This is a genomic window from Gemmata sp. SH-PL17 (assembly GCF_001610855.1).
GTDB classification, from domain to species: Bacteria; Planctomycetota; Planctomycetia; order Gemmatales; family Gemmataceae; genus Gemmata; species Gemmata massiliana.
This window is the reverse complement of sequence record NZ_CP011271.1, coordinates 5,988,239-6,218,924: the sequence shown is the minus strand read 5'-3', so window position 1 is coordinate 6,218,924 and position 230,686 is coordinate 5,988,239. Positions and strand designations below refer to the sequence as shown.

The 230,686-nt window shown below is 65.1% G+C and carries 182 protein-coding genes and 1 pseudogene; 90 read left to right on the top strand and 93 right to left on the bottom strand.

The genetic code is table 11. The annotated features are described in order from the left end of the window. Positions 1-190 precede the first annotated feature (190 nt). From VT84_RS25590 to VT84_RS25575, 4 genes are all read left to right on the top strand, one after another. Positions 191-904: an ABC transporter ATP-binding protein gene (locus VT84_RS25590; RefSeq protein WP_052560186.1), complete on the top strand. Its 714-nt coding sequence runs from the start codon at positions 191-193 to the stop codon at positions 902-904. Continuing rightward, entirely contained in the window at positions 904-2,361 is a 1,458-nt protein-coding gene (locus tag VT84_RS25585; protein ID WP_052560187.1) for an ABC transporter permease, read from the top strand. The genes VT84_RS25590 and VT84_RS25585 overlap by 1 nt, the downstream gene beginning before the upstream one ends. A 386-nt stretch (positions 2,362-2,747) precedes the next feature. After that, positions 2,748-3,908: a CobW family GTP-binding protein gene (locus VT84_RS25580; RefSeq protein ID WP_052560188.1), complete on the top strand. Its 1,161-nt coding sequence runs from the start codon at positions 2,748-2,750 to the stop codon at positions 3,906-3,908. 105 nt (positions 3,909-4,013) lie between these two features. Then, positions 4,014-5,072 (top strand): WD40 repeat domain-containing protein, encoded by a 1,059-nt coding sequence (locus VT84_RS25575; protein ID WP_082841489.1) that lies wholly within the window; start codon positions 4,014-4,016, stop codon positions 5,070-5,072. A 142-nt stretch (positions 5,073-5,214) separates the two neighbouring features. Here the strand turns inward: VT84_RS25575 and rpiA are convergent, their stop codons facing one another. The 8 genes from rpiA to VT84_RS25535 form a co-directional block, all read right to left on the bottom strand. Continuing rightward, complete coding sequence (rpiA, locus tag VT84_RS25570) at positions 5,215-5,907, bottom strand: ribose-5-phosphate isomerase RpiA (RefSeq protein WP_052560191.1); 693 nt, start codon at positions 5,905-5,907, stop codon at positions 5,215-5,217. 194 nt (positions 5,908-6,101) lie between these two features. Further along, on the bottom strand, positions 6,102-6,722 hold the full coding sequence (locus VT84_RS25565) for a Uma2 family endonuclease (RefSeq protein WP_082841488.1): 621 nt from the start codon (positions 6,720-6,722) through the stop codon (positions 6,102-6,104). Positions 6,723-6,751: 29 nt separating this feature from the next. Next, positions 6,752-7,345, bottom strand: coding sequence for a Uma2 family endonuclease (locus VT84_RS25560; RefSeq protein WP_082841487.1), 594 nt, complete (start codon positions 7,343-7,345; stop codon positions 6,752-6,754). A 27-nt stretch (positions 7,346-7,372) separates the two neighbouring features. Beyond that, the gene (locus VT84_RS25555; RefSeq protein ID WP_052560194.1) at positions 7,373-7,636 is read right to left on the bottom strand and encodes a hypothetical protein; all 264 of its coding nucleotides are present in this window, start codon (positions 7,634-7,636) and stop codon (positions 7,373-7,375) included. A gap of 483 nt (positions 7,637-8,119) precedes the next feature. Beyond that, positions 8,120-10,285 (bottom strand): prolyl oligopeptidase family serine peptidase, encoded by a 2,166-nt coding sequence (locus tag VT84_RS25550; protein ID WP_082841486.1) that lies wholly within the window; start codon positions 10,283-10,285, stop codon positions 8,120-8,122. Between the two features lie 98 nt (positions 10,286-10,383). Beyond that, positions 10,384-11,241 (bottom strand): hypothetical protein, encoded by an 858-nt coding sequence (locus VT84_RS25545; RefSeq protein ID WP_157469818.1) that lies wholly within the window; start codon positions 11,239-11,241, stop codon positions 10,384-10,386. Between the two features lie 91 nt (positions 11,242-11,332). Then, the gene (locus VT84_RS25540) at positions 11,333-11,782 is read right to left on the bottom strand and encodes a response regulator (protein WP_082841484.1); all 450 of its coding nucleotides are present in this window, start codon (positions 11,780-11,782) and stop codon (positions 11,333-11,335) included. A 140-nt stretch (positions 11,783-11,922) separates the two neighbouring features. Then, positions 11,923-13,917 (bottom strand): protein kinase domain-containing protein, encoded by a 1,995-nt coding sequence (locus tag VT84_RS25535; protein WP_082841483.1) that lies wholly within the window; start codon positions 13,915-13,917, stop codon positions 11,923-11,925. Positions 13,918-14,268: 351 nt separating this feature from the next. Between VT84_RS25535 and glgX (VT84_RS25530) the strand changes: the two genes are divergently transcribed. After that, positions 14,269-16,581 (top strand): glycogen debranching protein GlgX, encoded by a 2,313-nt coding sequence (gene glgX, locus VT84_RS25530; RefSeq protein WP_082841482.1) that lies wholly within the window; start codon positions 14,269-14,271, stop codon positions 16,579-16,581. Positions 16,582-16,598: 17 nt separating this feature from the next. Here glgX (VT84_RS25530) and VT84_RS25525 read toward each other — a convergent pair whose 3' ends face one another. Continuing rightward, positions 16,599-17,345, bottom strand: a complete 747-nt coding sequence (locus VT84_RS25525; protein WP_082841481.1) for a dienelactone hydrolase family protein — start codon at positions 17,343-17,345, stop codon at positions 16,599-16,601. Between the two features lie 187 nt (positions 17,346-17,532). After that, positions 17,533-18,708 (bottom strand): elongation factor Tu, encoded by a 1,176-nt coding sequence (gene tuf, locus VT84_RS25520; RefSeq protein WP_082841480.1) that lies wholly within the window; start codon positions 18,706-18,708, stop codon positions 17,533-17,535. A gap of 248 nt (positions 18,709-18,956) precedes the next feature. Between tuf and VT84_RS25515 the strand changes: the two genes are divergently transcribed. Both VT84_RS25515 and VT84_RS42420 read left to right on the top strand, forming a co-directional pair. Continuing rightward, positions 18,957-19,478 carry a hypothetical protein gene (locus VT84_RS25515; RefSeq protein ID WP_157469816.1) on the top strand — a complete coding sequence of 174 codons (522 nt, stop codon included), beginning with the start codon at positions 18,957-18,959 and terminating at the stop codon, positions 19,476-19,478. Between the two features lie 112 nt (positions 19,479-19,590). After that, positions 19,591-19,782: pseudogene (locus VT84_RS42420) on the top strand (DUF433 domain-containing protein); the annotation flags it as partial. Between the two features lie 261 nt (positions 19,783-20,043). Here VT84_RS42420 and VT84_RS25505 read toward each other — a convergent pair. Next, positions 20,044-21,078 (bottom strand): zinc-dependent alcohol dehydrogenase, encoded by a 1,035-nt coding sequence (locus tag VT84_RS25505; protein ID WP_082841477.1) that lies wholly within the window; start codon positions 21,076-21,078, stop codon positions 20,044-20,046. 310 nt (positions 21,079-21,388) lie between these two features. Here VT84_RS25505 and VT84_RS25500 point away from each other — a divergent pair, with 310 nt between their 5' ends. The 4 genes from VT84_RS25500 (at position 21,389) to VT84_RS25490 (ending at position 24,655) form a co-directional block, all read left to right on the top strand. After that, positions 21,389-22,198 (top strand): hypothetical protein, encoded by an 810-nt coding sequence (locus tag VT84_RS25500; RefSeq protein WP_082841476.1) that lies wholly within the window; start codon positions 21,389-21,391, stop codon positions 22,196-22,198. Further along, positions 22,162-23,016 carry a hypothetical protein gene (locus VT84_RS25495; RefSeq protein ID WP_157469814.1) on the top strand — a complete coding sequence of 285 codons (855 nt, stop codon included), beginning with the start codon at positions 22,162-22,164 and terminating at the stop codon, positions 23,014-23,016. The genes VT84_RS25500 and VT84_RS25495 overlap by 37 nt, the downstream gene beginning before the upstream one ends. After that, a complete protein-coding gene (locus VT84_RS38890; protein ID WP_157469812.1) occupies positions 23,013-23,165 on the top strand; it encodes a hypothetical protein in 153 nt (50 codons plus the stop codon). Before VT84_RS25495 ends, VT84_RS38890 begins: the two co-directional genes overlap by 4 nt. Before the next feature lie 191 nt (positions 23,166-23,356). Next, the gene (locus tag VT84_RS25490; RefSeq protein WP_082841474.1) at positions 23,357-24,655 is read left to right on the top strand and encodes a PQQ-binding-like beta-propeller repeat protein; all 1,299 of its coding nucleotides are present in this window, start codon (positions 23,357-23,359) and stop codon (positions 24,653-24,655) included. Between the two features lie 203 nt (positions 24,656-24,858). Here the strand turns inward: VT84_RS25490 and coaD are convergent, their stop codons facing one another. Continuing rightward, positions 24,859-25,380: a pantetheine-phosphate adenylyltransferase gene (gene coaD / locus VT84_RS25485; protein ID WP_082841473.1), complete on the bottom strand. Its 522-nt coding sequence runs from the start codon at positions 25,378-25,380 to the stop codon at positions 24,859-24,861. 12 nt (positions 25,381-25,392) lie between these two features. Then, positions 25,393-26,514 (bottom strand): aminotransferase class V-fold PLP-dependent enzyme, encoded by a 1,122-nt coding sequence (locus VT84_RS25480; RefSeq protein ID WP_082841472.1) that lies wholly within the window; start codon positions 26,512-26,514, stop codon positions 25,393-25,395. 100 nt (positions 26,515-26,614) lie between these two features. Here VT84_RS25480 and VT84_RS25475 point away from each other — a divergent pair, with 100 nt between their 5' ends. Further along, complete coding sequence (locus tag VT84_RS25475) at positions 26,615-27,391, top strand: site-2 protease family protein (RefSeq protein WP_082841471.1); 777 nt, start codon at positions 26,615-26,617, stop codon at positions 27,389-27,391. A gap of 40 nt (positions 27,392-27,431) precedes the next feature. Here the strand turns inward: VT84_RS25475 and VT84_RS25470 are convergent, their stop codons facing one another. The 4 genes from VT84_RS25470 to VT84_RS25455 form a co-directional block, all read right to left on the bottom strand. Next, complete coding sequence (locus tag VT84_RS25470; RefSeq protein ID WP_082841470.1) at positions 27,432-28,637, bottom strand: hypothetical protein; 1,206 nt, start codon at positions 28,635-28,637, stop codon at positions 27,432-27,434. Then, the gene (locus tag VT84_RS25465; protein WP_082841469.1) at positions 28,594-29,508 is read right to left on the bottom strand and encodes a HesA/MoeB/ThiF family protein; all 915 of its coding nucleotides are present in this window, start codon (positions 29,506-29,508) and stop codon (positions 28,594-28,596) included. The genes VT84_RS25470 and VT84_RS25465 overlap by 44 nt, the downstream gene beginning before the upstream one ends. Positions 29,509-29,556: 48 nt before the next feature. Beyond that, entirely contained in the window at positions 29,557-29,982 is a 426-nt protein-coding gene (locus tag VT84_RS25460) for a hypothetical protein (protein ID WP_052560214.1), read from the bottom strand. Positions 29,983-30,072: 90 nt separating this feature from the next. Further along, the gene (locus VT84_RS25455) at positions 30,073-30,255 is read right to left on the bottom strand and encodes a hypothetical protein (protein WP_052560215.1); all 183 of its coding nucleotides are present in this window, start codon (positions 30,253-30,255) and stop codon (positions 30,073-30,075) included. A gap of 320 nt (positions 30,256-30,575) precedes the next feature. On the opposite strand from VT84_RS25455, the gene VT84_RS25450 reads away from it, so the two are divergent. Genes VT84_RS25450 through hpnC form a run of 3 tightly spaced genes read left to right on the top strand, consistent with a single transcriptional unit; the run spans position 30,576 to position 33,630 of the window. Then, positions 30,576-31,343: an alpha/beta hydrolase gene (locus tag VT84_RS25450; protein WP_052560216.1), complete on the top strand. Its 768-nt coding sequence runs from the start codon at positions 30,576-30,578 to the stop codon at positions 31,341-31,343. A gap of 23 nt (positions 31,344-31,366) precedes the next feature. After that, a complete protein-coding gene (locus VT84_RS25445) occupies positions 31,367-32,695 on the top strand; it encodes a PhoPQ-activated pathogenicity-related family protein (RefSeq protein WP_052560217.1) in 1,329 nt (442 codons plus the stop codon). Then, positions 32,695-33,630: a squalene synthase HpnC gene (gene hpnC, locus VT84_RS25440; protein ID WP_052560218.1), complete on the top strand. Its 936-nt coding sequence runs from the start codon at positions 32,695-32,697 to the stop codon at positions 33,628-33,630. Before VT84_RS25445 ends, hpnC begins: the two co-directional genes overlap by 1 nt. Before the next feature lie 15 nt (positions 33,631-33,645). On the opposite strand, the gene VT84_RS25435 is transcribed toward hpnC, so the two are convergent. Continuing rightward, on the bottom strand, positions 33,646-35,562 hold the full coding sequence (locus tag VT84_RS25435) for a potassium channel family protein (protein ID WP_082841468.1): 1,917 nt from the start codon (positions 35,560-35,562) through the stop codon (positions 33,646-33,648). Positions 35,563-35,656: 94 nt separating this feature from the next. Here VT84_RS25435 and VT84_RS25430 point away from each other — a divergent pair, with 94 nt between their 5' ends. Next, a complete protein-coding gene (locus VT84_RS25430) occupies positions 35,657-36,001 on the top strand; it encodes a bacterioferritin-associated ferredoxin (protein WP_082841467.1) in 345 nt (114 codons plus the stop codon). 5 nt (positions 36,002-36,006) lie between these two features. On the opposite strand, the gene VT84_RS25425 is transcribed toward VT84_RS25430, so the two are convergent. Then, positions 36,007-36,222: a type II toxin-antitoxin system HicB family antitoxin gene (locus VT84_RS25425; protein ID WP_082841466.1), complete on the bottom strand. Its 216-nt coding sequence runs from the start codon at positions 36,220-36,222 to the stop codon at positions 36,007-36,009. Between the two features lie 14 nt (positions 36,223-36,236). Then, positions 36,237-37,103, bottom strand: a complete 867-nt coding sequence (locus VT84_RS25420; protein WP_082841465.1) for a hypothetical protein — start codon at positions 37,101-37,103, stop codon at positions 36,237-36,239. Positions 37,104-37,331: 228 nt separating this feature from the next. Here VT84_RS25420 and VT84_RS25415 point away from each other — a divergent pair, with 228 nt between their 5' ends. Then, positions 37,332-38,693: a hypothetical protein gene (locus tag VT84_RS25415; RefSeq protein ID WP_157469810.1), complete on the top strand. Its 1,362-nt coding sequence runs from the start codon at positions 37,332-37,334 to the stop codon at positions 38,691-38,693. 56 nt (positions 38,694-38,749) lie between these two features. Here VT84_RS25415 and VT84_RS25410 read toward each other — a convergent pair whose 3' ends face one another. Beyond that, positions 38,750-39,601 (bottom strand): SDR family NAD(P)-dependent oxidoreductase, encoded by an 852-nt coding sequence (locus tag VT84_RS25410; protein ID WP_082841463.1) that lies wholly within the window; start codon positions 39,599-39,601, stop codon positions 38,750-38,752. 99 nt (positions 39,602-39,700) lie between these two features. On the opposite strand from VT84_RS25410, the gene VT84_RS25405 reads away from it, so the two are divergent. Next, positions 39,701-40,885 (top strand): N-acetylglucosamine-6-phosphate deacetylase, encoded by a 1,185-nt coding sequence (locus VT84_RS25405; protein WP_082841462.1) that lies wholly within the window; start codon positions 39,701-39,703, stop codon positions 40,883-40,885. Positions 40,886-40,941: 56 nt separating this feature from the next. On the opposite strand, the gene VT84_RS25400 is transcribed toward VT84_RS25405, so the two are convergent. After that, entirely contained in the window at positions 40,942-43,149 is a 2,208-nt protein-coding gene (locus VT84_RS25400) for a DUF4139 domain-containing protein (protein WP_082841461.1), read from the bottom strand. Between the two features lie 163 nt (positions 43,150-43,312). Then, positions 43,313-44,569, bottom strand: coding sequence for a glycosyltransferase family 4 protein (locus tag VT84_RS25395; RefSeq protein WP_052560226.1), 1,257 nt, complete (start codon positions 44,567-44,569; stop codon positions 43,313-43,315). A gap of 136 nt (positions 44,570-44,705) precedes the next feature. Between VT84_RS25395 and VT84_RS25390 the strand changes: the two genes are divergently transcribed. From VT84_RS25390 to VT84_RS25375, 4 genes are all read left to right on the top strand, one after another. After that, positions 44,706-45,116 carry a putative quinol monooxygenase gene (locus tag VT84_RS25390; protein ID WP_052560227.1) on the top strand — a complete coding sequence of 137 codons (411 nt, stop codon included), beginning with the start codon at positions 44,706-44,708 and terminating at the stop codon, positions 45,114-45,116. A 444-nt stretch (positions 45,117-45,560) separates the two neighbouring features. Beyond that, positions 45,561-46,196 carry a hypothetical protein gene (locus VT84_RS41230; RefSeq protein ID WP_052560228.1) on the top strand — a complete coding sequence of 212 codons (636 nt, stop codon included), beginning with the start codon at positions 45,561-45,563 and terminating at the stop codon, positions 46,194-46,196. Positions 46,197-46,740: 544 nt separating this feature from the next. Then, entirely contained in the window at positions 46,741-47,790 is a 1,050-nt protein-coding gene (locus VT84_RS25380) for a hypothetical protein (RefSeq protein WP_052560229.1), read from the top strand. A 540-nt stretch (positions 47,791-48,330) separates the two neighbouring features. Beyond that, on the top strand, positions 48,331-49,206 hold the full coding sequence (locus tag VT84_RS25375) for a hypothetical protein (protein WP_082841460.1): 876 nt from the start codon (positions 48,331-48,333) through the stop codon (positions 49,204-49,206). 167 nt (positions 49,207-49,373) lie between these two features. Here VT84_RS25375 and VT84_RS25370 read toward each other — a convergent pair whose 3' ends face one another. Continuing rightward, positions 49,374-50,774 (bottom strand): Gfo/Idh/MocA family protein, encoded by a 1,401-nt coding sequence (locus VT84_RS25370; protein ID WP_052560231.1) that lies wholly within the window; start codon positions 50,772-50,774, stop codon positions 49,374-49,376. A gap of 690 nt (positions 50,775-51,464) precedes the next feature. Between VT84_RS25370 and dnaG the strand changes: the two genes are divergently transcribed. From dnaG to recN, 8 genes are all read left to right on the top strand, one after another. Beyond that, positions 51,465-53,387 (top strand): DNA primase, encoded by a 1,923-nt coding sequence (gene dnaG / locus VT84_RS25365; RefSeq protein WP_162271850.1) that lies wholly within the window; start codon positions 51,465-51,467, stop codon positions 53,385-53,387. Between the two features lie 123 nt (positions 53,388-53,510). Continuing rightward, positions 53,511-55,163, top strand: a complete 1,653-nt coding sequence (rpoD, locus tag VT84_RS25360; protein ID WP_082841458.1) for an RNA polymerase sigma factor RpoD — start codon at positions 53,511-53,513, stop codon at positions 55,161-55,163. A gap of 142 nt (positions 55,164-55,305) precedes the next feature. After that, positions 55,306-55,842, top strand: a complete 537-nt coding sequence (locus tag VT84_RS25355) for a hypothetical protein (protein WP_082841457.1) — start codon at positions 55,306-55,308, stop codon at positions 55,840-55,842. Positions 55,843-55,938: 96 nt separating this feature from the next. Beyond that, complete coding sequence (locus tag VT84_RS25350) at positions 55,939-56,640, top strand: zinc ribbon domain-containing protein (protein WP_082841456.1); 702 nt, start codon at positions 55,939-55,941, stop codon at positions 56,638-56,640. Between the two features lie 59 nt (positions 56,641-56,699). Next, positions 56,700-56,897 carry a DUF4177 domain-containing protein gene (locus tag VT84_RS25345; protein WP_052560235.1) on the top strand — a complete coding sequence of 66 codons (198 nt, stop codon included), beginning with the start codon at positions 56,700-56,702 and terminating at the stop codon, positions 56,895-56,897. A 200-nt stretch (positions 56,898-57,097) separates the two neighbouring features. Beyond that, positions 57,098-57,931, top strand: a complete 834-nt coding sequence (locus tag VT84_RS25340) for a TIGR02996 domain-containing protein (RefSeq protein WP_204249644.1) — start codon at positions 57,098-57,100, stop codon at positions 57,929-57,931. Positions 57,932-57,963: 32 nt separating this feature from the next. Beyond that, a complete protein-coding gene (locus VT84_RS25335; RefSeq protein WP_082841454.1) occupies positions 57,964-58,755 on the top strand; it encodes a TIGR02996 domain-containing protein in 792 nt (263 codons plus the stop codon). A gap of 41 nt (positions 58,756-58,796) precedes the next feature. Next, a complete protein-coding gene (gene recN / locus VT84_RS25330) occupies positions 58,797-60,506 on the top strand; it encodes a DNA repair protein RecN (RefSeq protein WP_082841453.1) in 1,710 nt (569 codons plus the stop codon). A 293-nt stretch (positions 60,507-60,799) separates the two neighbouring features. Here recN and VT84_RS25325 read toward each other — a convergent pair whose 3' ends face one another. From VT84_RS25325 to fumC, 6 genes are all read right to left on the bottom strand, one after another. Next, on the bottom strand, positions 60,800-62,209 hold the full coding sequence (locus VT84_RS25325) for a PQQ-binding-like beta-propeller repeat protein (protein WP_082841452.1): 1,410 nt from the start codon (positions 62,207-62,209) through the stop codon (positions 60,800-60,802). A gap of 434 nt (positions 62,210-62,643) precedes the next feature. After that, positions 62,644-66,132 (bottom strand): hypothetical protein, encoded by a 3,489-nt coding sequence (locus tag VT84_RS25320; protein ID WP_082841451.1) that lies wholly within the window; start codon positions 66,130-66,132, stop codon positions 62,644-62,646. Positions 66,133-66,358: 226 nt separating this feature from the next. Continuing rightward, positions 66,359-67,240, bottom strand: coding sequence for a hypothetical protein (locus VT84_RS25315; protein WP_052560241.1), 882 nt, complete (start codon positions 67,238-67,240; stop codon positions 66,359-66,361). A 155-nt stretch (positions 67,241-67,395) separates the two neighbouring features. Beyond that, positions 67,396-68,235, bottom strand: a complete 840-nt coding sequence (locus VT84_RS25310; RefSeq protein WP_082841450.1) for a hypothetical protein — start codon at positions 68,233-68,235, stop codon at positions 67,396-67,398. A gap of 111 nt (positions 68,236-68,346) precedes the next feature. Then, positions 68,347-69,270 (bottom strand): hypothetical protein, encoded by a 924-nt coding sequence (locus VT84_RS25305; protein ID WP_082841449.1) that lies wholly within the window; start codon positions 69,268-69,270, stop codon positions 68,347-68,349. Between the two features lie 296 nt (positions 69,271-69,566). Then, positions 69,567-71,102: a class II fumarate hydratase gene (fumC, locus tag VT84_RS25300; RefSeq protein WP_082841448.1), complete on the bottom strand. Its 1,536-nt coding sequence runs from the start codon at positions 71,100-71,102 to the stop codon at positions 69,567-69,569. Positions 71,103-71,191: 89 nt separating this feature from the next. On the opposite strand from fumC, the gene VT84_RS25295 reads away from it, so the two are divergent. Further along, a complete protein-coding gene (locus VT84_RS25295; protein WP_052560245.1) occupies positions 71,192-71,473 on the top strand; it encodes a hypothetical protein in 282 nt (93 codons plus the stop codon). Next, on the top strand, positions 71,470-72,033 hold the full coding sequence (locus tag VT84_RS25290; protein ID WP_052560246.1) for a hypothetical protein: 564 nt from the start codon (positions 71,470-71,472) through the stop codon (positions 72,031-72,033). The genes VT84_RS25295 and VT84_RS25290 overlap by 4 nt, the downstream gene beginning before the upstream one ends. Before the next feature lie 19 nt (positions 72,034-72,052). Here VT84_RS25290 and VT84_RS25285 read toward each other — a convergent pair whose 3' ends face one another. Together VT84_RS25285 and VT84_RS25280 are read right to left on the bottom strand one after the other, a co-directional pair. Beyond that, complete coding sequence (locus tag VT84_RS25285) at positions 72,053-72,415, bottom strand: PilZ domain-containing protein (protein ID WP_162271848.1); 363 nt, start codon at positions 72,413-72,415, stop codon at positions 72,053-72,055. 61 nt (positions 72,416-72,476) lie between these two features. Then, complete coding sequence (locus tag VT84_RS25280) at positions 72,477-73,634, bottom strand: glycosyltransferase (RefSeq protein WP_082841446.1); 1,158 nt, start codon at positions 73,632-73,634, stop codon at positions 72,477-72,479. Positions 73,635-73,976: 342 nt separating this feature from the next. Here VT84_RS25280 and VT84_RS25275 point away from each other — a divergent pair, with 342 nt between their 5' ends. Continuing rightward, a complete protein-coding gene (locus VT84_RS25275) occupies positions 73,977-74,732 on the top strand; it encodes a PP2C family protein-serine/threonine phosphatase (protein ID WP_052560249.1) in 756 nt (251 codons plus the stop codon). Between the two features lie 265 nt (positions 74,733-74,997). Here VT84_RS25275 and VT84_RS25270 read toward each other — a convergent pair whose 3' ends face one another. From VT84_RS25270 to VT84_RS25250, 5 genes are all read right to left on the bottom strand, one after another. Continuing rightward, positions 74,998-75,816, bottom strand: a complete 819-nt coding sequence (locus VT84_RS25270) for an ABC transporter permease (protein WP_082841445.1) — start codon at positions 75,814-75,816, stop codon at positions 74,998-75,000. Further along, entirely contained in the window at positions 75,813-76,682 is an 870-nt protein-coding gene (gene modA, locus VT84_RS25265; RefSeq protein WP_082841444.1) for a molybdate ABC transporter substrate-binding protein, read from the bottom strand. Before modA ends, VT84_RS25270 begins: the two co-directional genes overlap by 4 nt. Before the next feature lie 28 nt (positions 76,683-76,710). Next, positions 76,711-77,415 carry a DUF1080 domain-containing protein gene (locus tag VT84_RS25260; protein ID WP_082841443.1) on the bottom strand — a complete coding sequence of 235 codons (705 nt, stop codon included), beginning with the start codon at positions 77,413-77,415 and terminating at the stop codon, positions 76,711-76,713. 415 nt (positions 77,416-77,830) lie between these two features. Beyond that, a complete protein-coding gene (locus tag VT84_RS41225; RefSeq protein ID WP_239465472.1) occupies positions 77,831-78,535 on the bottom strand; it encodes a hypothetical protein in 705 nt (234 codons plus the stop codon). 154 nt (positions 78,536-78,689) lie between these two features. Beyond that, positions 78,690-79,442 (bottom strand): hypothetical protein, encoded by a 753-nt coding sequence (locus tag VT84_RS25250; protein WP_082841442.1) that lies wholly within the window; start codon positions 79,440-79,442, stop codon positions 78,690-78,692. Positions 79,443-79,881: 439 nt separating this feature from the next. Here VT84_RS25250 and VT84_RS25245 point away from each other — a divergent pair, with 439 nt between their 5' ends. Next, on the top strand, positions 79,882-80,112 hold the full coding sequence (locus VT84_RS25245; RefSeq protein WP_052560255.1) for a hypothetical protein: 231 nt from the start codon (positions 79,882-79,884) through the stop codon (positions 80,110-80,112). 238 nt (positions 80,113-80,350) lie between these two features. Here VT84_RS25245 and VT84_RS25240 read toward each other — a convergent pair whose 3' ends face one another. Both VT84_RS25240 and lysA read right to left on the bottom strand, forming a co-directional pair. Beyond that, the gene (locus tag VT84_RS25240) at positions 80,351-83,308 is read right to left on the bottom strand and encodes a two-component system response regulator (protein WP_082841441.1); all 2,958 of its coding nucleotides are present in this window, start codon (positions 83,306-83,308) and stop codon (positions 80,351-80,353) included. A gap of 245 nt (positions 83,309-83,553) precedes the next feature. Beyond that, on the bottom strand, positions 83,554-84,867 hold the full coding sequence (gene lysA / locus VT84_RS25235) for a diaminopimelate decarboxylase (RefSeq protein WP_052560257.1): 1,314 nt from the start codon (positions 84,865-84,867) through the stop codon (positions 83,554-83,556). 110 nt (positions 84,868-84,977) lie between these two features. On the opposite strand from lysA, the gene VT84_RS25230 reads away from it, so the two are divergent. Beyond that, positions 84,978-85,817 carry a phosphodiester glycosidase family protein gene (locus VT84_RS25230; RefSeq protein WP_052560258.1) on the top strand — a complete coding sequence of 280 codons (840 nt, stop codon included), beginning with the start codon at positions 84,978-84,980 and terminating at the stop codon, positions 85,815-85,817. Positions 85,818-85,827: 10 nt separating this feature from the next. On the opposite strand, the gene VT84_RS25225 is transcribed toward VT84_RS25230, so the two are convergent. The 4 genes from VT84_RS25225 to argH all read right to left on the bottom strand — a co-directional run bounded on the left by VT84_RS25225 (position 85,828) and on the right by argH (position 88,527). Next, complete coding sequence (locus tag VT84_RS25225) at positions 85,828-86,160, bottom strand: DUF3817 domain-containing protein (protein WP_082841440.1); 333 nt, start codon at positions 86,158-86,160, stop codon at positions 85,828-85,830. 202 nt (positions 86,161-86,362) lie between these two features. Beyond that, positions 86,363-86,689: a hypothetical protein gene (locus tag VT84_RS25220; protein ID WP_082841439.1), complete on the bottom strand. Its 327-nt coding sequence runs from the start codon at positions 86,687-86,689 to the stop codon at positions 86,363-86,365. Between the two features lie 86 nt (positions 86,690-86,775). Continuing rightward, positions 86,776-87,126 (bottom strand): hypothetical protein, encoded by a 351-nt coding sequence (locus tag VT84_RS25215; RefSeq protein WP_082841438.1) that lies wholly within the window; start codon positions 87,124-87,126, stop codon positions 86,776-86,778. Between the two features lie 21 nt (positions 87,127-87,147). Continuing rightward, entirely contained in the window at positions 87,148-88,527 is a 1,380-nt protein-coding gene (argH, locus tag VT84_RS25210) for an argininosuccinate lyase (RefSeq protein ID WP_082841437.1), read from the bottom strand. 135 nt (positions 88,528-88,662) lie between these two features. On the opposite strand from argH, the gene VT84_RS25205 reads away from it, so the two are divergent. Next, positions 88,663-90,285, top strand: a complete 1,623-nt coding sequence (locus VT84_RS25205) for a hypothetical protein (protein WP_082841436.1) — start codon at positions 88,663-88,665, stop codon at positions 90,283-90,285. Positions 90,286-90,479: 194 nt separating this feature from the next. Then, complete coding sequence (locus VT84_RS25200) at positions 90,480-90,938, top strand: hypothetical protein (RefSeq protein ID WP_082841435.1); 459 nt, start codon at positions 90,480-90,482, stop codon at positions 90,936-90,938. Positions 90,939-90,945: 7 nt separating this feature from the next. Here the strand turns inward: VT84_RS25200 and cheB are convergent, their stop codons facing one another. The 7 genes from cheB to VT84_RS42025 all read right to left on the bottom strand — a co-directional run bounded on the left by cheB (position 90,946) and on the right by VT84_RS42025 (position 100,631). After that, positions 90,946-91,980 (bottom strand): chemotaxis-specific protein-glutamate methyltransferase CheB, encoded by a 1,035-nt coding sequence (gene cheB, locus VT84_RS25195; RefSeq protein WP_082841434.1) that lies wholly within the window; start codon positions 91,978-91,980, stop codon positions 90,946-90,948. Positions 91,981-92,123: 143 nt separating this feature from the next. After that, complete coding sequence (locus VT84_RS25190; RefSeq protein ID WP_082841433.1) at positions 92,124-95,246, bottom strand: hybrid sensor histidine kinase/response regulator; 3,123 nt, start codon at positions 95,244-95,246, stop codon at positions 92,124-92,126. After that, entirely contained in the window at positions 95,243-95,908 is a 666-nt protein-coding gene (locus VT84_RS25185; RefSeq protein ID WP_052560269.1) for a chemotaxis protein CheW, read from the bottom strand. The genes VT84_RS25190 and VT84_RS25185 overlap by 4 nt, the downstream gene beginning before the upstream one ends. Next, positions 95,905-97,083 (bottom strand): CheR family methyltransferase, encoded by a 1,179-nt coding sequence (locus tag VT84_RS25180; RefSeq protein WP_082841432.1) that lies wholly within the window; start codon positions 97,081-97,083, stop codon positions 95,905-95,907. Before VT84_RS25180 ends, VT84_RS25185 begins: the two co-directional genes overlap by 4 nt. Next, entirely contained in the window at positions 97,080-97,541 is a 462-nt protein-coding gene (locus VT84_RS25175) for a chemotaxis protein CheW (RefSeq protein ID WP_052560271.1), read from the bottom strand. The genes VT84_RS25180 and VT84_RS25175 overlap by 4 nt, the downstream gene beginning before the upstream one ends. Positions 97,542-97,686: 145 nt before the next feature. Continuing rightward, on the bottom strand, positions 97,687-99,339 hold the full coding sequence (locus tag VT84_RS25170) for a methyl-accepting chemotaxis protein (RefSeq protein ID WP_082841431.1): 1,653 nt from the start codon (positions 99,337-99,339) through the stop codon (positions 97,687-97,689). A 131-nt stretch (positions 99,340-99,470) separates the two neighbouring features. Further along, on the bottom strand, positions 99,471-100,631 hold the full coding sequence (locus tag VT84_RS42025; RefSeq protein ID WP_082841430.1) for a SpoIIE family protein phosphatase: 1,161 nt from the start codon (positions 100,629-100,631) through the stop codon (positions 99,471-99,473). A 266-nt stretch (positions 100,632-100,897) separates the two neighbouring features. On the opposite strand from VT84_RS42025, the gene VT84_RS25160 reads away from it, so the two are divergent. The 5 genes from VT84_RS25160 (at position 100,898) to VT84_RS25140 (ending at position 116,242) form a co-directional block, all read left to right on the top strand. Then, positions 100,898-101,767, top strand: coding sequence for a 3-methyladenine DNA glycosylase (locus VT84_RS25160; RefSeq protein ID WP_239465471.1), 870 nt, complete (start codon positions 100,898-100,900; stop codon positions 101,765-101,767). 711 nt (positions 101,768-102,478) lie between these two features. Next, positions 102,479-105,772 carry a BRCT domain-containing protein gene (locus VT84_RS25155; RefSeq protein WP_082841429.1) on the top strand — a complete coding sequence of 1,098 codons (3,294 nt, stop codon included), beginning with the start codon at positions 102,479-102,481 and terminating at the stop codon, positions 105,770-105,772. A gap of 1 nt (position 105,773) precedes the next feature. Further along, a complete protein-coding gene (locus VT84_RS25150; protein ID WP_162271847.1) occupies positions 105,774-112,667 on the top strand; it encodes a HEAT repeat domain-containing protein in 6,894 nt (2,297 codons plus the stop codon). 246 nt (positions 112,668-112,913) lie between these two features. After that, positions 112,914-114,779 carry an SWIM zinc finger domain-containing protein gene (locus VT84_RS25145; RefSeq protein WP_082841427.1) on the top strand — a complete coding sequence of 622 codons (1,866 nt, stop codon included), beginning with the start codon at positions 112,914-112,916 and terminating at the stop codon, positions 114,777-114,779. A gap of 134 nt (positions 114,780-114,913) precedes the next feature. Further along, positions 114,914-116,242 (top strand): reverse transcriptase family protein, encoded by a 1,329-nt coding sequence (locus tag VT84_RS25140; protein ID WP_082841426.1) that lies wholly within the window; start codon positions 114,914-114,916, stop codon positions 116,240-116,242. On the opposite strand, the gene VT84_RS25135 is transcribed toward VT84_RS25140, so the two are convergent. The 5 genes from VT84_RS25135 to rsfS form a co-directional block, all read right to left on the bottom strand. Next, positions 116,203-117,345: a GTPase gene (locus VT84_RS25135; protein ID WP_082841425.1), complete on the bottom strand. Its 1,143-nt coding sequence runs from the start codon at positions 117,343-117,345 to the stop codon at positions 116,203-116,205. The genes VT84_RS25140 and VT84_RS25135 overlap by 40 nt on opposite strands. Continuing rightward, positions 117,342-118,100 carry a type III pantothenate kinase gene (locus VT84_RS25130; protein ID WP_052560279.1) on the bottom strand — a complete coding sequence of 253 codons (759 nt, stop codon included), beginning with the start codon at positions 118,098-118,100 and terminating at the stop codon, positions 117,342-117,344. Before VT84_RS25130 ends, VT84_RS25135 begins: the two co-directional genes overlap by 4 nt. Further along, complete coding sequence (gene obgE, locus VT84_RS25125; RefSeq protein WP_082841424.1) at positions 118,097-119,215, bottom strand: GTPase ObgE; 1,119 nt, start codon at positions 119,213-119,215, stop codon at positions 118,097-118,099. The genes VT84_RS25130 and obgE overlap by 4 nt, the downstream gene beginning before the upstream one ends. Before the next feature lie 94 nt (positions 119,216-119,309). Continuing rightward, positions 119,310-121,238, bottom strand: coding sequence for an arginine--tRNA ligase (gene argS / locus VT84_RS25120; protein WP_082841423.1), 1,929 nt, complete (start codon positions 121,236-121,238; stop codon positions 119,310-119,312). A 125-nt stretch (positions 121,239-121,363) separates the two neighbouring features. After that, positions 121,364-121,777 carry a ribosome silencing factor gene (rsfS, locus tag VT84_RS25115; protein WP_082841422.1) on the bottom strand — a complete coding sequence of 138 codons (414 nt, stop codon included), beginning with the start codon at positions 121,775-121,777 and terminating at the stop codon, positions 121,364-121,366. Positions 121,778-122,266: 489 nt separating this feature from the next. Here rsfS and VT84_RS25110 point away from each other — a divergent pair, with 489 nt between their 5' ends. The 3 genes from VT84_RS25110 to VT84_RS25100 all read left to right on the top strand — a co-directional run bounded on the left by VT84_RS25110 (position 122,267) and on the right by VT84_RS25100 (position 127,213). Further along, on the top strand, positions 122,267-123,280 hold the full coding sequence (locus VT84_RS25110; protein WP_082841421.1) for a phosphoglycerate dehydrogenase: 1,014 nt from the start codon (positions 122,267-122,269) through the stop codon (positions 123,278-123,280). 26 nt (positions 123,281-123,306) lie between these two features. Beyond that, positions 123,307-124,239, top strand: coding sequence for an ABC transporter ATP-binding protein (locus tag VT84_RS25105; RefSeq protein WP_052560282.1), 933 nt, complete (start codon positions 123,307-123,309; stop codon positions 124,237-124,239). 190 nt (positions 124,240-124,429) lie between these two features. Continuing rightward, positions 124,430-127,213: a hypothetical protein gene (locus VT84_RS25100; RefSeq protein ID WP_082841420.1), complete on the top strand. Its 2,784-nt coding sequence runs from the start codon at positions 124,430-124,432 to the stop codon at positions 127,211-127,213. A gap of 126 nt (positions 127,214-127,339) precedes the next feature. On the opposite strand, the gene VT84_RS25095 is transcribed toward VT84_RS25100, so the two are convergent. Further along, positions 127,340-127,858 (bottom strand): DUF4129 domain-containing protein, encoded by a 519-nt coding sequence (locus VT84_RS25095; protein ID WP_162271846.1) that lies wholly within the window; start codon positions 127,856-127,858, stop codon positions 127,340-127,342. Positions 127,859-127,866: 8 nt separating this feature from the next. Then, a complete protein-coding gene (locus VT84_RS39730; protein WP_162271845.1) occupies positions 127,867-129,216 on the bottom strand; it encodes a hypothetical protein in 1,350 nt (449 codons plus the stop codon). Positions 129,217-129,436: 220 nt separating this feature from the next. Between VT84_RS39730 and VT84_RS25090 the strand changes: the two genes are divergently transcribed. After that, positions 129,437-132,259 (top strand): PSD1 and planctomycete cytochrome C domain-containing protein, encoded by a 2,823-nt coding sequence (locus tag VT84_RS25090; RefSeq protein WP_162271844.1) that lies wholly within the window; start codon positions 129,437-129,439, stop codon positions 132,257-132,259. 230 nt (positions 132,260-132,489) lie between these two features. Here VT84_RS25090 and VT84_RS25085 read toward each other — a convergent pair whose 3' ends face one another. The 3 genes from VT84_RS25085 to VT84_RS25075 all read right to left on the bottom strand — a co-directional run bounded on the left by VT84_RS25085 (position 132,490) and on the right by VT84_RS25075 (position 134,466). Beyond that, on the bottom strand, positions 132,490-132,669 hold the full coding sequence (locus VT84_RS25085) for a hypothetical protein (protein ID WP_052560286.1): 180 nt from the start codon (positions 132,667-132,669) through the stop codon (positions 132,490-132,492). A gap of 69 nt (positions 132,670-132,738) precedes the next feature. Further along, on the bottom strand, positions 132,739-133,353 hold the full coding sequence (locus VT84_RS25080; RefSeq protein ID WP_157469806.1) for an ankyrin repeat domain-containing protein: 615 nt from the start codon (positions 133,351-133,353) through the stop codon (positions 132,739-132,741). Positions 133,354-133,503: 150 nt separating this feature from the next. Beyond that, a complete protein-coding gene (locus tag VT84_RS25075) occupies positions 133,504-134,466 on the bottom strand; it encodes an acetamidase/formamidase family protein (RefSeq protein WP_052560288.1) in 963 nt (320 codons plus the stop codon). 552 nt (positions 134,467-135,018) lie between these two features. Here VT84_RS25075 and VT84_RS25070 point away from each other — a divergent pair. From VT84_RS25070 to VT84_RS25055, 4 genes are all read left to right on the top strand, one after another. Further along, complete coding sequence (locus tag VT84_RS25070; protein ID WP_082841415.1) at positions 135,019-135,855, top strand: MauE/DoxX family redox-associated membrane protein; 837 nt, start codon at positions 135,019-135,021, stop codon at positions 135,853-135,855. A gap of 69 nt (positions 135,856-135,924) precedes the next feature. Then, a complete protein-coding gene (locus VT84_RS25065; RefSeq protein WP_052560290.1) occupies positions 135,925-136,167 on the top strand; it encodes a hypothetical protein in 243 nt (80 codons plus the stop codon). A 190-nt stretch (positions 136,168-136,357) separates the two neighbouring features. Further along, entirely contained in the window at positions 136,358-137,293 is a 936-nt protein-coding gene (locus tag VT84_RS25060) for a hypothetical protein (protein WP_052560291.1), read from the top strand. Positions 137,294-137,303: 10 nt separating this feature from the next. Further along, on the top strand, positions 137,304-138,197 hold the full coding sequence (locus VT84_RS25055; protein ID WP_052560292.1) for a DUF1559 domain-containing protein: 894 nt from the start codon (positions 137,304-137,306) through the stop codon (positions 138,195-138,197). 54 nt (positions 138,198-138,251) lie between these two features. On the opposite strand, the gene VT84_RS25050 is transcribed toward VT84_RS25055, so the two are convergent. After that, positions 138,252-140,183 carry a TIGR02996 domain-containing protein gene (locus VT84_RS25050; protein ID WP_082841414.1) on the bottom strand — a complete coding sequence of 644 codons (1,932 nt, stop codon included), beginning with the start codon at positions 140,181-140,183 and terminating at the stop codon, positions 138,252-138,254. Positions 140,184-140,275: 92 nt separating this feature from the next. On the opposite strand from VT84_RS25050, the gene dgoD reads away from it, so the two are divergent. The 4 genes from dgoD (at position 140,276) to VT84_RS25030 (ending at position 145,257) form a co-directional block, all read left to right on the top strand. Further along, positions 140,276-141,454 (top strand): galactonate dehydratase, encoded by a 1,179-nt coding sequence (gene dgoD / locus VT84_RS25045; protein ID WP_082841413.1) that lies wholly within the window; start codon positions 140,276-140,278, stop codon positions 141,452-141,454. A gap of 229 nt (positions 141,455-141,683) precedes the next feature. Further along, entirely contained in the window at positions 141,684-142,601 is a 918-nt protein-coding gene (locus VT84_RS25040; protein ID WP_082841412.1) for a dihydrodipicolinate synthase family protein, read from the top strand. After that, positions 142,598-143,827: an MFS transporter gene (locus VT84_RS25035; protein ID WP_082841411.1), complete on the top strand. Its 1,230-nt coding sequence runs from the start codon at positions 142,598-142,600 to the stop codon at positions 143,825-143,827. The genes VT84_RS25040 and VT84_RS25035 overlap by 4 nt, the downstream gene beginning before the upstream one ends. Then, entirely contained in the window at positions 143,824-145,257 is a 1,434-nt protein-coding gene (locus VT84_RS25030) for a neutral/alkaline non-lysosomal ceramidase N-terminal domain-containing protein (protein WP_082841410.1), read from the top strand. The genes VT84_RS25035 and VT84_RS25030 overlap by 4 nt, the downstream gene beginning before the upstream one ends. A gap of 192 nt (positions 145,258-145,449) precedes the next feature. Here VT84_RS25030 and VT84_RS25025 read toward each other — a convergent pair whose 3' ends face one another. Further along, positions 145,450-146,346: a leucine-rich repeat domain-containing protein gene (locus tag VT84_RS25025; protein WP_082841409.1), complete on the bottom strand. Its 897-nt coding sequence runs from the start codon at positions 146,344-146,346 to the stop codon at positions 145,450-145,452. A gap of 338 nt (positions 146,347-146,684) precedes the next feature. Here VT84_RS25025 and VT84_RS25020 point away from each other — a divergent pair, with 338 nt between their 5' ends. The 3 genes from VT84_RS25020 to VT84_RS25010 all read left to right on the top strand — a co-directional run bounded on the left by VT84_RS25020 (position 146,685) and on the right by VT84_RS25010 (position 152,943). Next, positions 146,685-147,995: a hypothetical protein gene (locus VT84_RS25020; RefSeq protein ID WP_082841408.1), complete on the top strand. Its 1,311-nt coding sequence runs from the start codon at positions 146,685-146,687 to the stop codon at positions 147,993-147,995. A gap of 220 nt (positions 147,996-148,215) precedes the next feature. Next, the gene (locus tag VT84_RS25015; protein WP_052560300.1) at positions 148,216-148,557 is read left to right on the top strand and encodes a hypothetical protein; all 342 of its coding nucleotides are present in this window, start codon (positions 148,216-148,218) and stop codon (positions 148,555-148,557) included. A gap of 180 nt (positions 148,558-148,737) precedes the next feature. Then, the gene (locus VT84_RS25010) at positions 148,738-152,943 is read left to right on the top strand and encodes a tetratricopeptide repeat protein (protein WP_082841407.1); all 4,206 of its coding nucleotides are present in this window, start codon (positions 148,738-148,740) and stop codon (positions 152,941-152,943) included. Positions 152,944-153,211: 268 nt separating this feature from the next. Here the strand turns inward: VT84_RS25010 and VT84_RS25005 are convergent, their stop codons facing one another. The 3 genes from VT84_RS25005 to VT84_RS42015 are packed head-to-tail and all read right to left on the bottom strand — an operon-like array spanning position 153,212 to position 154,783. Continuing rightward, positions 153,212-153,535, bottom strand: a complete 324-nt coding sequence (locus VT84_RS25005; protein WP_082841406.1) for a hypothetical protein — start codon at positions 153,533-153,535, stop codon at positions 153,212-153,214. A gap of 46 nt (positions 153,536-153,581) precedes the next feature. Beyond that, positions 153,582-154,031 (bottom strand): PP2C family protein-serine/threonine phosphatase, encoded by a 450-nt coding sequence (locus VT84_RS42020; protein WP_082841405.1) that lies wholly within the window; start codon positions 154,029-154,031, stop codon positions 153,582-153,584. After that, positions 154,028-154,783 carry a CBS domain-containing protein gene (locus tag VT84_RS42015; RefSeq protein WP_082841404.1) on the bottom strand — a complete coding sequence of 252 codons (756 nt, stop codon included), beginning with the start codon at positions 154,781-154,783 and terminating at the stop codon, positions 154,028-154,030. Before VT84_RS42015 ends, VT84_RS42020 begins: the two co-directional genes overlap by 4 nt. A gap of 186 nt (positions 154,784-154,969) precedes the next feature. Between VT84_RS42015 and VT84_RS24990 the strand changes: the two genes are divergently transcribed. After that, complete coding sequence (locus tag VT84_RS24990; RefSeq protein ID WP_162271843.1) at positions 154,970-155,389, top strand: NUDIX hydrolase; 420 nt, start codon at positions 154,970-154,972, stop codon at positions 155,387-155,389. A gap of 28 nt (positions 155,390-155,417) precedes the next feature. Here the strand turns inward: VT84_RS24990 and VT84_RS24985 are convergent, their stop codons facing one another. Next, entirely contained in the window at positions 155,418-156,056 is a 639-nt protein-coding gene (locus VT84_RS24985) for a LysE family translocator (RefSeq protein ID WP_162271842.1), read from the bottom strand. A 579-nt stretch (positions 156,057-156,635) separates the two neighbouring features. Between VT84_RS24985 and VT84_RS24980 the strand changes: the two genes are divergently transcribed. Beyond that, the gene (locus tag VT84_RS24980) at positions 156,636-157,724 is read left to right on the top strand and encodes a S1C family serine protease (RefSeq protein ID WP_162271841.1); all 1,089 of its coding nucleotides are present in this window, start codon (positions 156,636-156,638) and stop codon (positions 157,722-157,724) included. Between the two features lie 143 nt (positions 157,725-157,867). Continuing rightward, entirely contained in the window at positions 157,868-158,920 is a 1,053-nt protein-coding gene (locus tag VT84_RS24975) for a S1C family serine protease (protein WP_082841400.1), read from the top strand. Positions 158,921-159,190: 270 nt separating this feature from the next. Here VT84_RS24975 and VT84_RS24970 read toward each other — a convergent pair whose 3' ends face one another. Then, entirely contained in the window at positions 159,191-159,574 is a 384-nt protein-coding gene (locus tag VT84_RS24970) for a hypothetical protein (protein ID WP_082841399.1), read from the bottom strand. A 279-nt stretch (positions 159,575-159,853) separates the two neighbouring features. Here VT84_RS24970 and VT84_RS24965 point away from each other — a divergent pair, with 279 nt between their 5' ends. After that, on the top strand, positions 159,854-160,231 hold the full coding sequence (locus VT84_RS24965) for a hypothetical protein (RefSeq protein ID WP_082841398.1): 378 nt from the start codon (positions 159,854-159,856) through the stop codon (positions 160,229-160,231). Positions 160,232-160,368: 137 nt separating this feature from the next. Here the strand turns inward: VT84_RS24965 and VT84_RS24960 are convergent, their stop codons facing one another. After that, on the bottom strand, positions 160,369-162,660 hold the full coding sequence (locus VT84_RS24960; protein ID WP_082841397.1) for a DPP IV N-terminal domain-containing protein: 2,292 nt from the start codon (positions 162,658-162,660) through the stop codon (positions 160,369-160,371). A gap of 52 nt (positions 162,661-162,712) precedes the next feature. Beyond that, positions 162,713-163,972 (bottom strand): argininosuccinate synthase, encoded by a 1,260-nt coding sequence (gene argG / locus VT84_RS24955; protein ID WP_082841396.1) that lies wholly within the window; start codon positions 163,970-163,972, stop codon positions 162,713-162,715. A 71-nt stretch (positions 163,973-164,043) separates the two neighbouring features. On the opposite strand from argG, the gene VT84_RS24950 reads away from it, so the two are divergent. Continuing rightward, complete coding sequence (locus VT84_RS24950; RefSeq protein WP_082841395.1) at positions 164,044-164,472, top strand: M67 family metallopeptidase; 429 nt, start codon at positions 164,044-164,046, stop codon at positions 164,470-164,472. Here the strand turns inward: VT84_RS24950 and VT84_RS24945 are convergent. Continuing rightward, positions 164,451-165,188, bottom strand: a complete 738-nt coding sequence (locus VT84_RS24945) for a TIGR02996 domain-containing protein (protein WP_162271840.1) — start codon at positions 165,186-165,188, stop codon at positions 164,451-164,453. The genes VT84_RS24950 and VT84_RS24945 overlap by 22 nt on opposite strands. A gap of 169 nt (positions 165,189-165,357) precedes the next feature. Between VT84_RS24945 and gcvT the strand changes: the two genes are divergently transcribed. The 8 genes from gcvT to VT84_RS24905 all read left to right on the top strand — a co-directional run bounded on the left by gcvT (position 165,358) and on the right by VT84_RS24905 (position 172,277). Next, positions 165,358-166,440 (top strand): glycine cleavage system aminomethyltransferase GcvT, encoded by a 1,083-nt coding sequence (gcvT, locus tag VT84_RS24940; protein ID WP_082841393.1) that lies wholly within the window; start codon positions 165,358-165,360, stop codon positions 166,438-166,440. Positions 166,441-166,514: 74 nt separating this feature from the next. Next, positions 166,515-166,928, top strand: coding sequence for a glycine cleavage system protein GcvH (gcvH, locus tag VT84_RS24935; RefSeq protein WP_082841392.1), 414 nt, complete (start codon positions 166,515-166,517; stop codon positions 166,926-166,928). 57 nt (positions 166,929-166,985) lie between these two features. Continuing rightward, a complete protein-coding gene (gene gcvPA, locus VT84_RS24930) occupies positions 166,986-168,332 on the top strand; it encodes an aminomethyl-transferring glycine dehydrogenase subunit GcvPA (protein WP_082841391.1) in 1,347 nt (448 codons plus the stop codon). 12 nt (positions 168,333-168,344) lie between these two features. Beyond that, on the top strand, positions 168,345-169,133 hold the full coding sequence (locus VT84_RS24925) for a DUF4058 family protein (protein WP_082841390.1): 789 nt from the start codon (positions 168,345-168,347) through the stop codon (positions 169,131-169,133). Further along, positions 169,130-169,891 carry a TIGR02996 domain-containing protein gene (locus VT84_RS24920; protein WP_157469804.1) on the top strand — a complete coding sequence of 254 codons (762 nt, stop codon included), beginning with the start codon at positions 169,130-169,132 and terminating at the stop codon, positions 169,889-169,891. Before VT84_RS24925 ends, VT84_RS24920 begins: the two co-directional genes overlap by 4 nt. A gap of 36 nt (positions 169,892-169,927) precedes the next feature. After that, a complete protein-coding gene (gene gcvPB / locus VT84_RS24915) occupies positions 169,928-171,391 on the top strand; it encodes an aminomethyl-transferring glycine dehydrogenase subunit GcvPB (protein WP_082841388.1) in 1,464 nt (487 codons plus the stop codon). A 60-nt stretch (positions 171,392-171,451) separates the two neighbouring features. After that, positions 171,452-171,805: a YbjQ family protein gene (locus VT84_RS24910; RefSeq protein WP_204249643.1), complete on the top strand. Its 354-nt coding sequence runs from the start codon at positions 171,452-171,454 to the stop codon at positions 171,803-171,805. A gap of 13 nt (positions 171,806-171,818) precedes the next feature. Then, positions 171,819-172,277 carry an MOSC domain-containing protein gene (locus tag VT84_RS24905; RefSeq protein WP_082841387.1) on the top strand — a complete coding sequence of 153 codons (459 nt, stop codon included), beginning with the start codon at positions 171,819-171,821 and terminating at the stop codon, positions 172,275-172,277. Positions 172,278-172,331: 54 nt separating this feature from the next. On the opposite strand, the gene VT84_RS24900 is transcribed toward VT84_RS24905, so the two are convergent. The 4 genes from VT84_RS24900 to VT84_RS24885 all read right to left on the bottom strand — a co-directional run bounded on the left by VT84_RS24900 (position 172,332) and on the right by VT84_RS24885 (position 178,088). Next, positions 172,332-172,703, bottom strand: a complete 372-nt coding sequence (locus VT84_RS24900) for a hypothetical protein (RefSeq protein ID WP_052560317.1) — start codon at positions 172,701-172,703, stop codon at positions 172,332-172,334. After that, positions 172,700-175,852 (bottom strand): efflux RND transporter permease subunit, encoded by a 3,153-nt coding sequence (locus VT84_RS24895; protein ID WP_082841386.1) that lies wholly within the window; start codon positions 175,850-175,852, stop codon positions 172,700-172,702. The genes VT84_RS24900 and VT84_RS24895 overlap by 4 nt, the downstream gene beginning before the upstream one ends. A 9-nt stretch (positions 175,853-175,861) precedes the next feature. Next, a complete protein-coding gene (locus tag VT84_RS24890; RefSeq protein ID WP_162271839.1) occupies positions 175,862-177,490 on the bottom strand; it encodes an efflux RND transporter periplasmic adaptor subunit in 1,629 nt (542 codons plus the stop codon). A gap of 127 nt (positions 177,491-177,617) precedes the next feature. After that, a complete protein-coding gene (locus VT84_RS24885) occupies positions 177,618-178,088 on the bottom strand; it encodes a hypothetical protein (protein WP_052560320.1) in 471 nt (156 codons plus the stop codon). Positions 178,089-178,505: 417 nt separating this feature from the next. Between VT84_RS24885 and VT84_RS24880 the strand changes: the two genes are divergently transcribed. From VT84_RS24880 to VT84_RS24825, 12 genes are all read left to right on the top strand, one after another. Further along, on the top strand, positions 178,506-180,023 hold the full coding sequence (locus VT84_RS24880) for a DUF1549 and DUF1553 domain-containing protein (protein ID WP_052560321.1): 1,518 nt from the start codon (positions 178,506-178,508) through the stop codon (positions 180,021-180,023). Positions 180,024-180,037: 14 nt separating this feature from the next. Then, complete coding sequence (locus VT84_RS24875; protein WP_082841384.1) at positions 180,038-180,982, top strand: DUF1559 domain-containing protein; 945 nt, start codon at positions 180,038-180,040, stop codon at positions 180,980-180,982. Positions 180,983-181,113: 131 nt separating this feature from the next. Next, positions 181,114-181,560, top strand: coding sequence for a hypothetical protein (locus VT84_RS24870; protein ID WP_082841383.1), 447 nt, complete (start codon positions 181,114-181,116; stop codon positions 181,558-181,560). A gap of 14 nt (positions 181,561-181,574) precedes the next feature. Beyond that, the gene (locus VT84_RS24865) at positions 181,575-182,495 is read left to right on the top strand and encodes a DUF1559 domain-containing protein (protein WP_082841382.1); all 921 of its coding nucleotides are present in this window, start codon (positions 181,575-181,577) and stop codon (positions 182,493-182,495) included. 19 nt (positions 182,496-182,514) lie between these two features. Beyond that, entirely contained in the window at positions 182,515-183,429 is a 915-nt protein-coding gene (locus VT84_RS24860) for a DUF1559 domain-containing protein (protein ID WP_052560325.1), read from the top strand. 10 nt (positions 183,430-183,439) lie between these two features. After that, on the top strand, positions 183,440-183,898 hold the full coding sequence (locus VT84_RS24855) for a hypothetical protein (RefSeq protein WP_052560326.1): 459 nt from the start codon (positions 183,440-183,442) through the stop codon (positions 183,896-183,898). Between the two features lie 52 nt (positions 183,899-183,950). Further along, positions 183,951-185,237, top strand: coding sequence for a DUF1501 domain-containing protein (locus VT84_RS24850; RefSeq protein WP_052560327.1), 1,287 nt, complete (start codon positions 183,951-183,953; stop codon positions 185,235-185,237). Then, positions 185,234-186,781 carry a hypothetical protein gene (locus tag VT84_RS24845; protein ID WP_082841380.1) on the top strand — a complete coding sequence of 516 codons (1,548 nt, stop codon included), beginning with the start codon at positions 185,234-185,236 and terminating at the stop codon, positions 186,779-186,781. The genes VT84_RS24850 and VT84_RS24845 overlap by 4 nt, the downstream gene beginning before the upstream one ends. 201 nt (positions 186,782-186,982) lie before the next feature. Beyond that, positions 186,983-188,230: a hypothetical protein gene (locus VT84_RS24840; RefSeq protein WP_082841379.1), complete on the top strand. Its 1,248-nt coding sequence runs from the start codon at positions 186,983-186,985 to the stop codon at positions 188,228-188,230. Then, on the top strand, positions 188,227-190,416 hold the full coding sequence (locus tag VT84_RS24835) for a BREX system ATP-binding domain-containing protein (RefSeq protein WP_082841378.1): 2,190 nt from the start codon (positions 188,227-188,229) through the stop codon (positions 190,414-190,416). Before VT84_RS24840 ends, VT84_RS24835 begins: the two co-directional genes overlap by 4 nt. 19 nt (positions 190,417-190,435) lie before the next feature. Then, positions 190,436-192,118: a PD-(D/E)XK nuclease family protein gene (locus tag VT84_RS24830; RefSeq protein ID WP_082841377.1), complete on the top strand. Its 1,683-nt coding sequence runs from the start codon at positions 190,436-190,438 to the stop codon at positions 192,116-192,118. Positions 192,119-192,120: 2 nt separating this feature from the next. Beyond that, positions 192,121-192,435, top strand: a complete 315-nt coding sequence (locus tag VT84_RS24825) for an ATP-binding protein (RefSeq protein ID WP_082841376.1) — start codon at positions 192,121-192,123, stop codon at positions 192,433-192,435. A gap of 9 nt (positions 192,436-192,444) precedes the next feature. On the opposite strand, the gene VT84_RS24820 is transcribed toward VT84_RS24825, so the two are convergent. Beyond that, a complete protein-coding gene (locus VT84_RS24820) occupies positions 192,445-193,731 on the bottom strand; it encodes an IS701 family transposase (protein ID WP_082838323.1) in 1,287 nt (428 codons plus the stop codon). Positions 193,732-193,821: 90 nt separating this feature from the next. On the opposite strand from VT84_RS24820, the gene VT84_RS24815 reads away from it, so the two are divergent. Next, positions 193,822-194,052: a hypothetical protein gene (locus VT84_RS24815; protein WP_082841375.1), complete on the top strand. Its 231-nt coding sequence runs from the start codon at positions 193,822-193,824 to the stop codon at positions 194,050-194,052. Between the two features lie 170 nt (positions 194,053-194,222). On the opposite strand, the gene glgX (VT84_RS24810) is transcribed toward VT84_RS24815, so the two are convergent. The 16 genes from glgX (VT84_RS24810) to pgm all read right to left on the bottom strand — a co-directional run bounded on the left by glgX (VT84_RS24810) (position 194,223) and on the right by pgm (position 217,820). Then, positions 194,223-196,280 carry a glycogen debranching protein GlgX gene (glgX, locus tag VT84_RS24810; protein ID WP_082841374.1) on the bottom strand — a complete coding sequence of 686 codons (2,058 nt, stop codon included), beginning with the start codon at positions 196,278-196,280 and terminating at the stop codon, positions 194,223-194,225. A gap of 22 nt (positions 196,281-196,302) precedes the next feature. Further along, a complete protein-coding gene (locus VT84_RS24805; protein WP_082841373.1) occupies positions 196,303-199,641 on the bottom strand; it encodes an efflux RND transporter permease subunit in 3,339 nt (1,112 codons plus the stop codon). A gap of 148 nt (positions 199,642-199,789) precedes the next feature. Continuing rightward, on the bottom strand, positions 199,790-201,076 hold the full coding sequence (locus VT84_RS24800) for an efflux RND transporter periplasmic adaptor subunit (protein WP_082841372.1): 1,287 nt from the start codon (positions 201,074-201,076) through the stop codon (positions 199,790-199,792). 111 nt (positions 201,077-201,187) lie between these two features. Beyond that, the gene (locus VT84_RS24795) at positions 201,188-202,513 is read right to left on the bottom strand and encodes a hypothetical protein (protein ID WP_082841371.1); all 1,326 of its coding nucleotides are present in this window, start codon (positions 202,511-202,513) and stop codon (positions 201,188-201,190) included. 29 nt (positions 202,514-202,542) lie between these two features. Further along, positions 202,543-203,511, bottom strand: coding sequence for a YybH family protein (locus VT84_RS24790; protein ID WP_162271838.1), 969 nt, complete (start codon positions 203,509-203,511; stop codon positions 202,543-202,545). Between the two features lie 38 nt (positions 203,512-203,549). Further along, positions 203,550-204,446 carry a polyphosphate kinase 2 family protein gene (locus tag VT84_RS24785; protein WP_052560336.1) on the bottom strand — a complete coding sequence of 299 codons (897 nt, stop codon included), beginning with the start codon at positions 204,444-204,446 and terminating at the stop codon, positions 203,550-203,552. 27 nt (positions 204,447-204,473) lie between these two features. Continuing rightward, complete coding sequence (locus tag VT84_RS24780) at positions 204,474-205,523, bottom strand: iron-containing alcohol dehydrogenase family protein (protein ID WP_082841369.1); 1,050 nt, start codon at positions 205,521-205,523, stop codon at positions 204,474-204,476. A 1-nt stretch (position 205,524) separates the two neighbouring features. Continuing rightward, complete coding sequence (locus VT84_RS24775; RefSeq protein ID WP_204249642.1) at positions 205,525-206,199, bottom strand: HAD-IB family phosphatase; 675 nt, start codon at positions 206,197-206,199, stop codon at positions 205,525-205,527. Further along, positions 206,196-207,095, bottom strand: a complete 900-nt coding sequence (locus VT84_RS24770; protein ID WP_082841368.1) for a bile acid:sodium symporter family protein — start codon at positions 207,093-207,095, stop codon at positions 206,196-206,198. The genes VT84_RS24775 and VT84_RS24770 overlap by 4 nt, the downstream gene beginning before the upstream one ends. A gap of 31 nt (positions 207,096-207,126) precedes the next feature. Continuing rightward, complete coding sequence (locus VT84_RS24765; protein ID WP_082841367.1) at positions 207,127-208,395, bottom strand: DUF2254 domain-containing protein; 1,269 nt, start codon at positions 208,393-208,395, stop codon at positions 207,127-207,129. Between the two features lie 16 nt (positions 208,396-208,411). Further along, the gene (locus VT84_RS24760; RefSeq protein ID WP_082841366.1) at positions 208,412-210,880 is read right to left on the bottom strand and encodes a glycogen/starch/alpha-glucan phosphorylase; all 2,469 of its coding nucleotides are present in this window, start codon (positions 210,878-210,880) and stop codon (positions 208,412-208,414) included. A gap of 32 nt (positions 210,881-210,912) precedes the next feature. Next, the gene (locus VT84_RS24755; protein ID WP_052560341.1) at positions 210,913-211,638 is read right to left on the bottom strand and encodes an LOG family protein; all 726 of its coding nucleotides are present in this window, start codon (positions 211,636-211,638) and stop codon (positions 210,913-210,915) included. 357 nt (positions 211,639-211,995) lie between these two features. Next, positions 211,996-214,449 carry a phosphoketolase gene (locus tag VT84_RS24750; RefSeq protein WP_082841365.1) on the bottom strand — a complete coding sequence of 818 codons (2,454 nt, stop codon included), beginning with the start codon at positions 214,447-214,449 and terminating at the stop codon, positions 211,996-211,998. Positions 214,450-214,495: 46 nt separating this feature from the next. Next, positions 214,496-215,455, bottom strand: a complete 960-nt coding sequence (locus tag VT84_RS24745; RefSeq protein ID WP_082841364.1) for an L-lactate dehydrogenase — start codon at positions 215,453-215,455, stop codon at positions 214,496-214,498. Between the two features lie 34 nt (positions 215,456-215,489). Continuing rightward, positions 215,490-216,140, bottom strand: a complete 651-nt coding sequence (locus VT84_RS24740; protein ID WP_052560344.1) for a hypothetical protein — start codon at positions 216,138-216,140, stop codon at positions 215,490-215,492. Between the two features lie 33 nt (positions 216,141-216,173). After that, on the bottom strand, positions 216,174-217,820 hold the full coding sequence (gene pgm / locus VT84_RS24735; RefSeq protein ID WP_082841363.1) for a phosphoglucomutase (alpha-D-glucose-1,6-bisphosphate-dependent): 1,647 nt from the start codon (positions 217,818-217,820) through the stop codon (positions 216,174-216,176). A 314-nt stretch (positions 217,821-218,134) separates the two neighbouring features. Here pgm and VT84_RS24730 point away from each other — a divergent pair, with 314 nt between their 5' ends. The 7 genes from VT84_RS24730 (at position 218,135) to VT84_RS24700 (ending at position 227,017) form a co-directional block, all read left to right on the top strand. Next, on the top strand, positions 218,135-219,463 hold the full coding sequence (locus VT84_RS24730; protein WP_162271837.1) for a PAS domain-containing sensor histidine kinase: 1,329 nt from the start codon (positions 218,135-218,137) through the stop codon (positions 219,461-219,463). After that, positions 219,460-220,107 (top strand): response regulator, encoded by a 648-nt coding sequence (locus VT84_RS24725; RefSeq protein WP_082841361.1) that lies wholly within the window; start codon positions 219,460-219,462, stop codon positions 220,105-220,107. Before VT84_RS24730 ends, VT84_RS24725 begins: the two co-directional genes overlap by 4 nt. A 61-nt stretch (positions 220,108-220,168) precedes the next feature. Then, positions 220,169-220,945, top strand: coding sequence for a hypothetical protein (locus VT84_RS24720; protein WP_082841360.1), 777 nt, complete (start codon positions 220,169-220,171; stop codon positions 220,943-220,945). 49 nt (positions 220,946-220,994) lie between these two features. Then, complete coding sequence (locus tag VT84_RS24715) at positions 220,995-221,990, top strand: DUF4105 domain-containing protein (RefSeq protein ID WP_157469802.1); 996 nt, start codon at positions 220,995-220,997, stop codon at positions 221,988-221,990. Next, positions 221,920-223,821, top strand: a complete 1,902-nt coding sequence (locus VT84_RS24710; RefSeq protein WP_082841358.1) for a patatin-like phospholipase family protein — start codon at positions 221,920-221,922, stop codon at positions 223,819-223,821. The genes VT84_RS24715 and VT84_RS24710 overlap by 71 nt, the downstream gene beginning before the upstream one ends. A 263-nt stretch (positions 223,822-224,084) precedes the next feature. Next, entirely contained in the window at positions 224,085-225,590 is a 1,506-nt protein-coding gene (locus VT84_RS24705) for a hypothetical protein (protein ID WP_082841357.1), read from the top strand. 158 nt (positions 225,591-225,748) lie between these two features. Further along, positions 225,749-227,017, top strand: a complete 1,269-nt coding sequence (locus VT84_RS24700) for a cation:proton antiporter (RefSeq protein WP_082841356.1) — start codon at positions 225,749-225,751, stop codon at positions 227,015-227,017. Positions 227,018-227,236: 219 nt separating this feature from the next. Here the strand turns inward: VT84_RS24700 and VT84_RS24695 are convergent, their stop codons facing one another. Together VT84_RS24695 and VT84_RS24690 are read right to left on the bottom strand one after the other, a co-directional pair. Next, a complete protein-coding gene (locus VT84_RS24695; protein WP_082841355.1) occupies positions 227,237-227,779 on the bottom strand; it encodes a DUF1579 domain-containing protein in 543 nt (180 codons plus the stop codon). A gap of 255 nt (positions 227,780-228,034) precedes the next feature. Then, the gene (locus tag VT84_RS24690; RefSeq protein ID WP_082841354.1) at positions 228,035-229,846 is read right to left on the bottom strand and encodes a hypothetical protein; all 1,812 of its coding nucleotides are present in this window, start codon (positions 229,844-229,846) and stop codon (positions 228,035-228,037) included. Positions 229,847-230,686 lie beyond the last annotated feature (840 nt).

Here is a 230,686-nt window from a genome sequence, read left to right as displayed (position 1 = left end):
CCGTTCCCGACTTCGGCCGAAAACCGAACGAGTCCCTCGCGGATACGCGCAGACACAACGCCGTCACAACACAGCGACCCGTCTGAACGAGCCGCGACCACCGGGAGCGGAGAGCCTCCCGCCCCGGTGGTCGCGGCTCGTTACGGTTACCAAAAGCTAGCTCGCCGCTGCCCCTTGCTTGGACCCCCTGATGCCTGCCATCGTCAGCGTCGTCGATCTGGTCAAGAACTACTACATGGGGACGCAGACCGTTAACGTCCTCAAAGGGCTGAACCTGTCGTTCGACGAGGGGGACTTCGTCGCACTGATGGGACCGTCCGGTTCGGGGAAATCAACACTCCTCAACGTCCTTGGGTGCCTCGACCGCCCCACCAGCGGGCACTACTACCTCGGCGATGTGGACGTGTCCGAAATGGACGACGACCAGCTCTCCGAGGTCCGCAGCACCTACCTCGGCTTCATCTTCCAGTCGTACAACCTGCTCCCGCAGTACACGGTCGTCGAGAACATCGAGCTGCCGCTGCTCTACCAGGGCATCAAGCTCGACGAAACGACGAAGGCCCGGTGCGTCGCGCTAGCGGAACTCGTCGGCCTGGGTGAGCGCCTCGACCACCGCCCGCTTCAACTTTCCGGTGGTCAGCAGCAGCGCGTCGCGGTGGCGCGGAGCCTAGTGAACGACCCGCACCTGATCCTGGGCGACGAACCGACCGGGAACCTCGACTCGAAGACCAGCGTCGAGATCATGCAGATGCTCCGGGAACTGAACCGGTCGGGCAAGACCATCATCATGGTGACGCACGAAAACGACATCGCGGAATGGGCCAGGCGCGTCGTGCGCCTCCGCGACGGGCGCGTCGAATCGGACGTGCGCAACGACACCCGCACCATCATGGAGATCAACTGATGTTCGGGTTCAGCCTCTCCGCCGGCACGATCCTCATCGCGGCCGTCGCGGTGCTGGTGCTGGTGGTCGTTCTCGTGACGGTTTTGTTCGCGACCGGGCTGGCGGCGCGGCTGCCGTTCATGGCGAACACCGCGAAACTCCAGCGCAGCGTGTCGCTCGCGGTCAAGAGCTTGTGGCTCCACAAGTTGCGCTCGGTCCTTTCGGTGCTCGGTATCATCATCGGTACGTGCTCGGTCATCTCGCTGATGTCGTTCGGCGAGGGGTCCATGCAGGACGCGCTCGACGACATCAAGCGCCAGGGCGCGACCAACATCATCGTGCGCAGCACCAAACCGCCGGACGATTCGGCAACCGCGTCGAAGGGGTTCGTGACGAGCTACGGTTTGGTGCGAGACGACCTGGAGCGGTTCAGCACGCTCACGACCGACGGGGCCGTGACGCGGATCGTGCCCATGCGCGTGTTCCCGAGCGAGGCGCGGTATTTGGAGCGCCTCGTGAACGCCCGCGTCATCGGGACCGTGCCCGATTATCAGGTCGTGAACAAACTGGAACTCTCGCGCGGCCGGTTCCTCCTGGAAGAAGACGACAGCGACCTGGAGAACTACTGCGTCCTCGGTTCAGAAGTGGCCGACAAACTGTTCCCCTTTGAAGACGCGCTCGGCCAGACGGTCGGGATCCGCAGTCACTTTTTCCTCGTCGTCGGCGTCCTGAAAGAGCGGATGCCGACCGGCGGCTCCGGCGGGAGCCAGGCCGCGGAGGACTACAACCGCGACATCTACGTCCCGATCCGCACGAGCCGGCGCCGGTTCGGTGAGGTGATCTCGGTCCGCACGGCCGGCGCCCGTATGAACGAGAAGGTCGAGTACAGTCAGGTCACGCTCACCGTGAACGCGGAGGTCGACAAGCCGGAGGGCCGGGCGAAGGTGCAGGCGGTCGGTAACGAGATCAAGGGTATGCTGGAGCGCAAGCACCCCAAGCGCGACTGGACCGTGACCGTTCCGCTCGACAAGCTCGAAGAGGCGGAGCGCGCCCAAACGCGGTTCACGCTCCTTATGGCAATGATCGCGTCGATTTCGCTCCTGGTCGGGGGCATCGGGATCATGAACATCATGCTCGCGACGGTGACGGAACGCACCCGCGAGATCGGTATCCGCCGCGCGCTCGGGGCCAAGCGCAAGGACATCGTCATGCAGTTCCTCGTCGAGGCGGTGGTCCAGACCACCATCGGCGGGCTGTGCGGCGCGGCCCTGGGTGTCACATCGGTGTACGCGGTCCCGGCCGTTTGGGATCTGTTGCGCGGTTGGTGGCCCGGTACCGCCGCTCTGCCGGCGAAGCTCCACGTGCTGTCGATCTTCCTGTCGGTCGGGGTGTCGATTCTGGTCGGGATGTGCTTCGGCCTCTACCCCGCGTGGCGCGCGGCGAAGCTCGACCCGATCGAGGCGCTGCGGCACGAGTAACGGGTGCCCGCGCAAGCTACCCATCTTCCACCGTTAATCTCGCGGGCGGGGTCGTTCCCCGCCCGTTCCGCTGGCGGAGGCGCTCGGTGCAGGGGAAACCCGGCCGGGCGTCTCCGTTATTTAAGTTCCAGAGTTCCAGAGTTCCAGAGTTCCAGAGTTCGTGGCCCGTTCGGTTCACCGCGCTCGAATCGCGGAACGTAAAGTTCGGAGGTGGGTTGTGTTTTTGAACCTCTGGAACTCTGGAACTCTGGAACTCCCGGAACTCTGGAACTCCCGGAACTCTGAAACTTCATACTTGGAACTCTGGCCCGACGAACCTTCGCGCCCTGTACGCGGCTGGTACAATTCTCCTGTCACCCAACCGATTACCGCACAGGAGCACCTTCATGCCCGCGACCGCGACCGACCGCGTGCCCGTCACCGTACTCACCGGCTTTCTCGGCGCCGGCAAGACCACGCTTCTGAACCACATCCTCACGGCCAACCACGGGAAGCGGATCGCCGTCATCGAGAACGAGTTCGGCGAGGTGGGGGTCGACCAGGAACTGGTCATCAACTCGGAAGAAGAAATCTTCGAGATGAACAACGGGTGCATCTGCTGCACCGTGCGCGGCGACCTGATCCGCATCCTCGGCAACCTGATGAAGCGCCGGGACAAGTTCGACTACATCCTCATCGAGACGACCGGCATGGCCGACCCCGGCCCGGTCGCGCAAACGTTCTTCATGGACGACGAGGTGCAGTCGAAGACCATGATCGACGGGATCGTCACGCTCGTGGACGCCAAGCACGTCTTGTTGCACTGGGACTCGCACGAGGTGCAGGAGCAGATCGCGTTCGCGGACGTGGTCCTGCTCAACAAGATCGATCTCGTGGAGCCGGCCGAACTGGACAAGCTCGAAAAGCTGATCCGCAAGATGAACGCGACCGCGAAGATCCACCGCACGAAGAACTCCGAAGTGAACCTGGACCGCGTGCTGAACGTGAAGGGCTTCGACCTCGACCGCATCCTCGAACACGAACCCGACTTCCTCAAGGACGGTGGCCACAAGCACGAGCACCACGACCACGCGCACGACAAGGATCACGCGCACTGCGACCACGATCACGGCCACTGTGAACACGACCACAAGCACGAACACGATCATTCAAAGTGCGATCACGACCACGGCCACTGCGAGCACGACCACGACCACGGCAAGACGCACTCCCTGAAGCTGCACGAGGAAGAGGTGCCGGACCACGTTCACGACTCATCGGTGACGAGCGTGGGCATCACGGTCGCGGGCGAACTGGACGCGAAGAAGCTGAACAAGTGGATGAGCGAGCTGCTCCAGGCGAAGGGGCCGGACATCTTCCGCATGAAGGGCGTTCTGAGCATCAAGAACGAGCCGAACCGGTTCGTGTTCCAGGGCGTTCACATGCTTTTCGACGGCAAACTCGACAAGCCGTGGGGCAAGACCCCGCGCTCCAATAAACTCATCTTTATCGGCCGCAACCTGGATCGCGAAGCCCTCACGGAAGGCTTCAAGAGTTGCCTGGCGTGATCGGATGTCGATTTCAGATTTGCGCCGGACGGTCGGGGGCGGAGTCGCGCCCCTTTTGCCTCCCGCCGTCCGGCGCAAATCTTCATTCTGAAATCTCGGGGCGATATGGCTCGCATCAGCATTTTCGGTAAGGCGGAGAACCGGTTGCGCCCGGTGTGGCAGGCCGCGGCCGCGGACCACGTGATCGGCCTCGCCTGGGCGCCGGACGGGGCGCGCCTGGCGGTCGCGGCGGTCAGCGGGCCGATCACGGTCTTCGACGCGGCCACCGGGAAACCGGCCCACGAGCTAAAGGGGCACAACTTCGGCACGGCCGCGCTCGCGTGGCAGCCCACCGGGAACTTGCTCGCGTCGGTGGGGCAGGACGGCAAGGTGCGCGTGTGGGACGCCGCGGCCGGCAGCGAAGTCAAGACACTCGACGCGGGTGCGTCGTGGGCCGAGAAGGTGAGCTGGCACCCGTCCGGTCAGTGGTTCGCGACCGCGGCCGGGAAGAAGACGAAGGTGTGGACCGCGGCCGGTGAACTCGTGCGCGAGCTGCCCCCGCAAGCCGGTACGGTGATGGACCTGAACTGGCGCCCGGGGACGACCCACCTCACGCTGCTCGCATACGGATCGGCCACGACCTACGACCCGCTCGCGAACGCGGACCCACTGCGCGTGCTGGCGTGGAAGGGATCGCCGCTCGCGATGGCGTGGAGCCCGGACGGGAAGATCCTCGCGCACGGGAACCAGGACTCGACGGTTCACTTCTGGTACTACGACGCCTCGCGCGACCTCCAGATGTGGGGCTACAAGACGAAGGTGCGCGAACTCGCGTGGGACTACACCTCGCGCTACCTCGCGACCGGGGGCGGGCCGGTGGTGTGCATTTGGGACTGTCAGGCCGGGGCGAAGGGGCCGGAAGGGTCGAAGCCGACGATGCTCGTCGGGCACGACGAGGAATCCAATCTGACCGCGCTCGCGTACCAGCACCGTGGGTTCCTGCTCGCGTCGGCCGGGCTCGACAGCAAGGTGCTGCTGTGGCAGCCGACGAACCGCAAGGGCGCCCAGATCGGGGAATTCGACTTCCAGGGCGGAGAGGCGTCCGCGCTGGCGTGGTCCGCGGACGACAAGTCGCTGGCCGCTGGTTGCGGGACCGGCGCCGTCGCGGTGTTCCGCGCCGGGTGACGAATCGGAGAATTGAAGAAGAAGAAAGAACCGCAGATGACGCGGATAACGCGGATCAGACAGAAGACCGATTTGAAATTCGTCTTTGTTTTGATCTGCGTTGATCCGCGTCATCTGCGGTTCTTGTCCGTTTAGCTCACACTCACGTCGCGCTTCCGCGGCGCACTTCGACGCTGCCGTCCGCGGCCTGAATCATGATCGTGTGAGCCATCTTGACGAACAACCCCGTACCAACGACTCCGGGGATCGCGAGCATTTTCGCTTCTGTCCCGGCCGGATCGATGATCGCGGTGGTCTTGCAATCGAGGATGTGGTTCCCGTTGTCCGTGACGACGATCTGCCCGTCTTTCATCCGCGGTTGCGACGGGAACCCCATCCCTTCGAGGTGCTTGCGGCACGGCGTCAGCGCGAACGACACCACTTCCACCGGCAGCGTCCCTCGCGCGCCGAGCACCGACACGACCTTTTCGGCCCCGGAGAGCACGACGAATTTGCGCGAGTACGCGGCCACGATCTTTTCCCGCACGAGCGCGCCGCCGTATCCCTTAATGAGATCGCCGTTCGGGTCGATTTCGTCTGCGCCGTCCACGGTCACGTCGATGCGATCGATGTCGTCGAAGGTCACGAGGGGGATGCCGAGTTTCCGTGCGAGCGCTGCGGACACTTCGGACGTTGGCAGCCCGCGGATTCGTAAGCCGGCTTGCACCTTCGCGCCGAGGGCGTGAATGAACGCGGTCGCCGCGCGCCCGGTTCCGAGTCCGACGACCGTGTCCGGGGCGATGAGTTCGACCGCACGGGCGGCAATCGCGTCGGTGTTGGGTGCGCTCTCGGGCATGAGGGTGATCCTGGCAGCGATGGGGTGGGTAAGGCAATTCTCGCCAGCGGTCGCGCTATTAACAAGGGCGCGATCGGGGTGAACACATAGACGCTCGGGCACGCCCGGTATTCGCGCGGGCCACAGTGACGACGTGTGAGTGTGACGACTCCAACAGCCAAAAACGCGAACCGAACCCGTACCACGACAATGAATTACGGCAACAGATCGGCGACGCGAACCGTCGCGTTCGGTGCGGCCAGGGGAGAAACGGTATCCGTCGGGCCGAGTGTGCGGTGCGTTTGATAGGTGGCGATTTCGAGAGTCGGAATCAGTTGCGGATCGCGGAAGACGTGGAGTTGCCGACCGACGAGGTCGAGAACCCAGGAATCCGCGATCCCCGCGCTCGCGTACAACTCGGCTTTTGTGGTGGTGTCATAGGAGAGCGACGTTTCGGCCACTTCAACCGCGAGCAGAGCCGTGGCGGGGTGCGCGTTGAGGTAGTCGAGCCGCGATCCACGAACGACCGCAACATCCGGTTCCGGTTGGCTGTTGCCGAAACCGAGCGGGCCGGCGTTGCGGACGAAGAATCCCGGTCCGAACACCCCCCGGAGTACTTCTACGGCAAGGTCAACCACGCTGAAGTGCCGCGGTCCTTCCTTGCCCATATCGATGATCTCCCCGCGCACGAGTTGGTACTGAGTTTCGCGGAAGAACCCGGCGGCCAGGAGCTTTTCGTACTGCTCGCGCGTGCAGAGCCACGGCCGCGGCCACTGGCTTTGCGGGAGAGCGGGCACAGACTGCGGAGGGGCCAACGGAATCGCTGTTGCGGACATACTTTACCTCGGCATATCGCGACAACGAGTTACGGCAACAGGTCGGCGACGCGGATCGTCGCACTTGGCGCGGCCAGAGGCGAAATGGTATCTGTCGGGCCGAGAACGGTGCGCGTGCGGTACGCCGTTGCGCTCAATTTGGTCGAGAGGGGCTGCGGGTTCCGGAAGACGTGGAGTTGGCGGTTCGCCACGTCCAACACCCAGTAATCCGTGATTCCGGCGGTGGCGTAGAGTTCGGCCTTGTCGGTGGTATCCGTGTCGAACGTCGTATCCGATACTTCGATCACGAGAGCGGCCGTGGTCGGGTGATCCGGGTTACCGGTGAGTACACCCGCGATGATAGCGATATCGGGAACCGGATCGGTGTGCAGATTGAGTACGAGTGGGAGCTGAATGCGGAACCGCCAGCCGGCGCCGAACGCGAGGCGAACGACGGTATCGGTGCGCTCGACACCGTTCGCGTGTGGTGCGTCCATCGGCCCCTGCTCCAGAATCACCCCGTTCAGAAGGATCGGGCGCTGGCCCGCAAACAACCCCAGTCCGCAGAGGCGGTGGAACTCGGGAACGGTCCACCGGCGCGGTTTCGGGCGTCGGGGCGCAGCGGGTGTTGCGACTGTGGACATACTTCACCTCCCCTCACAAGCGTACCGTCACTCCTTCCCGAGTACGAGGTCAACAACCCAGCATCCGCGGACGTGAATCTGCTTCGGGTCGCGACAGTGGATCAGGATGTCGTCGTTGTCGCACCCGGCGTCCTGGATCGCGTCAGCGAGGATCGGCATCGCGCTAAAGTCGCGCGACTCATACATGCCGCGTGCGAGCGATACCGCGGTGTTAGTGCGCCACGAAGAAGAGAAGGCGACAGGGCGGAACGGGTTCCCGAAGATGTCGCGGAGTAATTGAACTTGTGCCATTTCTTCAGTACGCTCGACTTCTTGTTCGTACCGGCCTTGGGTGTTGGCCAGGGCGAGTCGCGCTGATGTAAGCACATCCCAAGACATAAATTTGGCTGTCGTGGCAACCACCGCAACGGCCGCGTCGTGGATGCGGCCCCCCGGTCTACTGGCGGTGAGTGCGTTGCGGGCCTCAATTGCAGCGCGCCGTGCGTTTGTCTTAAGTTCTTCCCAAGTTACCCTCTGATCCGCGTACTCCTCTGTGGCATCGATCGCGTGCTTGAATCGGGTGTCTGCAAGGGAATTTAATAATCGCCGAGAACACGCGCAAAGCAGAAGTCGGCGCTTGCGGTGGTCGAAGATATTGGGTGCGTCAACAACTCGTTCAGGTTCTGGGTGTTGAGCCAGGTATCTTCGCCCATCGTTCGGTTCCTGAGCACCCTCCCGCACACCAAACGAACGCGGCCGGGGAACACCCCGGCCGCATCCCGGTTTGCTCGCGCGTTACTTCCCGATCTCCGGCTTGAAGTCGAGCGTCTTCACGAGGAACGCCCACTGGTCGGCGACTTCCTCGATCATCTTCGTGGTCGGCTTACCGGCCCCGTGCCCGGCCTTCGTCTCGATGCGGATCAGCACCGGGTTCGGGCCAGTGTGGTTCGCCTGGAGCGCCGCTGCGAACTTGAAGCTGTGGCCCGGCACCACGCGGTCGTCGGTGTCGGCGGTCGTCACCATCGTCGGCGGGTACGCCTTCGCGCCGTTCTTCAGGAGCACGTGGTACGGGCTGAACTTGTACAGTTCGTTGAACTCGCTGCTGCTGTCGCTGGAGCCGTAGTCGTCCACCCAGAACCGGCCCGCGGTGAACTTCTGGAACCGCAGCATGTCCATCACGCCCACCGCCGGCAGCGCCGCGCCGAACAGGTCCGGGCGCTGCGTCAGGCACGCGCCCACGAGCAGCCCGCCGTTGCTCCCGCCCTGGATCGCGAGCTTCTTCGGGGAGGTGTACTTCTCTTTCACGAGGTACTCGCCGGCCGCGATGAAGTCGTCGAACACGTTCTGCTTCCGGAGCTTCGTCCCGGCGCGGTGCCACTCGTCGCCGTACTCGCCGCCGCCGCGCAGGTTGGCCACCGCGAGCACGCCGCCCATCTCCATCCACTGCAACCGCGACACCGAGAACCCCGGCGTCAGCGAGATGTTGAACCCGCCGTAGCCGTAGAGCAGCGTGGGGTTCGTGCCGTCCAGCTTGAGGCCCTTCTTGTGGGCGATGAACATCGGCACCTTTGTGCCGTCCTTGCTCGCGTAGAAGACCTGCTTCACTTCGTACTGCGCGGGATCGAATTTCACCTGCGCCTGGCGGATCAGCTTGCTCTCGCCGGTCGCGGGGTCGTAGCGGTAGACGCTCGTGGGCGTGGCGAAGCTGGAGAACGTGTAGAACGTTTCCTTGTCGTCGCGCTTGCCGTTGAAGCCGGCCGCGGTGCCGATGCCGGGCAGTTCCACGTCGCGCACGAACTTGCCGTCCACCTCGTGGACCTTCACCGCGGTCTTCGCGTCCTTCAGGTAGCTGCAGATGAAGCGGTTACCCACGAGGTCCACGCCGTCGAGGACTTCCTTCGCTTCCGCGATGATCGTCTTCCAGTTCTTCTTGTCGGGGTTCTTGGTGTCGATCGCGATGATCTGGTTCTTCGGCGCGTTATAGTCGGTCTTGAAGTAGAACACGCCGCCGTCGTTACCCAGGAAGGTGAACTTATTGTCGTGGTTGTCGACGAGTTCCACGACCTTGCTGCCCGGCGCGGTGAGATCCTGGTACGCGACGCGGACCTTGTTGCTGGTGGTGCCGTCGCCGATGGAGACGATGAGGAACTTACCGTCCTCGGTCACGCCGCCGCCGATGGTCCACTTCGGGCTGTCCGTGCGCTCGTAGATCAGCTTGTCTTCGCTCTGCGGCGTCCCGAGTTTGTGGTAGTAGAGCTTCATGTCCACGTTCAGATCCTGGAACGCGGCCCCGGACTTCGGTTCCGGGAACCGGCTGTAGTAGAAACCCGCGTTGTCCTTCGTCCACGACGCGCTGCTGAACTTCACCCACTTCAGTTCGTCGTCGCGCGTCTTGCCCGCGGCCACGTCGAACACCTTCCACGTGTTCCAGTCCGAACCGGCCTCGGCGGTGCCGTAGGCGATGAGCTTCGCGTCGTCGCTCACCTCCAGCCCGGCGAGCGCGACGGTCCCGTCCTTGGTCCAGGTGTTCGGGTCCATCAGCATCTTCGCGTCGCCGTCGAGCGTGTCCTGCACGTACAGCACGTTCTGGTTCTGGAGCCCGTTGTTCTTGAAGAAGAAGTACCGCCCGTTGTGGCGGGACGGGGCCGAGATCTTCTCGTAGTTCCAGAGGTCGGTGATGCGCTTCTTGATCGCCTCGCGCTCGGGGATCGATTCGAGGAACGCGGTGGTGACTTTGTTCTCGGCCTCGACCCACGCGGCCACGTCCTTCGACTTGCGCACGTCGTCTTCGAGCCACCGGTACGGGTCAGCGACCTTCGTGCCGTGGTAATCGTCTACGACCTCGCCCTTTTTGGTATCGGGGTACTTCAACTTCTTCGGCTCCTCGGCTCGGGTCGTCGAAACTAGGGTCGCGGTGAGTGCCGCGATCGTTACTGCCATTGCCCAGCGTGTCAGGCGCATGGGTGCTCCTTTGAAGAGATGACAGAGAGGATGGGGACGATTATACGCGGCCCGGGAGAAGAAAACGTCCTCCCGGGCCGCACGGCGGAACGAGCGGATCAGGGGCCGCGTTCTTCGGCCCCGGCGCCGAGTAACCCGTCGAACGCCTCTCGCATGATCCACGCCTGGCGCGTCACGTTGAGAACCGTGCTCGCGTCCGTGAGGGCTGTGCGCAGAGCGGCTTTGACGTCGTCCGGTGTGGCGGGGCTGTTAACGAGTAGCCGGGCGGTGCAAGCGTAGACCTCGTAGCACCCGCGGTGGTCGCCCGCGTTGAAGGCCGGTGCGCCGATGGAGATCGCCATCGAGATCAGTGCGAGCACTTGGCGCGGGGTGATCTCGCCGCCCGCGCCGCCCAGTTCGCCGATCGCGTCGAAGGCGTGTCGCATGGCCCACGCCTGGGCGTCCGGCTCGCTCAGTTCGCGGCACTTCGCGAGCGCGTCGCGGAGCTGCGCGGCCGCGGGTTCCGGGATCTGATCGACGGTAGATAAAACGATCCGCGCCGTGCAGGAGTACACGTCGAAGCACCCTTGATGGTCGCCGGTGTTGTACGCGGGGGCGCCGATCGCGATGGCCCGGCCGATGAGCGTTTGCGCCGCGGCGAGCGGATCGGTCGGGAGCGCCTCGTCGGGCGACTCGGCGTCACCGAGTAGAGCTTCGATCGCGTCCCGGAGTGCTTCGTTTTGTGCTTCTGGGGCGCTTTCGTTTTCGGCCTCGTCGGTCGCGCGTTCGAGGCGGAAGTCCGCGACCTCACTCAACCCGCGGACCCGCCGCGTGAGGCGCACGGCACACGCGAGCAGTGCGTAGCTCCCGGCGAAGTCCCCGGTCCCCGCGGCCCGGGCCGCGAGTCGACTGGCCGCAACTAGCAGCGGGCGCGCCGGCCCTAACGGGTCCGGAGCTTCGTCGTCGAACGATGCCATAACGGGACTCTTGTGAACGCGGCCGGGCGCGATTCGCCACCCGTGCCGGTACATCTTACGCGCGGGGGCTGAGGGCCGGGTAGCCCGTGGATCAGGTGGAATTGCGGGCGCCGAGCGCGGCGCGGACCACTTCGAGCAGTTCGGCCATCGGGAACGGCTTTTCGAGAAGGGGTTCGTCGGGCGGGAGCGGGTGGGGTTCGAGTTCGGACCCGCCGGCGAACGCGGACATGAAGAGGACCGGGAGGTCCGGGCGCAGGGCGCGTACTCGTGCGGCCAGTTCCACGCCGGTGGCGAACGGCATCACGACGTCGGTGAGTACGAGATCGAACGCGGACGGGGTGGCGGCGAACAGGTGGCCCGCGTCGCGCCCGTTGGTCGCTGTGACCACGGCGAACCCGGCCCGTTCCAGCACGATGCGGACGAAGTCGCGCACCGAGTCATCGTCGTCGGCCACGAGGAGCGTAGCCCGGCTCGGGCCGCGGGCCGGTTTCGGGGCCGCGCGGTTCCGGGAGGGTGGCGGGGAGGGCGGATCGGACGGCATCGCACACCCGAACTACGTCGTGCTGTTGGGTCGGTGTCGCAGATCAAAAAGACAAAAAGACGAAACGTGTGTGGTATTCGTATGAGGGACCGGACCGTTGCGGCAACGGACCGGTCCGCGGATTCCCGAGATTCCGGGCGTCAGCAGCACTCCCCGAGGATCGCGGCCACGGACGCGGCGTCCGGGTAGCGCGCGGTCGGGTCTTTTTGGAGCAGCCGCAGGATCATGTCCTCGAGCCAGTCCGGGACCGTGGGGCGCAGCCGGCGCGGTGCCTCCGGATCCTTCGTGCAGACCGCGTTGAACACGGCCGCCACGGTCTGGCCCGGGAACGGGACGCGCCCGGTGACCATGTGGTACATCACCCCGCCCAGCCCGAACAGGTCGGACCGCGTGTCCGCCCCGCGCCCCTGAACGGTTTCCGGGGCCATGAAGAACGGGGTGCCGATCAGGGTGCCGTCGGCGGTCACTTTCGCGTCGTCGATCACCCGGGCCAAGCCGAAGTCGGTGATCTTGGCCCGGCCGCTTTCGTCCTCGATCAGGATGTTCGCGGGCTTGATGTCGCGGTGGATGATCTGTTTGGCGTGTGCGGCGGCCAGCCCGGAGGCGATCTGACGCGCCGCGCTCAGTGCGAGCAGGACCGGCATCGATCCGTGCTGCTCGACGCGCGTTTCCAAGCAACTCCCGTTCACGTACTCCATCGCGAGGTACGGGATCCCGTTCAGCTCGCGCACGGCGTGGATGCCGACCACGTTCTCGTGCTGGATCGAGGCCGCGACCCGGGCCTCGCGCGCGAACCGCTGGCGCGCGACCGGCGCGGAGGCCAGTTCCGGCGCGAGCATCTTGATCGCCACGAACCGGGCCAGGCTCGGCTCGAACGCTTTGAACACGATCCCCATTGCGCCGCGCCCGAGGATGCTCTGCAGCTCGTAGTCCCCGAGTTTGCATCCGCCCGCGGGCATGTTTTTGGCGAACTCGGGGCGGAACTCGACGGGACCGGCACCACCCGCGGGCGCCGGTGTGCGCGAGGGCGGGGCTGTCGGGGGCTTCGGGCGCAGCCGCGTCGACTCGTTCGGGCGCGTGCCCGTGGCCGATGCCGACGACCCGTTCGCCCGCGTCGCCGAGGACGGGCCGCTCATCCGGTTGCGGCTGGTCTCGACGGTGAGGTTCACCAACTCGGCGGCGCCGGCGGCGAGCACCGCGGCGTAGTTCGGGCACTGGCCGATGTCCTGGTTGAGCACGGCCGCGAACGCCTCGATCTTCGGCGCGACGCTCTGGAGGAACGCGACCAGCGCCTGGCGCGGCAAGTGGAACCGGTCCTTCGCCGTGTTCAGCACGCGGTTGAGGAGCTCCGGGTTCTGGGCGACGGTGTCGAGTTGGACGAGGTAGTTCGCGAACTGCAGCAGTTCGGCGCGGTTGTGGTGCACCTTCCCGCCGGGCGCGGCCAGCGCGGGCTGGTGGTGGTACCGGATCGGCTCCACGATGTCGGGCGGGAGCTTCCACTGCTGGAGGATCTCGGCCGTGATGTCCGCGTGGTCGATCCCGAACGATTCGAGTTCCGCCGCACACGGGTCTTCAATCAGCCGGTCGCCGTAGTATTCGACGTGCTTGGCCCAGGTGTCCGCGTACATCTGGCGCAGGAGCAGTTCGCCGAGGTCGCGGAGCAGTCCGGCCACGAGGTCGTCGTCCGGGTTGGCGCGCCGCACGAGTATGGCCAGTTCCCGCGCGATGATGGCCCCGCCCACGGAGGTCATCCAGTACTCGCGCATCGCCGCTTCGGTCCCGCGCCCGAACTTCACGGCGGGGATCGACAGGCCGAGGGCCAGCGAGCGGACGGTGTTCAGCCCGATCACGTGGACCGCGCGGGCGACCGAGGAGATCGGCTGCTTCAGCCCGTAGATACACGAATTCACGGCGCGGAGGAGTTTTCCGCACAGGGCCGAATCGAGCGCGAGCAGCGTAACGATTTCGGACGGTTCGCAGTCGGGGCGCGACGCCGCGGTCACGACCTGGAGCGCGACCGCGGGTGCGGCCGGGAGCCGCGTCGGGTCGAGAACGGCCGCGAGCACCTCTTCCCGGGCGGCACGGTGCCGCGGAGGGAGCGGAATTGCGGGCGGGGGATAGATTGTTGTCGACACCTGACCATCCCTAGTGGATTGCGCCCCGGAGGGACGTTACGGGTCGAAGGATAGCACTGAAATCTGGGTCACGAACGGGGGCCGGTCAAGTCGGGCGCGAATGACCCATCGGCGATTGGTTGAATGTTTACGCCCGGGGGCGGAGCGACTTACGCAATCGGCTCGGATTTTTGCGAGTGTGCCGTGAATCCTGTGGATTCCCACATGGAATCTTCGACTCTCTTGTTAGAGGGTAAAATCGAGTTTTTATTTCTGACGCGCGCACTTCGCGGAATCGAAACGCGGTTGCCGCGGGGTGCGGGAACCGTAACGCTAGGTAATCGCATTCTTTCCGACGTCTGGGGGCCAAGAATGACGCAGCCCTTCCGCACCAGCCGCGGGCGCCCGCTGCCGCTCGGCCCGTCGCTCACGCCCGACGGGGCGAACTTCGCGCTCCTCTGCCGCCACGGGCAACGGGTCACGCTCGTGATTCTTCCTGTTGGTGGTGGGAACACTCCACTGGCGGAGTTCCCGCTCGAAGCCCGGAAGAACCGGACCGGCGACCACTGGCACATCCGCGTTCACGATTTGCCGGAGGCGTTCTGCTACGGCTGGCGCGTGGACGGTCCGCACGGCCCGCGCACGCGGTTCGACTCGTCGCGCTTGTTGCTCGACCCGTCCGCGGTGATGCTCTCGGACAACGCGGAGTGGGCCGGTACCTGCGAAACCGATCCGCAGCGCACGAGCCGCCGGAGCCTGTACCGGCGCGGCACGCGCTACAACTGGGAGGACGACACCCCGCCGCTCACCGAGTACGAGGATTCGCTCATCTACGAGGTCCACGTGCGCGGGTTCACGTGCGACCCGTCTAGCGGCGTCGCGGATCGGGGAACGTTTCGCGGACTGGTTGAGAAGATTCCGTACCTGAAGTGGCTCGGGGTGACGGCCGTCGAGCTGATGCCCGTGTTCGAGTGGGACGAGTGCGACTGCCCGTTCGTGAACCCGGAAACGGGCGAGAAATTGACCAACTTCTGGGGGTACAACCCGGTCGCGTTCGCGGCGCCGAAGGCCGGGTTCGCGGCCAGCGCCAGACAGTTCGGCCAGACGCACGAGTTCCGCGACATGGTAAAGGCCATGCACGCGGCCGGCATCGAGGTGATTCTGGACGTGGTGTTCAACCACACCGGGGAGGGCAACGACGCCGGGCGCACCTACAGCTTCCGCGGGCTGGACAACGAGTTGTACTACCTGATGGACGATCAGGGGAAGTACCTGAACTACTCGGGGTGCGGGAACACGGTGAACTGCAACCACCCGATCGTCCGCGATCTTATCATGACGTGCCTGCGGTACTGGGTCGGGGACATGCACGTGGACGGGTTCCGGTTCGACCTCGCCTCGATCTTGGGGCGCGACCGGCGCGGGAACGTGATGGTCGAACCCCCGGTGATCGAGAGCATCACCGAGGACGGCGTGCTGGCGGACACGAAGCTCATCGCCGAGCCGTGGGACGCGGGCGGGCTGTATCAAGTGGGGCGGTTCCCGTTCGGGCGCCGGTGGAGCGAGTGGAACGGCAAGTACCGCGACGACGTGCGCCAGTTCTGGAAGGGCGATTACGGCATGACGTCCGCGCTCGCGGACCGCATTTGCGGCAGCGCGGACCTGTACCAGTGGAGCGGCCGGCTCCCGCGCCACTCGGTGAACTTCGTCACCGCGCACGACGGGTTCACGCTCAACGACCTCGTGAGTTACAACGAGAAGCACAACGAGGCGAACGGCGAACAGGGCCGCGACGGGGAGAACCACAACAACTCGTGGAACTGCGGCGCCGAGGGTGAAACGACCGACCCGGCCGTTCTCGCGCTCCGCGAGCGGCAGGCCAAGAACATGATGACGACCCTGATGATTAGCCAGGGCGTGCCCATGCTGTTGGCCGGTGACGAGTTCCTGCGCACCCAGCAGGGGAACAACAACGCTTGGTGCCAGGACAACGAGATTTCGTGGGTGAACTGGGCGCTCGCGGAGAAGAATAAGGATTTCCTGCGCTTCGTGCGGGAGCTGATTCACATGCGGAAGCGCCACCCGGCGTTGCGGCGCCGGCGGTTCTTCGTCGGCGAGTTCATGCGCGGCGAGCCGGCGCGCGAGGTGCGCGGGTTCCCCGCGACCACGCCGCCTCCAGTTGCGGCGGGCGAGCCGGGGAAAGCGGTACACGGGGGCGAGGTGTTCCCGTCTGCCGGTCCCGTGCGCCCCGGGGACGCGGGGCTGCCGCCGGGAGCCGATACGAGTACGGTCGCCGAGTTCGCCCGGGCCGGGCGCGAGATGGGGGCGGCCGTTCTGCCGGCACTGGCCGACATCCACTGGCACGGCACGGAACCGTACCAGCCGGATTGGGGGCACTCGTCGCGCACGCTGGCGTTCGCACTGGACGGCCGGTTCACCGGACGCGAACACGACCCCGATTACCACATCGATAATGATTTCTACGTCGCGATGAACGCCTGGAGCGAGCCGCTGAAGTTCCGCATCCCACCGGCCCCGACGCGGCGGCGCTGGCGCCGGATGATCGACACCGCGCTGCCGAGCCCGGATGACATCATCCCGACCGAGAACGGCCCCGTCGTCCCCGAGGGGAGCGTGTGCACGGTGGCCGCGTTCAGCACGCTGGTGCTGATCTCGGAGGCGTGATTCGCGCTGTTGGATGTTTACAGCGCGCGGCGGAAGAGATCGGCTGCGAGCCCGATCGCGAGTCGCGCGGTGGACGGATCGTAGCGCTCGCCCTCGTCGCGTAGGAAAGCGTGTGCGGCGTTGAACTCGTGCCAGGTGAACCACGTGCCGGCCGATTCGAGCGCGTCGTAGATGGCTCGGCGGCCCGCGCTGGGGACGTGCGGGTCTTGGCGCCCGAACACCATCAGCAGTTCTCCGCTAATCTCTATGGCGTGGGCGAGTGAGTCCGCCCCGCCACCTTTACCGAGAGTGCCGGTGTGGAGGTCGGTGGGGTAGAAGCACGCGGTCGCTCGCACTTCGGGTAACAGGGCCGCGCGGAACGCCAGGTGCCCACCGAGGCAGATGCCGACTGCCCCCACGCTGCCGTTACACGCGCGGTGAGCCAGGAGCGCATCGACCACGGCGCGGGCGTCCGCGTCGAATTCCGCCATCGGAATGATTTGCTTCAGTGCGTTCCCGCGGTTCTTCCCCGCGTCGTCGTAGCCGAGCACGCACCCGGCCGGTTCGTGCGCGTGGTACACCTCTGGCACCGCGACCAAATACCCCAAACTCGCGAACTGGAGCGCGAGTCGGCGCACGGGGGGCGTTTGCTGAAAGATTTCGGAGTACAGCACCAACCCTGCGCGCGCGGTCGGTGGGCGCCCCGGTTCGTGCGGGGTGTAGAAGTACGTGCGCATCGGGCCGGTGGGCGTGGCGATATCGGCGACGGAGTCGGTGACGGTCATCGGCGGTTCTCGAAGTGGTTACGAGTGCGAGTACCGCTTCTTGTATCACGTGGCAGGTGTTTCACGAAGAGCCGAGATAAGAAGATGAGCGACGGATGACACCGATAACACGGATCAAGACCGAAAGTGTTTTAACACCGTCTGTTGTCTTGATCCGTGTTATCGGTGTCATCCGTGGCTCCGATTGTTACTCCAGAACCTCACTCACGACGCCCGAGCCGACGGTTTTCCCGCCCTCGCGGATCGCGAACCGGCTCCCCGTCTCCAGCACGATGGGCCGGTCGAGGTTCACTTCGATGCGGGCGTTGTCGCCCGGCATCACCATTTCGACGTCCTCTGGCATGGTCACCACCCCGGTCACGTCCGTGGTGCGGACGTAGAACTGGGGCTTGTACCCGTTGAAGAACGGCGTGTGGCGCCCGCCCTCGTCCTTGCGCAGCGCGTACACCTCGGCCCGGAACCGCGCACGCGGGCGGATCGACTTCGGCGCGACGAGCACCTGCCCGCGCTGCACCTGATCGGCCTTCACGCCGCGCAGCCGCACGCCGACGTTCTGCCCCGCGACGCCCGCCGCGAGCGGTTCGTGGAACGCCTCGACTCCGGTGACGACCGACTCGATGGCCTCGCCGTAGCCAAGCACTTCCACCTTGTCGCCCGTGGCAACTCGCCCCTGCTCGATCAGGCCCGTGACGACCGTGCCCAAACCCTCGATCGAGTACACGCCTTCGACCGCGAGGAGGAAGGGCTTGTCCACCTTCCGCACCGGGGCCGGGACGTGCGAGTCGAGTGCCGCGAGCAGGTTGTCGATGCACCTGGCGAAGTCCGGGTCGCCGGGGTGGTCGAGCGCGCCCTTCGCGTTGCCGCGAACGAACGGCACCGTGTCCCCGTCGAACCCGTAGCGCGTGAGCAGGTCGCGCGTTTCGAGTTCGATGAGGTCGAGCAGCTCCGGGTCGGACACGAGGTCCACCTTGTTGACGAACACCACCAGGTGCGGCACGCCCACTTGCCGCGCGAGCAGCACGTGCTCGCGCGTCTGCGGCATCGGGCCGTCCACGGCAGAGATCAGCAGCACCGCGCCGTCCATTTGTGCGGCCCCGGTAATCATGTTCTTCACGTAGTCCGCGTGCCCGGGACAGTCGGTGTGGGCGTAGTGCCGCGTGGCCGTCTCGTAATGGACGTGCGCCGAATTAATGGTGACCGTCTTGGTTTCGTCGCGCTTGGTGCCGCCCTTGGCGATGGCGTCGTAGCGCTTCGCCTCGGCCAGCCCCTTTTGGGCCTGGACCGCGAGGATGGCGGCCGTCAGGGTTGTCTTGCCGTGGTCGATGTGGCCAATGGTGCCGACGTTGACGTGAACCTTGTGCATGGGGATCGAGTCTCCCAGATCGCGCCGAGCGATCGCGGGTTTGGCCGGTCTTCGCGCCCGGCTGTGGCTACAGCCTTTTTTTCGCGACGAGCGAATCCAGGGCGGGTCGGTCCGGCAAAGTGCCACTTGGCGACAGTTAGACACAGCAGGCGGGTGAAGGGTTCAGGGTGGGAGTGAGGGCCGTTGCTGTGTGCGAAGGAAAGGGGTAGCATCGAATTCTGAAGCGGTAGTGCGGAGGAGGCTACTCGATGTGGCGGTTATTTTGCTTCGTTGGGCCGCTATTCCTCTATGGGTGCCAACCCGCCCCGCGGCTCGATCCAAGTAAACCGTGGCAGATCGAATTCGGTCGAGGAAGTGGTTTGGAAGGGTTGGATACCATCAAACTCAATCAGAATGGTAAGGCGATCCTACACCGTAGGAAATCTGAGTTGCGGGGAGATGTAACCGTTGATTCTTGGGAAACAACCACCGTCGTTCTTTCGCCGGAAAAGGTCGCCAAGATACTCGACGCGGTCGCCGAGAATCGCCTGCTGGAACTGAGCAAGGCGTACCACTCCCGCATGCACGACGGCACCCAGTGGGTGCTCTGGGTTCGTCAGGGTGAGTGGGAGAAAGCCGTGTACTTCAACAATCGTTTTCCAGACTCGATCGTTCAGTTCGCCAAGAAGTTGGACGGAGTTCTGACCGGCGAGGATTCTCAATGGCACGCTGTGCCGGACAAGGGGGCTCGTGATCACGAGCGAGACTTGTGGGATAGTATCAAGAGGTAGACAAAGCCCTGTGCGGCGCTCGTGGTCTCGACGTAAGAGGTTGTTTGCGACAGTATGTCGCGTGACGTAGCACTCGCTGACCGTTCGCCACCAAACGGGTAGGCTTCGGGGTATGGATTACAAGCACCTCATCACGATCGAGCCGGACAAGCGGAGCGGGCAGCCGTGCATTCGCGGGCAGCGGATCACTGTTCGTGACGTCCTCGAATATCTCGCTGGTGGCATGTCGGTCGATGAAATATTGGCAGAATTCCCGGATTTGACGGACGAAGATATTCGGGCGTGTCTGGCGTTCGCGGCCGACTGCGGGCACCGAACCGAGGGCGACCGCGGCATGCGTGGGCTGGCGTACCGACGGCACCAATTGCAGCGGGCGAAGGGGCGGGCGTTCCACTACCTTCGTTGGCGGTTCGGCCCGCGGGCCATCACCGGCGAACAGATCGCACGGTACACCGCGGACCGCACACCGTGCTCCTGCTCGTTGTGCGGCAACCCACGGCGCATCACCGGCGCGGTCACGGTACAAGAGATGCGGTCAGGCGGATCGCGCTGACCCCGGAACACATCACACCCACTTCATCAGGACGCCGAGGTAGTTGTCCTTGTCCTTCAACAGCCCCTCGTAGGCGTCGCCGAGTTGCTCCGGGGTGATGGTGTGCGTCACCAATCCCGCGAGGCTCAGGCGCCCGGCGGCGAGTTGCCGAATGAGCCACTTTTGGGCTTTGTCGATGTCCCAGGCGCCCGCGAGTCGCGTGTGGGCCGGCTCGAACAGCATGTTCCCGTGTGCGCCTGTTACTTCGATGTAGCGGCGGTGCAGGTCGTCGTAGAAGTTCACTTCCTTGGCCCGCCCGCGCGGGCTGCCCACCACGACCACCTGACCCGCATCACACGCGAGGCTCATCGCGGTCGGGATCGCATCCGGCACGCCGGTCGCGTCGCCGACGATCTCCGCGCCCTTCGTTCCCAGGAAGGCGTTCAGTTGTTGCTTGATGTCCCCCGCGGTGGGGTCGATGACGTGGTCCGCGCCGGCCGCGAGTGCCGCGTCGCGCCGCATTTTCACTGCGTCGATACCAACGACCGGCCCCGCGCCCGCGGCTAGCAGGCACCGCAGCGAGAACTGTCCGATGATGCCCAACCCCAGCACCGCGGCGCTGCGGCCCACGGTCAGCCCCGCGCGCACGGAAACGCCCATCCCGTAGCGCGAGATGCACGCGATCGAAGCTTTGTCGAACCCGAGATTGTCGGGAATCTTCCACACGCGACAGCGCTCGTGGCCCACCGTGAGGAGTTCTGCCGAGGCGTGATTACCGGGGAAGCTCACGCGGTCGCCTTCCGCGAAACCGCCCGGGAACTCCTTGCCGACCTTCAGCACGCGCCCCGCGGCGGAGTAGCCCGAGCGGAACGGGAACTTCCAGTCCGGCATCGCGGGATCTTTGAGCCACTGGTGCGTGCCCGTGTACACGGCCAGTTCGGTGCCGGCGCTGATCGCCGAGTATTCGGCCCCGATGAGGATCTGGTTCGGGGCGGGATCGGGGATTTCGACCTCGCGCACGGTCGTTTTGAACGGCTCGGTAATGACGGCTTGCCTGGCACGAACCATTTGGAACCTCGGAAGTTGGTGATGTGACGAATTGTAGATGGGAGGGCGATGCGCGGCTCGCAGAACCTAACCCCCGGCCCCTTCCCTGGAAAGGAAGGGGAGCCAGACTTTCGGAATCCGCAGGCGTTGACCGGGTCGGAAGACCGTTTTTTGGTTTTTCTCCCCTTCCTTTCCAGGGAAGGGGTTGGGGGTTAGGTTTCGTGTTCCTCTTCGCGCAAGCGAGTTCCGCGGAGTAGTTCTGGTAACGATACAATCGTCTCGGTGGGCGCGGATTGCGCCAGGGACTCGCGACACAGGGTGAAGGTGCATCATGACGCATCCTCGGTTCGGAATAGGGGTCGGACTCGCTCTCCTCTTCGGCGCGGTCTCGACCGCATCGGCCCAACCCGGCAAGGCGCCACCGGCCGCGGTCCCGTTCAAACAGTTCGGGTCCACGCCCGAGCAGTTCTGGCAATCATCCGTGCTCCGGTGGACCGGGCAACTGTCGCTCGATCTGGAAACGATCAAGGGCGAAATCGCGAACGCGAAGCTCGCACCGGTCGTGCGCGCCGGAATCAACACCCAGGTCGAAAACGCGATCTTGCAGACCCTCGAACTCGACCAACTCGTGCGCAAGGGCGTACCACGGGACAAGGTGTTTGCCGCGTTCGCGGACGTGGAGAAGTCGTTGAACGCGCTCGCGGCGGCCACCAACCAAAACCCGATCGCGAAGCAGGCGACCGCGGCGTCTCTGGCTCGCGCAGACAGCGCGTACCACCAGCTCTCCGCAGCGATCGGCGCCGGCGACACCAGCCCGGACCGCACCAAGCGCCGGTTGCTCCGGCTCACGGACTCGATCGACGACAACACCGAAGAACTGCGGACCATTAGCGCGGACGCGCTGCCGAACGAGCGGCAACTCGACCGTGCCCTCGGTCAATACGCACGAGACGTGCGCGTGCTGGCCCGCCGCGTGCGCGACGATGCCGACGCGAACCAGATCAAACAAGCGTACCTTGCGATGGGCGAGCATTGGGGCGAGGTGCTCGGGCAGCTCGGCCGCTTGCGCGGGGGCCGGCTGCTGTTCAGGCGCAGTCCGGGCGCGTGGACAACTTGCACCGGCGCCTCGGTAGTGTGCTGAACCTGCCGCCCGGCCCCGGGGCACCGCTTCCGCCGCCGGGAGCGCCGGACGTCAAGCGGTTCTCGTTCGCGGTGGGGGCTGATACGGGTGGGCAGCCGCGTGTCACCGTGTTCGCGGATGAAAGGGGCACGGTCGCGTACAACTTCTTCGCTTACGACAAGTCGTTCGACGGTGGCGTCCGCGTAGACATGTCGGACCTCAACGGCGACCGTGTGCCGGATTTGATTGTGGCCCCCGGCCCGGTGCGAGGACCGGGCGCGCCGTTACCCGTCCGTGTGTACGACGGGCGCGACCTGAACCTGCTCGTCGAGTTCGTACCGTTCCCCAACTGGAGGGGCGGGGTTCAGGTTTCTGGGACCGATCTGACCAAAGACGGCCGCGCGCTCATCGCCGTGACCGCCGAGGGCACGCAGCACATCAAGGTCTTCGATCTCGCGCAGGGTAAGGAGATCGATAGCTTCTTCGCCCACGACCAGAAGATAGCTGGCGGCGTGCGAATCGGGTGGGGGGACGCGAACGGCGACGGAATTCCGGACCTGTTCACCGTGAACGGTCCCGGCAACGCGGTCACCACCGTGAAGGTGTTCAACGGGAAGAATCGCGACGTGCTCGGCGAGTTCCCCGTGTTGGACAACAAGTATCGCGGGGGCGCGTACATCGTTGCGGGCGACGTGACTGGCGATGGAGTTGCGAACGCGATCGTCGGACTTGATGCGGGCGCGGTTCCGCTGGTGCGCGTGTTCGATCTGAAGGGCAAGATGCTGGTCGAATGGCTGGCCTACGATGAGCGGTTCCGCGGGGCGTTCGCGTCGCCATGACCGCCCGCAACCGCGTGGTGACCGGCCCGGGCGCCGGGCTGAAGAACAGTCCGCTGCGCATCTTCGACACGGGTCGCGTGAAAGCCCCGCTTGCCGAGATCGTGCCGTTCGTTGGCTTCGACGGCCCGCTGAGTGTGGGCGGGCGCTGAGGCAAAGACGACCTACCCCCCAACCCCCTCCCTAAAGGGAAGGGGAGCAAGACAGGTCGTTGAATTATCCGCCCGTTGTCTCGTGGTGCCGAGTGTCGGCGCCCCGCGAGGCAACGGGCGGAGTATTTCCAGGTGTTGCTGTTTTGTGCGCGCCGGTGTACGCTCAAATCCTTCCCACCGGAGCCGATTCCATGTCGCGATTCCTCGCGGTCGTTGCCCTCGTTCTCAGCGTCGCGCTCCCGCTGCACGCGGCCGACTGGCCCACGTTCCTCGGCCCGACGCGCGACGGCGTTTCCGCGGAGAAGGGCATCATCACTCCGTGGCCCGCGAAGGGGCTGAAGAAGGTCTGGGAGTGCGAACTCGGCATCGGGTTCGCGCCGCCGGTCACCGCCGACGGGCGACTGTTCCACGCGGACCGTTTCGGCGACAACGTTCGCCTCACCGCGCGCGAAGCCGCAACGGGCAAGCTCCTCTGGAAGTACGAATACCCCACCGAATACAAGGACATTTACGGCTACGACCCCGGTCCGCGCGCGTGCCCGGTGGTCGAGGGGGATCGTGTGTATCTGTACGGTCCCGATGGCGTGCTCTGCTGCCTGAACGTTGCCACGGGGAAAGAGGTGTGGAAGGTCGATACGAAGGCGAAATACTTCTTCCATCAGAACTTCTTCGGTGCCGGGAGCGTGCCCGTCATCGACGGTGATCTGCTCATCCTGCCCGTCGGCGGGAGCGTGAAAGGGCCGCGCCCGGTGGACTTCCGCATGGTGAAGCCGAACGACACTGGGTTGGTCGCCTTCGACAAGAAGACCGGCGCCGTGAAGTACGCGACGGGCGACGAACTCGCGAGTTATTCCAGCCCGGTCATTACCACGCTCAACGGTAAGAAGACGGGCCTGTACTTTGGGCGCGGTGGGTTGATGGGCTTCGACCCGCAAACGGGCAAGAGCGAGTTCTACTACCCCTGGCGCGCGCGGAACGAGGAGAGTGTGAACGCGAGCAACCCCGTCGTGGTCGGCGACAGGGTACTGCTCACCGAGTGCTATGGTGTGGGCGGCGCGCTTCTCGATCTGAAGGGCGGCAAACTGAAGGAAGTCTGGACTGACAAGGAGAAGGACGCGGGCGATCAGTCGCTGATGTGCCACTGGAACACGCCGATCCACGTAAACGGCTTCGTGTACGGCAGCAGCGGGCGCCACACGGAAGACTCCGACATCCGGTGCATCGAGCTCGCGACCGGTGACGTAAAGTGGCGCCAGCGGCGCACGAAGCGGTGCAGCCTCACGCTCGTGGACGGGCACTTCATCAGCCTGTCGGAGTACGGCGACCTCGTGCTCATCAAAGTGAACGCGACCAAGTACGAAGAGGTCTCGAAGTACGAGGTGCCGGGGCTGGAGTACCCGTGCTGGGCCGCGCCCGTTGTGAGTAACGGCCTGCTCTACGTGCGCGGCAAGGAGAAGCTGATGGCGCTGGAACTGATACCGGCGAAGTAGGAGAAGGGGTGAAAGTGTGAGCGGGTGAAGGGGTGAAAATGCCCGGTGTTGTCGCTGGTTTCCCAGGTTGCGGTGGCGGTGAGTTGCGGTCGCGGTTTGATCCCAGGGTGCGCGTCTGCGCCGCGACCTTGGGGACAAACAGGCGCGTCCCGGGAATTCGCCTTTTCACCCCTTCACCCGCTCACACTTTCACCCCTTCTCCATCACCGCCGGGCGCGTTCGGCGAGCGCGGTCCGAACGGGTTCCGGGAGGAACTTCGACAGGTTGCCGTCCAGGGCGGCGATTTGCCGCAGGAGCGACGAGCTGACGTGCGAGAACTCTTCCTTCGCCATCAGGAACAGTGTTTCGATTTGCGGGTCTTGGGCGAGGTTCATGAGCGACATGGTGAATTCGTACTCCATGTCGGAGAGCGTGCGCAGCCCGCGGAGCATGATGCGGGCGCCGCAATCGCGGACGAACCGCACCGCGAGGCCCTCGAACGACAGCACCTCGACGTTCGACAGCGGCTCCGCGTTGTCGCCCTTTCCGCTGGTCACATCGCGAATGAGCTGCACCCGCTCCTCGATGTTGAACAGCGTTTTCTTGTCGGGGTTGATGCCCACGCCGACGATGAGTTTGTCGAACAGTCGGCTGCCGCGCCGGATGATGTCCAGGTGGCCGTAGTGGACCGGGTCGAACGTGCCGGTGTAAACCGCCACGCGCGGGCTCAGGGTGCTGTCGGACATGCTTCCTCCATTTCAGACCGCGGCCAGGAACCGGTCGAGTTCGCCTTCGGTGTTGTAAGCGTGGGGGCTGACCCGGACGCGCCCGGCGCGGCTGTTTACCGCGATTCCGGCGGCGCGGCACCGGCTTAATACTTCATCGGAGGGGAGCGTCGGGTGCGTGAGGGACACGATACCGGATTTCTCGTTTTCTTCGCGCGAACTGAACACGGTCCAACCGAGGGCCGTCGCCCGGTCGCACAGGTAGTCCGTTAGCTCGATCACGCGGCGCTGTACGTTCTCCGTGCCCGCGTTGAGGAGCAACTCCAGGCTCGCGCCGAACGCGGTGATTCCGGGCATGTTGTACGCACCCCCCTCCCAGCGCCCCGCGTGCGGTTTCAGCCGGAAGTCGATCGTGGTGAACGCCCACGGGTTCACCACACTGTTCGCTCCCACCCCGATGGGGTGCAGGCGCTCGACCCACTCGCGGCGCACGAACCCGATGCCCGCCCCTTCGGGGCCGAGGAGCCACTTGTGGCCGTCCGCGGCGAGCGCATCAATGGGCGTCCTTTGCACATCAATCGGGAACACGCCAAGTGCCTGAATCGCGTCCACAAAGAAGAAAACGTCGCGCTCGCGGCACAGGGCGCCGAGGGCATCGAGATCCTGTCGGAACCCGCTGGCGAACTCGACCGCGGACACCGTGAGCACGCGGGTGCGGTCGTTCATCGCCGCCCGAACGTCGTCGATCGCGATGCGGTTCCCGCGACTCGGGACGATGCGCACTTCGACCCCGCGGTGGGCGAGGTTCATCCACGGGTACTGGTTCGACGGGTACTCTTCGGCCGCGAGTACCACGTTATCACCGGGCTTCCACGGGAACCCTTCGGCAACGACACCGATCCCGTGCGTCGTGTTCGGCACAAAATATACGTCGTCCGCGTGCGGCGCGTTGATGAGTCGGGCGGCGAGTCCGCGAACGTGCGTGAGGCGGTGGAACCACTCGCGGTACGCGGTGATGCCGTTGGCCGCGAGGCTCCGGGCGTAGTCGTGTAGGGCCGCGACCGCCGGAGCGGGCAGCGGCGCGACCGCGGCGTGGTCGAGGAACGCCCAGGTATTTGCGACGGGAAACTGCGCGCGGAACGCGGACCAATCCATATTAAACCCTCACTCGCGCGGCGATTGTGGCTCACGCGTGCCGTGCATACAATCCAAAACTGTTACGTTTACGGGCCGATTTCTTTACGGGGGACGCACCGTGCTGGTGGAACCGGAACGAACAGCATACGACCTCCGGTTCCGCGTGCTGCGGTTCCCGGTGCGGGTCCACCCGTTCTTTTGGCTCGGCACCGCCCTCATGGGGTCGCGGTTGCTCGACATCGGACCCGAGTTCTTGCTCACCTGGGTCGCGGTCGTGTTCGTATCGATCCTGGTTCACGAACTGGGCCACGCGATCGCGTTCCGCCTGTTCGGTACGGACGCCGAAATCGTGTTGTATGCGTTCGGCGGGCTGGCGATCCCGTGGGCAACCGTATCCGGGCGCTGGCGCCGGATCATTGTTTCGCTGGCCGGGCCGTTTGCCGGGTTCTTACTGTGCGGGTTGGTATACGGGTCGAATCAGGCCTTCGAGTGGGCGGGGCCGCGTTCGTCGCTCGTCGTACTGTACGCATACGGCAGTTTGATCTTCGTGAACCTGATTTGGGGATTTGTGAACCTGCTCCCGGTGTTCCCGCTCGACGGCGGGCAGGTGAGCCGGGAACTGTGCATCAAGTTCTGGGGCCGGCGCGGGCAGCGGATCTCGTTGCAGATCTCCTTTGGTTGTGCGCTGCTCCTCGTGGCGTACTCCATCTTCTGTGTCATGGACCAGCGCGGCGCGGGTGCGGGGTTCACGGATCAGTTGCCGTCCTGGGTGCCTACCGGGACCGTCTACACGGCGATTCTCTTCGGTGTGCTCGCGTACCAGAGCTATCAACTCCTGCAACGAATCGAATGGACCGATACTCACTGGGACGATCGGCTTCCGTGGGAGCGATAGGGAAGGGCGGTGGGTTCGTTTTGGCAACCGCCCTTTAACTTCAACCTGAGAGTCGCTTCAAGCGGTCGATGAGTTCGTGGTCAGCGGCGGCGGACCACGCGAATTCCGGCGGCGGGATGAAGCCGCCCTCGCCCGTGAGTCGCGCCGCGGGGACCGGGCGGAGCGACGCCGAACCGAGTAGTCGGCCGTTCAAACGCAACTCGAAGCCGCTCACCCCTGCAAGCTCACCCACATCGAACAAAGAGGGCACGAACACCGTCGGGCCGTCGGTCACGATCGTGTCCGCTTCGCGCCGCGTGGCGGGATCGGGCGCTCCGTCGATGATCCCCGTGACCTCGAACCGGCACAGCGCCGCCGCGCCCGGTTCGCTCGCACTCAGCACGAAACACGGCCCCACGTGGGCCGCGTCGGTCAGTGCCGGAGGGAGCTTCGAGGTGCGAACGGTGCCGTTTGCGTCCAGAATCGCGAACCGCGTTTCGAGCACGCGCACGCCGTCTGCGAACCGGTCCGCCGAGAATACGTGAACGCGCTGAGCCGTTAACGCGCGCGTCCCCGCGATCCACGTCACCCACCACGCCCCGATCGGGGGCGGCATTTCGGGGCACACGGCCGTGACTACCGCTTCCGTTCGCGCGAGTTGTGCCGCACCCAACGAGACGGGCGCAACGAGGTCGTGCCCGGTGAGCGAGTTGTGAAAGACGGCCCGCAGCCCGAGTTCGGCGAGCGGGACGAGGGCCGTGGGGCAACGCAGTACGGCCGTCGCCAACAGTCCGTCACAGCGATCCGGGACGAACGCGGTCGCGGCGACCGTTCCCGACCCGAACCGCACCGCGACCGTCGCGTTCGTGAGGCTTAGACTCGTAAGGAACCGGTCCGGCGTAAGAACTTCAATCGGGACCGTCGCGAGGACGCGGCCGTTCCACAGCAGATCTCCGTGGACCGTGCCGGCCGGCACCGGGAACCGGAACGAGACGCGGAACCGCTCGTCCGCGTCGGGTTTGAGTGCGTCGGCGGGGAACGTGGCGGTCGGGAGCCGGAGCGAGAAGTCCGTTTTGCGCCGGGCGGGGTACGGGAACCGGAACTGCACGTCGAGAACGGCCGCGTCCGCGGTCCACGGCACGGGCGCGGCCCAGCGCGTGGCCCCTGCGCGCTCGTAGCCGACGAACGCGGCGACCGCGCGCGGGCGCGTGCGGCGGAACAGGTTATCGCGCGCCCAAACGAGCCAGCGCGTCGTCCAGTGCGGCATCGAGTTGGTTCCCGGTCGGTGCGGGAGCGGATTCCCCGCAAGTCAGGCACGTGGGCGCACGCGGAATCCGCAGCCGGTGCGCGCGGAACGCGGTATCGAACACGCCCGGCACCACTTGAAGTGAGAAGAGGATGCTCAGGGCGGAATCGGTGGCGGAAGAACCTACCCCCCCGTCCCCAAGGGGAGAGGGGCTTAAAGCAGAAGATGGTTCTGTTCCCCCTTCCTTCTTAGGGAAGGGGGTTAGGGGGTTAGGTCGCCTTTCCCCCAGCATCTCCAGTGTCACCAGTGCGTGCATTCCTGCGATCACGGCGATGCTCGCCTTGCTCGCGGGTATGGTAGCTTCGGGTTGTGCAGCGGTCGGGTTGCTGTAGTCCGGGGGCGGGCCGCTCGGTTGCTCGGTCACTTCGCGCTTGAGATGGCTCGCGACACACCCGTAGCACGCCGCACCCGGCGCGAAGCGGTGGACCCACCCGCCGATGCCGCCGCTCAGCACTTCGCCGAGTGTCCACGGCTTCCCCGCGCCGCGCATGAGTGCGTCGAACGCGAACTTCGCAGCCTCGTTGTCCGCTGCGCACACGCCCACATCGCACGCAGAAGCGATGCGCGCGAACTCGGCCTGGCGTGCGGGATCGGTGATGTCCTCCACGCGCGCGTCAAACGCGACGTCGGGACGGATCGCGCGAATCCACTCTTCTGCGAGTTCGCCTTTGAGACGCCCTACGGATGAGAGCGGGAACAGGTGACGGTAAACGTTGTGCGGAGCGTAGACGTCCGGTTCGACGAGGGTGATACGGGTGATGCGCGAATCGCGGGCGAGGAAATCGAGCACGGCCATTCCGCCGCTGCCCGCGCCGACTTGAAACAGGTGCATGGGCTCACGCCGGGAACCGAGAACTGTGGCGAAACCTTTAACGCGAAATTACTTGGCCTCGGGCAACGGCCACTCGCCGGTTTCGTGCCAGAGTTCGTAGCAGAGCAGCCAGCGCCACGCCGCGACGACCGCGAACACGCAGGTGAACTGGCTCGCGTCCCAGCGGCTCGACGCGCGCGTGGACCCCTGGCGCCACAAGCAGATCGTTTGCCCTTCGAGCAGGTGTGGGCAGTGCTTCAGCGGGGTCATCACCCGCGTTTCGGGAGCCATGATCGGGTAACTGGAGAGCAACCGCGTTTCGAGCCGGTAGACGTTGTGGCACGGCTTCAGGCAATACGAGAGCGTCAGCCCCCCGCCGACCCGCGCTACCGCGATGCGGTAGTCCGGATCTCGGTCGGCGTTGTAGCGCTCGATGGCCGGTACCTCGACGGACAGGAGCCGTCGCTTGCCGGGTTCGGTGTCGAGAAGGCCCATTGGTAGAGTGAGGCGCGCGGGATCGGAGCGAGCGAATCAGGGAGTCGCGGCGCGGCCGGACCCTATGCGCCCCACGCAGACCCCTTGCACTCAATAGTGGACCGGGACCGATTTCACGGCGGCGATCACCTGTTCGTCGGGCACGTCTTCGGCGGTACCGGCGAAGCCGGTGTCTTTCGGATCGATGAGCAGCGCGACGCCACGATCCGCGTGGCCGCGCAGGGCCGTGAGGAGCTGGCGGCGCTCCGCTTCGGCGAGGGGTCGAAAGTCCATAGCTCGGTCCTCAAAACGGACAGAAAAAAGGGCGACGGGTTCTGGGCCGTCGATCGGGCCGGGCGCGTGAAGGCGCCCGAAAGTGCGTCGTAGTGAGGGGCCGTGCGGCGGTTGAGTGGGGCCGCGCGGCGCGGTTGTCAAAGCGGCCGTCGTCGGAAAGGCGGCGGTCGGATGCCGTGTTCGGCTCGGACCCGGACACGGCGATATTGAAGAGGCCGGTCCTGGCGTTTGGATCGGTCGTTGGTTACACCAACATCACCATAATACCCGCGCCCGCGGGCCGCACAAGAAGAACTGTAAACTCAACGGCCGGAAAACGCATGCCCGCGGACCTCGTGACGATTTCATTACCCGGCGGCGCGCACCTCACCGGTACCTACAGCGCCGGAACCGAGCGCCCGGAGTTCGCCGTGTTGTGGGTTCACGGGTTCGGGAGCCACCGCGGGGGCGAGAAGGCGGAATCGCTGCGTGCGGAGTGCGCGCGGCGCGGGTGGACGTTTGCCGCGTTCGATTTCCGCGGTCACGGTGCGTCGAGCGGGAGCATGTACGATTTACGTGCGAGCGGGTTGCTCGAAGACCTGACGGCTGTGTGCGACTGGCTCGGGGAACGCGGGCACGTGCGGCTGGGGCTGGTCGGCTCCAGCATGGGCGGGTTCGCGTCCGCGTGGTTCGCGAAGGCGAATCCGGAGCGCGTGGTGGGGTGCGTGTTCCTCGCGCCCGCGTTCGTTTTTTTGGACCGCCGGTGGAACAATCTGACCCCTGAAGAACAGATCGCGTGGGCACGCACCGGTCGGCGCCTCGTCCAAAACGAGTGGGTGAGCGTCGAAATCGGCATCGGGTTGGTCGAAGAACGCGCCCGGTTCCGGCCCGAGGAGCTGGTCAGCGGGTGGCGCACGCCTTCACTGCTCTTTCACGGCCTCGCTGATGACGTCGTTCCCGATAGCGATAGTCTGTTCTTCGCGCGCCGCGTCGAGTACCCTCATGTAGAACTGCGTCTATTGAAGGACGGTGACCACCGGCTGACCGCGTATAAAGACGCGATCGCGGGCGCCGCCGGTACGTTCTTCGCGAACCTCGTTGGAACCTGATTCCCCTCCCCGGAGACCTTCTCTTGCGTTTCTTCACCCTCGCCCTCGCAGCGCTCGTGGCGCTGCCGGCCCTGGCCCGTTCCGCCCCGGAAGCTCCCCCCGCTCTGCCGACCGAACTGGTGGATTACGTCACCAAGAAGGACGATTCCTTCTCGTGGAAGCTCGCGGGCAAGCAGGAGACGGACAAGGGAACGATTTACGACATCGACCTCGTCTCGCAGACGTGGCACGAGATCAAATGGGACCACAAGCTCCAGGTGATCGTGCCGAAGGGCGCGAAGCCGCAGGCGACGATGGTGCTGTGGAACCAGGGGGGCACGCCGAACCCCTCGTCCGGGCTCCTGGGGCTAGCGCTCGCGGAGCGGATCAAGGCGCCGATCGCGTTTCTGTACGGGGTGCCGAAGCAACCATTGTTCGACGGCAAGAGGGAAGACACGCTCATCGCCGAGACGTTCGTCCGGTACCTCGAAACGAAGGACGGTTCGTGGCCACTGTTGTTCCCGATGGTGAAGAGCGTGGTGAGGGGGATGGACGCGCTCCAGGCGTTCGCGAAAGAGGAGTGGAAGTTCGAGCTGAAGTCGTTCGTAATCACCGGCGCCTCGAAGCGCGGGTGGACCTCGTGGTTGACCGCGGCGACCGGTGACACGCGCGTGAAGGCCATCGCGCCGCTCGTGATCGACACGCTCAACATGCCGGTCCAAATGAAGAACCAGGTGGCCGCGTTCGGGAAGCCGAGCGAAATGATCCACGACTACACCGAGCGCAAACTGGTGCCGATCCCGGACACGGCCGACGGGAAGAAGCTGTGGCGGATGGTCGACCCGTGGGTGTACCGCGACAAGATCACGGTACCCAAGATGATTCTCAACGGGGCGAACGACCCGTACTGGCCGCTCGACGCGCTCAACACGTACTGGGACGACCTGAAGGGCGATAAATGGGTGCTGTACGTGCCCAACGCCGGCCACGACCTGCGCGAGATGGACAAGGAAGGCAAGAAGGAACTGCTCCCGGCTCGCGCGGTGAACACGCTCGCCGCGTTCGGTCACTGCCAGATCTTCGACAAGAAGATGCCCGCGATGTCCTGGGTGTGCGACGAAAAGGCAGGAGTGTGCCGCCTGGAAATAACTTCCGAGGCGAAGCCGACCGCGACCCGCGTGTGGACGGCGGAGTCCGACACGCGCGACTTCCGCAAGATGCGGTGGACCGAATCCCCCAGCGCGAAAACGCCTGTTACGGTTCACGCCCCGGAGAAGGGGTTCCGGGCGTTTTTCGCCGAAACCGAGTACGACCTCGACGGGCTGAAGTTCACCCTCTGCACGCAGCTCCGCATTCTGGAAGCGAAGAAGTAATGAGTTGGGACTTCGCACGCGAGTTGGAGAAGTGGGGACCGTCTCGGATGAGCGGGGGGCTGGTGCCCCCCGTTTCGTTGAGTGACGCGCGGGCGTACTGTGCGTATGTCGCGAAGGCGCACTACGAGAACTTCACGGTCGTTTCGCTGCTCCTCCCGCGCCGGCTGATCCGGCACTTCCACGCGGTCTACGCTTACTGCCGCTGGTCGGACGACCTCGCCGACGAAACCGGCGGCGGGCAGTACGCGCTCGACCTCATCGAGTGGTGGCGCGAGCAACTTCGTGAGTGCTATTCATCGGGTGAAGAGGCGCCCGCGCCGCGGCACCCCGTTATGGTCGCGCTGCGGGGGACGATTCAGCGATTCAACATTCCGCCGGAACCGTTTCTCGACCTGCTCGTCGCGTTCGAGCAGGACCAGCGGGTGAAGCGGTACGACACCTTCGATCAGCTCCTCGGGTATTGCCGGAATTCGGCCAACCCGGTCGGGCGGTTGGTGCTGTACCTGTTCGAGTGCTTCGACGAGGAGCGCGCGGCGCTGTCGGACGAAGTGTGTATCGGGTTACAGATCGCGAACTTCTGGCAGGACGTGTCGCGCGATCTCGACATCGGGCGCGTCTACCTTCCCGCCGAAGATCGGCAGAAGTACGGCTACACCGACGCGGACCTGGATGCCCGCCGATGTACGCCCGAGTTCCGCGCGCTCATGCGGTTTGAAGTCGACCGCGCGCGCGCGTATTTCGCACGCGGGGCCGCGCTGCTCCCGCTCTTGCCGCGCGAGGCGTGCGTGGACGTGGAACTGTTCATTCGCGGCGGCGAAGCGATTCTCGGCGCCATCGAGCGCTGCGACTATGACGTGTGGACCCAGCGCCCCGAAGTGACCAAGCTCGCGAAGATGAAACTGCTACTCGGTGCGGTGGCGAAGAAATTCCTGTAGAGCGTGTCGGGCACTTTACTCGATCCGCGTGACCACCTTTTCGCGCTCCAGTTGCTCGGTCAGTTCTTGGGCCTCGCCGCGCGTTAAACCTTCGTTGAGCACGAATGGCAGTTGCGACATGATCGCGCTCGCTTCTTCGACCGTGCAGCCGCGCTGGAGCCGCACGTGTGTCGCGAGCACTCCCATTGCCGTTGCCGGGAACGTGTCCACCACCACGCGACTCACCGCGGCGGGGCGCTGGAGCCGGAGCAGGCGCTCGTAGTCGGGCAGTTCGGCCACGACGGTGAGCTTGTCGCCCACTTTCAGCCGGTACCCGCGCACGTCGTTCAGATCCCGACCCGAAAGGGCAACCGGTAACAGTGCGTAGTCGAGGACGATCGCGCGGAGCGACTTGCCGTTCAGGTGGTCGTCGGCGTCGTTGACGACCAAATCGATGATGACCAGCGTGCGCCCCGCCGCAGATACGAGCGTTTGCACGCTGTCGCCGTAGAGCGCGGACGCGAACGCCGGGGCCGCCAGCGCGGGTACCGCCATCGCGTGCCGGATCTCGGCGGCTTCGCGCACGGCCTCCGCGAACTCCGGTTCACTGAGCCGCACCACGACCCGTTGCTTCGGTCCCATCTCGCGCACCAGGAGAGCGATCTCGATGTTTCCGAGTTCGCTTGATGTGGCGGCGATTACGGCCTTCGCGGAATCGGACCGGGCCTGGCGTAGTATTTCGGGCACGGTCGCGTCGCCGACGAACACGGGCACGCCCATGCGCCGAACGGTCTCGAAGAACGGCCCGTCGTTCTCCTTATCGATGGCCACGACGCGCTCGCCCATCGCGGTCAATTCTTGCACGAGCCGGTACCCGACGTTCCCCAACCCGCATACGACGACGTGCCCACCGTCGGGCACCCGGCGCATTTCGAGTGCGCCGCCCAACCGCGCGCGGATGAGGTAGTTCGTGAGGATCGCGGTGAACCCCGCGACGAGGGCGGCCCCGGCTAGCTTCAAGATGCTGATGAACACCTTCGCCCATTCGGGCTTGTTCTCACCGTGCAACTCACCACCGGTCGCGATGATGCTGACCGTCTGGTACAGCCCGTCGCCCCACGCGGTGCCGATACCGTACCGGAACGTCAGCGTGCTGATTAGCAGCGTGACGAACAGAACCGGCGTGATGATCTTCACCGAGAGATCGACTTCGAGGAGCGTGCGCCGGGCCGTGCGCACCCACCGGCGCACTGTGCCCGCCCACTTTACACCGGCGAGTAAATCCCCGCGGAGCCGCTGCAACAGCTTTTGCAACGCCGCCGGCGGGCCGCACACAATGAGCCGGTCGCCCGGTGCCAGAGTCGCGCTGCCGTTGACGTTCAGCAGGAATTGCGGATCGCCTTGGACGGGCACGAACGCGAGGGGTGTGAAGCCGTGCGCGGCCGCGAGGTCCGCGATGCGCTGCCCGATCAGTTCGGAATCTTCGGTCGCAACCAGTTCGGAAATCTGACGCGGGCCGTCGTCAAGTTTGAACGCGCCGAGCGCGTCGCCCGTCACCGCGGTGAGGGCCAGGACCGGGGCGACGAGCGCCGACACGCTGAGCGCGACCGTGTTCTTCACCGCGCCGCCGAACCGCGCGATCAGGTTCTGGTTGAACATGCGGACCACGACGCGGGTGGTCGGGTTCAGCTTGCGCGCGAGGAGCGCGGTGGAGATGTTGACCAGATCGTCCGACGTGACGATGACGATCCCGCGGGCGTCTTTGATGCCGGCCTGTTCGAGCAGCTCGTGGCGCCGGCAGTCACCTTTGAAAGCCGTCACGCCGGCCAAGCGCGGGTCATTGGGATCGGCCTTGATGTCGATCACGACGACCGGCAGCCCGGCGGCTCGGAGTGAGTCGAGCACGCGCCAGCCGACGCGCCCCAGCCCGCACAGCAGAACCGGACGTTCCATACGAGAACTCACTTCTCGGTGCGGTTGGTGCCTTCCATAACGATAAAATAGAGCGAACGAGCGCCTCGACACAAAGCTATTCGGACGCCGCGCAATGAACTTAGATGATAAAGTCTGTTACTGCTTCCACGTGTCGCGTCGGAAGCTCGTGAACTGGGTGCGGCACAACGCGCCGAAGGTGCCGAGCCAGCTTTCGATGTGCGGCGGAGCGGGGACCGGCTGCGGGTGGTGCATTCCGTTTTTGAAGCAGATCTTCAAACAGGGGACCGGGCCGGGCGCGGGTTGTGCATCGTGTGTGGCGACGCCCGACGAGACACTCGATGCACTCACGCCCGAAGAGTACGCGGCCCTGCGTGCAGAATATGTGAAAGCCGGTAACGGCACACCCCCACCGGGCGCGGAACCGTTACCGGAAGCAAAAGACGAGAAGACGGACTGAGGGAGCTACCCTTCGACCTCGACGTATTCGACCTGACAGGACGGTTCGGGAACGGGTAGCTGGTCTTCGATCATTCCCTCCAAGTGGAACTGAATGGCTTCGCGAATTAGCTGCTCGGTTTCTTTTTTCGTGTCGCCAGTTGCCACGCAACCGGGAAGGTCCGGCACATATGCGGCCCAATTGGTCCCGGCGTTCTCCAGCACGACCGCGTAGCGCTTCATGATTTGTCCTCGTCTCACCAGTGGTTCGGCAGCTTCTCGCTCCGTAGCCAAGCGGTGTACCACAAGTCGAGCGTCAGTTGCGCGCCGGCTCGGACGCGGGCCAGGATGAACGCGCGGCTCTCGGCCGTCGGCTTGTCGAACTCGCCCGCGGCGTCGAAGGCGTAGCACTTCGGAATGTGCGTGTGCGACTCCTCAATGAACTTGTTCACGTGTGCCCACACGTCGTCGATCTTCTTCGCTTCTAACCCGCGGCACACTTCGTCCGGCGTGATCTTGTTCTTCTCCGGGAACCCGTCGATCTTCGCGTGAATGCCCTTTTGCTTCGTGGTGCCGTCGGCTTGCTTCAGGCCGTCGTAGTCGCGGGTGGTGTGTAGCGGCATCGCGGCGTCGCCGGTGTAGTGCGCGAGCGTGCCGCCGTGAACGAGGCACTTCATGGGGATCGAGGTGTTTGTCGGGGCCTTGCGGTAGTCGTAGAACCCGACCACCAGTTTCTCGTAATACTCCATGATCGCGTAGGGCAGCATCCCGACCTTGTTCGGCTCCTTCTTCAGCTCGGTGTAGATCATCTTCAGCCCGTCGTAGCGGTGCGTGCCGGGGAGCTTCTTTTCGTCGAGATCCTCCACGTCCAGGAAGTGGTTGCCCTCTTCTTCGCGCCGCAGGAACCCCATTTCGCGGTTCTTCCAGCGGTCCGGGTCCACGGCGAAGTGCGCGAGGTGCTTGCCGCCGTTGCGGTAGAACGCGGGCACATCGTCCGGGAGGCGCGATGCGGCCGCTTCCGCGACCGTTTCGTGCCCACCGGACCACCAGGCGTGGGCGAAACTGCCTAATATCCCCGCCACAACGATTGCCGCGGACAACAGAACTGCCGTGCGCCGGTTCATGATGTTTACCCAGGTTGCCGAGGAGGTTCTCCAGAGCCGGTTATATTCCCGAGTTTACCAGACCGGACGTGATTTCTCGGTGAAGGTGCTCAACCGGGCTACGCGCGCCGACCGATTGTAAACGATACCCGGCAGGATGTCGGGCGGAACGTAGGTCGCGTGAAGGTGTGAAAGCTCTCGCGCTCGGGAGCTTGTGCCCTTTCGCGTGACCCGGCAGGGAGGCCGGACATGCCTCGTGGGTCGTGGGTAGTGCTGACGTTGTTGGCGACCGGGATCGCGCGCCCGGCCGTTGCGCAACAGCCCGGCCCGCTCGAACCGACCGGCGGTCCGCCCGTGTCGTTGGAATCGACCCCTGTTACTCCCAATCGAGATTCGTCCCGTCCGCCACCGATCCTCGGTGCGCCGGTCATGGTTTCGGATCGCGCCCCACAGCCGAGTGTCGCGCCCGCCGGATTCGTGGACGCTCCCGCCGAACGCAAACCGCAGCGCGGCGCATCGTTTGGCGCTCCCACCGCGGCCGCGTCGTTCGGCACGCCGACTCCAAACAACACCGCTACTCCGGTTCCTGCAACTGTTGTGGATTCGGCCCTCGCGCGCACCGCGTACACTCCACCCGGCGCGGACACGGTCAACGAGTTCCTGACCAAGCGATCGGAGCTTCGCGACGAGAAAGAGCCGACCGGACCGAAGGCCCCGAAAGCCGAATCCGCGTCCCGTAAATTCGGCGACGGGTTCGAGAAGATTTTCGGCGCACGCAACGGCGAGTGGTTCCGCAGCGACCACATGTTCGACGGGTTCATTTCTCCTTTGAGTAACCCGTTCCTGGCGGAAGACCCGCGGTCACTCACCGAAGTGCGTCCGATCTTCATTTACCAGAAGGTACCGAACGACCAGCGCGACTTCCGCGGCGGGAACGTCTCGTTCTTCGGGGCACAGGCGCGCGTGGCGATCACGGACCGCTGGTCGATCGTGTTCAACAAGATCGGTGGCGTTTCGGTGAACACGGGCAGCGGGTCGCCGTTCTCCGACGACACCGGGTTCGCGGAACTGTGGCTCGGGCCGAAGTACACGTTCTACCGCGGCGAGGACAACGGTGCACTGGTCGCGGGCGGGTTGCAGTTCCAGTTGCCGGTCGGGTCGAAGGCGACGTTCCAGGACACGGGAACGCTCTCACTCGTGCCGTATGTGACTTACGGCCAGAACTTCCTCCGTGACTTCCGGCTCGGGAGCTTCAACAGCATCATCGCGTCGGGATACTCGTTCAGCACGGACAACCAGCGGAGCGATTACTACTGGCTGTCGGCCCACTTGGACTTCGACGCGGGCAACCTCCACCGGTTCTACCCGCTCGCGGAACTGAACTGGTTCCTGTACACGTCGAGCGGCAAGGCGATGACGATCGGGAGCGAGGGGCGCGACCTGATTAACTTCGGCGGACAGGCCAAGAACGGGCTGCTGACGGGCACGCTCGGCGGGCGCGTGAAGATCACCGAGAGCGCCCAGTTCGGTGCGGGCTTTGAAGTGCCGCTCGCGGGGCCGAAGGATCTCTTCCGCTACCGGTTCACACTGGACTTCATCCTGCGGTATTGAGCCATCGAGTGGCGACCAGTCGGTGTGAGCCGGCCGGTCGCCCGCAATCAAAGCCGCTACTTGGCGGCAGCCGCTTCCAATTGCTTCTTCTTGCGCTCGGTGATCTCGTCAGCGAACAGTTCGCGTACCTTCTTCTTCGAGAAAAAGTCCACGATCCACGGCGCGAACCGGTTCACCAGCACCAGCATTTTGCCCTTGAGGGTGAGCGTCACGTCCAGGCTCCCGCGTTCGACGGCTTTCAGCGTCGCGACCGCGACTTCTTCGCTCGTCATTCCGCGAAGGTGGTCGAGCTGCATCTTCGCTTTCTGCTCCAGCATGTTCTTCGAGAAGTTCGTCTGCGTGAGACCGGGCGAGACGACAATCACATCGATCTTGTCCTTCGCGAGTTCGGCGCGGATGGCCTCACTGAACCCCATGACGGCGAACTTGCTCGCCGAGTACAGCGACCGGGCCGGGAGCGCCCGCTTACCCACGACCGATGAGATGTTCACGATTGCGGGTGTTGTTCCCTGTTTGAGCAGCGGGAGGAGGGCGCGCGTCGTTTCCGTTAGCCCGAAGAAGTTCGTCTCGAAGATCTGGCGCAACACTTCCGGTTCGGAGTCCATGAAGTGCCCGGTGGCACCGATGCCGGCGTTGTTGATGAGCACGTCCATGCCGCCGAAGTGCTGCGTGGCAGCGGCTACCATCGCGGCCCGGTCCTCGGGCTTGGTCACGTCCGCGACCACCGTCTGAACGGTGCCGTTGGCTTTGCGTGCTTCGGCCGCGAGTTCATCTAATAGCGGCTGCGAGCGCGCTGCGGCCAGCACCTTGCACCCGCGCTTCGCGGCTTCCAGCACGAGCGCCCGGCCGATGCCCTGTGACGCACCCGTGACCAGTACCCGTAACCCGTTCAGATTTCGCCGCGCCATGACTCGCCTCCGGTGATCGTTACCGTTGTTCTACAACAACACGCCGGTCGCGTGTGACCCTGCGGGCTAACATGAGTTGGGTAAATTTGAGGGAATGAAATGACTGTAACGGTTTTCGCGAACGCGACACTCGTGCTCCCGGACCGACTCGTGCCGAACGCGAGTTTGGCGATCGAGCGCGGGCGCATTGTGGAAGTCGGCGGGCCGACCAAAGGCGCGATCGATCTCGGCGGAATGTATCTCGCGCCGGGGTTTGTGGATCTGCACGTTCACGGCGGCGACGGGGCCGACTTCATGGACGGCACCGCGGAGGCGTTTCGCGCCGTGTGCCGGTGTCACGCGCGCCACGGAACCACGAGCCTCACGCCCACGAGCACGGTCGCGACCGGTCCGCAGTACGATCAGTTCCTCGCGCTCTGCGGGGAGTTGTACGGCGACGTTCCCGGCGGCGCACGGATTGTGGGGAGCCATTTTTACGGCCCGTACTTCGCGCGCCCGGCACGTGGATGCCACCCGGACCAAGAGTTTCTGGTGCCCGCTCCGGGGAACGCGGAACGCTTCACGAAGCTCGCCGAGCGGATGCCCCTTGTGGTGACGGTGGCGCCCGAAATCGAGAATGCCGAGTGGCTGGTGCGCACTTACGCGCCGCGCGGGGTGCGGTTCAACGCGGGGCACAGCCACGGCACGTTCTCGCAGGTGGAAGCCGCGGTGTCGTGGGGCGTGCGGCACATCGACCACCTGTTTTGTGCGATGTCCGACCGCGCCCGTTTGCGGCTCTCGCAGGCGTTCCCGATGCGCGGCGGGATGCTCGAAGCGACGCTGTTCTTCGACGAACTCTCGACAGAAGTCATTGCCGATGGCAAACACCTGTCGCCGGATCTGTTGCGGCTCGCGTACAAGGTGAAGGGACCGGACCGGCTCGCGCTGGTGACCGATTCGATGCGCGCGGTAGACCAACCCGACGGCGAATACTGGTTCGGCGCGATCGGCAGCGGCGAGCGCGTGCTGAAGAAGGACGGCGTGGGTGTCACGCTCGACGGAACCGCACTCGCATCGTGCGTGATGGGGATGGATCACTGCTTGCGAACAATACACTTCTCGGCCGGTGTACCGCTCCCGGAAGCGGTGCGGATGGCGTCTCTCACGCCCGCGTGCATCCTCGGTGTCGAGAGCGAAATCGGCAGCCTGGAAGTCGGCAAGCGCGCTGATCTGGTCGTGCTCGATCGCGCGCTGAACGTGCAACAGGTATTCGTTGGTGGCGAGCGCGTGAATGGAGTTGCGTAGTCACCGCGGTTGCGCAACGAACGGCCCACGAATGGGCCGTTCGTTGTTTTCTCATCTCAGTCGGAGATGTTGGCGAGGAAGTCCTCGTACTTCTTGCGGGCGTTGAACTCGTCAGCCGTGAGGCCCTTCTGCTTGGCGGTGAGCGCGTCGATCTCCTTCTCTTGGTCCGAGAGCTTCTTTAGGTACGTCGCGTACACCTCGGATTCCTTGGGCGTCTCGCGCAGGTTCTTGCGAATCCGGTCCTGGTCCACCGTGAATCGCTGCAGGTCGCCGTTCACATGGTTCAGCTCGCGCGCGGTGTTGTCCCAGACGCCCTTGAGTTTGAGCGCCTCGTTGAGCTTGTTCTTAAGGCCCGCGCTGATCTCGTTGAGCGACACGAAGTATCGGATCTGGTCTTCAGACCCGTTGGTCAGCGCGATCGTGCTCACGTCGTCGCGCTCCTCCTTAACGGTGAACGACTTGGTGTCCCCGGCTTTGAGTGCGATCTGGAACCGGAGTACCTCGGGGGTGTCCTCGGCCGGCTTGTCCGTGTCCACCAACTTGAACTGCTGGCTTGTCCGGTTCGGGTGCTCGATCAACAGCGTGCGGTCCGTCTGAGCGCGATTCACGGCCTTGTATGTGGTCTCTTCCGTGATCTTGGTCGTGGTCGTCACGATGCCCTTCACGGCCTTGATACTGGTGATTTTCTGCTTGCCCGCGCCGGCTTTCGGATCGACTTCGGTTCCGAGGTCGATCGCGTAGCTCAAGAGGCGCTCTTCGTTGGGTTGAACATCGAGTACGCGCGTGTCCCCGGCGTAGGTGCTTCCCTCGAACACCGTGATCGGCCCTTGATTTAGGTGCGCCCCACTGGTGTTCTTGAGGCGCAGCCCAAGCAAGGGGTGCTTGGCCTGGACGCCCGCGTTGTAGATCGAGACGCGCGTCCCTTCGATGTCCTTGCCCACGATCGGGAGTAGCGCGCTCTTCTGACGGACTAGGGTGACCGGGTGGTCGATCGTGTACTGGAAGAAGTCCCCTAGCGCACCTGCGGTCGCCGCATTACCGACGCTTCCCGTGCTCATGCGGCGAGCCAGTTCTGCTGCGGTGTCCTTCCCGTACCGGGCCTCCGGGTTGTTCGCGACGGTCGCTTTCTTAAGTGCGTCCATGTTATCGTCGGCGTAGCCCACTGGGGGCGACGCTCCAGCCGGCATTGCACCCCCGCGACCGAACCCACCTTTGGCGCCCGGTTTGGCGTCAAGTTTTGCCTGTCCCGCTTCCCCGAGTGGCCTGTCGAAAGCGATCCCGTCTGTGTCCCTCCTGAAATTACCGCGGTAAGTAACGGGGCGGAGTGATGCGAAGAGTTCGGGTTCGACGGTGGGTCGATTGATGTAGAGTGGGTTGTACAGGTCCATCTTGAACGAAATCGGGCGACCACTTACGAGCGCCATCTTGACCGTGGACCAGTCCTCGTCGGTTGGGTTCTCGACCATCGCCCAACCCTGCAAATACGGCTTCTCTTGGTCCTTCAGGAGCAGGCGGTAGCTGGTCTTCCAGATGGGCGCGTCGACGACGTAGCCGACCTGGACCTTGCGCTTCCCCTCGCCCGCGAAGTGCAACTGAACGGCCTTCTTCTGGCTGTCGTGCGAAAGCGCCAGCACCTCCAGCGCGCGCCGAAACTCGTTCTCGATGACCGGGTTGCTGAATCGGAGGGACTGGATGTCGCTCATCTTGATGGCGCGCATACCCTCGGCGCACCACATATTTAGCACTTCCGCGTCGGTGGTTTGGGTACCTGCAGGGACTTTCTGCTTCTCGACCCCGACGATAGTCCCGGTGAGCTTGCCCGGTTGGTTCGCGGCCGTTGCACTGACCGCGACTTCGATGCGCTCGCCACGCAGTTGGGCGATAATCCCGGCGAATGTGGGATTTCCGTTGAGGTTGATCGCGAATGAGCTGAGGGTGCGTGCGATGGGTTCGCGGGAATCGTAACTCACGGCGGAAACGCGCCCGTTCCCGAAGTCCTCAAGGACCATGCTCTTGAGCAGGTCGTTCACGTCGCTTTCGGGGAACGTGAGGTCGACGCGCGCGTCACCCTCCACTTCGCCTGAACGCGAGAAGTACCCCACACCGCTGTTGAACAGGATCACGCGGGTGATCGGGAGGACGGTGGAGGGTTTGAGGTCTTGCTTCGCTTCGCCGGCCGCGCTGAGCCACTGATCGACGCCCACACCCAGCCCGACCGCGCCCGCGACCGGAACGCCCAACAGTAGCCACTTCGCGCTAAACATGGCGAGAAACCTCATCGAATTGAGGGAACTGCCGTTCCTCGGAGGGAGGAACGGGGAGAGTCACCTTACTCGACGAGCGACCCCGGCTTCGCGCTTGGCAAATGCGAAATGTTACATTCGTGTGACACCCGGAAACGCGCCCAATGCGAAAACCCACAACCGGTTAGGCTTCGGTCAGTGCCGGGGTGCGAGCAACCGCGGTCCACACGCTGTCGAGCCGCTCGGCGAGCAGTTCCCACGAGTAGCGGGCCAGAACCTGGCGCCGGCCGCGCTCGGCGGTGTCTTGCAGTTCGTCCGGGCGCTGGATCGCGTCGAGCGTCAGTTTCACCAGTTCGTCGGTCGAAATCGCGACGAACAGGTCGCGGTTCGGCGTCAGTTCCAGTCCCTCGGCCCCGACCCGCGTGCTGACGACGGGCGTTTCGGCCGAAAGTGCTTCGAGAATCTTCAGCCGCGACCCGCCGCCGATCCGCAGCGGCACCGTGAGGAACCCGCAGCGCGCGAGGAACGGCCGCACGTCGGGCACGTCCGCGTGAAGCTCTGCCCCGGGCGTTGCTGCGGCCAGCGCTCGCAACCACTCGGGCGGCCGGCGGCCTACCAGCACGGCCGTCGCGTGCGGAACACGAGCACGCACGCGGGGCAGAACTTCGTTCAGAAGCTGTTCCGCGGCGTCCTGGTTCGGGCGCCAGTCGAGGCTGCCCATGAAGAGCATTTGGGCCGGATCGCGTTCGATGTCGCGTTGCGGGCGGAAGTAATTGACGTCCACGCCGTTATCAACGACCCGCGTGCGGGTTGCGCCGAACTCCGTGCGCATGAGCGTCGCGTCCTCGCGGCTCACGGCAATCGACGCGGTCGCGGTCGAATAAGCCCAGCGCTCGAACCGCTCGAACTTCTTTAACTGCTTGCGGATGTACCATCGCTTCGCCGGGTTATCGGCCGTTTCCACGTAACGCTGCCAAATGAGCGATTCGACGTTGTGGGCCATGACGGTCCACGGAACGGAATCGAGGCGCGGACCCAGTGCGTCACGCAGCACCTGGGCGTAAGGCGTCCACTCGCAGTGCCATACGTCGACCGCGTTCTCATTCGCGAACGCGCGAACCGCCTCGGAGAGTTCGGGGCTGGCGTGCGTGCTGACCGAGTAGGGTAGTGGGGAGAGCAGGTTTCCCGCCAAGCGTGCGTAGAAACCGGCCCCGGATTTCGACGGCACCGCTCGGTCCACGACGACTGTTGCGATCCCGGCCGCGCGGAAGGCGTCTTCGGCGTCCAGGGCTTCGTTGCGGTCCGGGTTCCGGTGGCAGAGGACCGTCACTTTGTGCCGCGTCGCAAGGCGCTGGAGCAAGTTGAAGGTGCGAATCCGCTTTCCCGACGTAAGTGGGAACGGCAATTCCTCGTCCAGAACCGCAATGTTTAGTTCGCGCATGGGGATTCCCTTCCCGACATTGAGGGCGGGAGATTCTCCCTAAAGTTTGGGATGTGAGCAACCGCAGTTTTCCGCGTGCAATCGCGCACGCGGTGTGGTTCGATAGCTCGGCCCAAATTACCAAGGAGACGGACCCATGTTTCGTGCGCTACTACTCACCGCTCCACTTGCGCTGCTTGTGGTCGCTACCCCAACCCCGGCGGCCGACGAGAACCCGGTTGTCGCGCTCATCAAGTCGAAGGTCAAGGACGAGAAGAAGCCGTTCGCGCTCCTGGTCACGTTTAAAGTGAAGGCCGGTAACGAGAAGAAGTTCGAGGAGGCGTTCGCCCCGGCGCTGGTCGCCACGCGGAAAGAACCGGGGTGCGTCGCGTACTACCTCAACCGCGACCCTGACGAACCGACCACCTACGTCATGTACGAGCACTTCAAGGGCATCGCGGCGCTCGAAGCCCACATGAAGGAGAAGCACACCGGAACGCTACTCGGAACCGTGATTCCGATGTGTGAAGGCGAACCGAAGATCAAGGTTTTGGCCGTGCCAGAGTAACTGCTGACCTTCGGGTCTTGAGCACAGGGCTCCCGCCCTGTGCTACGCCCGCCGGCCCCTCCGGGGCGAAGAAACACCAACCATTTCATGGGTAGTGGCTTCGGTTCCGAGGCTAACATTTGCTAACATTTTGGGGCCACTAAATGTTATGCGATTGCCGTAAATTTCGACTGCGTATGTGTTTGAGTAAATAGGCTGTGTTACGCACTTCTCCCGTTTTGGGTCGGCATCGGATCGGGAATCCCAGTTTCCAACAAACGCTTCAGAACACTGATACTCTAGTGTACGCAATGGCACGTTCTCCTGCATGAGAAATTGGGAAGAATTTCCCGGAAAAGCGAACCGCACTCTGTTTTCTCTTTCTGCCTCCCAGTAGATCGCCACCGTTGTATCGGCGGGCGAGTTTTGCTTACCCTGTGATGGCCGGGTAATAAGGGGGCGCCGATGACCGAAGCGGAATGGCTGGCCAGTAAAGACGCCTGTCAGATGTTATGGGGAGACCAGAGGACGAATTTCAGCCCCAGGAAGCTGCGCCTGTTCGCTTGCGCCGTGAGTCGGCGCCTGTGGAACCGGTTCGACCAGGAGGACATCCACCGCGCTGTCGAACTCGCCGAACTTGTCGCCGACGAACGCGCCCCTGCCAATAAATTGCAGCCGGCGTGCGACGCGGCGTTCAAGTCCGTTCGGAGGCGGGAGGCCATTCGCGCGCCGTGGGCGGCTGCAAACAGTGCCTATCCCGACGCTTGGCACGCAGCGGCGGCCTGCGCTACCCAAGCCGGGATGACCGGGTTGCGGAAGGCCGGTGTGACGGCCATCTTTCGTGAGGTCTTCGGTAACCCGTTTCGCGCCGTCACTCTGGATCGCCGGTGGCTGACCGCGGATGTGGTCGCGCTGGCTCGGTCGGCTTACGAAGAACGCGCTTTGCCCAGCGGCGAACTAGATTCGGTGCGCCTCGCAGTTTTGGCCGACGCGGTTGAAGAGGCGGGCTGCTCGGACGCGAGCCTACTGGACCACCTGCGAAGCCCGGGGCCGCACGTGTGCGGGTGTTGGGGTTTGGATTTGCTTTTGGGGAAGAAGTAACGGGGCGAGGCGTGGGGCGCTGTACCCTGTTTTCTTCCGTAGCCTTTGTCATCTTTCGTGAACAATTTGCTCAGTTTTGATCCGCATTCTCTGCGGTTCGTGTTTCAATTTCGCCCTGTTTTCATCCCGCACGCTGCATTTGCGCCACTTTTAGCATTTCGGCGGCTTCCTTGCGGGTGGTTTCGGAACGCGACCTTGTGCTGAAGCATCGTAATTGCTGGCAGGCGGTCGAGCGCCTCGGGCATAATCCCGGTCAGTTGCTGGAGCGTGTCCGGCACGCGCTTCAAGCGACTCGTGTGGCTCGCACATTCAACCTCCGCACCAGGTCACTATGTGGCGCGACTCAAATGGTGCGATTGGGTACCCCGCGGCGCCCGAAAAGCTCCGGCCGACTCAGAGTTTGTGCTTGCGGCTCGTACCTCGGTAAGGTTTCCGACTTTTGGAACCGCGGCGCCAACGCCACCGGTGCGCATTCCGTTAGGGCTGCACGGGGCATCGCCCGCCCCTTGCAAAGTGGCTCCGCGTCTCCAATTTCGAGGCTCACATGTCCCAAATGGCGTGGCTCGTAGCCGTCTGCGGGTTAGCACTGGCACCCACTCCACTGGTCGCTGCGGACACCAAAACCGGGAGCAAGGCGCACGCGGCCGAAGCACTTCGTGCGGCGCTGCAAAAACAAAAAGTCGAGATCGACGGCGCGAAGATCGGCGACCTGACGTTGGTCGATGGCCTCAAACAGCTCTCGAAACAACACACCGTCTCGTTCGTCGTTTTGGAAGAAGAGTTCAAAGCCCAGAAAGTGACCGACATCAGGGATAAGAAGTCGTTTCTCAAGACGCTGGACACAAAAGACCTGTCCGTTGCCCAGTTCCTCAACGTGTGGCTGACGACCCTCGGTGCGACCTACAACGTGGCCCCCGACTACGTCGAGATCGTCCCGGTCAGGCGCGTAAACAACGAGGCGGCGAAAACGGCCGAGAGAAATCAGACCGAAAAAGATCTCAACACCCTCCTGACCCAGGACGTCGACCTGGGCGATAAGAACTTCAACGAAGTCCCGATCTTCGAGTTGCTCTCGCTCCTCTCGAAACAGCACGATTTGAGCTTCGTCGTTCGCGAGGAACAGTTCAATGAGATCGGCCACCCGAACTTCAAAGAACAGAAGCCGAAGCTCATCGCGACGCGGTTCAAAGGGGTGACGCTCTACCAGTTCCTCACGGTGGTGCTCGACAGCATGGACGCGGCGTTCCTGGTGAAGCAGAGCGGGATCGAAATCGTGCCCGTCGTGTTCGCGGCCGAGGTCACCAAGTCGGCCACCACCAAAATCACCGAGGGCCGCGTGCGTCTGAGCGAACCACTCGTGTCGATAATCGCGAAGGACAAGTCACTGAACGAGGTCGTCACCAAACTCGCCAAGGATTTCGACCTGAACATTCTCGTCCTGCCCCAAGCCAGTAATGTGGACGTGAAACCCAGCCCGATCCGGTTGCTGAACGTACCCGCGGACAAGGCGATCGAAGCAATCGCACTCCAATACGGTCTTCAAGTCACACGAAAAGGGACCACGTTTCTGCTCACCAGCGAAGTCGGTAACTAACCGGTCAGTCGGAACGCGACTCGGACGGATCGGCGCACGACCGCAGCTGCGAGAAGCTCCATCCGCTCGTTGGCACCCGCGCTTCGTCAAGAGACTTCAGGCGAACGGCCGGTGAGGGTCCGAGTCGATCGCGGAGCCGCTTCGGTGAACCCCGCCCGCAAGGGCGGCGGGTGGGTGTACGGGGTGCGATCACCAATCCCGGTGGGAACGAACGACCCGCCCACAAGGGCGGGCTCACCGCTTTAACGCGCGCAACAATCAGTCACGATCGGCTCGCACCGGGAGCCTTTGGGTGACAGACAAGAGGAACCTCTCACCGGCTGTTCGCCTGAAGTCTCTTGACAAAACGCGGGTGCCAACGAGCGGGTGGTGCTTCCCAAAGTAAGTGGCCGCCTTGAGATACGTCCTCTCCAAAGCCGGACCGGGTTTTTATTAAAGCGGTCCAATCTTGTTCGAGGGGTGCCCCGTCTGGTAGGGTGCGTGAGTTCGTTCCGGCCCCGGCACGCGCCGGCGGTCGTCACATCTGTGGAGCCATATTCCATGCGCTCGACCCTGTGTCGGATGTTCGCGGTCGCCGTGTTCGCGGCCCCGGTGGTGACTCCGTCGCTCGCGCGCGGGGCCGCCCCGACGCCCGCGGCCCCCGCCAAGACGACCTCCCCGATGGACGCGGCGCGCAAGGCGCTCGACGAAGTCGGGGACATGAACTACCAGGGTAAGTCCCTCAACGAGGTGATCGGGGATCTCAAGGACCGGGCCAAAATCGGGGTGACCATCGACCCGGCCGTGTACCAGTTCGGCCTCGACCCGAACCAGCCGACCGTCACGGTTACGCTGAAACAGGTGAAGTTGAAAGACGGGCTCCAACAGGCCCTCGCCCCATTCAATCTGAAGTGCGGGCTGACGCGGGACGGGCTGTACATCTCCACTGAAGAAGGGCTGATTACCAAGCAGTTCCGCCAGCGCGTGAACGTGAACTGCGACGGCATCGCGTTCGGCACGGCCGTGAAGCAGCTCTCGGCCGATTGCGGCGCGAACATCGTGATCGACCCGCGATTGAAAGACAAGGCGAACGCGGCCGTCACCCTGAAGCTCGATGACGTACCTCTGGAAACGGCCATCCGGCTCATGGCCGAGGTCGCGGACCTGGGCACGGTGCGGATGAGCAACGTGCTGTTCGTCACCACGACGGAGCGCGCGGACAAGTTGCGCCCGAACGCCGACGGTCCGACGCAACCCGCGCCGGGCAACCCGGTGTTCCCGTTCCCTGCGGGCGGCCCGGTCCCACTACCCGCCGTCGGAGGCGCGGCCGGCGCTCCCGGCGTGTTGCTCCCGGCCAACCCTGTGGTAGTGCCGGAGTTGCCCGTAGCCCCGCCGCCGGCGCCCGAAAAGCAGCTGCCGGCGCCCGGGAAGCCCTGAACGACCGGAAACTAACGACTCGTGGTACAGGCCTCTGGCCTGTGGACGTCTCCCACAGGCCAGAGGCCTGTACCACGAGCAAACAACCGGCGCTTCTCCCCACAAAAACGCCACGGCCCGCCGAAGTTCGGCGGGCCGTGGCGTTTCTGGATACCTGTCACATCACATTAGGCGTTGTAGCCGATCAGATCCCAGCCCTTGCGGTACGTGCGGCGGATGAGCGGGGCCGCTTCCTTGATGTCGGCCTGGCACTTCTCGCCGTCGAAGTTGAACGACTTGCCGGTGCGGATCGCCACGTTGCCCAGCAGGAACGCCGCGGTCAGCAGCCCGGCGTGGCCGAAGTTCGAGAGCGCCAGTTCCGGCTTGCCGGCCTTGATCGCCTCGACCCACTCGTTCTTCTGGCCCTGGTCGTGCTTGTTGTTCTCCGGCATCGTTTCGGGTTTGGTGTTGCTCCCGGTCCTCGTCCCGGTGCTGAAGAACACGTTCGCGCCGTAGTCGTCCGGCGAGTACGCGAACCCCTTCGAGCCGACGAGGATGGAGCCGCTGTCCACCAGCTTGCCCTTCGACAGTTCGGTGGCCTTCTGGACCAGGGCTTCCGGCGGGAGCACCTTCTTGCCGCCCTTCGTGCCCTCGTACCAGTGCACGGTGACGGGCGGCAGGTCCCCGCGCTTCGGGAACTCGATCGTGACGTGCGCGCTGCTGGGGCACGTCAGCGGGTTCACGTCGGCGGCCTCGGCCGACACCTTCACCGGGTGCGCGAGCTTCAGCCCCATGAACGCCATGTTCGCGGTGTGGCAGGCCATGTCGCCGATGGCCCCGGTGCCGTAGGCCCAGTACCCGCGCCACGCGAACGGGTGGATGCCGCCGGCGTACTCGAAGTCCGGCGCGACGCCGAGGAACTCGTCCCAGTGAACGTTCTTGGGCACGGAGCCCTTCTTCGGCGGCTTCTCCGGGCTGATGTCGGGCGCCTGCTTCCAGTACTTGGCCGGGCGGTTCGTCCACACGTGGACCTCGGTCACGTCGCCGAGTTCGCCCTTCTGGAGCAGTTCGGCGGCCCGGCGCAGCCCGTTCGCGGCCGTGCCCTGGTTGCCCATCTGGGTGCAGACCTTGTTCTTCTTCGCCTCGGCCCGCATCAGGTGGGCCTCGTACACGTCGTGCGTGAGCGGCTTCTGGCAGTACACGTGCTTCCCGGCGCGCATCGCGAGGATGCTGATGACCGCGTGGTTGTGGTCCGGCGTGGACACGGTGACCGCGTCGATGTTCTTGAGCAGCGCGGTGTCGTCGAACAGCTTGCGGAAGTCCGTGAACGTCTTGGCCGACGCCCACTTCTTGACCTTCGGAGCGAGGTGCCCCTCGTCCACGTCGCACAGGGCGACCACGTCCATCAGGTTCGCGGCGTCGTCGATGTCGCTGGAGCCCTTCCCGCCGACGCCGATCCCGGCGACGCGGAGCTTCTCGTTGGCGCGGAACACGCGGGCGGCGGACACCGCCGGAGCGAAGTGGAAGTAACCAAGTGCAGCAGCGGACGCGGCGAGCGCCTCGCGCCGGTTGATCCGACGGGTCGTCATGTGAGGGTCTCCAACCAACCGTTGTGGGAAGCGAGCGTGGGAGAAGCTGTGGAGCAAGCGCTCCGTGGGTGGCTTCGGAGGATGAGTCTAAGCCGGGCCGCACCAGCGGGCAACGAGAAAGGCGTTAGAACAAAATCGCCCTCTGCACCGGTCGTGCCGGCCGGGGCGCACGCGCACGAATCACCGACGGGAACGGGAACTTGCGTCGAGATTCCGGGTTCTCCGGGCCGCCGCTAGCCGGGTTATGGGTTAAGTTTGCGGGGTGCGGCGGTTGGGTGGGAGCTTGCCTTGACGGGTCCACACGACCGGCTATAATTCGCCAAGCATCAACGGATTGATGCACCGACCTTTATGGCTCAGAGGAGCCACGGCACCACTCGAGATCCCCACCCCAACCCACGGCGATCGACTTAGGCACACTCGCTCTCACTCGTTCCGCTGCGCCTCGTACATACTCGGAGGGGTACACAAAATACCCGAAACCGAGACCGGGCGAAAGACGAGAACTGTGAGACACAACGCCGGTTCGCCACGCTCCACCAGCACGGGGTTCCAGGGTTCACTCGACGTCCGCCAAGGCCGACCGACCGCTTTCAGTGAAAAAGTCAAAATGACAAGTGGCGAATGGACGACTGATCGTTCTCCATTTTGATCTTCTCATTTTCAGCTTTGCACGTTGAAAGGTGTCCCGTGCCGTCCGACCAGGTGGAGCTTACCAAACAGGTCAAAGCCGCCAGCGACATCGTCGCCGTGGTCGGTTCGTACATCAACATCATCCCGGCCGGCAAGATCTTCAAAGCCGTTTGCCCGTTCCACACCGACACCCGCCCGTCACTCGACATCGACCCCCAGCGCCAGCGGTACAAGTGCTGGGCGTGTGAGGCGCACGGGGACGTGTTTTCCTTCACGATGTTCCAGGAAAAGGTCGGGTTCAAGGAGGCCCGGGCTATACTCGCGGCGAAGGCCGGAATCAAGCTCGACGAGCAACAATCGCCGCAAGATTACCACCGCACCAAGCTGCTCGAGGTGATGCGCTGGGCACAGGCCAAGTACGCCTACCACTACCTCGAAGCCGACGAGGGCGCTGCGGCCCGTAAGTACATGGGCGAGCGCAAACTCGCCGGCAAAACCGTCCGCGACTTCGGGATCGGGTTCGCGCCGATCATCGGCGACTGGCTGGTGAAACTCGCCCAGGCCGAGCGCGTGCCCGTGGACGTTCTCGTCGAAACGGGCCTGCTCGCGACCCGCGAGGGGAACCGCGGGTATTACGACCGGTTCCGCGACCGGGTGATGTTCCCGATCAAGGACGTGCGGGGGCAGGTGGTCGGGTTCGGCGGCCGGATCATGCCGAACAACCCGTTAGCCGCGCGCGGACCGAAGTACTACAACTCGGCAGAAACCCCGCTCTTCCACAAGAGCGAACTGCTCTACGGGTTGGACCTCGCGCGCCACGCCAACGCGGGCTACATCGCGGTGGTCGAGGGCTACACGGACGTCATGATGGCCCACCAGTGCGGCGTCCCGCAGGTGGTCGCCACGATGGGCACCGCGCTGAACCCCAAGCACGTCGCGCAGCTCCGCCGCTATGTTCCCAAAGTCGTCCTCCTGTATGATGCAGATGCGGGCGGGTACACCGGGGTCGATCGCGCGCTCGCCATGTTCGTCTCGCAGGACGTGGAACTCGCGGTCGCGACGCTCCCCGAGGGCCTCGACCCGTGCGACCTGTTGGTGCGCCCCAACGGGATCGACACGTTCAAAGAGGTACTGACATCGGCGGTGGATGCGTTAGATTTTAAACTGAACAAACTTCTGGAGCGGGACTCGTCCCCCTCTATTGAAACGAAACGGCGCATTACAGACGACATCCTCGGCATCATGGCGTCCGCCCCGCCGATCCCCGGGGCGGCGGCGCAGGTGAAGCGGGAACTGATTATCACGCGGCTCTCACAAAGACTCGGTTCAAAGCAAGAGACGCTCTGGGCGCGGTTCGGCGAGCTGCGCAAGGAATACGAACAGAAGGAACGCGAGACCGAACAGAAGGAGCGCGAGCAGCGGGGCCGCGACGGGCGCCCGACGACCACGGTGCGACCGGACGCGGTCCTCCCGACGAACGAGCGCCCCCGCGGGGGCGCCAAAGCCGGCCCCGCGGTCGCCGCCGAGCGGCAACTGGTGGAACTGCTGCTCAGCGACCCGACGCTGGTCGCGGCCGCCGCCCCCAACGTGACCCCGGAGGAGATCACGCACAGCGGGCTGCGCCGCATCCTCACCGAACTGTTCACGGCGCAATCGGCCGGGATGGTGCCCGACCTGGAAGCGCTCCGCGAGCGGCTCAACGACCGCCCCGACCTGTTCGAGGCGGCCCAAACGCTCCAGTTCGTCGGCCAGCAGATGCAGGACCGCGAACAGTGGCTGAGCCGGCTGCTCAAGCGATTCGGCGAAATGAAGGCGGAGGCCGAAGCGAAGAAGGCTAAGGAGCTGCTGACCGGGGCGAGCGACGCGGAGACGATCGAACTGCTCCGGCGCATCCAACAAACCCGGCAACCGAAGCGGCCCAAGACCGAAGAAGCCAAGGACGACGACGACCCGGAACACATGGCCACACCCGCGGCGTAACCGGGTAACCGGGCGGGGCCGCCGACACGAGTCACCTGAGTTTCGCACCACGAGTTTTCAGAACCACCCGCCGCAGCAGCCATTGACGGCTCAACGCGGACGACCAGTGTGGGAGGGGTTCGGATGGACTGGAAGAACGACGAGGTCCTCAAGGCCCTGATCGAGAAGGGTAAACAGAGCGGTACCCTCACCTACGACGAGGTGAACACCGCGCTCTCGGCCGACGCCGAGCCCGAGCGCCTGACCGAGATCACCGAACTGCTCGACCAGCACGGCATCAGCCTGATCGACGCGGACGAGGACGCCGAGGACGCACCGTCCGCGGTCGTCGAGGCCCTGATCTCCGACCCGGAATCGTCCGCGTTCGAGGACTCGGACGGCGACGGCCGGCACATCGACGACCCCGTCCGGATGTACCTCACCCAGATGGGCCAGATCGACCTGCTCGACCGCCGGCAGGAGGTCTCGCTCGCGATGAAGATCGAGCTCACCAGGCGCCGGTTCCGGCGCAAGGTGCTCGAGTGCGATTACGCGATGCGCCAGGTCGTCGAGACCCTCAAGCGGGTCCACAGCGGCGACCTGCCGTTCGACCGCACGATCAAAGTCTCCCAGACCGAGAACCTCGAAAAAGACAAGATTCTCGCGCGGATGCCGCACAACCTGCGGACCCTCGAACCGCTGATGGAAGGCAACGTCGAGGACTTCCAGCGCCTCGGCGACGACCGCACCCCGGGCACGGAGAAGGAAGAGATCCGCGAGCGGCTCCGGCTCCGGCGCCGCAAGACGGTGACGCTCGTTGAAGAGCTGTCGATCCGCACCCAAAAGGTGCAGCCGCTGATGAAGAAGCTGGAGCAGATCAGCCAGCGGATGGACGAACTCGAAGCGGAAATCGAAACGCTCAAGGGCAACCGCACGGCCAAGGAGGAGCGCGCGAACCTGGAGAAAGAGCTCCAGGATTTGATGCTCATCACGCTCGAAGAACCGGCCAGCCTGCGCAAGCGGGTCGGCATCATGAAGCAGCGGTTCACGGAGTACGAGCAGGCCAAGCGCGACCTGTCCGGCGGGAACCTGCGGCTCGTGGTGAGCATCGCCAAGAAGTACCGCAACCGCGGGCTCTCCTTCCTCGACCTCATTCAAGAGGGCAACACCGGCCTCATGCGGGCGGTGGACAAGTACGAGCACCGGCGCGGGTTCAAGTTCAGCACCTACGCGACGTGGTGGATCCGGCAGGCCATCACGCGGGCGATCGCGGACCAGGCGCGGACGATCCGCATCCCGGTCCACATGATCGAGACCATGTCGAAGCTCCGCAACGTCTCGAAGCAACTGCTCCAGGCGCTCGGGCGCGAACCCACGATCGAAGAGACCGCGAAGGCCGCGAACATTTCCTACGAGGAATGCAAGCGGGTACTCAAAATCAGCCGCCAGCCGATCAGCCTCGACCGGCCGGTGGGAGAGAGCGAGGACTCTTACTTCGGCGACTTCATCGAGGACAACTCGGTCGACAGCCCGGTGAACGCCGCGACCAACGAGATGCTGAAGGACAAGATCGAGGGCGTGCTGAAGACGCTCACCTACCGCGAGCGCGAGATCATCAAGCTGCGCTACGGCCTGGGCGACGGGTACACGTACACGCTCGAAGAGGTCGGCCGCATCTTCAAGGTGACGCGCGAGCGCGTGCGCCAGATCGAGGCGAAGGCCGTCCGCAAGTTGCAGCACCCGGTCCGCAGCCGGCAACTCGAAGGGTTCCTCGACGGGCTGAAGAACAAGACGTGAGACCGTGCCCGTCCGGGCGAACGGCCGGTGTGACCCGGCTGGTGGAGGTGCGGCGCTCTCGCGTCAAAACCCACCAGTCGGGTCACACCGGTCCTGTTATTTCGGGTCGGTTAATGAACGGAATGTGCCGACAAAGAACCGCATGAAAGAACTCGCTTCGCTCAAAGTGGTGTCGTTCACCCGGTCCCGCGTTCCGAACGCCCACCCGGACGGCGCCCTCCCGTGGCAGACCTATCACACCGTTCGCAACGCCGTCGTGCGCACCTGCCAGCGGTACGGCGCGACCGGTCCGATGGGGACCATCAAGATCGATCCCGGCGCCGAGAGCCTGTTCCCGATGCTCGCCGAAGACCCTGAAGCCTGGGAGCCCGGCGCCCCCGATCCGATGTACTTCGTCCTCGACGACCAGCACAACCACGAGCGCTACCTCTACGCCGAACTGTACGGCGACGACCCGTTCAATCCCGGCTGGTTGCATTCCGTTACCGAGACGCTCCGGGAGTTCAGCGGTTGGGGGCTGGGGATCAGCAACATCCCGGACAGTTACATTCTCATCTTCGGCAAGCGGCTCATGGTCAAGGGACGGTTGAGTCGGTGCCGGTCGGTGCCGGAAGTGATCGAGACGGCCCGGCGCCTGCTCAAAAGGGGCAGCAAGCGGTGGTGGCAGTTCTGGCGCTGAGGGGACCGGTACTTCAACACCAGCCGACACGCCCGCTCCACCAGCCCGTTCCCGTTGGGCGTGCGCCTTTGATACAATGCCCGCAAAGGAGCCGCCATGTCGTCTGTTACTTCTGCCCTGCGCGAGTGCCATCGACTCCGAGTTCACCTCCGCAACCTGCAAGCCGAGATCGATCGCGGGCCGCGCGTGCTCCGGGCGCACCAAGACGATCTGGAGGCCGCGCGCCAGACCCACAAGGACCACCACGACTCCATTACGAAGCTCAAGCTCAAGCAGCGCGAAGACGAGGGCACCCTGAAGCAGACCGAGAACCGCCTCACGAAACTGGAAGACCAACTCAGCGGCATGGGCGTGCAGAAGGAGTACGACGCGAAGCAGTCCGAAATCACGCAAGCTAAGACGAAGAAGGGCGAACTGGAAGACACCATTCTCAGCACCATCATGGAACTCGAAGAGAAGACGGGCGCGATCCCAACCGTCGAGCAGGTGTGGGCACAAGCGCAGGCCGATTTCAAGCAGTTCCAGGTGGACGCGGCCGAGCGCCTGGAGGGGATGAAAGCAGATCAAGAAGTGTGCACGGCGGACCTCGCACGCACCGAAGCGACGCTCCCGCCGGACGTGAAGAAGACCTACGACAACATCGTGAAGACCAAGGGACCGGAGTCGTTCGCCGCGGCCAAGGCCCGCGTGTGCCAGGGGTGCCGGACGACCATGACCGAGGCCCAGTTCACCGCGCTGCGGGGCGGGGAGTTCCGCACCTGCAACAGTTGCGGGCGGATGCAGTACCCGGTGGAATGACGGTTTTTCGGTAACCCGACGCCCGGGCGCCTTCACACGAGCCACGCGGAGCACCAACCGTGACCAAGTGGGAGTACACCACGGCCCAGTTCATCACCCACGGATTGGGGAACGAGTCCGGCGCCGCCGGTCTCGAATTGGCCCTGAACCAGCTCGGCGCCGAGGGGTGGGAACTCGTTTCGTCCACGTTGTACCACAACGTCGAAGCCGAGCAGGACGTCGTGCTGCTCTACTTCAAGCGCCCCCTCCCCGTGTAGCCCTTTATTTCCGTTTCGAGATCGCCGTTACATCCTAACGAGCACACGCGGCCCGGGGTTGAAACCCCGGGCTATTCCCGGTGACCCCATTTGGGGTCACAAAGGCATTGGCGCTCGTTGAGGCACAAACCATTCGTTGTTTTCGGACCCCGAAGGGGTCACCGGGAATAGCCCGGGGTTTCAACCCCGGGTGTGAATCTGTGCCTCCCAAGAAGCGCGCGAACCTGTTCCCGTGGCCGGGGTCTTTTCCCGTGCCAACGGGGGACGATCATGTCCGAGCGCGACGCACTACTGGCCGCCGTTCTCGTGGCCCCGATGACGACCTCGCGCGGCTCGTGTTCGCGGACTGGCTGGAAGAAACCGCCCGGCCCGCAGCGATCGCGCGTGCGCGATTCATCCGGCTCCAGATCGAACTCGCGAACACCAGCCCCGACACCGCAACGTACCCCCAACACAACTTCGACCTCGCGGACGAAATCGATTCGCTCGCGGTACGGTGGATGCGATCCTGGCTGACCGAGTTCCCGCCCCAAGTGGCGCGCACCGTGTGGAGTCAGCGACTCGGCGCGGGTGCGTTCCGCCGCGGGTTCCTGGACGGCGTGCGCCTCTCGCCCAAAATGTTTCTCGCGACCGCTCCCGCACTATTCGCCGCGGCCCCGATCACCTCACTCCACTTGCACGGCGAGTACAGCGACGGGAAAATGACCGCCCTCTTCACCAGCCCGTACCTCCACAAACTTCACTCGGTCCGACTATCAGGCGGCTGGTGCGGCGACCGCATCGCCCGCCGACTCGCGAAATGCTCGGACCTCGGCGCGGTCCGCGAACTCGACCTCTCCGGGTGCTGGCTCTCGGACCACGGAGCGCTCGATCTGGCGCGGTCCCCGGCCCTCGCCCGGCTCTCGGTCCTGCGGGTCTGCCGGAACCGACTGACCGGGTTCGGCGTCTACATGCTCGCGAGCGCCTCAACGCTGTCGCCGCTCGCACGGTTCGATGCCGCCGAAAATCCCGGCGTGCGTGCGCCTCGTTGGTAGTCGCGGCATCGGATCGGGTATGATTCACATTCATGAACGATAGCGAGGCCCTCTTACGCACCATTGCGGCCGTACCGGACGAGGACACCCCGCGCCTCGTCTTCGCGGACTACCTCGATGAACTCGGGGGCGAAGCGAATTCCGCCCGCGCGCGGTTCATCCGGGTACAAATCGACCTGGCCCGCAATCCCGGTCGGAGCTGGTTCGCGAACGCGGACCGAATCGAAGAAACTGCCCGCCTCGCGGCCCGGTTCGCAGATTCATGGTTGAACGAACTGCCAAAATGGGCCGCGAGTGCGGCCCGAACTCGGCCCCTGGGGAGCGACGACTTCCCGCGCGGCTTTATGAGCACGTTCCACATCGATCCCGCCACGTTCACGCTCAAAGGGAACGAACTACTCGACGTCGCGCCGATTACGCGAATCGTCGCAGTCGCGCCTCTCAGTCGTGCCGATCTCACGGCACTTTTTGTGTCGCCGTTTCTGCTGCGTGTCCGCGAATTGCAACTCGCGCCGACCGACGGCGATTTGGCCGCGACGTTCATCAAGACTTCTCGGGTTCTGCACACGTGCGAGGAACTCGACCTGTCCATATGCGGCCTGACGGACGCCGGCGCAACCTCCCTAACCGAATCTCTCACCCTCACCAAACTCCGCGCACTGATCGCGCGCGGGAACCGACTCACCGAAAATGGGATCGCGGGCCTGTTGTCCGCGCCCAATTTACCGAATTTGCAGACTTTAGACGTTTACGGGGCGCCCGGCAGCCACCGGTGGGGGCGCCGACTGCGTGCGCGGTTCCCGCAGAAAACTGTACTTGTGTGACTCACCTTCACCCGACCGCGGGGCGAGCGTACTATTGCGGTATGCTCCGCGAATTGTCTGTCCAAAATCTCGCTCTGATCGAAGACGTGCGGGTCGAACTGCACTCGGGGTTCTGCGCCTGGACCGGTGAAACCGGCGCCGGGAAATCGCTGCTCCTCGGTGCCCTCGGTCTACTTTTAGGTGAGCGCGGCAGCGCGGAACTCATTCGCGCCGGCGCGGACGAGCTTCGTGTGACCGGCCGGTTCGAGCTGTCACGCGCCGAACAGCGCGCGGCCGCCGCGGAACTGCTGCAAACAGAGTTCGAGGAAGACGACCTCATCCTGACGCGCCGGCTGTCCCGGTCCGGCCGCAGTTCGGCCCTCGTGAACGACGTGCCCGTTGCGGTGTCCACGCTCCGGCGCATCGGCGAAATGCTCGTGGACGTTCACGGACAGCGCGAGAGCTACTCGCTCCTCCAGCCCGCGTACCAGCTCGAACTACTCGATGCGTTCGGCAAGCTCGTTGACGTCCGCAAAAAGTACGTCGAAAAAGCCGATCGCGTGCGCGAGTTGCGCGGGCAGCTCAAGGATCTTTCGGACGCCAAACAAGCCCGACAACGGGAACTCACCCTCGTCCGCTTCGAGCGCGAAGATTTGGACAACGCGAAGCTCACCCCGAACGAACTCCCCTCACTCGTCAAAGAGCGCGAGCGGCTCATTCACGCCCAGAGTCTCGCGAAGTTCACCAGCGGCGTCGCCGCGCGCCTCTCCGACGACGACGGAGCGGTGGCCGAAGTCATCGGCCGGCTCCTCAAAGAGTCACTCAAGTGGTCGTCGTTCGACCCGAAGCTCGCGGAAGTGAGTCAGCGCCTCGACGCCCTGCGCCCCGAAGTGGAAGACCTCGCCGATACATGCCGCGACCTCGCCGAGCGCTTCGAGTCCGACCCGGACCGGCTCGAAGAGGTCGAAAAGCGCATCGCGCTCCTGAAGAAGCTCCAGGCCCGGTACGGCAAAACGCCGGACGAACTGATCGTCTACCGCGACACGCTCGACGCGAAGGAAACTGAACTCCAGAAGCAGGAAGACGACCTCTCCGGTATCGATGCGCGTCTGCGTGTCGCCTACACGGAGATGAAAGAAGTCGCGAACGTGCTGAGTCGAGGTCGCGCGAAAGTGGCGAAAAAGCTCGCCGCCGATTCTCAAAAGCACCTCGCCGACCTCGGGATGCCGAAAGCAAAACTCGATGCATCGATTGAACTGATCGCGCTCCCGGACGACCCGATGGCGGGCGACGTGCCCATTTCGGGCATCGACCAACTCGAACTGATCCTCACCGCCAACCCCGGCGAACCCGCCCGCCCGCTACGCAAGGTCGCTAGCGGCGGCGAATTGTCGCGCACCATGCTCGCGCTGAAGACCGTCCTCGCCGCACACGACCCGGTTCGCACGCTGGTCGTGTTCGATGAAATCGACGCGAACGTCGGCGGGCGCCTCGGCGACGTACTCGGCCAGAAGCTCTCGACGCTCGGCCAGTCGCACCAGGTGCTCTGCGTGACGCACTTACCGCAGGTCGCGAGTTACGCCACGTACCAGTGGACGATCCGCAAGGAATCCACGACGAAACGCACCGCCACGACCATCACGCAACTGACGTCGGACGAGTCCCGCGTCGAGGAACTCGCGATGATGCTTCGGGGCGAGTCGCGCTCCGAAACCACTCGCAAGGAAGCCGCCGAAATGCTAAAAGTGGCTCAAATGCAGCGTGCGGGCTGAAGATAAGAAATGAACCGCGGATAAACGCAGATCACGCGGATCAAAGCCAAAGCAAGTTGGCCACAAAAAGCACGCCGTCGATGACAGTTAAGGGCGCCGTGAAGGTCGCGTTAGGACCATTTAATGTGTGGAAGTGACAGGTACTGGCGCCCACCTGCTCGTGGACACGCGCGGTTCGCCTGAGCCTCTTGGCGAACCGCGCGTGTCCACGAGCAGGTGGAACGACGCAACTGCGAGAACTCAACAGCCCTGAAGGTCGCGCCCAGTTTGTTGCGACAAACCCGCTAGAGCTGTTACTTTGCCGAGATGCAATACAGTGCGTCGACGCTGCGAATAAACAGCGCCCCGCTCGCGGCCGCGGGGCTCGCCCAGTAGGTGTCTCGACCGAGCTTGTTCACCCGCACCAAATCGAACTCACTGCCCGCCTTCAGAACGTGGGTCGCACCGGTTTCGTCCAGACAGAAGATGTGCCCGTCGGCCGCCCACGGGGACGCCCAGAACGCCCCAGCGGACGGGATGCGTTCTTTCGTGTACGCCGCCTTCCCGGTCTTCGCGTCGAAGCAACTGATGGTGCCGCCGTTGCGATCGAGCGTGTACACGAACCCGTCGTACACGAGTGGGGACGAAGCGGCCGGCCACGCGCGCGACGCGGTCCAAGCGACGCCCTCGCTCGACGTTTCGCCGGCCTTCGGCGTGATGTCACCCTTCGCACCGGCTTTCACTGCGAACAGCGTCCCGGCGGCTCGGCCACCGCCGCCTCCACCCTTCGGGCCACCCGGACCGCCGCCGCCACCCTGTCCCACGCCGACGTACAGGCGCTCCGCGTCACCCGTGGGGGACGCCGAACTTTGCCCGCCGCCCACGTCGAGCGTCCACACCACCTTGCCGTCGGCCGGGCTGTACCCGCGAATCGCTTGCGCGCCCGCGACGACGATGTCGGTGCGGTCCTTGGTTTTCCAAACAAAAGGAGTCGCCCACCCGGATTTCTCGCGCCGCTCCACCTTCCACACTTCTTTCCCCGTCTTCGTGTCGAACGCGGCCAGGAAGGACTTCTCTTCGTTGTCGCACTGGATGATGAGCTTGTCGGCCGCCAGCACCGGGGAACTCGCGGTGCCCCATCCGGCTTGCATCGCGTGGGTACCGAGATCCTTCTTCCACAGTTCTTTGCCGCTGAGATCGTAGCAGAACAGGCCCGTCATGCCGAAGTACGCGAACACGCGCTCGCCGTCGCTGACCGGCGTTTCGGTCGCGTAGGTGTTGCTCCCGTGCGTGGGGATCGTCGGCCGCGCCTCTTTGACGACCTTCTCCCACACGGTCTTCCCGGTAGCGCGTTCGAGGCACACGAGCTTGAACTGGTACGTGGCCTTTGGTGCCCCAGCGCCGCCGCCTCCACCCCCTCCGCCACCACCACCTTTTCCGCCGCCGAACCCGCCCCCGGACTTCGGCTTCGGCTGCCCCTCCGAGAACGCGGTGGTGACGAACACCTTGTCGCCGATCACGATCGGGCACGACCACGCGACGCCCGCCACGGCGACCTTCCAACGCACGTTCTTCTCAGCCGACCACTCCGCTGGCGGTTTGGCATCGGTTATGACCCCGGTTCCCGTCGGCCCGCGGAATTGCGGCCAGTCTTCGGCCTGACTACTGGTGGCAGCGAGCGGAACCAAGACGAGTAACGCGAGTAGCGGTCGGAATCGGCGCATCGAAACCTCGTGTTCTGAGCAAAACGGCACTCATTAAACCCGCAAATGGTTTAGCCGGGGACATGAAATTGCGATGAGTGGAGCCACGTTACAACCGAGATGTGCGGAGCGGCCCCTTCGTCGCGTCGGGGGCGATGTTTCGGGGCGAGTCGCGTTCCGAACCTGCCCGTAAGGAGCCCGCTGAAACGAGACTAAAAAGTGGTGCGAATGCAGCGTGCGGGGTGAGGGGAAGGTAAAAATGAGCCGCGGATCGTGCCTTCGATCTCCAAGGATTGAAATTCGTTGTCAGACACCGGCTATGGAAAAACGGAACCGGACTGCGAGATGAAGGGCCGTGCGAAACGCTGCTGTGACGGAAAGAGACGGGCGCCGCTGGCGGACCGGGCCGAAAACCCGGAACCGCCGACGGCGCCCGTGTGCGTACCGCCCGCGAGTTACTGGCGCGGGGGCAACTTCTCCAAGAACAGTTTCCCGCCCGTGGCCTTGTACGCGGTCAGGAGCGGCGGGTTGGCGTTGAGGAACTCGAAGTACCGGTTCTGGACCTCCGGCTGCCACTCGGTCACGGGGAACTGCTTTTCAATGTCCGCGAACCGCTTGCCCACGTCGTCGTAGGTCTTCTGGAGCTTGGCCGGTAGATCCTTGAGGATCTGCTGGTTCGCGGTCACCGTGCAGCGCTGGACCTCGAAGAACGAGTCCGCGAAGGCGTTGCGGAACTGTGCCATTTGCTCGTTCGTCGCGTCCTTGGGCGGGTTGGCCAGCCGGTTGCGCTGCATCCCGACCTGGGTCGCCCACTCGCGCACGGCCAGCCCCCATTCGGCGTTCGCCCTCTTCGGGTCGGCTTCGGCCGCGCCCTTGGCCTCGTGCAGTTCGGCCAGCGCCTTGCGGAAGTAGAGCCGCCCCGCGCCCCACCCGGGCTTGTCGGGGGTGCCGATCACCCCCTTGAGCAGCGCCTCGGCCTCCGCGAACTGTTTCAGTTCGATTTGTGCTTTCACAATGGAGTGTTGCGCGAACGCATGGTCGCGGACCTGGTTGAGCACCTTTCCGCGGTCCGCTTCCGGGAACTCTTCGGGCTTCTTCTTGTCCCAGTCGGCGTAAGTCGGGGCGGGCACCTTCTTGAGGGTCTCGAGCGCCTCGGCGTTCTTGCCGATGGTCTGGAGCGTCTGCCCGATGAACAGGAGCGACGGCACGGGGAGCGCCTTCGCGGTGCGGATCTTGTCGAGCAGCACGCCGAGGCCCGCGGCGAGGTTCTTGGCTTCGTCGGTCTTTCCCTCTTTCTGCCGGGCGACCATCAGGGCCGCGAGCTCGCGCCCGACCGGTTCGAGGAGCGGGAGGCTCTCGTCCACCGACCCGCCGGCCCGCACCATGAGGTCGAGCAGTGCGGCGGCTTCGGGGGCCTTCCCCCGGCGCACCTGCACGCGGAACGCGGCCAGGATCACGTCCACGCGGTTCTTGTCGATGTTCGCCGCGAGCTGGGCGATCCGGGCCTTCGACCGGGCTTCCGGTTCCGGGCTGCTGGCGCCCGCGGCCCACGACTTCATTTCCTCGGTGAACAGCGGCCCGGCGGTCTGTACTTGGCTGAGTACGGGCTGAATCAGTGCCAGCGCGGCGTCGAACTTGTTGTCGGCCGTCAGTGCCCGGGCGCGGAGGTACAGGGCGCGCGTGTAGGTGTCGAGCGCCAGGAGGTTCAGTTCCTGGCCGTCCGTGTTGAGTTTCTTCTCGTTGGTGACCAGGCAATCGAACGTGGGCACCTCGGCGAGGATCTTCCCCGCGAGGTCGAACGCCTGGTTGAACCCGGGGCTCGCGCGCTCCGCTTCCGGGTCGGCGCGCTCCTGGGCGAGCATCATCGACGCGAGCCGGCACCGGGCCGACAGGTAGCCGCGCACCTCGTCGGGCGCGGCGACGGACGCGGGCGCGGGGACTTTCGCCAGGTCGCCGGTGGCCCGGCGGTACAGGCGCGCTTTGTCCTCCTTGGGCAGGGGCGAATCGAGCGGCGCGACGAGCTGCGAGGCGACGAACCCCTCGAGTAACCGCGCGTTGGTGAGTTGCGCGTAGCTCGGGCGCACCTTCACCAGAACGTCGAACGCCTCCGCGTACTTTTTCTCGTCGGTCAGGAGCCCGGCGAGCTGGTGGCGCGCGGAATCGGTCGCGGCGTCGTTGGGGTACTTTTCGTCGAGGAACCGGGCCAGTGCGACGGCCCGGTCGCGGTCCGACTGGCGCGCGGCGGCGAGCGCGTCGCGCTCCTCGGTCTTGATGGCCCGGCTCGCGGAGACGTACCCGTTGAGCCCGAGGAGCCCCGCGGTGGCCGCCTTCCCGCCGGTGGTCTTGACCGTGCGGGCCACGAAGTCGCCGAGCACCGCGGCCTGGTAGAACTGCTCGTTCCGCTGGTAGAAGTAGATCAGCCGCAGGTACACGTCGGCGACGTCGGCGGGGCTGTCCTGTGGGGTGACCAACTCGCGTGCGCGCTCGAGCAGCGCGATGACGCGCTGGCGCGCGGCCCGGGTTTCGGCCCGGGCCTCTTCGACCTTCTTCGGGTCCGCTTGGGCGCCGGCGCCGAGTTTCGCCTCCTTAGCTTCCGCCGAAACCAGGTTGCTCATCTGGATGAGCGAGGCCATCTGCGCCTTCTCGAACGACTCGTAGCTGAGCGGGTTCTGGTCCGCGGTGCCGAGCAGCTTGCGCACGACGGCCGTGCGGTAGCGCGCGGCGCGGGCGGTGTACTCGTTGTCGGTCTGGGCCAGCGCGCGGTAGAGCCGCTCGGCCTCTTCCAACTGCTTGCGGGCCGTGGCGCCGATCGCGAGGACCGCCGGCGGTTTGGGCGCCGGGGTCGCGACGTCGGCCTGGAAGTGGAGCGAGCGCGCCAGGTAGTAGCGGACCGCGAACACCTCGGGCGTGGGCTTGCGCGCGGCGCCGTACTGGGTCAGCCACCGGCGCATCTCGTTCTCGCTGGCGGTGATCTTCGCCTGTACGCGCTCGCCGAGCGCGACCCGCGCGTTGCGGCGGAGCTGGAAGAACCGGGCGAGCCGCTGGCCGTCTTCGGCCTCGGGCCCGGTCGCGCGGAGGATCTCCGCGACCTTGCCGGTCGCGGCCGCGAGATCGCCCTGTTCGTAGGTGACTTCCGCGACCCAGGCGCGGGCGACCCAGACGGTCCGGTTCGTCGGCTGGCCCTTGTCCAGTTTGGCGAAACTGTTCCGCGCCTGTTCGAGGAACTTGTTCCGCTGCTCCTTTTGGGTGGCGTCCAGGATCTCCTCGGGCACGAACGTTTCGGCGATGCTGAACTGGTTGATGCCGCTGGCCAGTTCCGCCTCGAACGCCTCGGTTTCCAGCGCCTTTCGGGCACCGGGGGCGAGTGCCGGGTCGTCCAGGCGGGCCCGCAACTTGGCCGACGCGCTCGCGAACCGGCCGGCCGCGAGCTGGAACAGCGGGCGCGCCTTCTCGGCCTCTTTCGCCTGCTTGTGCTGGGCCTGTTCGCGGGCCTGGCGCTCCTCCGCGTCGTCACCCGGCGGGGGGATGTCCATTCTCCGCGCCCGGCTCAGAACCTCTTTCGCGTCGAGCGACGTGAGCTTGGCGACGGAGAGCAGCCCCTCGACCGCACGCGGGTGGTTCGGGTAGTTCTGCACGAAGGCGTTCAGCCCCTCTTTCGCCTCCGCGATCATGCCCAGGCGCGTGCCCTCGTCCGGCTCGTACTCGGATATTTCGAGCAGGCACTTCGCGCGCTCCAGCAGGAGCGCGGCCTTGTCGGTATCGGAGAGCGGCTTCCCATCGAGTTCCTTGAGGTACTCCATCGCGAGATCGCTTTGCCCGCTCTCGCGCAGCCCGCGCACCAGTTCGAGCGGGGAGGGCGGTTGGGCCGCGCCCGGCGCCGCGCACAGTCCCGCGAGCGCAACGGCCCAGAGCCACGGGTTTAAGGATCGTCCGCGAAACAACATAACCGTTCCCCGTTCACCAGATGCGAGTACCAACACCCACGAGGGCTACCGGTTCGGACGGGCGGGCGGCCGGTTTAGTTCCCCCGGATGAATTCTGGTCGGTGCGCGTGCCGTTCGCAAGTACCTCGTGTGCCGCAAGTAGCGCGTGCGGGGATAAAAAACACAGAACCCGCTGTGGTCGACCACAGCGGGTTCCGATTTCGACCTCAAACTTGGCGCCGGTGCGCTACTTCTTCTTCACGAACTTGTTAATTTGGTAGCTCTTGCCGGGGCCGTCGAGCCACTTGACGAACGCTTCTTTGGTCTTGTCGGTGAAGTCCTCGCCGGGCTTCACCATTGGGTACTTCCAGCCGTCCTGGTCGTCATTCAGCCCGAGCATGCCGAACGCCTGGTAGAAGTTGATCGCGTCTTTCGCGTTCGGGTCGGGCTTCCAGTTGCCCGCGGCGATGACCTTCAGAACGAGTTGGCTCTCTTCCGTGGGAACCTTCGCATCTTCGACCTCGCCCCCACCCTCCGGGTACGCGCGGTACTTGTTGACGAGCACGTGCGCGGCGAAGGCCCGGTCGTCGGCTTTCTCGCTCTTGAGCGCCTTCACCGGGTCGGCGAGGACCGCGAGCCCCTTCTTGACCTGCTCCACTTGCACTTTGTAATCCTCGGCCTTGGCGTCGGTGGGGGGCATCATCGGGCTGATGGTGTAGAAGTCGCCCGAGTGGTGCTTGGTGAGGTAGAACAGCCCCTCTTGTCCCTCGGTGAGATTGATCGGCAGCAGCCCTCCGCGAATGGGGCGGCCCGGCGGGGCGCCAGCCGCGGCCGGCGCTGCTGGCGGGGGCGGCAGGAACCCGACCTTGATGTGCGTCACGTTCGCGGCCCCGGCGAGGCCAGTTTCGATCTTGATGACGCCGATCTTGTACGACAGCTTATCGGGGGCGCCCGGCACCGGTGTCGCGCTGACGAGTTCTTTCTCGATCGCGGACACCTTACCGATTACGACCGCGTCGGCACGAACGAGCTTCTCGGTTGCTGTGAAGTTCCGGGCGATGCGCTTGGCCTCGACCGGCGCGACCAACACGAGCGCGGCCACCGCCGCAACGAGCAACTTGCGAGTCATGGGAACCTTTCGAGTAACACCTAGCTGTGCAGGTGAATGGTTTTTTGTAGCCGGCCTCTGTGAGGCCGGGGAGCCACTACCAAGGGGCGCCCGGCCTCACAGAGGCCTGTGCCACCAAACCAAAGACAAGTCGTCTGTCCGTAAACTCGCACGAATCACTTCTTGGGTACGATCTTCTTGATCCGGTAGTCCTTGCCCGCGCCGTCGAGCCACTTGGCGAACGCCTCACGGGTTTGCTCGACGAACTCCTGGCCGGCTCGCGGCTCGGGTTGCTTCCAGCCGTCGGCTTCTTCCAGTCCGAGCATGGAGAACACGCTGAATCCGTTGAACGCTTGCGACGCGATCATGGACTTCCACGGTCCCTCGGTGAGGGCCTTGAGCAGCGGGCGACTCTCCTCGGCGGTAAGCGGGACTTGTTCGATTTCGCCGCGCGTGCCTTCGGGCACCGACCGGAGATTGTAGACGATCGCGACTGCCGCGTTGTAGCGGTCCTCGGCCTTTTCTGCCTTCATCGCCTTGGCCGGGTCCGCGATGGCCGCGAGTGCCTTCTTCACGCTCTCGACCTGGGCCTTGTAGTCACCGGCCTTCGATTCGACCGGCGGCGTCAGGTACGGGATCGAGTAGAACCCGTTATCCGAGTGCTTTGTGACGAAGAACAGCCACTCGTGGCCCTCTTTGAGTTCCGGGTTGTCCGGCCCGCGCCGCAACCCGGCGGCGGGGGTAACGAACCCGATCTTGATGTGCGTGAGGTTCTCCGCGCCCGCGAGACCGGTTTCGACCTTCACGACCGCAATCTTGTGCGCGACCTTGTTCGTGCTTCCGGGGTACAGCGGCGCGTCGACCGTTTCCTTTTCGATCGACGTCACCTTGCCGACGACCACGACCGGCGAGCGGAGCGCGCGCTGGACCGGGGACGCGATCGGGGCGACCCGATCGGCACGAGCGGGAGCAACGAGTGCGAACACTGCGAACGCGACGAGCGCGGCGCGGGGCATGGTGGCACCGTGGTAGTGAGTGGCGGTAGTAATCGAGTTCAAGGAGCGAGGCCGGGAAACGGAACCAATCGGGTGCCCGCTTCTCGACCCCTGGTTGTCTTCATCCGATCGTTACTTTTCCTTCGGCACGACCTTCTTGATCTGGTAGCCCTTGCCCGGGCCGTCGAGCCACTTGACGAACGCTTCCTTCGTGATGGCGCCGAAATCGACCGGCGGTTGGCCCGGTTGCGGTTGAGGGAACTCCAGATCTTTCCAGCCGTCCTTGTCGGTGAGCCCGAGCTGGTAGAAGGCGTTGAGCGAGTTCGGGGTGAACACGGCTCCGGGGCGCGGCATGCTCGTCCACTTGCCTTCGGCGAGCCCCTTGAGGATGAGCTTGCTCTCGTCGGCCGGGATCGCGACCTCGTTGACCTCGCCGCCGGTGAGCGGGTAGGCGCGGTACTTGGTCACCATAATCATGGCGGTTTCGGTCCGCACGTCGGCCTTATCGCTCTTGAGCCCCTTCATCGGATCGGCGAGCACGGCCGTGGCCTTCTTCACTTCTTCGAGCGACTTCTTGCCGGCGTCGGTGGTGATGTCCACCGGGTGGTACAGGCCGGGCATGACGTAGAACTCGGCGGTCGGGTGCTTCGTGAGGAAGAACACCATCTGCTGGCCTTCCTTCAGTTCCGGCGCCTGGAACCCGGGGCGCACTACCGCGGGGCGGAGGCGCCCGGGTTGCGGGGCGTTCGGCTCGGCCTTGGCGGGCGGGATGAAGCCGATTTTGACGTGCGTGATGTTGTTCGCGCCCACGAGCGCGCTGTCGATCTTCACCACCGCAACCTTGTACGCGACCTTGTCGTTCGCGCCCGCGTAGGGCGACGCGGCATCAACGGTGTCCTTTTCGATGGCGGTGATTTTGCCGGTCACGACGACCGGGGCCGTGACCGCCATTTGTGCGGGCGGCGGCGGGGCTGCGATCCGAAGGGCGAAGGCCGAACTCGTTGAAACCGCGAATACGAGAGCGGCGATGACCGCCGTCATCAGGTACCGACGCATGCGAGATCGCTCCAAGGAAATGGTGAAAGGCGACGCGAGTGGTCCGGTTTAGTCAAGACGAGGCGTCTTAACAAATAGTTGTGTGGCGTGCGAAATTTCTTACCGCGTTAGACGCGGAGCGAGTTACACGGTCGAAAAATGTGACTCCGCCCATTGCGGCGGAGGAATGATAGGCTTACGTTAATACTAAGATCGAACTCCGTGTGGGTCCGATCTCCCGGCCGCCCGGTGGTGTCCCCGCACCTCCGGGCGGTATTTTTGGGCGATTGGGGCGCCGAACTGCGCCGATCGTTTGCTTAATCCGCGCCCGGCCCGGTCATCTTCTCGGGGCGCACGATCTGGTCGAACTTCTCCGCGGTGAGGGTACCGCTCCCGTCCTTGAGCGGCGGCGCGAGGTTGATCGCCTCTTCGCGGAGCGTGGTACCTTTGTGGTGCGCGGTCTTCGCGATCTTCGCGGCGGCGTCGTAGCCGATGTGCCGGTTCAGCGCGGTGACCAGCATCAGCGAGTTGTTGAGGTACGCCGCGATCTGTTTGCGGTTCGCGTCGATGCCCTTGCGCGTCTTCCCGCCGCTCTTCGGCTTGAGCTTCGATTGGTCCACTTCCACCATGCCGCTGTCCTTGCCGACGCCGTACTCGAGCGCCTCGTAATCGGTCTCGGGCATGTCGGCCGCGCAGTGCTCGCGGAAACTGCGGCACGCATCGGTGAGCAGCCGGACAGAGTGCAGGAAATTGTGGATCAGCACCGGCTTGAACACGTTCAGCTCGAAGTTGCCCTGCGACGCCGCGAGGCCCACCGCGACGTCGTTCGCGATCACCTGCACGCACACCATCGTCATCGCTTCGGACTGCGTCGGGTTCACCTTGCCGGGCATGATCGACGAGCCGGGCTCGTTCTCGGGGATCGTGAGTTCGCCCAGCCCGCACCGGGGGCCGCTCGCGAGCCAGCGCACGTCGTTGGCGATCTTCATGAGGCCCGTGGCGAGCGCCTTGAGCGCCCCGCTCGCGAACGCCAGCGGCTCGTGCCCCGCGAGCGCCTGGAACTTGTTCGGCGCGGTGACGAACGGCTGGCCGGTGAGGTCCGCGATCTGCTTCGCCACCTTGACCGCGAACTCCGGGTGGGCGTTCAGGCCTGTGCCCACGGCCGTGCCGCCGAGCGCGAGTTCGTACAGCATCGGCAGCGTCGCTTTGAGCGCGGTGATGCCGTAATCGAGCTGCGCGACGTAGCCGCCGAACTCCTGGCCGAGCGTGAGTGGCACCGCGTCCATCAGGTGCGTGCGTCCGATCTTCACGATGTCCGCGAACTCTTTGGCTTTCGCGGCGAACGTGTCGCGCAGCGCGGCGACGCTGGGAACCAGTTGGTGAACGATCTCTTCTGCGGCGGCGATGTGCATCGCGGTCGGGAACGTGTCGTTGGACGACTGTGACATGTTCACGTCGTCGTTCGGGTGAACCGGCTTCTTCGAGCCCATCGTACCGCCGGCGATCTGGATCGCGCGGTTCGAGATGACCTCGTTCACGTTCATGTTGGTCTGCGTGCCGCTCCCGGTCTGCCACACACGGAGCGGGAAGTGGTCGTCCAGGTGCCCGGCGATGACCTCGTCCGCGGCCTTGCACACGAGATCGCACGTGGCCGCGGGCATCAGCCCGAGCGCCTTGTTGGTGAGCGCCGCGGCCTTCTTGAGCGTACCGAACGCGCGGATGACGGCGCGGGGCATCGTGTCCGCGCCGATCGCGAAGTGCGTGAGCGACCGGGCGGTCTGGGCGCCGTAGTACCGGTCCGCGGGGACGCGGATCGGACCCATGCTGTCGGTTTCTGTGCGGTATTCGGGCATCGGTAAGCCGTTCCTGCGATGGAGAGGGGAGGGAAGTGCGGGTATTGTAGAAAGCGGACAACCGTGCTACCCGCGCTCAAGGTGCCGTGATGCCCGACTGGTTGGTGCAAATTCTCATCCAGTACCCGATCGTGATCGTGATCGGGTTCGTCGCCTGGTATGCTTACGGAGAGCTGAAAGCGGCCCATGTGGGTCGGCTCCAGCGCGAAGAAGCGAACCACGCGACCTCCGTGGAGGCTCAGAAAGAGTTCCAACGGAAACTGGTTGAGGCCAAGGACGCGGAGATCGCTCGACTGAAGGACGAACTCCGGAAGGAGATCGAGAAGTTGACGAAGAAGGTGGACGAATTGAATAAGAGGTTGGGCGCATGAACTTCTACGAACTTCTGATCCCGCAGCTCCTCGCGGGCGCGGTGATTATCGTGATCGCCCTCCGCGCCGTTCATCAGTCGCGCCTTGAGAGCGAGGCACACGAACAGCGCATTGCCAAGAAACACGTGGTTCACGAGCAGTACGCGGCACAGGTTCAAGAGGCGCTCGCGCACCCAGAACTGCCAGCGAGTACCTTCATTACTGAATGGGCCAGGCTGCCGGTCCTTCGCGTAACTCTGGACCTCGCGGACCCGAACGCGCTGGCCGATGTGGGGCGCATGGCCCAAGACGCGGGGCCGTTAATTACGGGATTGAGTGACTATGAGGTCAAGATTGGTGGCCGCGGGTTGACGTTCACCGAAATGAAGGTCGCGCCTGGTCAAGTGATTCTGACACTGACGCCCAAGAACGCGGCCGGAGCAACGGAACGTGTAGCCCGCGTGGCCGATGCTCTGAATGCGACCTTCGGAGCCATCACGCCGATTCACGAACCTGCACTGAATCTCGGGAGCTTGCCCGGTGACGTGGCCGGGGCGCGTGCCGCCGCACTTGCTGCGTGAGGCGGTCCGCAAAACACGTTCACTCTTCGGCCACGAACGGCTTCATATCGTTGGGGGTGAGCGGGTGCTCGAAGTGCGCGCCGATGAAGAAGTCGCCCGTGTCGAGCGGCTTGACGTGAACGATCTTCATCGAGACCCGCAGCATCGCGTCGCTGACCATCGATTCCAGGTACCCGGCGAGTAGAGTTCCGGCCGGTTGCGGGGCGTTCAGCAACATGCTGATGCCCGACTGCGAGATGTTCCAGATGAGCGCCAGGGCCGACGGTCCGCCGTCGGGGGAATCGAGGCGGCACACGGTTCCCATCGCGGGCTGCCGGCGCGGGGCGACGCGGCGTTCACTGGAGGGGGCGGGGACTGCGGCGGGAGTGGGCGCGCTACTCATTGTGACCCTCATGGTGATAACCCCCATTATTCCGTCGCGCCGGGCCGCGGTCTAGTGTTGATTATGCCGCCTTGCGCACTTCTGTGGGCGAGCCTTGCAGAATTGCTTCCAGGAACGAAAACAATTCTTGCTCGAACCGGTCTTTGCGAAACAGAACGGCCTGGCGCCGGGCCGCACGCGGATCGAAGCGGTCGAGGGCACGCTCAAAGCGCTCGATCGCTTCGCACACCGCGTCGACCGTTTGCTCCGCAAAAAACGCGCCCGTCGGCTCGCTCGCTTCCCCCAGCGGTCGCACTGTTTCTGCCAATCCACCTCGACCAAACCCGATGACCGGGCACCCGCACGCTTGCGCTTCGAGCGGAACGATGCCGAAATCCTCTTCGCCGGGGAACAGCAGCGCCTTCGCGCGGCGCAGGTGATCGCGGATCACCTCGTCGGGCTGCCAGCCCAGGAAACTCACGTTCGGCCCCGCGCTCGCCTTCAATTTGGTCGCGTGTTGCCCACTGCCGATCACAATGAGCTTCTTGCCGAGACGCGCACAAGCGTCGATCGCGAGATCGAACCGCTTGTAGGGCGCGAGCGCGGACACCACGAGGTAAAAGTCCTCGCGCGGTTCGCCCGACGGCGTGTAGAAGTCCGTGTCCACGGGCGGGTAAATCACCGCCGCGTCGCGGTCGTAACAGTCGCGGATGCGGTCGCGTACCGTGTTGCTGATCGCAACGAAATGCGTCACCCGGCTCGCGGTGCGGCGATCCCATTCGCGAATGCGCCCGAGGAGTGTATCGATGGCCCGCGCCTTCAGTTTGCCCACAAAGCCGGTTTCTCGGAAATACGCCTCCTGCATGTGCCAGGCGTACCGCATCGGGGTGAAACAGTAACAGACGTGCGGGACGCCCTTCGGCGGCCGGGCCGACTTCGCCACCGCGTGGCTCAGGCTGACGACGAGGTCCGCGTCGGTAACGCTCCACCCCGCGGCGAACGGCATTACCGGTAGGAGGTAGCGGTAGTATTTCTCGACACGCGGCAGCGCGTTGAGAAAACTGGGGTGAACCCGGGTGCCCTCGATCGCGGGCGGCACGCTCCCGCGCTTGTGGAGCAGGGTGAACAGTTTCGCGTCGGGCCACCGGCGGCACAGCGGTTCGAGGCACTTTTCGCCGCCCCGCGTGCCGGTGAGCCAGTCGTGTACCAAAACCACTCGTTCGCGTTGCGGGGCGTCCATGCGCGGCCTCGATGTCCTTGCCCGTCCGGGCGGCCGTTTGAAAGATTCAAGGGCCGTAGAGTGTAGCGTGAGGTGCGGACCGGCGAAAGGCGGGCTGGCGCGCCCGGTTCGCGGGGCCGAAACCGTGTTGCGGGCTCGTTCCGTTGGACGGAACCGGTGATGCGGGCGCGGGTTGTGCGTTTTGGCGGAAAACGCCGAATCGCCTCTCCCGCGTTGCACGGCGTGTGGTAGCGTTGTAAGTTGAAGGCAGTCCGTTGCGGGATTTGGGGCGGTTTTCCGATCCCAACGGGCGCGTGCGGGGCGGCGGAAGGGTCCGACCGGCACTTGTCTGGGAGGCGTCTGATGGCTTTCACACTGAACATCGGTAAGTGCAGCTTGCTGGGCAACTACCGTGAGAACAACGAAGACTCCATCGACGTCAAGATTTTCCCGGATCTGACGGTCAATATCGTGGCCGACGGTATGGGCGGGCAGGCCGCGGGCGAGATCGCGAGCCGCAAGGCCGTGGACATCATCCCGCGCGAGCTGCGCAAAAACCTCACCCCGCACTTGAACGTTGAGGGGGTGAAGACCACGATGCGCCGGGCCATCGTCCAGGCCAACGAAGAAATCATGGCGATGGGTGCCCTCGACAAAGACATGAAGAACATGGGCACGACGGTGGTGATGGCGGTGTGGCGGAAGGGCGGGGAGATGTTCGTCGCGGGGGTCGGGGACAGCCGGTGCTACCTGATCCGCAACAAACGCATCTCACAACTCACGGTCGACCACTCCCTCGCGCAAGCCCTCGTGGAAGCCAAAACGATCAGCCCGGCCGAAGCGAAGGACCACCGGTTCCGCAACGTGCTCTGGAAGTACCTCGGCAGCAAAGAAGTGGGCGAAGGACCGGAAGTGGCGGTCGTGCAGCTTCAAGCTAACGACCGGTTCCTGCTCTGCACCGACGGTCTCACCGGGGTCGTTACCGACGATGATCTCGCGGAATTCGTTTCCTCCGCCACCGACATGCAGCAGTGCGCGGAAGGGCTCGGTCAGCTCGCGCTCGACCAGAACTCGCGCGACAACGTGTCCTGCGTCGTGATCGAAGTCGTCGAAGGCTAATCGGTCGGCTTTTTATCGCGGCTGCAAGAGCGGGCCGTGGCTCCGTGTATTTGAAGCAGAAAAAGAGCCGCGGATAACGCAGATTACGCGGGTCAGGCAATAAGAATGTTGTGTGATTCTGATAGATGGCGAGTTGATGGTTTTACGAGCCGCGACCGCGAGGGAGCGGTGTTTTCCAATTTCTGATGCTCGCGCCAAACACATTTGGCGCTTCCTACTCTCTCGTTCAAATTCACCGTAATGGTCGGCGGGTGGGTCGCTCGCCTCAAATCAACCCGGTTCCACGAAGCCCGAACGCGCGGGTCGTCACGAGTACCAGCACGGCCACCACGATCATCAGCAGCGAGACCGCAAGCGCGGCTTCTAGGTTCCCGACGCTCAGTTCCAGAAACACGCTCGTCGAAAGCACCTCTGTCCGCATCCGCGTCGCGCCGCAGAAAATGAGAATCGGTCCGAACTCGCCGAGCGCCCGCGCCCATGCGAGCGTGAATGCCGTTAGCGCGCCGCGCCGGGCCGCGGGGAGCATCACGCGCCAGAACGCCTGCGCGCGACTGCACCCCAGTGTCAGCGCAATGTCTTCGGCTCGCGGATCGATCTGGTCGAACGTCACGCGCATGGTTCGCACCGCAAACGCACCCGATACCGCGAACTGCGCCAGTACGACCCCCGCGACGGCGTAGGTCACCGGCATGACGGTGCGCTGGAACCAGGCGCCGGGGGGCGTCTGAAACAGGATGAGCAAGCTCAACCCCACTACGAGCGGCGGAAGTAGAATCGGCACGTCGAGCAACAGATCGACCACCCCGCGCCCCACGAACCGCGTGCGCGAGAGCAGGTACCCGAGCGGCACCGCGACCCACACGGACAGGATCGCGGCGGCCGAGCTGCTGAGCAAACTGAGCCACACCGCGGCGCGGATTTGCGGCGATTCGAGCGCCCGACCGACCGCGCCGACCGATGTGTACGCGAAGTCGGCGACGAGCATGGCGACGATGAGCCCCACGTACAGCGCACCGAGCAACCCGAAAGCCACATAGAACGGGAGATCGGACCGAGGACTTCGTGGGAGCGCCTGCGTACTCATGGGCCGGTTCCCCCGTGGGACGCAACGGCTTCGTGCAGTGCGGACATGATGCCACCCGCTTTGTCGTCCACGTTGAACCCGGCCTCGCGGAACCGTGTCAGTCCGTGGTTCGGGTCGGTGATGTAGCGGGCGAGCTTCCGTGCCGCGGGCGGATCGCTCGACTGGTTCAGCAGCGCCAGTTCGACCTTTCCCGTTACTCCCTTCAATTCCGGGAGTACGAGAACCGCCTGCTCCCGGTACGCAGGGGCGCTTGCGACCACGTCCCACACGATCGCCGCGTCCGCGCTGCCCACTTTGGAGGCGTTCGCGGCCTCGGTGACGGTTCCGGTGTCAACGACGCGCGGTTCCAGCGCCAGCCACTTGCGAGTGGAAACGAGGTGCTCGCGCGCGAGCTTGCCGACCGCGGCGCCCGGGTTGGGCACGGCCACTCTTACGCCGTTGCGCAGCAGATCCGGCCACGCCTGGAGCTGTTTGGGGTTGTTCTTTGCGAGAAGCACGACCGCACGGACGGTCGCGATTGGCACGGACTCCGCGACCAATCCGAGGTCGCGTGCCTGCCTGACATAACTGTCGTCGGCGGGGAGGAACAAGTCCGCTGGCTCACCGGGTGCGGGGAACCGGACCTTTGTGAGGATGTCTTCCGACGGGCCGAACCGCAGTTCGACCCGCTGACCCGTTTCGCGCTCGTAATCGGCCGCGATCGCTTCGATCGGCAACCGGCTGGTGGGAGCAACAAACACAATGAGCGGTCGATCGATCGGACCGGTGCGAGTTTGCTGCTCGCGCCACCACAATCCCGCGATCAGCCCGGCGAGGGCGACTAGCGAGCCGAGCGCGACGGTTGTGGGGGACGTGGCCAGCGCCATGTGAATCCAGCGAGAGGGAGCACGCGGACTACTTCAATTCCTTGATGTAGATGTTCTTGAACCAGAGTGGGTGGTCGTGGAACTGGAGCTCGATCGGACCTTTCGCGGGAAGTGGTTTGCCCTTCTCCCAGAAGTTCTGGAGCTTCACCTTATCGACCACGAGTTCGCCGTTCAGTTTCACCGTCACCTCTTCGCCGATCATCGTGATGTGGAACGTGTTCCACTCGCCGACCGGCTTGTCGGCCTTCTTCAGCGGCTTCTGGCCCTTGGAATCGACCGGGCTGTTGTTCCACAACCCGCCCGATCCCAGGCCCGCGTCGGCCTTCAGGCTCGCGTCGAGGTTGTCCGAGTCCCAGATCTGAACCTGCGGTTGCCCGCGCAGGTAGATGCCGCTATCGCCGCGCTTCTCGATCTTCCAGTCCACCATCAGCTCGAAGTTGCCGTAGTCCGCCGCGGTCTGGAGGCTGATGCCGCCCTTTCCGGTACACGCAATCACGCCGTCCTTGATGGTCCAGTGTTCCAGCGCCGACCTCGTGCGCTGCTTCAGGAGTTCGTCCTGCTTCTCCTTCGGCAGCGTGCGGCGCTGGTTCATGTCGACGTTGCCCTGCCACCCGTCGAGGTTCTTGCCGTTGAAGAGGGTCGTGAAGCCCGCGGGCGGCTTGTTGTCTTCGCAGCGTGCGGCGGGGGCCGCGAACGCGACGAGCGCGAGAGAGGCGAGTGCGAGGCGGGACATCGAACGTGTCTCCGTGAATGTGGTGCGGGAAGGTAGGCGGCATCAAGCTACCCGCATGGGTGTGAACGGCAAGGGTTCGGGCTTGTGCGTCACCCGTTCGCGCTCGGGGTGCGTGTGGGCGGGGCTAACATCCGTTAACGTTTCCTGCCTCAAATGGGCTGCCGGGCTGCTTTTTCGCAGAGCAGTCGCCCGCGTTTTTTACTGCAAATTCCGCATATTCGTGCTCCCCCAAGAATCCGAGGCTAACATTTGCTAACCTTTTGGCCCCACTCCGGGCTGGCTCTGTGCGATGCACACACCAAAACAACGAGGGGGCAAAACGCGCTGTTTGCACCTCTTGGGATTATACGCGATATAGATGTGGTTATGGTGTCACTTATTGAAATTTGATCACTATTTTATCTGAGATGCGATTCTACGCTTTGCCCAGTACCAAATCGAGTGCCCAGCATCCCTTGACGTGCGGCCCGTCACTGCGGAGGTGCGTCAGGACGTCGTCGCTGTCGCACCCGGCGTCCTGAATCGCATCGGCCAGGATGGGGAGCCGGTCGAACGCGCGCTCGGTGTAGACGCCAGTTGCAAGGGCACGCACGGTGGAAGTAAGCCAAGAGGAGTCAAAGGTGACGGGGCGGAAAGGATTGCCGAAAACTTCGCGTATCAAGTCGCAATCTTGCGAATCGGTGGCTCCCACTCGTGCGTCCGCAAGTGCCCGAACGACTTGTGCGACCTCGTTGGCGGAAACCGTTTGACCCAGTGCCCGAACAGCAATCAATCGGACAGCCATTTCACGGACCCAAGCGGGATCATCTTCAAAATGGAACCCTCCGAAGCGATCCAGCATGAAATCGGCGTCATCGTCTTTCCAATCCATCCCGTCCACCAAGGCATGAAGGCAACCGAGTCGCACGGCTCGGACTTCCTTCTTCGCAACAAAACCGTTCGCCATCCGCTCTGCGAGTTCCACAAAAGCTTGTGCCCCTGCTATCTCCTCAAAAAGTGCCCAACTCTGGCGACAAAAGGCACACAGTAACAACCGCAACTTTCGATCGTTTCGATCCGTGCGGAGGAACCTCAACATCGTCCAAGGATCAACGCACGTCAGCCATTCTGCTTCGGTCATCGTTCATCCTCGATTCCGTGATCCTCCGATGATACCGAGTTCTCGGGGCGCGCAAAACAGTCGTGTGACTTCCGCTGCGTGCGGCCCAAAACGCAACACCCCGCGGTCGGATGGTTCCGGCCGCGGGGTGCGTATTTCAGTCGTTGTCGGTCGCTTAACCGTGGATCTCGGCGACGGCCAGGTACAGCCGGGCGAGCGTGTGCCAGCCGCTCGTTTCGGGGATCGCGTCCACCGCTTTTTGCAGCAGCGGGCGGGCGTCGGCGATTTGACCCAGGAACAGCCGAGCCATGCCGCGGTTGAACTGCACGGCGGCCGATTCCGGCATCGCGTCCCACGCCGCGAGTGCTTCCGCACACTTCCCGCGCTGCCACAGCAGCGCGGCCTTCTCGTTTTCGGCGCCGGTCGTGCCGTCGAGCAGCTTCGCGGCGGTGTCGAAGTCGCCCAGCGTGCGAGCGAGGCCGGCCGCGACGAGCGGACTCGTTTTGCCGTTCTTGGCGATCCAGGTCCGCATCCCGGCGAACGCGGGCAGCGCGCCCTGCGTGCCGGTCGGCCGCAGTTCGGCCGGGTTGAACTTCGTGAGCAGCGGTTGCAGGTCTTTCACCCGCTGCGGGAAGTGCCCGGCCGCCATCGGCAGCGCGAACGCGGACGACGGCTGACCAACCAGGAGCGCCCATTCGGTCGGGAGTTGGGCCGCGGGCGGGGAACCGTTCACCCCGGTGTAATTCGCGTCGTGCCAAGCGGCCCGCGGGTCAACCCGGAACCCGGCCGCGACTTCGTGCGGTTCAACCTCGCTCTCCCCCGACTCGACTGCCGACGATCCGGCGTCTGAGCGGCTGGCGAGAAAGCGCATCATCAGGGCTTCGATGGTCGGTTGATTCGACGAGTTGCTGGCGGTCGAGCGGGTCATGATTTTGCTCCTCATGGTCCCGGTCTGTCCCGCCGGGGTTCGCTGCTCGAACGCGGGGGACGGCGGGGCTTGCGCTGTGCCCGAGAATATTCACCGCGATCGGCCAAATTCAGTATATCCCGGCGGAGTGGGCGGGGGCTTTCAAAGAAATCGAGCGGGAGGTGGCGGTGATGAGATCGGGAAGAAGGGCAATTTGCGTTGTGCGGCGGTGAGAATCGTTCACAGGGCTCCCGCCCTGTGCTACGTCCGCCGGCCCCTCCGGGGCGGAAACGCATTGGAGGGGCGAGTTTCTGATTCCTCTGGAGGGGGCGACGCGCTATACATCGACTCTGCACGTTGTTAGTTTTTGGTCTTCCCCGGCAATCTTTTATTCGGTGGGAAATCCTAACAAGCCGGTCGGTGTTCTGGTACAATGCACCGTCACCAAAACGGAGCCTCAATGCGCACACGCGAAATCTGCAACGCCTGGGTCGTGTACCGAATGACGTTGGAGAAGGGGAAAGTGGGCGGGAACGTGGTGTGTGAGCAGCGGGAATGGGACGCGATCGAGGCCGCGAAGCCCGGCTTCCATGCACTGCTACACACGGGGATCAAGACGGAGAAGGAAGCCGAGAAATTGGCGACGGGAACGGCCGGGGACAACTACCGCGTGAGCGGGCGCCGAAAATAAAGAACCGCGCGACACTTCCGCTCCCGTGAGCGCCGTGTTGCCAGGTCGCTCAGGAAGTCGGTGGCAATTTGCCACCGACTTCTTTCATTTCCGCTCCGATCCCACCCGCACTGCGATCTCGCCGACTCTTTAATCTTCTCAATCATGCCCTGCATAACAACGACACCCGTGCCCCTCCGGAGCGCGGGTGTCGTTGTTATGCAGGGCGAGATCCCTGTGTACCAAATATTGAGTTACTTCACTCGGGCGGGGGCGGGTCTTTTTGTTCCGGTTCCTTCTTTTCTGGCTCTTTCTTCTCGGCTTCCTTCTTCGGCTCCGGGAGCACGATCGGCGGGTTGTAGCCCTTCAGTTGACTGGTGAAGTCGTCCGCCTTGAACGCGAGCATGCCCTTGAGCGTCAAGAATTTGGCGCGAAGTTCGGCGTCCGGAGTGGCTTCCGGGGTCGACTGTTCGACGACCTCGCTCACCAGTTCGGGCGTCACGGCTTTTCCGTTCGCGCGGATGTGGCGAACCACCGCATCCGCCGCCTTGCGCCGCAGGGACACTGGCGTGGCGCCGATCTTCTTGGTCGCGAGTTGAAGGAGCGCCTGCTGCGCCGCCGCCGACTTGAACCGTTCCAGGGCGTCGATTGCCGTGGACGCGATGTCCGGATCGGGGTTGAGCACGACCGCGTCCCGGAGCTCGCCTTCGGTCGTTTTGAGTTCGTAGCCGGGCAGGTCGCCGATCGCCATCAGTCGGATGAATTCGATCGCGGTCCGCGCGTCGGCCTTCTTCGCTGCGGCGTCGCGCGGGACCATCATCGGGTCGGCGAAGAGCGTTTTGAATTCCGATTCGAGACCGAGCTTCGAGTACAGTTCCGGAACGATCTTCACTTCGGGATAGTTCTTGAGCGTGCGCGCGAGCCGGGTTTCGGCGGCCGCGTCGCGGAACGTTTCAACCGCGACCCCCAGGTCCTCCGGTGGGACGCTCGCGCGGATCGAGTCGTACCGGTCCTGAGAGGTTTTGGTTTTTGCGACGTCCGGCTCGAAGCGTTCGATGAGTTTAATCAGCTCGCGGGTCGCGGCCCCCGTCCCGTAGGGCGCGGACGCCGGTTGGAGCGAGAGCTGTTTGCGGAGCCGCGCGATCTCCGCGGTCGTGACGCTCGCGAACTCGGCAACTGTGTCCGGTCGCGCCCCGGCCCAGAGCGGAACCTCGGTAGCCAGGATCGAATGGGTCATGAGCTGAATGCGGAGGTCCAGTACCAGTTTCTGGTTCTCGTCGACCGTCAGCGGGAGCGCGTCGACGATACGGTGGACCCGCGCGGACCGGGCCGCCACTACGTTGTAGACGACCTGCGCCCGGGCCTTCTCAGTGTCTTCCCGCTTTTTGTCCTGCTTGATCTGGGAATCCTGTGGGTCGGGCACGAAAGGGGGCGGCATCGAGACGGCGGCCCCTTCGGTCGCGGCGACGAGGGCCGAGGTGCGGAGCAGGAGCTGATCGAACGTCGGCGTTTTCGGCTTGTCCGAGGACGCGATCACGAACACCGGCCGGGCCGCGGTGCGGGTGTCCGACGCGAGCTGCGAGACCAGGTCGATCAGCTCCGGGTTCGGGGTGTGGTGGTCGATGAAGATCAGGTCGAAGTCCGAACCCCGGGCGACGCGCCGGAGCAGGTCGCGCCCGTTGGTGAGTTGTTCGACATCGAACCCCAGCCCGCGCAGGAGCCCCGCGCTCGCGTCCGCCCGGAACTTGTTGGGGTCGGCCAGCAGCACGGTGCCCTTCGCGTCGCCCGCTTTACCCGGATCGAGCGCGGCCGCGCGGCGCAGGGCCTCCACGACCGCGGGCTTGGCGCCGGCGGGGACCGGGACCGGCGAGCGGAGCAGGGCGGTGGCCGCGGCGAACTGGACCGCGTGGTCCGGGTAGCCCAGCGCCCGAACGAGGAGCGACGGCTTGTTCCCCGCACCGGCCGGCGGCGTGGCGGCCTCGCGGTCGGCGCGGTCGCCCAGTGCCTGGACCGTCGCGAGCACGAGCGCGGTGCGCTTCTCGGTCAGCCCGCGCGCCAGAAGTTCCGTCAACAGCGCCGATGGCGCGTCGGCGAGCAACTTGTACGCGGCGGGTTCGGCCACCGCGAGGTTCCCCCCGCGCGCCCGTTCTACCGCTCGCTCGGACGCGAGAGCCAGGATCAGCGCCTGGGCCGGTTCGTAGTCGGGCTTCGCGTCCAGCACCCAGCGCGCGTAACGCAGACCGTAGTATTCTTCCGCCTGACTGACCGGAACATCCAACCGCGTGATCGAGATCAGCCCGCCGCGGTCGACGGTGACCCAAACGGGCACGCGGGGCGAGCTGCCGTCGGAGTTGTTCCGCACGCCCTGGAACCGGGCCTTGCGGTCGTAGAACTTGCGGGCCAGTGCGGTGAGTTCGGCTTCCGGGCGCTTCGTATCGGCTTTGGCGCCGGGGACCACTTTGTTGATGAGTTGTTCCGCGAGGTCGTACAGCGTCGGGCTTGCCGACCGCGGACCCGACAGGATGCGCCACAGGTTCGGCGTGAAGTCGGTCTGGGCGTTCTGGAGCAGGTTCAGCACGTCGCGGCGCTTGGCCATTTCACTCAGGACGCCGTACTGACGGTCCGCCGGCAGCCCGTCGAGGGCCGCGACCCACCCGGCCATCGTCGGGGCTTCGAGGACCGGAATGGTTTCGATGATGCCGACGTACAGGTCCGGGTCGGGGTTGGTGCGGATCGTTTCGATCAGGAACGGGATCGCGTAGTCGCCCGTGCGCTTCAGCTCCAGTTGGGCGAACTCTTTCTCTTCCGGCGTCTTGCCCAGGTTGGCGATGTACTTGTTAACGCGCTCCTTGGTGTAGAGCAGCTTGCCGGCCGCGGCCTGGGCGCGCTTGTTGAGCTCTTCGATGTTGGCCCGGATCTTCTTCTCGGTCGCCGGATCGTCGGAGTATTTCGGGATGGTGCGGAGCGCTTGGAACGTCGTCGTCCCGTACCGGCGCTCGATCTCCAAGAAGTCCGCGTCGGGCGGGTTGCTCTTGAGGAACTCGTCGAGGTAGATCCCCGCGACGTCGAACTTCCCCTCATCGATCGTGGTGCGGAGCCTGTCGTAGATCTCGGTCGGTTTGAACACCGGCGCCTTGGGCGGCTGCGCGGGCGCGTCGCGCGAGTCGAGCACCAGCGCGAGAACCAAAGCGAGGGCGAGGAACGAAGCGGTTCTCACCGGGTGTCTCCTCAATGCGGCCGGGCGCGAGTAAGAGCTGATGGCGGCAACAGGGCCGCACCTTTCACGCTAACGGGCGAAAAAGGTGCGGTAAAGTGGGTAATCCCGGTCGACGGGGCAATAGCTACGAATCGTTCGGACCGGTGTGTGATTTCCTCGCAACTCGTTCGAGGAGCCCGACACGGGTCCGAATCACCGCGCCTTCGCAGACCGGGATCATCTGATGTGCATTCTGGAAGCGCCCGTCACGTTAAGCAATCCTCTTCACACGCGACGAGGTCCGCGAACGTCTCGCGGCGGCGGATCAGTCGATGTGTGCGGCCTGTAACGAGCACCTCCGCGGCCCGGACGCGCGAGTTGTAGTTCGAGGCCATCGCCATACCGTAGGCGCCGGCCGAGAAGACCGCGAGCAGGTCGCCGCGCTTCATCCCGGGCAGCGGGCGGTCCTTGGCGAGGTAGTCGCCGCTCTCGCACACCGGCCCGACCACGTCCTGGGTGAAGCAGTTGGGCATGGCGCGGAACGGGTTCGGGTCGTCCGGGTCGCCGTTCACGTCGGGGCGGACGGGCACATCAGTCGAGGGGTTCACCGGCCACACGCGGTGGAACGAGCCGTACAACGTGGGGCGGATGAGGTCGTTCATCGCCGCGTCCTGGATGATGTAGTGCTTCCCGCCGGTGGACTTGGTGAACACCACCCGGCTGAGCAGGATCGCGGCGTTACCGGCGATGAAGCGGCCCGGTTCGAGGATGAGCTGGCACCCCGATTCCTTCACCGCGGGGATGATGACCTCGGCGAACGCGCTGGCGGGCTTCGCCTCGTCCTTGCGGTAGTTGATCCCGAACCCGCCGCCCATGTTGAGGAACTTGATGTCGTGGCCCTGGGCGCGGAACTGCTTGATGAGCGCCACGCCCTTTTCGGCCCCCATGCGGTACGGCTCGGCCTTCAGAATCGGCGACCCGAGGTGCATGTGCAGCCCGACCACGGCGAGCCCCGGGTGCCCGACCACGCCCTTCGCGACGTCCACGATGGTTTCGATGTCGAGGCCGAACTTGACGCCCTTGACGGACGTGTCGGTCTTGACGTGCGTTTTCGGCGGCAGGTCCGGGTTCACGCGGAGCGCGACCGGCGCCTTCACGCCGAGCTTCTGAGCCACGGCGCCGATCGCGTGCAATTCCTGCTCGCTCTCCACGTCGAAGAGGAACACGTCGTTCTTCAGGGCGAACTCGATCTCGGCGTCGGACTTCCCCACGCCCGCGAACACGATCTTCGACCCGGCCGGTCCCGCCTTGAGCGCGCGCTGGAACTCGCCCTGGGACGTGACGTCGAACCCGGCCCCGTTCTGGCCCATGAGCCGGGCGATGCTCAGGTTCCCGTTGGCCTTCACGCTGTAGCAGATGACCGGTTTGACCTCTGTGAACGCGGTCTGCACTTCTTTCAGTCGGTCGAGGAGCGTGGCCTGCGAGTAGACGTACAGCGGGGTGCCGTACTTCTCGGCCAACTCGGGAACGGGAACGTCCTCGCAGTACAGTGTGCGGTCGCGGTAATCGAAGTGGTCCATGACTGGTCCGTGAAGGCTCTGTGAGTTCCCTCTGAGTTCGTTTCAAAAGGAACGGGGTAGGTATCATAACCGTCGGCACCCGTTACGTCTTGAGCACGCGAGACCGAGAAATGCGATCCGTCCTTTTGGTGGCGTTTTTGACCGCGTCCGCCGGGTTTTCTGCGGGCGCCGATGAGCCGTTCGCGAGCCCCCCGTTGTGGAAGCCGCTCTTCGTCGGGATCGAGCGGACCGACCTGAGTGCGGAGAGCCCCCGGCTCATGAAGGGGCACGCGGTCCGCATCGACCTCACCGCGCCCGGGATCGAGTTCCTGGCGACGCCCGGTAACGGGGACCGGCCCGGCGAGACCGACGGGCTGAAAACCAGCACCTTCTTGAAGCGCCACAAACTGCAACTCGCGATCAACGCCGCACCGTTCGCACCGATCCACAAGGACGAGGATAAGGAGCAGGACGTGGTCGGGGTTCAGGTCAGCCGCGGGAAGTTGGTTTCGCCCGGTCAGGAGAAATTGCCCGCGCTGTTGCTCACGAAGGATAACAAGGCCGCGATCACGGCCCCGCCGTTCAACTTCGAGGGGATCGAGAACGCGGTCGGTGGGTTTCACATCGTTCTGAAGAAGGGCGAAGTGATTGCCGGGGACAAGTCGATCCACCCGCGCACCGCCGCGGGCGTTACCGCGGACGGCAAGACGCTCGTGTTTCTTGTGATCGACGGGCGCCAGAAAGAGTTCAGCGACGGCGCGACGACGGGCGATGTGGGCGCGTGGCTAAAGGCGCTCGGCTGTACGGAGGGCATCAACCTCGACGGCGGCGGCACGACCGCGCTCGTGGTGGAAGGCGCGGACGGGGCGCCGACCGTCGTGAACCGCCCGATCCACGCGAACAAGCCCGGAACGGAGCGGGTCGCGGCGAGTCACCTCGGGGTTTACGCCCGCCCGCTGCCGAAAAAGTGACCGCGTGTCGTTACGCCACCGGCGCGGCGGGGGCGTTCGCGTCTTCAAACGCCTTCAGCTTGCGGTCGATGACGAACGGCCCGAACGGGACGATCGACGCGACCGCGGCCATCCCGACGTGCTTCGCCCGCAGCGCGCCCTGCCCCCACGCGGTGAACGTGATGAGCGCGTAGGCGACGAACAGCCCGCCGTGGATCGCGCCCACCCAGAACACCACTTCTTTGCCCAGTTCCGGCATCCCGGAGAGGTACTTCAGCGGCATCGCGATGAAAAACAGGATCAGCGCCGAGACGCCTTCCACGAGGCCCGCGGCGCGGACCCGCCCGACCGGAGTTTGAAACACGGACTACCTCTGTAACGGTGCGAATTAGTTGCTCTGAATGGTATAGCGGTGCGGCGGGCGGAGGAGGCGAACGGTGTCGCCGGGGCGGTCCACGATCAGTGGGTAACTTGTGTTTTTGTTCGTGGTACAGGCCTCTGGCCTGTGGAATTATTCACACAGGCCAGAGGCCTGTACCACGACGCCGAAGACCAAATGCTTCGGTTCAACGCGACACTCGCGGCCATGTACTCAGGATTTTCGGCCCCCGGTGCGGTGATAGGAACAGACTCACAAAGCCCGAACCCGGGCTCGGGTGCGCGGCTTTTGCTCGTGCTAGGACTTTGATCGGGTCATCCCCGACAAAGAGTTCCTGACCCGCGACGCACACAAACTTGCCTGTGTGCGCGTCGCGGACCTCCTTCACGTGCGCGTTCCACCACTCAACGTTCTTCTTGAACTCTTCGTTCCCGGCGATTGCGGCGGCGCGTTCCTCGTCCGAAACTTCCGGAAACTCGATTACGAGCGGCGTTGGTTGAAGGGCACGGATCATGGTTCGGCCTCGTGAGTCTCTACACACCTACGATAACCGCTTCAGCCGTACTCGCAACGGCCGCTCGTCTTCGGCCATCTCGCTCGTCACTTCAGCCAGGGCTTCGCCGGATCGCGTTGTGGCTCGCTCGCGACCGGTTCGGGTGGTGAAGGTGGGTTGCGTAGGGCGCGCCACTCGCTCCACTCGGTGCGCATGATCGCGACCGAGTAGCACCACGCCGTCGCAACGGTTGCGAACACGACCAGGGCGCCGAACACGAGGACCGCTGGCCCTGCGGGGTCGATGAAGGCGACGCTCGCGGCCCCGATTGCCGCCGCGAGCACGAAGGTGACCCAGAACTGCTTGCGTGCCCGGCGCCACTTCGGGGTGCGCGGCGGGAACAGACCGAGTGCCATCGGCGGCAGGAAACACGCGAGAATCGCGAGCCAGGCTTCCATCGCGCCCCTCAAAACAGGGTCTTACAGTTCGAGCTTTTGCTTCCACTCGTCGAGCCGTTTGGCCACCTCGGTCGGGGCCGTCGAGCCGTAGCTCTTGAACGCATCGATCGCGTTTTCCACTCCCAACGACGCCTTGACCGTGGCGCCGTGTGAGGGCGCCACCGCCTCGAACAGCGAGTTGGGGAGGTCTCTGAGTCGGCACTTGCGCTCCTCGCACGCGCGGACCAGGTTCCCCACCGCTTCGTGGGCCGAGCGCATCGGCACGCCGCGCGCGATGAGCGCTTCCATGAGCGTGGTCGCGTCGAGGAACCCGGCGTCCAGGCGCGCCGCGATCACCTCGCGCCGGAGCTTGGTCTGGCGCACCAGCGGCGCCGCGACCGCGAGGCACCCGCCCACGGTGTCCATCGAGTCGAAGATCGCCGTTTTGTCTTCCTGTAAGTCGCGGTTGTACGCGAGCGGGAGCCCCTTCACCAGCACAAAGAGGTGCTGGAGCGCGCCGATCACGCGCCCGGCCTTTCCGCGCGTGAGTTCCAGCACGTCCGGGTTCTTCTTGTGCGGCATGATGCTCGACCCGGTGCAGAACGCATCCGGCAAATCGAGGAAGTTGAACTCGGTGGTGCTCCAGATGACCCACTCTTCCGCCCATCCACTCAGGTGCGTGGCGATCACCGAGAGGCAGAACACGAACTCCAGCGCGAAGTCGCGGTCACTGGAAACGTCCAAGCTGTTGCGCGCGACGGAATCGAACCCGAGTTTCTCACGGACCGACTCGCGATTGATCGGCAGGGACGTCCCCGCGAGGGCCGCAGCGCCCAGGGGGAGGATGTTCACCCGCGTGCGGCAATCGCGCAGGCGCTCGCGGTCGCGCTGGAACTTCTCGACGTAGGCCAGGAAGTAGTGGGCCGCGAGGACCGGTTGCGCGCGCTGGAGGTGCGTGTAGCCGGGGATAATGACGTTGTGCTCGCGCTCGGCCGATTCCACGAACGCCTTCTGGAGGTCGAGCAGCAGGCCGTCGAGTTCGTCGATCGCGTCGCGGACCCAGAGCTTTAAGTCCGTAATTACCTGATCGTTACGGCTGCGCCCGGTGTGCAACTTGCGCCCGGTGTCGCCGAGCTTGCCAATGAGAGCTTTTTCGATGTGCGTGTGAATGTCTTCGAGCGAGATGGTGAATTCCATCTTGCCCTCTTCGATGTCGGTCCCGATTTCGTCCAGGGCCGTCGCGATCTTGTTCGCTTCGTCCGCGGTAATTAGCCCGACCTCGGCCAGCATGCGCGCGTGGGCTTGACTGCCCACAATATCGTGCCGGAACAGGCGCTTGTCGACCGTGATCGACTCCGTGAACGCCTCCACGCGCGAGTCCGTGCTGCCCGTAAATCGCCCGCCCCACGTCTTCTGGCTCATGTCGGTTCCTATGATAACGCGCCCGGCGCGCGATCCCGCGCGACGAAGTGGTTTTAGGATTTCCTAACACCGCTGACACTTTCGGACACCCGGGAAGGTACACTCCCTCGTCAGATACCCGAAGGAGAATTTTCAATGCGTTTTCGCTGGTTGGCCGCGCTCGCGGTCGCGCTTCTCTCGACCGGTCTCGCGTCCGCACAAAAGGCCACCGAACCGACGGTCGAGATCCGGCTCCGGTCCGTGAACGATCTGGTGGACAAGTTCGAGTACATCGCGGGGCTGGCCAATAAAGAGGACGTCGCGAAGCAGGCCCGCGATCTCATTAAAGCTCTGGCTACCGACGGCAAGGGCATTGAGGGCGTCGACCCGAAGAACCCGATCGGGGCCTACGCCGTCCTCAACAAGGAAGTGGAGACCAGCCCGTTCGTTATTTTCCTCCCGGTCGCCGATCAGGACCGGTTGTTGGAGGCGCTGAAGAACCGGGCCGGTGTGGTCCCCGAAAAGGGCGACGACGGCACCCTGAAGGTTGCCGTGCCGTTCATCAACGAACTGCACCTGCGGTTCGCCAACGGGTACCTGTACGTTTCCCAGAAGGCGAAGGATCTCGACCCGAAAGTGCTCGTTTCGCCGAAGGACTATTTCGCGAAGGACGACGGGTCGGTCGCGTCGGTGATCGTTCACATCGATCGCATCCCCGCGGACCTGCGGACGTTCCTGTTCGGCCAGTTTGAACTCGGGGTCAACGAAGAGCGCAAGAAGAACGCGGGCACCGAATCGGCTGCGGAGAAGCAACTGAAGGGGCTCCTGTTCGACTCGATCCTGTCCGGCGTGAAGGGCGTGACCGAGGACGGCGAGCGCCTGAGCGTGCGCCTGTTCGCCGACGCGAAGACCGACGACGTCTCCGCCGAGGTCACGCTGACCGCGAAGAACGGGTCGGCGCTGGCGAAGAACTTCACCGCGCTCGGCAGCAAGACGAGCCTGCCCGCCGGGATCGTCGCCGCCGCGGACGCGGCGGCCCGCGGGAACGTGAAGATCGCGGTGACCGACGGGTCCAAGAAAGAGTTCTCCGCGGCTATCGAGGCCCTGCTCGCGGACGGGCTGAAGAACGCCCCGGAAGAACAGAAAGACGTCGTGAAAGCGCTGGTCGCGGCCGTCGGCCCGACGCTGAAGGCCGGGGAACTCGACGTTGCCGTGTCGCTGATCGGCCCGAGCGCGAAGGGCACCTACCAGATCATCGGCGCGGGCGCGGTGACGGACGGCAAGGAGATCGAGAAGTTCGTGAAGAAGGTCATCGGGGACTACGGCGCGTTCATCGAGAACTTCGTGGAGTTCAAGTTCGACGTGGAGAAGATCGGGGATTTCTCGCTCCACCAGATCAACCTGAAGCAAGTGGACGACAACCTCGACAAGATCTTCGGCACGAAGACCATCTGGCTGGCCACGTCGGACAGCGCCATCGTCGCGAGCATCGAGCCGGACGGCGCGGTGATCCGCAAGGGGCTGAAGGCGAAGGCGGTCCCGGTGGCGGTCGTGTCGGCCGACTCCGCGCTCGCTAAAGTTCTGCCGCTCGCCCAACCCGGACTGAAGGCGGACGAACTGAAGGCGCTGCTCAAGGACTCGTTCGGCGACGGCTCGACGAGCGGCAAGGACACCGCCGCCTTCACCATCGAGGGCGGCAAGCAACTGACGGTGAAGTTCAAGGTGAAGGGCAAGGCGATCCGCGCGGGCGCGGCCCTGGGCGAACTGAAGGGGAAGTAAGCGCGATTTCGGTTCGCAGCCGTCTCATATGGACGGCTGCCTGTTGAGCGGGTGGCGGCCGGTCCCGGGGACCGGCCGCCACCCGCTTTGCTTTTTTGCCTCGAAGGGGCCAGTTGGTGGTCTCGAAATCTGTTTGACCCTCTCCCAACGAGAGCCGACAATCACCGAGGGTTGCCAGCCCTCGGAGGTCCACGATGAGGATGCTTGCACGGATTCTGGCCGTCTTGATGGTCCCTCTGTTGATGGCCCCGGTCGGTCCGGAGGACCGGGCTAACCCGGCGCAGAAAGAGCAGATCGAAGCGTCCGCCAAGAAGGTCAAGCAACTCCAGAAGGAGCGGATCGCCGCCCTGAAAGAAGCGGCGGACCAGCTCTCCGCTCTGCACAAGAACGGGCGCACATCGTTTGATGAGGTGTTAGAAACGAGGCTCCTGGCCCTCACTGCGGAACTGGAAGCGGCTGAGAAACCGGCCGACCGCATCACTCTCTACAAGAACATCGTGGACGTGTTGAAGGAATACGAGCAATGGGCCAACGCTCGGGTGGAGGCGGCACGGGGAATTGCCGCAACCGCCCTCAAGATCAAAGCCCGGCGCCTGGACGCCGAGATTCACTTGGAGCAAGCGAGCACCAGGGACGCCAAAGAGGGCAAGTGACGGAACTTCAGCACGGGCGCTGGCGCTTCAGAGCGTTGATCTTCGCGACGATGCTCAGACCGATGTGCGGGAGCGGTAACACTTCGACCGCGGCGCGCTTCTCGGCCGCGGCTTTCGGCATCCCGTAAACGACACTCGTGGCCTCGTCCTGCGCGATCGTGTGCCACCCGGCCGCGCGCAGCCGTAGCAGTCCCGTCGAGCCGTCGGTGCCCATCCCGGTGAGTAGAGCCGCGACCCCCGGGCGCGAACTGTTCGTCGAGGCGCTGGTGAACAGTACGTCCACCGACGGGCGGTAGGGCCAGTGTCGCGGGACCGGCGTGTAGTGCAGGCGCCGGTCCGCACCCAGTTCGAGGTGGTCGTCACTGACGGCGATGTAAACGGTTCCGGCGACCGGCGGTTCGCCCTCGCGCGCGGCTCGAACGGGGAGCCGGCACCAGCTCCCGAGCTGTTGAACCAGCCCCAGCGCGAAATCCGCACCGATGTGCTGACTGATAATGACCGCGGCGGGGAAATCTTCCGGGAACGCGCCCACGAGGTGAATTAGCGCCTCCGGTCCCCCGGTCGATGACCCTACCGTCACAAGCAGTGGTAAATCGTTCGACGGGGCCGCGACCCGGCTCGCGGGGGCGATCATCGAGCCGCTCTGCCAGTCGAGGGCCGCTTCCAGCTTTTGGAGCCGTTCGACCAATTTCGTGGCGTTCTGAATTGCTCCGGTGGGGCCGAGCGTGGGGGTATCGACCGCGTCCATGCCGCCCGCGCCGAGCGCCTGAAAGACCAGCGGGAAGTTCGTGGTCACGCTCGCGGTCACGATCAGGATCGGGCACGGCGCGTGTTGCATGATCTGGCGCGTGGCCTCGACGCCGTTTAGCCGCGGCATCACGAGGTCCATCAGGATCACGTCGGGCCGGTCGCTCGTCGCCAGGCGCACGGCCTCGTCGCCGTCGTCGGCGGTCCACGCGACCGTGTGCCCCGGCACGGACGCGACGACCCGCCGGAGCACCTCCCGCGCGAGAGCCAGATCGTTCACGATCCCAATACGCATTCGTTCTTCGTGTTGGAGAGATAAATCGCTCTTTTGCCTGATCCGCGTAATCTGCGTTATCCGCGGCTCTTTTTCTGCTTCTTGTTGCACATGTAGTGCCACCGCTCCTGTGCGGTTGTGGCTCGTAACGCGGCCGAAACGGATTAAACGTCGGCCACGCCGATCAGGTCGGTTACGGCTTCGATGAACCGGTTGTCGTGGAAACTGCCCTTCGTGAGGTAGGCGTTCGCGCCGACCTCCAGCCCCCGGATGCGGTCCTCTTCGCGCTCCTTGTACGAGACGATGATAATGGGGATGTCGCGGAGGCGCTCGTCCGCGCGCACGGCCTGGACGAGTTGTAACCCGTTCATGCGGGGCATGTCGATGTCACTCACGAGCAGGTCGTAGGACTCGGCGCGGACCTTGTTCCAGCCGTCCATGCCGTCCACCGCGACCGCGACCTCGTACCCCTTGTGCAGCAGCAACTGGCGCTCGACCTCGCGCACGGTGATGGAGTCGTCCACCACGAGCACGCGCTTCTTGTGCCCCGAGTCGGCCGGGCGGGTGTCGCACCGCACGAGTGAACCCGTCTGGATGAACTGGTCCATCGACCGGAACAGATCCTCGACGTCGACGATCAGAACGGGCGACCCGTCGTCGAGGATCGCCGCGGCGCTCAGGTTCGGAACCTTACCCAGTCGCGTATCGAGCGGGCGCACCACGAGATCCTGTTCGCCGCGGAACGAGTCCACGATCAGGCCGTACTCGCCGGTCCCGTCGCTCAGCAGTACGACGGGCACTTCCGCCTCGACGGGCGGGGGGGCGGGCATGTCGAGGAGCTGCGCCGCCATGACGAGGCCGACGTTCTGCCCGTCCACTGTAACAAATTGCCGGTGCTCGAGCGACCGCACTTCGTCGCGGCGCACGCGGATGAGCCGGTCGATGCGCGTGTGCGGGAACGCATACGGCTCGCCCGCCACGTCGATCACGACCGCGCGGATCACCGAGAGCGTGAGCGGCAACTGGAGATGGAACGCGGTCCCGGCGCCGCGCGTAGTGGTGATGCGGACGTTCCCGCCGACCTTGCGAATGGTGTCCTGCACGACGTCCAGTCCGACCCCGCGCCCGGAGAACTCGGTAACCGATGCGGCCGTGCTGAATCCCGGCAGGAACAGGAACTCGAGCAGTTCCGCTTCGGTGAGCTTGGCCACCATGTCGGCCGCGTTCAGCCCGCGCTCGACGATCTTCTTGCGGAGCTTCGTCAGGTCGACGCCCGCGCCGTCGTCGGACACGGAGACGAGCAGCATCCCGGCCCGGTGCCGGGCTTCCAGTGTGATCGTCCCAGCAGTAGGCTTGTTGGCCGCGGCGCGCACGTTCGGGGATTCCATGCCGTGGTCGATCGCGTTGCGGATCAGGTGCGAGAGCGGCGATTCGAGCTTTTCCAGGATGTCGCGATCGACCTCGGTCGTTTCCCCCGCAATGGCGAGCCGCACCTCTTTGCCCAACGTTCGCGCCATGTCGCGGACCATGCGCGGGAACCCGTGAACGCCGTCACCGAACGGCCGCATCCGGCTCGCGATGACCTCGCGGTAGAGCCGGGCGTTGAGGTCTTCGGCCCGCGCCGCGTGGTCGTCGAAGTCCGACGTCTTTTCGCCCAACTCCTGACGGCACGCGACCCACTGGCGCCGGGTATCGGAAATGAGGTTCGCGAGCTGGTCCGGGGGCATCCCGCTGTTCGCGGCGTGGTACGCCGTGTCGAGCATCGTGGCGAGCAGGTCGTGGTGCTTCTTCAATTTGAGCAGCGCCGTCGAGAACGATGGCAACCACCGCGCTTGCACGAGCGACTCGCCCGCGAGACCCATCAGCCGGTTGAGGCTGTTCGCGCTGACGCGCACTACCGTTTCGGCCGGAGGGGGCGGGGGGGAAGAACCTAACGCCCCCGCCCCCTTCGCCTCTTCGTGCGCCGGTCCTGTCAGCGGAGCTTCTCGCGGACCGGCGGCGAAGGAAGGGGGAGCAGAACCCTCTTCGGTATTAAGCCCCTCTCCCCTTGGGGGAGGGGTTGGGGAGGGGTTGTCTGAAGAACCTAACGCCCCCGCCCCCTTCCCTAGGAAGGAAGGGGGAGCAGAACCGTCTTCGGTATTAAGCCCCTCTCCGCTTAGGGGAGGGGTTGGGGAGGGGTTCTTCTCCGCTTCCCCCTTCCCTTCAGGGCGGGGGGCGGGGGGGGTAGGTCGGCTTTGTTCTTTCGCGGCGTGTTTAAACGTGTCCGCAATCGTTGCGAGCGCGGGGTGCGATGTTTCGACCCATTCCGGGAACGTGTCGTTGTCGGTTGCGAGTACCCCTGCGAGTGTCGCGAGTGCGTAGCGCGTCCATTCGAGTGCTGGGGGGGAGAAGGTTTTTTTCGCCTCTCGCGACGCGCGGATAAACTCGCTCACCGCGCTGGCTGTGTCTGCGATCGACGCACACTTCACGAGGCGCGCCGCGCCACGGAGCTGCTTCAGCGATTCCAAAATCGATTCGGCCGCGGTTGGGTCCGTGGACAAGTGCGGGACCGCGTTCGCGATAGCTTGCAGGTACTCGCGGGCTTCCTCGCGGAACAGGTCGAACATCGAGTGATCGGCCTGTAACGCGATAGGCTCGGTCGGAATCGTGACCGGCTCGAACATGGGCACGGGGGGGAAGGGGGAAGAACCTACCCCCCCAACCCCCTTCGCCTCTTCGTGCGCCGGTCCTGTCAGCGGAGCTTCTCGCGGACCGGCGGCGAAGGAAGGGGGAGCAGAGGCATCGGTGGTTTTAAGCCCCTCTCCGTTTAGGGGAGGGGTTGGGGAGGGGTTGTTTTCCTCCCCCTTCCCTTCAGGGAGGGGGGATGGGGGGGTAGGTTCTTCAGGCAGCCCCTTCGCAATGGCCACCAAGAGCGGTTCGAGCGCGGTGACGGCCGCGGTGTTCTCCGCCTCCCATGTGGTGACGGTGTCCGGCGCCAGGAGCGCGAGCCCGGCCAGGATGTCGGAGCCGCGAAGCAGGACGTCGATGTTCGCTGAAGTGAGCCGGATCTGCCCGTGTTGCGCGGCAACGAGGGCGTCTTCCATGACGTGCGCGAGGCGCACCGCGGTGTCGATGTTGACGATCCGCGCGGCCCCTTTAATGGAGTGCGCGGCGCGCATCAGTTCTTCGAGTAGCGCGGGATCACCGGGGCGCGATTCGACCGCCACGAGGCCCGCACCGAGGGTGTCGGTGTGAGTTTTGACCTCCTCGCGGAACAGCTCGAACATGGACGCATCGATGGCGCTCATCGGAGGCGCTCCCGCAGCGTTTGGAACAGGCGCCCGTCGTCCAGCAGGCCGATCGACCGGTTCGCGTGGGGGAACACTCCGCGTGTCAGCTTGCCGTGCGACCGGGCGAGGGTCGGCGCCGCGGACGCGAGGTCCGGGAGCAGCACGCGGTGAACCTGGTCCACTTCGTCGGCCGCGAAGACCCAGCCCTCCGTTTCGCGCCGAATTACCACGAGTCGGCGCAGATCGGGGTCGCTGTCGGAGGGCACGGTTACGCCCAGGATCAGGTCCAGGCGCACGCACAGGTGTAGCTCGCCGCGAATGTTCACCAGACCCGCGAGCAATCCGCCGCGGTGCGGGATGCGGTGCAGCGGGCGCGGGCGCGTCACTTCGACCAGCACCGCGACCGGCAGCGCGAGCCACTCGTCGCCCAGGCGGAACACGAGGACACTGGATTCGTCACCCTCGCGCACTTCTTCGCGGACCGCGAGCCGCTGAGTCCACTCGTCGAGGTAACCGGGCGGCGAGGGTGCGTCGAGGAACCGGCGGCCGGCCGCTGCGAACACCGGGCAGTTGTTGCAGTGGGTGACCTTTTCCAGCTCCGGGCACGAGCGGTCCCCACGCACGCCGATGCGGTTCCAGCACTGGTCCAGCGGGACCACGGTGAGCGGTTTCGCGGTCATGCTCCCTCCGATCGCGCGAGGCGCTTGCGCAGAGCCGTGGCCCGACCCGAGTTCCCGCGGCGGTCGCACAATCCGATCATGTGACTGAGCGCTTCGGGGTGGTCGGGCGCGAGATAGAGCGCTTTACCGAGCGCGGTGAAGGCCGCGTCCTCGTTCCCGGTGGCGAGGTGAATGACGCCCAACAGCGCGAGTGCATCAGCACTCGTGGGGTGAACACGAAGGAACGATTCGCACTCCGCTCGCGCATCCGTGAGACGCCCGATGTCGGCGAGCCGGCGCGCGACGGTTAGGCCGTTCGTGTCGCGCTGAGGAGCGCGAGGGACGGGCGCGGGTGTTTCGATGGGCAGCGGTTGTTCGATCCGCGTGGCGGGGAGGAGAGTATCGACTTCCACGCGCCGGTAGATGCCGAACATGTTCGGCCCTTCGGGTACGAACCGGCCCGGCGGCAGGCGCTCGGCTTCGGCCGGTGTTACGCACAGCCAGCCGTGGAGCGCGAGGAGCCGGTCGAAGTTCATCATCGCCCGCTGCTTGGCGTCGGGCGTCAGGTAAATGAAGGCGTTGCGGCACAGAATGAGGTCGTAGGGGCGCTCGCCCGCTAGCAGCAGCGGGTCCGCGAGGTTCCCCACGAGGAACCGCACTTTCGATCGGATGTGCGGGAACAGTTCCCACACGTCGCCGGTTTTGCGGAAGTACGCGGGGCGCGGGTCCGGTCCGGGCTCGCGGAACGCCGACGACGGGTACCGCGCTTCGGCCGCGCGCCCCAAGTTGCGCTCGGACAGGTCGATCGCGTCGATGGTGTAGGCGATCGGGCCTGTGAGGTGATTGTGGAACGCGAGTGCCAGGGAGTACGGCTCCTCGCCGGTGCTACACGGTGCGCTCAGAATGCGCACGGGGCCGCGTGCGTTTTGAGCGCACCGGAGAACGAAGGCCGCGAACCGGTCGAACAGAGCGTGACTGCCGCGGAAGAACCACGTTTCGGGCACGACGAGGTCGGCCGCGAGTGCGTCGCGTTCGGCCGATTCGGTCATGAGCCGCGCGGCGTACAGCGACGGCTCCGTGATTCCGCGGGCCTTCATGCGCACTTCGATGACGCGGTCCAGGACGCTCGTCCCCAGCGCCGCGGGGTCGAGTCCCAGGCGATCGCGCACGACCTTCTCGATGACGGCGGCGATCACGACTCGGTCCCCGCTTCGATCAGCCCGCCGGAACTCGGGGCGAGTTGCTTCAGGAGCCAGTCCGGGTCGAGCAGTCGCAGGATTCCGGGGCCGTCCACGAGCGCGGGGCCGAGCCCCGGTCGGCCCGACGGTCCCGGAATCGCTTGCGTGATCGCGGGGCGGATCTCGCGGATCTCGGCGACTTGCGTTGCGAGAACCCCGACCAGCGCCTCGGGGATCCCGAGCGGGTACGGGAACAGGATGATGCGGCTACTCAGGTGCGGCGGGCACGTGCCGACCCCGGCGAGCGCGTGCAGGTCCACGACCGGCACGATGCGCCCGCGGTACACGAACACCCCGGCGATCCACGGCGGCGACCCGTGAACGGTCGTCAGTTGCACGCGCGGAACGACCTCGTGAACGCGGCGCACGTCCACCACGACTTTGTCCGGCCCGACCTGGAAAACGAGTCCTAGCATGTTCGGCGCTCGGTCTGCGGGGCTTTATCGCGGAGCGCAGTGCTCTTTTAGTGTAACTGCTCGATCGTTGGTTCCACCCGCTCATTAACATTCGCGGTTCGCCAAGGGATTGGGTGAACCGCGAATGTTAATGAACGGGTGGGCTTCACGTTTTAAATTGCGCGATTTCCTCGTTCAGTCCCTCGACCGAGCTGCGGAGGTGCGCGGCGGTGCGCTCGAATTCCTTGATCGATTGCGCGCTGCGGTGGGTCGCGTCGGCGATCTGGGTCATCGCCTCGTTGATTTGCTGCGCGCCCGTCGTCTGGTTCCGCATCCCGTCGTTCACGAGGGAGAACCGCCCGCTCAGGCTCTGTACCTCGTTGATGATCTCGTGGGTCATCTGGTTGATCTTCGTCACCTGCTGAACGCCGGACCGCACCTCGTCGGCGAACTTGTCCATTTGCATCACGCCCACGGACACCGCGTCCTGCATCTGGCGGACCATCGTTTCGATGTCCAGCGTCGCGACCGCGGTCTGGTCCGCGAGCCGACGAATCTCGCGCGCGACCACGAGGAACCCGCGGCCGTACTCGCCGGCTTTTTCGGCCTCGATCGCGGCGTTGATCGAGAGCAGGTTGGTCTGGTCCGCGACTTTGGAGATGGTCGTGATTACCGCGTTGATGCTGTCGGCCTTCTCGCGGATCATGCCGAGTTTCGTGGACACGCTCGCGGTCGACTCGACGAGCTGCTTCATCTCGGTCGCCATCCGGGTCGCGTTGTCGCGCCCGTTGCGTGCGAGTTCGGACGTGTGCGTCGCGGTTTGGTTCACCTCGTCCATCGTGCCGGCCAAGTCCTTGCTCGTCGCGGACACCTGGCGCACGGACGCCGCGACCTCGGTCGTCGAGGCGCTCAGGTTGTTCACCGTCTGTTCCTGGTTCCGGGCGGTGGCGGCGATCTGCGTCGCGATCGAAAGTAGCTGCAAGCTGGACTCGCGCACCTTCATGACGATGCCGTGGATCTTACCGATGACCGCGTTGATACCTTCAGCGAGCTGGCCCAGTTCGTCGCCCCCGTCGACGGCCAGGCGCGCGGTCAGATCGCCGGCCCCGGTCGCCATCAGGTGGACGCGCGCGTTCAGGGCGCTCGTGGACTTGACGACGCTCCGGATGATGACCCCGCCGATCAGCCCGAACACGCTCACCGCGGCGATGCTCAGCACGGTCGTGACATTGGCCCACGACGCGATGTTGGTGGTGATTTCGGCTTCTTTGGCCCGCGTCGCACCCTCGACCGCGCTGGCCGCCTCGCGCATTGCTTTGACGTGATCGCGGTACGGCGGGCTGATCTTGTCGCGGAGGATCACGGTCGCGTCCTTGCGCGTCTTCTCGTCGCGGTTCTTCGGGATGAACTCGTCGTTGGCGATCCGGAACACTTCCAGCGCGGGCTGGTGCGCTGATACTTCCAGTGCCTTGCGCACGGTCGGGTCGAGGTCCGGCTTCGAGAGCCAGAACTTCTGGCGCTCGTGGTACTCGGCCTCGTACTCGCGGTACCGGGTCAGGGCGCTGCGGCGCTCCTCGTCGTTCCCGGCGTTGTCCATTTCGTGGAGCATCAAATAGACGCGCCCGATGACGAGCGGGGGCGGGCTCATTTGGTCCAGGAGCTGTTTGCGCTCGATGACGTCGTGGTACGCGGACCCGCCCACCCGGTACCGGTCCAAGACGTACCCGGCCAACCCGAGCGCCGTGATGACGGTCGCGGTGTACCCGATGAGAAGGGCGTTAAGCTTTACGCGCAGGGAAACATCGCGGAGCCGGAGCATGGGTGCGCGCCAGTGTGATGCGGGAGTATCGACACAGGCGATAGTACCTGCCCAATAGGTGCAGTCCAGCGAGTTCGACCAGCCGCCGGACCTTACCCATGCGCCGCAGGATGCGTAAGTGGAATAAGCGGTTAAAACCGCACATCCATCATCGAAAAATCGTCCGCGAGTACCTCGTGCCCGCTGAGCTCGCGGACGAAATCGAGGTGCCGGCCGAGTAAATCGCCGTCCGTGGTGAGTTGGGCCGTCATGCGGTCGAGGAAGTCGGAGAACGGCCACATGGTGCCGTCGGCCTGCTCGATTTCCATGATGCCGTCGCTGAACACGAGGAGCCGGGCGCCCTCGGCCACGGCAACCGTGTTGGTCGCGTAGGGCAGCCCCGGCATCATCCCGACCGCGGGTGCGTCGGCTTCCAGCGAGTGAATCGTGCCCGCGGAGAGCAGGAACGAGGGCGGGTGGCCCGCGTTGCAGTAGGCAAGGGTGCGTTCCGACGGCCGGTAGACTCCGTACCAGATGGTGAAGTATTTGCCGTCCTGACGGTCCATCTGAAACATGTCGTTGAGCTTGGTGACGACCCCGCCCGGGTCGCGCGCATCGGTCCCGGGGATCGAGTTCGTGGCCAGCACGTTCCCCGCCGAAACCGCGAGCAGTGCCGATCCGACCCCGTGCCCGCTCACGTCCAGGAGGTAGAGTGCGAGGTGATCGGGATCGAGCCAGTGGTAGCCGAACATGTCGCCGGCGAGCTGTGTAGTCGGCACGAACTTCCAGGCGATTCGGATGGGGCCGGAGGTGAGAGGTACGGGCAAAAGCGATTGGACGTACCGGGCAGCACGAGCGAGTTCCGCGGCCATTTCGCGCTGTGTTTCCGCGAGGGCGCGGTACGCCTCGTTGCGTTCGAGCAGGGCCACAAACCCGCGCGAGTGGTACTTCACGCGGGCCACGACTTCGAGCTTGTCGGGCAGCTTCACCATGTAATCGTTCGCCCCGAGTGCGAACGCTTTGGCCTTAACGGTGGGTTCTTCTTTACTGGACAGCACGACGAGCGGAACGTCGCGCGTGCCGGAGTTCGCGCGGAAGTACCGCACCAGTTGCAGCCCGTCGATGTCCGGCATCACGAGGTCTTGCAGGATGACGGTGGGCTTGAACTCGTTGGCGACGTCGATGGCGCTGGTCGGGTCGGGGCAGAACCGGAACTCCAGGTTCGGTTCGTCCGCGAGCATGCGGCGCACGGTTTCGCCGACCATCGGCTGGTCGTCGACGAGCAACACTTTAATGGGATGCGCTTCGGGCATCGTGCTATTTCACTCTGATAAAATGGTGAAGGAAAGTGTACCGTCCGGATTGTGTGGGTGCTGAGGATTAAATTGTGACGGTTGTGCCGACGGAACGTGAGGAACCTAACCCCCAGGAAGGGGGAGAAAGGCAACCTAACCCCCAAACCCCCTTCGCCTCTTCGTGCGCCGGTCCTGTCAGCGGAGCTTCTCGCGGACCGGCGGCGAAGGAAGGGGGAGCAGAGGCATCGGTGGTTTTAAGCCCCTCTCCGCATAGGGGAGGGGTTGTGGAGGGGTTCTCGGGAGGTTGGCCCGCCGATCGCGTCGCGTACCTCGCGCGAGTGACGCCGTGGGCGGAAGAACGCACGGCGCGGATGGCACGCGGGCAGAAGCACCCCATTTACGATTTCCTCTTCGAGTATTACTCGTTCCGCCCCGCGCACCTGCTGCGGTGGACACCGGGTTTCGGAGTCGTGCTCGAAGGAGCGACCCGCGCCGATGTGCCGTGGAGCGAGTTCACGCTCACCGACACCGGGCTGTTACTCCCCGCGAGTGCGTTCCCGGCGCACCGGCGCTCGTACCTTGAGTGGGCCGCGAACTACCTCGGAGCCGTGCTCGCGCGCGAGCCGTCGTTCGCGTGCTTGGGGCTGCACGAGTGGGCGATGGTCTACCGCGACCCGAACGTGCGGCACCCCTACGTTCCGCTCCGGTTGTCGCGCGAAGAAACGGACGCCGTGGTTGATTCGCAGCCGCTCCGCTGCACGCACTACGATGCGTTCCGGTTCTTTACGCCGGCCGCAGTGCCTTTGAACCGCTGGGAACTGACCCGCGTTACCACCTCCGACCACGACCAACCGGGGTGCATTCACGCGAACATGGACCTCTACAAGTTCGCGTACAAGATCGCGCCGTTCTGCCCGTCGAGCGTGGTGGCGGACGCCTTCGAGGTGGCCCGCTTCGCACGCGAGATCGATATGCGCGCCAGCCCCTACGATCTGAGCGGCTACGGCTTCGAGTCGGTCCGGATCGAAACGCGCGCGGGCCGCGAGGAATACGTCGAGTTGCAGCGCGCCGTGTCCCTTCGGGCACAACCGGTTCGGGAGCGTCTGTTGCACGTTTACACGCGCCTTCTTGCGGAGTGTAGTACGGCCGGGTAGACTCGTGGTGTTGTGTTCCGCGTGTTTAGCTCGTCGCTCTGCGACAGGACGATGTTGCGTCGTCCGAGCACTCTCCGCCACGTTCGTCTCGGGGAACGCTGTTCCAGCACCGCTTTCGGGCGGGGCGCCGGCGCGCGCCGCGCGAGCTGGGACAACCCCGATGGTCGCGGTTTCGCGCCGCGCGCGCCGGCGCCCCGCCCGGCGGTGCCGTGAGCGCTCCGCGAACCAGGGGAAGAAGTAAACTCGGAACCGACCACGAAGGCCCGCGGATACTTTCCGCGGGCCTTGTGCTTTTAAAGGCTCGGCATGAACTGAAAAAATGAAAACTACGCCGCTTGCGTCCGCGGCGCCGGTCGTTTACAACCTTCTCTCACTTCTGAAACGCGGACGAGGGAATTGTTTAGCTCGTTGCTCTGCAACAGGACGATGTTGCGTCGTCCGAGCGCTTGTCAGGCGACTCCGCTTGAGGAAGGCTGTTCCAGCACCGCTTTCGGCCGTCCCCCGACCGGTACGGTCACGGTCTGGAACAACCCCGCGTGTCGTCGTTCCGTGACCGTACCGGTCGGGGGACGGCCGGCGGTGCCGTGAGCCTTCCACAATCCAGGTCGGGAAGTAGACGTTCCCTCGTCTGCGTCTCAGAAGTCTGAACAACACGTCGTCCCCGGCGAGCGGGACGCGGGCGCGGTAGAAGCGACACTTGGAGCCTCTCCAATGGCGGCGGTTTTGACGCTGGACGATGTCCGCAAGGCCTGGGACGCGCGCGACCCCCGACTCATCACCCTGATCGAACAGCTCTGTACCCAACCGCCCCCAACGCCCGAAAAGCCGATCCGCTCGGGCGCACTCACGTTCGATAAGTTCCTGTCCCAGTTGCGCGACTGGCGCTACCGCCAGAAGACGCGCGAGGAGCAGGCCCACTACCGCGTCGAGACGCTCAAGGCGCTCGAGGACCCGGGCGCTGAGGTGCCGCTCGCGGACAAGCTGAAGGTCCACGAGGTGATCTTCGCGCTGTGGGAATCGAACGACGCGCTCGCACGCGATTACCTCCTGCGCATCATCGCGAAGGTGCCGCTCGTTTACGGCCCGTGGAAGGCGATCAAGCGGATCTTCAAGGAGTCGGAGGCCCGGAACGATACGGAGATCTACGGCGCGATCGCGGCGCGGCTCGATATGGCGCACGCGGGCGGCAGTTACAACAAACAGGTGAGCGGCGCGACGATCGCATACTGCGCGCGCCGGGCCTGGCGCTATCTGCGCCGCGTCGGGCTGCACCTGCCGGCAACGTACCCCGACGTCGCGAGCGAGTTCCTCGTCAATTACACCGACAACGTCCGACTGACCGGGACGTGGGTGTTCAACCACATCCTGTTCCACGACTCGAAGAAGTACGGGCGCTCCAACTTCCGGTTCAGTTGGAACGACAAGAGCGCCGACCCCACCAACCTGAAGAACCGCGCTTACGGCGAACTCTGGAAGCGCAGCCACCGCCCGCTGTTCTCGCTGCTGGAACGCGCGAAGTCCGACGCGGTCCGCGACTACGCCACCACCGCGCTGAAGACCGACTTCCGCCAAGTGCTCCGCGACACCGAGCCGGCCTGGGTCGTTCGGCTCGTCGCGGTACCGAGTCGCGCGATTCACGACTTCGTGGTGTGGTTGCTTCAGAACGTCCCGAAGTTCGAGCAGTCCGCGTTCCGCTCACTTGGTCTGCACGAAGCGGTTCTAAAACTGTTCGATTCGCCGTCGGCCGATGCGCGGAAGTATGCGGCGAACTACGCACGCACCCACGCACGCGACTTGCCGGTGAGTGAACTCATCCGGCTCGCGAACAACGACAACGAAGACGTCCGGAAACTCGCACGCGACCTCCTCGGCGAGAAAGACCCGCGCACGGGTGTGGGGCTCGATGCGTGGGGCCAGTTGCTCGAAACTTCACACGGCCACAAGTTCGCCGCGGACGCGATCACCAAGCACTTCGGCGCGAAGGAACTCACGCCCGAATGGTTCCAGGGGCGGATGCTCTCGGACAGCGACGAAGCGTTCGGGTTCGCCACGAAGTTGTTGCCGAAGATTCACAACCTGAAGGAACTCGGGGCCGCGTTTTTTGTCACCCTGCTCCAGAAGGTCGACCCGGACGACAGCAACAAGAGCGAGCGCGTGGTCGATTACGCCGCGGGCGAACTCGCCAAGCACTACGAACTCGACGCGCTCGACCGCGAGTTGCTCAAGTGGCTCGCGCTGTTCCCGCCGACCGCGACCCACGTCACCAACTGGGTAAACCAAGGCAAGATCAAGAAGGCCCAAACGCTCGGCATGGACTTCCTGAAGATGATCGCGTTCCAGCCCGATTGGGACGCATCGCCGTGGTTGGCCGAGTTCCGCGTCAAGAACGGCGCGTGGGGAAAGGAACTGTCGTTCGACGAGAGCCGCGCCGCGACCGTGTTGCGCTGGTTCCAGGACGTGCGCAAGTTCACGACCACGGAACTCGGATTCGATTGGCTCATGCGGCTCGTAGCCCGCAGCGAACCGATGTACCACGACTTCGCCAGCGACCGACTCATCCGGACGTTCCTCCCGGCCGATTTCGCGCCGCGTGACGAACAGCCCGCACCCACTACAACTGCTGCAGCGCCCGCGACCGGTGGGAAAGTCGATCTCGGCAAGGCGACGTTCAGCTTCACGGGCAAGTTGGCGAACATCACCCCGGCGGACGCGGAAGCGCAGGTGAAAGCCGCCAACGGCGTACCCACCGCGAACGTGTCGCCCAAACTGCACTACCTCGTTGTCGGCGATTCGGGTTCGCCGTTCCTCGGCCAAGGCGCGAAGGGCGCCAAACACGTCAAGGCCGAGGAACTGAACTCGAAAGGCGCGAACATCAGCATCATCTCGGAGACGATGTTCCTCCAGATGCTCTCCGGTCAGCAGGTGACCGCGACCGCGGACGCGACCACACGCGGCTGCGAGCGACTGTGGCAACTCGTCATCGCGCCCGGCCCCGCGGACGCGCCCGTAGGTCGGTTCGCACGCGAATACGTTCGCCGCCACCACTCGGACATCGCGCAGAAGCTCACCGATAAGCCCGTTGACCCGGGCGCGGAGATCCCGCAATCGTTCCTCACGCTGGAGCGCGTGTTCCCGCTTTTCAGCGAGAGTCGTAAGCCGCTGCGCGAGTTCGCACTGGAACTGGCGAGCTGGGAGTTCGCGCGCTGGAACCCCGGCGTCGATTACCTCGTCAGCATGGCCGACATCCCATTCATGGACGTTCGGCGCTTTGTGGCGAAGTCGCTCCTTGCGGAAGACACGCCGCCGAACCGCCCGTTCCGGCTCGATCCCGCGAAACTCGAAGCGAGCGCCGTGTACCGGTTCTGTGAGTCGAACGACGAGGAGACACGCGCTCTCGGAATGGAACTCATCAAGCGGCTCCCGAAACTCCGCGTCCCGGACGAACTGTTCCGGCTCTCGGAAAGCCCGGACCGCAAGGTGCGCGCGTTCGTGATCCGCGCGCTGTGGACCGTCTACCGCGACCGCGGGCTGACGCCGGACTGGAAACCGCCGCTCCCCCCGAAACCGACCGTCGGCGCGAAGGCCAAGAAGGACGCCGAGAAAGCCGCGGCGAATCGCGGCGAGGGCGTCCCGCACCGGCCCGAAAAGTGGCCCGCGGAGAAGCCGACGCTGAGCGAGTTCCTGCGGCGCATCCTGTTCGAGATCCCGCCCGGGCGCCCGGAGAAGTCGCGCGACGCGGTCGAAGACACGGACTCCACTGACCCGAACGCGCCGAAGCCCGACAAGGTGGTGAGCGTGAAGCCGCTCCCGGCGCGCCGCGCGAAACTCGACCTCGTGGAAGTGATGCGCGACTTGGGGTTGGAAGACAAAGAGTTCGGGAGCGGGATTCTCCCGCTGTTGGACGAGTTCATGACGTCGCGCGGGCCGAGCGAACGCGCCGCGTGTCTGGTCGCGGTCACCCGCATCCGCCACAAGTACCCCGAACTGAAGAAGGAGGATGCGTAACATGGCCTCCAAAAAATGGCTCCCGCTCCGCGACCGGTTCCGCGCGCTGCTTTCGGTAATGCGCGCCTTCGTGCGAGTGAAGGACCAGCTCCCGGAAGACGGCTTTGACGACGCTTTCAGCGAACTCGATGACCTCGTTTACAACTTCCCGGACGAGATATTCACCGAGTTGAACGACGAACTGGCCGCGGTCGGTGAGTCCGATGCCGAATCGAACACCGGCCCTGTTGCACCGCTGATCCCAGGCGTGCCGTTCGATCGACAGATTCAAGGTCTCCGCATGCAGATCGAGCGCCTGGGCGAAGCGGTCGATGAACTCAGCAACAACGACGAGGATGAGGACGAAGACGAGAGCGACGAATCCGGGGAGGCGGGCGCGCCGGAAGAACCGAAGTCCGCGCCCAAAGCGCTCGGCGAAGCCGGGCCGGGCAAGTCGCAGACGTACCGCGGCGACATTCGCGCTGCGGTAGGCATCGGCGGGTCGCTCGCGTTCGTGACGGTTCACCCGGAAGGTGCCCCGACCGCGCTGTACTGGCTCGACGTCGATAAGCTCAGCCTTCAACAAGACGCGCTGGAGTGCGGCGGGACCGCGATCGCGGCCGACGGGAACACGGTCTACGTCGGCGGCACCGACAAGCGCCTCTACGAGTGCGGCAAGAAGGCGCCCAAGCTCCTCGCCGGGCCATTCGCTGGCGACATCGCGGCCATCGTGCCAGTCGCGAAGAAGCGTATTGCCGTTCTGAACGGCAAACAGATCGACATCATTTCGGACAAGGACGGCGCGATCAAGCAGACGCTCGAACTCCCCGACACGGGGACGTGTTTGAGTGTGGACAAGAGCGGGTACTGGCTCGCCGCGGGGACCACGAAGGGCATCGTCGCGGTCTTCGACGGGCAGGACAAGGACGAGTTCGAGCCGTCCGAGTCCGCGAAGTTGCACGACGGCGCGGTCACGGCGATTCAGTTCGAGCCGGAGGAACTGCGGTTCTTCTCGGCCGGGGCCGACAACAAGTTACTCACCACGTTCGCACGCGGCAGCCTCGAACCGGAGGACAAGGGCCGCGCGAACATGCACGAGGACGTACTGACGGCCCTCGTGCTGGTGCCCGGTGACCGGTTCGTGACGGGCAGTCGCGACGCGACACTGAAGAACTGGCCGCGCCCGGGTGCCATCAAACCGAGCACGCTGAAGGACGTGGTGGGCCGCGTTGTTGCGCTGGCGGTTGTGACGGTCTACAACCAGCCGCATGTCGCGGTTGCGTGCGACGACAACAGCATCCGGCTCATCAAGCTCGAAGCGGATGGAAAGTTCCCGGATGACCCTGTGACCGCGAAGGTTACCGGCGCCGCGGACTGGGTGCAGAACGAACTGTCCCAGCGGTACGACCCGAAGCGCCGGGAGAAGGCGCTTCGGGTGCTCGCGGATTGGAAGGACTCCGCCAGCATCGATATCCTCGGCGAACAGCTCACACGCGACCCCGACAACAAGATCCGCGAACTGATCGCGGATTTGCTGACGAAGAGTGACAACCCGCGCGTCGGGAAGATCCTCGAACGGGCGATCGGGCACGGCGATAGCAAGGTGCGTGAGATCGCGTTTAAGGGGCTGTTCCGACCACTGAAGCCGGATCTCCTTCCGATCGACCTCGCGCTGAAGACCGGCCACGCCGATGTCGGCGTGCTCGCGATCAAGGCGCTCGAACCACTCGCGAAGGCCGATGATCAGGCGCTCACGCGACTCGTCGACGCACTCGACGCGGCGAATTGGGACGTGCGGAAGACGGCCCTCAGTTCGCTCGAAACGGTGTACGACGCGAAGGCGCCCACCGCGAACCTCACCGCACTCAACTCGAAGCACGGCGACATTCGCGCGACGGCCCTGATCCGCGCTTACGAGCGCCACCTGCTCGATGACCCGGCGGTGCAGTCGGCCATTCGGCGCCGGCTCGAAGACGCCGACGCGGGCGTGCGGAAGGTCGCGTTCCTGCTCTCCGTGCTCTCGAAGCCGGAACTCGCGGGGGTGCTGCGTGCGAGTGACACGGAACTCAACCGCCAGTTGAACGAACTGGAGAAGGCCGAGAAAGCGGACAAAGCGGCGCCGCAAGTGGCCGCGGACGCGAAGGGTAAACTCGCGCCCACGGATTACGACACGCTGCTGCAAGCGACCGCGAGCCGCGCGCTCGACACGTGCTTGCGGGGCGCACGCGGGCTGGCGGTGCTGGGCGACCCGCGCGCGTTCGGCCTGCTGCTGCAACTGAGCCGCGAGGAGGACGCGGGCGCCCGCGTCGACGTGTGCCGTGCGCTCGCCGCACTCGACGACGAGCGCGCTGTGAACCGGTTGCGCTCGATGCTGTTCGACCGCGAAGCCTCGGTGCGTGACGCGGCGTACACCGCGCTCGTGAAGATCTACGACAAGACGCCCCTCTCCGCCGCTGAGTCCGGGCTGACCGCGGCCGACGAAGACGTCCGGCGCCGCGGGCTCGAGACGCTGATTCAGACGATCAAGAAGAAGAAACCGACCGCGCCCGGCGAACCGGGCTGGGATCTGCTCGTGCGTGCGCTCAACGACAGCGCGTCGGGCGTGCGCAGCGAAGCGTTCAAGGCCGCGCTCAACCTGAAGATCGACGGCGGCGCCGCGAACACGCTCCGGTTCACGCTGCAATCCATTCACCCGACCGTGCGGCGCGAAGCGCTCACCGAAGTGACGGCGCAAGAGAAGGAAGAGTGGGCGTCGCCGCTCCTGTACGAGTTCTTCAACGACGCGGACCCCGGGTTGCGGAAGGAAGCGTTCGAGTTCGCCACGAAGAAGAACAAAGACCTCGGCGTCCTCGAAACGGCCCTCGCGTCGCGGTTCCCGGACGCCCGGAAGCTCGCGGTCGAGGGCTTAATCAAGAAGCACTCCAAGGCCGCGCAGCAAGTGCTGTTGCGGGCGATCGCGGACCCGGACCGCGACGTGCGCCTCCTCGCCGTGAACGCCCTGGTCGATGACGACGCGAAGGGACCGCTCAAGGAGGCGATGAAGAGCGACCGCGCCGACATCCGCGTGCGCGCGGCGGCGGCTCTCGCGAAGCACGGCGACGAGACCACGTACCTCGTGCTGACCGAACTCGCGTCCGCTCCCGAACCGCAGTTGAAGGAGCGCGTTTCGGACTGGCTCGACGCGGTCGCGAACGCCCTCTTCGGGCTGGGCGAACTCGGCGACTCGCGTGCGCTCCACCTCGTGACGCCGCTACTCGACAGCCCGCACGCGCGGCTCCGCAAGGCCGCCGCACACGCGCTCGTGTGGGTCGCGAAGGCCGATACGATGGCCGCTCTGCGGTCCGCGCTCCAGAACTCCGACCCGGAAGTGAAGTACCGCGCCGCGCTCGGGCTGGCGTACCTCGGGGACGCGACCGTCGTTCCGCTGATCCGCTCCACAGAGGGCAGCGCGGTCGTCACGCCCACGGAGCAGTTCACCGCGACTGTGGCGCTCGGCGCCGCTGCCGGCGTGCAGGGCACCGTGTACCTGGACAGCCCCGACGAGAAACTCCGCGACCGGGCGCTACTCGCCACGCTCCTGCTCGAACTAAAAGACACCGACGGCCAGCCGGAGAAGTGCATCGAGTGCGTCTCCGCGAAGGGCGCGCGGTTCCGGCTCACCGGGGCACAGGCGCTCGAATCGTTCGCCGATCCCGTCGCGTTCCGCGAGTTCGTCATTAAGGAAGTGAACGACCGCGGCGAGGACACGCCCTGGAAGGTCGCGCCCGAAGTGGTGGACGACCTTGCGAATCTACTCGCGTTCGCCGAACCGCAGCTCAAGGCGAAAACGGCGCTACTGTTGTCGCTGTTCGACATCAAGGAGCAAGCGGAGTGGAACGCGGCGTGGAGCGTTCACAGCACGCGCTTCGCGTCCGCGATCAAGGCCGCAAAAGACGCCGGAACGAAGGCCGGCGTGCCCGTCGCGTCGAAGCTCACCCCCGCGCAGTTACGGGAACTCGCGTTCGGCGGGTACGTGGGCCTCGTGCGCGAACAGGGCGCGAGCGGTGGCGGTCAGCCCATCGGGAAGATCCGGCAAACGGCGCTGGCACGCATCTTCGCCATCGCGTCGAAGGACGCGGCGTACAGCCGGGCCGCGCAGCCGGTGCTCGCGCAGGCGATGGGCGACCCCAACCAGCCGGTCCGCACGCAGGCGTTCGAGCACCTGCAAGCGCTCGGGATGGACAAGGCGCAACTCGGGGCCGAGGCGCTTGAAGCGGGTTTCACGGACCTGGGCGTGAAGGGGCTGGAGCTCCTCACCGACGGCACGAGCGCGAAGAAGGGTGAAGCGGTCCTCGAGCGCGTGATGCTCGCGCGGTCGGACGATCTGGCCATCGAAGCCGCGAAACTCCTGCGCGACCGACAGGGGAAGATCCCGGTCGCGAAGAAGGCGCTCGATTCCGTCTACGAGCCGATGCGACTCCAGGCGGTGGAGTGGCTCGCGTCCGAGTACGAATCGAGCGCGGACGCCCAGAAGTTCCTACGAGCGGCGGTGGAGTCGCGCTACCGCAAAGTGCGCGAGAAGGCCGCGTTCGAGCTGGCCGGAAAGAAGGACGCGGTCGCTTACGATTCGCTGGCGAAGTTCTTGCGCGAGGCCGCGGATTACAATTCCCAGTCCGCCATCGTTCAGGCGCTGACCGGGCTGGGCGACAAGCGCGCGGCGGACGCCTTCCTCGACCGGATCGAGAACGACCCGGCCGGGACCGCCGAAGTGAAGATGCTGCTCAGCGCGGCGGCCGGGTTCCGTGAACCCAAGACCGCTGACCGGTTCTTCCTGCTCCTCGACAAGCTGAAGGACTGGCAGGACGAACTCAACTCTGCGATCCTCACCGTCAGCGGGCACGACCAGTACGTCGCCGACCGCGAGGACGAGCACCCGAACGACCGCGCCGGGTGGATGAAGGACCAGCACCCGCGCCACGACGCGATCCTCGCGCGCCTGGTCGATCGCGCGTTCACCAGTGGCGACCCGGACTACATCGTCGGCACGCTGCTCGAACCGGCGCGGTGGTCGCTCGGTAACGACGTGGACGCGATCTTCACCACGCTCTGCACCAGCCCGAACGCACAGCTCCGGGACGCCGCGCTCCAGGCCTACGGCTGGCGGGTCCGCAAGCGCAAGGCGCCGCCCGATCCGCTGCTCAAGGCGGTGAAGCACAAGAACCCGATCACGCAGTTCTTCGCGGCCGAGGGGCTGGCCCGCGGCGGGCGCGCGGACGGGATGCAAGTGCTCCTGTCGGGCATCGAATATCTCGAAGACACGAGCCACCGCGTGCGCGCCGTTCACGCGCTCGGCGAACTCGGCGACCCGCGCTCGGTCGACAAGCTGCTCGCGCTCGCCACCGAGGACGGGAACCCGCTCCAAGAGGCCGCGACGGAAGCGATCGGGCACCTGAAGAAGTCCCCGCAGGCGGACAACGTGTTCCGCCTCCTCGAAAAGCACGCGAAGGGGCAGATGGGCATCGCCCAGCGCGCACTCGTGGGGCTGCGGTACTTCGACACGCCGAGCGGTTGGGACATCGTCCGCGCGAAAGTGAACGCGAAGGGTTACGGCTGGTGGCTGTCGCGCCTCCGGTCCACGGCCGCGGAGCAACTCGGGTACAACGACGACCCGGCCACGCGCGACCTGCTGCAAAAGGTGCTGCGCACCAACACCGACTACGAACTCGCGATGGCGGCCTATAAGAGCGCCCGCCGGTTGTGGGGCAAGGACTCGCTCGAACCGAACTACAACCTGATCCAGAACCCGAACGCGAGTTCCTTCGTCGGCAACACGGGCGAGGACGGCGGCGCACTCGAACCGGTCGTGAAAAAGGGCGACGCGCTCCGAATCATGGACGTGTTCCCGAGCTGCTCGCCGCAGATTCAGGCGCAACTGGAATCGGCCCTGCTCACGCGCCCGAACCTGCCAGTGAAGGAGGCAGTCGCGTCGCTGAGCCACGCGGACGAGGGCACGGTGCGACTCGCGACGCGGCTGCTCGGTCGCGTGGCGAACCCTGACGCGAGCGTGAAGGACGCCGTTGGGAGCGCGCTCACGAAGTGGTGGAAGACGTGGCAGGACCGTCGGGCGAAAGCCGGTGGTGCGATGCCATCGAGCGATGATGACGACGATTACTACGACGATGATGACGATGACTACGGCGGGAACAAGCCAAAGGGCAACCCGCTGTTGTTGGCCGGCGAGGTCGTCGAGAGCCTGCTGTTCACCGGGGGGCGCGTCGGGGTTCAGACGGAAACCATCGCGAACATCGCGAAGGCCCGACCGGACGACCCGCTCGCACGCGGCATCCGCCTCGAAGCCGTTCGCTGCCTCGCGCTCGGCAAAGTGACGCCCGCGGTTTTGGATACGCTCGAATCGCTCGCAGTTGGTCCTGATGCGGACGTGCGAGTGCTCAGCGCCGAGTTGCTCGGCCGGTTCGACGCGAAACGCGCCGCCAAGCTCGCGGAGAAGATGCTTTCCGACCGGCCGGGCTTCAACCGGCTCGTGGTCGCGAAGGCCGTTTCCGCCGCGAACGTGACCAGCGCCGCCGCCAATGTTCACCTCCAGCCGGTCGCGCTGCCGGTCTTCGTCGCGGAAAAGGACGTCAACACGCTGGCCGCGGTCGCGAAGGACCGCAAGGCGAACGAGGCCGCACGCCTGGGTGCAGTCGAGGGATTGGGCGTGATGGCGACCGAACCGGCCGAGAAGGTGCTGGTCGAGATCGGCACTGCGAAGGATGACGAGAAAGAGCTGCGCAAGGCCGCATGGCGGGCGCTCCGGCGCTCGAAACGTGCCCGGGCACGTGGGGCCGCGAACACGCTCGCCACGATGCCGAAGGCGCCGAAGAAGGCCAAGCCCGGCGCGGACGCTAAACCTGCTGTGGCCGAGGAAGAAGAGTAGGGGCGTGTTGGGAACCGGCCTCGGGAACCCGGGGTTGAAACCCCGGGCTATTCCCGGTGACCCCTTCGGGGTCCGAAGACCGAATGTGGAAGGCAGCGAGATAAAAACGCCCGTTGTTTTTGCGGCCCCAACGGGGCCACCGGGAGTAGCCAGGGGTTTCAACCCCTGGGACTTTGTGACCCTTATGGGGTCAGCGGGCATAGCCAGAAACAGCCAGGGGTTCCAACTCCTGGGAGGATTCGCACGATGGCAACGACCGAGCCGACCGCCGAACTCGATACCGACGCCCCGCCACCAGCGCCGTCCAGTGGGGCACACCTCTCGTATGCGGGCGCGAGCCGCGTACTGACGAGCGGGAACTCCGCGCAGGTGGAGATGTTCGGCAACCTCGACCGCGCCGCGGTGCGGTTCGATGCCACTATCAAGAACCCGCTGCGGTTCCGCGAGGCGCTCTCCGCGCTGTACGGCGTCATCGGCAGCGATTACCGGTACGCACCCAAGGACCGCACGCAGTACATCGCGTACCTGCGGTTGAAGCGCGACGCGGCCCCTCTGGGCGTCTGGCACGCGCAGCAGGCGTACTTCGCCTGGATGCTGCGCAACGACCCGACCGCGCTCACGATCCTCGACCCGGTCGTGTCGGTCCACCCGGACCAGATCACGTTCGAGGTGTTCGGTAAGGACGAGAGCACCTACGCCTGCCTCGCGTTTCGGGGCGAGGCGTTCGACACGCTCAGTGCGGCGCAGTACGGCACCACGAACATCGACTTCAGCGACGCGCTGTATTCGAGCGTGCAGCAGATCCGCGGGTACCGGGAGACGAAGTTCGCGATCGGGCACGACGCCGGGAAACCCGCACCGGAAACGCGCGGCGCGACCCTCGAAAAGAAGATCCAGGTGCCCGACTCGTGGCTCCGCGGGTTCCTGCAAGTGCAGTCCGCCGCGACGCTGCCGTTCGACCACGTCCAGCTCTCGCCGATGGACCTGTACAACGTGCTGCGGCACCTGCGGATGAACGGCGACCGCAAGGGCAAGAAGCGCGGGCTGCGGTTCGAGCTGGTCCCGGCGCAGCAGCCGCGGATCGTCGCCGAACCGTGGGAAACTGTGTTCACCACCACCGGCGACGTGTTCCGCGGGAAGGCCGCGCGCCTCGTCCGCGTGTGGGGGCGCCGGCGGCTCATGACGATGAAGCGCCTGCTGCCGTTCGTGCAGAGCGTGGACGTGTACCTGTTGGGGAGCGGGCTGCCGAGCTTCTGGGTGTTCCGGTGCGGGGACATCACGCTGACACTCGGGCTGACCGGCTTCACCTCCGCCAACTGGTCGAGCGCGCTGGGCTTTGACCTCCTGCTGCCACGCAAGACGCAGGACGGCGAGCCGACGAAGAAGGTGGTCGAGTACCTCGGGAAGCAGTGGAAGGCCGACGCGAAGGAACTCGCCGCGCAAACGGGCGTGAAGGGCGCGGCGCTCGTCGAGGCTGTGCAGGTCGGGTGTCAGAACGGCGAGCTGATGTACGACATCGCCAACGGCGTGTACCGGCACCGGCCGCTCACGGCGCAGCCGCTCGACCTGGCGCGGCTCCAGTTCCGCAACCAGCGCGAGAAGGTCGCGCACGACCTCCTGACCCGGCGCGGCGCGGTGCGCATCACGGGCGAGAACCGGATCGCGGGTATCGGGCTGGAACTCACGGGTACGGTGACGGTCACGGAAGAGAAGCGCGACTACCGCCCGCAGATGGTGCTCGCGGACGAGGGGCAGGTGCGCAAGGTGACCTGCACCTGTGCGCCGTTCCGCAAACAGGGCATCAAGGGCGGGCCGTGCGTCCACCTCATCGCGCTCCGGCTCGTGTTCGCGGAGAAGGAGTCGAAGAAGGCCAAGAGCGACGACGCGGTGAAGTTCGAGACGCGCGCGTTCGCCAAGCGCGACGGGGACGTCGAGAACGTCGTCCAGATCTCGCTCGAGCGCGACAAGATCAAGTACCGCTGGGGGCTGAGCGGCCAGACCATGCGACTCCAGACGATGCGGTTCAACAGCGAGGCGGACGCGCGCCAGGCGTACTTCGCCAAGCTCGCGGACCTCGATTCCAAGGGATACCTCGACGCGATTGCGGAATAGGGCCAGAACACGAACTCACCGCAGAGGGCACGAGAGGGCGCGAGAGAAAAACCGAAAAACGGTTCTTCAGTGCTGTCCTTGGTCTTTGCGCCCTCTCGTGTCCTCTGCGGTGAATAATTGCTCCCCGGATCACCATGAGCACCACGACCCCGGCACCCTCTCCCGACGCACAGACCCTGTGGCGCCTGATCGTTCAGGCCGGGGGCATGAAGGCGTACATCGACGGGCAGCTCCGCGAGCGCGGGTTCCTCGTCACGCGCCGCGACGCGGACGCGATGTCCGACCGCGAGAAGGACACCTACAAGAAGGCGCTCAAGCAGGAAGCCGAAGAGCGCCGGAAGCTGCGCCGCGAGACGTGGGGCGCGTACAAGGCGAACCACATTGTCCACCTCGGCGAAGGGGTGTTCTGGACCGACGAGCCGAAGGAAGACAAGTGGGACACGCCGAACAGCGAGGAGCGCGCGGCCGAGAACGAACTGCCCGCGCTCGATAAGGCGGAGCAACTGGCCGAGGCGCTCGGCGTGACGATCCCGCAACTCAAGGGCATGGCCTACCACCGCGACGCGGCCACGAGCCTGCACTACGTCCGGTTCACAATCCCCAAGCGCGACGGCACCGAGCGCCCCATCTGGGCGCCGAAGAAGCGCCTCAAAGCGGCCCAGCGGTGGATCCTGCACCACATCGTCGAACGCTTGCCGGTCCACGGGGCCGCGCAGGGGTTCCTGGTGGGGCGCTCGATCCTCAGCAACGCGCAGGTTCACGAGAACCCGAAAGTTCTCCTGAAGATGGACATCAAGGAGTTCTTCCCGACGATCACGGTGAAGCGCGTGAAGGGCGTGTTCCGCCGCGCCGGGTACCGGGACGGCATCAGCACGCTCCTCGCGCAAATCTGCACCGAGGCGCCGCGCGAGATCGTGAACGTGGAGGGGAAGACCTACTACGTCTCGCTCGGGCCGCGCTGCTTGCCGCAAGGCGCCCCGACCAGCCCCGCGATCACCAACGCGCTGTGTCTCCGGTTGGACCGCCGGCTCGCGGGCCTCGCGAAGCGCTACGGCTGGCGCTACACGCGGTACGCGGACGACCTCACGTTCAGCCTGCCGATGGACCACAAGGGGCCGCCGAAACTCGGCTCGATGCTCGGGTGCGCGCGGCGCATCGTGGAATCGGAGGGGTTCGAGGTCAAAACGGAGAAGACCCGCGTGCACCGCAGCGGCGGCCGGCAGAGCGTGACGGGGCTGGTGGTCAACGGCGACAGTGCGCCGCGCACGCCGCGCAAGCTCCGGCGCCAGCTCCGCTCCGCGCTGCACAAACTGAAGACCGGTAAGCCGCTCAAGGAAGGCGAATCGCTGGCCCGGCTGACCGGCTACGCGGCATTCGTCTACATGACGAACCCGGACCTCGGCCGCAAGATGTTGGCCGACCTTCAGGGCTTCGAGGACAAGCCCAACGGCGAAGCGAAGTGATGCGACTCGGCCTCCGCGAGCGCTTCGTGGAGGAGGCGCGCGGTTTCGCTCCAGTCCCCAAAAAACGAAACCGCATACGAGCGGGAAATGAGATCGATGAGCCGCGGCGAGTAGGGCACGGCTATACTGGGCGGGCAATCCGTGACAAGGTAACGAGAGATGAGCTGGATGAGTTTCGGAATCCCCTCTCCGGTCACAGCAGAGACGGGTATCGCACCCACCGTGTTTGGGCTCCACTTTTGTGGCTGGTCGCACTTGTTAGCGACGAAAATCACCACCTCTTGGACGGGAAGGTAGTTGTCTGGGTAACTCGGGAGTACGGGTGCGGGATCCGTAAGATCGAGAACCCAGAGAACGACATCTGCCGCTTCCCGTGCCCGCGCTGCCAATTCGATCCCCTCGGCTTCCAATCCAAGCGCTTCACGGAATCCAGCAGTGTCCGTCAGTTCGACCGGCCACCCGTCGAATGCCGTGCGAGCGGTCACTGTGTCGCGCGTGGTGCCTGCGGTTGCAGATACGACGGACCGTTGATAACCGACGATCGCGTTGACGAGTGAACTCTTTCCGACATTGGGAGGCCCCGAAACGACCACAGGCCACGGTGCGATCAGGTGGGCGCCGATCGTGCTACCGAGTTCGGTGAGTTGTTGGAGCGATTGATACGCGGCCGGAGGATCAGTTTCGAGTAGCGCGAGGATGCGCCGCACTTCGCGCGCGAACGCGCCGTTGAGTTGGTCGAGGATGATGGACGCGGTGCGGAGCGTCGGGGCGCGCTGTAGTAAGTCGTGCCCTTCGTTCTGTGTGTGGGCGGCGCGTTCGAGGCACCCGTTCGTCAAGAACTGTTCCGTTACCCAGCGCACGACCCGGCGCCCGCCGTGGCAGTGAACTTCGATTGTGTCGCTGGCCGTTCGTGCGAGAACGACTTCGTCGCTTCCAAGGGTGCCGAACCAGAAACGGTTCACTTCGGGTGCTTCTGGCACCGGCTTGCCCGCGGGCCGGAAAAGTTGCCGCGCGAGTTCCCACGCGCGCGGCCCGCGCACTTCGACCGTGGCGATCGCCCCGGCCCCGGGGGGCGTTAGCAGTGACACAACGGTGTCACTCACGGCAGCGCCTCCGCCGCGATGCGCACCCCTTCGAGCGTGAGCGACGGCAGCGCGCGCGTACCCTTAAACCGGGCGCCGAAGTCGAATTGTTCGAGATCGCCCGCCGCGCCGCCAGTGACGAACACCCAGGGCGTCGCGTCGTCTTCGGTGTAGTGATTGACGAGCAGGATCGTGGCGCCGACGATCGCGGCGCGAATACCGGCCAGGATCGCGTCCGTGGTGTTCTTACCCGGCGCAACGACGGTGGGGAGCGTGTCGGCGTCGACGAGCGGCAGTTTCGCCGTGTGCGCGTGCAGCGAATAGGCCATCAGGCGCGGACCGGGGAGGATCACGCCGCCCTGAAACGCGCCTCGTTCGTCGATCAGGTCGATGGTGACCGCGGTGCCGACCGAAACCACGATCGCGGGATGGGGGTGGGCGAAACAGTGAGCGGCGAAGGCATTCACCAGTCGGTCGATTCCGACACGCTCCGGGTGGTCGACCGCGTAACTGAGCGGGACGTCGCGGAAATCGCGGAGAAACGCCACCGTGCTACCGGTGGCTGCTACCCACGCCTGGAACAGCTCGCTCACGGCCGGGTTCACGCTCGCTGCGGCCCAATTCGTCGGACTTGGCAATTCCCACGCGGCGAACTGTTCATTCCAGGTCTCGGGTTCGTCGAGCGGAAGCGACACCATTTCGGTCACGCGACCGCCCGCACACCGACCCCACTTCATCCGCGTGTTGCCGATGTCCACCACCACGTCCGGCGTCACGAGTTGGCCTCGTCACTCGGCGGGGTGATGCTCGTGACCGAAGTGGTTTGGAAGTCGGTGGTGCGGATCGCACCCTCAGTTGAGAATTCGAGTGGCTTCTTGCGCGCGGCGGCTTCGGCCTCTTCGCGCTTGATGGTATCGAGCATCTGTGCCACGCGGCCCACCACGAGCTGAAGCCCCTCACCGGTCACGGCCGAGATGAGCAGCACTTCGCGCCCGAGGTCCGCGGCGAGTTGGTCGCGCACTTCGTTCGCGCCGGTCAGTTCGGCCTTGCTCACGCACACCACTTCCGGTTTGCCGTCGAGCGGCACGGCGTACTCTCGCAGTTCCTTGCGAATGAGGTGGTAGTTCTTGACGGGGTCGGAGCCGTCGGTCGGGAACGGTTCGACGAGGTGGATCAGCACCCGCGTGCGCTCGACGTGCCGCAGGAACTCGTGGCCCAGCCCCACGCCCTGTGCCGCGCCCTCGATCAGCCCCGGCAGGTCGGCGAGGACGAACCCGTTGTCGCCGATGGTGACGATGCCGAGGTTCGGGGACTTCGTCGTGAACGGGTACGACGCGATCTCCGGCGTGGCGCGCGACACCCGCGAGAGCAGCGTGGACTTGCCCGCATTCGGGAACCCGACGAGGCCCGCGTCCGCGATCACCTTCAGTTCGAGCGAGACCCAGCGCTCCTCGCCCTCTTCGCCCGGCTCGTACTCGCGCGGCGCGCGGTTGGTCGAGCTTTTGAAGTGGACGTTCCCGCGCCCGCCGCGCCCGCCCTTGGCGACGATCACCTCATCGCCGGGTTGCACCAGGTCTTTGAGCACGTTGCCGCGCTCGCGGTCGCGGACAATGGTCCCCGGCGGCACGAGCAGCACAATGCCCTCGGCGTTCTTGCCGGCGCACTTCGCCCCGGACCCGGCTTCGCCGCTCTTGGCCTTCCAGTGCTTCTTCATCGTGAGGCCGGCGAGGTTGTCCGCGTTCGGGTCGGCGCGGACGATGACCGAGCCGCCGTTGCCCCCGTCGCCGCCGTCCGGCCCGCCGAGCGGGATAAATTTTTCCCGGCGGAACGACGCGGCCCCGCGGCCCCCGTCCCCGCCCTTCACGAACAACTCAACGCGATCGACGAACATTGCGGTAACGTCCAAAGTCGTAAGGTCTAAAGTCCTAAAGTCGGTCCGAGTCATTGTAGACTCGCGAACCTAACTTCACGACTTTGGACACGGATTACATGCGCTCGACAACACGAATACCGAGTAAATCGAGCGCCTGTTTGATGACCCGGCTGACCAGATCGACGAGCAGCAAGCGACTGTCCTTCAGTTCTGGCGACTCGGCCTTCAGCACCGGGCAGTTCTCGAAGAACACGCTGTAACTCTTCGCCAGATCCCACAAGTAGCTGGTAATGAGGTGCGGTAGGTAATCGGCGGCCGCGGCCTCAACCGCTTCCGGAAAGCGCAGCAACTGGAGCACCAGCGCGCGTTCGGCCACGTGTGAAGTAATCAGCGCCGGCGGGTTGGTGCGGAAACGCGATTCACCAACTTCGCCCTTGCGGAAGATCGCGCGGCAGCGCGCGTATGCGTACTGCATGTACGTAGCCGTGTTACCGTTCGTCGCGAGCATTTTCGCGAAGTCGAACGTGTAATCGGTGGTGCGGTTTTGACTCAGGTCCGCGTACTTCACCGCACCGATTCCGATCGCCGATGCGATATTGGTTTTCTCTTCTTCAGCGAATTCGTCCCAGTTCGGAACGTCGTGCCCTTGCGCGCTGCGCTTCCAGTGGATCAACTCGAACAGGCTGCCGCCGAGTTCAACGGCCCGTTCGAGAAGTTGCATCAGTTCCGTGGCCCCGCCCTCTCGCGTCTTGAGGGGCTTCCCGTCCTTGCCGAGTACCGAACCGAACTTCACGTGTTCGAGTGCCATTGAGGTGTACCCCCAGCGGCGCGCGCCCTCGAACACGTTGGCGAAGTGCTGTCCCTGGCGGAAATCCACGACGTACAGTGCCACGTCCGGCTTGAATGTCTCGGCGCGGTATTTGACCGTCGCGAGGTCGGTGGTGGTGTAGGTGAACGCGCCGTCGCGCTTGCGGATCAGAGACACGTTCTCCGGTCCGAAGCGGATGATGAGCGATCCCCCCTCGCCCTCTTCCGACACCCCGGCGGCCTGAATCGATTCGACCACGTCGGCGAGCATGGGCTGGTAAAAACTCTCGCCGTGTTCGTGATCGAACGGCAGGATTTCGAGCTTCCTGTAAACTTTGTGGATCTCCTCCATACACGGCGGCATGAACTCGCACCACAGTTTCAGGTTCTCCGCGTCGCCCGCGTGGAGTTTCGCCGTTTCTTCGCGACAAGCATTCGCGACCGGGTTGGGAGCGGGCGGCCCTTTCGCCCCCCCCTCGTCGTCATCGTCGTCGGGATCGCTCGCGCGCTTCAGCCCGTTGATGTACACGCGCGTCAGTTCCGCGACCGGGTTCGTCTGGAACGCGGCCTCGTCGCGGTGGTGCGTGAACCCGCGCGACAGAATATCGACGGTCGTCGTGAGGTTGCGGATGAGAACGTACAGGCGCGCGAGTTCGCGCACGGGGTTCTTTTTGTACGCCTCTTTGTTGAGGAACGTGCGGTAGCCGTAGAGCAGGATACCGAACTGCGTGCCCCAGTCGCCGAGGTGGTTGTCGGCGATGACCGTGTGACCGAGGAAGCGGAGAACGCGAGTGAGTGCGTCGCCGATGATCGTGCTGCGGAGGTGCCCGACGTGGAGCGGTTTCGCCACGTTCGGCGAACTGTAGTCGATTACGAACGTCTTTGATTTCGCCGCGAGCGAGACACCGAGCTTCTGATCTGTGGCAATTCCCGCGATCGCTTTGGCGAGGAAATCTGGTTTCAGGCGCAGATTGATGAACCCCGGCCCTGCTACTGTCGGTGGTTCCAACACGTCGTTGGCGGGAAGGGCGGCGATGAGTGCCCTAGCAACGTCTTGCGGTTTCTGGCCGAGCGCCTTCGCGAGCGCCATCGCGCAGTTCGCCTGGTAGTCGCCGTGGTCCGCGTTCGAGGCCGGCTTGATGGCGGCGAGCAGGTCCGGCACCTTCGCCTGGTCCGGCGCGAGTGCGGTCAGCGCCGGCTCGAACAGGGAGCGGATTTGCGTCAGCAGGTTCATCGCGGCGGCCCGGAGGTCTCAACTAAAGCGACTATCGGCCGAAACCGACACCCCTTAGAGGCGCGGTTCGGCCGATAGGTTCGTTATAGGAAGGCTCACGGGACCGCCCCGTGAGCGATACGGGTTTAGTCTTCGTGCTCCCAGTCCACCTTGATCGCGTCGGCCCACAGCTCTTCGAGCTTGTAGTAGTCGCGGGTGTCGGGGTCGAACACGTGAATCACGATGTCGCCGTAGTCCTGAACGATCCACTTACTCGCCTCGTACCCTTCGATGCCGAGGCGAATGTCGCCTTCGGCGCGGAGGGCGGCGTCCGTTTCCTCAGCCAGGGTGTGAATCTGGCGGCGGCTGGCGCCGGTGGCGATGATGAAGTAATCGAACAGGGGGGTGCAGGGACGAAGGTCCAGCACCAAAATGTCGCGCCCCTTATTGTCGGCGATGGTTCTCGCCGCGAGGCAGGCCCGGTGAAGGGCGCTGCTAATGGGGCGGGCGGAGTGTGGGGCGGGCACCGTGCTCACCGTGTTCAACGTAGCGGTGTTCAAGTGGCCTCCTTCAGGGCATGGGTGTTGCCTCCGGAGGGGCGGGGTGCCGCGTCCCAACAGGTGTGAAATGCACCGTTGTCGTGGGCCTTCCTCCGGGGTCGATTCGACGACCGAGCCATGCCGGCTGATGCGCGGTGCGGGACGCCCGCACCTTCTAAAAGTATCATCAGCCGGGTTGTGTCATGCGTCAAGCAACATGGCCTCGATTCCCCAAATGCGGCGCATTACATGCGCTCCAGCCCCTACTTTTGTTTCCTAATCCGAACTTTCGACCGCCCCGGGCTTAACAAAGCCTTCAAATCTGTGGGTCTGGGGCTTGGCGGGACGGACACAGACTCGTAACCGCGGGTTCGTTTCCGGGCACCGTATTCGCAATACGGACGCGAATCTGTATCCTTCTCGTAACACGGGTTATCAGGGTCGGCGTTCGCACCGGCCCGGTCGCATTCGATACCCGGCCCAACCTCTTCTGAACCGAAGCTGTCTCACATGAGTCGCCGCGTCCTCGTCGCTCCCGCTCCGCTCCGCGAGATCGAGTTCACTTACGGTCCCATTCTTCGGGGAGCGGGCTACATTATTGAATATCCGCCTCGCGACAATGTTCTCACCGAAAAACAGATGAGCGTGGCCGAGCTGCTGGCCCAGCTCCCGGGGTGCGTCGCGACGCTCGCGGGCAGCGAGCCGTACACGCGGGAGGTCATCGCGAAGGCGGCGGACGCGGGGTTGAAGGTCATCGCCCGCGCCGGGGTGGGGTACGACGCGGTGGACCTGCAAGCCGCGACCGACCACGGCGTCGCGGTGTGCTACGCCCCCGGGACGAACCAGGACGCGGTCGCCGAACACGCCTTCATGTTCATGCTCGCACTCTCGCGGAAACTGCGCGAGCAGGACATCGAGATGCGGGCCGGGCTGTGGCCGCGCCGGGCGGTCGGTAACCTGCGGGGAAAGATGCTCGGGATCATCGGCCTCGGGCGTATCGGGAAGGCCGTAGCGAAGCGCGCGATTCCCTTCGATCTGAACGTGATCGCGACCGAAATCGAGCCGGATCATGCCTTTGCGGAAGCCCATAACGTCAAACTGGTGCCGCTCGACGAACTGCTGAAGCAATCGGACATCGTCACACTACACGTGCCGAAGACGCCACTCACGAAGAACCTCATCAACCGCGAGACGCTCGCACTGATGAAGTCGACCGCGTTCGTGCTGAACACGTCGCGCGGCGGGGTGGTTCACGAAAAAGACTTGTACGACGCGCTGGTAGCTAACAAAATCGCCGGAGCGGGGTTGGACGTGTACGAGGTCGAGCCGCCTCAAACGAACCCGCTGTTCGGACTCGATAACGTGATCCTGACCGCACACACGGCCGGGGTGGACCAGCAGTCGCGCCAGGACATGGCGCGGGTACCGGCGCAGGCCATCGTCAAACTACTCGCGGGCGAGTGGCCGGCCGACTGGGTCGTGAACCCGCAGGTCAAAGAGAAGTTCTTCGCACGGTCCGTTTAGTTCCACTTCGCAGGCGAGCGTGGCTGATGCCCGAAGACGTGATCGAAATCGACCGCCTCGTGGTGCGTTACCGCGGGAAACCGGCCCTGGACGGGCTGAACCTGCGGGTACCGCGCGGTTCCGTGTACGCCTTCCTGGGCGACAACGGCGCGGGCAAAACGACCACGATGAAGATCCTGACGGGGCAGGTGCCGCCCGACACCGGGCGCGCCAGTATCCTCGGGCTGGACTGCTGGACGAAGGCCACGGAACTGCGGTTCCGCGTCGGGTACATGCCCGAGCGCCCGCGATTTTATGAGTGGATGAGCGTCGCCGATATCGGCTGGTTCACCGCATCGTTCCACCGTCCCGGGTTCCTGGAACGCTACCGCGAGTGGGCGGGCAAACTCGGGCTCGATTCCAACAAGCGCCTCAAAGACCTCTCGAAGGGCGGGTACGCGCGGGTGGGACTGGCACTCGCGCTCGCACCCGACCCGGAAGTGCTCCTGCTCGACGAACCCACCTCCGGCCTGGACCTGCTCACGCGGCGCGAGTTTCTGGCAAGCCTCGCGGACCTCGCGGCGAGCGGGCGCACGATCTTCATCACGAGCCACTCGATCGCCGAACTCGAACGGGCCTGCACCCACGTCGGCCTGCTCCGCGACGGGCAAATGATCCTCTCGACGACGCTGGAAGAGGTGCGGAAGAAGATCCGGCGCCTCAGCTTGCGGTTCACCGACGCCCCGCCCGACCCGTCCGGCCTCGGGACGATCCTGGAGCGCTACGGCACCGGGCGCTTCTGGCAGGTGCTCGTGAAAGACCCCCACCCCGAAGCGGTCGCGGCCCTGCGCCAGCGGGCGGACATATCCGATTTCGAGGACGTGTCGGTGTCGCTCGAAGAGGTGTACGCCGGGCTGATGGCGAAATCGGGCGCGCCGGGCGACAACGGCGTGATTCCGATGGTTCGGAAGGTCGAATAACACGGCTCCGTGTGGCTTTCTGTAGCCGGCCTCTGCGAGGCGGGGAACCGCAGACAAAGGGCGTCCCGGCCTCGCAGAGGCCGGCTACAGAAGACCACCAAGACAAAACGATATCGGCACTTTTTCGCACGCTCATGTGCGCTCGGCTCACAAACCGAACACGAACTGTCTTCCAGCGAAGTGAGTACCCATGATCCGCGCCATCGTGTGGAAGGAGTTCCGCGAGCAGTGGGTGATCGGCCTCACGCTGATCGTGTTGGGCGGCGGGTTGCTCGTCGGGGCCGCGCAGTTGGGCGATCCGCCGTCGTCGGGGGCGTCGGCGCTCGACGTGGTTCGATCACTCGGATTGGGGCGATTGGCCACGCTCATGCTCGTGGTGACGTCGGGGATGGTTTGCGGGGGCGCGCTGTTCGCGGCCGAGCGCGAGGCGGGGACGATGACGTTCCTGGAGGTGCTCCCGGCCGCGCGGTGGGCGCTGTGGCGGACGAAACTCGTGGCCGGGTTCGCCCTGGCACTGGTTCAGACCTGCGTGGTTTTGGTTCTCGCGGCGGCGCTGGGGTTAGCCGATCTCTCGTTCGCCGGGCGGCTCGTGATGTACGGGCTGCTGGCGTTCGCGTGGGGGGCGCTCGGGTCCACGCTGGCCCGGACCACGCTCGGTTCGGTCGGGATCGCGATCCCGGCCGCGACGATCGCGACGTTCGTGTTCCTCGTGCCGATCTGCCTCGCGTTCGCGCCGCGGGGATCGAACTTCCCGCGGCCGATCGGCTGGGTGGCGTTCGAGGTACTCATGCTGCTGACGCCGCTGATCGTGTCCGGCCGGGCGTTCACCGCGCCCGACCGCGCCCGGGCGACGCGCCGCGGGCACTCGACATCAACCACGCGCGCGCTCGTGTGGCTGTGCACGCGGCAGCTCCGGGTGGTCGCCCCCGTTCTGTCCGCGTTCGCGCTCGCGTTCGGGTTCATGTTCCTGATGCCCGAAGTGCGGGCCGTGTTCGTTTGGCCGCCCGTGGCGCTCGTCGCCGGGGTGCTGGCGGGCGTTACCGCGTTCGGCGACGAACAGGCGCACCGGATCGCTCCCTTTTGGGCCGAGGGGCGGCTCCCGCTCGGGCGCGTGTGGCGCGTGAAGATCGGGCTGCACCTGCTCCTGGTCCTCTGGTTGCTGTTCCTGGTGGCCCTCCCGTCCGTGGTTCGCACGCAGTTTGAATCGCACACGCGGTTCGGCCACGGGCGCGGGCCGTTCGCCATTATCTTCCACGAACGCTTGTTCGACGAGCTCGGACCGCAGGCGTGGAAGTACCTCCTGCTGCCGGCCGTGTACGGGTTCGCGACCGGGCACTTGTGCGGGCTGCTGTTCCGCAAGCTGGTCGTCGCGTGCGGGGTCGCGCTGATGGTCGGCGGGTGCCTGTCGGCGCTGTGGGGGCCGTCGCTGCTGGCGGGCGGCGTGCTGCACTGGCAGGTGTGGCTGCCGGCGGTTGTGTTGCTCGTCACCGCGCGACTGATTCTCCGGTCCTGGACGACGGACCGGGGCGTCCAGCACGGGCCGCTGTTGCGCTTGGTGGGCGGGATTAGCGCGGCGCTGCTCGCGTTCGCGGTCGGTATCGGGTACCGGGTGCTGGAAGTCCCGGACGACGCGAGCGGGGCCGCCGACATCGCGTTCGTTAACTCGCTCCCGGGGTTCGATGAGAACGTCGCGGGGCGCGAGTTCCGCGCCGCGGCCGAACGGTACGCGCGGGCGGCCGCGGCCGTCGCACCGGAGCCGGACCGTCAACCCGGGGGGCGCGGACGGCCACGGGTGGACGAGCGGCTGGAGATCGTGCTGCGCCAGGGGTGGCCGGCCCACGACGCGGAGCTGGCGTCGTGGTTGGACCACGTGTTTTTGGACCCACATTTGACCGCGGACGAGGCGCCCTGGCCCGTGATGGCCGCGGGCGCGGCGGACAAGCCGGTTGGCGTGTTCGAGTCGCCCCAACTGGTCAACACCGCGGCGGCGACCGCGGCGAGTTTGGAAAACGCGCGCCGCATGGCCGTCACGCTGCTGGCCCGGGGGCTCCAGCGCCAGGCGGCCGGGGAACCTGGTGAGTTCCTGCCCGCGTTGCGCACCGTTATGGCCCTGGTCCGGAACCTGCGCCACGGGTCCGGGGTGCTGGCGCTCGTGGTCGGACTGGAGGTCGAGCGCATGGCCCTCCTCGCCGCGGACCGGTGGCTGGAGCGGTTCGCCGGACCCACCGAGCGGCTCCGCGAGGTGATCCGGGTGTTGGAAGAGGGGGACACGGGTGGCGACCTGGACGTGGAGCCGCACTACCTCGCGGACCGGTACGTGCTCCGCGAACAAATGCGAGTACCGGGCCAGTGGCTCGCGCCCCATCTGGTCACGGCGGGCGGGAGCGACGAACTGGCCGCGGCGGAAGCGGACCTGGTTTCGTTCGCGTGGACCGTACCGTGGGAGCGCGAGCGCACGCGCCGGTTGGTCGGCCTCGGGTTCGAGCAGGGGTTCCCGGGACCATCTTTACAGCACACGCTATTTTTAGTGGGGCGCCCGGGGGCCGGATTGTTCCTCGCCCGGAACCGGTCGATCGGGGACGTGGTCGAAACCGAGCGCTACCTCCGGGTGATGCGCCGGGTGGGGGCCATCAAGTTCGCGTGCCGCGCGCACCTGATGGATCGAAAGTCCACGCCCGCGACGCTGGCGGAACTCGTTGCCGGGGGCTACCTCCGTGCGGCGCCCGTCGATCCCTATTCCGACGGGCGCGCGTTCGGGTACCGAATTTCCCCGGGAGAAGAACTCCGTTCGTCGACTCAGCTCCGGGGCGGACCGGCCGACGATACGATGATTCGCACCGTGAGCGCGGGCCAGATCCTGGTGTGGAGCGTCGGGGCCGACCGGACCGATCAGGGCGGTCACGTCGCCCCCGGCGGCGTGCGCGCGGAAGACATCGTGTTCCTCGTGCCCATGCACGCGATCGAGTTCAAGTAAAGCGGAACAAAGCGGGAGGCGAAACGGCCGCAAATGAAGACGATGTGAACCCGCCCCACAAGAGGGCGCGAGCGGGCACACAAACAACGGCTCGATCTGTGGGTTTTTGTGGGCGGAGTTCGCCCCTCACACCCCGACACCCGCGCCGTGGACCAGTTCCTCCCACACTTCCTCCAGCACGACGAGCGCGTTGCCCGGGATCGGGAGCGTGGAGTACGCCATCCGCGTGTAGAGGTTCGCGAGTCGAGCGACTGATTCCGCGCGATCGGGAAACGCTTCTCCCACTCGGCGCGCGAACTCCAGCGCAGTTTCGGTCGGTTCGCGCCCCGCGTCGCGGTCCCAGGCCCACGCATCGAACGCTTCAAATGAGTACGCAATGAGTTCCGACGGGTCGCGCCCGTCCGCGGTGCCGTCGGCGAACGGGTTCGAGTACGCGCTGAAGGGCGGCGGGCGCACGGGCGCCAGTGGCCGGGCTTCGTCCGCGCGACTCTTGCGGACCGTGCTGGTCTTCTGACCGAACAGGTTGGCCCACCACGCGCGGATCGCTTCGAGCCAGCGCCGAGCCCACTCGGTGAACGGCGCGAGGTACTTCAGCACGCCGAAAAACAGCCCGAAGATGACTGCGAGAATAATCAGCGCGAACACGATCCATTTCACGCCCTTCGCGACTTGGGCCAGTACGCCACTGAGTTGCGAATCGGGCGGCGAGCTACTGTTCTGATTGCGGTCCCCGCCGTCCTCCTTCGCGTCCTCGGATTCGCGATCCGAACCGCCCCCGCGACTGTCGTCTTGATCCTTTGGAGCTTCGGACTCGTTCCCCGAACTCTTCCCTTTGCCCTTATCGTTCCCGCCGGACTGGTCGCCCTTCTTCCCGCTGCCGCCCTTGCCGTCCTGTCCCTTCCCCCCGATCCCTTATCGCCCTTGTTCCCACCACCGGGGTTCCCGCCCTTCCCACTCGCGGACCCGTTGCCGGCCTTGGTCTTGTTCCCCCCGCGGCCGTCCCCCTCGCCGGCCGAATCACCGAGTTGGGCGTACTTTGAAGCGTCGCGCTTGGCCTTCCCCGCGCGCTCGATGCCGAACCAGGGCACTTCGGAGTGCGGGCGCGGGAGGAACGCCCCGAACACCAAGAACACCACGATGAGTATCCCGCCCAGCCCGAGCCAGCTCGCGGTCATCGCGCCGGGCACTTTCGCCTTGCGCTGCCGCAAATAGCGCCGAACCCCCAGAAGACTCGTGGTCACGAGCAGCCCGAGCGCGCTCGCAATGTACACCGTCATTTGAACGAGCGTCGCCCACCGGCGCTTGTCGTCGTTGGAGTCAACGAGCGACTGCCCGAGCGCGAATAGCGGGAGTGCCGCGAGCGCGAAGTACAGCACCCACACGCCCGGAGTGTGACCCGTTTTGCGCTGCGATTCGCGGTGCGCCTTGTACTTCTCGATCCAGTCCCACAAGCGCGAATCGTGCTGCGCTTTCTTTTTCTTCCCGCGCCGCTTGCGCTCCGGTTTCGCTTTCGGTTGGGAGGCACCCCCGACCTCGCGGTCGGGGTTCGCCTTCTCGTCGTCCGCATCGAGGCCCGCCGCCGAGAGCAGCCCGCGCCCACTCGCTTCCGCCTTCTCGTCGATGTGCGTGCAGTCCCAGGTGAGTTTGTGCGCGCTCCACCAGACGAGGACGAGCAGCCCGAGGTTGACGAGCCAGCCCCAGGACTTGAGCCACCCACCGGGGTACTCGACGTATGAAAGCAGCGCGAGGTACGTGACGATCGCGAGCGCGACGCCATAAATCTTGGCGCGCCCGGCGTCGTACTGGATGGAAATGCGCGCGACGAGCACCGCGGCGAACACGAAGAAGAAGATCGTGTACAGCAGCCGGTCCGAGTACCGCCCCTCGTACAGCACTTCGATGAGGAAGAACACGAGGCTGCCGACCATGAGCATGACGAGCGCCGGGCTGAGCGCGGTCACGACGTAGTCGGCAACGGACGGCGATTCGCGTTCGGAGGCCATGCGAGTTTTCTATAAGTTGCCCGCGGCGCGCAACCGAATGCGCCGCAACCCATTCATGACGCTTCTCGCCTACTGCGGTTTCGCGGCTGCCCTGAAGCCGGAGACCGCGTTCCTCAAAACAACCCGAAACTGCCGCGCCCGGGTTGATCCCGCACCCCAAGTCGGGCAAGATAGAAGCACTCCTGCCCGCCTTCCGCTCATCGACCCGCGAGCCGGCCTCATGCGCATATCAATGTTCGCTGTTATCGCCTTATTGCCCCTCAGCGCAGTGGCTCGCGCCGCGGAACCGATCGACAACGATTACTTCGAGAAGAAAGTACGGCCGATTCTGGTCGCGAACTGCGTGAGCTGCCACGACGCGAAGAAGCAAAAGGGCGGTTTGCGGCTCGATACGAAAGCTGAGTTCGCCAAAGGTGGCGAGAGCGGCCCCGCCGTTACCCCCGGCGCCCCGGACAAGAGCCAGCTCGTCGCGGCCGTCGGCTACGCGGGCGAAGTCAAAATGCCCCCCAAGGGCAAGCTCTCGGACGGTGACATCGTGATCCTCACCGAATGGGTGAAGGGAGGCGCACCGTGGCCCAATGACGGCGCGGGAACGGGAACTGCCGGTGCGGGTGCGAAGTTCGACCTCCAGGCGCGGGCGAAGGCGCACTGGTCGTTCGGCGCGATCAAGCGGCCCCAACTGCCCCAAGTCGCGAACCCCAAAGCGCAAGTCACGAACGAAATCGACCGGTTCCTGCTCGCGAAACTCGACGCGGCCGGTCTCACGTTCGCGTCCCCGGCCGAAAAGCGCACGCTGTTGCGCCGGATCTACTTCGACCTGACCGGCCTTCCGCCGGCGCCCGCTGATATTGATGCGTTCCTCAAAGACGATTCGCCGAACGCTTACGAAAAGGTCGTCGAGAAGCTGCTCGCCTCGCCCCAATACGGCGAGCGCTGGGGCCGGCACTGGCTCGACCTCGTGCGCTACGCAGAAACGCAGGGCCACGAATTCGATTACGAGATCCCTGAAGCGTGGCGCTACCGCGACTACGTGATCCGCGCGTTCAACGCGGACGTGCCGTTCGACCAGTTCCTCACGGAGCAACTCGCGGGTGACCTGTTGCCCCCGCGACGCGGGAAGGACGGCACGAACGAAGCACTCGCCGCGACCGGGTTCTGGTGGCTCGGAGAAGCGAAGCACTCTCCCGTCGATTCGCGTGCCGAGTTCGCCGAGCGCATCGACAACCAGATTGATGTGCTCGGCAAAGCGGTGTTCGGGCTCACGATCAGTTGCGCCCGGTGCCACGACCACAAATTCGACCCGATCGCGACCAAGGACTACTACGCGCTGTTCGGGGTACTGAGCAGTTCGCGCTACAACCGCGCCGATGTGAGCGATCCCGCTTCCGCACTCAAGTTGCTCAACGAGCTAAAGACGGTTCGCGCAGAATTGGATCGTGTGCTAACGCCCGCGAAGCCCGCCGGGGCCAATGCTGCTCGCGCGGCGCAAGGAACGACCTGGCGCGAAAAGGCCGTCGAGTTCGAGCGCTTCGACGGCGAGTGGCACAAGCGCTGGTTCGCCGACGGGCTGGCGTTCCGCCCCGAAGCCGCTTCCGGGTTCCCGCACAGTGGCCTGGAAGCACGCAAACTCGTGGGTTCGCTGCGATCACCCACGTTCACCATCGATAAGCCCTACTTCGCGGTCCGCGTGGCGGGGCGCAGTGCCCGGGCGCGCCTCATTCTCAACGGCCTGCAACTCATCCAAGACCCGATCTACGGCGGCCTCGCGCAGTCGATCAACCACGGCGAAGAACTCCGCTGGATGGTGTTCGACCTCCGAATGTGGAAGGGGCAACCCGCGTACCTGGAGTTGCTCGACGACGGCCCAGGATGGGTCGCGGCCACGGAAGCGTGGTTCGCGGACGCCCCGCCCCCGAGCGAACTGGGCACGAAAGTGAAGTCCCCCGAGCATCCCGTTGGTGCGAGCGCGGAGGCGGACAAGCTCGTCACCCGTATCCGTGAACTCGAAGCGAAACTTCCCGACGCCCGGCGCGCCCCAGTGATGGCCGACGGCAACGGCATCAACGAGCACGTGTTCATCCGCGGGAGCCACAAGAACCTCGGCGCCGAGGCGCCGCGTGCCACGCTCGAAGCGTTCGGCAAGTCCGCGTTCACCAGTAGTGGGAGCGGGCGCCTCGAACTCGCTCGCACCATCACCGACTCATCGAACCCGCTCGTCGCGCGCGTGATCGTGAACCGGCTCTGGAAGCACCACTTCGGCGAGGGCATTGTTCGCAGCCCCGACGATTTCGGCATCCAGGGTCAGGCCCCCACGCACCCGGAACTCCTCGACTGGCTGGCGACCGAACTGGTCGCGAAGAAGTGGAGCCTGAAGTCGATGCACCGACTGATGGTACTCTCCACCGCGTACCGGCAGTCGAGCCGCGCGACCCCGGAACAGACCGCGAAGGCGGTCACGGCCGATCCGCAGAACAAGCTGCTCCACCGGCAAAACGTGAAGCGCCTGGAAGCCGAAGCGATCCGCGACAGCGTCCTCGCAGTCAGCGGGCGGCTCGATCCCAAGATGGAGGGCCAGGGCGCTCTCCCGTTCCTTACCGACCACCAGGTCGGGCGCGGGCGCCCGGGGTCCGGGCCGCTCGACGGCGACGGCCGGCGCAGCGTATACCTGCAAGTGCGCCGGAACTTCATCAACCCGATGTTTACCGCGTTCGACTACCCCACCCCGTTCACCGCGATCGGCCGGCGCACGGTGTCCAACGTCCCGGCCCAGGCGCTCGTGATGCTGAACAACCCGTTCGTGATCCAGCAGGCGGAACTGTGGGCGAAGCGCGTCCTCGCCGCGCCCGGCCAGAAGCCCGACGAGCGCGTGCGCCAGATGTACGTGACCGCGTTCGGGCGCGAACCCACGGTCGACGAGCGCACCAGTGCGGTCGCGTTCGTCACCGAGCAGTCCACGGAATACGGCAAGCCCGACCACCCGAAAGCCTGGGCCGACCTCGCCCACGTGCTACTCAACGCGAAAGAGTTCATCTTCGTGGAGTGAAGAAGAGAAATACAGCCACGGATGAACACAGAAAACACGGACCAAGACGGATCGCAGATCCTGTTTTGTTGAAGCCTTCTTAACCGTTAGCGGTCGAGAGCGTGAGACCGTGCCTCAACACTTGCGCGTGCGGCTCTCGTCGGAGCGCCAAGAAAGCCTCCGGGCAAGTGTCAACGAGCGGGTGCTTCCCGTGCCTGTTTACTTCCGCGCACTCAACGATCCACCGCGCTTTACTTCTTCGCGCGTTCGAGGCGCAGGAAGGTCGCGGCGTAAGCAAAATCCGGGAGCGGCCGCTCCTCGTTGAAGTGCGGGAAGCGCCCGCCCAGCAACAGGTGGTCGTCGTCGAAACTGTAAATGTACGCGACCGCGCCTTCCGCTGCTTCTCGTCGGTGTAGGTGAGCGTGAGGCACTTGGGCCGTACCGAGGTGTCCGCCGTGAACGTCCCCTCGGTCACGCGGTTGACCCGGAGCGTGTTGTCGTTAGCGCTCTCGGTTTGCCGGCTTAGCGCCTTTTGACAACAAGAACTTGGCGATCTCGTCGCGCTTACTTCCCCGGGCGATATCGAGCGGTGTGCGCGCTGGCACCGGCTCGGAAAATTCCGGTGCCACGTTGGGCGGACCCGACGGTATTCGTTGTGGTGGGAGGTATTGGGTGGCGGCGTTCACGTCGGCTCCTTTGTCGATGAGCAGGCGAACGACGTCCTCTTTTTCGGCGCTGACAGCGAAGTGAAGTGGGGTCCACCCCGAACCGCCGTCGGCCTGAATGTCGGCCCCTTTGTCGAGGAGCAGTTTGACGGTGGAGAGGTGGCCGCGCACCGCGGCGCGGTGGAGCAGCCCCCACGAGTCGCCGTGACTCGGTTTCCGATTCCCGACAAACTTGAGCCGCTCATTTACCCATTTGGGGTGCTTGTCGAGCATCGCGCGCAGGTGATCGACCTCGCCCCGCTCGGCGAACTGGTGCGTGGCGGCGATCAGTGCAACCTCATAGGGGTCGACTTCTACTACTCGTGGGTTTGCCTTCTGCCCGGGGGCCGGCGGCAATCGTGGAATAACCGGCTCCTGACCTTTGGCCCACGCACACGAAATCAGGACCACAGTCAAAACACATCTGAGCATTTGCGTCTACCGCTTGCAAAGGGGCCGAATGCGACATTCCGTCGCGCACTGTACCGACCGCGTCACGCAATTTCACCCGCAAACGGACCGCTGCCGACCGGCCGTTCGCCAATATTACCCGGCCCCGGATCACCCCAGATACTTCTTCGGGATCTCCGCGCCTGCGACGTATTGCAGCTTGGCGATCTTACACATCTGGTACACGTTGATGCGGAAGTCCGGGCACGTGCTGACGAGACAGTACGCATCGGTGGGCGTGAACCCGTACTCGGTGATGAGCCAGTCCATGAGGTGGAACGTGGCCGTTTCGACCGCGGACTCCAGCGGCTTGTCCGCGAACACGGACACGAGCGCGTCCGGCTTCTCGATCCGCACCCACGGCACGCGCTTCTGCTTCACCAGCTCCAGTTTCACGCGGACGGTCGCCTTCGTCTCGGCCGCGGTCCCGGTGAACTCGGTGTCGCCCTGGCTCGCGTGGACGTCGCCCAGGTAAAACAGCGCGCCGGGGTGGTACACGGGCACGAAGACGCGGTTGCCGACCGCCGCGTCGCGGATGTCGAGGTTCCCGCCCCACGGCCCCTGCCCGTCCAGGCTGGTCACCACCTCGCGGTCCGGGCACACCCCGAGCGTGCCCACGAAGGGCGTGATCGGCCACCGGATCTTGTCGCTGAAGTGCAGCGTGCCGTCGCGCGTGGTGCCGCTGGCGCCCGGGGTGTGCTTGAAAATCTTCGTCGTGTAGTCGCCGGACAGTTCCGGCCACCGGGTCGATTCGCCCAGCGGCCCGCGCCGCGGACCGATCGCGATCCATGAATAGTCATCGACCACGATGTCTTCGAGCGCGATAACGAGGGCGTCGCCGCGCTCCGCGCCCTCGAGGTACACCGGGCCGCCGACCGGGTTCGCGTGCGGCGGGGACCGGTCGAACCCCGGGCGCTTCCCGGGGATCGCCTTGTCCGCCGGCGACTTGAAGTACCCGGTGCTCGCGTCGTAGGTCTCGATCTCGAACGACTCGCCCGGGCGCACGCGCAACAGGGGCTCGTCGCGCCAGTCGAAGGCGTACTTCCGCGCTTGCTCGCGGGTGATCCGTTGCACGAGTGAAACTCCTGATAGTTGGTGCGAACTCGCCAGAAATTGCGGGAGTTCGGCACCGGTGTGTGCCTGTTGAGGGTCCGAAGCTCTCGCCGCGCGGTGCGGTGCAGGGCCACACCGCGCAAATCTGGATCGCTCCTGCCCTGGCAAAGCATAAGGCACTTCGGGGCGCCAAGCTCCTCCAATCCGGTGGTACTCGCGCCCCGAACGGCGCTCCGAGGTGAGGGAACCGAGAACGGGTAAGCGGGCACGTCCAATACGCTTCCGGTTCGCCTGATTTTTTCAAGCGTTCTCACGACGACAGTCGGCGAACGACGCCCAAAAACTGAAGAGCACCTGCAATTCCCCCAGGCAAATCAAGCGAATGAATACGCGCTGGTCCGGGGCGTAAAGTACGCGAGCTCCAGTGCCCATAACGTCACTATAAACATCATTTTATTGTAATCTGCCAAGACCATGATCCCGAGCGGGCTGCGAAAAATAATTCCGGCTGCCGCAAAATGCGGCGGAAAATTATTGACTCGAGATACACAACTATAGTAAAAACGTTTTTCAATGAGTGACTTAATCGCTAAGTCTTCTGAAGGCCAATCCTGGCTCTCGCGTTGCGCCGTGTGCCTCGTCGGGCTTTATTTTCTCGCGGCGGCCGCACTGAAGCTGTTCTCGGACGGGTCCGTATCGGCCGGGGAGATGGTGTACACGCCGGCGCTGCGGTTCCTCGCTGTGCAGGCCGAAATTGTTCTCGGAACGTGGCTGATTCTCGGGCGGTGGCGGCTCGCGGCGTTTATGTCGGCGTGCCTGCTACTCGCGATGTTCGCTCTGCTCAGCCTGTTCAGCTTCCTTCGCGGCCAGAGTAATTGTGGTTGCTTCGGGGATCTGAAGGTCCACCCCGGGATCACGGCAACGGTCAATCTCGTGGCCCTCGGGCTACTCGCTCTTTCCCGCCCGCAAATGAGATGGAAGGAGAACCGGGGGGCGGTTGTCGCTGTCGGCACGCTGGCCGCACTGACGGGCGGATTGGCTTGGGTCGCCAACGGCCCGGTCGGGAACACGCTGCTGGCCCGGTGGCAGGGACAGACAGTGGCGCTGCAATCGAGCGTCGTCGAGGCGGGAGAGGCAACGGAAGGTACGAGAAGACAGTTCCCGGTCGTGGTGACGAACCGCAGTTCGCGGGACGTGCGGATCATCGGCGGCAACGCGGATTGTACCTGCACGACGACGCGGAACCTGCCGGTGACGGTTCCGGCCTCCGGCGAGGTGACGGTTGAAATCGACCTGAAGTTCCGCGGAACCCCGGGTCGGTTCGAGCACCGCTTTGAACTCTTCACCGACGACAAGACGCACCCGAAACTTCGCGGGGTGATCGTCGGCCACGTGGCCGACGCGCCCTAACGAGCCGCGTCTCTGGTGGTTCCAGAGACAGTGTGTGCCGAACGCGCGGCACGAACGATGGAGAGCCCCATGCAACGGCTTCTGAACGTGGCCTCGAAGTCTTTGGCGGTCTTCGGTGTGCTGATGCTGATGTGGACCGCGAGCAACGTACAGTCGGCGCAGACGCCGATCGACGACCCGAGTACGTCACTCATCCCGTGCTACCCGGGTAGCGGTGAGGATAAGAAGTGCCACGGCTACATCTGCGTGCTCTACAACTGTCGCGACGAGTGGGCGACCGACGACAGCGGCGTCCGGGAGTGCTGCTACTGACGGCCCCGCTGTACCAACCACGGCCCCGTGCATTCTTTTGGTCCGATTTTCATGTGTTCGCACGGTAGTGGTCCGCAGCAAGCGCCAAAAAGTGAGATGGGAACGGCGATTTTTCAGGAAATTAGGTAAACTAATGTGCGCCGGCCCTGTGAGCCAACCAACACGGCAATCACTCGATCCGAGCAGGGGCATGAAACGACACTGGCTTCTACTCGCGCTGTTGTTCGGTTCCGTTCGGACCGCCGTCGCGGGCGAACCCGAGGAGCTGGTTTCCCGCGTTCGGGCCGGGCAAGCCGAACTCCGCAATTGGGAGTTGGAAATCCCGGCGGTCCGGTCCGAACGCGATGTAACGATCCGGGGGAAGACCGAAAAGCTTACGTTCACCACTTTTCACCACGACCGCTCCACGCTCGTGGAGGTGGGAGCCCGCCGGTACTGCCTGACCCCGAACGAGACGTTCGGCGTTGAAAAGACACCGACGTCCGGCCAATACGCGCTCCTCTCCCAGTCCGCAAACAAACCGGAAGAATATTTTCACACGGTTGTCGGCAAAAGTCACCTGTTGTTCTGTCCGCTCACCGCGGCCGTCCAATCGAGCACAGTGATCGGCGTACTCGACCGCGAAGGGTTCAAGGCGGAGTCGGTCGCACGCGACGGGGCCGACCTGGTAACGCTCCGCTACTCGCGCCCCCTCCCCGATCGGGGTGACGCTGCGGTCGAACGGGGGGCGCTGACGTTCTCGATCGGCAACCATTACCTGCTCACCCGATTCGAGTACGACTTGCCTGCAAAGGCGGGGGAAGCACCGGCCCTACACGGTGTGATGACTCGGAAATTCACCGCACAGAACGGGCGCCCCGTTGTGACGGAAGTGAGTCAGGTGCTCACCTCGGTTCCCGCCAACTCAGGTGACAACACGATCAAGGTCCGGTACACGTACCCCGCACAAGGCGCCTCCCCGGACGAGTTCCGGCTGGCGCATTATTTACCCCCGCCGCCGGCCCTCGACGTTTACGAAGACCGCCCCCCGTTCAACTGGCCCCTGTGGGGCGGCATCGGATTGGCCGGCATCGTTCTGTCCGTGCTTCTGGCATGGTTCGCCCGGCGCAAACAGTGGCAAACGTGAGGAGCCTGTCATGCGAAAGCGTTCCGCGTTCACGCTGATCGAGGTTCTGGTCGCGATCGCCATCATCGCCGTCCTCATCGGGCTGTTGCTCCCGGCGGTGCAGAAGGTGCGCGCGGCCGCGGCCCGGATGCAGTGTGCGAACAACCTCAAGCAGATCGCCCTCGCCTGTCACAACTACGAATCGGCTCGGGGCGCGTTGCCCCCCGGTGCGGTCCTGCCTCCCGACCCGCTGTTCGGTCTGAACGCGCACGTCGTTCTGTTGCCCTATCTCGAACAGGAGCCGGTTTATCGGCAGGCACAAGCCGACTGCGAGAGCATGCCCATCACGCACCTCGCCCCGCCGCACGTGGGGTTGCGGACGCTGGTGAAAGCCTACCAGTGCCCGTCCGACGACCGACAAGCGTGGCTCCACCGCACACCGAGCGGCGTTGTCGTGGCCCTCACCGGCTACCTCGGGGTCTCCGGGGTCGGCGAGGAGGAGCGCCCGTCGGGGGTGATTTACGTCGGGTCGCGCACGCGCATCACCGACGTGACCGACGGCACGACCAACACGTTGCTCTTCGGCGAGCGCCCGCCGACGCCGGACTACCTGTGCGGTTGGTGGTACACGGGTTTTGCGCACACCGCGAGCGAAGCCTCTCTCCCGGTCCGGGCGCTGCGCGGCGCGCCCGAAGGGTCTTCACTGGGAGCGGCGTATCAGTCCTGCGCCCCCGGCCCGTACTCGTTCACCGACGGCGACCTGACGAGCGTCTGTCACGCTTACCACTTTTGGAGTCGGCACCCCGGCGGGGCGCACTTCGCGTTCTGCGACGGGTCCGTGAAGTTCGTTCGGTACGAGGCCGACCCGGTTCTGCCGGCCCTCGCCACCCGATCCGGGGGAGAGACCGCCGCCCTTCCGGATTGATCCCGCTGCGCTCTCACGCGGGTGATCCGTTGCACGTCCTTACCTCCCGTTTGTTCACAACTCCGAAACCGCGACCGTTACCTCTTCACCCACGCCCTCACGTGCCGCTTCGCCAATGCGGAACGAGCGCGCGACGAACTCGAACAGCGGCCTGAACTCCTCGAACCGCTCTGACGCGGCCGTGCATTCGAGGACCGCACACCCACGCTCAAGCGCGACCGCCGCAACTAAAGACCGGTTACCGCCGAAACTGTACACGCACGCCGCCCCAATCTCGTCCAGTTCCACAACTTCGCGCGCTTCGGTGCACGACTGCAAATACTGATTACCCTGTACAATCGCGTTCATCGTACTTACCGAATCGTGCCCATTGCTGAGGTACATCCGAATCTCGGCCGGCTCAACGGCCCTACTCGGTCGCTCATCAATGTTCTCCCAGCCGTCTTCGGTCAGCGCGCCACTAAGTTCGGTGACCGAGCGCCCCACTCGTCCGGACCAGTGCGTCGGGAGGAGTGCGGATACGAAATCAACATCTTCGGCCGAGCGACGACAGAAGGTAATCACTGACCGCCGTGATTTCGCGACGTGTTCGTTGAGGATGATGGTGGCCTCGGGAAGCCGGTCCGCGAGCCACCGCGCCCCTCCGGGCGTGACCAACGTATTCTGCGCCATCAGTGTGCGGAGCTTTTTCAGCGACGTGAGGTGCCGAATCGCTTCATCAGTGACCGCGTCACCCTCGATTCGTAGTTCACGAAGTTTGGTGAGCGCTGCAAGTGCGGCGAAACCGTCGGCGCCCCCTGTTGGAACCCGAATGCTCACCGTCTGGAGCTCGCGACACGGGGCGAGGAACCGCAGCGCGCCGCCCGGCACGTCGCCGTCAATGCTCAACCGTTCCAGTGCCGTCAAGTGCGCTAGCGCGGCAAAGCTCTCCTCGTTCTCCACGGATTCAAATTCGATATCGAGCGAGGTGAGTTTGCGGAGCGCTCCGAGTCGGGTTAACGTGTGGTCAGCGGAAACAATGCTGCGCAACGTCAGCTCGCGCAAGTTCACGAGTCGCTCCAACCCCTCCGTTCCCGTATCGTCGATGTGGGTCCATTGCGAAACGACCTGCAGTTTCTCGAGCGTTCTGCAACGGGCTAATGGGGTAATCGATTCGACAGGTACCCAAGATAGGTCGAGGGATTTCAGATTCGGCAATTTGGCGATGTGTTCGATTCCCGCCGTTGAGAGGTCACTTGATGTGATTCGGACCTCGTCGACACTCGTAAGTTCGGCGAGGAGTGGCATTTCCAAGTCACACGGCCATATCTCCCGGACCGACACGACCATCGCCCCGCGCGTGACGCCACGTTCGTGGTGCCCGCGTTGCCAAGACCGTGCCTGAGAGTGTCGCTCTTCGGGCGACAGGCGCGCGAGCCGGTCGATGCGCCGCGCCTGGAACTCGTACCAAACGTTGTAACCGAACGGCTCGCCCTTCGGGGTGATGTCAAGGACCGTTCCGCACGGGAGCGGCTCGAGCAGTTCGAGCCACTCACACGGGAATGGCGTGCCAGAGATCGTAAGCAAATCGAGATCGAGCGCGGCGAGTGCCTGAACCGCGGTAGGCGTGAGGGCGCCTCCCGATAGTCGCACCCGGCGCAACCCGGGAATGCGGCTGATGATGTTCAGGTCCGAAGCCTCGTAGCCACCCAGAAACAAACCGTCCACGAACCCGCGGCGGAACACGAATCCGATTCCCTTGCCCTCAACAAGACCCGCTTCGGCCAGCCACCGCTGGCGATGAACTGATAGCTCGCACTGACGGTCACACAACGGCCGCTCCCTCGCATCGTCGTCGGCCAGATACGACAGTTCGATCTGCACGCGGATGAACTCGGCGCGGGCCGCGTCGCCGTGTTCGTCGAGCCAGTCCGCGTACACGAGGCGCGGGGTGTCGTCGTCGGGGTTCGCGTAGATCGCGGCCAGCAGCGCGGTTTCGTCACTCATTCCGATCTCCGGTGCGCACCGCGATAGCTTACCCGCATTCCCGCCGGTTCGCCTCTAGCATTCGCGCGCGCGCCGCGGCACAATGAGCCGCCATGAAGATTACCCGAGTCGAAACGCACGTGTGCCACGCCCGGATGCGGAACTGGGTGTTCGTGAAGGTCGCTACCGATCAGGACGGGCTGTTCGGGTGGGGCGAGGCCACGCTCGAGTGGCACACGCGGGCCGTCGTCGGGGCCGTCCAGGACTGCGCCGAGCTGATCGTGGGCGAAGACCCCACGCGCATCGAGCACCTCTGGCAGATGATGTACCGCCAGCACTTCTGGCACGGGCACGGGATCATTCGCGCCACCGCAATTGCGGGCATCGACCTCGCGCTGTGGGACATTTTGGGCAAAGTGTGCGGCGTGCCGTGCTCGAAGCTCTGGGGCGGGCCGGTGCGGGACCACGTCCGCACGTACTGCCACCTCGGGGGCGGCAAAATGGAAGACTTCTACGAAACCGCCACCGACGACGCGAAGCGCTTCGCGGACCTCGCGCGAAAAGCGGTCGCGGACGGGTTCACCGCGTTCAAGAGCATGGCCGTACCGCCGACGCTCCCGCTGGAGGGCCTCAAGCCGATTCGTGCGGCCGAGAAGTGCGTCGCTGCGATGCGCGAGGCCGTCGGCGAGAGCATCGACATCATGGTGGACTGCCACGCGCGCCCCTCCCCAGCGATGGGGCTCCAGTTCGCGAAGGCGCTCGAACCCTACGGGCTGTACTTCCTCGAAGAACCGTGCTGGCCCGAGAGCGTGGACGGGCTCGCGGCGATCAACGCGGCCGTGAGCACGCCCATCGCCACTGGCGAGCGCGTGACGAACCTGGCCGCGTTCAAGGATCTGTTCGGCGCCCGCGCGTGCGAAGTGTGCCAGGTGGACATCACCCACTGCGGCGGGCTGAGCGAAGCGCGGCGCATCGCGGCGCTCGCCGAAGCGCACCGGGTCGCGCTCGCGCCGCACAACCCGCAGGGGCCGGTGAGCACCGCCGCGAGCCTGGAGTTCGGGTTCAGTCAGCCGAGCTACATCATCTGCGAAACGGTCCACGCGGACGTCCCGTGGCGCGCGGACGTGGTGCAGGAAGGGTTCACCATCGAGCCGAAGGGCCGCATCGTGCGCCCGAACACGCGGCCCGGCCTGGGCATCGTTATCAACGAGGCCGAGGTGAAGAAGCACCCGTTCGAGCAGGAACTCCCCCAGCGTGTGTTCTACCCCGACGGCAGCGTGGGTGACTGGTAGGAAGGCCGTCTAAATACAAGAAGCCACCGCGGATAAACGCAGATAACGCGGATCAAGACAAGATTATTAATCAAATGTAATTAAAACGAACCCCAAGACGTCCGCACCCGCAATTACATGAATAATTCTTGATCTGGTTTTAATCTGCGTTATCTGCGTTTATCCGCGGTGATTTTTCTGCACCTGCATTTATCTGCGGCGGTTTTTCCGCCATTTTCCCGGAGCCCGAATGCTCAAGAAGCTTCACGGCGTGCTGGCGATCGCGCACACGCCATTCAATGACAAAGACGAGATCGACGACCTCGTGTTCAAGCGCGAGGTCGAGTGGGCGTTCGGGGTCGGCGCGACCGGTATCGGCACCGGCATGGTGTCCGAGACGATGCGCCTCACCGACCACGAGCGCGTGTCGCTCGCGAACATGCTGGTCGGGTTCGCCGAGGGCCGCGGTCCCGTGTTCGTCGCGGTGGGCGCGGAGAGCACGAAGCAGTCGCTCGCGCACGCCAAAGTCGCCGAGCGCGAGGGCTGCGACGCGGTCATGGCCGTTCCGCCGCTCACCTCGAAGCTCAGCGAAGCGCAACTGCTCGACCACTTCCGCGCGCTGGCCGACGGGGTCGGCATCCCGGTCATCGTGCAGGACGCATCGGGCTACGTGGGGCAGTCGATCCCGATCTCGATGTGCGTGAAGCTCCTCGAACAGTACGGGCCGGAGAAGATCCTCTTCAAACCGGAAGCCGCGCCGAACGGCCCCACGCTGTCCGCGCTGCGCGACGCCACCAGCGGGAAGGCGACCATATTTGAGGGCTCGGGCGGGATCTTCCTCGTCGACAGTTACCGGCGCGGGATTGCAGGTACGATGCCCGGAATGGACCTGCTCGACGGCATCGTGGCCGTCTGGAAGGCGCTCCAGCGCGGCGACGACGCCACGGCGTACCGCCTCTCGTTCCCGATCGGCGCGATCGTGGCGCTGCAACTGCAAGCGGGGCTGGACGGGTTCCTGGCGATCGAAAAGTACCTGATGCACAAGCGCGGGCTGTTCCCCAACACGCGCCGGCGCGGGCCTTACGGCTGGGAACTCGATGCCGAGACCGCGGCCGAAGTGGACCGCCTGTTCGCGCTGCTCCAAGACGCACTCGGCCCGATCGCATGAAAACTCAGCTCCTCGGCTTCTTGTGCGCCGCGACGGTGATCGCGTACCTCCAGCGGTCCGCGCTCAGCGTGCCCTCGAAGGCCATTGAGGGCGAACTCGGGCTGACCGCGCAAGACATGGGGCTGGTGTGGCTCGCGTGGTACGCCGGGTACGCGGCGTTCCAACTGCCCGCGGGGATCGTTACCGACCGGCTCGGTAGCAAGTCCGCGCTGATCCTGTTCGCGGTGCTGTGGTCCACGCTCACCGCGATCGTGGGTGCGGCGACGGGGTTCATCGAACTGTGCGTGCTGTGGGGCGCGATGGGCGTCGCGCAGGCGGGGATCTTCGTGTGCGCGACAAAGGCCATCGGTGCCACGTTCCCGCGAACCGAACAGGCGTTCGCGTCCGGGGCGCTGGCGTGCTGCATGGCCGGCGGTGCGGCGCTATCGCAGTTCGTCACGGGCCGGTTGTTCGGCCCGCTTTCGTGGCAGGAAATTCTTGTCGTGTACGCGGTCCCCGGGTTGGTCTGGGCGTCCGCGTTCGCGTATTTCGCGCCCAGTCCGGAACCACGACTCCGACCCGAACCGGAGCCGGACGCCGCCCCGTCTCCGGCACCCGCGCCGGCCCCCGTACCGTGGTCGCGGTTGCTTACCGACCGAAACATGGTCCTGCTCTGCGCGCAGCAGTTCCAGCGCGCGGGGGCGGTCGCGCTGTTCTTCACGTGGTTCCCGCGGTACCTGCAAGAAACGAAGGGCGTTAGCGTCGCGAGTTCCGGCGGGCTGGCCGCGTGGCCGCTCCTCGCGGGGATGCTCGGCGGACTCTTGGGCGGAACGATTTCCGACTGGCTCCTGGTTCGCACCAACAAAGCGCGCCTCAGTCGACAGGGACTGGCCGCGTCCGCGACCGCGGTGTGCGCGCTCGTTTCGCTCGCGGCGTTCTACGCAGAAACGGCCGGCGCCGCGGTCGCGCTCATCAGCGTCGCGGCGTTCTGCGGGTACGCGAGCGGCGTGAGCGCTTACGCCACCGCGCTCTCGATGGGCGGGAAGCGCGTGGCGCCGGTCTTCGCCACGATGAACATGGCCGGGAACATTGGCGCCGGGATGTTCCCCTTTGCCGTAGGGCACCTTGTAGGCGGAACGGGTAACTGGAACCTCACGCTGCTCCTGTTCGGCGGGATGTTCGCCGGGTCCGCGGTCTGCTGGTCGCTGCTGAATCCGAAGGGCACGCTGTTCGAGGAACCGGAATGAAAACGCGGGTACACACCCCTCAAGCGCGGTGCCGGGCCGGGTTCGCGCGGGCCGACATCACGCCCCCCGTGGGCATCTACCACCGCATGTGGGGCGCAGCGCGCCACGACCGCGCCACGGGCGTCCACAAGCCGCTCACGGCTACCGCGCTGTACCTCGAATCGCTCGACGGCGGCGGTCGGCTACTCGTGATCGGGATGGACCACTGCATTCTCGACGGCGCGGAAATCGAGAACATCAGAACCCGTGTTGGCGAAGTAGCAGCCGATGATGTGATGGTGGCGCTGTCGCACACGCACGGGTCGGGGTGGATGTCGCGTTCGCGGGCGGACCTTCCGGGCGGCGACCTGATCGGCCCGTACCTCGACCGGCTCGCGGACACCTGCGTTGCGCTCGCACAGCGCGCCATTGATTCGGCACGCGACGCAACGATCCTGTACGGCTCCGCCCGGTGCGCACTCGCGGCCCACCGCGACACCTGGGACGAGCGCGCGAAGCAGTTCGTCTGCGGCTTCAACACCGAGGGGCAAGCCGACGACACCGTGCTCGTAGCGAAAGTGCTCGCCGACGGCACACGCGGCACGCTCGGGACCGTGGTGAACTACGCTTGCCACCCGACGACACTCGCGTGGGCGAACACGCTCATCAGCCCTGACTACGTGGGCGCGATGCGCGAGGCGATCGAAGCGAGTACGTGCGCGCCGTGTTTGTTCATCCAGGGCGCGTCCGGCGACCTCGGCCCGCGCGAGGGGTATGTCGGGGACGCGGCCGTCGCCGACCGCAACGGCCGGCAGCTCGGGTTCGCCGCACTCTCCGCGCTGGAGGCGCTCCCGGCGCCGGGCACCTACTTCGAGTACACGGGACCGGTCGTGTCCGGCGCGATCCTGGGCACCTGGGCGCACCGCCCCGTTCCCGCCGACGAACAGGCGGCGTTCGCCGCGTGGGGCACACGCCGGTTCGTCGTCCCGCTCCCGTACCGGCTCTCGCTGCCCACGGTGGAAGAGACACGGGCCGAGCTAGTGAAATGGGAGCGCGAAGAATCTTCGGCCCGTGCGGGGAATGACGAAGCTCGCGTGTCCGAGTGCCGCGCCCGCGCCGAGCAGATGACGCGCCAGCTCACGCGCCTCGCGGCGATGCCGCCCGGGAAGTCGTACCCGTACCAGATCACGGTGTCGCGCGTCGGTGGCTCGGTGTGGGTGTTCTGCCCCGGCGAACTGTACCAGGTCTTCCAGACGACGCTTCGCGCGCGCTTCCCGGACCTCGCGCTCGTCATCAGCACGGTAACGAACGACTGGCAGCCGGGCTATTTGCCGACCGCATCGAGTTACGACTACGGCATCTATCAGGAGATCATCGCGGCCGTCGCGCCCGGTTCGCTCGAAACGGTGATCGAGGTCGTGAGCCGCGAGATCAAGGCGGTCGCGGGGTGAGAACAGCGGATGCCCCGCGGGGTGTGGTGTCGCTTCTCAAACGTACCGAAACGAAGGGTAGTATCCAGGCACGGCGCGTGAAGGCCGGTTGGGACGATGACTCCGGGTTCTTCAAGGAATTACTGTCAAAGATAGTGCGTGAACCCGGGATTCGCCTCACCCTTGTCCTCATGCAAATTCAACGGCGCCCGTTCAATCTTTGATAGTGCAGTTCGGCAGCGCTTTCCGAAGGGCGTCCAGTCCCGTCTTCGAGACCTTTGTATTAAACACGTTGAGCACTTTCAGTTTCGAGAATTGGTCGAGATCCTTGACACAGGTATCGGTGATTTTGGTAGACGCGAGGCTCAGCACCTTGAGGGCTTTGAAATCCTTCAGGACTGTCACGCCCATATCGGTAACGGCAGTAAAACTGAGGTCCAGTTCCTCAAGCCGCTCCATACTCTTGAGTTCTTTGAGAAGCGCGTCAGAAAGACCCGTACCCGAAGCCACGAGTCGGCGCACCTGTTTTAACTCCGTGAGGTTCTTCACCCCGGCTTCAGTGAGACGCATGCCATGAATTGCTAACGTTTCGAGCGCTTTGCAGTCCTTGAGTAACTTCAGCACGGACTCGGGCGGGCGCGTGTCGCGTTGATACCCACCCGATACGTCCAGGAGTGTCAGTTGCTTGAATGCCCCCAGCGCTTGCCACTCCTTCTCGGTTGCCACGCACTCGGAGACCGCTAGGCCGGAAAGGTTCTTGACACCCGCTAGATTCTTCAACGCGGCGCCCACCCCTTTCTTCTCGTTGAACAGCCGGACGCCGAACGGAATCTGAGGTACCGGAAGTTTGGTGAAGTCGGTCGCGCCAACATCTCCCTTCCCACTGTAGGCGAACACCGGCAACAGTTGCGTTGCCCTTGCGGGTGGGCGCGAATCGTACCGCAACTGGCCGTCCACGATCGACAGCCATTCGAGTTTGGCCCCTTGGTCCGCCCACGCCTTGATCGTTGCCTCATCAAGCTTCGGGGGCTCTTTCTGCTCCTGTGCGACCGCCGTCGAAGCGATCGTGACACAGGCCGCTGCGATCAGATGAAAGCGATACGATTTCATGTTGGCTCCCTTACACGCCGAATAACGTAGTTCACCGGCCGCGATCCAAGTTAGCGGCACGAGCGCGCAATGAGCAACGACAAACAAAATTATGTGGTCGGATTCAGTTCAGCGGGTTCGGCCCGTTGCTACTTTGTCCCACGACGTTCCGAGAACCTAGCGTAAGTGCCGTCACCGAGTTACGGACCACGGGGGAATTTTCCTCGGGCGCCCAGCTATTCACAACGCCCCGCAATCCATGCACCGCTCAACAATCGCCCGCCCCCCGTGCTGTCACGGCCCGACGCTCGTGGTACGATGGGTCGCGAAACGAGACGTGTACCGCGCCCGGGGTGCCCATGTTCGGTCTGTTCACTCCCAAGTGCCCGCTCCCCACCGCCGAGAAAGCGTGGATCGAGCGGCGCATGCTGTGGTTCGTCGAGCGGTTCGGCGCGCCCCGGATGCGGAACGCGCGCGTCGTGCTCCCGACCGCCGAGTTCCTCCCCGATTCGTACACCGGGAGCCCCGCGGACGTGCGCCGCTGCTTCGACCGCATGTGCGGGTACATGAGCGTCGACCCAGAAGGAGTCGTATTGGAGCTACTCCCCGATCACCTCATGCCCGACGCCGCCGGGCTGTACGAGATGCGCACGAAGGGGCACATTTTTATCGCCGAGTCACAGACCGCGGACCCGCCCGGGCTGATCGCCACGATCGTTCACGAACTCGCGCACGAGATCCTGTTGCGCGGCGGGCACCTGACGGGGCACGAACCGGACCACGAGACGACCACGGACCTGCTCCCCGTGTTCCTCGGCACGGGCGTTTTCGCGGCGACCGCGACCATCCGCGATTCCTCCGGGTGGGAAGCCAATATGAGCTGGTGGTCGATCTCCAAACGCGGGTACCTGTCGTCGATCCAGTTCGGTTACGCGATGGCCCTCTTCGCCCACGTGCGGGGCGAAGAGCACCCGGAGTGGGGCCACCACCTCCGACCGGACGCGCGCAAGGCCCTCGCGTCGGGCTTGCGCTTTCTCGACAAAACGGGCGACGCGCTGTTCACACCGGCCACGATCGACCGCCCTCCAACCATCACGCCCGCCCTCGTACTGGAACGGTTGGCGCTGCGCAGCGCCACGTTCCGGCTCGCCGCACTGTGGGACATTAGCGAGTTCCAGTTGGCGGCTCCGGAACTCCTGAGCGCGGTCGTCGCACAGCTAAAGCACTCGGACGCTGCCGTCCGCGCGGCCGCGATTCGTGCCCTGCCCGTGTTCGGCGCGGCCGCGCTCGAGGTCGTGCCCCAATTGCTCAACTATCACCTCTACGACAGCACCGTTCGTTCCGATGTCATTCGGACCCTCGGCGAATTGAAGCCGCCCGCTAAAGACGTTGTGCCGGAGTTGAACCGCCTGTTGCTCGATGCGGATGTGGTATCGGACGCGGTCGGTGTGCTGGGTATTTACGGTCCCGAAGCGGCGGGCGCTGTGCCGAATCTGCTGATCGCACTCGAAAGATCGCTCCACAAGTACACCGACGCGGCTCCTCTTTATTTCGCCGTTCTGTGCGCGACCAGTTCCACCCCGGAACGGGATCTTCGCGAGCACTTCGGCGAGCGCGACCCCGATCTGCTCCGAATCGCTTTGAGCGAACTCAAACTCCAGTCCCGCTAACTCGTAACCGGCTACCGCGGCGGGGGCGGGGAAGGGGGCTACGCGCACCCGGTATCGCCTCACCGCGCGCTTCGCATTTCGAGTGGAACGGTCCGCGCAATTAGTTTTGTGACACAGAACCTTCCCATCAAACGGTCACTCGATCAACAACTGGGGTGTACCCGCGCGTCCGTGTTCGCTAAACCTTCATCTTTTCCCACAAACACTGTTCGAGGCTCGCGTGGCGCAACCCATATACTTTTACACGGACCCGATTGCCGCCCTGTGGATGGTGAAGACGTTCCGCCTCAAACTGGTCGCGGGATCGTTTTGCCTCCAAACCGAGAGCATCGATGCGTTTCTCGAACAGCTCGGGCGGGGCGTGCGCCCCGAGCGCTTCGTGGTCCACACCGATAGCCTGGGCGTGTTGGACCCAAAGCCCGGGGACATTGTTGAAGAGACGGGCATCAAGACCAAGGTGAAGCGGCTGGTCGCGAAGGATTTTCCGCTCACCGGAATGGGGTACCAGATCCTTCACCGCTCCGGGCGCCCGTTCTTCGCCCCGGACCGGGCGGGGAAGTGATCCGACGCATGAATCCGCCGGCGCGCCAGCTCTTTATGCACTTCGCCCCAATTTCGGCGGCGCCGCGCCGTTGGGGTTGAATCGCGTGCGCGGGACCGCTTACCATGCCCGGTCTGCCGCGCTCGCTTGTCCGGTTCGGGCGATCCGACACGACCGCGGCGGTCGCACGGACGCGGATACATGCCGACGATCAACAAGCGCTTCCTCCTCAAGCTCGTCCTCGTTCTCCTCGTGTGTACCGGCGTGCTCTTCGGCGCGCACGAGATCCAGGCGCAGCGCATCCCGACCGCACTGAAACAGCAGTCCGAGCGCGCCGCGGACGCGGGCAAGTCGGACATGGCCATCCACTACTTGCGCCAGTACCTCGAGTTCCACCCGGAAGACGTGGACTCCCAGGTACAACTCGCGGACCTGCTCGCGGCGCGCCCCGGCGCCCAGAAGGGCAGCCCGCAGCTCCTCTTCCTCTACGACAAGATCCTCCGGCTCGACCCGGACCGGCACGAGATCCGGCGCAAGGCGCTCACCGTCTCGCTGAAGCTCGGGAAGTTCGCCGACGCCGTCACCCACGGCGAGGAGTTGCTGAAGGAGTTCCCGAACGAGTCGCGCCTGTGGCACCAGACCGCCGAGGCGCACGTCGGCATGAACCAGACCGCCGCGGCACGCAAGTCCTACGAGTCCGCGGTGCGGTGCGCGCCGGAAGAACTCCTCGGCTACCAGCAGCTCGCGCAGCTCGTCTGGAAGAACATGGAAGACGGCGCGGGCGCACGCGACGTGCTCGACCGCATGGTGAAGGCGCTCCCGCAGAACCCGGAAGCGTACCTGATCCGCGCGCGGTTCGAGACGTTCACCGCCGAAGACGTGAGCGCTGCACGTAAGGGTGACCCGTACAAGCGCGCCGCGGTGGACCTCCACCGTGTCCTCGAACTCGACCCGGAGCACGCCGAAGCGTCGCTCCTGCTGGCCGAGATCATGCAGCGCAGCCGCAACCTCCCCGCGGCCCACGCGCTGCTGCGCGACGCGGTCGCACTGTATCCGAAGAACCAGAAGATCGTGCGCGGGCTGTCGTGGTTGGAACTGGTCCGCGGGAACACCGCCGCGTCGATCGCGGTGCTCGAAGACGGTTTGAAGGCATCGCCCACCGACCTCGACCTGATGGTGCCGCTCGCGGACCTGCTGGTCCACCAGGGCGATACGGTTCGCACGACCGAACTCCTGCGCCGGCTCGAAGCGAGCAAGGCCCCGGCCACTCAGGTGAAGTACCTGAAGGCTCGCATTGCGATGCGCGAACAGCAGTGGCAACAGGCCGTCACGGTGATCGAGAGCCTGCGGGCCGAGATCGTCGGGCTGCCGGGGCTGGACATTCAGCTCAACTTGCTCCTCGCTACGAGCTTCAACAAGCTCGGCGATTCGACCTCCGAAGAGAAGGCCTACCAGCGCGTGGTGAACGCGGACCCGAAGAACGTGACCGCCCACGTCGGTCTGGGCAACCTGTACATGACGCTCGGCAAGTTCGACTCCGCGTCCCGCGAACTCGACAGCGCGCTGCAGTCGCCTTACGCCACGGGCACGGTCGTCGCGCAGTGGGCGCGAGTTAAGGCCCGGACGCTGCCGCTCGGCGCCGCGGAGAGCTGGCACCGCGTGGAAGACGCACTCGCGAAGCAGCTTTCAGCGCGATTCACACGCGGGTCGTCCGAACCGGTGACCCTCGTCGCGGAAGTGATGACCGCACAGGGCCGGCTCCCGGACGCGGTGCGGCTGTTGCGCCAGGAAGCGGTGCGCCGGGCCGGTGACGCGCGGTTGTGGGCCGCCCTCTCGCTGGCGACAGCCGATCTGAGCGGCTGCGTCGCGGGGCTCGCGGTTCTCGACGAAGCTCAGGCTTCGGCCGGTGACTGTGCCGACATCCGGCTCGCCCGGGCTACTCTGTACGCACGCGAACCGGGCCAGGTGCGCCCGCTCGACGCGCTCGACGACCGCATCGAGGGCTGGCCGGAGAACGAACAGATCAAGCTCCTGTCGGGGCTGATCGAGGTGTACGACCGACTCGGCGACAACACGAACGTGGTGCGCATGCTCCGGAGCATCGTCGCCCGTCAGCCCTCGAACACCGGCATGTGGTTGAAACTCCACGAACGCGCCGGAGCCAGCGAATCGAGCACGGTCGCTCGGAACGCGCTTGTGAAGCTCGAAGGCGCGAACGGCCCGTCGGTCGCCCTGTGCGACGCGCGCACGGCTGCGACCGACAGCGCACCGGCGATCGTGACCCGCGTGACCGCCGCGTTCGGAGAGAACCCGACGCGAGCCGACGCCTGCCTCGCGCTCGCTCGCCTCAAGCAACTCACCGGCGATTCCGTGAGCGCGGGCACGCTGACCGAGCGCGCGTTCCAGTTGGAACCGACTCGCTACGAATCCGCGGAAGCGCTGCTCGCGCACCTGGTGCGGTCGAACGCCCCGGACCGCGCGGCGCAGTTCCTCGTGCGCCTGTCCAACGATCCGCGCTGGGCCGGCGAGCCGTTCCGCCGCGTGGTCGGTCACGTGCTGCCGGTCCTGCCCGCGAGCGCGGCGAACACCGTCCTCAACCAGTGCAAGGGCCTCGTGGCGCGCGACCCGGGTGGTTCCGCGTGGGTCGCGGAGTGTGCCGTGAACTTGCGGCACCCGGAAGCCGCGATTCTGCTCGATGACGCCACCAAACAACCCCGCGCGACCTCCGACGACTGGCTCCGCAAGGCGCTGTTCGTGTCGAAGGACAACGCCGGTGCCGGTCCCGAGGTGCTCGCCGCGGCTCGTGGCAAGCTCCCCGCTCCCGCGTACTTCGGAATGGTTGCGGTGTACTGTGACACGGCCGCCGGGAGCACATTCGTGCCGGACGTTTCTGATCCGGCGGAGAAGCGCGTGCTCGCGCAGGCGCGGCTGTCGGTGAAGCTCAGCAAGTCGCAACCGGCCGAGGGCGCCAAGATCCTCGAAGGGTTGCTCTCGAGCAAAGACATCACCCCGACCGACGCGGACTGGGCGCGGCGCAACCTCGCGATGATCTACGCGGTCGGCGGAACCTCCGACGACCGGGCGCGGGCCATGACGCTCCTGAAGGCCGTGACCACGACCGAGAACGCCACCCCGGAAGAACTGCGGGCCACCGCCAGTGTGCTCACCACGCTCGGGCGCTACCTCGAAGGGGCCGACCGGCGCGACGTGCTGAAGAAGGCGATCGAGTCGCTGGGCGCGGCGCACAAGCTGACGAACGCGCCGAGCTACCTGTTCGCGATGTCGCAACTGTACCGGGCGATCAACATGCGCCCCGCGAGCCGCCAGTGCCTCCAGCAGTTGCTCAACGACCCGCGCGACCCGTCCTACGCCTTCTACCTGCGGGCCGCGCTCGACGAACTGGTCGAGGACGGCAACTTCACGACCGCGACCACGTTCGCCGGGAAGCTGATGGCCTCGCACGGCGGTGACTTCAGCTCGCTGGCGAGCGTCGCGCGGTTCGAGTGCAAGGCCGGGCGCCCGGACCGCGGGCTGGCGGTCGCCGAGGACTACGCCCGGGTCGCGGACTCGGGGACCGGCGACTACCTCATGCGATCGGCGCGCGTGGCCGAACTGCTCGACGAACTGAGCCGCCTGCCCAACGTGCGCGGAACCCCCGTCGCCCGGCGGATGGCGACCGCGGCCGTCGAGCGCTACACGGCCGTCCTGCCGAACCGCCCGGAAGGGATCGTCGGCGTGGCCGGCGTGCTGGCCGCCGACGGGCGCGCGACGGAAGCCTTCGACCGCATCGAGCGGTTCGGGCGCTACCTGCCGAACCGCCTCCGGGCGAGCGCGGGGCTGGCGATCGTGCGCGGCGGATCCGTCACGGACCGCCAGGGCGAACTGGTGCAGAAGTGGTTCGACGACTGCCTGGCGGAAGAACCGGACTCGATCCCGCTCCTGCTGAACCGGTCCGAGTTCCTCGCGATCCGGCACAACACGAAGGGGGCCACCGAGGGCTTCGAGAAGGTGATCGCGAAGGAACCGCGCAACGTGATCGCGCTCAACAACCTCGCGTGGTTGCTCGCCGCGGACCCCGCGACGGCCGAAAAAGCCCTGGATCTGGTGGCACGGGCCACCCGCGAGAGCGGGCTGACGGGCGACCTGCTCGACACCCGCGCCCGCGTCCAGATCACGCTGCGGCAGTTCACCGCGGCCGAACGCGACCTGGCCGAAGCGATCAGTCAAGACCCGACCGCGCTGCGGTGGTTCCACGTCGCGCTGCTGCGGATGAGCCAGTCGTCGCAGAGCACCGAGGAGGCGAACAAAGCCTTCCAGGAAGCGAAGCGCCGCGGGATCGATGCCCGGGCCATTCACCCGGCCGATCTGCCGATGTTCAAGGTGCTCGACGCGGCCAAAGCGAAGTAGGAAGTACAAAGAAAGAGCCGCGGATGACGCGGATAACGCAGATCAGAGCCAGAAATCGAACCTTCTTGGTTCCTGGCTCTGATCCGCGTTATTAGCAGGGCTGTTTAATGTGTGGAAGGGGCAGGTATTGCTATCCACCCGCTCGTTAACACTCGCGGTTCGCCAAGAGACTCAGGCGAACCGCGAGTGTTAACGAGCGGGTGGAACGACGCAACCGCGAGAACTCAATGGCCCTGGCGTTATTAGCACGCAACGCAATTGCAAGTAATTATTTGCTGCGTATAACTCTGTTCACAACGTGCCCGTCCGAGTCTGCGTAGGCACTAAACACGACGCGATCTGAGTACATTCGGACATCGACCTTCACGGCCCGACCACGATTCGTCTTACCCCGCCCCACGTAGAACTCTTCCGTCTGCGGAGGCTTGGGCTCGAGTGTACCGAGTTCAGCGAGTTCCAGATCGTCCATTGCCAGGCGGTGCAAGTCCTCGGTCGTGTAGTGCTTCGGCATGGGCCGAATTATTTGCCCGCCGCACCCGACCAGGAGGAGCGTCGCAAGGACACAGGCAATACACACCAATCGCTTACACATGCTGCGTTCCTAAGTGCAACCGTCGTGCGTCACCCGCGGCACCACTTCACTCTTCTCGCGATACTTCCCCCACCACCAGTGTCACGTCGTCGCTGAGCTTCTGGTCCCCGCGGAACGCGCGCTGGTCCGCGAGCAAGCGCTCCGTGAGCACGTCGGCCGTACACGAACCGTGCCGCGCAAACGCCCGCTGGAGCCGGTCGGTGCCGTAGCCCTCGCCCACTTCGTTGCGCGCCTCCACCAGTCCGTCCGTGAAGAAGCAGAGCCGGTCGCCCGGTTCGAGCTGGATCGTTTTCTCGCGGTACTGTTCGCCGGGAACAATCCCCAACATGAAGCCCGGGACCGACAGTTCCTGCACCGCGCCGGTGCGGGCCACGAACCGCATCGGGTACGGGTGCCCGGCGTTCGCGTATGTCATCACCCGCGTGCGCCGGTCGAGGACGCCGTAGAACGCGGTCACGAAGCGCTCGTCGGCCAGCCCCTGCAATCGCTCGTTCATCTCCGAGAGCACGGCCCCGGGGAAATCGTAGAGCCGGACACCTCGGAGAACGCGGTTCGCGACAGGATCGCGACCATCGCCGCGGCGATGCTGTGCCCGCTGGCGTCGGCGATCAGGAACCCCAGGTGGTCCGGCCCCGGTTGCGCGACGTCGTAGTAATCGCCGCCCAGGTGGTCGAGCGGCGCGTAGTGAACGCCCCAGCGCAGTTCGGGCCAGTCCGGGGGCGCGTGCGGGAGCAGGAGCCGCGTCTGGAACCGCCCCGCGGCGCTCAGGTTGTACCGCAACTCGGCGTCGCGCGACATGATCTCGTCGAGCGCCTGCTTGAGGGCGCGTGTGCGGTTCTCGACCAGGCGGTTCAGGTCTTCGGCGCGCCGGAGCATCAGCGTGCGCGTGGACACGATCCCCAGCACGCGGCGCCCGCCGTCGACGACGGGCAGGTGCCGGACCCGGTTCCGGTCCATCAGCGCCACGGCCTCGTCCCAGCCCACGTCCGGCGCGATGGTGAACGGGTTCGGCGTCATCCACCCGGCAACGGGCGCGTCGCGCCAGCCCGGGTCCGCGTCGGCGACCCGGCGCAGCAGGTCGCGCTCGGTGAAAATGCCTATTAGTTCGTGTGCGCCATTAACAACGATTACGGCGCCGATCCGGAGCCGATTCATCTGCTCCATGACTTCCCGTACCGGGCACTCGGCCGGGACCGTGATCGGTTCGGGCTGCATCACCTGTCGGACGCTCAACGATTCTTGCCGCATGAAACAATTTCACCTGATGAACCCGCGCGGGGCACTCATTAAGGCCGGTCGGCGCAGTTTGAGGGGAAATTATAGGTACCGCCGGCCGACTTGATGTGAATCCCGTGAATGCGCCCTAAGAAGCTTGAACTCCGACGCCGATACGCCAAGATACGCAACAGAATGCCCCTCGCTGGAGAAATGCCGATGCCGATCTGGATGCGACAGGCTGCGGCGATCCCGGTTCGAGACGGCCGCATCTGTTTGGTCACGTCGAGTAGTGGGCGCCGGTGGGTCGTCCCGAAGGGACAGATCGACCCGGGCCACACCCCGGGCGAAGCCGCTCTCGTTGAGGCGTGGGAAGAAGCCGGTCTCGTCGGGGCGCTCGATTCCGAGCCGCTCGGTTCTTACTCCTACGAGAAACTCGGGCGCGAGCTCCACGTCCTGGTTTACCGGATGACGGTCACGGACGTCCGCGACACGTGGCCCGAGCGCAACCTGCGCACGCGGGCCTGGGTCACGCTCGACGAGGCCCTTGACCGGATCGAGGAGCCGGGGCTGCGCGATCTGCTCCGGCTGGTCTTTCGTGTGAAAGCGGCAACGCGCCCCACTCTCGCCAGCGCGTGAGGCCGCCGGTCGGCACGGTAAGCTCAATTCAGCGATTCGCAGTTAGCCCCAAACCAATTCCCGCCCCAACGAGCAGCGTCCCGGCCGCGCGGTCGGCCGTTCGCGTTACTCCGGGGCGCTTCGCCCAGTGCGACAGGCGCCCCGCCGCGAACCCGTACCCGACCAGCACCACGAACTCCGAAGTCACGGACGTGAGCGCCAGGACCGCGACCTGGAGCGCTATGTTTTCGTTCGGGTTAATGAATTGCGGCAGCAGCGCGACGAAGAACATGATCGCCTTCGGGTTCGCCGCCTGGAGTATGAACGCCTGACGGAACACCTTCCGCGCCCGGCCCGCTTCTGGGGCACCACTGGAATCTTGCGAATCCCCGATTTCGCTCCCGCCGGGAGAAATAATCAGCCGCAAACCGAGGTAAACGAGGTACACGGCCCCGACCCACTTCACGACCGTGAACAGCTCGTGCGACGCGAGCAGCACCGCTCCCAATCCGAGCGCGGACAGCATGAAGTAAAAGGTGTTGCCCGACAGGATGCCGAGGTTCGCCCACACCGCCGTGCGCCCGCCGTGGCGCAGGGCCGTCGAGACGACGAACAGCACCGCCGGTCCCGGCGACAGCGCGAGTACCGTTTCAGTTAAGAAGAACACGCCCCACGTTTCCCAAGACATGTGCACCTTTCGGTACGAGGGACTCTCAAAGTAATTGATAGCGCTGCGGCCGGTATTCACCTGTAACACCGGGCCGCACTTGCTCGCTAGGGGAAGGTACGGGGATTGCATCCGACCAGCGGGTGCGAGCGGGCCAGGGGCCGCGTGCGGTGCCCCGTGACCGCAGAAGGGTTGGTACCGATTCGGGGCGAATTCGTCTGTTATCAGAAGCACGGCCCCGCGTCTGTGCTAGTGTTTGAGGACGAGCGGGAATTTCGCCCCTCGCGCCGGCGTCAGGTCTCTACAGCCGGTGGCGCACCGTTCCCGCTCCGTTTCGAGACTGGACTTCACAATCCGGGCGCCGCTCGCGTGTCTACCAGCGCGGCTATTTCGAGACCAGTGATGCGCAATCTTTCCTCACCGCTACCCCACGATTGCCCTTCCAAATGGTCACTTTGGGCGCGAACAATACCACCAACCCCTTGCACGGCCCGCGCATATGAGAGAAAGTGGAGAAAACGGGTAATGATGGTGAATCCAAAATTTACCTCCGATACTCTTCATAGGAAACACACGCCCTCGCTCCGCTGGAGTCACACCATGAAAGCGCCACGGTCGGCTCGTTGGGCCGTCTGTTTTGGTCTGTTGATTGCTGCCGCCTTCGCTGCCTCTTCAACCGCCGCCGATCCCGAAGCGAAATGGGATCCGGCGCGCACGACGCAACCGGAAGACCTCGCGGAACTGAAGCTGCTTCAGGCCACCGTGAAGAAGGTCGTGGACAAGTGCTCGCCGGCCACGGTCGCCGTGCTCTACGGGGCGAGCGCCGGGAGCGGGGTCATCGTGAGCGAGGACGGGTTGGTCCTCACCGCGGCACACGTCATCCGCGACTACGAGATGCCGAAGAAGGGCTCCCTCGAGGGCCGCGCGCTGCCGTTCACCGCGGGCAAAGAGGTGACCATCCGGCTGCCCGACGGCGACACCGTCGAGGGCAAGACCCTCGGCATCAACGAGGGCATCGACAGCGGCATGGTGCAGATCACCGGTAAGAAGTCGAAGAAGGGCGCGTGGCCGAAGGACGGCAAGTGGCCGTTCCTGCCGGTCGCGAAGTCCGGTGCCCTGCAAAAGGGCACGTGGGTCGTGTCCCTCGGGCACCCGAACGGCCCGCGCGACGGCCGCCCGCCGGTCGCCCGCCTGGGGCGCATCCAGGGGAGCACGAAGAGCATCCTGCGCACCGACTGCACGCTGGTCGGGGGCGACTCCGGCGGCCCGCTGTTCGACCTGAACGGCAACGTGATCGGCATCCACAGCCGCATCGGGCTGCCCATCTCGCAGAACATCCACGTGCAGGCCGACCAGTTCAAGAACGACTGGGACAAGCTCGTCGCGGGCGAATGGGTCGACCAGCCGAAGACCACCAAGAGCGGCGGCGGGGCGTACATCGGCGTCGTGTTCCCGGACGACGACGAGGAAGACGCCTGGCTGAAGGAGGTCGAAGACGACGGCCCCGCCGGGCGCGGCGGGCTGAAAATCGGCGACACGATCACCAAGTTCAACAACGACGTTGTGAAATCCGTCAAGGCGTTCCGCAAACAAATGGAGTCCGCGAAGCCGGGCGACCAGGTGCGGATCACCGTGCGCCGCGGGACCACGATCCTGGTTCTGCCGGTGACCCTGAGCAAACGGGCGTAGTGCCCCCCGGCCCCTCGCGCCACCGGGGCGCGGGCCGGGCCGAGGTTCCGCCCGGAACCGTCCTTTCCTGACCCGCGGGCCGAGGTGCCCGCGCACGTTCCCAACCAGTTTCTTCTCAACCCACCTGAGCGGAGTTACGACCGATGATCGCGCGTCTGCTTGCTACCGCCGTGGTACTGGCCGCAGCCGGTTCCCCGGCCCTCGCCCAACTCGGAAAGGACGCCAAACTGCTCGCGCCGTTCAAACCGGTCGTGGCGAAGGCGAACGAGTCGACGGTCCGGATCAAGTGCGACGACAAGGACACGGTCCTCGGGACGGTCGTCGACGAGTCCGGCTACATCCTCACGAAAGCGAGCGAGCTGAAGGGCGCGGTCTGGGTCCGCCTGCCCGACGGCAGCGAGTACGAGGCGACCACCGTTGCCGCGCACAACGCCACGGACCTCGCGCTCCTGAAGGTGGACGTAAAGGGGCTGAAGGCGGTCACGTTCGCGGACACCGCCGCGGTCCCCGCGGGGAACTGGGTGGCCGCGGCCGGCCCCACGAGCGACCCGGTTTCGGTGGGCATCGTCAGTGTGATGACCCGCAACCTGACCGGGCGCGACACCGTCATCACGAACCCGAACCGCGGGTACCTGGGGATCTACCCGACCGACGAGAAGGACGACAAGGGCGCGCTCGTCGGCGCCAAGATCTCCGAACTCAACCCCGGCGGCGCGGCCGAAAAAGCGGGTCTGAAGTCCGACGACATCATCATCGAGATGAACGGGAAGAAGATCGTCGGGCAGACCTCGCTCCGCGACTTCCTCGACACGCTCCGCGGCGGCGACACCATCAACGTGAAGGCGAAGCGCAAGGGCGAACTGAAGGACTTCAAGGTGACGCTCGGGAGCGCACCGAAGGACCGCGGGGACGTGCAGAACTCGATGGGCAGCAACCTGTCCGGGCGCCGGACCGGGTTCGAGAAAGTGCTCCAGACCGACCTGGTCGTGGACGCCAAGGACTGTGGCGGGCCGGTGGTCGACCTCGAGGGCAACGTCCTGGGGATCAACATCGCCCGGGCCGGGCGCGTCGAAACGTGGGTGCTGCCGAGCGAAGTGATCCGCCCGCTGCTCCCGCAATTCAAGGCCGGCAAGTTCGCGCCGGTCAGCACGCCGGTGCTGCCGACCGCCCCGGCGCCGCGCAAATCGGGCAAGTAACGCCCCCGAGAGCCGAAAAAGCAAAGGACCGGCGCACCAAAATGGTGCGCCGGTCCTTTTTGTTTGTCACCCGCGCGGGGCTGACGTCGCGGGTGAACACGTGGGATTGTTGAGTTCAGAAGCCCACCCGCTCGTTAACACTCGCGGTTCGCCTGGGACTTCTTGGCGAACCGCGAGTGTTAACGAGCGGGTGGGGATGATTGCACCCCGCGGTCGACTCGGCCGTTTGCCCGAGTCTAACGGCGCACCGCGGGTGAACGAGGGGCCGGCTCACTTCTTCTCGCGCTTGCCTTCGACGTCGAACGACCGGGTCTCGCCGCCGAATTCGGCTTCGGCCTTGCCCTTCACGGTGTCCTTATCGACCTTGAGCTTGTACTTGATGGTGAACTTGGTCCCCTCGCGCTCGCGGTCGACGGAGAACGTGAGTTCCCCGTCCTTGAACTTCACGTTGTCGAGCTTCACTTCTTTCTTGTCCTGCCCGATCGCGGTTCCGGTGAATTTGTCCCCGTCCTTCTTGATGGTCACGGTCGATTCGCGCTTCTGACCCATGATGTCGGTTTCGCACTTCCACGTCCCGACCGGACCCGCCTTGTCTTCGGCCGTTACGGTCCCGGCCAGCCCCAGTACCAGCGCCGCGGTGAGAAGCACCTTCATGAAATGATCCTCAAGTGGCGCCCGGGCCGCGCCGCCCGACGGGACGGATCGCGCGGGTCGCCGTCGCGCATTCTAGGGATCGCCCCCCACGCGCGGAGAACATCTCGCCGGATTGTGGCGCCGGGACGTTCCGGGGGCGACACGTGCGTAGTTTCTCCGGCTGGTTCGCAAATTCGGGCGCAGTAGGATTGCTCTTTGAATTTGCAGCGGGGCAGGGGCCGCACCGGAGCGCGTGCGAAGGCGGCGGTTCGTTCACGGGCTTTAAAGTGAGACGGGATCATGAACGCGGAGAGTGCGGAATTGCTCACCAAGAGCGGCTGGGCCGGAGGGCTCTTGATCGCGTCCCTACAGCTCTCGGTTCTGGTGATGGCCGGGTACGTGTGGCTGACCGTTCGGGCTTTTCGCCGCGGTGAGACCGCAGTTGGTATTCTGTTTTCGGCCCTGGGGTTCCTGGTCGGGGGCGGGTGGTGCGCGGGCGTTCTGCTCGGGTTGGTGTTCGGCTGGGTTTGGGTGCGCCGGTGGAACGCGCTACCATTCATGATCGTGTGGTCGACGCTTGTCGCGTTGGTTATCGGTAACTTCGCTCTGGCTTGTGTAATGAAGAAAATGTCACTGGACGAGTGGCGCGTGTACTTCGGGTGGCTCCCGGCGCTGTAACGCGACATTCAATACAGAAGGCAGCATTTTTGACAGGATGAACAGGATCGACCGGATTCAGAAGACAACGCCGCGTTTGGCCTTGATCCGGTTGATCCTGTCAAAAATGCTTCTTCGCAAATCACCGGCCCGTTCGCTTACTTGGCCCGCGGTTCGACGCCGAGCATGTTCCGCACGAAGAAGTCCATCCGGCGCCGGTTGCCGTAGGGCGATTCGGCCGCGCCGTGGCCCGCGCCCGGCACGATGAGCAGGTCGAAGTCCTTGTCCGCCCGGATGAGCGCGTTGGCCACCTGCATCGTGCTCGACGGGTCCACGTTGCGGTCGAGTTCGCCGACGACGAGCATCAGCTTGCCCTTCAGCTTGTGCGCCTGCGTCACGTTCGACTGCTCCGCGTAGTGCGGGCCGATCGGCCACGACATCCACAACTCGTTCCACCAGATCTTGTCCATCCGGTTGTCGTGGCACCCGCAGTCGCTCACCGCGCACGTGTAGAAGTCCCCGAACGCGAGCACAGCCCGGGTGCTGCTCTGACCGCCCGCGGAGCCGCCGAAAATCCCGACGCCCTTCGCGATGTCCATTTCCTTGTACTTATCGGCCGCAGCCTTGATCCACAGGATGCGGTCCGGGAACCCGCTGTCGCCGAGGTTCTTCCAGCACACGTCGTGGAACACCTTCGAGCGCCAGCTGGTGCCCATGCCATCAATCTTCACGACGATGAACCCGAGTTCGGCCATCCGCTGCTCGTAGGGCGAGGGCGTGAAGTTCTTGCGGACGTGGTGGTCGTGCGGCCCCGCGTAGATGTACTCGATGACGCGGTAAGTCTTCTTCGGGTCGAAGTTCGAGGGGCGGACGATGTAGCCGTGAATGTCGGTTTTCCCGTCCCGCGCCTTCGCCACGAATCGCTCGGGGTAGCTCCACCCGGTCTTGAGCAGCGCGGTCGCGTCGGCCTTCTCCAGGTCCAGTACCTTTTTGCCGTCGGCCGCGCTTCGCAGCTCAACGACTGGGGGCAGGTCGACGCGCGAGTACGTGTCGATGAAGTGCTTGCGGTCCGGGGCGTACTCGATGGTGTGCGTGCCGTCGCCGTCGGTGAGCTTCGTGAGGCCCGTGCCGTCGAGTTTGATGCGGGCGTAGTGAACGTGGTACGGGTCTTGGCCCTCGTGAATCCCCAGCGCCCGGAACCAGACCTCGCGGGTCTTCGCGTCCACGCGGTCGACGCCGCGCACCACCCACTCGCCCTTCGTGATGTTCTTCGCTTTGCCGGTCGCGAGGTCGACGAGGTACAGGTGGTTCCAGCCGTCGCGCTCGCTCATCCAGACCACTTCGCCGGTGTCGTCGAGGTAGTTCACGTAGAGCTTGTTGGCGTAATCGAAGAACGTTTTGCACTCTTCGTTGACGACGCTGGTGACCTTGCCGGTTTCGGTGTCGATGTCGAGTAACCGCATGACCGTGTGGCCGCGCTGGTTGTACGTGAAGTAGAAGTGCTTCGAGTCCTTGCTCCAGTGCTCGTGGCCCACGGCCCACGGGTTCGGGAACAGCTCGTCCGAAACGGCCACTTCCTTCTTGTTCTCGACGTCGAACAGGTGCGGCTTCGGCAGCGGGATCGGGTCGCCCGGTTTGAGGTAGTCGTAGGTGGACGTGATCGGCTGGAGCTGGTTGCGCGGCGACGATTCGACGAGCGTTACCCGGCGGTCCCCGCCGGCCTTCGTCTTGAGCGCGACGAGTTTCTTCGAGTCCGGGGACCAGTACGTGCGGCCGTAAGAGTCATCGGTCTTGCCGTCCTTGCTGAGTTGCACCTCTTCCTTCGACTTGGTGTCGCGCAACCAGACGTTGTTTTCCTTGATGAACGCGCCCCACTTTCCGTCCGGTGATTCGCTCCCGCGCCGGGGTTGCGCCGCGAGAACCGGAGAACCTAACCCCCCGGCCCCCTTCCCTAAGAAGGAAGGGGGAGAAAAGCCATGCACCGCGGACCGGACGCCCTCTTCGGTATCAAGCCCCTCTCCGTTTAGGGGAGGGGTTGGGGAGGGGTTATCTTCCGATGCGGACTCGTCCGAGAACCGCTTCTTCGGCGGGGCCACCGGCTTTGCGTCCTTCGGCAACTTGTCTTCGGCTACGATCTCGCGCGTTCCCTTCACCACGTCGACGAGCACGAACTCCTTCTTCCCACCGGGCAGATTATTCTGGTACCAGAACTTCTCGCCGTCGGGGGTCCAGTTCGGTTGATTAACCTTCCCACCGACCACTTTTCCGGCGGTCCACTTGGAAACGCTGTTCGCTCGCTCGTAGTCGTCTTTCGTGCCCTGTGCGGCAACACTCGTGGTGAGCCAGAGGAGGGCGAAGAACCCCAGAAGGGGTGAAGGGGTGAGCGGGTGAAGGGGTGAGAAAACACCCCGGCCCGAGCACCGATGTACACAACCAGCAGCGCAACTCATGTTCGTTCCTCTGTGGTTTCTCACCCCTTCACCCGCTCACCCCTTCACCCGTTTACACTTTCGCCCACGCGGGGGCGGTCACCTGCCCGTTCGCGGCCAGCGCGCGGGCGCTGACCTGCAGCACGCGGAGGAACCCTTCGCTGTCCGCGTGGTCGAACGAGCCGATCGCTTCCATGCTCGCGTTCGCTTCGGAGTACATCTGGTGCGGCACGTCCTCGGCCGCCTCGAACTCCGCGCGGCCCTTGTAGAGTTTCAGCTTGATCGTGCCGGTCACGAGGTTCGTGATCGGTGCGATCGCCCCGCGCGCCATGTGCGTCGCGAGGTCGAAGCCGTAGCCCTGGTAGATTTGCTTCGAGACGAACAGCGAGAGCTGGTCGAACAGTTCGCGCCCGCGGCGGTCGAGCACGAGTTGCAGCAGGAAGGCGTAGGCCGAGCCGAGCAGCTCCATCCCCGGTGCCTCGTACACGCCGCGGCTCTTGATCCCGACGAACCGGTTCTCGACCAAGTGCGTCGCGATGCCGACGGCGTGCTTCCCGCCGATCGCGTTCGCGGTCTGGATCGCCTGGAACGCGGTGGTCGCCTTCCCGTTGATCGCGACCGGGCGCCCCTTCTCGAACCGCACGCTGACGCTCTCCGGGGTGTCCGGTGCGTCCTTCGGCAGCACGCCCATGCCCGGGGTCACGAACCACGGCTCGGTGGTCAGGTGTTCGAGCTTCCCGGCCTCGTGCGTCAGTCCGAGCAGGTTCGCGTCGGTGGAGTAGGGGGCGTTCTTACTCGCCTTGATCGGCAACTTGTAGGAGTTGCAGTAGTCGATCATTTCCGAGCGGCCGGGGAACTTCTTGAGGAACTCGCGGTCGCGCCACGGCGCGTACACCGTCACTTCCGGGGCCAGCATGTTCGTACACAACTGGAACCGCACCTGGTCGTTCCCGCGCCCGGTGGCCCCGTGACTCAGCACGGTGGCGCCGCGCTTCTTCATTTCGGGAATCATCCCGGCCACGATCACGTGCCGGCCGATCCCGGTCGTGTTCCAGTACGCCCCCTCGTAGCGGGCCTGGAACTGGATCACTTCGATCCCGCTCTCCGCGATCATGTCGTGCAGCGGGATCGCGACGTAATCCGCCGCGCCGCACGCGCGCATCCGCGTTTCGATCTCGTCGAAATTGGACTCGTCCGGCTGCGCGATATCAGCGGTGAAGCAAACGACTTTGACGCCGTTTTCGGTGAGCCACTTGGTGACGGTGCAGGAGTCGAGCCCGCCGCTCGCGGCGAACGCGACCGTTTGGCCCTTCAGGTCGGCTACGGTGGTCATGATGATCCTCAATGGTTTGCGATGAATAGGATTACGAAACGCGACCCGGGTTGCACACTCGCCGCACCATCATGCCGCCATTCACAACGCTATCCGTCCCCGATTTGCTGCTCGAAGAGGTCGTCGCGCACGCCCGTGCGGATGTGCCGCTGGAGTGTTGTGGGCTGCTCGCGGGCCACATCCGCGACGGCACCGGGTTCGTAACCGCGCGATTCGCGATCGAAAATGAGTTGCGCAGCCCAACGGACTACCTGACAGACGCTCGAGGGATGTTCTTCGCGTTCCGCCACATGCGCGAACGTGGCCTGGAACTGCTCGCAATCTACCACTCACACCCGACGTCCGCACCGGTCCCGAGTCGCCGCGACATCGAACACAACACTTACGGCGAGAGTGTTGTTCACCTGATCGTAGGGTTCGCTGGCACGATACCTGAGGTACGCGGCTGGTGGCTCACAGAAGCAGGTTACCGGGAGGCTCAACTCGGTGGGCGCGGGTAAGCCCTGTATCCCATCCAGAGCCCTTTCCCGAAGCGCTCTACCAACTCGTCGTAAGCGCCGGGGCTGAGGACGGTGCCCGTGAGACGCAAGGACCAAAGGCGCGGGAACACGGTCGCTCGTGCCAGGAGCAAGGCTTCGCGGTCCGTAATCATCGGGCGCGGGCGGGGGTTAATCGCGTTCGGCCCCCGAGCAGTGATTTCTAGCTCCTGGAGCCCCCATTCCCACTCTGTGGTGACCAATCGCTCGATCACCTCTGCACCAGCGATTCCCGCGTTGATCCGAACGAGAGTTACCTGGGGAACGTGAGATCTGCTCAGCAGCGTTCCAATATCACAGGCCTGAACCTGGACGAGACGGACGTCGCACGCCGGGATCTGTGCCAGCAGTTCGTCGCCGCGCGCCACGAAACCCTGGAAGTTCCGAAACGTAACGCGGTCCAGGAACCCGCGCCGAAATTGCCCGTAGGTGACGCCGTTCACTTGCGGCACTTCGGCTCGCCATTTTCCCGAGTGGAGCTTGCGTAGTTCTTCCACCCGGGCGTAACGCGGATCGAACTCCCTCGGCCGGTCAGGAACCGCGATTTGGAGACGGATGAATTCCGCGCGTTCGGGATCGCCGTTCTCTTCGAGCCAATCCGCGTACACCAATCGCACGGTATCATCGTCCGGGTTCTCGCAGATTGCCTTCAGAAACGGCTCGTAGCCCGGCGGTGGCATCGCGAGTCCCTCCTCAATCCTCATGAGACACATTAACAAACTCGCCGGTTCGAGCGCTGTGATTGGTCCGTACCGGTCTGGAATTCAGTCCACAGGGGGCTACGATAATCTTTGCAGGGGCGGTTCCACGTCGGAGCCGCCCCGCGTCCGTTTGTTGGGACCAACTTCGATGGCGAACCTCCGCACCCCACTGTACCAGTGGCACGCCGATCACAAGGCCCGCATGGTGCTGTTCGGGGGGTGGGAGATGCCGGTTCAGTACACCGGTATCGCGCCGGAGCATAAAGCCGTGCGGTCGGGCGCGGGGCTGTTCGACATCTCGCACATGGCCCGCGTGAACTTCGGCGGGGCCGGCGCGCTCGCGTTTCTGGAGAAAGTGTTCACCAATTCCGTCGCAACGATGAAAGACGGACAGGTGCGCTACGGTCTGGTCTGTAAGGACGACGGCGGCATTCTGGACGACATCCTCGTGTACCGCTGGCCCTACGGGTTCGCGGCCGTCATCAACGCGAGCAACCGCGAGAAGATCCTCGCGTGGCTGGAACAGCACCGGACCGGCTTCGAGGTCGAGATCCAGGACCAGACGCTCAGCACCACGATGATCGCGGTGCAGGGGCCGAAGTCGGTGGAGCTGGTTCAGGGCATGTTCGCCGACGACGTGACGGCGCTCAAGTACTACTACGCGATGCCGACGCGGTACAAGGACAAGCCCTGTGTGGTGAGCCGGACCGGATACACCGGTGAGGACGGGTTCGAGGTGATCGTGCCGAACGCGCTCGGCGTTACGCTGTGGGAGGAATTCGTCGCGAAGGGCGCGGTTCCTTGCGGATTGGGCGCACGCGACACGCTCCGGCTCGAAGCCGCGATGCCGCTCTACGGCCACGAACTGAACGAAACGGTCGACCCGATCCACGCGGGACTCGCCTGGGCGGTGAAGCTCGACAAGGGCGACTTCATCGGTCGCGACGTCATCCAGAAGGCGACCGCTGACACCCAGAAGCCGGTCCGCGTGGGGTTGGAACTCGAAGGCAAGCGCGCGGCCCGCGAGGGGTGCGTGCTCACCGACGCGGACGGCGCTCAGGTCGGCACCGTGACGAGCGGTAGTCTGTGCCCCGGACTCGATAAGTCACTGGCGATGGGGTACGTGAACCCGCAATTCGCGTCCGTCGGTTCCGCCCTCGATGTGGATTTGCGCGGGACCAAAATCCCGGCGACCGTTGTGCCGCTGCCGTTCTACAAGCGGAAGAAATAAACCCTGTTATCGCCACCGTCCGTTACCGGTTCATCGGGGGCAGATGCTCCCGCTCGCCAAGAGGAAGCGAAGCCATGTCGAACCCGTCGAATCTGCGGTACGCCCCCACGCACGAGTGGGCCAAGCAAGACGGTGACGTCGTCACGATCGGCGTGACCGCGTTCGCCATCGAGCAACTCACCGAACCGACCTACCTGGAACTGCCCACGGTCGGCGCGGAACTGAAGGCCGGCGACAAGTTCGGCATCATCGAATCGTACAAGTCGACGTCCGATCTGTACTCACCAGTGGCCGGCACCGTTATCGAGCGGAACGAACCGCTCGTCGACGACGGCCCCACGAAGCGCAAGGGCGACCCGAAGCCCGTCAACGACGACGCCTTCGGCGCCGGGTGGATGGTGAAGATCAAGCTCGCGCCCGGCGCGACGCTCGAACACCTGCTCACCGCCGCGCAGTACGACCAACAACTCGCGTCCGAAGGGCACTAGGCGCCCGGGCGTTCGCATCTGTGTTGCCCGACCACGTTTCTTAGGAGGGTTGGCTCGGTGTCTTACGTCCTGAACACCCCGGAAGATCAGAAGGCGATGCTCGCCAAGATCGGGGTTTCGTCCGTCGAAGACCTGTTCGCAAACATCCCGACCGCACTGCGGCTCCAGCGCGACCTCGCGATCCCAAGCGCGATGTCGGAAATGGAACTGCAATCGCACCTCTCCCGATTGTTGGGCAAGAACCAGTCCGCGAGCGACGCGGTGTGCTTCCTCGGCGGCGGCGCCTACGACCACTTCATCCCGAGCGTGGTCGACACCATCGCGGGGCGCAGCGAGTTCTACACCGCGTACACGCCCTACCAGGCCGAAGCCTCGCAGGGGACGCTGCAAGCGATCTTTGAATACCAGACGCTGATGTGCGAGCTGACCGGGCTGGGGGTCGCCAACGCGAGCCTCTACGAAGGCGGTTCGAGCGTGACCGAAGCGGCCCTCATGGCGCTCGGCATCACGAAGCGGCCCGAGGTGCTGATCGCGGAGAGCGTTCACCCGGAGTACCGGGCGACGCTCGAAACCTACGCCGCGAACCTGAACTGCCGCGTGCGCACGCTCCCCACTCCGGACGGGTTCCTGAACCCCGACGACGTGAAGAGCGCGGTGAGCGACGCGACCGCGTGCGTGATCGTGCAGTCGCCGAACTTCTTCGGCCACCTCGAAGAGATGCAGGCCATCGGCGACGCGACCCGCAAGGTCGGCGCGCTGTTCGTCGCGAGCTTCGACCCGGTTTCCGTCGGCGTGCTCAAGCGCCCCGGCGACTACGGGGCCGACATCGCCGTGGCGGAGGGGCAGGGGTTGGGCGTGCCGCTTCAATACGGCGGCCCGTACCTGGGCATCCTCGCGTGCCACGAAGATTCGCGCTTCTTGCGCAAGATCCCGGGCCGGCTCGTCGGCCAGACCACCGACCGCAACGGCAAGCGCTCATGGGTGCTCACGCTCCAGCCGCGCGAGCAGCACATCGCCCGTGCGAACGCGACGAGCAACATCTGCACGAACCAGGGGCTCCTCGCCCTCCGCGCCGCGGTGTACCTCACCGCAGTGGGTCCGCAAGGGCTGAAAGAAACCGCAGAACTTTGCGTCCGCAAGGCGCACTACGCCGCCGAGCAACTGACGAAGGTTCCCGGCGTGTCGCTGCGGTTCAAGACGCCGTTCGTGAAAGAGTTCGCGCTCCAGGTTCCGGGCGACGCACCGACCCTGCTCGCGAAACTCCGCACGGCCGGCTACCACGCGGGTCTGCCGCTCGGTCGGTGGTACCCGGCGTTAGCGAACTGCATCACGGTCGCGGTGACGGAAAAGCGCACGAAGGCCGAGATCGATGGCTTGGTGGAGGCGCTGAAGGCGAACGTGTGAGGAGGAGCCGCGATGCCGTCGCCGTTTCCGGGAATGGACCCGTGGTTGGAAGGTGAGGAGGTCTTTCCGGACCTCCACGATAGTCTCATTTTTCTGCTCAAAGAGGCGATCAACACCGCGCTCCCGCCCGGGTACGTTGCGACCAGCCGGAACCGGGTCTGGGTGGACGATGAATTGCGCCGCGAACCGGACGTCGCTCTGTTCGGCAAGGACCGCGAGCCGGGGAGCAGTTCGTCCGCAATCGCCCTCGCGGGCTTGGTCGCGGTCGGTCAACAACTCACGCCCGAACCGATCGAGGAACCGTACCTCGAAATTGTTTCCGCAAAGGGCAAACGGCTCGTAACGGCTATTGAGATCATCAGTTTGACGAACAAGAGGGCCGGAGAACAGGGACGCAAGACGTACACGGATAAACAGCACGAGTACCGTCTTTCGGGTGTACACCTGGTGGAAGTCGATCTACTCCGCCGGGGGCCGCACGTGGCCGCGACTCCGCTCGCTCACTTACGGAAGATCTTCGGCGAGTTCGATTACCACGTGAGTGTCGTGGTCGCGGGGGCGGTCCCTCGGTATCACGCGGCGGGCATCAAATTGGTGGACCGGTTGCCCGAATTCGCGATCCCGCTCGATACCAATGTTCCCCCGGTGACGGTTAACCTGCAACCGCTCCTCGACCGGTGCTACGACAGCGGTAAATACGCGGCGCTAACCAGTTACCGCGAGCCGTGCGACCCGCCACTCACCCCCGAGCAACAGGTGTGGGCCGAAGGCATCCTCCGCGCGAAGGGGCTGCTGCCGTGACCGAGGACGAAGCCTTCATTCGCGCGATCGTGGATAACCCCGGCGACGACACTCCGCGCCTCGTGTACGCGGAGTGGCTCGACGACCGGGACGACCCGCGCGGAACGTATCTGCGCGCCGAGCGCGAGTGGGGCCGCGCGTGGCGCGAAGGCCGTCCGCCCGGTGACGCCACTGAGTTGCGGGCGCTGGCAGCCGAGCTCGATCCTGTGTGGGTTGCTCGTATCAGCCGCGCGCCGATGGGTGTGTGCTTTGAAACGAAGCTGTTCGTCCACGACCATGCGTCGCCTGCGAGCGGAGCGGAACTTTACGCTTTTGAGAGCGAATTTGGTATCGTCCTTCCGCCCGAGTATGGCGCGTTCTTGCTGAACTACAACGGCGGCTGGCTCTCAACCCCGGGCGAGGAGTACTTTCCCGAATCGGACGACTTTTTTGGCGACATTGAAGGTGTCACCGAAACGGCTCGTCGCGTTTGCGTGGACTGCGCGGAGAATGATCCCCGGTGCGGGCTTGTTGTGGTCGGCGGGACTGCGGGTGTATCCGGCATGAACCTGCTGATCGGAGTAGGGCTCGTGAACGAACCGCCTGGGCCGTTTTACCGTGGGGTGTACTCCATCGCGGCGGGTACTGAAGAGCCGTGGATCGAAGACGGCGAGTTTGTTGAGGACGAGGATTGGAGCCAACACAAAGTTGCGGACTCGCTCCAAGAGCTGTTTGCAGAGTGGGAGCAGGAAGCGATCTGGCGAGCCAATAAGAATTGAGACTGCTCGGGCATTCTTTTTCGGAACAGATCAGAAATGAATAACACGCAATCGACGGAACTGATTTTCGAGCTGTCCAAGCCCGGGCGCCGGGCGCACCGGCTGCCGGCGTGCGACGTGCCCGCGTCGAAATCGCTCGGCGAGCTGATCCCGCAAGAGCACCTCGCCTCGAACCCGCTCCCGCTTCCGGAAGTGGGCGAGATCGACCTGATCCGGCACTACACGAACCTGTCCGCGCAGAACATGAGCATCGACACCAACTTCTATCCGTTGGGGTCGTGTACCATGAAGTACAACCCGAAGCGCCACGAGCGCCTCGCCGCGCTCCCCTCTTACGCCAACCTGCACCCGCTCCAGGACGACGACACGACCCAGGGGATGCTCGAGATCCTCTACGAGATGCAGCAGTTCCTCGCGGAGATTTCCGGGCTGCCCGCGGTGTCGCTGCAACCGGCGGCCGGGGCGCACGGAGAACTCACCGCGCTGTTCGTCGCCGCGGCGTACTTCCGCGATAAGGGCGAGACGCACCGCAAGAAGGTGCTCGTGCCGGACTCCGCGCACGGCACGAACCCCGCCAGCGCCGCGCTCGCCGGGTTCGACACGATCACCGTCAAGAGCGGGGCGAACGGCCTCGTCGACCTCGAAGACTTGAAGTCGAAACTCGGCGACGACACTGCCGTGTTCATGATTACCAACCCCAACACGCTGGGGTTGTTCGAGACGCAGATCAAGACCATCACGGACCTGCTGCACAGTAAAGGCGCGCTCGTGTACCTCGACGGCGCGAACATGAACGCGATCCTCGGCATCACCCGGCCGGGCGACTTCGGCGCGGACATGCAGCACTACAACGTCCACAAAACGTTTACAGGGCCGCACGGCGGCGGCGGCCCCGGGTCCGGTCCGATCGCGGTACGCGACTTCCTCGCGCCGTACCTACCGGCGCCGGTCGTGGTCAAGGACGGCGCGCGCTTCAAGCTCGATTTCGACATGCCGAAGTCGATCGGCCGCGTGCGGAGCTTCTTCGGCAACGTCGGCATCCTATTCCGCGGGTACTGCTATATCCGCACGCTCGGGCCGGACGGGTTGAAGCAGGTCAGCGAGCAGGCGGTGCTGAACGCGAACTACCTGCGTGCGCGCGTCACCGAGGGATTCGACGTCCCGCACCCGGGGCCGTGCATGCACGAGTTCGTGGCGAGCGCACGGGCTCTGGTCCGCGAGCGCAAGATCACCGCGAAGGACGTGTGCAAGCGCCTCCTCGATTTCGGGTTCCACGCGCCCACGGTGTACTTCCCGATGGTCGTCGCGGAAGCGCTCATGATGGAGCCGACCGAGACCGAGAGCAAGGAGACGCTCGACGCCTTCGCCGACACGCTCCTGAAGATCAAGGCCGAAGACCCGGACGTGGTGAAGACCGCACCGCACACGCACATCGTCAGCCGACCGGACGAGGTGAAGGCGGCCAAGGAACTGAAGCTGCGCTGGGCCCCGGCAAAATAAGGCCCTATTACCAACGAATGAGAAGTATCCAGTGCCCCCTCATTCGTTGGAGATGTTGACGTGCCTGCTAACAACGCCCCGCGCCTGATCGTCACGACCACGCTCACCGTGGAGGGTTACGAGGTCGAGGAGTACCTCGGCGTCGTGCGCGGGATCATCGTTCGTGCCCCGTCGATCACACAAGGCATCCGCGGGGCGTTCAAGAGCTTCCTCGGCGGGAGCGTCGGGGCGTTCGAGGAGGTGTGCGAACAGGCCCGTTCGGACGCCTTCAAGAAGATGGCGCGCCAGGCCGTTGAAATCGGCGCGGACGCGATCATTGGGATGGCCTACGACGCGACCGAGTTCGCCCAGAACACGACCGAAGTGCTGGCCTACGGCACCGCCGTGAAGCTGCGCCCGAAGACCAGCGCGTGACGAGGGGGCACGTATGGCACACGTCGCGAGCATCGTGTACCGCCCGAAGAACACCGGGCGCCCGCAGGACCGCTACGAGCGCGTGCCGGCGGACCGTGTCCGGTTGGTCGAGTTTCGGGGAATCGAAGGCGACATGAAGGGCAGTTCCACGTCGCGTCAGCTCAATGTGATGTGCGCGGAAACACTGGCCGAACTCGGGGCCGAAGGGTTCCAGGTCGCGCCGGGAGAAATGGGCGAGCAAATCGTACTCGCGGGCCTCGACCCCGCAGCGCTCGCCGAAGGTACTCACATCAAACTCGGCGAATCGGTCATTAAGGTAGGTATTCTTCGCACCGGGTGCGCCCGCTTTGAGATGATTCAGGGCAAGCTCCGCGAACTGGCCAAGGGGCGGCTCGGGGTGCTCGCCACGGTCGTGACCGGCGGTGAAGTAGCTGTGGGCGATGCGGTCGAAGTGCTCGCCGCCACAACCTGATGCGCGGTCGGATCGATTTTCCGACCGCGCATCAGGTTGTGGCGCGCCGGTCGGTTACTTCTCGTCTTCGATGGGCGGCGGTTCCTTACCGTACTTGGCCCGATACTTGGCCGCGAACTTCTCCTTCAGAGACGGATCGCAGACGAAGCACTGCGACTTCGCCCGGTCGTGCTTCTCGCACCAGTCACCTTTCGCCTTGCACGCTTTGGCGATCTTGGACGAGCACATGCTGCACTCGTCTTCCGGGATGCCGTGCTCGGCGCACCACCAGTCGCTGTGGTCGTCGGCTTTCTTCGCGGTCCCTTTGTCGGTTGCGGGAGTCTTGGATTGCTCGGTCGTCTGAGCACCCTGGCCGCACCCGATTAGAGCCATGAGAACCGGGACCAGTAGGCACCCGGCCCACCACCGAAACGTTACTGCTGTCATCGAACCGTCTCCTGAAGGATGGAACTGTCACTCGGGACCGGCCCGCCCACCGAGGGCTTGTCCCCGGCCGGTCGTTCGTGCCGCCCGCGGAAGGGCACCTGGAACACGAGATACAACACCCGCAGCACTAACAACGACATCACCAGCGCCCCGATCACCCCGCCGATAACGACGGTAGCGAGTGGGCGCTGAACCTCGGCCCCGACACCGCTGCCAAACGCCATCGGCAGGAACCCGAGGCTCGCCACCAGTGCGGTCATCAGTACGGGCCGCAAACGGGTGGTCGCGGCCTGTTGCACGGCTTCGTCCAGCGAAAGCCCGCGTGCCCGGAGCTGACGGACGCGCGAGACGAGGATCATGTCGTCCATCACAGCGACCCCGGAGAGGGCCACGAACCCCACCGCGGCGGACACCGAGAACGGCATCCCGCGGAGCCACAGCGCGAAGAGACCGCCCACCCAGGCGAACGGGACGCCGGTGAACACGCGGAGGGCGTCGATCACGCTCCCGTATGTCGCGTAGAGTAGCCCGAAGATCAGTACGAACGCGACCGGTACGACGATCAGTAATCGGTCGTTCGCGCGCTGGAGGTGCTCGAACTGCCCGCCCCACGCGACGTGATAACGCCCCGGCGGGAGAGGCACGTCCGCCGCAACCTTGCGCTGAGCTTCGGCCACGAATCCGCCCAGGTCGCGACCCCGCACGCTGCAGGTAACGATGATCCGCCGCTGACCCCACTCGCGTGTAATTGTGGACGGCCCCTCGGTGATTTCGATAGCTGCTAGCCGCGACAGTGGCACGCGCTCGCCGGACGGCGCGGTGACCAGCATGTTCCCGATGGCCCCGGGATCGACCCGGTGGCGGTCCGGGAGTCGGACCGTGAGCGGGAACCGCAACTGCCCCTCCACCACTTCGCCCACCGGCTTCGACCCGATGGACTCGACGAGGTCGAGGGCGGCTTGAGCCGGGACGCCGTAGCGGGCGATTTCGTCCTGTTTGACTCGAACTTGCAACACTGGCTGGCCCGTCACCTGTTCCACGGCGAGGTCGGCCGCGCCGGGGATCGTTCGCAGAACGGCCTCGATCTCCTTTGCTTTCGCCGTTAGCACGTTGAAGTCGTCGCCGTACAGTTTCACCCCCACGTCGGCCCGGACGCCCGAGGTCATTTCGTTCAGGCGCATCTCGATGGGCTGCATGAACGCGAGGCGCTGGCCCATGTGGTTCTTGAGTTCTCGCTCGATCCGGGCGGTGAGTTCGTCCTGGGTACGGGCCTTGGTCCACAGGTTTCGGGGTTTAAACGTGACGAAGATATCGGTCAGTTCCACGCCCATTGGGTCGGTGGCGACCTCGGCGGACCCGACCCGGCTCCAGACGTGTTGGACCTCGTCGGGGAAGGCCGCAAGGATCGCCTTTTCCATCTCCGTGTTCGACCGGATTGATTCGTCCAGATCGGTTCCGGCGAGCCGCACCACGTTAATCGCCACCGCGCCTTCGGAGAGCTTCGGGACGAACTCGGACCCGAGATTCGGGGCGATCATCCCGAACGCGACCACGAGCACACACACCGCGAACCCGATCACGGCCAGTTTGTGGTTCACGCACAGTCGCAGGATCGGAGTGTGAACGGCGTGGGCCAGTCGCATGAGCAGTGGCTCGCGCTCTTCGATCCTCTTCGGCAACAGCAGGCTCGCCAGCACCGGCATCAGTGTGAGCGACAGTACCATCGACCCGATTAGTGCAAAGATGACCGTCAGGGCCATCGGGCGGAACAACTTACCTTCGATCCCCTCCAGCGTCAGGATCGGGAGGTAAACGATCATGATGATGAGTTCGCCGAACAGCGTCGGCCTGCGGACCTCAAGAGCGGCGTCCCGCACGATTGCCAGTCGAGATTTCCGCCCGTCGCTGTGGGCGACGTGCCGCACGCAGTTCTCCACCATCACCACGCTACTATCCACCACCAAGCCGAAATCAATGGCCCCGAGCGACAACAGGCTGGCAGCGATCCCGAACCGCAGCATCCCGCAAAAGGCGAACAGCATGGAGAGCGGGATCGCGAGGGCGACGATGAGTGCCGCACGCAGGTTGCCGAGGAAGGCGAACAGCACGGCGACGACGAGCAGCCCGCCTTCGAGCAGGTTGTTCTTGACCGTTCGGATGACGTGATCGACCAGTTCCGTCCGGTCGTACACCGGTTTTGCCTCGACCCCCGGGGGGAGTGCGGCCCGCACGTCGTCCAACTTGTGCTTCATCGCCCAGGTGACTTCGTGGGTGTTCTCACCCATCGTCATGAACCCGAGACCCAGAACGACCTCACCCTTACCGTCTGCCGTGACCGCTCCGCGTCGGACCTCGTGACCCACTTCGACATCAGCCACGTCCCGCACCCGGACCGGGACTCCGTCGTGAGCCGTGACAACGATGTTCCGGATCTGCTCGACGTTCGCGGTTCGGCCCAGCCCGTGGACGAGGAGCACGGTCCCACCTCGACGCACGGTTCCGCCGCCGACGTTCCGGTTGTTCTTCTGGAGAGCCTCCACCACCTGATCGAAGGTCAACCCGTGTTTCACCAGTCGGTCGGGATCGATGCGGACCTGATACTGTTTCTCGAACCCGCCCCACGTGTTGACCTCGGCGGTCCCCGGGACCGTGCGCATTTGCGGTTTGATGATCCAGTCGTGAACCGTGCGCAGCTCGGTCGCGTCGTCTCCTTTGCCAGTTACAACGTAGTGAAACACTTCGCCCAGACCGGTACTGACCGGTCCCATCTTCGGGCGCTCGATCCCGATCGGCAGTTGGATGCTGCCGAGCCGCTCGTTCACCACCTGCCGGGCGAAGTAGATGTCGGTGCCGTCCTCGAACACCAGCACCACTTGCGAGAACCCGAACTTGGACACCGACCGGAGAGTTTTGAGCTTGGGCAGCCCGCTCAGCACTTGCTCGACCGGGAACGTGATCTGCTGTTCGACCTCTTCGGGACCGAGGGCCGGGGCCACGGTGTTGATCTGCACCTGTACCGGGGTCGTGTCGGGGAAGGCGTCGATGTCCAACCGCCTCATGGCCCAGGCGCCAACGACTGCGAACGCGACCGCGCCGAGGACGACGGCGAACCGGTGCCGGAGCGATGTTTCGATGATCCAGTTCAACACGGGCGGGCCTCACTTTTTGCAACAGTCGCAGCCTTCGCCCAGGTTGTTTTTGAGTAGCTCGGCGCGCAGCGCCGCGCTCCCTTTCACGGCCACAACTTCGCCCGGCAGAATCCCGGCGATAATCTCGGTGTGCGTATCGGTTTTGGCCCCGATCCGAACTGTGCGGACGTGGAACACCTTGGGCGAGCCGTTCTTCATGTAATCCTTGTTCCGCACGAAGACGACGTGGCAACAGCCCTCCCAGTGGACCGCTCCGTTGGGGACCACCACGACCTGTTTTTCGTCCCGCAAGATCACGCGCCCCGTGCCAAAGGTATTGGCTCGCAACCGCCCGTTCGTGTTGTCCAAAATGGCCCGGACCCGCACCGTGCGAGTTTTGTGATCGGCCTCACCGCTGATCCACGCGACCGTCCCGACCGTCTCTGTTTTGGCTCCATCCGGAAGGAATCGGACCTGTTGCCCGAGGGTGACCGACTTGGTGTCTTCCAGGCGCAAGTCGAGGTTCCCCCACATCGTTCGCGGGTCGACGACAACGAACAGCACCTTCGTCGTGTCCACAACTTCCCCGGCCACTACATCGCGGGACGCGACCACACCGTCGAACGGGGCGACGAGAGACAGTAGGTTCCCGGTGGTCGTTTTGGCGTCGAACGTGTCGGTTAGCGCTTTCGGCAGCCCGAGGAAGTGAAGTTTGGAAGCGAGTTGATCTTCGGGCACCTGCGCCAAGTCTTCGGGGGCGACCGACATCCCCAGGTTCGTTAAGGCTTGTTGGCTCGTGGTTAACCGAATGCGGGCTTCGCTGACGGCGGCTTCGGCCTCAATCACGGCGCGCCCCGGAACCGCCCCGGCGGACGATTTCTGCCCCTCCACGATACGGGTCTTGAGTCGCACTTGAACGAATGCGTGAAGGAATTCGGCTTTCGCCCGGCCCACTTCCGCAGCATCCACCAGTCCGATCACTTCGCCCGCGTGTACGCGATCGCCCACTTGCTTGTAGGCTCGGAACATCGTGCCGGGCACGCGGGCCGAGAGCCGGGCCGTGCGGGTCTGGTCGTAAACAATCTCACCGCTGCCGCCGACGGCCTCGACTACCGGCCCCGTCCACACCGGATCGACGTCGATGCCGGCTTTTTTGACAGCTTCGTGCGAGGCGAACTGGATACGGTGGGTGTGGAGGCGGCACTGTTTGGCGTTCTCGGGCCGATCGGTGAACTCCAGTGACCGCTTGGCCCGGTCCAAGTCGGCGTCCGTCACCGCAGGGCGCTTATCGACTTGCGCGACTTCCGGGTGACAGAGCGGGCAGTCGTGGACCCCGTGAACCTTGCACCAACCGAACGACTTCTGGCGCGGGAGCAGGTTCGGGCGGCACTCGATACAGACAGACTCGGGGACGTTGTGCTCGTCGCACCAGTCGCCCTTCACCACGGCTTTCTCTCCGGCGAGCGCGGAGAAGCGGGGGAGGGCCCATCCCGTTCGGTGGCCCCAAGCGAGTAGCAAGCCAAGGACCGAGAAGATGAGCAGCGACGGAACGGCCCGCACAATCCATCGCAGCGCGCCGAGGACATTGAACGGAGGGTGCGGAACGGCCCCTACGGACAGTTCGCGATGAGCGCGTGGTGGGTCGGATGTATCAAGCACCGGACGATCTCCCGATCGAGTTCGGATTCCGCCGTGCAGCAGAACGGCGGTGAATTTTGGATGAAATGATAGCGGGATACGCGACCCGGTGCGGGCGCTATCAACCAGCAACGAGAGGGGTGCAGGATTAGATCAGGAACGTGCAGAACGAGACGTAGAGCGGCGGGCGCGTGTGCGTGAGGGGCGAGAAGCGGTGCGGGAGTGACTCGAAGGTAGCCGTGACCGGAGCGGGTGCGAATCCGACGAAGGCGACCGCTTCCTCGCTCGGTTGCGAAGGCTCGGCATGCGCGATCTTATCGAGCTTTGACTTGCAGAGCGTCGGACAGCACGGTTCTTGGGATAGTGGGGGGGCGCCGTCGCGAACTCGAAGATCAACTGAATCGGTACCACAATCCGCGACTTCCCGATCCCGATCGGCCCGTTCCCGGCACCCACATTTGCAACTCGGCGCGTGTTGCTCGTCCGCGCGCGTCTGCGATGCGATCGAGGTCGTGGCCGGTGCGCGGAACAGCCACCCTAAATGGTCGAACTTGCGAAGACACACCCCTTGAGGGGTGAGCATCGTCAAGGCGACAAGGATGGACAACGCGCGGAGCATGAACCGGTTTCCCGTAACACGACCGACCCGCGCTTAGCATACAGTCGGTCCGGCATTGCCGTCAACTCGGCCACTTGACATCACCGGCGGTCGGGCGCATCCACACGCGGTCGCCGTGGCTACGAAGTTTGCGATTGTGTGGTCATGTCGTGCCCAGTTGTGGCTATTGATTATCCAGCAATCTTTCCGTCACTTCACGTTCGTGCTTCAGATCACACTCAAAAATCGCATTTCCGACTGGTACGTGAGTGTTTTGTCTAAGTGTAACTATGGTCTCATTTTTGGCGCGAGAATTGCTGTTGTGGCCGGCGCAAAGAATTGTGGTGCGGTCTGCTTCCTCTCCGGCTTCGCCGTGACCGACGGGTTACCGGCGCCAGCCGTCGTTCCCATTTCGTTAGCGGAGTTTAAGGGGGCACTGTGCGCGTCGCGGTTCTTGTTATTTGTGTGTTGATCGGCTGTGGAACGGCGAGCGCTGCGCCGCCCGATCCGGCCGCGCTCGCGGCACGAATCGACAAACATCTGCAAGCGCGGTGGGACGCCGAGAAGGTGAAGCCCGCGGACCGGGCTGACGACGCCACCTTCGTGCGCCGGGTACATCTCGACCTCGTGGGGCGCATCCCGACCGTTGCGGAAGTTCGTGCGTTCCTCGACGACAAGGACGCGGATAAACGGGCGAAGCTCGTTGCCCGGTTGGTCGATTCCGCCGCGCACGCACGCCACATGGCCACGTTCTGGCGCCGGCAGTGGGTACCGCAAGCCGACGCCCCACAGTTCGCGAACCTCGCCGACGATTTGGAAAGCTGGATCGCATCAAATCTGCGGTCTGGCGCGTCTTACGATCGGATCGTGCGTGACCTGCTGACCGCATCGCGTGTCAAAACGGGACCGGGGGCGCCGACCACGTTCCTGACCGCGAGCGAAGCGAAGCCCGAGAACCTCGCCGCGAACACGGCCCGCGCGTTTTTGGGGATCAACCTCGATTGCGCCCAGTGTCACGATCACCCGTTCGCGCGCTGGACCCGCGACCAGTTCTGGCAAACGGCTGCGTTCTTCGTTCGTCCGACCGTACCCGATGGCACGACACCCGCGCGGCTCGAACTTGTGGTCCCCAGTACGAAAAAGCCGATCGGTCCGCGGCTCCTGAATGACAGCGAACCGAAGTGGCCCGCGGTCCTGAAGGACGATACCGGCCGCGTGGTGCTCGCGGAGTGGGTAACGGCCCGGGATAACCCGTATTTCGCCCGGAACGCGGTGAACCGCGTGTGGGCCGAACTCTTCGGTACGGGGATCGTGGAACCGCTCGACGACCTGAGCGGCTCGAACCCGCCCGTACATCCAGAATTACTAGATGACCTCGCACGAGCGTTCACGGAGAGCAAGTTCGACTTGAAGTACCTCACCACGGCCCTCGTGCTCACGCGGGCGTACCAGCTCTCGGCGGTTGTCCCCGCCGGCGGAAGTTCCGACCCGCGGTGGTTCGCGTGCTCCGCGGTGCGCGGGCTGACCGGCGAGCAACTCTATGACAGCCTCCGCGTCGCGGCGGGGCTGCCCGCGGATCGCGAGGATCTCGATCCGACAATCGCTCCACGCGAACGGAAGCGCTTCGCGGAGAAGTTCCGCGTCGAACGGACCGGCAGCGCGCAGCGGTCCATTCTGCAATCACTTTCGCTGATGAACGGCAAGTTGACCACCGACTTGACGGACGTCGCGAAGGCCCCCGCCCTGTGCGCGGTCGCCGGAGCCCCGTTCCTCGACACGAAGGGGAAAGTGGAAGCCCTTTACCTCGCGGTTTTGGGGCGCAAGCCGGCCGACGACGAGTCCGCGCCCTTTGTGAAGTACGTCGAGAACGGCGGGGCCGACCGCGACGCGAACAAGGCCCTCGCCGACGTTCTCTGGGCGCTACTCAACAGCACCGAGTTCAACACTAACCATTGAAAGGAGCGCGCGAAATGCGCCCCGCCTGCCCACGCCGCCACGCCTTCACCCTCATCGAACTACTGGTGGTGATCGCCATCATCGCCATTTTGATCGGGCTACTGCTCCCCGCCGTCCAAAAGGTGCGGGCCGCTGCCGCGCGCCTCCAGTGCGCCAACAACCTCAAACAGATCGGGCTCTCGGTTCACAACTACGCATCGGCCAACGACGACTGCTTCCCCAAGTACATCGGCCTCAACCGGATGGTCAGTTGGACGACGCTGCTGCTCCCGTACCTGGAGCAGGACAACGTGTACAAGATGATCGACCAGAGCCAGAACTGGGCGGCGTCGGTCAATGGCTGCCAGAACCGCGCCGCGGGGCAGGTCCGGATGAAGGGCTTCGTCTGTCCGGCGAATCCGGGCGCGCAGCGCACCGTGCTCGTCTCCGATCCGGAGAACGCCGGTGGGTCGTTCCCCGCGGCGCCGACCGACTACACCGTGGCCGAGGGCTTCTACTACACCACCGTCGTCTCGACGAACCCGCCGAACTGGATCGAGGGGACCATCCGGTCGGTCAACGCGATCGGGAAGCGGAGGTTCACCGACGTGACCGACGGCATGTCCAACACGCTCGTCATCTTCGAGAACGCGGACGTGCCCAACATCTGGATCAACGGCAAAATGGTGACGGACAACACGAACACCGTGATGACGTTCAACCACAGTAATCACGGCGGGTGGGCGAACCCGAACAACAACAACGTGCGCGGTTGGGACGCGACCGGCACCGTGCAGTTCGGGACGTACATCGTCAACAAGCGCAACGGGGCCGCGCTCTACGGGTTCCACACCAGCGGTGCGCACGCGCTCCTCGCCGACGGGTCTGTGCAGTTCTTCAGCGAGACCACGACCTCCGAAACCATCAAGCGGTTCATCAGCTTCAAGGACGGCGATATCGTTTCCGTGGGCGACCTGTGAGCCGCTAACCCTTATTTCGTCAAGTCAGTCGTCACCGCCCGGGCGCAGCAACGCGCGTCCGGGCGGTGACCGGCTTACCGGCAATATTCCAACAAACGCGGAGCGCCGGCGCGCTTCCGGCAGGAGCAAGCATGCGGACGAAGGTGGCCCGCGGGTTCACCGTGGGTCTTTGTGTGGCCGTGTTGTGCCTGGTCAGCGGGTGCGGCAAGAAGAAGCGCCCGGGCGAGTTACCCGTGTATTCGGTGAAGGGCCGCGTGACTCACAAAGGGGAACCGATGCCGTTCGCCGTGGTCACGTTTTGGCCGGCGAACCAGCAGTTCGTTCCGGCGATGAAGTCGCGTGCTACGGCCGACAAAGACGGCAACTACGAACTGACGACCTACGAACTCAACGACGGCGTGCCGGAGGGCGAGTACGCGGTCATCCTGTATGTGCCGCTCAAGCAGCCGGACCCCTACGAACTGGAAGGGCCTAACCCACCGGACCGGCTCAACCACGCCTTTTACGATCCGGCAAAATCGAAACTCCGGTTCACGGTGCGCCCGGAACCGAACACGATCGACATCAAACTCCCCTAACCACGAGGTCCGCCGTGAAAACGTTCCCGCGCCGCGGAGCGACCGCCATTGAGTTACTCGTGTTGGGCACGTTCGCTACTTTTGCCATCGGACTAACGGCACCCGCGATTCAAAAGGCCCGGGCCGCGAGCGCGCGCACGAAGTGTGCGGACAACCTCCGACTGCTCGGGACCGGGGCGCGTGAATACGCCGCGGCCAACGACGACATGCTGCCGCGCAACAGCGGCCCCACGCCCGCGGGGAGCTGGAACACGCAGATCCTCCCTTTCATTGGCGAAAAGGAACTGGCCCAGAAGTACACGGACGGGCGCGACTGGTGGGACGCGGGCGAGAACGGCAACCGGACCGTGGCTCAAGGTCGCGTGGCGGCGTTCGTGTGCCCGGCCGCGCCGAACCCGGACCGCTGGGTTCTGACGCGCGACCCGGACAACGAGTCCAAGAGCTTCCGCGCTGCGCCCACGGACTACGTCGGGGCCGCGGGCGCGTACTACGAGAACAACGACCAGAAGAACCTGCACCCCGGTGCGATGCACACGCGCACGGTCACCCGGCGGTTGCGCACCTCGGACATTGCCGATGGCACCGCGCAAACGGTTCTCGTCGTGGAGATGGCCGACAAGCCGAACCACTGGCACACCGGCAAATTGGGCGAAGACCGGCTGGAGAAGCCGCAGATGACGGCGCTCTCGGGCCAGTGGGCGGCGCCGAACTGGAACCACCTCCGCTCCCACTCCACTGATGGGAAGACGCAGTTCGGGCCGTGTGCAGTGAACTGCAGCAACCAGGCCGCGATCTACGGCTTCCACGAGGGCGGCGCGAACGTGCTGTTCGTGGACGGCTCGGTGCGGTTCCTGAAGGCCGGGATGTCGCAAGAAATGCTGATCGCGCTCGTGAGCATCGCGGGCGGCGAAGTCCTGGCTCCGAACGATTTTTAAATCACAGGGGGTAACAGTCATGCGACGCCGTTCCGCCTTTACGCTGATCGAACTGCTGGTGGTGATCGCGGTCATCGCGATCCTGATCGGCTTGCTGCTTCCTGCGGTGCAAAAAGTGCGCGAGGCCGCCGCGCGCATGAAGTGCAGTAACAATTTGAAGCAACTCGGGCTGGCGGTTCACAACTACGAGGGCGTTCACCGCGAGGTTCCCACGCTGGGCACGTACCGACCGCCGACCAGCATGGGCAAGCACGGGTGGGTGATGTTCCTGCTGCCGTACCTGGAGCAGACCGCCCTCGCGAGCCAGTACCGCTGGGACGTCAGTTTTTCGGACCCGGTCAACCAGCCCGTCATCAAGACTCAACTCCGGATCTTCCAGTGCCCGTCGACCCCGCGGACGACGTGGACGATCTCGGCCTCGGACTCGGGTGTGGCCTACGAAGCGGCGGTCGGGGACTACGCCGCGTGTAACGGCGTGAGCAAGGATCTGGCGACGTACCTCGGTAACACCAGCATGAGTCGCGGCGGGATGTTCTTCGGGGAGATCACACCGCGCGGGGTCCGGTTCGCCGAGGTGACCGACGGGCTTTCCCAGACGTTCATGGTTCTGGAGCACGCGGGCATGCCGGAGTGGTACGTTCTCGGCACGAAGCAGCCGACGAACGCCCCGGTTCCGGAACGTGCTGCCTGGGGGCACCAGTACCAGTTCAGCCTGCTGCTCCGCGGGCACAGCACGGACGGAAAGAGCTACTACGGGCCGTGCGCGATCAACTGCAGCAACGACCTCGGGATCTACTCGTTCCACACCGGCACGGTCAACACTTTGTTCGCCGACGGGAGCGTGCAATCGGTCCGCAGCGGGATGCAGGTGAGTGTGATGGCGGCCCTTGCGACCGTTGGTGGTGGCGAGGTGATCTCGCCCAACGATTATTGAGAGGTCACCGATGCCAATCAGTCCGTCCCAGCCGCGATTTGCGGTTATCATAGCCCCGTTGATCGTGGCCGCGGTTCTCGTGATCCCGGCCTGTAGCTCTCCCACCACCGACTCCCCGCGGGTCGAACCGGTGTCCGGTTCGGTCTTCGTCAACGGGAACCCGGCGGTGGGGGCGGTGGTGACTTTTCACCCCGCCGCCCCGCAGGGCCAAAACAAGTTGCGGCCGCGCGGCGTGGTTCAGGCCGACGGGACGTTCCGGTTGACGACGTACACCACCGGTGACGGTGCGGCGACCGGGGACTACGCCGTTACGCTGTACTGGCCCGAGAAGGACGATCCCGATCTGGAAGCCCGCGGGATCGAGGTGAAGGACCGGTTCCAGAACCGCTTCAAAGATCCCAGCCGCCCGTTCAAACGGGTGACCGTTCGGGAGGGAGAGAACGCGCTGGAGCGGTTCACCGTTCAGTAAATACACCGACCCGTCGTTGCGACGGGTGACCACGATCACGTGAGGACCGATCATGTCCGTAACCTTCGATTGCACCCGGCGCGGGCTCTTTCGTGCGGCCCTCGGCGTCGGGGCCGCGGCCGGTTCGATGTCCGGCTGGCTGCGCGCACTCGCGTCCGAGGCGCCCAAGAAACCCGTTAAGTCCGTCATCGTGCTGTGGCTCAACGGCGGCCCGGCGACCATCGACCTGTGGGATCTGAAGCCGGGGCACGAGAACGGCGGGTCGTTCAAGGAGATCAATACAACGGCGCCGGGAATGAAGATCGGCGAGCACTTGCCGAACCTCGCGAAACACGGCAAGGAACTGGCGCTCGTGCGCTCGATGAAGACCAAGGAGGGCGATCACGGCCGCGCCGCGTTCCTGCTGCGCACCGGGTACACGCCCCAGGGGGCGGTCCAGTTCCCGGCTGTCGGCGCCGTGCTCGCGAAGGAACTCGGTTCGGAGTCCACCGACCTCCCGAACTTCGTCAGCATGGCCCCGGCGCGCTACGCGATCGAACTCGGGGGCGGGTTCCTCGGGCCGCATTTCGACCCGCTCGTGGTCGGCGACCAGGCCGCGCCACAAGACGGGCTCAAGGTGCCCGATCTGGGCCGCGTACACGGTGTTACCGATGCCGCTCAAAAGGCGCGGCTCGAACTGCTCGCCGGAGTGGAGAACAGGTTCGTCGCGGGGCGCAACAGTTCGGTTGCCGCGAGCGTTCAAGCGGCCGCGTCGCGCGCGGTGCGACTGATGAAGCCCGAAGCCGCGGCCGCGTTCGATCTCGACCAGGAGAAGCAAAAGACGCGCGACGCTTACGGACGCGGGCTGTTCGGGCAGGGGTGCCTGCTCGCGCGCCGACTGGTGGAACGCGGGGTACCGTTCGTGGAAGTTACGCTCGACGGGTGGGACACGCACCAGAACAACTTCGACCGCGTGAAGGAACTCTGCGGCACGCTCGACGCGGGATTCGCCTCTCTGGTCAACGATCTCAAAGATCGTGGGCTGCTCGATAGCACGCTCGTGGTGTGCCAGGGCGAGTTCGGGCGCACGCCGAAGATCAACGCACAAACGGGGCGCGACCACTGGCCCGCGTCGTGGGCGGTCGCGCTGGCGGGTGGCGGACTCAAAACGGGCCAAGCGATCGGGAATACGACGAAAGACGGCCTCGCGGTCGAGGAACAGCCCGTATCGGTGCCGGACCTGATCGCGACCGTGGCGAAGGCCGTCGGGATCGACCCGCAGAAGCAGAATATGTCCAACGTCGGGCGCCCGATCCGCGTGGCCGACCCGGACGCGAAGCCGATCAAGGAGCTACTGTGACCCGCGCGTTCCTCGCTCTCGTTGCGTTCGTTGCTGCAATCGCCGTAGTTCCGGCCGCAGATGCACCCAAAGTCAGCCCGCGCGCCGAGGCCCTTGATCTGCTTCTGGTCGGCGGGGAGAAACCCACGCGGCTCGAACTGCGTGTCGAAATCGGCGAAAAATCGGTCCCCGCGATCTGGGACGAGACGTTCGCGAAGTTGTTCGCGTTCTACGACCGCAACGCAGACGGTGCGCTCGACAAAACCGAGGCCGCGCGACTTCCCGCTGCATTCGCGCTGCGCCAGGTGCTTTGGGGTCAGATCGCCGCGCTTTTAGGCGACGCTCCGGCCTGGGGTGATCTCGATTTGAACAACGACGGAAAAGTGCGCGCGGACGAACTGGCCGACTTCTATCGCCGTGCGGGGCTGGGCGGCGTGCTGGTGGGCGTGGGCAAACCACCCGCGACCGACCGGCTCACCGAGGCACTCGTCAAGACGCTCGACACGAACAAGAACGGCAAGGTGGAGGAGGCCGAGTGGAAGGCCGCGCCGGACGTGTTGCGCAAGCTCGACAAGAACGACGACGAACTGGTCGGGCCGGGTGAACTGGTAGACCGTATCGCCTATCCGGGGGCGCTGGGCTCCTCGCTTCTAATGGCGCCGTCCCCCAACACCAAATCGGACGCGGTGACGGACGCTCTGTCGTTCGTCGTGCTCCCGCTCCGCACGGCCGACACGCAGTGGGCGAGCACGGTCGCGGTTCGGCGCGAAGCGGGGAAGCTCTCTGCGATCCCTGCTGACGATCTCCTTGCGTTACGTGCGAAGCCTGCTGCGACCGTGTGGCACGTGAAGCTCGGGGCGGGGAAGGGGACCGTAGTAGAACCCGTTGGTGGAAAACCGCCAGCAAACGGGCGACTGGTTCTGGCGGAGGGTAACCTTCGTGTCGAACTGCGTGCCGATGGGGGGAAGCTCGCCGAACAGGTTGTCACTGCACGCAAACGCTTCCTGACGGCGTTCGCCGAATGCGACGCCGATTCCGATGGCGCACTCGACGCGAAGGAACTCGGAGCGACCAAGGCCGCACGGTTCCAGCCGTTACTTTTCGCCGACCGAAACGGTGACGGGAAACTCGACCAGAACGAGCTAACGGCTTGGCTCGACCTGCAAGAGCAGATCGCAAAGGGCCACGTGTTCCTCACGGTTTTGGACCACGGCGCGGGGCTGTACGAACTGCTCGACGCGGACCGCGACGGCTCGCTCTCGGTGCGCGAATTGCGGACCGCGTGGGACCGGCTCAAGGCGTCCGGGTGTGTGACTGGTGGCGCGTTCGATCGGGCAAAACTTCCGCGCCACTTGATGACGACCGTGAGCCACGGTCACCCGCAGCACGCGATCGGCAAGCCGGTCCGCGGGGGACCGGAGTGGTTCCAGGCAATGGATCGCAACGGCGACGGCGATGTGTCTCCGCGCGAGTTCACGGGCACGCGCGAGGTATTCGATAAACTCGATCTCGATAAGGACGGGCTACTGAGTGCGGAAGAGGCGGCCCGCGTCACGAAGTTTTAGTATTGTCGCACAATATTATGTCATTTAGGTTCGTGGTGGTGGCTTGATGTAATTTGAGAGTAAATTAAGAACAGCGTGTCGCCACCCATGTTCGAGGTCTGTGGCTTTCTGTTCGCTCGCGCGTTAATTTGTTATGGATCAGCGGCGTCCGGGCGTTAGACTCGTTACGAGTTTACCCCGCGACGAACCGTGTGACCGCCCATGCCGAAGCCCAATCTCGGTACCCGTTTGGTCCAGGAACTGATCGCTTGCCGGACCGAAGGCGGCGATCGTTACCCCATACGCCTGGACCACCTCGCAGCCCGACTCGATCCGGCCTCGGAGCCGGCTGCCGTCTTGAGCGCTGCAAACAGTGCGGCGTTTAAGAAACAAGCCGTCGTAGCCGTGAATAAGCGGATGGACGCTCGCGTTGCATTGCACGAAGATGCCGCCCAACTCGCTGCCGACCCACTCACGTTGGAGGTGGGGCTGCGGGCGAAGGGCGAAACAAGCATTCCGCCGTGGGCACCGGCCCAACTCGCGGGGGTGGTCCCGGCGTTCTTGAAACCGGCCTTCGCGGAAGCTCTCGCGCGACAAATCGCGTCGGACGAATTACCTGCGTTTGCCGTTTGCGTGAAGGTGGGAAGGGGCGTCAAACTTTATCACAAGGATCAACCGCCGCCTCCACCGCCGGAAGTACAGGACGCCGAGCGCATGGTTGACATGCTCCGTCGCGGGCAACTCGGCGTGACGCTGGCTGAATTAGAAACTGCCGCGGAACTGAAGCCGGCTGCTTTCAAGAAGGCTGCGAAGCGGCCTGAGTTCACTAATGCGGTGGTACAAGTGAAGGCGGGCGCAGACTATGTCTACGCGATTCCTGACGGGGAGGAGTTCGGGCGATTCGTCATCGGGACGTTACTCACATACCTCCTCACCGGATGCAAGCGGCCGAATGCGCATGCGTTCCCGGCCGGCGAACTAGTTGCGCTTGTGAATAACAAGCAGCAAAAACAGCAGATTGAGAACTTGTTGAACCATTCTGATCTGGCCGACGAACTGCCGGCCGGGGTTGGGTGTGTGCTTCTCAGTGGTGGCAAGAGCGACGGTCAGAACGCTTTCTTCTTGCTCGAACACCTCCGCACGGCGCAACCGGTTGCACGAAGTGTCGCCACGCCCAGCCAGGCGCCGCTTCATCTACCGGCCGATTTCGTGGCCACCTTCGACGCGGCGTTCGCCCGGATCGACCGGGAACGCGGATCGAACAACTTCGTCAGTCTCGTGGACCTGCGAGCGGCGCTCCCGGCCGTCCCACGCGAGACGTTCGACACCTGCTTGCGTCAGTTGCGCCGCGATCGGCGGTACGTGCTCAGTTCGGACGAGCGGTACGACGGCATCACCCCGGAGCAGCAGGCCGCGGCCATCCGGGAAGAAGGCGAATTCCTGCTCCACGTGTCCCGAGGTCGGCCATGACATCGCCCGCCAGTACGACGACCCCCGCGACCGAGGCCCGACCGCACCCGGTCGATAAATTCCTGAACACGCTCGCGCGCACGAACCCGTTCAGCCACCACCGCGTGACCGCGACCGGTGACCGGCCGGTCGATGTGCCGAGCATTCATGAAACCGAGTTCCGCGCGCTGGTCGCGCTGGCGGAACGGGCACACGACCAGAACGAAGCGGTCGGGGCGGTGGTGTGGGGCGAGTCCGGTTCGGGCAAGAGTAACCTGTTGCGGCGGCTCGGTGAATGGGCCGCGGGCGGGCGGGCGATACTGGTCAACTTCCTCGAACTCCAAGCCGCCCCGGACCGGCTCCACCGAGCCGTGCTGAACGCGGTCATTAGTGCCCTCACCAACGGCATGACGGCCCCGTGGCACCGCACCCCGCTTTACGCGCTGCTCGAAGAACTGATTCGCCCGGCCGTCACCACCGGTAAGAAGAAACTCTCGCCGGCGGAACTGGATGCGGCATTCCGGAAGCAAGTGGCCGGTCCGGTCACACTTGTTGGGGCGCAACCCGCCGTTCGTGCGGCGGGCGAACTGCTGCGGTGCTTCTTGAAGACGGCGATGCTGGAGCGGTCGCGTCAAGGCGACGGCGAAGCGGCGGGCGCGGCCGTCCGTCGGTTAAGCGGCGACGGGTTGGACGAAGACGAAGCGAAGGCCGTCGGGCAGCGCCCGGCCGACGTCGAGAACCCGCTCGATGCGGCCGACAGCGCCGGGGTACTGGCGCTGCTGGCTCAGATCGCTCGGGCTGAGGGCAAACCACTCATCATCTGTTTCGATCAGATCAACAACCTGCCGCGGCAACAGATCGCGGACGTGTCCCGTCTGCTCCACGACTTAAATGATCGCTTGCGGAACACGCTCCTGGTTCTCTCTGAAGTGCAAGGCGAACTCGTTAAGTTGACAGAGGCCGGAGTCATTTCGCAGGCGACCTGGGATCGCTTATCTGCAAATAAGGTGGAATTGCAGCGCGTGATCGTGCCAAAGTGTCGGCGCATTCTCGAAGCGAGGTTGGAACAGTTCCTCGTACCGTTCGAGGGCGAGGAGGAAGTGAAACGGCACTACACAGACGATGGTCTGTTCCCGCTCGGAGAAAGCTGGTTTCGTGATCGATTCGGTAAATCCGTCGACGTGCGCCCGCGCCACATGATCGACGCGGCCCGCGAGCGGTGGGAGGAGCTTCAGAAGTCACTCGTTGCGGCACCGGACAAACGGAAGTGGCTCGACCGGTGGCCGAACGTAGACCGCACCGTTAAAGAGCCCCGCAAGGTCGAGGAGCTGATCGACGAAGAGGTGGGGAAGGCCGTAAGCGGGCGGATCACGCGGCACACGGCGACTTCCAATGCACTCCCACCGAACGCCGACAACTTGTGCGGACTGACAGAAGCTCTACTTGCCGCGAGTGGGGTCGGGCTAGCCGTCAGTCGACCGAAGCACGGCTCCCCTTACGATTTGCTCGTGCGCGCGTCGCGACCTGGGGGCGGGGAGACGACGACCGGTCTCGTCTTCGTGGCGACCGGCAGTTCAAATAGTGTCACGAGTGCGCTCGCTCGGCTCCTCGGTGACAAGAACACGCCCAATCAGGTTATTCTCGTTACCGATCAGCGGCTGCCACTCGCCTTCGGTCGGGCGACAAAGGCTCAAGGGCGCAACCACTACACCGCACTAAAGACCGTGCCGGGGTTCGAGCACCTCGAACTGCCACTCACCGAGTACGCTGCTCTCGAAGCGCTCGATACTGTTTCTCGACAGGCGCGCGATCTGGAGATTCGTCAGCCCGACGGATCGGCGCGGGCGCTCCAGCGAGACGAGGTGATTGCGTCGTGTCGGCGCACCGGGCGATTCAAGACGCATCCGCTCCTCGGGCGGTTCATCGCGGACGTGCAGCAACCCGAGAAGGTAACCATCACCGATATTGAAGTGCGCACGTTCGTTGATGGGCGGCTCGCGATTACGATGGGAACCGACACGCAGGAATTAGCCCGGCAGTTCCTCAACCAGCTTCCGCCCGACCGCCGGGTCGGGCTGGATGTGGCCGGTTGCCGAACACGGATCGAAGCGGTTGCGAAGGTGATGTCCGAGTCCAAAGACATCGCCATGACGAAGCTCCCCGACGGCTTCTTCTTGCTCCCGAAGCGCCGACCCGCGACGCGCTAGACTTCCGCCCAGGTGCCCGATGCCGCCCGTTCGCTTCAGCGTGTCGCAGGTGTGCGTGGCCGCGGTCTGTCCGCGCATCCTCTACTTCGACGCCGCCCGCGCTAAAGCCGATAACGCAGCGCGGCCCACGGTCACCCGCATTTGGCGCCCGGGCGACGACACCGTTGCGGCCGGGGCGCTGTTCCACGCGGCCGCTGATGCCTTTCACCGCGAACACCGCCGACTGTTTGCCGCCAAAGAACTCGCCGCCCTACTGACACCGAGCGCGAACCGCGACGCGCTTGCCACCGCGCTGCTGGAAGCCTTCTACTGGGAGTGCGTGGATCGCGAGGCGCTGGCCGCAAAGGACGGGGAGCAGCAGCGGGCGTTCATGGACGTGCTGCGGAACTACACGACCGAGCTGGCCGATGTGTTGGCCCACGCGCTCGGTAACGGGCGCCCGCCGGCCGAGGTGCTCGACGAACTGTTCGCCGATACCCGGCGCCGGGTGGACGTGACGTTCCCGGTCGGGCCGACCGGCGAACCGGTTCACGTTACGGGTGTGCTCGACTACGTGTTTCACGACTGGCGGTCGGGGCGCGACCGCGTCCTCGATTACAAACTGCTCCCGCCGGCCGCGGCCGACAAGTTCCAGGTTGGTATCTACGCCCTGATGCACCACGTTCAGCACGGCACCCAGCCGTCGGCCGGGGTGCTCTACCTGCACCCGCGGCGCGAACTGCACGAACTCTCCTGGGACGAGGTTCGCGGGAGCCGCGCGACCGTGTTCAACCTGTTGGCGTCGATGCGAGAGTGGGTCAAGTTTGATGAATCAACCGGTCAGGGGCTGAAGCCGCCCGGCAGTCCGGACGTGTGCCCGCGGTGCCGGTGGCGACACGAGTGCGCGCGGCGACTCGGTCCGGTGAACGAAGGCACGCGACAGACCCACTGGACGGACGCGAGCGCGGACCCGGTGCGGCTGGAAGTGCGCCCGCCGGTAGAAGACCCAGCTCCGGACTCGCTTCCCGATGGGCTGTGGCTCGGTCAGGTCAACGCCGGCACCCCGGCCACCGTGCCACTAACGGCGCTTCCGACACACGTCGCGGTGGTCGGTGCGGCCGGGAGCGGGAAGACGTGGTTGGCGAAGGCGGTTGCGGAAGAGGCGGTGCTGGCCGGAGTCGCGGTGCTGGCGATCGATCCACAGGGGGATCTCGTGCAGTTCCTTCGTCCGGCAGATCCGGCGAAGTTGCAGCCCGCCGAAATCGAGCGGGCTAGCCGGTTCCGGCAAACCGCGGACGTGCGCATCCTGACCCCCGGAACAGATCACGGCACGCGGGTTAGCCTGAATCCGCTGAAACTGTCCGCGGGCAGCGGGGAGGACGCCGACGACTTGCTGGCGACGACCGCCGCGCATCTGGTCACTCTGGCGAAGGCGACCGGGGAGGTGGAGTCGCAGAAGACGTTCGTGTTTCAGTTGCTGCGTGCGCTCACGCGCGGACCGGCGCGCGAGCTGACTTTGGGGGAAGTGGCGACCGCTCTCCGCGACCCGACCGCGGCCGGGTTGGACGACCCGGACCGGTTCGTGAAGAAGGCCGAGCGGGAGCGACTGGCTCGGCAACTCAACAATCTGGAGCACGGTCCGGCGGCTCGACTGTTTACCGGTGGCAACCGCTCGACTTGGGCCGGCTGGCGACTCCACCGGCCGAAGGTCGAGTACCACTGAACGTGGTGTACCTGAACGCGCTCGCGGACGACGCCGAGAAACAGGGCTTCGTGGCGGCTTTGGCGGTCGAGGTGTACCGGTGGATGATCGCGTCGGGCGGCTCGGCCGGTCGGCCGCGTTTGCTGTTCTACCTAGATGAAGCCCGCGACTATCTGCCGGCCGGGACCGCCCAACCACCTGCGAAGAAGCCGCTACTGCGCCTGTTCGCCCAGGGCCGAAAGTACGGGGTGGCGTGCTTGGTGTGTACGCAGAGTCCGCGGTCGGTAGATTATAATGTGTTCAGTAATTGCAGCACTAACACTACAGCGCGGGTTTAGATGATGCATCTATGTCGCCATTTTTTGTGCGCTCTCGTGGCCTGCTCGTTCCGCCGTTGGTGGTAGCGGATGACCTCTCCGACGTGCAGTAGTTCCGGCGTCCCGCGCCTCCGACGGAACGTCACCGCACATCGGGCGTTCAGCGCCCGGCACACCTGCTCCATCGTCACCTGCGGTTTTTTCCCCCCGCAGCCGGTCCGTGTGGATCGACACGAACCCGAGCACCACCAGGCCCAAGATCAGATGCCGCACCAACCCGACGTACTGCCGGCCCTCGTAGTGCGTCATCCCCGCTTCGCTCTTGGCCACCCGGAACTGGTGCTCGATCGTCGCGCGCCGGAACGCCACCCGCAGCACACGCGCCAGCGGTTCGTCGGTCGCGTTGGTGACGAAGTACTTGACCTCGGCCGTCGATTCGTTCTGCGCCACCACCAGCATCCAGCGGCACCCACGCACCTCGATCAACCGGCTCGTCGCACGCCACCGGGTGTCGCCAACGGTCTTGCGCGACACCCGGAATCGTCGGCCCCGCCGGGCGTCGTCGGCACGCAGCACCGAATCCGCGCGCCGCGGCTCGTCGCGCGCGGCCGTTGTCACCGAGAAGCTCACGGGCACTTCGCCCACGAACGGCTGGCCCACGGCGTCGAGGGCGCGCAAGAACGGCACCTTCGACCCGTACCCTTCATCGAACACGAGCCAGTCGAACCGCACCCCGTGGGCATCCAGGCGCACCAACTGCTCGTAGGCGATCCGCCACTTGGGGCGATAGCGGACCTCGTCGGGGATGCCCGCCGCCTGGCACCGCGGGCGATCCGCGTTCCACGACTCGGGCAGGTACAGGTCCGCGTCCAACAGGGCCTGGAACGTGCCCTTGGCGACGCCCACGTGCACGGTCACGATGCCGTTGTCGATCTTCCCGACGCACCCCAGGTACTGTCGTTGCACGCCCGGCGTCCGGTCCCCCTTCTTCACGGCACTGGTCTCGTCGATCACCCCGACCGTGCCCAGGTCATCGCCGGGCAACCCGTCGAGCACCTCGGCGCATCGCCGTTGGAGTTGCTCACGCGCCGACTCGTGTTGCCAGTCGGCGGTCGTGAGGAACTCCTGGAGGGTGCGGACCGCCGTTCCACAGGCCAGGGCGATCGGCTCGACGCTCTTGCGCGGCAGCTCCGAGAGCAAACCACGACCGTAGTTGTCGAAGTGGTCGGCCGTCCGCTTCTGTAAGAAGCAGCCGCGATACCGACCCAGATAGTGGGCGAACGCCGGCCCTAACCTTGCGATTTCCTGGTCCGTCATCGGATGCCCTCCGATGGCCCATCTTATTCACCGGCCGCGAACCCGCGCTGTAGTGCTAAGCTGATCGGCCGTCTGGAGAGCTCTCAGGACGTGGACCGGGTGCGGGAATGGTTCGCACCGCAGGGGCCGCCTCCGGGGTGGCTGGGTGGTCGCGTGGGGGCCGCGCCGGGATCGTTCGTGGGCCGCTGGCCGGGGCCGTCGAGCGATACCGACGGCGTGAGCTTCCGGAGCCGCAACCTGCTGACCGCGCACGAGGGGGCGTGGGCACCCGATCGCGTGGCGGCGGAGGTTGCGGCAGCCGGGAGAGATATGCGAACTTGAGCGAGTTCGATGTACGCTACCAATGGGCACTGCACGCCCTTCGCACGACGAGACCGTTACCACGTTCGGGATGGAGCTTCGATTAGCGAACGGCGCCCCACTGTGCCCGCACGGCACCACTTGTGCTCGATCAGTGCTCGCACGCAATCTTCAACGGCGAATGTCGTGATTCACGTCGTGTGCCTGTAGAGCATCACGACCGACCGCGGGCCGACGGGATAGGTGTTGCCCGCTACCGGCGGTGCGCTGCGCCATTCGACGATGTCTTCGGGGGAGGGGAGCGAGGTATCGATCCACCGCAACCACGGTTCGCGTGTGGTCGGCGGTAGCTCGAACGCCAACGGTTCCCAGTACGCATTGAGCACCAGGTAGAACGTCAGGTTATCGTTCTTGAGGTCCGCGCTGAACGCGATGCTCCGCGAGTTTTCGCCCCAATCGGGCTGGTTCAGCTTCACGCCGTGCCAGGACTTCGTTGCCCGGGCGATCAGTTGGGTCAGGCTCACGCGCTGCTGCTCGTTCGTCGCGTCGCGCTGCCCGCGCCGGGCGAGTAGCAGTTTCAGGAACCGGTACACGTCCGCGTGCTTGTCCAGCAGCGCCCAGTCGAACCAGTTCGCCTCGTTGTCGTGGCAGTAGAAGTTGTTGTTCCCGCCCTGGGTGCGGCGCACCTCGTCGCCCATCACGATCATCGGGACGCCGAGCGACAGCATCGTGGCCGCGAGGAAGTTCTTCACCTGCCGGTTCCGCAGTCCCTCGATCGCGGGGTCGTCGGTCGGACCCTCGGCCCCGCAGTTCCAGCTCCGGTTGTCGTTCGCGCCGTCGCGGTTCTCCTCCGCGTTGGCCTCGTTGTGCTTCTGGTTGTAGGAGACGAGGTCGTTCAGGCCGAACCCGTCGTGGCACGTCGCGAAGTTGATGCTCTGTTCCGCCTCGCGGCCCTTGTGCCCGTACACCTCGTGGCTCCCGAGCATCCGGTCGGCGAACCGCCCCGCTATCCCGGGCTCACCGCGGAAGAAGTCGCGGGCGTCGTCGCGGAACCGGCCGTTCCACTCCTTCCACGAGTCGCCCACGAAGCTGCCGACCTGGTACAGCCCCGCGGCGTCCCACGCCTCGGCAATGAGCTTGGTCCCGGCCAGCGCCGGGTCCGATTCGATGTCCCACAGCACCGGCGGGTTGGGCAGCGGGTGGCCACTGGAATCGCGCGACAGCACGGACGCGAGGTCGAACCGGAACCCGTCGACGTGCATTTCGGTCACCCAGTACCGCAGGCTGTCCACGATCATGCGCCGCACCACGGGGTGGTTCGCGTTGAGCGTGTTCCCGCACCCGGAGTAGTCCGCGAACCGCGCGCCGCCGTCCTCGAGGATGTAGTAGGTGGGGTTGTCGATGCCGCGGAAGCAGAGCGCCGGCCCCTCGTGGTTGCCCTCGGCGGTGTGGTTGAACACGACGTCGAGAATGACCTCGATCCCCGCCCGGTGGAGCGCCTTCACCAGATCGCGGAACTCGTTCACCGGGCCGAGCGGCTCCCGGCGCGAACTGTACTGCGGGTGCGGCGCGAAGTACGAGACCGGCTGGTAGCCCCAGTAGTTGACCAGACCGGCCGGGCACGCATGCGTGTCGAAGGCGTGGACCGGCAGCAACTCGACCGCGGTGATACCGAGATCCTTCAGGTACGGGATCTTCTCCGCGAACCCGGCGTAGGTGCCGCGAACCTGCTCTTTGATGCCGGAGTTGGCGTGGCGCGTGAACCCGCGGACGTGTGCCTCGTAGATGATCGTGCGCGCCGAGGGCAACCGCAACGGTGTGTCGCCCTCCCAGTCGTACTCGGAACTGTCCACGACGACGCTTTTCATCGCCGTTGCAGCGTTATCGCCGGGCGCGCGGGCCGCACCGGGTGTGTAGCGATCGGGCACCACGATCCCCCGCGCGTAGGGGTCGATTAGCACCTTCGTGGAGTCGAAGCGCAGTCCCCGCGCCGGGTCTTGGGGACCGTGAACGCGGTACGCATAGAGCTGCCCCGACTTCACCCCGGGCACGAACGTGTGCCAGTAGTGGTAGGTCCGGTTCGCGACCGGATCGAGCGCGACCACGCGCGCGGGCCGCGCGTCGTCCTGCCGATCGAACAGCAGCAGCTCCACACCGGTCGCGGTGCGGGAGAACAGGCTGAAGTTCGCCCCACCGTCCGTGACGGTCGATCCGATCGGGAACGGTTGACTGGTCCGTGCGGGTGTCATGGTGCCCCGGCTTGTAAAAGAATCAGGTTTTGGGAGCTTGGGTCGGTCCGTTGGTGGCGACCGAATCGGCCGCGACACCGTCGCCGTTCGGGTGCGCGGCGCCCGATCGCTCTTTCGGTTCCGCACCCGGCGCGACCGGGGTACCAAACAGGAGCGCGAACTTTTCCTGCACGTGGTAGAAGACCGGCGTGAGGAAGATGCCGAACAGCGTCACCCCGAGCATGCCGCTGAAGACCGAGATCCCCAGCGCTCGCCGCATTTCGGCCCCGGCCCCCGCCGCGAACACGAGCGGCACCACACCGAGGATGAACGCGAAACTGGTCATCAGAATCGGCCGCAACCGCAACCGGCAGGCTTCCACCGCTGCAGCGTGCGAGGTGCTCCCCTCCGCGCGCTTTTCCTTGGCGAACTCGACGATGAGGATCGCGTTCTTCGCGGCCAGACCGACCAGCACCACGAACCCGACCTGGACGAAGATGTTGATGTCCAGTTTCGCGATCGCGACCCCGACGACGGAGCAGAGCAGACACATCGGGACCACCAGAATCACCGCCAGCGGCAACCGCAGGCTCTCGTACTGGGCCGCGAGCAACAGGTACACGAGCACCACGGCCAGCGCGAACACCACAATAGCCGTGTTCCCGGCGCGGATCTGGAGCAGCGTCAGTTCCGTCCACTGGTAGTTCATCCCCTGCGGGAGAGCGTCGGTGGCCACTTGATCTATGGACGTGATGACCTGTCCGGAACTGACCCCGGGGAGCGACGCCCCGTTGATTGCCGCTGCGGTTACGCCGTTGTAGCGCGTGACCATGACCGGCCCGCCGACGGGCCGCACCTCGGCCACGCTCCCCAGTGGAACCATCGTTCCGTCGTTATTTCGCACCTTGAGTTGTTTGACGTCGTCCGGGGTTAGTCGCTGACCCGGATCGGCCTGAAGGTTCACCTGCCAGGTGCGCCCGAACTGGTTGAAGTCGTTCGTGTAGTAGCCGCCCAGGTACACCTGAAGCGTGAGGAACACGTCATTAAGAGGGACGCCCATTGAGAGGCACTTGGTGCGGTCCACGTCCACGAACAGTTGCGGCGTGTTCGACCGGAACGGCGTGAACAGCCCGACGAGCCCCGGAGTCTCGTTCCCCTTCGCGGCCACCACGTCGGTCGCGGCCTGGAGCGGGCTGAGTCCCTGAGCGGCGCGGTCGCGGATCATCACTTTGAACCCGCCCGCGCTGCCGAGGCCGTCCACGGGCGGAGGAGGAAACACCGCGACGGAGGCGTTCTCGATCCGCCGGAAGAACTCGGCCCGGAGCTTGCCCGCGATGGCGTCCCCGCGCAACTCGGGCTTGTGACGGTTGTGGAACTCGTCGAGCACGATGAACAGGGTCGCGAAGTTCGACCCGTTCGCGTTCTGAATGACCGACGTGCCCGGGATCGTGATGGTGTGCGCCACCCCCGGTACGCCCGGGTAATTCTGCTTGTCGTTCTCGTCCCCGCGGGCGAGTCGTTCGATCTCGGACGTGACGACCGCGGTGCGCTCTAGGGACGCCGCGTCCGGGAGCTGGACGTTGACGACCAGGTAGCCCTTGTCCTGCGTCGGGATGAACCCGGTCGGCACGGTCGTGAAGCCCTTGTACGTCAGGAACAGCAGCCCGCCGTACACGACGAGCACGACCACGGACACCCGCAGTAACCAGCCGACGCTGCGGGCGTAGCCGGCCGATCCGCGATCGAACCCGAAGTTGAACAGCCGGAAGAACCACCCCAGGAGGAGGTTGATCCCCCGCGTCAGCGGGTCGGTCTGCTCGGCCTTCGGCTTGAGCAGGAGCGCGCAAAGCGCCGGGCTGAGCGTGAGTGAATTGAGCGCGGAGAAGAACGTGGAGACCGCGATCGTGACCGCGAACTGTTTGAAGAACTGCCCGGTGATCCCGCTGATGAACGCGCACGGGATGAACACGGCCATCAGCACCAGCGAGATCGCCATGATCGGCGACGCCACCTCGTCCATCGCGCGCCGCGCCGCGTCGATCGGGGCGTAGCCGTGTTCGAGTTTGTGCTCGACCGCCTCGACCACCACGATCGCGTCGTCGACCACGATCCCGATCGCGAGCACCAGCCCCAAGAGCGACAGGTTGTTCAGGCTGAACCCGATCCCCGCCATGACCGCGAACGTGCCGACGATCGCGACCGGGACCGCGATGAGCGGGATCAGGGTCGCGCGCCAGCTCTGGAGGAACACCAGCACCACGATCGCCACGAGGATGATCGCGTCGCGCAGGGCGTGGAACACCTCGGCAATCGACTCCTCGACGAACGGCGTGGTGTCGTAGACGATGGCGTAATCCACCCCGGCCGGGAAGTCGTTCTTGAGTTGCGTCATGCGGGCGCGGATGCGCTCCGCGGTCTCGATCGCGTTGGACCCGGGGAGTTGATAGACGGGCACACCGACCGACGGTTTACCGTCGAGGGTACAGCCGGTGTCCTCGCTCTTGGCCCCGAGTTCGATGCCGCCGAGGTTCCGCTTGGTCCCCGTCGCGTCGGTGACCGCTCGGCGATCGGAAACCACGTCCTTGAGGCGCGTCGTCGCACCGTCCGGGTCCGTGCGGATGATGATCTCGCCGAACTCTTCCGGTCGGGTCAACCGCCCCTGGGTGCTGAGCGTGTACTGGAACGCCTGCCCGGTCGGGACCGGCGGGCGCCCGAGGCTCCCGGCCGCGACCTGCACGTTTTGTGCGCGCAAGGCGTTGATGATGTCCGGCGCGGTCAGGTTCCGGGACGCCACCTTCGCCGGGTCGAGCCAGACGCGCATGCTGTAGTCGAGCTGCCCGAACATGGTCACGTCGCCGACCCCTTCGACCTGCTTCAGCTCGTCCACGATGTTGATCGTCGCGTAGTTGCTCAGGTAGAGCAGGTCGCGGGACTTGTCCGGGGACGTCAGGTTCACCACGAGCAGGATGTTGGGCGACTTCTTCTTGACGCTCACGCCGGTCTGCTTGACCTCCTCCGGGAGCGTGGGGAGCGCGAGGTTGACGCGGTTCTGGACCTGCACCTGCGCGTCGTCCAGGTTGGTGCCGACCTCGAACGTGACCGTGAGGACGTAGGTGCCGTCGTTGGTACACTGCGACGACATGTACAGCATCCGCTCGACCCCGACGACCTGCTGCTCGACGGGAGCCGCAACGGTTTCGGCCACGACGGTCGCACTCGCGCCGGTGTACGTACACCGTACTTCGACAGTCGGCGGGGCGATCTCCGGGTACTGGGCGATCGGCAAGGCGCGCACGGACACCAACCCCGCGATCACGATCACGATCGAGATCACCGCGGCAAAGATGGGTCGATCGATGAAGAACTTGGAAAGCCCGGACACGGTGCGTCCTCGCGGTTGGGTGACTCGACGTGCGTTACGGTCGCGCGTGACTTGCCTTCTGTAGCCGGCCCCACCGGGGGCCACCGACCTGGGATGTCCCGGTCTCACAGGCCGGCTACAGAAAACAGGCAAGCCGCGCGATTCGGTGTTACTTCTTGGCCGGTTTCGGCTCGACGGTCATGCCCGGTCGGAGCCGCTGGAGCCCGGAAACGATCACCTGATCGCTCGTGGTGAGGGGGCGCGGTTTACCCTCGCCGGGAACATCGATGCTCTCGACGACGCGCTCCTCGCCCTCCTGAACACCGAGTGTCGCGTTCACGCGGACCGCCTTGTTTTCGGCGCCGACGAGATACAGAAACTTAGTCCCCTGGTCCGACCCGAGCGCGGACTCGGGGACGAGCATCGCTTTGATTGGCTCGCCGATCGGGACGCGGATCCGGGCGTACATGCCCGCGGCGAGCAAGCGCTGGCCGGTGGTCGGTTTCGGGTTGTCGAACCGGGCCTTCATCCGGACCGTGCCCGTCTTGGGGTTGAACTGGTTGTCCGCAAAATTGATCTTCCCCTTCAGCGGGTACGCCGTTCCGTGCAGCGCCAGCCCCGCCTCTGCCGGGATCTCACCGGCATCGGCGCTCTTGATTTTTCCGTCCCGAACGGCTTGCTGGATGCGCTGGAGCGTGTTCTCGTCCACGTCGAACGCCACGTCCATTTTCTCGACCGCGACGACGGTGGTGAGCAGCGTCGTGTTGCCCACGCCCCCGGTGATGAGGTTCCCTTCGGTAACCAGTTTGTCCCCGACGATGCCCGTGATGGGGGAGGTGATGGTGCAGTACCCGAGGTTCAGGTCGGCGGACAGAACGGTCGCCCGGGCCTCGTCGATCTTGGCCTTGCTGAGTTTGACTTTGGCTTGCGCGGACCGGAACGCGGCCGAGGCCTCGTCGTAAGACCCCTTGGCAATGTTCCGGGTCTGTTGCTCGCCCACGCCCTGCTTGAACAGGGCCTCTTGGCGCTCGTGTTCGGCCTTGGTGGTGGTCACGCGACTATCGGCCTTCTGTTGGTCTGCCTCGGACGTTGCGAGGTCCGCTAGGGCCGTCTCCAGGCTCGCTTTGGCCCGCGCGAGGTCGGCCTTGTACGGTTCGGAGTCGATCTCGAACAGGAGTTGACCCTTCTCGACCTCCCGGCCCGGCTGGAAGCGAATTGCTTTCAGGTAGCCGTTAACCCGGGCGCGGATCTCCACCTGTTCGAGCGGCGTCGCCCGGCCGGTGGCCATCTCGTAGCGCGTGACCGTGCGCTCGATTGGGGACGCGGTGCTCACGATTGGGTGCGGGAGGTCCGCTTTCTTCTCGGCATCGGGTTTACACCCGATGAGGGCGAACAGGGCCGCCGCCAGTCCGGACAGAACGGCCGGCCGCAGGGTGCGGCGGTTCCACTTCGTCATTGTTCCTTCTCCCCGACGTGCCGGACCATCCCCGAAAGGACGCCCCGGCCCGTTCGTTGGGTCATTCGCTACGGAAGACGGGCACCGGTCGAACCAGCGCCGCGGCGGTACTCATTTGTTTTCTGTCGGTGAATCGTCTTCGGGCTGCTGAACGCGCACAAGTGTAAACTGCTGAGAATTGTCCTTCGCGAAGTGGACGAGCATCGTCGTCTCGTCCCGCGTCAGGTTCGCGATCCCGGCCTCGTACACCGGGGTCTTGCGGTCCCCGACCGTCCACGCGGCGCGCTGCGTCTTCTTGTCCACGGACCCGTACACCGGCTCGGTCGTGTCGGTCAGCGCGTTGTAATAGTTCCCGCGAATGACCCCGGCCTTGTTCACCGCGAGCTGGAAGATGTTCGTGGACTTCGTTTCGCCCTCGCCGACCATCGCGAACACGCCGAGTGTCTGGAAGTCGTCACTCTTCGCTTCGACTTGAGCCTCTTTGCCCGCGCCGGCGAGGTCGGTCGCTTGCTGCGCGTACTCCGTCGCGGGAACCTCGGTGTCGCCGTTGATGGTCACGGTGTCGCCCGAATAGACGACCGTTTCGCCGTAGTCGTAGTAGACCGGTTCCGCCGGGTAGCTGCAGTAACTGGACACGGTGCCCCAAACCGGGGCGGTCCAGATCCGGGCCGCGGTCCAGCCGGCCGCGAACCACGCCCCGGGGTATTTGGCGTACCAGTTGGGGCTGAACGCGCCGTAGTACCTGAAGTTCGTGCGCACCGCGCCGCCGGTGGTCGCCAGAGTCGTTCGAGAGGCGTAACGGGTGCCGCCGGCCCCGCCAGCGACGGTCGTTCGGCCCGCCGCGGCCCCGTAAGGACCGACTGCTACCCCGGCGCGAGTTCCGCCCGAAACCGTGCCGCCCGGCCCGGTCGCGGTTCCAACGCGCGCCCCACCTGCGGTAACTCCCTGCGGTCCAACGGCAACGCCGCCGCGACTCGCGGTGCCGAACGATCCGTTGGGACCGCTGCCGACCGTGACGCTACCTTTGGTGCCGACCGCGTTGCCGCCCGGACCGGCGATCCCGCCCGCGGTGCCGACCTTCGTCGCGGTCTTACCGCCGGGGGTAGTCACGGTGACCCCTCCGACCCCGCGCCCGGCCGTTGCACCGCCCGGACCGGTCGCGGTGCGACCCGCGCCCGCGTAGTCGACGGTGGTTCCGCGCTGGGTGGTGTACGAGCCGCTCCCGCTCCCGGCCGTCCTCGTTCCTCCGGCCGGGCCGACGACGGTGCTGCTGGAACGGGTGCCCGTGCCGACAGGCGGGCTGGTGCGCGCGGGTGCGATCGCGCCTCGCCCTCCGCCACCACCGCCCCCGCGCCCGCCACGCTGGGCCAGGGAGTCGTGCCCCGCCGCGAGTACGACGAGCGCCGCCACACCGGTCACAAAGAGGGTCCGTTTCATGGCTGGTTCCTCATTAGGTGTGGTTGGAATTAGGGTTTGGTTTTGACGCGCGTGACCTTAACCGGGGGCAGATCCGGCTGTCCTTCGTCGTTCACCGCGCGCTCCACTGAGTGGAACATGAAGGCGTCCGCGTCGATCGGCGTCATGATGTTGGTCGCGGTCAGAGTGCGTCCGTCGGGGGCTGTTCCGCGGGCGGTGATGACCCACTTTTTCCCGTCGCGCGTGATGTCCGCGCTGCCGATCCCGCCCGAGTCCTCGAACGTCCACTGCTGGAGCTCCCCGTTGGCCGGGTCTCGCACGATCATCTGCATCCCCGTGTGCGTGGTCCCGTCCTGCGTGACGGAGAACGTGCAGCGGATGAACGCCTTGTTCGCGGTCCACTCGTACTTCGTGCTCACGGTCACGCCGGGGCGCTTCGCCTCCCAGGTTCCGATGAGCCACTCCAGGTCGCGGAGCGTCAGTCCGTCGCTGGCCCACTCGCGGGCGATGGCAATGCGCCACGCACCGTCCTCGCGCGCGTAGAGCAGGCTGCACCGGCTGACGACCAGCTCCCCGCCCTTCGATTTGCGGAGCTTGAAGTGCCCCTCGACGACCGCGGTCTCTTTCGACGGGAACCGGACCGAGTCGACCTCGACTTCTAGCGAGTGGCCCTTGTTCTTCGAGAAGAACTCGGTGTACGCCTTTTCCAGCGCGGCGCGACCGCGGTACGTGGTTCCTTCGTCGTCGGTGTACTCGCCTTCTGTGGTCCAGGAGCCGGCCACGGCCTTCGCGTCGCCACCACGGAACGCGGCCACGAACCCGTCGAGCGCCTTCTGGACGCTCTCCTTGTCGGCCGGTCGGTCGTCCGGGGCCGCGCTGATTGGCGCCGCACCCGGTTCCGCGCCTTTGGTGGGCGGAGCGGACCGCGCGGACTCCCCGCCGCTGAACACGAGCCACACCGCAGCGGTGGCCAAGCACCCGTAGCAAAGAACCGCGATGCGCGTCTGTTTCCGACTCACGGCTGAACTCCTTCGCTGATGGAACGGGCCGGGCCGAGTTATTCGGCCTCCAACTGTTTCCGGGCGTCTTCCAACCGCTTCTTCTGTTCCGGGGACACGACCGGGTACCTCAGGTCGAGTGCCTGGATCGAGGTCGTCACGATGTCCGCTACGACCGACCGGGTGATCCACTTGTGGTCCGCCGGGATCACGTACCACGGTGCCAGGTCCGTGCTCGTGGCGCTGATCGCGTCCTCGTAAGCGGTCATGTAGTCGTCCCAGTACCCGCGCTCGGCCAGATCCGACGCCGAGAACTTCCAGTTCTTCTCCGACCGGTCGAGGCGCTCGAGGAACCGGCGCTTCTGCTCCTCCTTCGAGACGTTCAGGAAGAACTTGAGGATCAGCGTCCCGTTCCGAACGAGGTGCCGCTCGAAACTGTTGATGTCCTCGTAGCGGTCCTCCCAGAACTTCTTCCCGACCTTCTCGCGCGGGAGCTGTGCGCCGAGGAAATCCGGGTGGACCTTCACCACCAGTACGTCCTCGTAGTACGAGCGGTTGAAGATCCCGATGCGCCCGCGCTCGGGCAGGCTCTTCATGTAGCGCCAGAGGAAGTTGTGGTCGAGTTCCTCGGCCGACGGCTTCTTGAAGCTGAACACCTGGCACCCCTGCGGGTTCACGCCGGACATCACGTGCCGGATCGTCCCGTCCTTGCCGGCCGCGTCCATCGCCTGGAGCACGATCAGCACCGAGTACCGGTCGTCGGCGTACAAGAGGTTCTGCGCGTCCGTGAGGGCGCGCAGGTTCTCGTCCAGAGTTTCCTTCGCGCGGGCTTTCAGCGCGTCCTTGCCGAGATCCTTGAACTCCTCGGTCTGCTTCCAGCCCGAGTTGTGGTCCTTGAGCCGGAACTTCTTGCCCGCGGGTACGCGGAACAGATCGATGATGTCTTTGCGAATCATGTTTCTCTCTCGTTCCGGACCACACCGTTATTGAAAGCACCGCACCAGGCGCGGATCGGAGTTCAGGAGGTGCTCCACTTCCGGAACCGCGTCGCGGCTCGATAGCACGGTGTAATAGCCTTCTTTGATTGAGGGCGCTTTGCGCACCGCCGTCATCCACTCCTCGCGCGAGAACGGGTCCGCGGCGATCACGTCCCAGAACCCGGTGGAATCAAACAGCGCTGCGATGCGTTCGGTGTTGTCGCCCTGTAGGACGCTCACGAGGTAGGTCGCGACACCGACCTGGAGTCCGTGCAACCGCGGGCGCGCCGAGGTCGCGTCGAGCGCGTGCGAAATCAGGTGCTCGCTCCCGCTCGCCGGGCGCGACGAGCCGCAAATCTCCATCGCGATCCCGTTGAGCAGGAGCGCGGTCGCCAGCAGCCGAATCCCCTCCAGGTCGATGGCGGGGTGGCTCATGAACGAGTAGATGGTCCCGTCCGACATCAGCGTCGCGAAGTCGTCGATCGGTTCACCTTTCGCGTGGAACGCGAGCTTCCAGTCGCGGATCGCGGTGAACTTGGCCACCAGGTCGCCGACCCCGGAGAGCGTGAGGACGCGCGGCGCTCCGAGGCACACGGCGGTGTCCACGATCACGCCGAACGGGAGCGCGGCGGGCAGCGACCGGCGCGCGCCGCGAACCGTCAGGCTCGATTGCGGGCTACAGAACCCGTCGTTCGAGAGCGAGGTCGGCACCGCGAAGTACGGCAAGCGCCCGAGGAACGCGATGTACTTCGCCACGTCGAGCGCCTTCCCGCCGCCCACGCCGACGATGGCCGTGACGCCTTTGGGCAGGTCCGCGAACGCGCGCACCGTGGATTCGAGCCCGTTGTCCGCTACTTCGATCCACGCGGCGGCTTCGACGCTCTGCTCCTTCAGGCTGCTCGTCACGCGGTCCGGCAGTGGTGGGGCCAGTCCCTGGCTCATGGCGACCGCGACCCGGCGGTGCCCGGACCGGTCGAGGTAGCGCCCGAGCCGGTCGAGCGCGCCGGCCTTCGCGCGGACCAGTGTGGGGATCGCGATCTGCGTCGGTCGGAGCATGTCAGTTCCCCCGCCGGAGGAGCACGCGGGCGATGTCCGACCACGCCTCGAACGGGTGGAACGGGCGCCCCTCCTGGGTCATGACCTGCGCGAGATCGGCGCGGGCGAACCGCAGTTCGTCGGCGACCAGACGGGCGGCGTCCGCGTCCGCGAACCCGTCGCCCGCGAAGGCGACTGTGCGGCCCGCGCCCAAATGCCGGCGCACGACCCCCGCCTTGTCGACCCCCAGGGTCTGAGACAGGTACGGCGAATCCGTGGGCATCTGCATCAGCAGGCCCGCGCCCGTCTCGAACCGCCCGGGGTTGGCATTCACTTCAATCCTTACCCCCGCGGCAGCGAGCAATCGGTGGATGTACCACGCGCACCCGGCCGACGCGACGACGACGCTCCACCCGGCGCGGCCCAGCTCCTCCACCGCCGCGGGGAGTTGCGGGTCGAGTTCCATCCCGTCGACCACGGCCAGTACCTCCGCCTCACTCATGCGAATAGAAGCGAAGTAGCGCCGGAGTGCCTCGAAGTGCGTGATCGTGCCCGCGCGGTATTCGGCCCAGTAGTTCGGCGTGCCCGGTGGCACCAGCGATTCGACCGCCAGTTTGTAGAAGTCGTGTCGCGTCATGGTGCCGTCGAAATCGCTGACGAGCACGCTCGCCGCGTCCGTGTCGAGTGGCAGTGTCACGGCTGTCGCTCCTCCAGGGACACGGGAATCGGTACAGAACGTGGTTCGATCACTCCGGACGCCCGGCGCGCGAACCACCGCCCCGCCGGGAGCAATACGAGCAGCCCCGCGAGGGTCGATACCAACAGCATCACCACCACACCGGGTTCGTCCGAGAAGTTCCGCGTCGCGACGAGGAGCGCTGCGGCCACATTCCGCTGTCCGGTCCCCAGCGCCAGTACCGATCGCGTGTCCGCGGTCGGACCACCGAGGGCGAAGCCGGCCGCGGTCGCCAGGGCCACGAACACCACCGCCACCGCAACAGCCCCGCTGCCGAACGTCCCCAGTATCGCGCGGACGTTCAACCCGACCAGTAGCGCGACGGTCAGCACCATGCTGATGTTCGACACGCGGGTGAGCACGAATCGCAGTCGCGCCGACCCGTGCTCGAACTGATTCTTGACGACCATTCCCACCGCGAGCGGGAGCAGCATCGTGAACAGCAGTGGTTGCAGCAGCGGCCAGGGCTCCGCCGACAGTTCGGGCATCAGCAGTGGCAGCACAAAGGGCAAAAAGATCGCACTTCCCGCCGTGAGCAACAACACGAGTCCGATCGAGAACGCCAGATCGCCTTTCGCGAGTTCCGCCAGTTTGGGGAGGAACGGCGCGCCCGCTGCGCCCGCGAGCAGGAGCAGACCGATCGCGTGGGGGCGGTCCAGGTTCACCAGTTCGGTCAGCCCGTATGCGAGTGCCGGCGCGACGACGAAGTTCGCGATCACGGCAGCGAGTACCAACCGGGGGCGCCGGAACGGTGCGACGAGGGCTTGCGCGCTCAACCCCAGTCCCGCCGCGGCCATACAGGTCACGACGAAGACCAGAACCGCGACCTTCAGCACGCCCTCCAGAAAATCCACCATCTCTGAACCCAGTAAACGGCACGGTGCCGCGTCAGGAATCGGATCCGCCGATCCCCTGATAGTCCGCGACGGCGGCCCGCTTGCGGTCCTCTTCGTCCTGGAAACTGCGCCCGACTGCACTACCCAGCAGGGCCAGTTCCGCCCGGAGCGGCGCCCGCCGCTCCTCGGGTAGTGCGGCGATCAGGTGCTCCAGCATCGCGCGCAGCCGCCGGGTGACTTGCAGGCTGCCTTCGCCGTAGTGCCGGATCTCGGTCACCGCCAGCGCCACGAAGTCGGGCCAGTCCGGGGTGCCGTAAACAACCCGGAGCTTGCCGTCGCGATCGCGCACTTGGCCCTCGTCGAGCCGGTGCTGCCCGAGGTGCAGGAGCAAGTTGTCGAGCTGGTCCAGTACGAGGACGGCGGTCGTCGGGTCGTTGATTGCAGGAGAGAGAGCCTTGTTGCCGATGTCCACGAGAATCCGGAACCCGAACCGCGGGTCTTGGTCCAGCGTGCGCTCGGTCCCCACAGCCACGCACCCCCGGAGTGCCGCGTAGGGAATCTCGCGCGTCGCGCCGGAGATGCGGAACAACGGGTCGCCGCGCGCTACGGAATCCCCCACTTGCGGGATTAGTTCGATGGTCGCGTCCGCTTCGCGCGCCAAACGGTGGAGGCTGGTCGCGCCGAACGCCATCAACACGCCCGCTCGTCCAGAAAACTCGACGACCTGCGCGGAGGGCGGGGGCACTTCGTTGGGCGACACTTCCGGGTGGTTAGGGTCGTACCGCACGGGGTACACCTGTTCGATCACGTGCTCGGTGCGATCGGCCACGAGCTGCAATACGGACGCGGGGCGCAGCCCGTTCGACAACTGTTGAACGAACCGGAAGAACACGATGAGACACGCCAGATTCAGGAACACCGCGATGCTCACGTGGAGGTGCGGCACCCGGTCCTCGACCCGCCCCAGCGCCGCGAGCGTGTAGGCGTAAGTGAACGTGAGCGCCGAGAGCGCGATCTTCACGCCCGGCGTGGCGAGAACTAGCGCAATGATCCGCGGGGTCAACTGCCCGCTGGCCAATTGCACCACGATCAGCGTCGCCGACAGCACGAACACGATGAACGTGAGCATCGAACTCACGAAGGTGCCGAGCACGGCCCGGGCACCCTCCGGGGTGTACCGGAACACCGACCAGTCGGTTTCCGCGTCGAGCCACCGGACCGCTGGTGCGCAGACGAGGGCCAATACGAGAGCCAGCACCGCCCACAGCACCAGCGAGGTGCGGGCCATGTGCCTCAGTCGGTAGCCAAATTCCCAGGTCATGGGCGCCCCTTGTGCCTCACTCCACCGGACACGGCTTGGCGCCCCAAATCTCGTCCGCGTACTGGGCGATCGTCCGGTCGCTGGAGAACTTCCCGGACCGCGCGACGTTGTGAATCGCCTTCTTCGCCCAGGCGCTCTTATCGCGGTAGAGGGCCGCGACCGCTTCCTGCGTGCGCACGTAGGCACCCAGGTCGGCGAGGTGCATGTAGTAGTCGCCCTTGGTCAGCAGCGTCTCGCGGACCGGCTCGAAGATGCCCGGCTCGTCCGGGTTGAAGTGGTTGTTGAAAATCAGGTCGAGGGCGGCGCCCGTTTCCGGTTCGTTCTCGTAGTGCCAGTACGGGGCGTACCACCCGCGGCTCGCGAGCACCTGTTCGGCGGTCAGGCCGAACATGAAGCAGTTCTCTTCGCCCGCCTCTTCCGCGATCTCGATGTTCGCGCCGTCGCGGGTGCCCACCGTGAGCGCCCCGTTCATCATGAACTTCATGTTGCTCGTGCCGCTCGCCTCGTACCCGGCGGTCGAGATCTGCTCGGACACGTCCGCGGCCGGAATGAGGTGTTCGGCGAGCGTGCAGGAGTAGTTCGGGAGGAACTCCACCCGCAGCTTGCCGCGCGTCGCGGGGTCCGTGTTGACCACCCGCGCGATGCTCGTGAACAGTTTGATGATGACCTTCGCGAGGTGGTACGCCGGGGCCGCCTTGCCCGCGACCAGCACCGTTCGCGGCGGGACGTCGAGCTTCGGGTTCGCGCGCAGCCGGTTGTACCACACCACGCACTGGACCGCGTTGAGGAGCTGGCGCTTGTACTCGTGGATGCGCTTGATCTGCACGTCGAACAGTGTGTCGGGGTCCAGCTCGATCCCGGCGGTCGTCTTGATCCAGTCCACGAACCGCACCTTCGCGCCGCGCTTGGCGGCCATGAACTTCTTCTGGAACCCGGCGTCGGTCGCGAGAGTGTCGACCCCCTTAAGTCGCGGCAGGTCGGTGACCCACCCGCCGCCGGTCGCGTCCGTGAGCAGCTTCGCGAGGTCGGGGTTGGCCAGTTGCAACCACCGGCGCGGGGTGACACCGTTGGTCTTGTTGTTGAACCGGTTCGGGAACAGGTTCGCGAGGTCCGCCACCGTCTTACTGCGGAGCAGGTCCGTGTGAATGGCCGCGACGCCGTTGGTACTGTGCGTCCCGACGATCGCGAGGTTCGCCATGCGCACCCGGCGCGCGGGTGATTCTTCGATCAGACTGACGCGGGCGAGCTTCTCTTCGTCGCCGGGGTGCTTGGCCCGCACGTCGTCCAGGAACCGCCGGTTGATCTCGTAAATGATTTCCAGGTGGCGCGGGAGCAGCGCCTCGAACAGCCCCACCGGCCACTTTTCGAGCGCCTCCGGTAGCAGCGTGTGGTTCGTGTACGCGAGCGTGCGAGTGGTCAGATCCCAGGCTTCGTTCCACCCCAGGTGCGCGATATCGAGCAGGATGCGCATCAGCTCGGGCACGGCCATTGCAGGGTGCGTGTCGTTGAGCTGAACCGCGACCTTGTCCGGTAATGTGGACCAGTCGTTCCCGCGCCTGCGGAACCGCGCGATGATGTCCGCGAGTGAGCAGCGCACCAGGAAGTATTCTTGGAGGAACCGGAGCGACTGCCCGCGGGGCGTCGAGTCGTCCGGGTACAGCACGCGCGTGACCGATTCGGCCAGCACGCGGTTCGAGACCGCGCCGAAGAAATCGCCGCCGCTGAACTCACCGAAATCGAAGACGTCCGGGGTCGCGGCCTGCCACAACCGGAGGGTGTTAACCGTTTGCCCGCCGTAGCCCACCACGGGGCGGTCGAACGGCACCCCCAGCAGGCTCATCGACTTCCCGCGCTGAACGGTAATCTGCCCCGCGTGGACCTCGAACGCGGACGCGAGGGGCACCGTGACGCCCTCCCCCGGTCGGCTCACCTCCCACGGGTCGGGGCGCGTGAGCCACGGGTCCGGTTGCTCGACCTGGTAGCCGTTGCTCAGTTCCTGGCGGAAGATGCCGTAGTCGTACCGCAGGCCGTACCCGATTGCCGGGATCTGGAGCGTCGCGAGCGAGTCGATGAAGCACGCGGCCAGGCGCCCCAACCCGCCGTTGCCCAGGCCCGCGTCCGGCTCCTGTTCCAGCACTTCCTTCCAGTCCTGGCGCGGGTCGGACCGGAGGTCGTCGCGGACGAACTGCTCGACGTCCAGGTTGATGATGTTGTTCATGAGCGACCGGCCGATCAGGAACTCCATCGAGAGGTAGTACACCTGCTTGGGGTTCGCGCGGTCGTGGGTCTCGGCGGTCTTGATCCAGCGCTGCGTGAGGAGGTCGCGGAGCGTCCGCGAGACGGCCTCGAACCGCTCGCGCTGCGTGGCGGCGCCCAGCGACACGACGTGGTCGAACACCACGTGCCGGTCGTAGTAGTCGCGGTCGGGGAACTTGAACCCGTTGCACTCGTAGCGTGTGAGCTGGTCCGGTTCGGTCGCGGGCATTGCGGTTCCTCGGAGAAGTTCACGGTGTACGGTCAGCCCTGCTTGGCCTTCCACCGGGCGTGGTGCTCGCGCACGGCGCGCACGATCGACGGCCCGTCGGGGAGGATCTGCGGAATGTTCAGGTCGCCGGGGCTGATGAGCGGGGCGTCCGGCTTGAGCATCACGGCCCGCGCCCAGTCGAGCAGCCCGTCCCAGAAGTGCCCCGCGAGGATCAGCGGCGTGTCGTGCAGGTGGCGCACCTGGAGGAGCTGCCAGACCATCAGCGTTTCCAGCACAGTTCCGATGCCCCCGGGCGTGACGATGAAGGCGTCCGACACCAGCACGAAGTGGTGCAGCCGCGTGAAGAACGTTTTGTGCTCGAACGCTTGCGTCACGAAGGCGTTCACGTCTTGCTCGAACGGCAGTTCGACGCGGATGCCCACGGACTGCTGTTGGGTTCCATCCGGGTCGGCGAGTTTCACGCCCTCGTTCGCGGCCTGCATCAGCCCCGGGCCGCCGCCTGTCACGATGTCGCACCCGAGGCGCGTGAGTTCGGCCGCGGTGTCCCGAACGGCCGCGTACACCCAGTGGTTCGGATCGACGCGAGCGGAACCGAAGATCGTGACCCGGTAGCGGTCGCGCTTCGTGGGGCGCAGTCGCGTCAGGTTGTTAACCGTGTCCCACAGTCCGAACACAGTCTTGGTCAGAATGTCGAGCGCCGCCCGCTCGTCCGAGAGCGGGACGGTGGGTTCGCCGGCGGACGAGGTACTCGCACTCACGTGACGGCTCCAGTTCGTTCCATACGTCGCGGGTGTGGTTCGCGATCATCAGATCTTCGTTCGCCCGGTGCGTAGAACCCGGGCAGCATCGGGCGCGCAGGCCCTCGGACGGTCAGTTATTGGCGGCTTTCTGTAGCCGGTCTCTGTGAGACCAGGCTACGCTGTGTTGAAAACTTGCGTTTTGTGTTTGTGGCACGGGCCTCTGGCTTGTGGAGGCGCTCACACAGGCCAGAGGCCCGTGCCACCAAACCATGAACCAAACGCATCAATTCAACACAGCAACCAGGGTGCCCACTGAGTCTGGCTCACCGGTCTCCTAGAGGCCGGCTACAGAAGAGACCGCTCGCGCGATCGGGATCAGTACGGCCACTTCCAGTTCGCTTCTTCGGGCTTATCGACGCCGTGCTCGTAGGCGTAGTTCTGGCACTGGATCTGCGCGTTGCGGAACTTCTCCTTCGCGTGCGCGCCGGCCACATGGAGCCGCGGCACCCGGTTAATCACGTCGATCGCCAGTGTGAAGCGGTCGATCTGGTTCTGGATCGCCAGTTCCAGCGGGGTGTTGATGTTGCCCTTCTCCTTGTACCCCCGCACGTGCAGGTTCGGGTGGTTCTTGCGCCGGTAGGCGAGCCGGTGGATGAGCCACGGGTACCCGTGGAACGCGAAGATGATCGGCTTATCAACCGTGAACAGCGAGTCGAAGTCGGGGTCGGACAGGCCGTGCGGGTGCTCGGTGTTGGGCTGGAGCTTGAACAGGTCGACCACGTTCACGAACCGGATTTTCAGGTCCGGGAACTCTTTGCGCAACAGCTCGGTCGCGGCCAGCGCTTCCTTCGTGGGGATGTCCCCCGCGCACGCCATCACCACGTCCGGCTCCTGGCCCGCGTCGGTGCTCGCCTGCGCCCAGATGCTGAGCCCCTTCGTGCAGTGGACGATCGCCGCGTCCATGTCGAGGTACTGCAAGTGGTTCTGCTTGTCGGACACGATCACGTTGATGTAGTTCTCGCTCCGCAGGCAGTGGTCCGCGACCGACAGGAGCGAGTTCACGTCCGGCGGCAGGTAGATGCGCGTCACCGCGGCGCTCTTGTTTACCACCACGTCGAGGAACCCCGGGTCCTGGTGGGTGAAACCGTTGTGGTCCTGGCGCCACACGGTCGAAGTGATGAGCAGGTTCAGCGACGGTACTTTCGCGCGCCACGACAGGTGGTTGCAGATCGTCAGCCACTTGGCGTGCTGGTTGAACATCGAGTCGATGACGTGCGCGAACGCCTCGTAGGTGCTGAGGAACCCGTGGCGCCCCGTGAGCAGGTAGCCCTCCAGCATGCCTTCCAGCGTGTGCTCGCTGAGCATCTCGATGACGCGCCCGTCCGGGGCGAGTTCGGTCCCGTCGGCGTCCTCGGGGAAGTACTCCCCCAGCCACATCTTCTTGGACACTTCGTAGATCGCGTTGAGCTTGTTCGATGTGTTCTCGTCCGGCCCGAACACGCGGAAGTTCGTCATGTTCGCTTTCATGATGTCCCGGAGGAACACGCCGAGCGGCCGGCAGTTCTCGGCCTCGGTCGTCCCGGGCTTATCGACCTTCACGCCGTACTTGCGGAAGTCCGGCAGCCGGAGCGCCTTCTTCAGGTTCCCGCCATTAGTGTGTGGGTTGGAGCCGAGGCGCCGCGTACCGACCGGGGCGATGGCCTTGAGTTCCGGGCGGAAGTGCCCGCCGGCGTCGAACAGTTCCTCCGGCTTGTACCCGCGCATCCAGTCTTCGAGTTGCTTCAGGCGCGCCGGGTCTTTCTTCACGTCGGCCATCGGCACCTGGTGGGCGCGCCAGCTCCCCTCCAGCTTGTGCCCGCCGACCGCGGACGGGCTGGTCCAGCCCTTCGGGGTGCGGAGCACGATCATCGGCCACTTCACGCGGAACGGTTGACCGGAGCTCCGGGCTTGTTTTTGTGCGGCGCGGACGTCGGCCACGCACTTGTCGATGGTCGCGGCCATCGCCTGGTGCATCGATTCCGGGTCCGACCCCTCGACGAAGTAGGGGGCCCAGCCCATGCCGCGGAAGAACGATTCGAGCTCCTCGTGCGGCACGCGCGCCCAGATGGTGGGGTTGTTGATCTTGTAGCCGTTGAGGTGCAGGATCGGCAGAACGGCCCCGTCGCGCACGGGGTTCAGGAACCGGCCGACGTGCCAGCTCGTCGCGAGCGGGCCGGTTTCCGATTCGCCGTCGCCCACGACCGCCGCGACGACCAGGTCGGGGTTGTCGAACGCGGCCCCGCACGCATGCGAGAGGACGTAGCCCAGCTCTCCACCTTCGTGGATGCTGCCAGGGGTTTCCGGGGTGCAGTGGCTCCCGATCCCGCCGGGGAAGGAGAACTGCTTGAAGAACCGCAGCAGTCCGTCTTCGTCCTCGCTACAGTCCGGGTACACCTCGGAGTACGAGCCCTCGAGGTAGCACGGCCCGATCACCCCCGGCGCGCCGTGCCCCGGGCCGGCCATGAACACTGCGTCGAGGTCGTAGGCTTTGATGGCCCGACTCACGTGGATGTAGGCGAACGCCAGACCGGGGCTGGCCCCCCAGTGACCGAGCAACCGGTCCTTGACGTGTTCGGGCTTGAGCGGCTCTTTCAGGAGCGGGTTCGCTCTGAGGTACGTCATCCCCAGCGCGAGATAGTTGCTCGCGCGCCAGAAGGCGTCGATCTTCTGCAACTCGTCCGCATTCAATGGAGCGCCCGCGATCGTGGATCGCGCCTTGCCGAACGCGCTGATCGAGAGTGCCGCCTGGCCGTCGGTCGAAGGCGCGTTCGGGGCAAGAGTCGTGGTCATCACGAAGTTCCTCACAGGTAGTGGGTGCGTCTCACGAGCGGACAGGTTAGCCCGGGTTCGGGTCCGGGCGGTCGAGTTCGTCGAGCGCGCCGCGGATCACGCGCGCGCTAGTTCGGAGTTGCGCTTGCTCGGTCGCGTTCAGCGGCAGCGGGAACGTTTCGAGCACGCCCGCGCCACCAACGAGCCGCGGAAGGGACACGGTCACGTCTTTCACGCCCAGAACGTCCGGGGCCGGGGCGCAGACGGTGAGAATCGAGCGCTGGTCGTGCAGAACCGCGTCCACGATGCGAGCCAGCGCGCACCCGATGCCGTAATACGTGGCCCCCTTGCCGCCGATGATCGTGTACGCGGCCCGGCGCACCTTCTCGTCGATCGTCGCGCGGGCCGGTTCCGAAAGATCCAGGCCGCGCAGTTCCACGAACGCATCCAGCGACATCCCGCCGACCGACACCAGCGACCAGGTGAGCACCTCGGAATCACCGTGCTCGCCGATCACGTGCCCGTGAACGTGGTGAGAGTCCACGCCGCAGAACGTGCCGAGCAGTGTGCGGAACCGGGCCGTATCGAGCGTGGTTCCGGACCCGAACACGCGCCCGGGAGGGGCACCCGCATCCGCGGCGAACCGGGCCGCGAGGTGAGTCATCACGTCCACCGGGTTCGTCGCCACGACGATGACCGCGTCGGGCGCGTGCCGCAGAACGGCCGGCACGACCTCGCGGAAGACCGCGGCGTTCCGGCGCAAGAGCTGGAGCCGGGTTTCTCCCGGCTTCTGCCCGACCCCGGCACAGAGTACGACCGCGCGACAGCCCGAGAGGTCGGCATAGTCGCCGGATCGCACCTCAAGAGCGTGAGCGAACGGGACCGCGTGCCGGATGTCGTCGGCCTCGGCCGCGGCCCGGGCCTCGTTCTTATCGACCAGCACGATCTCGCGACCGACGCCCCGCATCACCAGTGCGTAGGCCGCGGTGGAACCGACCAACCCGCTCCCGACGATGCCGACTTTCATTGGGTGCCCTCGCTGCCGCAGTGGTCGTCTCGGCTCACTTGACCGCGATGCCGTTCTGTTGCGCGAACGTGGCCCTAGTAGTGTCGTCGATGAAGAAGTGCGTCTGCCCGCCGACCTCGAGGCTGGCGCCGGCCGCGAACTTCGGGAACGAGACCTTCGCGACCGGGTCTTCAACGAACTCGGCCTTGTCGTAGATTTCGCTCTCGTGCATCTGCACGTACAGTTCGACGAACGCGACGATCCGGTCGTCGAGCCACTTGGTCAGCGCGGGGAAGTCCGGGGCCGCGATCGGGACGTTGAAGTCCGCGTGCCGGTCGAACTTCCACAAGACCGGTACGATCCGCAGGTCGAACTCGACGACGGCGTTCTTGATCTCCTGGTCCGGCGTGACCGAGACGGTTAGCGTGATGTACGCCTTGGCGGACTTGAAATCGAACCGGGCGGCGCGGCGCGTGTCGGTGACCAGCGGGGTGACCGACACCCGGCTACCCGAGCGCCGGGCCAGTGCCTGGAGCCGGGGCTTCGCGATCTCCACGACCTGGGTCTGGACCTTCTCGTACTCGTGGAACAGCTTCTGCCGGTCCAGGTAGTTTTGCAGTTCCCGCTGTTGCTGCGCTTTGAGCTTGTCTTTCACCGCGGTAAACGTGCCCTCGATGCGGGCCTCTAACTCGTTGATGTCGCTCACGGCTGCTCCCGGTTTTGAGGGTTCGATTGGGTATCACTTCCGGTCCACGGCGCCGGCGACGATCCGCGCCGCCTCGCCGACGATGCTTTCCAGGTGCGCTCGGCTCTTGAAGCTCTCCGCGTAGAGCTTGTACACGTCTTCGGTGCCAGATGGCCGGGCCGCGAACCACCCGCACTTCGTGACTACTTTGAGTCCGCCGATCGGGGCGTTGTTGCCCGGCGCGCGCGTGAGAACCGCGTCGATCGGCTCACCGGCGAGCACAGATTCCTGCACGTCGGTCGCCGAGAGCTTCTGTAATCGCGTCTTCTGTTCGTGCGTCGCCGGCGCGTCGACGCGCGTGTAGTGCGGCGCGCCGAACTCGCTCGTGAGTTCGCGGTAGTGCTCGCCGAGATCCGTTCCCGTTCGTGCGGTGATCTCCGCCGCGAGCAGCGCGAGCAGTAACCCGTCCTTGTCGGTGGTCCAGACCGTCCCGTCACGGCGGAGGAAACTCGCACCCGCGCTTTCTTCGCCCACGAAACAGCACGAACCATCGAACAACCCGGGGGCGAACCACTTGAACCCGACGGGCACTTCCCACAGTGTTCGGCCAAGCCTCTGCACCACGCGATCGATCATCCCGCTGCTGACGAGCGTCTTGCCCACGACCGCTTGTTCGGGCCAGTCGGGGCGGTGCGTCAGCAGGTAGCGGACCGCGACCGCGAGGTAGTGGTTCGGGTTCATCAGCCCCGCGGACGGGGTAACGATGCCGTACTGGTCGGCGTCCGGATCGTTCGCGAACGCGACCCGGTACCGCTCCTTGAGGCCCACGAGTCGGGCCATCGCGTAGGGACTGGAACAGTCCATCCGGATCTGCCCGTCGTGGTCGACCGCCACAGACGCGAACGTCGGGTCCACCGCCGGATTAACGACATCGATCGCGAGCCCGTAGCGCGCGTTGATGCGGGGCCAATAGTCCGCGGAAGCACCGCCGAGTGGGTCCGCGCCGAGGGACAACCTGGCCCCGCGGATGGCGTCCATGTCGATCGCGGTTCGCAGGTCGTCAACGTAAGCGCGCGCGAAATCCTCCTCCCGTGTGCTAGTGGCTCTTCGCGCGGCTGCAAAGGGCACGCGCCGGATTCCCGCGTTGTCGCGCAGCAGGTACTCGTTGGCACGCTCCTCGATCCACTTCGTCACACCCGTGTCGGGTGACCCGCCGTTGGGCAGGGTGTACTTGATCCCGCCGTCGCCGGGTGGGTTGTGCGACGGCGTAACCACGATCCCGTCCGCGAGGTGGTCCGTGCCGCTGCGGTTGTGCGCGAGGATCGCGTGCGAGATCACGGGCGTCGGCGTAAAGCCGTCGTCGCACTGGAGCACCGCCGGCACGCCGTTGGCCGCGAGCACCTCCAGCGCGGTTCGCTGCGCCGGACCGGACAGGGCGTGCGTGTCCCGGCCCATGTAAAGCGGGCCGTCGATTCCTTTGCTTCGGCGGTAGTCGCAAACGGCCTGGGCCACGGCCATCACGTGCGATTCCGTGAACGTGCTCCGCAGGGGCGCGCCGCGGTGCCCGCTCGTGCCGAAGCTCACGAGCTGCTCGGTGTCGTCCACGTCGGGCCGACGGTCGTAGTACTCGCGCTCGAGCCGGGCCGGGTCGATCAGCGACTCGACCGGGGCCGGTTTGCCGGCGAGTGGTGATACGAACATCGGCCCCTCCGATCTGCCCCACGGGGCGGGAGTCGCGGCCCGGATCGCTCGTTCGTGCAGAGTGTGCGGGGAGAGTTTAAACCAATCCATCAAGAACGCACCTGTCACTTCTGACAGTTTGAATGGCTAAATACTGACAGGTGTGGGGAAAAATGTTGACAATCGGAACGCGGTAGGATAATCGCTTTACGTACCGAAGTAACAAAAATACGGACCCGCGCACGCGAAGCGCGGTTTGAAATTCTGGCACGGACGCTCCGTCTCGCCCGGTTCCGGGAGGTGGCATGGCGCGTCAATGGACTTGGCGGTCTTTTGTGCCACGGATTTGTGGACTAGCGCTCGGCGTGGCCGCGTTCCTCCACGCACATCCGGCCCTGGCCGCGGTCAGCCCACATCTACAGCCACAAATCACGGTGCCCGAATCCGGTGGCGGCACCAGCCCCGGGGGAATTGTCGGGGGCATCCGCGAGTGGCACGTCATTGGGATCGGTTTGTTTTGTCTCGTTGAGGCGCTGCTGATTGTGGGGCTATTGGTCCGGCGCGAGGCGCGCGTGCGGACCGACGAGTGGTTCCAGCAAGTGGTGGAAACGGCCCCCACCGGAATGCTGATGGTCGATCGGGACGGGACAGTTCTTCTGGCCAATGCTCAAGCAGAGGCGCTTTTCGGCTATAACCGGGGAGATTTGCTCGGACGACCGGTGGACCGGCTTGTTCCCGAGTACCTGCTGGAGCGGTTTCTGACCGGACGCGCCAAGTTTGTTGCGGCCCCCCCAACTCTGTCCGGTGCTCGGATCGACACCTTTGCGCGGCGAAAGGACGGGAGCGCGTTCCCAGTCGAGATCGGGCTGAGCGCGCTCCGAACGCCCAAGGGAACGTTCGTCCTGGCGACCGTCACCGATCTCACCGAGCGCCGGCGCGTGGAAGAAGAGTTACGTGCCAGCCAACAGGAACAGCGGGTACTAACGGGGCGCTTGCTGGAGGCCCAGGAAGCCGAACGGCGCCGAATCGCCCGCGAGTTGCACGACGACCTCAACCAAAGCCTCGCGCTGTTGTCCATCGAGATGGAACTTTTGGCGTGCGTGCCGCCGACATCGGCTCCCCAAACCTCTCAGCGCATGCGCGAGTTCGCGGCCCGGGTCAAGGAACTGTCGTCTTCCGTTCACGACCTGTCCCACCAGTTGCACCCGTCGAAACTGGAGCACCTGGGGCTCGTCGCGGCCCTTAAGGGGCTGTGCAAGGAACGGAACCGCTCTCACGGACTGATCGCCACGTTCAAGTACGACGCGGTTCCGGAATCCGTTCCCGCGGACATTGCACTCTGTGTGTACCGTGTCGCGCAGGAGGCTTTGTGGAACGTGGTCAAACACAGCGGAACCCTTCGGGCCACCGTGGAACTGCGCGGGAGCGCGAACGCGATCTGGCTGCGTGTCTCGGACGACGGCGACGGGTTCGATTCCTCCGTAGTCAACGCGGGATTGGGGCTGGTCAGCATGCGCGAGCGATTGAACCTAGTAGGCGGCGAACTTGTCATTGATTCGCACCTGGCTGGGGGCACGCGAATCGACGTCCGCGTGCCCGTTCCCGTAGCCCGCGTCCCCGAACCGGAACCCGAACTCGTCTCTACCGCGGAGAGATTCTCGTGAATCGACCCCGTGTGCTATTCGCGGACGACCACCGCCTCATTCGCGAGGCGTTCGCGCGCCTCGTGGAGACCGAGTGTGACGTGGTGGGCGCGGTCGCGGACGGGCTGGCGCTCCTCACCGAGGTTCCGGTGCTGCAACCGGACATCGTTATAGCCGACATCGCGATGCCGCTCCTCAACGGGCTGGACGCGGCCCGGCAACTGAGGAAAGACGCGCCGGACGTGAAGGTCATCATCCTCACAATGAACGAGGACGCTGACCTGGCCGCGGAAGCATTTCGCGTGGGGGTGTCGGGGTTCCTTCTGAAGAACTCGGCCGCGTCGGAGCTGCTCCAGGCGATCCGAGAGGTCGCGCTCGGGCGCTCGTACATCACGCCGATGGCGACCCGAGGACTGGTCGAGAACCTCTTGCACGGGACCGAACCGATTGCCCGACCCGTCGAGTTGAGCGTGCGTCAGCGCGAGGTGCTCCAGTTACTCGCCGAGGGGCACACGATGAAGGAAATCGCGCGGCTCCTGAAGATCACCCCGCGGACGGTCGCGTTCCACAAGTACAGCATGATGGAGCTGCTCGGGGCGAAGACGTTCGCCGAACTGATCCAGTTCGCCCTGAAGGGCGGCGTGGTGAAAACATATCCCGCGTGAGTTCTGGGGACGCGCCCGGACTCGTGTAGCGGAAGAGTCTTCGCACCCTACAGAGAGACGCATGAGACGACTCCTGGGAATCGGGGCCACCGTTCTCGGTGCGCTCGGGGTGCTGGTGTGCGCGGCGGCGATCGGGGGCGGTTGGTGGACCGCGGTTCGGACCACCGATCGCACGGACCGTGTCGCGTCCCGCTTGAACCACGGGTTATCCGAAGCGGACGTGCGACTGGAGCGCGTCGAGAAGCGACTGGCCGCCATCCGCGCCGACCTCGCCGAAGTGCGCGACGAGGCCGAACAGCTGATGGCCGAGAACCCGGAACTCCCTCGGGTGCGGGCCGCGATCGAGCGCCTCCTCGACCGGCTCCTCCCGACGATCGATCGCGCCGCGGCGCTGGCGGACTCGCTCCGGGCGGTGGCCGCCGGGCTGCGCGCGGTGGAGGACGTCGTTGTTCAGTTGGGCGGAGAGTTCGAGCAGCCGAGTCGCGCCAGAACCGCGGCCGACACGATCGACCGCGCCGCGGAGGTGCTGAACGTCCCGCAAGCGCGCATCGACGCCGTGAAATCAGCGGCTGCGGTTCGGTTGACGCGCGAACTGATCGAACTCGTGCGCGAAGTCGTGGCCGGCTCGGAGCGCCTCGCCGAAGGGCTAACAGGCGCCCGCCGGGAGATCACCGACGCGCACGAGCGCGTCGAGCAGAGGCGAGTGCAGGTCGTATTTTGGGTTCGCGTTGCAGCGGTCGCGCACACGCTGGTGTGGGTGTGGATCGGGTTGGGACAGGTGTGCTTAGTCGGCTGGGGCCGGCGGTTCGCGAGACGTGCCCCCGTTCGGTCTGCGTGAACTTGGCGCCGGTCGTTTTGCGATCACGTTCGGGTCATTGGAAACCATCATGGACCGAGTGTTGGAGTGGGTCATTTTCGCCCCGCTGCTCGTGGTCGCAGCGCTCACAACCTTGTGGACGGCCGGCGCGATCTACTACGACGTCTGCGGCGCCGGGCGGTGGGGGCGCGCGGCCGGGATCGCGTGGGTCGCGGGTGTTGCCGTGCTGTTCGCGTTGTGGCACCCGCTGTGGTACCCGTTCGCGGTCTTGCTCGGGACCACGGCCCTTTTTCTGGCGTGGTGGAGCCGGCTGCGACCGAGTCACGACCGCGAGTGGGAGCCGCCCGTGGCCACCTTGCCCCACACGATCCGCGACGGAGATGTAATCACCATCGCGAGCGTGCGCAACTTCGAGTACCGCACGCTCGACGATTTCACCCCACAGTACGAGTCCCGGACGTACCGCCTCTCCGAGCTGCGGGGCGTGGACATCATCTTCTTCAACTGGGGCATCGCGCTGATGAGCCACCCGGTGCTCACGTTCGACTTCGGCCCCGACGGGCGCGTGTGCATGTCAATCGAGGTGCGGTTCCGCAAGGGGCAACGGTTCTCCATTCCCCGGAGCCTGTACCGCCAGCAGGAGCTCGTCATCGTCGCGGCCGACGAGCGCGACATTGTTCTCCGGCGCACGAAACACGGGCGCCCGCAGGAAGCTCACTTGTACCGGTTCTCCGCCCCGCCCGAGGAGGCCCGGGCCGCGTTCCTCGACTACGCCGGGGCGATCAACGAGCTGCGCGACGCGCCCCGCTGGTACCACGGCGTCACCGCGAACTGCACCACGACGTTCTACCGGCTGCCCAACAGCCGGTGCCGGCTCGACTGGCGCGTGCTCGCCAACGGCCGGCTCGACCGCGCCCTGTACGCGGACGGGCGCCTGGACCGCGCGCTCCCGTTCGAGGAGCTCAAGCGCCTCGCGCGCCTGAACGACATTGCCAATGCCGCCCCCGCGGACGGGTTCGGGGACCACATTCGCCGCGAACTGGAAAGGCGCCGCCGTGAACGATGACGTGATCCCGTTACTGAAAATGCACGAGTACTTCCGCAGCGCGAGCGACGAGGCGCTCCGGGAAGTGGCCTCGCTCGCGCGCGTGACCCAGCACGCGACCGGTGATGTCGTCCACGAGGCGAACGCCCCATTGACCACCGTGGGGTTCGTCCTCCGCGGTCGGCTGAAGGCCGTGCGGATCGACGCACGCGGGGGCGAGTCCCTGTTCCGGATGATCGAGCGCGGGGAGCAGTTCGGGATGATGGTCGGCGCGCTCACCGAACCGGTCCCGATCCGCGTCGTCGCGCTGGAGCCGACGACGGTCCTCAACCTGGACTACGAAGAGGCGATGGAGCTGACGTTCCGGCACCCGGACCTGCGGCGCCTGTGGCTGTCGACGTTTTCGGGGGGCCTGCGGAAGCACTTCTTCGGCGCGGCCCCGAAACGCGCCCCGACGGTCCTCGCACTGATCCACGAGTCCGCCGCCGCGCGCGCGGTCGCCGGGCAACTGATCGCGAGGCTGCGCGGGCTGGGCGAGAAGCTCGCCATATTTAGCGACTCGAACGACTGGCAAAACCTCCCCGACGTTCCGTTCCGCGCGCTCCGCGTGGACGGCCGGGATCTGGAGACAGAGGAGATCCGCCGGCAGGCGGCCGCGTGGCACGACGTGAACCGCATCGTTTTCGACCTGCACGCGGGCACGAAACCGGAGCGGGTGGCGCAGTTGCTGGCGATCGCGGACCGGGCCGTCTACTTCGTCCCCGCGGGTCACAGCGGGGGCGCGCTGCGGCACCTCCGGGCGCTCGACGTCCCGGGGCACGGGTGGCGCGACAAGATCGGCATCGCCTGGTTGCTGGAGGGCGAGAGCCCCGTGGCCCCGGTCGCGCCCGAGCTCCGCGCCCTCGTCGCCCGGGACTTCAAGATCGCCGGGGCGCCGCCCGCGTTCCCGCTCGGCCGGGCGCTGTCGGCCGGGCTGGAGCGCCTGGTCCACGACCTCCGCGGGGTGCGCATCGGGGTCGCGCTCGGGGGCGGCGCGGCCCGGGGCATGTCGCACCTCGGCGTCCTCAAGGCGCTCGAGGACCAGGGCATCGTGGTGGACATGATCGCCGGGACGAGCGCCGGGGCGATGACCGGGGTCGTGTACGCCAGCGGCCTGGACAGCGACTACAGCGCGAACCAGTTCGCGCGCGACCTGCGCCCGTCGTGGGTGTTCCGCCGGCTGCCGCGCGGGGACCACTGGTACCTGCTGTACAAGTACCGGCGCGGGCACTTCGACCCGATGCTCCGCGAGTACCTGCGCGACTGGCACCTCGAACAGCTCTCCGTGCCGTGCCTGACGGTCACCGTGGACCTCGTGAGCGGGCGCCCGGTGGTCCGCGATCAGGGCGACGCGACCCACGCGGTGCTCGAGAGCATCAACCTGCCGGTCCTCTCGGTCCCGATCGTCCGCGGGGGACAGGCCCTCATCGACGGGGGGCTGGCGAACAACATCCCGGCCGACGTACTGGTGGCGCGCGGGTGCAATTTCGTGATCGCGGTCAGCGTGACGGCCAAAATGGAGGAGGCGTTCTGTGCGATCACCCCGGGCACGCAGGCGCACACCGGGAAGAAGCCGACCGCGGTACAGACGCTCCTCCGCAGCCTGTTGGTGCAGAACCACATCCTCAACGCCCAGGGCGTGCTCCCGGCCGATGTGGTGATCGAAACGGACGTGCGCGGGTTCGACCTGACCGCGTTCACGCAGGCGAAGGAGATGGCCGCGATCGGCCGGGCCGCGGGCCTCGACGCGCTGCCGCGCATCCGCCAGCTCCTGCACCGACTCGATCCGCAGCTCTTCGCGCCCGTTGGGTGACATCGGATCATGATGATTTGAGGGCATTTCACGTAACCTGTTAGTTTTCCGTTTCTTCACCTGTCACTTTTGACAGGTGTTTCTCCCCACTGTTCGGGTTAGCCTCCTCCACACCCACGTCCACGAGCACGCGAGCGGGGTGTCGCTGAAAGTATTCGCGGAGTCGTGTGCCCTCGGCTCGTCCGAGCCGGGGGAAACGGACCACGAGAACGCGCGGGAGTTCGGAAACTCAAAATCGAGTAGTCACCTATTCGAGGGTACCCATGATTACTGTTTTTCGAGTGATGCTGGTCGCCGCGGCCCTCAGCACGGGGGCCGGCACACTACGCGCCCAGGAGCGCGTCACGGACCTACTTGGCTGGGTTCCGGCCCGGACCAATTTGGTTCTGTTCGTGGACGCGGACGCCCTCGGGAAGTCCGCGATCGCGAAGAAAGAAAAATGGGGCGCTGGTGGCGAACCGGTTTCCGGCCTCGATTCGCTCCCGCCCGGCGTGTCCCAGTTGGTTGTGGCGTCTCAATTCGACCTCCGCTCGGGGCCGAGTGGTGAAACGTTCGTTGCCCGGTTGAAGAAACCGGTGTCCGACGCGGACCTGGTCAAGGTGACCGGCGGCACGCCGGACAAGATCGCCGGCAAGAACGTCGTTTTGACCCGCAACGACCGGTTCGTGGTGAATCTCAAACCGGGGATCGCCGGCGGGTACCAGCCCGCCAACCGCCAGGACACGGGGCGCTGGCTACGAGAAGCGGACGGCACCGTTTCACCCAAACTGTCTCCCGTGTTGGCGACCGTCGGGGCGGGGGTCGGGGCGAACGCGCCCGTCGTTCTGGTGCTCGATACGAGTGACATGTTCTCCCCGGCGCAGGTGAAGACCCGGCTCGCGGCAACCGCCACGTTCAAGGACAAGGCGGCGAAAATCGGTCCCGTCGCGGACCTGTTCGGCCAACTCCACTACGTCACCTTGTCCATCCGCGCGACCGACAAGTTGGTGGCGGAAGTGCGGCTGGAATTCGACGCGCCCGCGGCGCCGCTCGCCGCCGACGCTCAACCGCTCCTGCTCGAAGTGCTCAAGCGATCGGGGTTTCACAGCGCGGAAATGGACCAGTGGACCGCGACCGTTCGCGGCAACACGGTGACGTTCTCCGGGGCGCTGACGACGGAGAGCGCGAACGAACTCGTGGCCCCCTTTCTTCACCCCTCGCTCGGGGCCGTCGACCAGACCACACCGGACGAGGTGCCCGTTGAGCAGGCCAAGCGCCAGGCCTCGCAGAAATACTTCCAGGCGGTCCAGAAGAAGATGGGCGAGGTGCAGAAGACCAGCCCGCCGACGTTTCAGAAGCTGACGGCCGTTTTGAACAGTGGTGCCCGCTACATCGAGGAACTGCCACTGTTGAACGTGGACGAGGAGCTGCTCCAATGGGGGGCCGCGCTCGCGACCACGTTGCGCACGATGGCGATCATGTCGCAGAAGGCCGGGGGCGCGATCAGTTTGGCGGAAGCGAACAAGGCGATGTCCGTGGTGAGCACCCCGAACTACTACACCGGGGGCGGGTACGTCGGCGGGTACTATGGTGGGTACGGTTGGAACTACGCGGTCCCGAGCGGGAGCACGTCCACCGCGGTCGTGGACAACTACGCGTCGGTCAACAACCTCCAAACGGTGACCTCGCAGAACGAGGCCCTGTACCGGCGGGAGACGTGGAAGGCCATACAATCCGGGACGCTCGACATCCGGCGGAAGATGGTCAAAAAGTACAACGTCGAGTTCTGATCCGCTCGCGCTCGGGTTCAAGAACCCGAGCCGTATCAAGAGTGGTTACGGGGCGGCCGAAGCGAAACAGAAGAGTACGGAGCGTGCCGGTGCGATTGTAGCGCCGTGCCGAACGTGGTTGACTACCATTAGGCCCTTCGATTGGCCCCGGGGTGCGTATGTTCGATCTCGTCTGGGACCAGGTCCGTCACCTACCGCCCCTGGTCCGGTTTTGCATCATGATGCTGATCTTCTTCACGGTCCCACCACTCTGTCGGCGGGTCCGCCTCCCCGCCGTCGTAGGGCTCCTCGGGGCCGGATTGGTCATCGGCCCGTTTTGTTTGGGTGTGGCCCCGAAGCACGGTGAGGCCGTCGAGTTCATCGCCGAACTCGGGAAACTTCTGCTGATGTTCTTTGCCGGGCTGGAGATCGATCTGATCCAGTTCAACGCATCCCGGAACCGGTCCGTCGGCTTCGGCCTGCTCACGTTCGGGCTCCCGCTCGTGGCGGGTATGGGCGTCGGGTTCGCGGCCGGGTACCCGCTGATCGGGGCGCTCCTCATCGGGTCGCTCCTGGCGTCGCACACGCTGATCGCGTACCCGATCGTGGACAAGCTCGGGAAGTTGGGGAACGAGGCCGTGACGGTCGCGATCGGGGCGACAGTGTTCACCGACGTTGCCGCCCTCCTGGTGCTGGCCGTCTGCATCCCGATTCACGCCACCGGCTTCTCTCCGAACCAGTTTGCTGTTCAATTGCTCGAACTGGCCGTGTACGTTCCCGCGGTGCTCCTCGGGCTGGGCTGGGTCAGTCGGAAACTGTTCGCCCTCAAACCGGCGAAGGAGGGGCAGTTCGCCCTGTTGTTGCTGGTGGTGGCGCTGGCCGCGGTCGCGGCGGAGGCGATCAACCTGGAGGGAATCATCGGGGCGTTTCTCGCGGGCCTGGCTGTGAATAGTGCCACCCGTGACTGCGAGGCCAAGCACGAACTCGAGTTCCTCGGGAACCACCTATTCATCCCGACGTTCTTCCTGACTATCGGGTTCTTGATCGATGTGAACACCTTCGCCCGGACGCTGGTCGATCACTTCTGGCTGGTGGCCGGGATCGTCGGCGGGTTGATCGGATCGAAGTTCCTGGCGGCGGAGGTGGCGCGCCGGGTGTACGGCTACACGTGGCACGAGGGGCTGACGATGTGGTCGCTTTCGCTACCGCAAGTCGCCGCGACGCTGGCCGCGGCTCTGGTCGCGTACAACACCACGAACGCGGCCGGCGAGCGACTGATCGGCGAACCGGTGCTGAACTCCGTTATCGTCCTGCTGGTTGTCACCTCGGTCCTCGGACCGATCCTCACAGAGCGCTACGCCAAGCAACTACCGGACGCCCCCGCGCCTCAACCCGCGCCGGCCCAACCCGTAGCGATTCCGGTCGACGAGCACCACGCGCTCGTTTGAGCGGGATGCGGGTACGATTTCTGAACACCTGACACGTGTTCTCTTCAGCAAGAAATGTTTGTGGCTACGAAATGGTGGCGTGGAGGTGGGGCGGTCCGAGGTGCGAAACACGTGAGGGGCGAACCGTTTTGGCAGTTGCCCCTCACGGTTGCGCCGGGGCGAGCGGCGCGGATTCGATGACGGGTGGCCCGATGGGGCGGGCGCGTATCAGAATCGCGGTTACTTCTTGCGCTTGCCGGTCATGGTCATGAACGGAACCCACTTGCCATCTTCACCGAGCATGGACGAGGTCAGCACTTTGGTGTCCTTGTCCTTCAGTTCGATCACGTCGCGCATCTTCACGAGTTTGCCGGTGCTCGGGTTCGGCCCCTCGGTTTCCAGCGTCAGTGTCTGACCTTCCAGGGCGCCTTCGTACTTGTACAGGACGTCGCACATCGAACAGACCCAGGTGCCGACGACCTTCTTCTTCTGGGCGTCGTACCCGAGTGTCATCACGCCCGTGACCGGGACGTCCGCGACCGTTGCCTTCATCTCGCTCACGAGCCAGAGCCCGCCGAGCGAGCGGGCCGCGTCCGTGCCCCGACACTTCACCGGTGGCTTGCCCGGTTCGGTGACACCCTCGGACTCGACCTCCCACTGCCCCTCCAGTTGCTTGAGCCACTCGTGCTCCTTTTGGGGCACGGGCGGCTTCGGCGGTTCCGCGCCTACGGAGGAGAACGCCAGGACCACGGCGACGACACCGGCCACTGTGAACACACGCATCGCACGTTCCTCGAAACGGGTGAGGTACTTCCGGTGTTGGAGTAGGCGACCTCGCACCGGGAACGGGAGAATCGCACGGCGCGTGCGGACAACCAATGTCCGTAGGGCGCTGAATTACGCCCGTCGGACGAACGCGCGAGAGCGGCGCTGGTTAGAAGTGATGCGCCCGCGCCGCACCGGGAGAGTTGTTGCTGTCAACGACAAAAGCCCTGGACCGCGGTCCGGGGCTTTCGGGCGTGTCAGGCCGGGGTCACATTACTTGCACGGGTCGCCGCAGTGGGCCGGCGGGCACGGGTCGCACGCGAGGCGGTTCGCGCACAGGCCGCTGAAGAAGTCGCGGATCGGCTTCGGGCGGCACGGGTCGTTCAGCAGGTTCCGCAGCCCGCCGCCGAGCCCGCTGGAGCAGATCGGCGAGCAGTTGCCGGTGCTGCACGGGTTACCCGCACTGCACCCGGTGCTCGGGGTGCCGCACCCGCTGTTGCACGGCACGTAGCGGGCCTTCTTCACAACCACGTCGGTCGCAACTTGAACCGGGACGCGCTTGGTGACCGTCGTGGGCACCATCTCGGTGGTGGTGTGCGGAACCCGCACGTTCACCGTGTACGGCACCTGCTTCGTGACGGTGTAGGGCACGCACTTGGTGATCACTTCTTGCTTCATCGTGGTCACCTTCACGGGCACCTTCGTCACGACCACTTCCGGCACGTTGCGGACGACCTTTTCGGCCACCCGGCGCGTTTCGGTCACTTGCACGTTGCGGGTCACGTTGTAGGTCACGTCGCGGGACACGCGGAGCCCTTCGACGAACACGCGGTTCGGGCCGTCGGTGTCGTAGGTCGGGGCGTTCGGGTTGGCCAGAGCGCCCGGGCCGCCGCCGACGATCTTGGCACCCTTCGCGGCCTGGGCCGCGGCGTCGCCGCCGAGAGCCGAGGCGTCGACATAGGCCCCTTGAGCGTTGCGGCGGGTCGTCACCGGCTCGCGGACGATCTCGGTCACCGGCACGTTGCGAACCACTTGCGTCGGAACCTTCTCGACCACGGTCTTCTGCACGTTCCGGGTCACCGTCACGGGCACCTTCTCGGTCACGACGGTCTGCACCTTGCGGGTCACCTGGACCGGAACCTTCTCGGTCACGGTGCGCTTCACGTAGTTGGTCACCTGGACCTGTTCGGTCACGGTGCGGTTGCGGGTCACCTGGCGCTGTTCGGTGTGGGCCGGCTGGCGGACCAGTTTCTTGCGGGTACCGACCTGCTTCTGCACGGTGGTGCAGGTGCACGGGTCGAACTCGCACTTGTAGACCGGGACGCACTCCCAGGTCAGCTTACCGGGCACGCACACCGTTTCGCACGCGGTTTCCGGGACGCACTTGGCCACGCACTTGGTGGTGACGCACGGCTCGCACACCGTCTTACACACGTCCTTCATCACCGTCTCGCACACGTCCTTGCAGACCGTGCGCTGGACGTTCTTGTAGCACGTTTCGGTGACCGGGACGCAGACCGTCTTGCACACGTCGCGGATGACGGTCTCGCACACCGGCTTGCACACGGTCCGCGGGCACTCCTTGTAGTGCGTCTCGCAGATCGGCTTGCACACGAAGAAGCACTCCTTCCGGGTGTGCGGCTCGCAGATGGTCTTGCAGACCGTCACCGGGCAGTCCCGGTACACGGTCTCGCATACCTGCTTGCAGACGGTGGTGCGGCACTCCTGCAGCACGGTCTCGCACACCGGCTTGCACACCGTTTCCTGGACCTGCTTGTACGCGGTCTCGTTCACCGTCTTGTAGCACGTGCGGGCCTCGCACGAGTACGTCGTCTTGGTGACCGGCTTCATCACCGTTTCGGTGGTCGTCTGGTAGCAGGTGTGGTACCGCTTCTCGATGACGCTGTCGTAAACGACTTGTTGCCCGCACGGTCCCTGCCCGGCCGCGAAGTTGGTCTGCGCGTCGCACGGCGAACAGTTGTTGGCGGAGTACTTAGTGGTCCCGAAGTGCCCGGCGAGCGCCACCGAGCTGACACCCAGCACCGCGACGGCCGCGAGCCACGGAGTGCCCTTACGAATCGACATTGAAACGCCTCCTGCGGTCCAGTCCCGTTCCCGGCCGCTCCGCGGCGCGGGCGCCGCAGCGCGCCCCCGTTCGGCGCTGCTGCGTACCGACCGACCGTAAATCCGTCCCCCGTTCGCAACGACGAGCGTATTCCGAACGGCTGAATCCCCTCAACAGCTCGTCTGCGTCGTGTATCGGAAGCGGCGCGAACGCCGAATGACGCGCCCCGGCGCTGTGCGGGTAATTCGGTGCGCACGGGCGACGGGTGGAGGCGCGTGTGCCGACGGTGGCGAGGGGGCCGGTTGTGCCGCCCGTATCCCTTGTTCCGGCGCCGGTAAGAACGGATCCGGAGCGCAAGCACGCGACCGTGTCACTCGGAGCCCGGGATTTCGTGGGAAACACGAGTTGGAGACACGATATGGGGCCGCAAAAAAGATACGGGCCGGCTGGCTGTCGGAGCCACCGGCCGTGGGAACGTGTCAGCTTGAAGAGAATCAGTGGCAGGTCCGGTTCGGGGGCGCTCCCGAGCCGCCGGGGGAAGTTTGTGTGGGGATGCGAAGTCTCCGACCCGATAACCGGTCGTTCTGTGCGCCACCGACTATGAATTGGAGACAAAAAATGTAAAGCACCCCTCGTGCCAATTACGGCTGACTCGGAACGCCTCGGGCCACATTTCCCCAAGAATTTCAGGTGTTTGTGAAAATTCGCGCGCGCGAACCGAGCGACCGCGCAGTTCGTTGCCACCAATCGGGAAGTTGAACGCACAGGTTCCCAACTCGGTCCAGGGAAAACTTGCCGTCCGAGGCACATTTCCCCGGAAAAGCAAGTGCGGGATTTGACCGGATTGTGCGAACAATTCC

Excerpts from the sequence above, each read along its gene's own strand:
- VT84_RS24770 (WP_082841368.1), bottom strand. The coding sequence starts at position 207,095 with ATGGTGGATTTTCTGGAGGGCGTGCTGAAGGTCGCGGTTCTGGTCTTC.
- VT84_RS24715 (WP_157469802.1), top strand. The coding sequence starts at position 220,995 with ATGGACCGAGTGTTGGAGTGGGTCATTTTCGCCCCGCTGCTCGTGGTC.
- VT84_RS25465 (WP_082841469.1), bottom strand. The coding sequence starts at position 29,508 with ATGCACCTGTTTCAAGTCGGCGCGGGCAGCGGCGGAATGGCCGTGCTC.
- VT84_RS25415 (WP_157469810.1), top strand. The coding sequence starts at position 37,332 with ATGCCTCGTGGGTCGTGGGTAGTGCTGACGTTGTTGGCGACCGGGATC.
- lysA (WP_052560257.1), bottom strand. The coding sequence starts at position 84,867 with ATGGACCACTTCGATTACCGCGACCGCACACTGTACTGCGAGGACGTT.
- VT84_RS24860 (WP_052560325.1), top strand. The coding sequence starts at position 182,515 with ATGCGACGCCGTTCCGCCTTTACGCTGATCGAACTGCTGGTGGTGATC.
- VT84_RS25590 (WP_052560186.1), top strand. The coding sequence starts at position 191 with ATGCCTGCCATCGTCAGCGTCGTCGATCTGGTCAAGAACTACTACATG.
- VT84_RS25065 (WP_052560290.1), top strand. The coding sequence starts at position 135,925 with ATGCAACGGCTTCTGAACGTGGCCTCGAAGTCTTTGGCGGTCTTCGGT.
- VT84_RS24980 (WP_162271841.1), top strand. The coding sequence starts at position 156,636 with ATGAAAGCGCCACGGTCGGCTCGTTGGGCCGTCTGTTTTGGTCTGTTG.
- VT84_RS25305 (WP_082841449.1), bottom strand. The coding sequence starts at position 69,270 with ATGCGTCGGTACCTGATGACGGCGGTCATCGCCGCTCTCGTATTCGCG.
- VT84_RS25430 (WP_082841467.1), top strand. The coding sequence starts at position 35,657 with ATGAACTTAGATGATAAAGTCTGTTACTGCTTCCACGTGTCGCGTCGG.
- VT84_RS25400 (WP_082841461.1), bottom strand. The coding sequence starts at position 43,149 with ATGTTTAGCGCGAAGTGGCTACTGTTGGGCGTTCCGGTCGCGGGCGCG.
- VT84_RS25500 (WP_082841476.1), top strand. The coding sequence starts at position 21,389 with ATGACGCATCCTCGGTTCGGAATAGGGGTCGGACTCGCTCTCCTCTTC.
- VT84_RS41225 (WP_239465472.1), bottom strand. The coding sequence starts at position 78,535 with ATGACCGAAGCAGAATGGCTGACGTGCGTTGATCCTTGGACGATGTTG.
- VT84_RS24855 (WP_052560326.1), top strand. The coding sequence starts at position 183,440 with ATGCCAATCAGTCCGTCCCAGCCGCGATTTGCGGTTATCATAGCCCCG.
- VT84_RS25505 (WP_082841477.1), bottom strand. The coding sequence starts at position 21,078 with ATGGTTCGTGCCAGGCAAGCCGTCATTACCGAGCCGTTCAAAACGACC.
- VT84_RS25110 (WP_082841421.1), top strand. The coding sequence starts at position 122,267 with ATGAGTCGCCGCGTCCTCGTCGCTCCCGCTCCGCTCCGCGAGATCGAG.
- VT84_RS25290 (WP_052560246.1), top strand. The coding sequence starts at position 71,470 with ATGAACTTCTACGAACTTCTGATCCCGCAGCTCCTCGCGGGCGCGGTG.
- VT84_RS24760 (WP_082841366.1), bottom strand. The coding sequence starts at position 210,880 with ATGCCCGCGACCGAACCGGACCAGCTCACACGCTACGAGTGCAACGGG.
- VT84_RS25140 (WP_082841426.1), top strand. The coding sequence starts at position 114,914 with ATGAGCACCACGACCCCGGCACCCTCTCCCGACGCACAGACCCTGTGG.
- VT84_RS25020 (WP_082841408.1), top strand. The coding sequence starts at position 146,685 with ATGTTCGGTCTGTTCACTCCCAAGTGCCCGCTCCCCACCGCCGAGAAA.
- VT84_RS25525 (WP_082841481.1), bottom strand. The coding sequence starts at position 17,345 with ATGACCGTCACCGACTCCGTCGCCGATATCGCCACGCCCACCGGCCCG.
- rpoD (WP_082841458.1), top strand. The coding sequence starts at position 53,511 with ATGGACTGGAAGAACGACGAGGTCCTCAAGGCCCTGATCGAGAAGGGT.
- VT84_RS25100 (WP_082841420.1), top strand. The coding sequence starts at position 124,430 with ATGATCCGCGCCATCGTGTGGAAGGAGTTCCGCGAGCAGTGGGTGATC.
- VT84_RS25410 (WP_082841463.1), bottom strand. The coding sequence starts at position 39,601 with ATGGCGCGGCGAAATCTGAACGGGTTACGGGTACTGGTCACGGGTGCG.
- VT84_RS25515 (WP_157469816.1), top strand. The coding sequence starts at position 18,957 with ATGTGGCGGTTATTTTGCTTCGTTGGGCCGCTATTCCTCTATGGGTGC.
- VT84_RS25285 (WP_162271848.1), bottom strand. The coding sequence starts at position 72,415 with ATGAGTAGCGCGCCCACTCCCGCCGCAGTCCCCGCCCCCTCCAGTGAA.
- VT84_RS25565 (WP_082841488.1), bottom strand. The coding sequence starts at position 6,722 with ATGTCCGCAACAGCGATTCCGTTGGCCCCTCCGCAGTCTGTGCCCGCT.
- VT84_RS25460 (WP_052560214.1), bottom strand. The coding sequence starts at position 29,982 with ATGGGCCTTCTCGACACCGAACCCGGCAAGCGACGGCTCCTGTCCGTC.
- VT84_RS24785 (WP_052560336.1), bottom strand. The coding sequence starts at position 204,446 with ATGATTCGCAAAGACATCATCGATCTGTTCCGCGTACCCGCGGGCAAG.
- VT84_RS25260 (WP_082841443.1), bottom strand. The coding sequence starts at position 77,415 with ATGTCCCGCCTCGCACTCGCCTCTCTCGCGCTCGTCGCGTTCGCGGCC.
- VT84_RS39730 (WP_162271845.1), bottom strand. The coding sequence starts at position 129,216 with ATGGCCTCCGAACGCGAATCGCCGTCCGTTGCCGACTACGTCGTGACC.
- VT84_RS24800 (WP_082841372.1), bottom strand. The coding sequence starts at position 201,076 with ATGACGAAGTGGAACCGCCGCACCCTGCGGCCGGCCGTTCTGTCCGGA.
- VT84_RS25055 (WP_052560292.1), top strand. The coding sequence starts at position 137,304 with ATGCGAAAGCGTTCCGCGTTCACGCTGATCGAGGTTCTGGTCGCGATC.
- VT84_RS25245 (WP_052560255.1), top strand. The coding sequence starts at position 79,882 with ATGCGCACACGCGAAATCTGCAACGCCTGGGTCGTGTACCGAATGACG.
- tuf (WP_082841480.1), bottom strand. The coding sequence starts at position 18,708 with ATGCACAAGGTTCACGTCAACGTCGGCACCATTGGCCACATCGACCAC.
- gcvPB (WP_082841388.1), top strand. The coding sequence starts at position 169,928 with ATGAATAACACGCAATCGACGGAACTGATTTTCGAGCTGTCCAAGCCC.
- pgm (WP_082841363.1), bottom strand. The coding sequence starts at position 217,820 with ATGTTCGTATCACCACTCGCCGGCAAACCGGCCCCGGTCGAGTCGCTG.
- VT84_RS25105 (WP_052560282.1), top strand. The coding sequence starts at position 123,307 with ATGCCCGAAGACGTGATCGAAATCGACCGCCTCGTGGTGCGTTACCGC.
- VT84_RS25335 (WP_082841454.1), top strand. The coding sequence starts at position 57,964 with ATGAACGATAGCGAGGCCCTCTTACGCACCATTGCGGCCGTACCGGAC.
- VT84_RS24970 (WP_082841399.1), bottom strand. The coding sequence starts at position 159,574 with ATGAAGGTGCTTCTCACCGCGGCGCTGGTACTGGGGCTGGCCGGGACC.
- VT84_RS25545 (WP_157469818.1), bottom strand. The coding sequence starts at position 11,241 with ATGGCATCGTTCGACGACGAAGCTCCGGACCCGTTAGGGCCGGCGCGC.
- obgE (WP_082841424.1), bottom strand. The coding sequence starts at position 119,215 with ATGTTCGTCGATCGCGTTGAGTTGTTCGTGAAGGGCGGGGACGGGGGC.
- argG (WP_082841396.1), bottom strand. The coding sequence starts at position 163,972 with ATGACCACCGTAGCCGACCTGAAGGGCCAAACGGTCGCGTTCGCCGCG.
- glgX (WP_082841374.1), bottom strand. The coding sequence starts at position 196,280 with ATGACACCCGCACGGACCAGTCAACCGTTCCCGATCGGATCGACCGTC.
- VT84_RS25390 (WP_052560227.1), top strand. The coding sequence starts at position 44,706 with ATGTTTCGTGCGCTACTACTCACCGCTCCACTTGCGCTGCTTGTGGTC.
- VT84_RS24795 (WP_082841371.1), bottom strand. The coding sequence starts at position 202,513 with ATGAAACGGACCCTCTTTGTGACCGGTGTGGCGGCGCTCGTCGTACTC.
- VT84_RS25355 (WP_082841457.1), top strand. The coding sequence starts at position 55,306 with ATGAAAGAACTCGCTTCGCTCAAAGTGGTGTCGTTCACCCGGTCCCGC.
- VT84_RS25145 (WP_082841427.1), top strand. The coding sequence starts at position 112,914 with ATGGCAACGACCGAGCCGACCGCCGAACTCGATACCGACGCCCCGCCA.
- VT84_RS24705 (WP_082841357.1), top strand. The coding sequence starts at position 224,085 with ATGATTACTGTTTTTCGAGTGATGCTGGTCGCCGCGGCCCTCAGCACG.
- VT84_RS25320 (WP_082841451.1), bottom strand. The coding sequence starts at position 66,132 with ATGTTGTTTCGCGGACGATCCTTAAACCCGTGGCTCTGGGCCGTTGCG.
- VT84_RS24885 (WP_052560320.1), bottom strand. The coding sequence starts at position 178,088 with ATGCTCCGCGCGTTGTCCATCCTTGTCGCCTTGACGATGCTCACCCCT.
- VT84_RS25050 (WP_082841414.1), bottom strand. The coding sequence starts at position 140,183 with ATGAGTGACGAAACCGCGCTGCTGGCCGCGATCTACGCGAACCCCGAC.
- VT84_RS25555 (WP_052560194.1), bottom strand. The coding sequence starts at position 7,636 with ATGGCACAAGTTCAATTACTCCGCGACATCTTCGGGAACCCGTTCCGC.
- VT84_RS38890 (WP_157469812.1), top strand. The coding sequence starts at position 23,013 with ATGACCGCCCGCAACCGCGTGGTGACCGGCCCGGGCGCCGGGCTGAAG.
- VT84_RS41230 (WP_052560228.1), top strand. The coding sequence starts at position 45,561 with ATGACCGAAGCGGAATGGCTGGCCAGTAAAGACGCCTGTCAGATGTTA.
- VT84_RS24990 (WP_162271843.1), top strand. The coding sequence starts at position 154,970 with ATGCCGATCTGGATGCGACAGGCTGCGGCGATCCCGGTTCGAGACGGC.
- VT84_RS42020 (WP_082841405.1), bottom strand. The coding sequence starts at position 154,031 with ATGAACGAGCGATTGCAGGGGCTGGCCGACGAGCGCTTCGTGACCGCG.
- VT84_RS24830 (WP_082841377.1), top strand. The coding sequence starts at position 190,436 with ATGCCGCCCGTTCGCTTCAGCGTGTCGCAGGTGTGCGTGGCCGCGGTC.
- VT84_RS25295 (WP_052560245.1), top strand. The coding sequence starts at position 71,192 with ATGCCCGACTGGTTGGTGCAAATTCTCATCCAGTACCCGATCGTGATC.
- VT84_RS25220 (WP_082841439.1), bottom strand. The coding sequence starts at position 86,689 with ATGATCCGTGCCCTTCAACCAACGCCGCTCGTAATCGAGTTTCCGGAA.
- VT84_RS25405 (WP_082841462.1), top strand. The coding sequence starts at position 39,701 with ATGACTGTAACGGTTTTCGCGAACGCGACACTCGTGCTCCCGGACCGA.
- VT84_RS25325 (WP_082841452.1), bottom strand. The coding sequence starts at position 62,209 with ATGCGCCGATTCCGACCGCTACTCGCGTTACTCGTCTTGGTTCCGCTC.
- VT84_RS25275 (WP_052560249.1), top strand. The coding sequence starts at position 73,977 with ATGGCTTTCACACTGAACATCGGTAAGTGCAGCTTGCTGGGCAACTAC.
- VT84_RS24985 (WP_162271842.1), bottom strand. The coding sequence starts at position 156,056 with ATGTCTTGGGAAACGTGGGGCGTGTTCTTCTTAACTGAAACGGTACTC.
- VT84_RS24875 (WP_082841384.1), top strand. The coding sequence starts at position 180,038 with ATGCGCCCCGCCTGCCCACGCCGCCACGCCTTCACCCTCATCGAACTA.
- VT84_RS25540 (WP_082841484.1), bottom strand. The coding sequence starts at position 11,782 with ATGCCGTCCGATCCGCCCTCCCCGCCACCCTCCCGGAACCGCGCGGCC.
- VT84_RS25215 (WP_082841438.1), bottom strand. The coding sequence starts at position 87,126 with ATGGAAGCCTGGCTCGCGATTCTCGCGTGTTTCCTGCCGCCGATGGCA.
- VT84_RS25035 (WP_082841411.1), top strand. The coding sequence starts at position 142,598 with ATGAAAACTCAGCTCCTCGGCTTCTTGTGCGCCGCGACGGTGATCGCG.
- VT84_RS25395 (WP_052560226.1), bottom strand. The coding sequence starts at position 44,569 with ATGCGCGAACTAAACATTGCGGTTCTGGACGAGGAATTGCCGTTCCCA.
- VT84_RS25435 (WP_082841468.1), bottom strand. The coding sequence starts at position 35,562 with ATGGAACGTCCGGTTCTGCTGTGCGGGCTGGGGCGCGTCGGCTGGCGC.
- VT84_RS25190 (WP_082841433.1), bottom strand. The coding sequence starts at position 95,246 with ATGAGCGCCATCGATGCGTCCATGTTCGAGCTGTTCCGCGAGGAGGTC.
- VT84_RS25040 (WP_082841412.1), top strand. The coding sequence starts at position 141,684 with ATGCTCAAGAAGCTTCACGGCGTGCTGGCGATCGCGCACACGCCATTC.
- VT84_RS25025 (WP_082841409.1), bottom strand. The coding sequence starts at position 146,346 with ATGAAATCGTATCGCTTTCATCTGATCGCAGCGGCCTGTGTCACGATC.
- VT84_RS25150 (WP_162271847.1), top strand. The coding sequence starts at position 105,774 with ATGGCCTCCAAAAAATGGCTCCCGCTCCGCGACCGGTTCCGCGCGCTG.
- VT84_RS25375 (WP_082841460.1), top strand. The coding sequence starts at position 48,331 with ATGCGCTCGACCCTGTGTCGGATGTTCGCGGTCGCCGTGTTCGCGGCC.
- VT84_RS24925 (WP_082841390.1), top strand. The coding sequence starts at position 168,345 with ATGCCGTCGCCGTTTCCGGGAATGGACCCGTGGTTGGAAGGTGAGGAG.
- rpiA (WP_052560191.1), bottom strand. The coding sequence starts at position 5,907 with ATGCCCGAGAGCGCACCCAACACCGACGCGATTGCCGCCCGTGCGGTC.
- VT84_RS24710 (WP_082841358.1), top strand. The coding sequence starts at position 221,920 with ATGCCGCCCCCGCGGACGGGTTCGGGGACCACATTCGCCGCGAACTGG.
- VT84_RS24960 (WP_082841397.1), bottom strand. The coding sequence starts at position 162,660 with ATGAGTTGCGCTGCTGGTTGTGTACATCGGTGCTCGGGCCGGGGTGTT.
- VT84_RS24765 (WP_082841367.1), bottom strand. The coding sequence starts at position 208,395 with ATGACCTGGGAATTTGGCTACCGACTGAGGCACATGGCCCGCACCTCG.
- VT84_RS25230 (WP_052560258.1), top strand. The coding sequence starts at position 84,978 with ATGCGATCCGTCCTTTTGGTGGCGTTTTTGACCGCGTCCGCCGGGTTT.
- gcvT (WP_082841393.1), top strand. The coding sequence starts at position 165,358 with ATGGCGAACCTCCGCACCCCACTGTACCAGTGGCACGCCGATCACAAG.
- VT84_RS25450 (WP_052560216.1), top strand. The coding sequence starts at position 30,576 with ATGCCCGCGGACCTCGTGACGATTTCATTACCCGGCGGCGCGCACCTC.
- VT84_RS25280 (WP_082841446.1), bottom strand. The coding sequence starts at position 73,634 with ATGGACGCCCCGCAACGCGAACGAGTGGTTTTGGTACACGACTGGCTC.
- VT84_RS24870 (WP_082841383.1), top strand. The coding sequence starts at position 181,114 with ATGCGGACGAAGGTGGCCCGCGGGTTCACCGTGGGTCTTTGTGTGGCC.
- VT84_RS25270 (WP_082841445.1), bottom strand. The coding sequence starts at position 75,816 with ATGAGTACGCAGGCGCTCCCACGAAGTCCTCGGTCCGATCTCCCGTTC.
- VT84_RS25170 (WP_082841431.1), bottom strand. The coding sequence starts at position 99,339 with ATGCTCCGGCTCCGCGATGTTTCCCTGCGCGTAAAGCTTAACGCCCTT.
- VT84_RS24945 (WP_162271840.1), bottom strand. The coding sequence starts at position 165,188 with ATGCCACCGCCGGGCTACGAGCCGTTTCTGAAGGCAATCTGCGAGAAC.
- VT84_RS24840 (WP_082841379.1), top strand. The coding sequence starts at position 186,983 with ATGCCGAAGCCCAATCTCGGTACCCGTTTGGTCCAGGAACTGATCGCT.
- VT84_RS24820 (WP_082838323.1), bottom strand. The coding sequence starts at position 193,731 with ATGACGGACCAGGAAATCGCAAGGTTAGGGCCGGCGTTCGCCCACTAT.
- coaD (WP_082841473.1), bottom strand. The coding sequence starts at position 25,380 with ATGTCCGACAGCACCCTGAGCCCGCGCGTGGCGGTTTACACCGGCACG.
- VT84_RS25490 (WP_082841474.1), top strand. The coding sequence starts at position 23,357 with ATGTCGCGATTCCTCGCGGTCGTTGCCCTCGTTCTCAGCGTCGCGCTC.
- VT84_RS25200 (WP_082841435.1), top strand. The coding sequence starts at position 90,480 with ATGAGGATGCTTGCACGGATTCTGGCCGTCTTGATGGTCCCTCTGTTG.
- VT84_RS25315 (WP_052560241.1), bottom strand. The coding sequence starts at position 67,240 with ATGACTCGCAAGTTGCTCGTTGCGGCGGTGGCCGCGCTCGTGTTGGTC.
- modA (WP_082841444.1), bottom strand. The coding sequence starts at position 76,682 with ATGGCGCTGGCCACGTCCCCCACAACCGTCGCGCTCGGCTCGCTAGTC.
- VT84_RS25185 (WP_052560269.1), bottom strand. The coding sequence starts at position 95,908 with ATGACCGCGAAACCGCTCACCGTGGTCCCGCTGGACCAGTGCTGGAAC.
- VT84_RS25455 (WP_052560215.1), bottom strand. The coding sequence starts at position 30,255 with ATGGACTTTCGACCCCTCGCCGAAGCGGAGCGCCGCCAGCTCCTCACG.
- VT84_RS25175 (WP_052560271.1), bottom strand. The coding sequence starts at position 97,541 with ATGCTAGGACTCGTTTTCCAGGTCGGGCCGGACAAAGTCGTGGTGGAC.
- VT84_RS25575 (WP_082841489.1), top strand. The coding sequence starts at position 4,014 with ATGGCTCGCATCAGCATTTTCGGTAAGGCGGAGAACCGGTTGCGCCCG.
- VT84_RS25070 (WP_082841415.1), top strand. The coding sequence starts at position 135,019 with ATGAGTGACTTAATCGCTAAGTCTTCTGAAGGCCAATCCTGGCTCTCG.
- VT84_RS25250 (WP_082841442.1), bottom strand. The coding sequence starts at position 79,442 with ATGACCCGCTCGACCGCCAGCAACTCGTCGAATCAACCGACCATCGAA.
- VT84_RS25560 (WP_082841487.1), bottom strand. The coding sequence starts at position 7,345 with ATGTCCACAGTCGCAACACCCGCTGCGCCCCGACGCCCGAAACCGCGC.
- VT84_RS24720 (WP_082841360.1), top strand. The coding sequence starts at position 220,169 with ATGAGACGACTCCTGGGAATCGGGGCCACCGTTCTCGGTGCGCTCGGG.
- VT84_RS25425 (WP_082841466.1), bottom strand. The coding sequence starts at position 36,222 with ATGAAGCGCTACGCGGTCGTGCTGGAGAACGCCGGGACCAATTGGGCC.
- VT84_RS24700 (WP_082841356.1), top strand. The coding sequence starts at position 225,749 with ATGTTCGATCTCGTCTGGGACCAGGTCCGTCACCTACCGCCCCTGGTC.
- VT84_RS24850 (WP_052560327.1), top strand. The coding sequence starts at position 183,951 with ATGTCCGTAACCTTCGATTGCACCCGGCGCGGGCTCTTTCGTGCGGCC.
- VT84_RS25380 (WP_052560229.1), top strand. The coding sequence starts at position 46,741 with ATGTCCCAAATGGCGTGGCTCGTAGCCGTCTGCGGGTTAGCACTGGCA.
- VT84_RS24975 (WP_082841400.1), top strand. The coding sequence starts at position 157,868 with ATGATCGCGCGTCTGCTTGCTACCGCCGTGGTACTGGCCGCAGCCGGT.
- VT84_RS42015 (WP_082841404.1), bottom strand. The coding sequence starts at position 154,783 with ATGCGGCAAGAATCGTTGAGCGTCCGACAGGTGATGCAGCCCGAACCG.
- VT84_RS42025 (WP_082841430.1), bottom strand. The coding sequence starts at position 100,631 with ATGCCCGAAGCGCATCCCATTAAAGTGTTGCTCGTCGACGACCAGCCG.
- VT84_RS24835 (WP_082841378.1), top strand. The coding sequence starts at position 188,227 with ATGACATCGCCCGCCAGTACGACGACCCCCGCGACCGAGGCCCGACCG.
- gcvH (WP_082841392.1), top strand. The coding sequence starts at position 166,515 with ATGTCGAACCCGTCGAATCTGCGGTACGCCCCCACGCACGAGTGGGCC.
- VT84_RS25155 (WP_082841429.1), top strand. The coding sequence starts at position 102,479 with ATGGCGGCGGTTTTGACGCTGGACGATGTCCGCAAGGCCTGGGACGCG.
- VT84_RS25030 (WP_082841410.1), top strand. The coding sequence starts at position 143,824 with ATGAAAACGCGGGTACACACCCCTCAAGCGCGGTGCCGGGCCGGGTTC.
- VT84_RS24690 (WP_082841354.1), bottom strand. The coding sequence starts at position 229,846 with ATGTCGATTCGTAAGGGCACTCCGTGGCTCGCGGCCGTCGCGGTGCTG.
- VT84_RS24905 (WP_082841387.1), top strand. The coding sequence starts at position 171,819 with ATGGCACACGTCGCGAGCATCGTGTACCGCCCGAAGAACACCGGGCGC.
- recN (WP_082841453.1), top strand. The coding sequence starts at position 58,797 with ATGCTCCGCGAATTGTCTGTCCAAAATCTCGCTCTGATCGAAGACGTG.
- VT84_RS25310 (WP_082841450.1), bottom strand. The coding sequence starts at position 68,235 with ATGCCCCGCGCCGCGCTCGTCGCGTTCGCAGTGTTCGCACTCGTTGCT.
- VT84_RS25060 (WP_052560291.1), top strand. The coding sequence starts at position 136,358 with ATGAAACGACACTGGCTTCTACTCGCGCTGTTGTTCGGTTCCGTTCGG.
- VT84_RS24780 (WP_082841369.1), bottom strand. The coding sequence starts at position 205,523 with ATGCTCCGACCGACGCAGATCGCGATCCCCACACTGGTCCGCGCGAAG.
- VT84_RS25090 (WP_162271844.1), top strand. The coding sequence starts at position 129,437 with ATGCGCATATCAATGTTCGCTGTTATCGCCTTATTGCCCCTCAGCGCA.
- VT84_RS25480 (WP_082841472.1), bottom strand. The coding sequence starts at position 26,514 with ATGGATTGGTCCGCGTTCCGCGCGCAGTTTCCCGTCGCAAATACCTGG.
- VT84_RS25010 (WP_082841407.1), top strand. The coding sequence starts at position 148,738 with ATGCCGACGATCAACAAGCGCTTCCTCCTCAAGCTCGTCCTCGTTCTC.
- VT84_RS25205 (WP_082841436.1), top strand. The coding sequence starts at position 88,663 with ATGCGTTTTCGCTGGTTGGCCGCGCTCGCGGTCGCGCTTCTCTCGACC.
- glgX (WP_082841482.1), top strand. The coding sequence starts at position 14,269 with ATGACGCAGCCCTTCCGCACCAGCCGCGGGCGCCCGCTGCCGCTCGGC.
- VT84_RS25580 (WP_052560188.1), top strand. The coding sequence starts at position 2,748 with ATGCCCGCGACCGCGACCGACCGCGTGCCCGTCACCGTACTCACCGGC.
- VT84_RS25370 (WP_052560231.1), bottom strand. The coding sequence starts at position 50,774 with ATGACGACCCGTCGGATCAACCGGCGCGAGGCGCTCGCCGCGTCCGCT.
- VT84_RS25420 (WP_082841465.1), bottom strand. The coding sequence starts at position 37,103 with ATGAACCGGCGCACGGCAGTTCTGTTGTCCGCGGCAATCGTTGTGGCG.
- VT84_RS25005 (WP_082841406.1), bottom strand. The coding sequence starts at position 153,535 with ATGTGTAAGCGATTGGTGTGTATTGCCTGTGTCCTTGCGACGCTCCTC.
- VT84_RS25470 (WP_082841470.1), bottom strand. The coding sequence starts at position 28,637 with ATGCCGCACTGGACGACGCGCTGGCTCGTTTGGGCGCGCGATAACCTG.
- argH (WP_082841437.1), bottom strand. The coding sequence starts at position 88,527 with ATGAGCCAGAAGACGTGGGGCGGGCGATTTACGGGCAGCACGGACTCG.
- cheB (WP_082841434.1), bottom strand. The coding sequence starts at position 91,980 with ATGCGTATTGGGATCGTGAACGATCTGGCTCTCGCGCGGGAGGTGCTC.
- VT84_RS24695 (WP_082841355.1), bottom strand. The coding sequence starts at position 227,779 with ATGCGTGTGTTCACAGTGGCCGGTGTCGTCGCCGTGGTCCTGGCGTTC.
- argS (WP_082841423.1), bottom strand. The coding sequence starts at position 121,238 with ATGAACCTGCTGACGCAAATCCGCTCCCTGTTCGAGCCGGCGCTGACC.
- VT84_RS24745 (WP_082841364.1), bottom strand. The coding sequence starts at position 215,455 with ATGAAAGTCGGCATCGTCGGGAGCGGGTTGGTCGGTTCCACCGCGGCC.
- VT84_RS25585 (WP_052560187.1), top strand. The coding sequence starts at position 904 with ATGTTCGGGTTCAGCCTCTCCGCCGGCACGATCCTCATCGCGGCCGTC.
- VT84_RS25350 (WP_082841456.1), top strand. The coding sequence starts at position 55,939 with ATGTCGTCTGTTACTTCTGCCCTGCGCGAGTGCCATCGACTCCGAGTT.
- fumC (WP_082841448.1), bottom strand. The coding sequence starts at position 71,102 with ATGCCCGAATACCGCACAGAAACCGACAGCATGGGTCCGATCCGCGTC.
- VT84_RS24965 (WP_082841398.1), top strand. The coding sequence starts at position 159,854 with ATGAACGCGGAGAGTGCGGAATTGCTCACCAAGAGCGGCTGGGCCGGA.
- VT84_RS25550 (WP_082841486.1), bottom strand. The coding sequence starts at position 10,285 with ATGCGCCTGACACGCTGGGCAATGGCAGTAACGATCGCGGCACTCACC.
- dgoD (WP_082841413.1), top strand. The coding sequence starts at position 140,276 with ATGAAGATTACCCGAGTCGAAACGCACGTGTGCCACGCCCGGATGCGG.
- hpnC (WP_052560218.1), top strand. The coding sequence starts at position 32,695 with ATGAGTTGGGACTTCGCACGCGAGTTGGAGAAGTGGGGACCGTCTCGG.
- VT84_RS24950 (WP_082841395.1), top strand. The coding sequence starts at position 164,044 with ATGCCGCCATTCACAACGCTATCCGTCCCCGATTTGCTGCTCGAAGAG.
- VT84_RS24900 (WP_052560317.1), bottom strand. The coding sequence starts at position 172,703 with ATGACAGCAGTAACGTTTCGGTGGTGGGCCGGGTGCCTACTGGTCCCG.
- VT84_RS24750 (WP_082841365.1), bottom strand. The coding sequence starts at position 214,449 with ATGACCACGACTCTTGCCCCGAACGCGCCTTCGACCGACGGCCAGGCG.